Source organism: Brevibacillus sp. YAE8 (genome assembly GCF_057543335.1).
This window is the reverse complement of sequence record NZ_BAAIYG010000001.1, coordinates 57672-288357: the sequence shown is the minus strand read 5'-3', so window position 1 is coordinate 288357 and position 230686 is coordinate 57672. Positions and strand designations below refer to the sequence as shown.

Below are 230686 nucleotides of genomic sequence, written 5' to 3'. Positions count from 1 at the left end.
CGTGCTGCGCAAGCTGCTGCGGGACGTTCCGGTCAAGCCCGAACCAAGCGTGCTGGAGCTTGGGGCGGGGACCGGGTTTTTGACGCGGCTGTTGCTGACGATGTACCAAGGAAGCGGGGTATTGGTCGATAATTGCCAAACCTCCTTCGACGCCTATCAGCAAATCGCCCATAACCATGCGGAGCGGATTACGTACCTGCTGCAAGACTTGTTCACGTTGGAGCTGGCAGAGACGTTCGACCTCGTGTGCAGCTTTGGCTTGATTGAACATTTTAAAGAGAAGGCCGAAATCTTGTCCGTACATAAACAATTTTGCAAGGAAGATGGACATTTGATTTTGATCGTTCCCATGGATAGTTTTTTGACGCGTGCCTATTACGAGGTCCATCCCGAAATCAACCTGGGGTACCGGGAGCTGTTGACCAAAAAAACCGCTTTGGAGCAGCTCAGAGCCAGCGGTTTGCAGCCGATTCGCGCAGAAGTCAGCCAAGGCTATGTCTACGATTTTTTGACGATCTTATGCAAATGAGCAAGCGTAGGCAGGAGCACATTTTGAATGATGGGGATTGAATGAATATGACGATAACAAGCCCACATAGCATTCTCGATGAAGTAAGACAGTTTGCAGCAGAAGAAATCAGGCCGTTTGCGGCCGAATTTGAAAAACAAAAAGCGCTTTCCCGCGCGCTTGTCCAAAAAATGGGCGACAGGCGCTACCTGGCTGCGAGCTTCCCGGCCCAGTACGGGGGCTTGCAGTTGCACCCGCTGGAATACGGCAGTCTGGTCGAAGAGATCGGCAAAGGCGCCCTGTCTGCCGCGATGCTTTTGACCGTGACGACCGGGCTTGTAGGCGAAACGCTCATCCGCTGGGGCAGCGACTACCAAAAAGAACAGTACGTATGGCCGATCGCCCGGGGCGAGAAGATCGGCGCCTTTGCGTTGACCGAACCGGGAGTGGGCAGCGGCGCCAAAGACGTGAAAACCTCCTACGAAAAAGCAGGCGACAAATACCGGATCAGCGGGCGCAAAAAGTGGATTTCGTTTGGCGAGATCGCCGACTTTTTTATCGTCATTGCCAGCGATCCGGCGACGAACGGCGTCAGTGCTTTTCTCGTCGACCGCGAGCAAGAAGGTGTCCACGTCCGCAAAATAGAAGGGCTGCTTTCGTGCGCCGCTTCCCAGCTTGCCGATATTGAGCTGGACGATGTGGAAGTCGGCGTGGAGAAGCTGATCGGCAAGGAAGGCATGGGCTTTACGGGAATTGCCAACTTCGCGCTCGACCAGGGGCGGTTTAATGTCGCCTGGATGGGCGTCGGGCTGGCGCAGGAGGCGCTGGAAGTGATGGTCACCTACGCGCGCAAAAGAAGCCAGTCCGGGCAAAAAATTTTCAACTTCCAACTGATTAAAGGCATCATCGGCGACGCCGTGACGAACGTTCATGCCGCCCGCTCGCTCTGTCGGGAAGCCGCGCGCATGCGCGCCGAAAACCATCCGGACGCAATTGTGCAAACGACGATGGCGAAATATTTTTCCTCGGTAGCAGCCAACAAAGTTGCCGCCGATGCCGTTCAGGTGCTCGGCGCGAACGGCTGCTGCGATTTGTATCCGGTCGAGCGGCTTTTTCGCGAGGCGAAGATTTTGGAGATCATTGAAGGCTCTTCGCAAATTCAGCAGCAAATCATCGCCATGCACGGGGCGAACCGCTACTATCAGCCAAAAAGGATTACGGAAGTATGAAAAAAATAGATGCCAATCAAGTCAGCGACATCCTATCTCTCAGTCCGATGCAAGAAGGGATGCTGTTTCATTATTTGAAAGACCCGGACAGCTCCCTCTACTTTGAGCAAATCAGCTTGCATGTTTCCTCGGCTGTCCATCTCGCTGCGTTTCAACAGGCATGGCGGCACGTCGTCTCCGTCAACGAGATGCTGCGTGCCGTTTTTCGATGGGAAGGGGTCAAAGCGCCTCTTCTCCTCATCCTCAAAGAGCTGCCGGACTTTTTGCGCTATGTCGACGCATCCGCGCAAGCGCCAGCGGACCGCGACGCCTATGTGGACAAGCTGCTGGACGAAGATCGGGCCGACAAGTTCGATCTGCGCGAAGGCGCATTTCGCGTCAGCCTGTACAAATTGGGCGACGAGGACTACCAACTGATTTTGAGTCATCACCATATTTTGTTCGACGGGTGGAGCACGGGCATTCTGCTCGCTGAATTTATGGAAGCGTACCAGCAACTGCTGGAGCATCGCCAGCCGACCGTTCCGGCGAAACGAAAATTCAAGGATTTTATCAAGGCGATCAAGCAAAAAGACAAGACAGAGCAAGAAACATTTTGGACGACCTACCTGCAAGAAGTGAATCCGGTCTGGCTGCAAGAGATCATCCCGGCCAACCACGCTCGCGCAAGCAAGCACGCTGCAAAGAAAAAACAGGCCCGCCTGGACATCCCGCAATCTCTTCACGCGGAAATCAAGCGCCAGGGAAAGCATTCGATAAGTTGCTACCTGTACGGGGCATGGGCGTTGCTGCACTATTTTTATGCAGACGGCAAAGACGTCGTATTCGGAACGACCGTCTCGGGGAGAGAAGAGTCTTTCGATGGGATTGACGAGATCGTGGGCTTGTTCATCAACACGCTGCCGCTTCGCTTGGCGGTCGACCCGGATGAAACTCTCCAGGCATTTTTGGAGCGTGTGTTTGCTTCCATGAATGCCCGCAAGCATTATGGCTCCACTCCGTTGCGGGACATCAAAAAATACAGTGGACTGCCTTTTGAAAAAGAGCTGTTTGATACGGTACTCGTCATTGAAAATTATCCGCTTCAATCGCATTCGAATAATCGGAATTTCGTTATCGATTCCTTTTCATATAGAGAAGAAACCAATTATCCGCTCACGATCTTCATCACGCTGTGGGAGACGATCGAGCTTGTGGTCGACTACGACAGCCGCGTCTATAGCGAAGCGTTTGTGGAGGAGCTGTGCGCGCGCTACAAAATGATACTGTCATGTCTCGTGGAGCAGCCGCTCGCAACGATTCGCGCAGTTGACTTTTTGTTTCCCGCAGAAAAGCAGAAGCTGCTGGCGGAATGGGTGGATACGCAAGTCGCGTTGCCTGCGGGGAAAACCCTTCATCAGCTATTCGCGGAACAGGTGGAGAGAACGCCTGATCGCATCGCCCTGACCTGCGAAGGCCGCGCGCTCACGTATCGGCAGATTCATGAACAGGCGAACCAGTTGGCGAATTTGTTGCGGGAGGCGGGCGTGCAACCCAACCAGGTCGTGGGACTGTACATGGACAGGCGACCGGAGCTGGTGATTGCGCTGCTCGGCATTTTAAAATCCGGCGGCGCCTACTTGCCGCTGGAGCCGACGCTGCCGCTGGATCGCTGCTCGACGATGCTTGCCGACGCTTGTGCCGAAGTGGTCGTATCCGTCGGGAAATTTACGGGGGTGCTGGCTGAGCTGAAGGCCAAGTGCCCGCCATTTGAAACCGTTGTGTGCATGGATCAGGCAGACAGCGAAGCCGAGTACAGTCTCTCTGACATACAGCAACACGCGCGGGAACTGGCCGCCAGTCCCGCAACTCCGGGCGATCTGGCTTATGTGATCTATACGTCCGGCTCGACCGGAGTGCCCAAAGGGGTCATGATTTCGCATGAAAACGTCGTGAATTTTCTGTACGCCATGGAACGGGAAATCGGCTTTGAGCCTGAGCAGACCGTACTTGCGCTCGCAACGTATTCGTTTGATATTTTCGTGCTGGAGTCGTTGGCGCCGCTCTGCTGGGGAATGAAAATGGCCCTGGCAAGCGACGCGGTGCTCAAGGACCCGGAAGAGATCATGAAACTGATCGAAGCCGAAGGGGTAACGATTCTTCAGGCGACGCCGTCGCGGATGAAGCTGCTTGTGCAATCAGCGCGTGCCGGGAGCCTGCAACAACTGCAGAAGATTTTGATCGGCGGAGAAGCATTGCCGGAAGCGTTGTACAAAGCGTTGCGGGCGATCGTGAAGCAATCCATTTACAATGTGTACGGCCCGACCGAAACGACAGTATGGTCGACGATCCAGCGGCTGGAAGAGACGATTTGCATCGGCAAGCCGCTAGCCAATGTCGGCATCTACATTTTGTCGAATGAGAAAACGCTGCGCCCGCCCGGCTATCCGGGGGAGGTGTGCATCTTCGGAAAAGGGCTGGGAAAAGGCTACTTGAACAATCCGCTGCTCACTGCGGAAAAGTTCATAGCGAATCCGTTTCAGCCTGGGGAGCGGCTATACTGTACGGGTGATTACGCCTATTGGCTGCCGGATGGCACCTTGCAGTTTATCGGGCGAAAAGACGACCAGGTCAAAATTCGCGGACATCGCATAGAGCTTGCCGAGGTGGAAAGCGCCCTGAAAGATTTTCCCCCGGTCCAAGATGTCGTCGTCCTCGAAACAAAAGAAAAGAACGAGTCAGCGCTGGCTGCCTACGCGGTGGTCGACAGCAGCTTCAACTGGACGGCTTGCAAAGATTTTCTCAAGACCCGGCTGCCTCATTACGCGATTCCGGCTGCTTGCTACCGGATACAGGCCGTTCCGTACACCCGCAATTTGAAGGTGGATCGCAAAGCGTTGGTGCAGATGCAAAAAGAGCCGCTGCATTTTTTGGCAAGTACCGTCGAGCCGAAAAGCAAGCTGGAAGCGAAGATCGCGGACGCATGGAAAAAAGTGCTGAACATCGAGCGGGTAGGGATACACGATCGGTTTTTTGATGTCGGCGGCGATTCGATCAACGTCATTGCCTTGTGCAATGAACTGAAAGCCGAAATGAACACGGTCGTCCCGGTCCAGACGATTTTCACCTATCCGACCGTTCACGAATTGGCGAACTACTTCCACGCCAAAGCAACAGGGGAGAGCCGCACTGCCAAGCCTCCAGCCGAAAAGCCCAAAGCGGCCAAGCTTCGCGCCGTGGACATTCAAGACACGGATGTCGCGATCATCGGAATGGCGGGGCGTTTTCCGGGAGCGGCTGACAAGGAGCAGTTTTGGCGCAATCTCGTCAGCGGCAGTGAGGCGATCAAGTTTTACACCGATGACGAAATGCAGGTGCTCGGCATCGATCGCGAGCTGTGGAATAACCCGCATTACGTCAAGGCGAAAGGAAAACTCGACGACATCGATTGCTTCGACGCCGATTTCTTCGGCTATACCGTAGCGGAAGCCGAGTGGATGGACCCGCAAATTCGCTTGTTGCACGAGTGCGCGTGGCACGCCCTGGAAGATGCGGGATACGAGCCGGAAGCGTATCCGGGCTCCATCGGTCTGTACGTCGGCTCCGCCTACAATATTTACTGGGTGCCGGAGACGTTTTCCCCGTCGCTGTACGCCTCCGAGCAATATCAAATTTATCACGTCAACAGCAACTCGTTTGCGACGCTGATCGCGTACCGGATGAATTTGCGCGGGCCGGCGATCACTGTCCAGGCAGCTTGTTCCACCTCGCTCGTGGCGATTGACCGGGCTTACAAAGACTTGCTGTTTGGCGACTGTGACATCGCCATTGCCGGGGCGGCTGCCGTTACTTTGCTCGATGAAGCCGGATACGTCCACCAGGAAGGAATGGTTTTATCCAAGGACGGCCATTGCCGCGCCTTTGACAAAAAAGCGACCGGGACTGTCACCGGAAACGGCGTCGGGCTTGTCGTGCTAAAACGTCTCAAGGATGCGCTGGCAGACGGCGATCATATTTACTCCGTTTTGAAGTCGACGGCGGTCAATAACGACGGAAACCGCAAAGTGGGCTATTCGGCTCCGAGCGCGGAAGGACAGGCGGCGGTCATTCAGAAAGCGATCGAACGGTCCGGGATCGGAGCTGCGCAGATTCATTATGTCGAAGCGCACGGGACGGGAACGGCATTGGGCGATCCGGTCGAAATCGAAGGGCTGAAACTGGCCTTCGATACGGACAAGAAAAATTACTGCGGGATCGGCTCCGTCAAAACAAATATCGGGCATCTGGAAGCGGCGGCAGGGATTGCCGGGCTGATGAAAACCTCGCTCGCGCTCAAAAACCGGATGATCCCGCCGACGATCAATTGTGAAGAGGTCAATGCGCAGATTGATTTCGAAAATTCTCCGTTTTACCTCAATACGCAGCTTCTCGATTTGCAAAAAGAAGACACGTTTCCGCTGCGGGCAGGCGTCAGCTCGTTTGGGCAGGGGGGCAGCAACGCTCATGTGATTTTGGAGGAAGCGCCGCCAGCGATCGGGACGCCCGCGAACAGGCGGTATCAAATGATCGCGCTGTCCGCGCACAGCGAGGCTGCGTTGAAGGAGATGAAGGGGCGGATTCGCGAGACGTTCAAGCGCGACGACAGCATCCAGCTCGCCGATGTCGCCTATACGTTGAAGGTAGGGCGCAAACGTTTTTTGCACCGCTCTGTCTTGCTTTGCTCAGAGGTGAGAGAGGCGATTGAAATTTTGACCGAGAAAAACTCCCGCAAATCATGGGATTACGTCGCCTCCGAGCAAACGCCTGCGGTTGTGTTCATGTTTTCGGGCCAGGGCGCGGAATACGTGAATATGGCTTTGGACCTGTACCGCCACGAGCCGCTTTTCCGCGCGAAGCTGGATGAATGCTTCGCGATTTTGCAAAAAATTTCGGGTGTCCGTTATCAGGGCTATTTGTATCCTGACCAGCCTGACGATCGGGCAGCGCGGGAGATACACAGGCAGAGCGTTTCCCAGCCGCTTCATTTTGCCATCGAGTATTCGTTGGCCTGGTTGCTGATGGAGTGGGGCGTTGCTCCGGCGAACATGATCGGGTACAGCATCGGCGAGTATGTCGCAGCGTGCCTGGCCGGGGTTTTCTCGTTGGAAGACGCCCTGTTTTTGACTTATCACAGAGGCCGGCTCATGGAAAAGCTTCCGGAAGGCGTCATGCTGACGGTTCCTTTGGCGGAAGGCGCTTTGCTTTCCATCCTGCCGCACGAACTGTCGATTGCAGCCGTGAACGAGGAATCGTGCATTGTCTCCGGGAGCAAGGAGGACATTGCCCGGTTTGAAGCGACGCTGAAGGCGCAAAAGGTCATTAGCATGCGGCTCGCGATTTCCCATGCCGGGCATTCCAACATGCTCGATGCGATGCTGAGCGAATTTAGCGAATGCGTTCGCCATGTTTCGTTCCAGCAGCCCACTCTTCCGTTTGTCTCCAGCTTGACGGGCAATCCGGTTGCGCCTGCGGAAGCGGCCGATCCCGGCTACTGGGTGCGCCATTTGCGCGAGCCTGTCCGCTTTGTCGCCGGGTTGCAAAAGCTGGCGCAAAAGGAGCATACGCTGTTCATCGAGATCGGGCCGGGACGAAACTTATGTATGCTTGCGCAGCGCTTTGTGCGTCCGGAGCGCAAGCAAAAGCTGCTCGACACGATCCGGGTTGAACGCAAGCAGGTGGCGGACGACGAGCAGCTTGTAAAGACAGTGGCGCAATTGTGGCTGTATGGAGTCGACCTGGACTGGAAACGGTTTTACGGCGGTGAGCAGCGCAGAAGAGTTTCACTGCCGGGGTACCCGTTTGAGAAAAAGCGCTACTGGAACCATGCGTTTCGGTTTGACACCAGCCAGCTTGGCAAACGGGCGGGAGGCAAGCGGTTGGCAAATGCAGCGCTACAGTCCTCGGCATCGCTCTCGTCCACGTCCACGCATTCGCCTTCGCAGGAGGGATCGGCTGGACAAGCGGTTGAGTCGGTTCCAGTCGTTCATACGTTTGCGAGCGAAGAGGGGAGCGTGATCTCGCAGTTAGTCGGGGAGATCATCGGCGGGCCGAATGTAGGGGAAGACGAGGATTTGTTTGAAGCGGGATTTGACTCGCTCAAGGTCGTTTCGTTTATTTCCAAGCTTGCCGATGCGTTCCAGGTGCAACTGACGATGCAAGAGGTGTTCGCGCATCCGACGATCCGGGAGCTGGTGCCGCTCATTCGGCAAAAAGCGCCGCAGGCGGCCGTCGTCATTCCGAAAGCGCCGGAAGCGGCGTACTATCCGGTTTCGTCCCAGCAAAAACGGCTGTATGCGTTGCAGCAGTTTGACGAAACGAGCACGGCGTACAACATTCCGGGCGTGTTCCTGTTGCAAGGGGCTGTCGACCGGGAGCGGATGCAGGCTGCGTGCGAAGGCTTGCTGCGACGGCATGAGGCGTTGCGGACGTATTTTGAGTTGAATGGGCAGGAGTTGGTGCAGAAGATTGTTGCGGTTGAGGCTGTTCCGAGTGGTTCGGCTACTCCAACAGCCGCGCCCTTTACGCTGGAATGGCGGGAGATGCCCGGCGCGAGCGTAGAAGAAGCGCTGGCAGGCTTCATTCGTCCGTTTGCGCTGCACGAAGCGCCGTTGCTGCGGATTCGTTTGGTGAGCATAGGCACTGACCGCCACGTTTTGTTGATCGACATGCACCACATCATTTCCGACGGGCTGTCGATTGAACGGCTGGTCAGCGATTTCCTCGCTTATTACGACGGGCAGACGCTGGCGGAGCCGAAGCGGCAGTACAAAGACTTCGCCGTCTGGCAACAAAGCCGGGACGCCGCCGATTGGCAAACGGAAGCGGATTTCTGGCTGCAGCAGTACAAGGACGGCTACGAAACGCTCGATTTGCCGACCGACTACCGCCGTCCGCCGATCAAACATTTTGCTGGCGACCTGAGGCGGTTTGTCTGGACGGACGAGCAAGCCGCTGCGCTCCGCGAGTTTTGCCGCACGCAGCAGTTGACCCCGTACATGCTGCTGTTTGGTTGCTTTTCCATCCTCCTTGCCAAATACAGCGGACAGCAGGAAATCATCGTCGGAACTCCGGTTGGCGGCCGGATCGGCGCGGAAACCGAAGAGACGGTCGGGGCTTTTGTCAATACATTGGCGCTGCGCAGCTATCCGGCAGGGGAAAAGCGGGTACTTGACTACTTGCAGGAGCTGAAAGCGTATTGCCTGCAAGCGTTTGAGCACCAGACGTACCCGTTTGAAGAGCTGGTGCAGCAGGTGGAAAAAGAAAGGGACCTCAGCCGCAACCCGTTGTTTGACACGATGTTTGCGTGGGAACAACGGGATCGCAGCCAACTGCGCATTCGCGGGCTGGACGTGCAGCGTCAGGACATTCACAGCGGGATCGCCAAGTTCGACCTGACGCTGCAAGCGTGGGAAGAGCAAGGGCAGATCGGGTTTGCGCTGGAGTATGCGACATCGCTGTTTGCCGCCTCCACAGTGGAGCGGATGGGCCAGCATTACATGCAAATCGTCCAGGAGATTGTGCAGTCGCCGGAACAGCCGATCAAGGAGGTTCGCTTGATTTCCGCAGCGGAAGAACGCCTGCTGCGGGACGGCTTCAACCAGACGCACGTGGACGAGGACTGGAGCCAAAGCGTGGTGGCGCTCATCGAAGCGCAGGCAAGCGTGCGCGGCGACGAGTTGGCAGTCGTGTGCGAAGGACAGAGGCTGACTTATCGCGAGCTGAACGAACGGGCGAATCAGGTGGCGCGGTTCTTGCTTGAGCGTGGCTGCGAGAAAAACGAGATCGTCGGCATCATGGCAGAGCGCTCCGTGGCAATGATAATCGGGCTGTTGGCGATTGAAAAGGCAGGCGGAGCCTATTTGCCTATCGACCCTGCCACGCCAGCCGAGCGGATTCAGTATTTGTTTGAAGACAGCGGCATTCGCACCGTCCTCAGTCAAAGCCGCTTGGTCGATCAAGCGGATTTTGCAGGCGTTGCCGTCTACGATCTGGAAGACGAAGCGCAGTACGCCAGCTATGAACGCACGAACCCGGACGTACCGCTTCTGCCAGACGACCTGGCCTACGTACTCTACACATCCGGCTCCACCGGCCAGCCAAAAGGAGTCATGCTAACGCACGGCGGCATGTCGAACCGCTTGCGCTGGATGGCAGCGCATTACGGCATGGACGAAAACGAGGTCGTGCTGCAAAAGACGACCTACACGTTTGACGTCTCCGTCTGGGAGCTGTTTTTGCCGCTCATGATCGGTGGGGTGCTATGTTTCGCCAAGCCGGGCGGGGAAAAAGACCCGGAGTACCTCTATCGCCTCATCGACGAACAGCAGATAACGACGTTGCACTTTGTGCCGTCCATGCTGGCAGCGTTCCTCCACACCTTGCCGGACGACGCTTCCTTTTCTCGTCTCAAGCGCTGCATATGCAGCGGCGAAGAGCTTAGCATCGAGGTAAAGGACCGCTTTTTCCGAAAAATGCCGGGAGTAGAGCTGCACAACTTGTACGGCCCCACCGAGGCGTCGATTGACGTGACCGCCTATGAAGTCCAGGCAGCCGATCGGCTCATTCCAATCGGCAAACCAGTAGCAAATACCCGTCTGTACATTATCACAGAAGAAGGCGGCCTGGCGCCGATTGGCGTGCCGGGAGAACTGTGCATCGCGGGCATCCAGGTGGCAAAAGGCTACCTCAACCGCCCCGAGCTGACGGCCGAAACATTCAGGGAGTTGCCGCTGCTTCCCGGAGAGCGGCTGTACTTCACAGGCGACCTCGCCCGTTGGCTGGAAGACGGAAACATCGCCTATTTGGGTAGAAAAGATACCCAGATCAAGCTGCGCGGCTTCCGAATTGAGCTGGGAGAAATCGAGTCGGCGATCCAGTCCTATTCGGACCAGATTGAGACAGTGGCGGTGGTCAGCCAGGGAGCACAGGCGGAGAACAAGATGCTCTGCACCTATTTCAGCGCGACGGAGAAGGTGGATACGGGCAAGCTGAAAGCACATTTGCAGCGGCAACTGCCCGCTTACATGGTTCCCGTGCACTTTCAGCAGCTCGCTGCGCTTCCGCATACGTCCAGCGGCAAGATCGACAGAAAAGCTTTGCCACGCATAACGGCGAGCGACGGTGTGGACATGGCCGCCGCGGAAATGTTGGCGGGGGAAGATGGACAGCTTCTCGCTTCTATTTTCAAAGAGACATTGGGCATCGAAACGGTTTCCTCTAGCACTCACTTTTTTGAGCTGGGAGGCAATTCGCTCGCTGCGATTGTGTTGAAAGCAAAAATTTCCGCCGCTTTCCAGATGCAACTGACGATGCAAGAGGTGTTCGCGCATCCGACGATCCGGGAGCTGGTGCCGCTCATTCGGCAAAAAGCGCCGCAGGCGGCCGTCGTCATCCCGAAAGCAGCGGAAGCGGCGTACTATCCGGTTTCGTCTCAGCAAAAACGGCTGTATGCGCTGCAGCAGTTTGACGAAACGAGCACGGCCTACAACATTCCGGGCGTATTTTTGCTGCAAGGGACGGTCGACCGGGAGCGGATGCAGGTTGCGTGCGCAGGGTTGCTGCAACGGCATGAGGCGTTGCGGACGTATTTTGAGTTGAACGGGCAGGAGCTGGTGCAGAAGATTGTTGCGGTTGAGGCTGTTCCGAGTGGTTCGGCAGTTCCGAGTGCTTCGGCTACTCCGACAGCCCCGCCCTTTGCGCTGGAATGGTGGGAGATGCCAGGCGCGAGCGTAGAAGAAGCGCTAGCAGGCTTCATTCGCCCGTTTTCGCTGCACGAAGCGCCCTTGCTGCGGATTCGCCTGGTGAGTATAGGCACTGACCGCCACGTTTTGTTGATCGACATGCACCACATCATTTCCGACGGGCTGTCGATTGAACGGCTGGTCAGCGATTTCCTCGCTTATTACGACGGGCAGACGCTGGCGGAGCCGAAGCGGCAGTACAAAGACTTCGCCGTCTGGCAACAAAGCCGGGACGCCGCCGATTGGCAAACGGAAGCGGATTTCTGGCTGCAGCAGTACAAGGACGGCTACGAAACGCTCGATTTGCCGACCGACTACCGCCGTCCGCCGATCAAGCATTTTGCTGGCGACCTGAGGCGGTTTGTCTGGACGGACGAGCAAGCCGCTGCGCTCCGCGAGTTTTGCCGCACGCAGCAGTTGACCCCGTACATGCTGCTGTTTGGTTGCTTTTCCATCCTCCTAGCCAAATACGGCGGGCAGCAGGAAATCATCGTCGGAACTCCGGTTGGCGGCCGGATCGGCGCGGAAACCGAAGAGACGGTCGGGGCTTTTGTCAATACATTGGCGCTGCGCAGCTATCCGGCAGGGGAAAAGCGGGTACTTGACTACTTGCAGGAGCTGAAAGCGTATTGCCTGCAAGCGTTTGAGCACCAGACGTACCCGTTTGAAGAGCTGGTGCAGCAGGTGGAAAAAGAGAGGGATCTCAGCCGCAACCCGTTGTTTGACACGATGTTTGCGTGGGAACAACGAGATCGCAGCCAACTGCGCATTCGCGGGCTGGACGTGCAGCGCCAGGACATTCACAGCGGGATCGCCAAGTTTGACCTGACGCTGCAAGCGTGGGAAGAGCAAGGGCAGATCGGGTTTGCGCTGGAGTATGCGACATCGCTGTTTGCCGCCTCCACAGTGGAACGGATGGGCCAACATTACATGCAAATCGTCCAGGAGATTGTGCAGTCGCCGGAAAAGCGGATCAAGAAAATTTGCTTGATTTCCGCAGAGGAAGAACGCCTGCTGCGGGACGGCTTCAACCAGACGCACGTGGACGAGGACTGGAGCCAAAGCGTGGTGGCGCTCATCGAAGCGCAGGCAAGTGTGCGCGGCGACGAACTGGCAGTCGTGTGCGAAGGACAGAGGCTGACTTATCGCGAGCTGAACGAACGGGCGAATCAGGTAGCGCGGTTCTTGCTTGAGCGTGGCTGCGCGAAAAACGAGATTGTCGGCATCATGGCCGAGCGTTCCGTGGCAATGATAATCGGGCTGTTGGCGATTGAAAAGGCAGGCGGAGCCTATTTACCTATCGACTCTGCCACGCCAGCCGAGCGGATTCAGTATTTGCTTGAAGACAGCGGCATTCGCACCGTCCTCAGTCAAAGCCGCTTGGTCGATCAAGCGGCTTTTGCAGGCGTTGCCGTCTACGATCTGGAAGACGAAGCGCAGTACGCCAGCTATGAACGCACGAACCCGGACGTACCGCTTCTGCCAGACGACCTGGCCTACGTACTCTACACATCCGGCTCCACCGGCCAGCCAAAAGGAGTCATGCTAACGCACGGCGGCATGTCCAACCGCTTGCGCTGGATGGCAGCGCACTACGGCATGGACAAAAACGAGGTCGTGCTGCAAAAGACGACCTACACGTTTGACGTCTCCGTCTGGGAGCTGTTTTTGCCGCTCATGATCGGTGGGGTGCTGTGTTTCGCCAAGCCGGGCGGGGAAAAAGACCCGGAGTACCTCTATCGCCTCATCGACGAACAGCAGATAACGACGTTGCACTTTGTGCCGTCCATGCTGGCAGCGTTCCTCCACATCTTGCCGGACGACGCTTCCTTTTCTCGTCTCAAGTGCTGCATATGCAGCGGCGAAGAGCTTAGCATCGAGGTAAAGGACCGCTTTTTCCGAAAAATGCCGGGAGTAGAGCTGCACAACTTGTACGGCCCCACCGAGGCGTCGATTGACGTAACCGCCTATGAAGTCCAGGCAGCCGATCGGCTCATTCCAATCGGCAAGCCAGTAGCAAATACCCGCCTGTACATTATCACAGAAGAAGGCGGCCTGGCGCCGATTGGCGTGCCGGGAGAACTGTGCATCGCGGGCATCCAGGTGGCAAAAGGCTACCTCAACCGCCCCGAGCTGACGGCCGAAACATTCAGGGAGTTGCCGCTACTTCCCGGAGAGCGGCTGTACTTTACAGGCGACCTCGCCCGCTGGTTAGAAGATGGAAACATCGCTTATTTGGGCAGAAAAGACACCCAGATCAAGCTGCGCGGCTTCCGGATTGAGCTGGGAGAAATCGAGTCCGCGATCCAGTCCTATTCGGACCAGATTGAGACAGTGGCGGTGGTCAGCCAGGGAGCACAGGCGGAGAACAAGATGCTCTGCACCTATTTCAGCGCCGCAGAACCGATTGATCCAGCCCGGTTGCAGGCGTATTTGCAGCGGCATTTGCCTGTGTACATGGTTCCCGTGCATTACCGCCAACTCGCAGCCCTGCCGCTTACGAGCAGCGGAAAAACAGACAGAAAGGCGCTTGCCCGCCTGCCGCTCAGCACGGAAAGAGAAAGAGCCGTTCTGCCCAAAACCGAGCTGGAGCAGCAACTGTCGCTGATCTGGAAAGAAGTGCTGCAAATCGAGAAGCTCAGCATTCGGGACGACTTTTTCCAGCTCGGAGGCAACTCGCTCAGCGTCATCCATTTGCACAAGCTGCTGACGGAGCAGATTGACCCGGACATTTCGATCGCCAATCTGTACAGGTATCGCACCATCGAATCGTTCCTGGCCTACGCAAGCCACAAGGCACACACAGACAAGGCGCAGGCCGTTGCCGCACCAGAGCGAAAAGAACGGTTGGCCCAGGGCAATGCGAAACGATCACAGCGATTATCAAAAAGAAAAGGGATAAACAAGGATGAGTAAACAACGAAACGGACTTGAAATTGCCATTATTGGCATGGCGGGAAGATTTCCGGGAGCGGCGGACATCGCGGGCTTTTGGAGCAATCTGGTCAATGGCAAAGAAGCCATCACGTTTTTCTCCCGCGAGGAGCTGGAAAAAAGCGGCATCGACCCGGAGCTTGTGGCCCGTCCAGACTACGTTCCGGCAAAAGGCTACCTGGAGAACAGCGAATATTTTGACGCTTCCTTTTTTCACTATTCACCGCTTGAAGCCGAGGTCATGGACCCGCAAGTTCGAATTTTTCACGAATGCGTCTGGGAAGCGCTGGAGGATGCGGGCTATTGCCCCGACACGTATCCAGGGTTGATCGGCCTGTACGCAGGAGCTGCCAGCAGTCTGTACTGGCAGTCCCTCGCGTTTTTGTCCGAGAGCGCCCAACTGCTCGGTCCGTTTGCGGCCAACCAGCTTGCGAACAAAGATTTCATGTCGATGCAGATCGCCCATCGGCTCAATTTGAAAGGGCCTTCCATCACCGTCAACACAGCGTGCTCCACATCGCTCGTCGCCGTCCACCTTGCCGCGCAGGCATTGCTCAACGGCGAGTGCGACCTTGCTCTGGCCGGGGGTGTCAGCGTCTCTTTGCCGTTGAAGTCCGGCTATCAGTATCAGGAGGGCATGATTTTGTCACCGGATGGACACTGCAAGCCGTTTGACGAAAACAGTCAGGGGTCAGTGCCAGGCAATGGAGCCGGGGTTGTCGTTTTGAAGCGCTATGAAGAAGCATTCGCTGACGGGGATCACATTTATGCGCTCATCAAAGGCTCCGCGATCAACAACGACGGGGACCGGAAAAGCGCCTACACGGCTCCGAGTGTGGAAGGGCAAGCGGAAGTGATCCAGGCGGCCCAGCAACTGGCCGAAGTAGATTTTGCCGACATTCACTTCGTCGAAACACACGGCACAGGCACTGTTCTCGGCGACCCGATCGAGCTGGAAGCATTGCGCACCGCTTTTGCCAGCGCAGAAGGCGTGTGCCGGATCGGCTCGGTCAAGTCGAACATCGGCCATCTCGATGCAGCAGCAGGGGTGGCGGGGCTTATCAAGGCAACGCTCAGTCTGCAACATAAACTGTTGCCGCCAACGTTGCACTTTCAAAAGCTGAATCCGAAAATCGACTTGTCGGATTCGCCCTTTGTCGTGAGCGCCCAGCGGTTCGATTTATCCACCGTCAACGACACGTTGCGGGCCGGGGTAAGCTCCTTCGGGATTGGGGGCACGAATGCGCATGTCATCCTGGAAGAAGCCCCGCCCATGCCCAAGTCCGCAAAGGGCAGAGCCTCGCAGCTCATCCTGCTTTCGGCCAAAAGCGAAAGCGCCCTGGACCAGTCTACGCGGAAATTGGCCGACTACATCCGCCAAAATCCGGATGTGTCTTTGCCTGATCTGGCGTTTACGCTCCAGGTTGGAAGAAAAGCATTCGAGCACAGACGGTTTGTCGTCGCCAGCCACGCGGATGAACTGGCTGAGATTTTACAGTCGGTTGGAAACGAAAAAGGGAAGCGCTCGCGGAAGCTGTTTACAAGCACTGTCGAGCATGCGGACAAAAAAATCGTCTTCCTGTTTCCGGGGCTTGGCAATCAGTACGTCGAGATGGGGCTTGGCTTGTACCGCTCCGAGCCATTGTTCCGTAAAGAGCTCGATCACTGCTTTGCGATACTCGACCGTTACCTCGATGTGCCCGGCAAAGCGTGGCTTTATCCGCAAGCAGATCACGAGCAAGCGAGGCAAAAAATCAGGCAGATTGACGTCAGCCAGCTTGTGGTCTTCCTTTTCGAATACGCTCTCGGCAAATACTTGATAGAACTCGGCGTCAAGCCCGCTGCCATGATCGGCTATAGCTTCGGGGAGTTTGCGGCCGCTTGCCTGGCAGGGGTGTTTGCGCTGGAAGACGCCATTCGCGTCATCATCCGCAGAGGCCAGCTTATCAAAGAGACCGGGGAAGGGGCCATGCTGAGCGTCCCGCTGACAGAAGCAGAGCTTTTGCCATTGCTTCCGGATACGCTCTCGCTGTGCATCGTCAACGGTCCGTCGTGCGTAGTCGGGGGAACGAAAGAAGCGGTGGAGCAGTTTGAGGAACAGTTGAAGGCGCGAAAACAGATCGGCATTCGCCTGGACACGGCCCATGCGCTGCACTCCGCTTTAATGGAGCCGATCAGGCAGGCATTTGAGGAGGAGATAAGGAAATTTCCGTTGCACCCGCCGCACATCCCGTTTATTTCCAACATGACCGGGGAGTGGATTACGGCCGAGCAGGCAACAGACCCTGGCTACTGGGCGAGACAGTTGACCGACCCGATCCGTTTTGCCTGCGGCTTGCAGCGAATTTTGCAGGAAGAAGACGCGCTGACGTTTCTCGAAGTGGGGCCAGACCGAAATTTGAGCGCGCTATTGCGCTATTTTGTCCACCGCGACTCGGCACATACGATTCTCAATATCATTCGCAACCCGCAGGAAAAAGTAGACGACCTGTACTACTTGCAGACCCGTTTGGGCCAACTGTGGGGAGCGGGCCACACCATCGACTGGACGAAGCTGTACGCGTCGGAAAAGCGCAATCGGCTGTCCTTGCCGACCTATCCGTTTGAGCGCGCCTATCATTGGCTGGACGGCAATCCGTTCCACATGCTGCGCGACAAGCAGCCGCCCGCGAAAAAGAAGCTGCAAAAGAAGCCGCACATCGAGGACTGGTTTTACGTGCCGCTTTGGCAGCAAAAAGTATGCCCGCCTGTCGCCAAGCTGCCAGCGCAACAGACATATCTCGTCTTCGCCAATCGCGATTCGTTCAGCGACGAAGTGATTCGCGAGCTGTCGTCTGCCGGACAGGCTCTGATCGCCGTCTACAGCGGCGCGGAATTTGCCGGGGAAGGCGCGGGCGGTCAACGATATACGGTCAACCCCGATTCGCCCGCTGACTACGCCAGCCTTTTTGCCAGCCTGGCAGAGCAAAACGTGCGCGTCGATCATGTGCTTCATTTGTGGAATGCCGGACAAAATCCGAGCGCCCCGCTGGATGTGTTTGCCTTGCATAAAACGCAGCAGACAGGCTTTTACAGCGTGATGCACATTGCCCGGGGCTTGCAGCGCCTGGACAGGCACAAAGGCGTGCGCATGGCTGTCGTGACGAATGAAGCGGTGGCCGTGACCGGACAGGAGACACTGTTCCCGGAGCACGCTCCGCTGATTGGGCTGGGCCATGTCATTCCCCAAGAAATGCAAAACATCCGCCAGCTAACCGTCGATATTTCGGCCGCCGAGATCGAAGCTGCGGGGGCTGCCAGACAGCTTGCCCGGATGCTGCTGGAAGAGCTTGCTTACGCTTCCACTTCCACAGATCGGTTGGTCGCTTATCGCCATTTCCAGCGCTGGGTTCCGTGCTATCAGCCCGTCAAGCTGACGGAGCAAGTGACAGAGCCTTTTCGCCAAAACGGTGTATATGTGATTACCGGGGGAGCAGGCATGATCGGCTGGATGATCGGCAGCTATTTAGCCAAGCATTATCAGGCGACGATTGCGATTGTTCAACGGTCGTTCCCGCTGAAGCAGGAGTGGGAGGCGTGGCTGGCGGAGCACGGAGAAAACGACCCGCGCAGCATGCGCATCCGCGAGCTGATCGCAGCCGAGCGGCAAGGAGCGACTATCGAAGTTTACCGGGCGCAAGTCGATGACTACCTGCAAATGTCTGAGACGATAGCCAAAATCACAGCGGCGCACGGGGCGATTCACGGCGTCTTCCATTGTGCAGCAAACATGGGCGATCAGTTTTTCCATGCGCTTGACCAGTTGGACGAAGAGCTGTGCCAGGCGATTTTTCAGCCGAAAATGGACGGGGTGCTCGTCCTCGATCAAGTGTTGGAACAAACATCGCTTGACTTTTGTCTGCTGATGTCCTCGACAGCGTCCGTGCTCGGTGGGTACGGCTTTGCGGCATATGCGGCGGCGAATGTGTTCATGGATGCCTACACGGTCAAGCGAAACAGGCAGCGCAGCGTGAAGTGGAAAACGATTAACTGGGAAGCATGGCAAAGCCGCGAAAAAGCGGCGGCGTACCAGTCTTCCATCGGCGACCTGGCTATGACGCCGGAAGAAGGGATCGAGGCGCTCCGCAGAGTATTGGCAGTCGACCGCTACCACCATCTCGTGCACTCCCCCGGTGATTTGGAAGCGCGGCTGGACCAGTGGATTCGCTTCGTGGAGCAGCCCGCGGAAAAGGCCGATGCCGCGATGCCGAAAAGCGCCCGGCAAAAACGGAAAAGCAGTTCCGCGATGGTCGAGTATGAACAGCCGTCCACTTTGATCGAACAACGAATCGCCGAAATTTGGGAGACATTTTTAGGGATTCAGGAGATCAGCACAAACGACAACTTTTTTGAACTCGGCGCTACTTCGTTAACGTTGATTCGGATCAAATCGCTTTTGGAGGAAGAGTTCCAGAAGCCAATCCCGATTGTGGACCTGTTTGCCAATCCGACGATTGCCAGCTTGGCGAAAAGCATCCAGTCCGATGAAACCGGGCCGGACGATGCAGGCGAGGCAAACAGGCAGAAGGAGCGGGAAGTCGCCGGAAGGGAGCTTTTGGCCAGACAAGCCGAGCTGAGAAAGAGAGAGTAAGCCAACGATGGGCATGTAAACGGCCTGGTCCATTTCCCCATTAACCAAAAAGGTGATTAACTGTGAACGCACTCTTAGCTATCCATCCCATCCACCACGATTCGCGAAACTGCAAGGAGGACACCATCGTTTCCGTCGCCACCTGGTGGAAGCGCGATTACGCCTTGATGTTTTTGGAATCGTGGGGATTTACTTTTGACCGCACGCAATGGCAGCGAACAGGGAAGCTGTACCAGAGCATTACACCAGGAATCGGAGACATGTTGAACTTGCTCAAGCACTTGCACGGCATCGAAATCGTGGTGAAAGGGAATGCATCCTGGCAGGACACGGTCGCTTTGGTGGAGAGCGAGCTGCAAGCATCAAGGCCGGTCGCCATTGATCTGGATTCCTATTACTGCCCGTGGAGCCACGGCTATCAGAAATACCATTCGCTTCATACGTGCCTGATCGTAGGCGAAGACAAGGCCAATCAGCGTTATACGCTGGTGGACTGCTTTTACGAACGGCAAAACGTAACGATTGCGATAGCAGATTGTTTTCGCCACGAGTGCAGAGGGATCGCGCTGTTTCGCAAGCTGCCGGATAGCGAGCAAGTTTTCTGCTGGAAACAGACGATCCTGTATGCGTTGAAGCAGACGCTGTATCGAGAGCACGAGCAGCACGCCTTCGCGCAGATGAGAGAATTTGCCGATGTTTTGCAGCAGTTGCCAACCGTCGCCGGCGAGTTTGCCGAAGCGCCGCAAGTGTGGATGTCGCCGTTGCTGTCCGTTTTGCACGCGATCAGCAACGGCCGCAAACATTTTGCAACCGCCTTAGAGTACGTGAGCGACCGGTACGACGTAGACAGCCTTGCTCCGTTGATTCACGACTTGTCCTACTCGGCGGCTCAATGGAGCACGGTGCTGTCGATGCTGACGAAAGCGTACTACCAATCGGGCGACAGCGCGCTGATTCAGCGAGCGGCGAATAAAATCCGGACGGTTGCCGAACTGGAGGAAAAAGTGGCCAACCAGTTGCAAAACATTTGCGCAGAGAGGCCGCCCGATTATCGAGTGGCAGACAGGCGCGAGCAGGCGAAAGCCGGGGCCGACTACAGCCAGATGACATTCGTCGACCTGTCCGCTCATTGCAATAACAAAGGCTTCAGCCGCTTGGCCGATCCTGCGTGCCCCGCCGACTTGACGCTGATGGGCGAAGTATTTTTGCTGGAGGATATGCCAGATCAGCCGCTATGGCATGTAAACGGGGTGCCGTTTTCTTTGCCTGCGCTTGCGGAACCGCAAAACGACAATATTTCCTGCGCCGGGCAAGAGCTGCCCATCCCGGAAGGCCACTATGCGAGCCTGTTGATCCTGGGCTGCTCAGAGTGCGGGAGCTACACGGAGCGCATCGAAATGGGCTACGAAGACAACGCCGTCAGCTACATTCCGCTCCAGTTTACCGACTGGTGCATGGAACCGATTTTCGGGGAAACGACGGCATGGGTAGGAAAAGGCGCGGTACGCCGAGAGGGCCGGGTGGAACGGCTTGATTTTCCGGTCAGGCTGCTGGTGCAGCAATACTATTTGAACCAGAGCCGAAAGCTGCAGCGCATCAAGTTGCCGGATTGCCCCAACATACATATATTTGCCATGACCTTGATGGCAAAAGGATAAGCATCGCTTGCATAACCGACTCTCCTGGACAGACAAGCCTCGTCGCGTTTGCCTGCCGCCGGGGAGCCGCGAGGAACAAAAAACCGGGAGCAAAGGAGGGGAACCATGAACGAGAACGCAAAAACAGGCTTGGAAGTCGCCATCATCGGGATGTCGGGCGCTTTTCCGGGCGCGAAAAATCTCGAGCAATTTTTTCATAATGTGAAAAACGGTGTGGAGAGCATCTCCTTTTTTTCAGAAAAAGAACTGGAAGAAGCGGGCGTAGCGGCAGAGGCGTACAAAGCGAAAAACTTCGTCAACGCCAAAGGTCACCTGGAAGAGAGCGACTATTTTGACAACAACTTTTTTGGCTACACCCCGAACGAAGCCCAATATATGGACCCGCAGACCCGCTTGCTGCACGAGCATACGTGGAAAGCGCTGGAGGACGCGGGTTATCCGCCAGGTACGACCGATGACGCTGTCGGCGTCTACGTCGGAGGGCGCCCTCATTTTCGCTGGGAGGCGCTGTCCATGTTTGTAGGCACGCACAACGGAGCCGAGGAGTTTGAAATCGCCCACCTGAACGACAAAGATTTGATGAGCACGAGAGTGTCCTATAAGCTGCATCTGACAGGGCCGAGCTATACGCTGTTCACGGCGTGCTCCACGTCATTGGTCGCCGTGCACGTAGCCTGCCAGGGCGTGCTCAGCGGGGAATGCGATCTCGCAGTAGCTGGCGGCGTCTCCGTTACGAGTCCGCTAAAAAACGGGTATGTCTATCAGGATGGGATGATTTTGTCATCCGATGGCCATTGCCGCGCCTTTGATGCCGAGTCCAGCGGAACGGTGGTGGGCAACGGGATCGGACTGGTGATTTTGAAGCGTCTGGACGATGCCTTGCGCGATCGCGACCACATATACGCGGTCATTAAAGGAAGCGCGATCAATAACGATGGCAACCGCAAAGTCGGGTACACCGCTCCAAGCGTAGACGGGCAGGTGGAGGTGATTCGTGCCGCTCATCGGGTAGCGAGCGTAGACCCGGCGACGATCGGCTATGTCGAGGCGCACGGAACCGGGACAGCGTTGGGCGATCCGATCGAAGTCAAAGCGCTGACTCGCGCTTTTCAGACAGGAAGAAAAAATTACTGCGGGCTTGGCTCCGTCAAAACCAATATCGGGCACCTGGACAGTGCGGCGGGGATCGCCGGATTGATAAAGACGGTGCTCGCACTCGACAACAAATGCTTGCCGCCTACCTTGCACGTTTCCAGGCCGAATCAAAACCTCGAGCTGGAAAATACGCCCTTTTTTCTGGTAGATCAGGCGACAGCGTGGGTCCGGCCTGAAGGCCCGTTGCGAGCAGGGGTCAGCTCGTTTGGCGTGGGCGGAACGAATGCGCACGTCGTGCTGGAAGAAGCGCCCGCGAGCGGCAGCTCGCGGTCCCGGACGCAGGAGAGCAGGCTGCTCGTATTTTCCGCAAAGAGCGAAGCAGAGCTGGAGCGTGCGACGGACGACTTTGTAGCTTTTGTCAAGCAGCATCCGGGTGCCGACCTTGCCGATATCGCCTACACGCTGCAAATAGGCAGGGCGCCTTTTTCCTATCGGCGCTATGTGGCCTGCAGCGCCATGGCAGATGCTTGCGCCGCTCTTGCGCAAAACAGGCCGCAAGCTTTTGGGCTGGCGAAAAAGGCGGTCCCGCCGATTGCGTTTGTGTTCTCCGAGCTGGGCGCAGAGGAAGCGGCTTTGCTGTACCGAGCGGGCTTGCAGAGCGCGTATTGCCGGGACGAATTTGCAGCGCTGCTGCAGCAGGCAAGCGAGGCAGTGGGGACTGCTGGCGCGCAGTTGCTCGATGCTTTCTCTGCGCGCGGGCAGATCATGTCCTTTCTGTTCCAACTGGCCGCAGCCAAATGGTTGCAGCGCATCGGAGTACAGCCCGCTGCAGTCGCGGGAGCGGGCAGCGGCGAGTATGTGGCTGCTTGTCTCGCCGGTGTCTTCTCCGTAGAAGAGGCGCTGACGCTTGTGGAAAAAAGGGGAGAGCTCCTGGAAGAACTGAGCGGAAGCGAAGGCGATCTGTTCTTGCTGGAAGCTCTCCAGGCCGAGTTGTTTGACGCTTTTCGCTCCGTCCAGCTCTCGTTGCCGTCTGTTCCGGTCGTGTCCTGCGCGGCGGGGAAAACGGTTTCCCGCGAAGTGACGATCCCGGACTACTGGGTGAACCGCCTCGGACAAGGCGAGGCAGAAAGCGAGACACTTGGGGCCTGGCAAGAAGCAGCCGACGGGATGGAACAGCTACGGTTTGGCCGAGCGAAAAAAGCTGCCGGGGACGTGCGGACAGCGGCGGAAGCCGATAGCGCGTCCGGCGTGCTGTCTCTCGTAGCAGGCCCGGCCGATATCGAGCAGCGCCTTCTCGAAGCGATCGGCCACTTTTGGTCAAAAGGCTGCCCGATCAAATGGGCCGAGTTGAACAAGCATCTTAGCCAAGCGCGCGTCTCGCTTCCTACGTATCCGTTTACGCGCAAAAATTACGGGGTAGACGCCGAGCAGCTCAAACAACTGACTCATCTGCTGCAAGGTCAAGCGCGCGCTCAGGTTCATCCGCAAGCAGACGGCGCGACCGTCAAGCAGAACAGCGAAGACTGGCTGTACATTCCGTCGTGGACGCGCTCAGACGGCGGCGAGGCTGCACGGGAGCTTGCGCCTTGTCTTTTTCTCGTGTTCGCTACCCAAGACGCTGCCGTCATCCGCTGGATCGCGCAAATCGAGGCCGCGGGCCACGCCGTCGTCAGCGTCGAAGCAGGCGAGGGCTTCGCGCAGAAGGAAGCCGCCTATACGGTAAACCCGGACGATCGCGACGATCTGGTCAAGCTGTTGGAAACGCTGGCGCTTCCCGCAGACAAGCCGCTGAAGATCGTGCATTTCTGGTGCTACGGCCAGCAGGCGGACGCTACTAGCCCCAAGCGGGCGGCACAGCAATGGAATCGGCTCGGATACCACACCTTGTTGAACCTGGCGCGAGCCATCGGACAGCTTCGGCTCCAGCAAACGATTGCGGTCGATATCGTCGCGAGCGACGTGTTTGAAGTGATTGGAGACGAGGCGGTCGAACCCGCCAAAGCGACATTGCTCGGTCCGGTACGTGTCATTCCGAAAGAGTACGAAAACATGACGTGCAGGCTGATCGACGCCGACCGCCGCGAGAGTGAGCGCGTCGGCGGCCTGCTGTTGCAACAGTCCGACGGCGGGGAGGACTTCGCTGACCTTCTTGCCGTCCGCCATGCGTACATCTGGGAGCCTGCCTTCAAGCAGGTTCATCTGCCTGCCTCTGCTTCCACGGCTTCGCAGCGCCTCAAGCACGGGGGAGTTTACGTCATTACCGGGGGCCTGGGCGCGATCGGGTTGCATGTAGCCAAATTTTTGGCGGAAAAGTACCACGCGACGCTCGTCCTCATCAACCGCTCGCACTTTTTGCCGGAAGCGGAATGGGACTTGTGGCGCACGCTCCACGGCGAGGACGATCCGCTTAGCCAAAAAATTGCGCTACTGCGGGAATTGCAGGCTTCCGCGAAGCAGCTTTGCTTGCATCAGGCCAATATTGCCGATGAAGCGCAAGTGTTGCGCATTTTCAGCCAGATCGTGGAGGAGCATGCGTCAATCGACGGCGTCATCCATATCGCGGGCGTTCCCGACGGGGCGGTCATCCAGCGCAGAACGAGCGAACTGGACGAGGCTGTGTTTGCGACAAAAGTGTACGGAACGGTCGCCTTGCAAAAAGCGATCGAGCAATGGGCGCCCTCTATCGACTTTTTGCTGCTCTTTTCCTCGTTAAGCTCGGTCATCGCTCCGCCTGCGCAAGTAGCGTACAGCGCGGCGAATGCCTTTTTGGACGCATTTGCCCTGACCAATACGAGACAGGGCGTGTTCACCCAGGCGATCAACTGGGATGCGTGGGAAAACACCGGAATGGCCAGCCTCTCATCGGCATTTCGGCCGGACAGCTCCGCGCTTCCCGGCATTTCGTACCGTCCGTCGGAGCACCCGTTTTTCCGGTATGTCGTGCAAGAAAACAAAGGGCGCACGACGTTTTTGTCTCATTTTCAGGCGAGCCGAGACTGGATATTGGCCGAGCATCGGGTAGGAGACAGGGCCGTGCTGCCGGGAACTTGCTACGTGGAAATGGCCTGCGCCGCCTACGAAGCGCTCCATCCCGAGCTGGCAACCGGTTTGCGGCTTCAGGACGTGTTCTTTTTGGCGCCGCTTCTTGTTGCCGACGATGCCGCTGTGCATGTGCGAACGGTGCTGTTGCCGGATGACAAAGGCTATCGGTTTACTGTGGAAAGCCGCACGGACGCAGCAAACGGCAACTGGACTATCCATGCTCGCGGCTATGTAGGCGCGGGACAGAGCGAGACGCGGGACTATCAGCTCGCGGCCATTCGCGCTGGCTGCGCTCAAAGCGAGTACGGCCCAAGCGACTACAACAGCCTGCGCGACAGCCAGTTTACGTACGGGCCGCGCTGGAACAGCTATCGCCGGGGAAGATTTACCGCACAGCAAGGGCTGTCGCAGATTGAACTGCCAGCGGAATTTGCGGACGATACCGCCACCTATCGTTTTCATCCGGCGATCATCGACGTGGCGCTCGTTTACATGAATCGGGCGGAAACGGCTGGCGGCCCATACGTACCGTTTGCCTACAAAAGCATTGCCATTCACGGCAGCGTGCCGGAAAACGTGTACAGTCATATTCGCTTGCGGACAGCCGCTTCGCCGGACAGCAAAATCGTCGAGTTCGACCTGACGATTATGGATGAACAGGGACGGGGGATCGTGGAAATCGAAGGCTACCAGGTGGCGGCCGTCTCGGCACAACAGCCGGACAGGGACAGCGCGGGGATCGAGCAGCCGCAGTTGCAGGCGAAAACGGCTTCTTTACAGGCAGAGGATGAGGTGGCGCTCGCCACTCCAGCCCCGTCTTTGACGGTGGAGGAAGGACTGCGGCTGCTCGATACGGCGCTCGCCGCCAGTTACAGCCAGCTACTCGTCTCGACCGTCGATTTGCCTGCGCGGCTTTTGGCGTACAAGCGCCAGCGGGTGAGCGCATTGGCCGAAAGCGGCGGACAATCTGCTGATGAGCCGCAGAATGCCAGCAAGCCGAGCCTGTCGCTTGCGGAAGCGGAAAAGCTGATCGCGGACATTTGGCAGGCGATCCTGGGCCACGAGCGCATTGCCCGCGACGACGACTTTTTTGAGCTTGGCGGAGACTCGCTGAAAGTGTTGACGGTTGCCGAGCGGCTGTACCAGGCCAGCAGCATCAAAATTCCGATCGCGGTCTTCTTCCAGTCAACGACCGTCGAGAATCTGGCCCGCTACATGGCAGATATGCACGATGACGAACAAGCGTACACGGCGATTCCAAAAGCTGCGCCGCAAGCGTACTACCCGTTGTCGTCGGCGCAAAAGCGGCTCTATTTTCAGCAGCAAGTCCAGCCGGATAACGTCGCGTACAACATTCCGGAAATCACCTACATGGAAGGGGATTTCGACCTGGACAGGCTGCAAGCCGCCTTTAGGCAGGTCATTCGTCGGCACGCCATTTTGCGTACGGGCTTTGACGTCATCGAGGGGGAGATGGTGCAGCGCATTGCCGACGAGGTCGATTTTCAAGTGGAGTACAGAGAGCTGGCCGAAGCGGACGTACAGCAGACAGTTCGGCAGTTTATGCAGCCTTTTGACTTGCGGCAGCCGCCCCTGATGCGGGTAAAGGTCGTCCGATACGCCGCGCAAAAATATGTATGGCTGTTCGACATTCACCATATCGTTGCCGACAATATCTCGGTTGCGATTTTGCAAAACGAGTTGATCCATTTCTACAATGACGAGCCGGAAGCGCTTGACCCCGTCACACTGGAATATGTCGATTTTGTCGCGTGGCAAAACGAACGGATTCAGCGCGGAGACTACGACAAGCAAACCGCATACTGGCTTATGCAACTGTCGGGGAAGCTGCCGGAAGTCCTTCTCCCGACTGATTTCCCCCGCCCGTCTGTGCTGAGCTATCGCGGCGACATTTATCCGTTCCATTTGGAAAAAGAGACGACCGCCAAGCTGAAAGAAGCGATGAAGCGCAGCACGACCACCTTGTTTATGAACATGCTCGCGATCTTCCACGTCTTGCTGCACAAATATACGGGGCAAGAGGAAGTCGTCATCGGAGCGAGTCTCGCCGGAAGAAATCACGCGGATCTCGCAAAAATGGTCGGGATGTTCGCGAATGTGCTGCCGTTTTATTCGCGGCTTGCGCCAGACGTTGCGTTTGGCGATTACGTCAGCGAAGTAAAAGCAAACAGCTTGCAGTTGTTCGAGAATCAGGACGTGCAGTTTGAGATTTTGGTGGAGCAACTCGGATTGACTCATCAGCTTAGCGCCCATCCGCTGTTTACGGTCATGCTCGTGCTGCCGGATTTCAAGCCTGCCGAAGTGACGATGAAGGGGCTTACGCTGAAATCGTACCCGTTCCGCAACCCTTCCTCGAAATTCGACCTGACTTTGTGGGTGTACGACTACGACAGCAGCATCGAACTGCGCATGGAATATTCGACCGATTTGTTTACGCGTAAAACAATCCAGACGATGAGCGAACATTTTCTCGCCATTGCCAAGCAAGTGGCCGACAACCCGGACGTGCGGGTCAAAGACATCGTTTTGGATACAGGACTGGCCAAAGCAGCAGCAGTAGCGCTGCTGGATGACGGAGACGATTTTGCCTTTTGAGCAATCGAGAGCATAGGGGTGGTAGCGCATGGGAGGTCATTTCTATACGAACGTGTCGTATTTGAATGACGTGTTTAAACAAGAATACGAGTATTGGCAAAACAAGCTCGCGGGCGCAGCAGAGAAAAGCCGTTTTTTTGACGGCGGGCGCGAGCGGGCAGCGGGCGCGCTAGGCATGGAGACGGTTGAATGTTTCCTCCCGACGGATTGCGCCAGTCGGCTGGTGCAAATCAGCAACCGCTCCGACGCCAGATTGCACGTGTTGCTATTGGCCTATACGGCGGTGTTGCTGATGAAGCATACGGGACAGACGGATATCGTGCTCGGCACGAGCATCTACCGCCAGCAAGCGGAGGAAGAGTTTATCAATACCGTGCTGCCGATCCGGATTCCGCTCACGAACGAAATGCGGCTGCTTGACGTGATGACGAGCGTCAGGCAAACCGTTTCCGAGGCGATCGCGCATCAAAACTATCCGATTGAGCTGATCTTGAAAAATGCGCAGCAGCCAGCGGATTTTTTGGATGTCTCCGTCATGTTGGCGAACATTCAGGAGCTGTCGTACCTGGAGCGAGCTTCGTCCCGGCTCATTTTCGCTTTTGACAGGCAGCACGAGGCGCTGAGCCTTCGTGTCCACTACCATGCTTCGCTCTGCGAACAAGCGCAGATCGCAAGACTGGTGGAGCAGTTTGCGCTGTTGTTGGAACATTCCCTCGACAATCCGCGCGTGCCGCTCTGTGAGCTTTCGATCCTCACCGCGCAGGAGCAGGAGCTTCTCGCGCGGATCAATCAGACGGCGGCGCGGTTTCCGGAAGCGGCGACGATTTCCTCGCTTTTTGAGCAAGCGGTGCAAGCTCATCCGCAGCACGCTGCTGTCGTGTATGAACAAGAACGGCTGTCGTATGAACAGCTCAATCAAAAAGCGAATCGACTGGCGCATTGTTTACGCGAGCGGGGAGTGACCGCCGAAACGATTGTCGCCGTGCTGCTGCCGCCATCCGTGGACATGATCGTGGCGATTGTCGCCGTTTTGAAGGCGGGCGGCGCGTATTTGCCGATCGACCCGGATCTTCCTGCGCACAGAGTGGCGTATATGCAAATAGACAGCCAGGCGGCCTATCTGGTGACGCAAATTGCGCAAGCCGGGGTCGACGGCTTTGCTCACGTGATCTACGTCGACGACGAACGGCTGCACGATTATTCGACCGCCAATCTGGAGCCGATCCATCAGCCGAACCAGTTGGCTTACATTATTTACACGTCGGGAACGACAGGCAACCCTAAAGGCGTTATGATCGAACACAAAAATGTAGTCCGGCTGTTTTTTCACGAGAACAACCGCTTTGCTTTTACTTGCGACGACACGTGGGTACTGTTTCACTCGTTCGGCTTCGATTTTTCCGTTTGGGAAATATTCGGAGCTTTACTGCACGGAGGCAAGCTTGTGGTGCTGCCGAACTTGCTGAAGCGGGATTATCGGCAACTGGTGCAGCGGTTGCGAGCCGAGCAGGTGACGGTCTGGAACCAGACACCTTCCTCTTTTTACCAGTTTATCGAAGAAGAACGAAAACAGCCTGATTCAGCCCTTTGCTTGCGCTACGTCATTTTTGGCGGAGAGCCGCTCTTGCCTGCCAAGCTTGCGGCGTGGCACGACAAATATCCCGATACGAAGCTCATCAACATGTACGGCATCACAGAGACGACGGTCCATACGACGTACAAGGAAATAACCGCGGAGCAGATTCGCTCGAATGACAAGCGGATCGGCGTTCCTTTTTCCACCGTTCACTTGCACATTTTGAACAGGCAAGGGGACGTCGTGCCCATCGGTGTCGTCGGGGAAATTTGCATCGGCGGCGAAGGAGTCGCGCGTGGCTATTTGAACAAACCCGAATTGACAAAAGAGCGGTTTCAGCTCTGCCAGATTGGCGGCCGGATGCAGCGGCTTTACCGCTCCGGCGACTTGGGCAGGTACTTGCCCGACGGAGAAGTGGAGTACATCGGGCGCCGCGACAAGCAGGTGAAAATTCGCGGGTATCGCATTGAGCTGGATGAAGTGCGCGCCCACCTGCTGACGATGCCGGGCATTCAGGAGGCCGTCGTTATGGCGCGGGAAATCGAGGAAAACAGCAAAGTGCTTTGCGCCTACGTGGTGATGAAGGAAGGACAGGCCGAACGGTTCGATCCGGTGGAAATCAGGCAATACATGCAAACGCGCGTCGCCGACTACATGATTCCGTCCTTTCTCTTTTTGCTGGAAAACATACCGTTGACGATCAACGGCAAAGTGGACGACAGCCAATTGCTTCAGATGGAGTTCAAGCAGAGCGGCAAGCGCGACGCGGTGCAACCGGGCAGCGAGCTGGAAAAACAGATCGCCGAAGTGTGGCACAAGGTGCTCAAGACCGATTCGCTCGGCATTCACTCCACCATTTTTGATTTGGGCGGGACTTCGTTCGACGTGCTCAAGATCAGCAAGGAGCTGACAGAGCGGCTGGAGCGAGAGGTGACGGTGGTGACGCTGTTTACGTATCCGACGATCAGCATGCTGGCAGGCGTGCTGGAAGCAGAGGGGACAGCCCGGAAGCTGCAAACCGACGCCCGGCTCGACTCGATCGAAGAGGGGAAAAAAGCCCGAATGCAAAAATTACGTCTGTTAAAAAAGTAGGGATGATATGGGACACGAATACAATGGGTTGGAAGTTGCCGTCATCGGCCTGGCGGGCAGGTTTCCGGGGGCAGGCACAATCGCGGCGTACTGGGAGAACTTGAAAAACGGCGTGCACTCCATCCAGACTTTTTCCGAAGCCGAGCTCATCGAGGCGGGGGTAGACCCGCAGGCAGTCAAAAGCGCCGAATACGTCAAGGCAAAAGGGTATCTGGAGAGCGGGAGCCGCTTCGATGCCCGTTTTTTTGATTATACGCCACTGGAAGCCGAGCTGATGGACCCGCAAATGAAAGTGTTTCACGAGTGCATCTGGGAAGCATTGGAGGATGCGGGCTATGCCGCACAGGTAGAGCAAAAGCTGATCGGCCTGTTCGCAGGCGCGTCCCCGAACCATATGTGGGAAGCGCTGACGGGCCTGTCGGGCAAAAGCGAGGCCATCGGCCACTGGGCGGCCACGCAGCTTGTGGACAAAGACTATTTGAGTTTGCGCATCGCGCATAAATTGAACTTGAAAGGCCCTGCCCTGACGATCTACACCGCTTGCTCGACTTCGCTTGTCGCTGTGCACATGGCGGCCCAGTCGCTTTTGAACGGCGAGTGCGACCTGGCATTGGCCGGCGGGGTTACCGTCACGTCGCCGGGGAAAAGCGGGTATGTCTATCAGGAAGGAATGATTTTGTCGCCAGACGGCAAATGCAAGGCGTTTGACGCGAACGGACAAGGCATCGTCGGCGGAGATGGGGCAGGCGTCGTCGTCTTGAAGCGGCTGCAGGACGCCATTGACGATCGGGACCAGATTTACGCCGTCATCAAAGGTTCCGCTGTCAACAACGACGGGATGCAAAAAAGCGGTTTTACCGCCCCGAGCACGCTCGGACAGGCGGAAGTGATCCGCACGGCGCTCAAAGTAGCGGAGGTAGCGCCAGAGAGCGTCGCTTACATCGAGTGCCATGGGACGGGGACACCGCTTGGCGACCCGATTGAGCTGGAGGCGCTGGAGCTGGCCTATCAGCCTGCGCAGAAGCACGCGTGCGCGCTTGGCTCGGTCAAGACGAACATCGGGCATTTGGACAGCGCGGCGGGAATCGCTTCCTTCATCAAGGCGGTGCTGGCGATCCAGCATCGCCAGCTTCCGCCGTCGCTGCATTTTCAAAGTCCGAATCCGCATCTGGATGTGATCGGAAAAGGCTTTTACATCAACGACAAGCTGACGGACTGGGAAAAAACGCGCGGGCCGCTGCGCGCCGGAATCAGCGCGTTTGGGATCGGGGGCACGAACGCCCATGTGATTATCGAAGAAGCGCCAGCCGCGCGGGAAGCAAGCGCCGGGCGGGAATGGCAACTGATTGTGCTTTCGGCCAAAACAGAGCAAGCCCTGGAGCGATATAAGCAAAATGTTGAGGAATATTGGCATGCTCATCCAGATGCACGTCTTGAAGATGTTGCCTATTCGCTGCAGGTGGGACGAAAGCCTTTTGCGTATCGAGCAATCGCGCTTTGCAACCGGACGCTGGCCCAGCCGCTCCGCTTTTCCGACGCTGTGCTCGCCGAGGAAAAGCCGTCCGTCGCCTTTGTGTTCCCGGACTTCGCCGAACAAAGCTGGGAGGAGGGCGAGCTTGCCGAAATCGCCAAGCTGTGCCGGGAAGAGCCGTCCGTCCAGCAGGTGATGGCGCAAGCGCTGCGTCTGTTGAACGCGCAAACGGCTGAACAGGCGGCCGTGTCTATCGCCGAGCAGCTTTGCCAGCCAAAGCACGGACTAGCGTTGCGCTTTGCCCTCTACTACGCCATCGCCAACCGGTTCCGGGAATGGGGCGTAAAACCGCAAAGCCTGTGGGGATGCGGAACGGGCAACCTGGTTGTCGAGTGCCTGGAAGGGCGCCTTGCTTTTGCCGATGCGATTCGCGCGCTCGTGGATCAGCAGCGCCTCGACAGCTTCACCGCCGCAGCGAGCCATCGCCCTGTTTCCCATCCGGGCGCGCTTTGCCTGATTTTTGGCCCGGCAAAGGCGGGGGAGCAAGTCGCCGCGCATCGTCACCAGCTCTGCCTGGAGCGTATTCATGCCTACGCCCTCCTGGAAGTATTGGGGACGCTTTGGCTACACGGGCAGGAAGTTGACTGGACTGCCTATTATGAGCACGAAAAACGGAATCGCGTCTCCTTGCCGACCTACGCCTTCGACGCGCAGGAATTTCCTGTGGATCCGAGCCTGTTCAACTTCGGGCAGCTCGAAAGCCGCCCTCCCTTCCGGAAGAGCAGCGCGGCGCACAGAAGGGACGACATCCGCGAATGGTTTTACGTGCCCGTCTGGGAAAGCGCTGCGCTGCCGACGTATATGGAAAAAGCCGTTTCCAGCGAGGCAACCTGGCTCATTTTCAACGATCAGGCTGGCTTGGGCGAAGCGTTGGCGAGCGAGCTGAAAGCGCGCGGCAGCAAAACGATCGCAGTCGAGCAGGCCGAGTGCTTTCAACAGGTGGCGCCAGACCGCTATAAGCTGAATCCGCAGCATCCAGACGAGCTGGACCGCTTGCTCGACGATTTGCAGGCCGTGCCGGATTGCATCTGCTACCTGTGGACGGTGACGCCTCCGGTCGAGCCGGAGCTTGCGGTCGTCGAACCAAGCCAGCAACAGTTTTTTTACAACCTGCTGCAGATTGCCCGGTACATCGGAAGCAAAGCGGGCAACAAAGAGATCCGGCTGCAAATTGTGACGAACGGGCTGTATGCCGTTACCCAGGACGAGCCGATCTGTCCGCTGAAAGGACTCGTGCTCGGGGCAAGCAAAATCATTCCTTACGAGTATCCGAACAGCAAAGTTTGCACGGTCGACATCCAGCTTCCCGAGGGAGACAGGCAGGCGGATAGCCATGTGGTGTTGGCGGCGAGTCTGCTCCGGGAATATCAGTTTGATTTTGTGCACAGGCAAGTGGCGTACCGTGGCAAAAGCAGGTGGATCGAAGCGGTTCGCGAGCCTGTCTTCGTGAAACAGCCGGAAAAACTGCCGCTGCTCAAACAAAAGCTGGTCTGCCTGATTACCGGCGGATTGGGCGGCATGGGCTTCGCCTTGACCAAATATTTGGCGAAGCAGTATCAGGCGCGGCTCGTCCTGGTCGGACGCTCTGCGTTCCCGCCGCGAGCAGAGTGGCAGCAATGGCTCATGGACAAGCCCGATCATCCCCTGTCTGGCAAAATTCGCACGATCCTGTCGCTGGAACAAGCCGGGGCGATGATCGACGTTTACAGCGTGGATATTTCCGATTATTCCGCTATGCAAAAGGTGATTCGTGAAGCAGAGGCGCGGTTTGGGCCGATTACCGGCGTCCTGCATACGGCGGGAGTTCCCGACTACGCAGGGGTGATCCAACGAAGGACAAAAGACATGACCGACCCGATCCTGCGGCCGAAAGTGCAAGGAACCATCGTGCTGGATACGCTGTTTGCAGAGCGCACACTCGATTTCTTCATCCTGTTTTCTTCCATCGGCAACTACATTTACGGACGCAAATTCGGGCAAGTCGGCTACAACGCAGCAAATGAGTTTTTGGACGCTTTCGCCGCGTATCGGATGCAAAAACGGCGCGGCTACACAGCCTCGATCAACTGGAACGACTGGGCCGAGGTAGGAATGTCCGTCACCGCGATGGAAAAAAACCGGAGCATGAATCGGCAAGTCAACGAGCGGCAATTCGCCGAAGAGGCCATCTCGCCGCAGCAAGGGGTAGAAGTGCTGCGCTATATGGTGGAAAACCAGTTTCACCGGGCCATCGTCTCTGTGCTTGACCTTCCCGCGCTCATGGCAGAAAGCAATCAGCTCAGCGAAGATTTTATCCTAGAAAAAGAAGCGGCAGTCGCGGCGCAGGCCGAGCTGGCACCCGCCACGATCAACCGCGCCGCGTTGTCCGAAGCGGAGCTTGCGCAGATCATCGCGGACGTATGGCAGAGCGTATTGGGAATCGCCGCGAAAGGCACGGATGAGGACTTCTTCGCGCTGGGCGGAGACTCGCTGAAAGCGATCACGATGATTGCGCTGCTTTATAAAAAGCTGGATGTCAAGCTGCCGCTGCCGACCTTTTTCAACAAGCCGACGATTGGCGACATCGCCCGCTTTATCCGCGGGGCGGACTGGACGGACTTCTCGCAAATTCCAAAGGCGAAAGAAAAAGCCGGGTATCCGTTGACTTCCGGGCAAAAGCGGCTCTATTTTCTCAGCCAAATGGAGGAAGAGAACAAGCAGTACAATAATGTGATTGCGCTGCGTGTGAAAGGACCGCTTTCCCGCGAAAAATTGGAGCATTGCCTGAACACGCTGATTGGCAGGCACGAAAGCTTGCGCACCTCGTTCCAGCGCATCGACGGGGAGCTTTTGCAAGTCATCCACGAGCCGTTTTCGTATACGCCTGACTACCGGGAAGTCGACGAACCAGTCAACGATGCGCACATCGCAGCGTGGATCCAGCCATTTGATCTTTCCGTCGCTCCGGTATGGAACGTAGGCATTTTCAAGGAAAGCGAGCAAAGCCACCTCCTGGTCTTCAACATTCATCACATCATCACAGACGGCACATCGAACGCGATTCTGATTGACGAGTTTACGGCCTTGTACCAGCAGGATGGACAGGCGACGGGACTGCCCTCGTTGTCTGTGCAATACAAAGATTACGCAGAGTGGCAGCAGGAAAAGACAGCGCTTGCCGGCCATCAGGCTGATCGCGCATATTGGACGGGGATGTTTTCCGGCGAAATTCCGCTGCTCGATTTGCCGACGGACTTTGCCCGCCCGCCCTACAAAACGTACCGTGGAAGCATGGAGTTGTTTTCTATCCCGCGAAGCGAGTCGGACGCGATCAAGCGCATGGCCGCGAGCCAGGAAGCGACGCTGTACATGGTTTTGCTTGCGGTGTGGAACGTTTTGCTGGCAAAGCTGAGCCATCAGGAGGAAATCGTCGTCGGGATTCCGACTTCGGGGCGGAATCACAGCGATCTGCAACAGGTGATCGGCATGTTCGTCCAAACGCTTCCGCTGCGAAGCACCGTGCGCAAGGACATGACCTTCGCCGAGCTGTTGCACGCGATCAAACGGAACATGTCCCACGCTTTGGAGCACCAGGACTATCCGTTTGAGGAGCTTGTCAGCGAGCTTGCGCTGCCCCGGGACTTTGGGCGTAATCCGCTGTTTGACGTCATGTTCGCGTTTCAAAATGTCAGCCGTCAAAAGAGCGGTAAGGCTATGCCGTCTGCCGGGCTGGAAATGGAGCCGTATCCGTTTGCAACAAACACCGCCCGCTTTGATTTGACGCTGGACGGCGAGGAGCGGGAAGGCGAGCTGTTTTTTACCGTAGAGTACGCAACCGACCTGTTTACAAAAGAAACAATCGCCCGCTTCATCCGCTATTTCCGAAAACTCGTGCAAGACGTCCTCGCAGAGCCAGAGCAAAAAATCAGCCAGCTTTCCTTGCTCGATGCCGCGGAGCTTGCGCTGCTCGTCACCGGGTTCAATCAGACGGCAGGGGAATATCCGCAGCAGTTGCTGGTGCATGAGCGTTTTGCAGCGATCGCCGACAAGCACGCGGACGAGCCTGCGGTGACGTTCCAACAGCAAACCATGACGTACCGCGAACTGGATGCGCGGGCCAACCAGCTCGCCCATGCGCTCAAGTCGCATGGCGTCGGACCAGACCAGGTCGTCGCCCTCATTGCCACCCGTTCGTGTGACATGATCGCCGGACTATTGGCGATCGGAAAAGCAGGCGCTGCGTACTTGCCTGTCGATCCGGGCTTGCCAGCCAACCGGATCGCCTACATGCTGGACGACAGCCGTGTCCAGGTCATTTTGACCAATACAACCGTAGAGGCAGCAGGCGAGCGACAGGTTGTTGACATGCGCGATTCCCGCATATCGGCGCAGCCTCAAGCAAGGCTGCCTTTGCAAAACAGCAGCACCGATGTGGCGTACTGCATGTACACCTCGGGCACGACCGGATTTCCCAAAGGAATTTTGATCGAGCACCGCGCCTTGCTGAATTTCCTTTTCGGCATGACGGAAGTGCTGTCTTTTGGCGAAAAAGAAAAGTTTTTGTCGTTGACGACCATTTCTTTCGATATTTTCTGGCTGGAGAGCATCTTGCCGCTGTTGGCGGGGCAGCAGGTGGTCATTGCCGATGAGGACTGCCAGCGAGATGTGCGCATGCTGGCAAGCCTGGTCCGGCGCGAGGAAATTACCGTGCTGCAAACGACGCCGTCGCGCTTGAAGCTGTTGCTCGCGGAGCCGGAGTTGGCCGGGCAGTTGAGCCGCTTGCGCTACTTGCTGATCGGCGGCGAAGCGTTGCCGCAAGCGCTGGCAGACGAAGCCGTGCGACTGTTGCCGGCGGGACGGGTGTACAACCTGTACGGTCCGACCGAAACGACCATTTGGTCCACGCTTCAGCAAGTGACAGACAGCGAGCCTGTCGCCATCGGCAGACCGCTGAAAAATACCCAGGTCTACGTGCTCGATCAGGAGCTGGTGCCGCAGCCTGTCGGCGTCCCTGGCCTGCTGTATATCGGCGGGCACGGCTTGGCCCGAGGGTATTTGCACAAACCGGAGCTGACAAGCGAGAAGTTTATCGACAACCCGTTTCGGCCTGGCGAAAAAATGTACGCGACCGGAGACATGGCGAGGTGGACGCGCGAAGGCTTGCTCGAATATTTGGGACGAACCGATTTTCAGGTGAAAATACGCGGCTACCGGATCGAGCAAAGCGAAATCGAAAACCAGCTCGAGGCCCATCCCGCCATCGAAAAAGCGGTGGTGCATGTCCAGCAGGACACTTTGCGCGAACCTTTGCTTGTCGCTTACTATACTTCGGCAGATGCCGTACCGAACCAGGAACTGCGCGATTATTTGCGCAAACAACTGCCGGAATATATGATCCCGCCATTTTTCATGCGGCTTGCGCAAATTCCGCTCACCATCAACGGCAAAATCGACCGGAAGTCGCTGCCTGCCGTAACCGAGGTGGCAGAAGCGCACCAGGAGCTGGTCGGCCCGGGCGACGAGGTGGAAGCGAAGCTGTATGACATTTGGCGCAAAGGATTGCGGCGCGAGTCGATAAGCGTTCGCGGCAAGTTTTTTGAGTTGGGCGGAAACTCGATTCAGGTGATGCAGCTCGTGTATGAAATCAACCGCCATTTTTCATGCGCCATGCCGTTTAAAGACTTTATTGAACTGCAAACGATCGAGGCGATTGCGGAATGGATTCGCGCCGCGATCCAGGAAGAGCGCGAGGCGGACTTGCCAGCGCTGACACCGGAGCCAAGCCGGTTGCATGAACCGTTTCCGTTAACGAATGTGCAAATGGCCTATTATTTGGGCAGAAGCAGCCGCTTCGAGCTGGGCGGAGTCTCGACGCACTCGTATCAGGAGGTTGTCACTACACTCGATATCCCGCGCCTGAACGATTGCTTGAATGTGTTGATTCGCAGGCACCCCGCGCTGCGCACGATTTTTTTGCCGGATGCCCGCCAGCAGATTTTGGCCGAGATCCCCGAGTACGCAATCGAAATTCGCGATTTGCAAGGATGCGAAGCGGATGAGCAGGCTGCGATCATCGCAAACGAACGGGAGCGGATGTCCCACGCGACGTTCCGTCCGGAGCAATGGCCGCTTTTTGAAATCAAAGCGTTTCGCTTGACGGAGCAGAAAAGTTTATTGGCCATCAGCTTCGATCTGCTCATAATGGATGCGTACAGCATGGAAATTTTAGGGAAAGAGCTGCAAGCGCTTTACGCAGGCAAGACGGACGAGCAGGACGATCTAGCGATTTCCTTCCGGGATTATATGATCGGCTATGAGCGGCTGAAAAACAGCAAGCTGTATCAGCAAGACAAGGAATATTGGCTGGCGAAGCTGCCCGATTTTCCGCTGGCCCCGGAAATTCCGTTGCTGGTGCAGCCGTCCCGCGTCCAAAACCCGTACTTTCAAAGAAAGTCGAAGCGATACGCCAAACAAAGCTGGCCTGCCTTGAAAAAGGCCGCCCAGAAGCGCAATTTGACCCCTTCGGCCGTGTTGTGCGCGGCGTATGCGGAAGTGCTGGCGAACTGGAGCAATCAGCTCGCCTTTAGTCTCAACTTGACCTTGTTCAATCGGCTGCCGCTGCACCCGGATGTGGAAAAGCTCGTCGGCGACTTTACCTCTGTTGTGCTGGTCGAGGTGCGGCTAGGTCCGGCGGATACGTTTTGGCAGAAGGCGGGCAACGTACAGCAAGCGCTGATGGAAGCTTTGGCGCACCGTCATTTTGACGGGATTGATGTGATGCGAGAAATCGGCAAGCAGCGGGAACTGGGCAACAAAGCGTTGATGCCGATCGTATTTACGAGCGCCTTGTTTGAAAACGAAGATGTTGTCCAGCAGCAAGCGGCAGACGACGAGCAGCGCATATCGGAACAGGAGAACGATACAAAAGGGATCACGCAAACTTCGCAAGTTTATTTGGACAATCAGGTGGCGCTGCTCGACGGGAACATCGTCATCAACTGGGACTACATCAGCGAGTTGTTCGACCCTGTCGTGATTGACACGATGTTTGCCCAGTACCTGGCCCGGATTGATACGATTTTGAACGACGAGGCCGAGTTGGAGCTGCCAGCGGTGTCCGCCAGTGACCGAGCCGCGATTGATGCGTACAACGATACGGCCGTGGAGATTCCGAGCAAAACGCTGCACGGGCTGTTTGAGGAAACGGTGGCGCAAACGCCTTTTGCCGTCGCGATTGAGGATGGCGAGCAGCAGATCACGTACCAGGCGCTGAACGAGCGCGCCAATAAAGTCGCCAGCTTCTTGCAGGACTGCGGCGTCGGTCCGAGAGACTTGATTGGCGTCATTGCCAAACGGGAAATAACTACCTTCGTCTATTTGTTAGCGATTTTAAAAAGCGGCGCTGCCTACGTGCCGATTGATCCCGACTATCCGGCGGAGCGCGTCGACTACATCCGCGGGCACAGCCGCTGCAAGCTCGTCATAGCGCCTGACTTTTACGAGCGAAACGGGCTGGAACATGCTGCGGACAAGCGCGAGGCTGTCGCGGTGCAGCCGGAGCAGCTCGCCTACGTGATCTACACCTCGGGAAGCACGGGCAATCCAAAAGGAGTCATGATTCGGCACGAAGCCGCATGCAATACGATTCAGGATATCAATCAAAAGTTTCAGGTTACCGCCCGGGATCGCCTGCTGGGCGTATCGTCGCTCTGCTTCGATTTGTCCGTCTACGACATTTTTGGCGCGTTTGCCGCAGGGGCGACGCTCGTGCTGGTCAAGGACCAAAAGAACATGACCGAGCTTGCCGAGACGATTACAGCGAAAAACATTACGATCTGGAACTCCGTCCCGGCGATTATGGATCGCGTGGTCGCGGAAAAAAACGAGCGGGGCGGCGAGCAGAAAGATGAGCAGCTTCGCCTGGTCATGCTGAGTGGTGACTGGATTCCGCTTACGCTGCCGCATGCGATCCGCGAGCGCTTCCCTGCGGCTGAAGTCATCAGCCTGGGCGGCGCTACCGAGGCGTCGATCTGGTCGATTTACTATCCGATTGAAGAGGTAGGCGCTGATTGGAAAAGCATTTTTTACGGGAAGCCATTAGCCAACCAGCAGTTTTACGTGCTCAACTCGCAGAGAGAGCTTTGCCCGATTGCCGTACCGGGCGAGCTGTACATCGGAGGACGCGGCGTTGCGGACGGCTATTTGCATGACGATGAGAAGACCGCGCGATCCTTTGTCCACCATCCGCAGCTCGGGTACATCTACAGGACTGGGGATTACGGCGTACTGCACCGCCACGGGCAGATGGAATTTTTGGGCAGAAAGGATCAGCAGGTAAAAATTGGTGGATATAGAATTGAATTAGGAGAGATAGAAGCGCGGCTGCTGCAAATCGAGACGGTGCGAAATGCGGTTGTACTGGTGGCGGGCGATACAGACAAGCGGTTGTATGCGTATCTCGTGCCGGAAAACGAACCGCAAGAGCGGGACCGTTTTGTCAGCGAGATCAGGACAAGGCTGGCCAAAGCCTTGCCGGATTACATGATACCGTATCATTTTATCGTCGTGGGGCAACTGCCGCTGACGGCCAACGGAAAAGTAGATGTACAAGCCCTGTTGAAGCAAAAGCCGACTGGCGCGGGTAACGGAACGGCATACGTCGCCCCGCGCAATGAAGCGGAGGCGCGAATCGTCGCTCTGTTCCAGGAGGTTTTGCAGATGGACCATGTGGGCGTGTTCGACAACTTTTTTGAGCTGGGCATTCATTCGCTGCAGATCGGAATGATTCACAGCAGGCTGAAAGACGTGTTTGCCAGGGAAATCCCGATTCTTGCCATGTTTGAGCACGCCAACATCAACGCGCTTGCCGCGTATTTGACAGCGGACAACCACGACCTGCCAGACGAAGGGCAGGAGGAGACGATCAACGCCCGCAACCAGGGAAGAGAACGGATCAAGCAAAGAAACGCCAAAAGAAGGAGGAACTCCGAAAGTGACTAAAGCCGAACTGCTGCAATTTTATACGACGTTTACTCCCAACACCGATCCCGGCGAATACGGCTATCTCTTTTACGAGTTGCCCCAAGGCCTGCCAGAGCTGTGCCGATTAATCAAGTGCCAATTGATCCATCCCACGATGATAAAAAAAGTGAGGCATGCGCTGACCGACTATACGCGAAATGAAGACGAGAAATTTTACACGGTCGCAGACATGCTCGACGCGCTGGTCGAACGCAACGCAGACGGCCTCACCTACGACCGCCTGCCAAGCGAGCGGCTGCTCATTTCTTGCCGCTTCCATTCGTTACTGCTCATTTCCATGCTGCGCTCCCGGGGCATCCCGGTGCGCAGCCGCGTCGGATTCGCCAGCTATTTGTCCGAGAACGGCCAAAAATACATCGATCACTGGATTTGCGAAGTGTGGGAACAAGCCGAAAAACGGTGGATTCGGGTCGACCCCGATTGGGAGCTTGTTGACATTTGCGGCGACGAGTTCCTGCTGGCGGGCGATGCATGGCTGATGGCTCGGGACAAAGAAATCAACCCACAGCTTTTCGGGGTGAAAAAATCGTGGGGCATGCACTACATCCGCAACAACCTGTGCTACGACTTAAACGCCGTTCTCGGAAACGAGCTGGGCTACTGGGACTATCCTCCGCTTTGCCAAAAAGAGATGGACGACCTGGACTGGGAAGAACTGCAACTGCTCGATGAGATTGCTCTCTATTTGCAAGACCCCGATGAAAATTACGCACAACTGCAAGCGTTGTTTTCCGAGCATGACTTCCTGCATTTCAAAGGATAGGGCAGTTGTTCGATTAAACTCGAAGCGGTGATACGAAGATGGATAAATTGAAGAAGTACATTTACGAGCTGGTCGCAGACCGGAAGCTATCGGCCAAGGAAGCGACGGCATACATCACGAGCCTGCAAAAAGCAAGCGAAGCAAAAAGCGATGACATCGCGATTATCGGCATCGCCGGACGCTTTCCCAAGGCGAATACGGTACAGCAGTTTTGGGAAAACATTCGCTTTGGCCGAGAATGCCTCGACGACTTTCCTGTCCATCGCAAGGAAGATGGACAGGCGCTGTTTTCCGACCGGAGCTTTGCGCACAAACGCTTCAAAAAAGCGGGCTATTTGGATGAAATCAGCTTCTTTGATCCAGACATGTTTCGCATCTCGCCAAAAGAAGCCTTGTCCATGGAGCCTTATCAGCGAATCATGCTGGAGCTTGCCTATGAGACTTTGCTCAATGCCGGCTACGAGACGCGGGAGATCAGCGGCTCCAAGACAGGCGTTTTTATCGGCAAAGACCATGTGACAGGGATCGAGTACCGCCACTACGTCAGCCCGGATATTTTCAGCCTGACCGGCTCGTGGCCGGGAATTTTGGCAAGCCGCATCTCGTACGTCTACAACTTGAAAGGGCCGAGCATCGTCTTCGATACATCGTGCTCGTCCGGGTTGGTAGGCGTTCATTTTGCATGCGAATCGTTGCGCAGAAATGAATGTGAGATGGCATTTGTAGGCGGCATCAGCGGCCTTTTCTATTTTCCGCCCGTTAAAGAAGACGGATCGCTCGATCAGGTCGAATCCGCCGAAGAGAAGATTCGCGCGTTTGACAAGGAAGCGACAGGCACGGTATGGGGCGAGGGGGGCGGAGGGCTGCTCTTGAAGCCGTTGTCCAGGGCGCTTGCGGACAACGACGTGATTTACGCCGTCATCAAAGGCAGCGGGATCAACAACAACGGCCTGTCCAAAGGCATTACCGCCCCCAACGGGGAGGCGCAGGAAGCGCTTTTGAAAAGCGTCTGGAAGCAGGCGCAGATCAACCCGGAAACGATCCGCTACATCGAAGCGCACGGAACAGGCACGGTGCTGGGCGATTCCATCGAATTACAGTCGATCATCAACGCCTTTCAAGCTTTTACGTCCAAAAAGCAGTTTTGCGGGGTCGGCTCGGTCAAGACGAACATCGGGCATCTGGTCGGAGCTTCCGGGATTGTCTCGCTCATCAAGGCAGTGATGATGCTCCGGCATGGGGAAATCCCGCCTTCGCTGCACTTCCAGTCGCCCAGCCCATACATGGACCTGACCAACTCGGCCGTGTTTGTCAACGACGCGCTGACGAAATGGGAGCAGCAGGACCAGCCTGTTCGCATCGGGATTAACTCGTTTGGATTCAGTGGAACGAATTGCCACGTTTTGCTCGAGGAACCGCCCAAGGCCGTCCGGCAAGCCAGCCGCGGACAAGACAGCTACTTGCTTGTCCTGTCGGCGAGAAGCGAGCAAAAACTCCAGGAGTTGGCGAAGCAATACCAGCAGTTTTTACTGGCAAACCGGGACGTCCACCTGGGGGATTTGTGCTTTACCGCCAGCGCGTCGCGCCATCATTATGCGCACCGGGCGACGATTGTGTTCGACAGCTATGAAGATTTGTTAGTGAAGGTAAATGAGCTGAAAACGGCGAACCGCGTATCCGCGTGGACGGCAAACCCGGCGATCCGCTACCAACGGCACGAAGTCGTGCCGGACAACAAGCAGACAGTCGAGGCGTGGGAAATTAGGGAACGAGCGAAAAAATCGTTAGATAGGCAAGCAAACGAAGCGATCAAGGAATGGATCGGGAAGACATCTGACCAGAGGCTGATCTGGGAGCAGGTCGCGCCGCTGTACATACAAGGAGCAACCATTGACTGGGGGATGCTTTACTGTGGTGGCCGCAAGCTGGCGCTGCCGGGAAATATACTGGAGCGGCAAAAGTTTTGGCCCGCAGGCGCACAGCCCAAAAAAGCAGAGGCAGACTTTCTTTACCAAGTGGCCTGGAAGGAAGAAGCTCTGCCCGCCACAGACAGCGAGCAGCAAACGGCTTGCGATACGGTGCTGCTGATTGTCGATGCGGCAGATACAGCCATCTGGCGGGCGCTTTTTTTGCAAAAACACCAAGCGAGACGCCTGGTGACAGTCGAGCTGGGAGCGCGCTCTGCGCAAGTCGCGCCAGACTATTTCCAGGTTTCGCGCACGCTGGACGATATCGCCGCCTTTTGCGCGCAGCTCGATTTGGCGTCGCTCGCTCAGATTGTGTTCATGCCTCCGGCTCGCGCTGCACTGCCGGAGTCGTTGGCCGCTTTTCGCTCGGCCATGGAGCAGACCGCCGGGTCGCTGCTGCTTTTCGCCAAAGCGCTCGCTACGACAGGCAAGCTGGCAAACGAAATCGACGTCGTCCTGATGACGCAAAACGCTCAGGCGGTACAGCCGGGCGATGCGGCCTGCGATCCTTTTCACCATATGCTGGGCGGACTGGGAAAATCGCTTCGCCAAGAAAACTACGGCCTGTCCGTGCGCCATATCGACATCAGCCCGGACGGCTTCGCGCCTGAGCCGCTTTTCGCCGAGCTAGGGCGGAAAGGGACGGACTACTCCGTAGCGCTGCGCCAAAACCGCCGCTACATCGAAATTATCGAAAGAGCAAAGCAGCCGGGCGCGCAGGAGGACGGCTTCGCGGTCGAAGCAGGCGATGTGTTTCTGCTAACGGGCGGTCTGGGCCAGTTGGGAACGGAAGTATGCAAGTACTTGAGCCAAAAAAACAAAGTCAAGCTGATCGTGCTCGGCAAGACGATGCTACCGGAACGGGAGACGTGGCCGGCCGTGCTGCGGGAGTCGCCAGACATAAGCTTGGCGGATAAAATCAATGCGGTGCTCGCTGTGGAAGCGCTAGGCTCCACGCTCGACTACCACTGTGTAGACATATGCGACGAAGCGCAGTTGCAGCGAACCGTTCAGGCGATCCGCCAGACACACCAGCGGCTTGCCGGAGTGATTCATTGCGCGGGCATAGGCGTTGGCGAACTGGAAGATGCGGCGCTCGGCGAAGCGGAGTTTGCGCGCAGACATGCCGTGAAAACAGACGGGAGCTGGCTCTTGTACACGCTTACGCAGGAGATCGACACCGGGTTTTACCTGTTCTTTTCCTCGGCGGTATCCGTCACGGGTGGACGCGGGGCGCTTGGCTATGCCACTGGCAATGCCTTTTTGGACGGCTGGGCAGAAGCGATCAGGCGGCAAGGCAAAAAAGTATTCTCCATCAACTGGGCTACGTGGGAGGAGACGGCCGAGCGGCTTTCGATGCAGGAGGAACGGCACGTTTTCCGCTTTCTGCCTACCCATCAGGCGCTGCAAGCGCTCGACTCGATTCTCCGCCGCCAAATGTTCCGGACAATCGTCGGCCAGTTCAATCAGGCGAACGAGCTGTTAGAGCTTGCGCACATCTGGCCGTTCCGCTTGGCAGATGAAGTGAAGAAAGACGTGTTCCGCCAGACGGCAAAGCCGGGGCGTGCAGCCGCCGCACCTGTACCCGTGACGCTCAAGGAGCAGGACGGATTTACCGCGACGCAAAAAGAGCTGGCACAGGTATGGGCAGAGGTGCTCGGACTGTCCTCGATCAGCCTGTTCGACACGTTCCACCAGTTGGGCGGCGATTCGATCCACGCTGCCCAGTTGTACAAGCAGTGGAACGAGAAGTACCCGGGCACGCTTCACGTCGCAGACCTTTACCTGTATCCGACCATTTTTGAAATGGCGAACTACTTGGACGGCAAAAAGGTGCCAGAGCCTGCCGCGCTTACCGTCGAGTCGATCCTCGAAGGGTACAAAACGAGCAAATACTCGCAGGAGGAAACCAAGCGGCTGCTGGAACAGTGGACCGCTTTTTCAGCAGGCGAGACTGCGCCGTCCGAACAAAAGGACGAGTATGCGATCATCGGCTACGCCTGCCAATTTCCGCTGGCGGAAAACGCCGAGCAGTTTTGGACCAACCTGACCGCAGGCGTCAATGCGATCCGCCCGTTTCCCGCCTCCCGAAGAAAGGATACCGACCGCTTTTTGAGCGCAACCCAAACCTACTGCCAGGGCGGCTACCTGGAACAGATCGACCGCTTTGACTCCGCGTTCTTCCACATCGCGCCCAAGGAAGCAGAGCTGATGGACCCGGAACAGCGCCTGCTTTTGCAAAACGTGTACGAGGCCCTGGAAACGAGCGGGCTTGGCGGGAAAAGCCTGTTCGGGACGAAAACGGGCGTGTACATCGGCAAAGACACGACCGGGCGCAACGAGTACAACAACATGATTGATATTCAGCACCCGCTGAAGGTCACCTCTGGCTCGACAGGCATACTCGCGAGCCGGATCGCCTATTTCCTCAATCTGAAAGGCCCTTGCCTCGTTGTGGACACAGCGTGTTCCTCGAGTCTCGCAGCACTGTGTCTGGCCGCCCAGGCTTTGCAGGCGGGGCAAATTGACGTGGCGATTGTAGCGGGCGTGTCTTTGGCCTATTTGCCGACGCAGCACAATTCGCTGATTGATTCCGCCGACGAGACGATTCGCCCGTTCGATGCGCAGGCAAACGGCACGATGTGGGGAGAGGGAGTAGGCACGATTGTGCTGAAGCGGCTCGATCAGGCGGTGCGCGACAACCACGCCATTCACGCTGTAGTCAAAGGCTCGGCGATGAATAACAACGGAGCGTCGAACGGTATTACCGCACCGAATGCGGAAGCGCAGGAAAAAGCGCTGGTCGAGGCGTGGCAGGCAGCCAAGATTGATCCCGAAACGATTACGTATCTCGAGGCGCACGCCACCGGAACGAGATTGGGCGATCCGATCGAGCTGAAGGGCATCGCCAATGCTTTTCGCAGATTTACCGATAAAAAGCAATTTTGCGGGGTCGGTACGGTAAAAGCGAACATCGGCCACCTGGTCGGAGCGTCGGGGATGGCTTCGGTCATCAAAATGATTTTGGCCTTCAAGCACGGGCAATTGCCCCCGGTCGCCAACTTCCGGCAGCCGAATCCGTTCATCGAATTTGCCGATTCTCCGGTCTATGTCAACGACAAGCTGCAGAAATGGCGTGCAGCCGAGACGCCGCGCCGATGTGGCATCAGCTCGTTCGGATTCAGCGGGACGAATTGCCATGTGCTGCTGGAAGAACCGCCTGCGTCCACTCCGGCGAAGCGCGAGAGCAGTCCGGGCTGGCAGCTTCTCGCATTGTCGGCGAAGACGAAAAGCTCCTTGCGCGCGCTACTCAGCCGCTACGCCCGATACCTCAACGAGACGCCGGCGGTCGATGTGCCCGATTTGTGCTATACGGCCAATGCGACTCGCGGCCATTACGAGCACCGCGTAGCGATCCTGTTCCGCGATCAGGCCGAGCTGCGGGAAAAATGCAAATACGCGGACGCGACAGGGCTGGAAAATACGCAGGAGGCTGCCGAGCGCGGGATTTTCTACAAGGCGAGCCGCGTCATCGTGGACGAAAACGATCCGTCTGAAAACGGGATCATGGAGGAAGAAAAAGTCAAGCGGACGGCGCTCGCGGAAAGAACGATCCGGCAATACAAGGAAAACGGAACCGCTTTTGCGCTGGACAGCCTGCAAAACATCGCCGCCATGTACACGGACGGGGCCGATATCGAGTGGCAGCGCCTGTATGCAAAAGAGCAGCACCACATCATCGCATTGCCAGCCTATCCGTACGAATCGGTCCGTCACTGGATCGGGACCGGGCCGCAAAACTCCGAAGGCCCGGCGCAAACAACAGACACATGCTATCGCCTGCATTGGGTGCGCGACGACAAAGCGACAGCGCCGTTGCGGCAAGCTGGCGCGAAACCGGGCACGTGGCTGTTTTTGAGCGGAACGGGCTACAGGAGTCATGAGTTGCTCGTGGAGCTACAAGCGCGGGAAGCGGATGTCATCGAAGTTGCTTTCGGCGCTGCTTTTGAAAAAGGCGGCGATCATCAATACAAGATCGGCTCGGCGGACGATTTTCCGCGCTTGCTGCAAGAGCTGGCGCACCGGGACATTCGCCACATCGTCCACTGCATGGGCATGACGGAGGAGAAGCTCGCATGTGCGGACGACTTTCACGAGTGGGAAAACCGGAGCGTCTACAGCTTCTGCCAGCTTGTGTGCGAGCTGTTGAACCAGTCGTATCACCAGGAGATCAACCTGTATCTTTTGGGTGACCAGGCGTTTTCGGTGACCAGGCGAGAAGCCGCCTTGAACCCGCAGCACGCCGTTTTGTTCGGCCTGGCAAAAGTGGTCGCGCAGGAGTACCCGCAGTTGAAATGCCGCTGCATTGATCTGGACAGCGCTACTGCGCCGTCTACGCTCTGGGCTGAGTGGGAAGCGGGAGAGGAAGACTTCCAGGTGGCGTATCGGGAAAATGTCCGATATGTCGAACGGCTGGAAGCGCAGACGCTGCAAGCGGCAGAGCCGCAGGCCGTCTCCATCCGGGAAAACGGCGTCTACCTGGTTACGGGCGGGCTTGGCGATATCGGGCTGCAGGTTGCTCATTATCTCGGCAACAAGCAGCCCGTGCACCTGTGCCTGCTCGCCAGAAGCGCCTTTCCTGCGCGCGAGCAATGGGCCGAAATTGTCCGGGAGCAGCCCCATTCCGCACTGGCGGGCCAAATCGGGCAAATCCGCAGCATCGAGGACAGCGGGTCCAGCGTAGAAGTGCATACGGTGGATGTGGCCGATGAGCGCAGGTTGGCCGATGTGTTGCAGACGATCCGCCAGCAATACGGTGCGATCCATGGCGTTTTCCATTGCGCGGGTGTGGCAGGCGAAGGTCTGCTCATCAACAAAGGACGAGCCAAAATCGCGCAAGTGCTCGCTCCAAAGGTCGTCGGCACCTGGCTGTTGGACCGTTACACCGAGCAGGACCGCCTCGACTTTTTTGTCCTGTTTTCCTCGGTAACCAGCTTGCTCGGCGGGCTCGGACAGGCGGATTACACGGCGGCCAACGCCTATTTGGACGCGTTTAGCGACTACAGGCAAGCCAAAGGCCGACAGAGCGTGACGATCAACTGGCCTGTCTGGAACGACACAGGCATGGCGGCGCGATACCGCATCCAGAAAGAGGCTTCGCCGTTTTGCGGCATGCATCCGGACAAGGCGATCGGCATTTTGGATGCGGTGCTGAGACGAAAGCTCGCGCGCGTCATCGTCGGCGAACTGAACGAGGCGCATTTTCAGACCCACCGCTATCCGTTGCCTTTTGCCATCTCGCCGGAAATCAGGAGCATGTTCGCGCGTCCTGTTGCTTGGGAGCCGGAGACAGCGGACGCCACACCGCTTGCGCCGATGCTCACAGGCAGGACCGACCACACGTACAGCGCGGTGGAAACGCGCCTGGCCGCCGTTTGGCAAAAAGTATTGGGGATCCCGGAAGCGAATGTGTACCAGTCTTTTCAGGAGGCAGGCGGAAACTCCATTCTCGCGACCAGTCTCGTCAAAGAAATCGAGCAGCTCTACCCGGGGCGGATCAACATCGCCACGCTGTTCGCCTATCCTTCGATTGCGAAAATGGCGGAATATCTGGAAAACAAGCCGAGTGCCCACGAGACGTCCCGCAAGGCCGGGGAGAGCGAGACTGTCCCCTTGCAGGACAAACTGAGCGATTTTCTCAAGGGCAATGTTTCGATGGAAAACATATTGGACTACCTAGACCAGAAAGAGTGGGGAGAAGAAGATGAGTAGCCGAAAAGAGATGAATGACAGCATCCTGCAACTGCTGAAAGCGGGACATCTCAGCCAGGAAATGGCGGTTTCCATTTTGGAAAAGCTGAATCGCCATCCAGAGCGCAAGAGCCGTCAGGACATTGCTGTCATCGGCATGGCCTGCCGCTTCCCCGGAACGAGCAGCCCCCAGCAGTTTTGGGACAATCTGGTCCAGGGAGTAAACAGCATCGGCTACTTTCCGGAAGAGCGGTTGCGCGATTTGTCCGGCTTCCTGCCAGAGCTGGAAGAGATGCTGGAGAGCGCCCATCACCAGGCTGGCTACCTCGATCAGATTTGCTGCTTCGATCACTCTTTTTTCCAGATCGGACAAAACGAAGCGCTGGCGATGGAGCCGTATCAGCGCCTGTTTCTGGAGACGGCCTACCACGCGCTGGAGGACGCCGGATACGGGGGAGCGAGGCTGAAGCATTCCAACACGGGCGTGTTTGTGGGACTGGAGACGGCTTACCAGTCCCATTATCGCTCGCTCTTGCAAAACGAAGATATTTCTTCGCTGGTCGGCTCGCTCGTGGGGCTGTTGTCCAACCGGATTTCGTATTTTCTGGACTTGCGCGGGCCTGCTTTCGTGCTCAATACGGCGTGCTCATCGGGGCTTGTCGCCTTGCATCAGGCGTGCACGGCCCTGGCGAACAACGAATGTGAAGCAGCGCTGGTCGGCGGCGTGAATCTGATGGTCATTCCGCAGGTGACCGGGAAGCTGCACGATCTGGAGACGTCGGACGGCAGAGTGAAGGCGTTTGACAAACAGGCGGACGGAACGATCTGGAGCGAAGGAATCACAGCCGTGATGCTCAAGCCGTTGGCGAAGGCGCGCGAGGATCGCGACCCGATCTACGCGGTTATTAAAGGAAGCGGCGTCAATGCCGACGGCGCTTCCAACGGCTTGACCGCCCCCAATCCGGATGCCGAGACGCAATTGTTTTTGCGCACGTGGGAAAAAGCCAAAATCGATCCGCTGTCCATCTCGTACATCGAAGCGCACGGCACAGGGACGCTGTTGGGCGATTCGATCGAATTGCAGGCGATCAACGACGCCTTTCAAAAATCTGCGTCCCGGCCCCATGTGTGCGGGATCGGCTCGGTCAAGACGAATATCGGCCATACGGTTGCCGCATCGGGTCTGGCGTCGCTCATCAAAGTCGTGCTCGCCCTCCGGCACAAAAAAATTCCCGCTACGCTGCACTACCAGTCTCCGAACCCTTTTCTCGATCCGCGCAACGCTGCGGTCGAAATCGTGACCGAGCTAAGAGACTGGAAAAGAGGGGGCACCCCGCTGCGCGCAGGGGTCAATTCCTTTGGCTTCAGCGGCACCAATTGCCATGTCGTCGTGGAAGAGGCGCCGGAAAGCGACCGCCCGGAAACGGAAACAGAAGCGGAGCCGTTGCCGCCGGTGCATCTTTTGACGCTCTCCGCCAAAAGCAAGTCGTCCTTGGCGGAGTTGCTAAAAGCCTACCATTCCTATTTGCAAACTCACTCATCCGTAAATTTGGCGGACTTGTGCTATACGGCAAACACGGGTCGCGGGCAATACGAAAACCGGGTCGCGTTCGTATTCCAGTCGATAGAAGAGTTGCGGCAGCAATTGCGCGTAGCCGATTTGTCCGGAGCAGAAGGGGCGAAAGACAAAGGAATGTACCTCTTTGAGAGTGCCGAATCCAGCCGTGACGGCAGCACTCCCGCCAGCTCTTTTGCTGGCTTGGGCGAGCATGCCGAGACTGACGGTGACGGCTGGCTGACGAAAGCGTCGCTGGAAAAGCTGGCGGAGCAATACGTCGCGGGAATGTCGATCCCGTGGGAGACGGTGTACCGCCAACCGCGGCAAAAGCTGAATTTGCCCGTGTATCCCTTTGAAAAAATCAAAATCTGGCCGACGGCGGACAAAAAAGCGCAAGGCCCTTTGCCAAGCGCATCGGGAACAAGCGGGCATGCGAGCGAAGCGCCAGCCGCACTACCCGCAGCCGAGCAGGCTCTCTATCAGCGCATCCAGTGGGTCGCTGCCGAGCCTTTGTCCACACAAGCACAGAAACGAGCGAAGGTGCTGGTCATCACCGACTCTACCGATTGGGGCTACGAGCTGGCCGACGCCATCGCGACGCACAGCGAGCGCGTCGTGCATGCCCGGCTGACGACTGCCTATCGCCAAGAAAGTGCCACCGAGTATGGGCTTACTTGCTCGCAAGCCGATTTTGAGCGGCTCATTCGCGATACAAGCGAGGCTGCTTCTAGCAAAGTCGTATTCGCGGTCGCAAAGGCGCCCGGACCGGCCAGCGACGATGCCGAGCAGCTTTTGCACGCGCTGTTTTTCTTGACGAAAGCATTGGCGAAAAATCGTCCTGCCCCCAGCGAAATCGTCTTGGTCGGGAAAAACGCCCAGCGGGTTCTGCCGGACGATCACACCGTCCAGCCGGAGTTCGCGGCCTTGTTCGGATTGGGAAAAGTCATTCGCGAAGAGTACAGCGCACTTCCTTGCAAGTGCATCGACTTCGACGATGCCACACCTGTCAGCGACATCGCGGCGGAAGCGTTGGGCAGTAGCGGACATTACCAGATCGCGTATCGTTCTGGACAAAGATACTATCCTGAGCTGGCGCCATTGGATTTGTCCGCAGTCGACGACAGCGGCCTGCGCTTCAAGGAGCAAGGGGTGTACGTCATTACAGGCGGCACGGGCGGCATCGGCCTTGCGCTTGCGAAGCATATCGCCCAGCACCACCGGGTAAAACTCGTTCTCATCAGCCGCAGCGTATTGCCCGAGCGTGCCCTGTGGGACGAGTTCAGCCAGCACAAGCACGATAAGCAGGGCAGGCTGCTTCACCATCTGCAAAGCTTGGAGAGCAACGGCTCCCGGGTGTTTACATACAGCGCCGACGTAGCCAACCGGGATGAGATCGCCGCGGCTATCCGCGACATCTACCGCATCCACGGAAAAATCGACGGCATCATCCACGCAGCAGGCTTGCCGGGCAGCGGCCTGCTCGCCGACAAGGACGAAGCCGATTTTTCGGCCGCGCTCGCTGCCAAAATCAGAGGGACGCAGCATCTGCACGCGCTGACGCGGGAAAATCCGCCTGAGTTTCTCGTGCTGTTTTCTTCCATCGCGGCGGTGGTCGGCGGGATTTACTTGGGCGATTACGTCGCCGCCAATTGCTACCTGGATGCTTTTTCCGGCGTCGCAAGCGCGCCCACGCGAATCGTCGCGATCAACTGGACGACGTGGATGAATACGGGCATGGCGAAAAAGGCAGGGGCGAGCCTCGATGCTGCTTTTCGCTCCCTCTCGCCTCGCCGGGCGGTCAAAGCGTTCGAGCATGTTCTCCGTAAAAACTTGTCCAACGTCGTCATCGGGGAAATCAACACGGACAATGACTTGTTCTGGAACAGCAGCCTGCCGATCGCACTTGCCCCGGAGATTCGGGCGAAAATCAGGCTGCCAGAGGTCGAGATTCAGGTAGAGCTGACGGGCCGGGCGGATGGCGGCTATACCGAGCTTGAACGGCAGCTTGCGCAAATTTGGGGAAACGTCTTCCGGCTGCCAACGATTGATATACACGATCAGTTTTACGAACTGGGCGGAACCTCGATCATGGGCATCAAGATCGCCAACCGGATTAACGAGCAATGCCAGGTCACCCTGTCGGTGCAGGATGTGTTTACGCATTTGTCCATCCCGGACTTGGCCGAGTTTGTCTCGCAAAAACAACGGGAGCGAAGCGGGGAAGACGCTCCGCAGCAAAGAGAAACAGCGCCAGACCAGCGGATCATGCCGCTGTCGCACGCACAGCGGCGCATATGGTTTTTGCAAAAGATGACCCCCGAGCTGGTCGCCTACAACTTGCCGTTTATTCGCACGTATGACATGGCCATTGACGTCGCGCTGTTGGAGCAGGCCGTCGCCTATCTCGCAGACAGACACGTGATGCTGCGCACGAGGTTCACTCTGCAAGACGGAAGTCCTGTGCAAGAAGCGCTGCCGAAGTACCGTCCGGCGATCCAGGTGATCGACGCAACGAAGCAGCCAGACCAGGCGCTTTTTGTGGAAAACAGCATTCATCAGCAGAAAATGCAGCCGTTTGATCTGGAATCGCCTCCGTACCGCATCTATTTGTACCAGCTTGCCAAGGAGCGCTTTTGCCTTTACGTCAATTTTCACCATGTGATTACGGATGGCTGGAGCATCGACATTTTTTACCGCGAGCTGTTTGGCATTTACCAGTCGCTTTTGCAAGAGCAGCCCCCAAGGCTGACCGAGGCGAAGCCCGATTACTTTGATTGGATTGCTGCCCAAAAAGAATGGGAAACGAGCGAAGAGTTTGCCAAGCACGAAAGCTACTGGCTTTCCGAGCTTGCCAAGCCGTTGCCGACGCTGTCGCTGCCGACTGACAAAAAACGGCCGCCCGTCCAGACGTACAACGGTAGCTACCACAAGTTCGAAATCAGCGGAGCGCTTTATGAAACGCTCAAGCGCCACGTCGAGCAGCAGCAGATTACGTACAGCAACGTTTTGCTAAGCGCCTACTTCCTGCTGCTGCACAAGCTGTCGCAGGACGACGAGCTGATCGTCGGTGTACCTACGGCTGGAAGAAATCAAAAGAAATGGGAAGAAGTGGTGGGGATATTCATCAACACTTTGTGCATTCGCCTTTCTTTTCAGGACGTCGCGACGTTTGCCCAGTTGCAGCATGCTGTCCAGCAAAAAGTGTGGGCGGCGATCGACAAAGCGCAATACCCGTTTGACCTGCTGGTGGAAAAGCTTAATCCCGAGCGTGATTTGGCGCGAAATCCCGTCTACAATGTGCTGTTCCAGTTTTTTGACAAGCTGCATCTGGAAAACGACGGGATCAGCCAGTTTGAACTCAGTTGTCTCGCGAAGGAAGGCGATCAGCGGATCGAGATTTCCTTTGAGTACAACTCGGACTTGTTTGCGGACAGCACGATCCGGCAGTTTGCCCGCTTTTTCCTGCACATTCTCGCGCAAGTGACGGAGCGTCCGGAAATGCCGATCAAAGAAGTGGCTTTGCTGACTGGCCCCGAGGCGGACGAACTGCTGCACCGTTTTCAAGGGGCGCACCTGGACTGGCCCGAGCCGCTGCCGCTCCACCAGCAATTTGAAGCCCAGGCGCAAAAAACGCCTCATGCGATCGCGCTGGTCTGCGAAGAGCAGCAGATGACGTATCAGACGTTAAACGAACAGGCCAATCAGCTCGCCTGGCTGCTCATCCGCAAGGGCGTCGGCAATCGTGTGCCCGTCGGCATTTTCGTCGACAGAGGTTTGCAGCCCGTCGTCGGCATCCTCGCTATTTTGAAAGCCGGTGGTGTCTATGTGCCGCTCGATCCGGGCTATCCCGAGGAGCGAATCGCCTACATCCTCGCTCACAGCGGAGCCAGACTGCTTTTGACCGAAAATCGCCTGCTCGAAAAAGCCGGGCGGATCGGACAACAGCAGCAGGTCGACATCGTCAATCTGAGCGTGTTCCAGGAAGCAGCCGCGACGGAGGCCGCTTTCGAGACAACTGCCAATCCGCCGACGGAAAGTTGCGGCGCTGACTGGATGTATATCATGTACACCTCCGGCTCGACAGGCAAGCCAAAAGGCGTGCCGGTTACCCATGCCAACGTCCACAATTTTGTGGCGTGGAGCATCGCTGACTTCCAGTTGCGATCAGACGATGTATTTATGCTCGTCACGTCCATCAGCTTTGACATCTCGGTCTTTGAAATCTTCGCCGCGCTGCTATGCGGAGGGCAGCTTTGCATCGTGACGCAAGAGCGGCTCCGGGATATGGACGGATTGCTCGCGTACATGGAGACGCAGCAAGTTTCGGTTTGGCATTCCGTCCCGAGCTTGATGGTACAGCTCACTACGTTTTGGAAAGCCAACAAGGAGCGGTACGGTCATTCTCCCGTGCTGCCAGCGCTCAGGCATGTGCTGCTGGGCGGGGAAGCGTGGAGCTTCGCCCTGGCGAAACAGGTGCGGCAGATGCTGCCGTTTGCCGACATTCGCAACATGTACGGACCGACCGAGACGACGATCTGGGTGTCCAGCTACAAGGTGGAGCCAGACGCAGACGCCCCTTATGGAGCTGTACTCATCGGCAAGCCGATTGCCAATAATCAAATCATCATTTTGGCTCCGGACGGCAACGTTTGTCCGCCGGGCGTGATCGGTGAAATCTACGTAGCAGGCCGAAATGTGACCAGCGGCTACTTCCAGGACGAGGAACGGACGAGACAAGCGTTCATCCGGCGAGCCAGCGGCCAGCTTTGCTACAAGACAGGCGATCTCGGCCGATACTTGCCGGATGGCAACATCGAATTTGTCGGCAGAAAAGACCAGTTGGTAAAAGTGCGCGGCTACCGCATCGAGCTTGGCGAGATCGAGCATGCGCTCCGGGATGCCGCGCCGCTTCAGCAGATCGCCGTGACGACGGTAAAAGACGGGGAGACAAGCAAAATCGTTTGCTACTACACAGCAGACAGACCGCTGCCGATGGGCCAATTGAAGGAGTACGCGCGGAAAAAACTGCCGGAGTACATGGTTCCCGCCCAATTTTTCCATGTCGAGCGATTTTGGCTGACTCCGAACGGCAAGATGGACTGGAAGGCAATGGAGCAACATTGCCAGCAGTTGGACGCGGGGCCTCTGTTTTCGGAAGTCCGGGACGACGTCGAGCAAAAGCTCGCGGAAATATGGAGCAGGCTGCTTGGCGCGCCTAGCATCGGGATTCACGACAACTTTTTTGACATCGGCGGAAATTCCTTGCTGATCGTGCAGTTGCAGGAAATGATTCAGACGGAGCTGTTCCATGAGCTGTCGATTGTGGAGCTTTTCCAATATACGACGATCGAAAAGATAGCCGAACAGATCAAAAGAACGGCCGTGAACCGATCCAGCGTGGAAACGGGACAAAAAAGAGCGGAGCTGCGCAAAAAACGAAGAACGATGCGAAGCTAGGGAGCCGTTTGGGGGAAAGGAAAATCGGAATGGAAAATGCGCATGCGCCAAGCGAGAAAATCGCGATCATCGGCATGGCGGGAAAATTTCCGCAAGCCGAAAATATTCGTAAGTATTGGAACAACCTGGTGGACGGCGTAGAAGGAATCCGCTTTTTCACAAAAGAGGAGCTGTTGGAGTCGGGCGTAGACCCGGCTCTGCTCGCTCGGCCGGACTACGTCCCCGCTTGCGGTCAACTGGCAGGGATCGAATGGTTCGATGCAGCCTTTTTCCACTATACGCCGCGGGAAGCCGAGATTATTGATCCGCAGCAACGGCTGTTTCTGGAAGCTGCCTGGAATGCCCTCGAAGATGCCGGACAAAGCGTGTCGCAGCTTGAGGGTGCGGTGGGCGTGTTCGCCGGAATCGGCGCGAACAAATATGTGACGCATGTGGTCAGTCGCCCCGACTTGTTGCGCATTTTGGACCATCGCCAAATCGAGGTCGGAAACGACAAAGACTTTTTGACGACGCGGGTTTCCTACAAATTGAATTTGACTGGCCCGAGCTTTTCCGTTCAGACGGCTTGCTCCTCCTCGCTGGTGAGCGTGCATCTGGCGTGCCAGAGCCTGCTGAACGGGGAGTGCGACATGGCTCTGGCAGGAGGCGTGTCCGTCCAGTTTCTCGACAAGCACGGCTATTTGTACAAGCAGGGGGGCATCGAATCGCCGGACGGACATTGCCGCTGCTTCGATGAAAAAGCGGAAGGGACCGTCTTCGGCGACGGCGTGGGCGTCGTTGTGCTCAAAAGGCTGGACGAGGCGCTGCAAGACAAGGATCATATCTACGCGGTCATTAGCGGTTCGGCCATCAACAACGACGGCGCAGGCAAAGTCGGATACACCGCGCCTGGATTCGAGGGCCAGATTCAAGTCATTTCCGAAGCGATGGAAGTGGCCGGAGTGACTCCGCACGAGATCGGGTATGTGGAAGCGCACGGCACGGGGACGAAGCTGGGGGACCGGGTAGAGATTGCCGCCCTCAAGGAAGTGTTCAAGGAGCGCGATCCGGCCGATCCGTGCTACATCGGCTCGGTCAAGGCGAATGTGGGGCATTTGAACACCGCTTCCGGCATCGCGGGCCTGATGAAGACCGTTCTCGCCATCCACCACGAAACGATTCCGCCGCTCTTGCACCTGCAAAAGCCGAATCCGCAGCTCGAATTGGAAAACAGCCCGTTCCGCTTGAATAACACCCCGGTAAGGTGGCAGGCGGAGTCGGGAAAAAGAGTGGCAGGCGTCAGCTCTTTTGGCATCGGCGGGACCAATGCGCACGTCATTGTCGAAACGGCTCCAAAGACGCCAGCCCTAGAAGCGGCGAGCGAGTGGAATCTGCTGGCGATTTCGGGGAAAACCAGTGCGGCGAGACAGCGAAACTATGAAAATGTGCTGGCTTATCTCCGCGAGAATCCCGAGGCAAGCTTGTCGCAAGTCGCCTACACGCTGCAAACGGGCCGGGAGCATTTCGATTTTCGCGGGATCGTCCTGTGCCACACGGAAGAGGCGGTTGCCCATCCGGATGCGCTGCGGCTTGTTTGCAGCGAAACGGAGGAAAGCGCGGAAGAGAAAGCGGTCGTCTTTGTCTTTTCCCCGGCGGGAATCGCGTGTGGAAGCACGGCCCGCGACTTGTATCGGCAGTTCCCTTTCTTCCGCGAGCAGATGGACCAATGCTTCCGGTTCGTGGAGCGGGTGCTGCGGCTGGATGCCAAAACATGGCTGGAAAACGATTCGCCCCATGGCCCAATCGCCCAATTCATCCTGGAATACTCGCTGGCGCAGCTATGGCGTCACTGGGGAGTGACACCAAAAGCGCTGGCAGGAGATTGGCTCGGAGAATACGTCAGCGCGTGTCTCGCAGGCGTTTTGGCTTGGGAAGACGCTTTGAAGCTGCTCTGTTTCCGTGGGGACTGTGCTTATGCCATCGCGCTTGGCAAACCGGGCATTCCGTTTTTGTCGAACAGAAGCGGCACGTGGATCACCGAGGAGCAGGCCAGCTCCATGGACTATTGGCGGGAGCTGGTCAGCTTTTCCGGTCAAGGGGTGGATGTGGCTAGCTTGCCTGTGCTCTCCCATGTGCAAAAGCCGGTATTTCTCGAAGTCGGCCCAGGGAAAACGCAGCTTGAACGGCTGGCAGCAAGCGAACGGTTCCGTTCCGCGCCATTGCTGCCGTCCTTGCCCGCCCCCGGAGAAAACGAATCGGCCTGCAAGACGATGCTCGCTTCGTTAGGGCGACTGTGGCTGTACAAGGCGAACATCCGCTGGAAAAACGTCCATGCGCCAGCGCACCCGAGCCGCCTCCCGCTGCCGACCTACGCTTTTGAGCGGCAGTATTACTGGATTGAGCGGGCGTTCGCCGCGCCTGCGGAGACGCTTGGCAATGAAAAGCGTCTGCCTCCCTCTACGCTCCTGATAAGACAGGGCGACGAGTTCATCCAGGACGGCCAGGCCAGCTACACGTTACAAGCGCACCAGATGCGGCAAGTAGAGGAGTTGCTGGCGAGCTTTGCTGCTGATTCTCCCGGAGAAAAGCTCGCACCGCTCGTCAGCGCTTCGGCTTCCGCTCCGGCCTCCGAGCAGCAGCCGCGCAATCAGCGTCAGGAGGACATGGCTTCGTGGCTGTGCACAATTTTGGAGGAGTTGCTCGGAAAAAGCCCGATCAGTGTGGCAGACGACTTTTTTGACCTGGGCGGCGATTCCGTGACGGCCATCCAGTTCGCTTCGCGTCTGAAAGAACATCACATTGAGATTGCCTCCGATCTGCTGTTTGATTACCCGACGATGGAGGAGCTGGCGCGGCAGATTCGGCTGGGGAGCGACAGCCAGCCGTCCACGGAAACATTGGCGGGGGGTTACCCGACGACGCAGGAGCAGCAGGCGCGGCAGATCAACCTGAAAAGCACCAGCCAACCATCCGCCGAAGCCCTGCCAGACTCCGCCCCAAGCACGCTGTTCTACAACGTCGACCAGGCCGACCAGGAGATTTTACTGCGTACAGTGGATACACGGGAAGTCGAAAGCGTCTATCCGCTCACCTTCATGCAGTTACTGGTCCTGAACCACAACATTTTGCACGCGCGGCAAGGCACGGTCAGCCTGCTCGCGTTCCCGATTGCAGAGGAACTGAGGCTTGACCATTTCCGACTGGCCTGGCAGCGGGTTATCGACCGCCATTCCGTGCTGCGGACTGGATTCATCTGGAGAAAAATATCGCATCCGGTTCAATTCGTGAAAAGGCATGTCGACGTTGCCATCGACGTGCTGGACTGGACGAAGCTGTCTGCGGACGAGCAAAAGCAAGCTTTGGCCGAATGGATCGCGCAGGAACGGCAAAAGAGCTTCAAGGTGGACGAAGTTCCGCAAATGCGGTTTCAGCTCATCCAATACGACAAGGCAAGCTACCAGTTTGTCTGGACGTATCAACATTCCTTGTTTGACGGCTGGAGCATGAATCTCATTTTGCAGGAAGTGTGGGCGAACTATCAGCTCGGCGAAGCGCTCATCCGCGAGCCGCAGACGCCCGCGACGCCTTTCCTCGATTATGTCAAGTGGCAAAAAAGGCAGGACGACCAGGAAGCGCGGCAATTTTGGACAGGGGAGCTGGGGCCGTTCCGCTATCGCGAACAGCTTGTGCCGACGACACCGAGCCAGCGCAGCGGCTATGTAAGCGCCGTGAAAAGTGTTGCTCTGGCACAAGACGAGGTCTATACTGTAAGAGAATTTTCCAGAAAGAACCAAATAACGCTAAATACGGTAGTCTTGGGTGCGTGGGGCTTGGCGCAGGCGCGACTGCTCGAACAGCGCGATGTCCTGATCGGGCTGATGACATCGGGACGCGTCCCGGAAATCGGGCAAATGGACAAAATGGTCGGACTGTTTACCAACAGCTTGCCCGTCCGGCTGACCTACAACGACGCGGACCAGGTCAAAGAGTGGTTTGTCGCCTTGCAGAAAAAAATCGTGCGCATTCGCCGCTACGAGCATATTACGTTGCAGCAAATGGCGCAGTGGTCGCAAATTCCGCTCGATTTTTTGCAAACCGTCATCAATACGCGCAGCCTGGTTTATACGCACTTTCCGTTCCAGACGCAAGCTGGCGAGCAAAAGCCGTTTCAGGCAAAGAGCAGCGGGCAGCTTCACCTTCCGCTGCGCCTGTTTGTCAACCCGTCCGAGGACCGCTTCACGCTCCGGGCGGAATACGACAGCAGTCAATTTGCCCACGATGCGGTCGCGCAACTGCTGGAGGAAGTAAAACGTCTGGTAGTGGCCGTCCCGCGAGCTGACGGGATTGCCGATTTGTGGGCAGAGGCAAAAAATCAGATGAAGTAAGGCGCATGCCACGTAGGAGAATGATAAACGCTATGAGAATTGCAATCGTAAACGGACCGAACATGAACCTGCTCGGATTGCGGGAAACCGCGATTTACGGAACCGTCACCTGGAAGCAAATCGAGGACAGGCTGTACAGGCTGGCGGGCGAGCTGCAAGTGGATGTCCTCTTTTTCCAATCCAACCACGAAGGCGAAATTGTCGACTTTTTTCAGCAGCAACTGCACGACCTGGACGGCGTGGTGCTGAATCCGGCGGGATTTTCCAAGACCGGTTACTCGATACTCGACGCGCTGGCCGCAGTCGGCGTTCCCTATATCGAGGTGCACATGTCCAACATTTTTGAACGGGGCGGCTGGCATGCCGAATCAATTTTCTTCGCCAACGCTGTGGGCCACGTGATCGGCTTGAAGGCCAATGTGTACGAGCTTGGCTTGCGAGGGATCGCGCAGTACGTAAAAGAGCAGCGAACATCGATCAGTGGGAAGGAATGGAGAACGGGTGCACATTGAAGTCTACAACGCGAAGCTTCACAATCTGAAAAACATCACCACGACGATTCCGAAGCATCAGTTTATCGTCGTCACGGGAGTTAGCGGCTCGGGGAAATCCAGCTTTATTTTCGACACCTTGCACCACGAGGGGCAGCGGATTTACTTGGAGGCGCTGGGCATCGCGCACGATGTCCTGCACTACGACTCGTTTGACATGATTCAGGGACTCAGCCCGACGATTGCCGTGCAGCAGCGAACTGTCAGCAATCTGAATCCGCGCTCGGTCGTCGGCTCCGTCACCCGCATTTTGAACCTGCTGGCGATCATTTACGCCCAGGAAGGACAGCGGGCAGGCAAGGAGATAGCCTCGCACCAGCCAGACGAATTTGTGCCGGGGCTGTTCATGTTTAACTCCCCGCATGGCTCATGCCCGGCCTGCGGCGGCAGGGGAAGTGTCGTCGAGGTAAACGTCGAGAAAATTTTGCCGTCGGAGCGCGAAACGATTGAACGGTGGCATCAGTTCGCCTACCAGTTCCCGCACGCGAAAAAAGAGGAAAAGGAGTACGTGTACAAGCGCCTCGATAATTTCAGCAAACATTTTCAGGTGAGCGCGGACACGCCTTTTGCCGAGTTGCCGCCGGAAGCGAAGGAAGCGTTTTTGCATTATCGGCCGAAGCGGACGCAGAGCAAAGGCCACCTGATTTTTTACGGAGTCACTGTCGTCATTGAAGAAAAGCTGAAAAAGATCAATCTGCAGCAATTTCCCAATCTGCAGACGACGCGGCCGTGCACGAGATGCCAAGGGTTCCGGCTCGGGCCAAAAGCGCTCTCGATTACGATTGGCGACAAGCATATCGGACAGCTTTGCCAGATGAATGTCAGCGACCTGGCGGCATTTCTCCGCCACTACCAGACAGCGCGGCCGCATACCCCGTTTATTGCCCACTTGCTCGGAGAGATTTTGCGCAAGCTGGATTGCCTCGAAACGGTCGGCTTGTCCTATCTGAACCTGTATCGCGAAATCCCGACGTTGAGCGGAGGGGAGACACAGCGGCTGCACATCATGTCTCACCTGTCGGCAAAGGTCGATTCGATCATCTACATTTTTGACGAGCCGACCGCCGGGCTGCACGAAAAAGAAAAAGAAAAGATCATCGAAAGCTTCCATCGGCTAAAGCAGCAAGGCAACACGGTCATTGTCGTGGAGCACGATGAAAGCGTCATCAAGCACGCCGACTACATCATGGACTTCGGCCCTTTGGCTGGCCAACTCGGCGGCTCTATCGTCTACCAGGGGAGCTACGCCGGCTTTCTCCAGTCGCGCGAATCAATCACGGCCCAGTATTTGCGGAAGAAAAAGCACCCGCCAAAAGAATACGCAAGCGGCGTGGACGCATCCGCTCCCAAGCTGTCGATTTGCAACGCGCGCACGAACAATCTGAAAAACATCGACGTCGCTCTTCCTTTGCGTGCCATCGTCGGCATCAGCGGGCTGTCTGGCAGCGGCAAAAGCTCGCTGGTGATCGACACGCTTATCCCTAAGCTTCAAGCAGCGTTGAAAGCAAAAGCGGGCAAGCAAAAGCAGTTGCTGGAGGAAGAAGAGCACGACAGCGATTACGCCCATGCGCACGCCGATGCCAGGCTGGAAGGCGCGGAAAACGTTGACGGCTGCATCGTCGTCACGCAGAAGCTGGCGCGGCGCCATGAAAACTCTTGCGTCGCCACGTTTTTGGGGGTGTGGGACCACATCCGGCAACTTTTTGCCGCGCAGGAGGAGGCCATCGCCCGGCAGTTTACGCGCAGTTCTTTTTCGTTCAACTCGACAGGCTCGTGTCCGATTTGCAACGGAAACGGGCAAATCAAAAGATGGCTCGGGCAGTTGACGTTCAGCGATCCGTGCCCTTCCTGCCGCGGCAAGCGATTCAAGCAGGAAGTGATGCAGGTTCGCTACAAAGAGCGCACGATCTCCGACATTTTGGAGATGTCGATTTCCGAAGCGCACGCGTTTTTCTCTGACCACGCCAAAATCAGCAAGATGCTCGGCACGATCGAGGAACTCGGCATGGGCTATATTCTCATCGGGCAAAGCCTGACGACGTTGAGCGGGGGAGAAGCCCAGCGGCTGAAACTGGCGCGCGAGCTGGGAAAAAGCAGCAAGGGAAGCTTTCTGTACATTTTGGACGAACCGACTGTCGGCCTCAGTTACTACGACACGGAAAAACTGCTGGTCATTCTCGGCAAGCTGATCGCCAGCGGACACTCCGTCCTGCTCATCGAGCACGATCCGTACGTGCTGTCTTACTGCGACTATTTGATCGAGCTTGGGCCAGGCGCGGGGCACAAAGGCGGCGAGGTCATCGCCAAAGGAACGCCGGAGGAGATCAAGCAGTCGCCGTGCTCGATGATCGGTCCGTTTTTGGACTAAACGGCACGCTTGCTTGCAGCCATGCCCGCAAAATCATGATTCGAAACGGAAAAGAGGAGATGCTTGTGGAGAGCGTAACGCTGCCAGTCGTCCAGCCGCCGATTTTCGGCTATCAATTTTTTGCCTTTCCTCTATGTATCGTTTTGCAGGACAAAAGAAGCCTGCCCTGGCTGTACAGCAATTTTATCCAGGTGTGCTTCGACAAGCGCCCTGATCCGCCTGTTCCGTTTACGTTTTACATTCACGACTATACGTTGAACCCATGGCTGCACGTCGAGCATTTGCAAAGGGGCACGATGAACATCGTCCAAAGGAACATCGTCGAGTTTGTCCGCGATTGCCTCCTGGACGGCTACTATGTGTACCTGAATGTCGATGAGTACTACATTCCCGAGCGCGCCGTCTATCAAAAAAGCCATCTCTCCCACGATGTGCTGGTGCACGGCGTCGATCTGCAAAACGAAACGTTTCAATTGCTGGGCTTTACAGACAAGCAGATGCTCGCCACCACGAGCGCGTCTTTTCAAGCGTTTGCGCAGGCGTATGACAGCATCGCCCGGATCGACCACCAGGCCATTTGCAATCGCATCTATTTGTACAAAATCAAGGAAACGGGGGCGTATGCGTTTGATCTGGCATTGGTGCAGGAAACGCTGGAAGAGTATTTGACTTCCGGCAATACGTCCAGCAGATTTCGCATGGTCGCCAACCCGTGGGATCATTGCGCCTACGGATTGGACACATATCGTTGCCTGCAAGACTATTACGAACGCTTGCTTGCGGGCAAGGCAGGCTTCGACGTGCGCCACGTCCACAGCTTATGGGAGCACAAAAGCTTGATGGTCGCCCGGATCAAATACATGCAGGAGCACACCGACTATCTCGACTCGCCCGACCGGCTTCATGCGGCGTATAGCGAAATCGAGCGCAAAGCGCGGAACGCGCGCAACTTGACGCTCAAGTTTTACATGCAGCAGGAGGAGGCGACGCTGCATAAAATCATGCGCTACCTGGAAGAAATCGCGGCTGCGGAAGCGCTGGCGATCGAGCAGTTTTTGACCGTGCTGCGCAAGCACCAGCCGCAACTGTCGTAGAAGCCGCCCATTTTTTTGCCCGCAAAGCCTTTGCGATTTTCATAACAGTGAACGGAGGAGCGTTGGATGATAACCAAAAACGAAATTGAAGAAAAATTGGTGCACATCTACATGCAGCAGATGCAAGAGCTTCAAGTCGGCCCAGAACAAGTGCAGCCAAGCGGGATTGATTTTTCTTCCCAGCACATTCGCTTGCAGGACGTCGGGATTAACTCGCTCGGCTTCATTCGCCTGGTGGTTGCGATTGAAAATGAATTCGGGTTTCAGTTTGACGATGACATGCTCAATGTCGAACTTTTTGAAACGATCCAGCAACTAATCGCCTATATCGAGGGAAAAGTGAGCCAGTAAGACGAAAACCGCTCGGCTGTTTGCGAGCGCATAACCATTTTGGGGAAGGTGGAAAAGCTCCATGAAATTTTACGCAGATTTGCCCATGTGGCTGCATCACCGCGAAAAGAATCAGCTCCAGATCATCCATGAAGCCGCGCATTTGTTGGAAGCAAACGGCTTTACCGGGTCGTTGCTGTTTTATCAGCACACGACTCTCGATCCGTGGATTGTAGCGGCTGGCACCTTGCAGGCTACGAACGATCATTTGCCGATCATCGCCTTGCAGCCGAATACGGTCCCGCCGTTCACAGCAGCGAAAATGATCCATTCGCTGGTTCATTTGTACGGACGTAAAGTTGCGCTAAATATGATTCCTGGGCAGTCGATATCCGAGCTTCGGCAAGTCAATGATACCGTTCCGGGCGAAGAGCGCTTTGACCGACTGGTCGAATACATCGACATTTTACGAGCCTTGCTTCGCTCGAACGATCCGTTGACCTACAAAGGCAAATACTTCACTTACAACGACCTGCAAATTTTTGCCCAGGTCGATCAAGCGTTGCAGCCGCTCATTTTTATGCCGGGCGCCTCCACGCTGTTTCAAAAGGCTGCCCACCAGTCGGTCGACGTCGCCATCCAGTTGGCAAGCCCGGTCTCGCAGCTTGTCAAAAGCTTTGACATTCTCTACGACTCCCATGTGGAATTGTGCTGCCGACTCGGCATGATCGCGCGCCCGACTTCCGAGGAAGCGCTGGAGATTGCCAAAGAGGAAGTGCCGATGCGCTTCATGCAAATTGTGAAAAAGCAGGGGAGATTGGCCGGATATTATACGGAAGAAGAAGAGCGGCTTTATTTTCCGGTCGAGCAAGGCAAGGCGTTCCGGGGGCCGCTGCTGGTTGGCTCTTACGACGAGGTGGCAAGCTATTTCCGCGGATACAAGGAGCTGGGCATCAAGCATGTCATTTTTAGCTGCATACGCTCCGCGGAAGATTTGCACCATGTAAAACAGGTGCTGGATCGAGCTGGCGTGAGCGACACGGCCCAGCCTGTTCGTTAAAAACGGCCATTTCCTCCTTGGATTGACAAGCAGGACGGGCATAGGGTAGTATATTTGTAATGGTTTCCAAATAAATGCATTTTTGTTAGTTTGAACTACAGACGATATACGGAGATTTTAGAAAGATAACTTTATCCAGAAACAAAGTTATCTTTCTAAAATATTTATGAATTAGCCGAGAATATCGTAAGTGAACACATGGAAGCGAAATACGACTATACATTCAAAATCAGAAAGTGAGGTGACATGCAGTGTTAGTAAATAAAGCGTACAAATTCCGCATCTATCCAACCAAGGAACAAGAAGTGCTAATCGCTAAAACAATTGGTTGCAGTCGATTTGTATTTAACCACTTCTTGGCTAAGTGGAATGAAACGTACAAAGAAACGGGCAAAGGATTATCATACGGAGTATGTTCTTCTGAACTGCCGAATCTAAAAAAAAGATTGACGTGGCTCAAAGAAGTAGACAGCATCGCTATTCAGTCGTCAGTAAAGAATCTTGCTGATGCCTATTCTCGATTCGTCAAGAAGCAGAATGATGCTCCACGCTTCAAAAGTAAAAAGAACAATGTTCAATCCTATACAACGAAACACACAAACGGAAATATTGCGATTGAAGATTTGCAGGTATCTAACATGATTAAGAACCACAAACTTGCCAAAGCGATTAGTGAAGTGCCTTGGTATCAATTCAGAACGATGCTTGAGCATAAAGCAAAGTGGTATGGTCGTACTGTTGTTGCCGTAGGCAAAACATTCGCTTCCTCTCAGCTCTGTGCGTGTTGTGGATACCAAAACAAAGAAGTTAAAACCTGAACTTGCGTAAATGGACTTGCCCTTCTTGCCATAGCGAATGGGATAGGGACATAAATGCAAGTTTGAATATTCTTAACGAAGGCAAAAGACTACTATCTGTATAATCGCAGGATCCGTAGGAACTACGGGGATAGCTTGGTGGTACATCATGCACCAATTCTGTTCAGTAGAACGGACTAACCAAGAATCTCGTGGCTTTTGGTCATGAGAGGTTCAATTGTGATAAAACGGGAAACTTGCCCTGCAGAGGAAAGCGAACGAGAGGGAAAATTTTTTGCTATTTTCTCGTCAAAACAACCTGACAGGTTTTATTGAAGCTTAGGCACATTAAAATCGCTCAGGGGTCATACGACATGGAGTAGACACGGTGTAGTGTATCCGGCTTCGATACACGAAATGGCGGAGCTATGCCCGAAAACAGGCTTAAAAAATTCGCTTGGTGTGAACAAAGGGGAAGACATAGTGGAAAACAATCGCAGCTCTACGGATTGCATGAAGTTATTTTGCTTGCCGTACGCAGGCGGATCGGCGACGGCTTTTAGCAAGTGGAAACGGGGGCTGGACCCGCGAATCGAGTTGGTGCCGGTAGAGTTGGCGGGGAGAGGGAGACGTTTTCGAGAGCCGTTCTATCCTTCCTTGCCGGACGGTGTCAAAGACATTTTCCCTTTCATTGTGGAGCAGGTCGGCGACGGCGAATATTCGTTGTTCGGACACAGCATGGGAACGCTGTACATTTGCGAGCTGATGAACCAAATCCGCAAGCATGGCTGGAAGCAGCCGCGGCATCTGTTTTTGTCCGGCATGTATCCCCCGCATATTCGCGACAAGAAAAAGATTCATCACTTGCCGGATGACGAGTTCATCGCGGAAATCATCCAGCTTGGCGGCACGCCCAAAGAAGTGGCGGAAAACCGGGAGCTTATGCAAATTTTCACGCCGATTTTGCGGGGCGACTACAAAAACGTCGAACAGTATTTGCTGCAAGCGGCCCCGGAGACGTGGGACATCCATGTTACGGTTTTGACGGGTGATGACGATGACCTCGTCACAGCGGATGATATTAGCCAATGGCAAAAGTACACGAGCCAATCCTGTACGATCGTGACTCTGCACGGTGGACACTTCTTTATCCATGACGAAGAAGAAAAGGTGATTGAGATTATCAATCGCACCCTAACTGCATAAGACGCGCGCATGCGAGCAGCTAACCCTTGCCAGTGACTGGTGAAGGGTTCGTTTTGTTTTGGCTGTAAACAAATTTGAAAAGGGAAATGGGAGCTTACCATGGGGCATAAATACGACGATCAGGCATATACAGGGCTGGAAATCGCTGTGATTGGCATGGATTGCAAATTTCCGAAAGCAAACAATGCCAGCCAATTTTGGGACAATCTCAAACATGGAGTCGAAGGGATCGCGTTTTTTTCCGCTGAGGAAATGCGGCAATCGGGAATAGATCCAGCGCTCTGCAACGACCCGCATTATGTAAAGGCAAAAGGGTACTTGGAAGCAATCGACTGCTTTGACTCGGCCTTCTTTGACTATACCCCCCGGGAAGCGACCGTGCTGGACCCGCAGATCAGGCTGTTTCACGAAGTCGTCATGAACGCTTTGGAGCATGCAGGCTACAATCCTGAGACGTACAAAGGGCAGATCGGCCTGTACGCCGGGAGCACGGAAAATGTCAACTGGCTGCTGAGACAAATGCTCGCCGACGAGAACCCCACTTTTAATCTCAGCTTTCGCGAGTACTTGTGCACGTCTGTCTCCTACAAGCTGAAGCTGAAGGGGCCAAGCGTCTCCGTGCTGAGCGCATGCTCAACGTCGCTGGTTGCCGTGCATCTGGCCAGCCAGGCATTGTTGAACGGCGAGTGCAGTATCGCGGTTGCGGGCGGTGTGCACATTTCCCTCCCGGCGAAAAAAGGCTACTACTATTCCGACGACCTCATTTACTCGCCGGATGGTCATTGCCGCGCGTTTGACGCCGCTTCCGCCGGAACGCTCATCAGCGACGGCGCGGGAGTCGTCGTCTTGAAACCGTTGCAGGATGCGCTCCGGGACCGCGATCATATTTACGCGATCATCAAAGGATCGGCGATCAACAATGACGGCCATCGCAAGGCCGGATTTTCCGCCCCGAGCATTCAAGGGCAAAAAGAAGTCATCGAGGCAGCGCTGCAAATGGCCGAAGTGGACGCAGAGTCGATCACCATGGTGGAAGCGCACGGGACAGGGACGAAGATTGGCGATTCCATCGAAGTCGAAGCGCTCAAGCGGGCTTTTCAAACGAACAAAAAGGCATACTGCGCCATCGGCTCGGTCAAGTCGAGCATTGGGCACTTGAATGAAGCGGCCGGGATTGCCGGCTTAATCAAAACGGTGCTTTCGCTGGCAAACAAACAAATTCCTCCGTCGCTTCACGTGCTGAAGCCGAATCCGAAAATCGAGTTTGAAACTACTCCTTTTTACATCAACCATTCCTTGCGCGACTGGCACCGAACAGCCACTCCGCGCCGAGCAGCCGTCAGCTCGTTTGGCATCGGCGGGACGAATGCGCACGTCATTTTGGAAGAAGCGCCGATACGCGAAAAGCGAGCTGCCACCGAGCAAGCTCGCTTGTTTGTCTTTTCCGCCAAAACTACGACGGCCTTGCAGGAGCAAATCAACCGCTTCAAAAATCACCTGAAACAGCAGCCCGCAGTCGACCTGCACGATGCGGCCTATACGCTGCAAGCAGGGAGAATGGCTTTGTCCAACCGTTCCTATGTGGTTGCCCGGAACTATCAGGAGCTGCTGCCTCAATTGGATGCGAAAAAAGTACCGCTGCGGACGGTGGAAAAAGGCGAGTCGGCTGTCCTGTATTTCGTGCCGGAGATTACCGGGGATGCCGAAATCGTTCAGCTCGCGCTCGCGTTGTATGAACAGCATCAGCCGTTTCGCGAGGAAGTGGCGCAATGTCTGGGCAAAATCGGGTCGCACGGCAAGCTCGACTTGCACCGGTTGTTCGCTCCGGGTGAAAAGGCGGCAGTAGAGCTACGAGCGATCCATTTCCTGTTTGCTTATGCCTTTGCAAAAGTCACGTTCGCCTGCCAGGAGCAGCCTTTCGGGATCGTTGGCTTCCGGAGCGGAAATTTCGTAGCGGCTGCGCTGGCCGAAGCAGTAGCGTTTGCGCATTGTTTTGCCGCTTTTCTGGACCATGAACTGACGGCGATTATAGAAAATCCGGTTTTCCAGCCGCGCATCCCGCTGTTTTCGGCGGAAAATGGCGACAAGCTGTTCCGCGAGCATTTGCAAGATCGCAGCTTTTGGCATGCCCTGCTGAACGCGCCGCGCTCGTTTGCGGCCGGACTTGCCGATCTTTGTCAAACGCCGAAGACAGTCGTCGCTTTCCTAGGAAATAAGCGAGCAGCGGAGGGAGACTACGCAGAGTGGCCTGTCCGCGAGTGGGTTTTGTTGGCTTACGGCGAAGCTGCGGTTTGGCACTGGATCGGCGAGCTGTGGAGCCGGGGAGTGACCATCCATTGGGAAGCCTTGCACAAGCGCGAGGCGAAGGGGCGAATCCCGTTGCCGACGTATCCGTTTGAGCGGCAGCGCTACTTTTTGGACGATGACCCGGCAAAGCTCGGGAAAGCGTTTTTGCAACAAGTAAAGGAACAGACGCTGGCGCAAAAGGATGCCGCGGATTGGTCCTACAGACCGACGTGGAAGCGCGCAGCTTTTTCAGACTGGTCGGCAGAGTCTGCGCCCAAACAGCGGCGGTCTGCGATCATTTTCCATGATGTCGAGCTGGCCGAGGCGGTCGTGGAAGCGTGCAAGCGCCAGTTTGCGCAGCCCTTTTTTGTAGCGCGGGGCGGCGCTCCTGTCGCTTGCGCGGAAAACGGATGCGGGTTGGCGGACGACAGTCAGGCAAGCTACACGGACGTTTTGCAGACGTATTGGCAAAAAACGAAAACGGAACCGGACGCGATCCTGTACATGGCGCTATCCGAGGACGAGTTCGTCGAAGCAGATCAGGAGCAGGCAGCGCGCATGCTGGATGTGACTTACGACAGCCTCCTGCACCTCGTGCAAGCGCTGGACGAAGTGAACGGGGCGGCGGCGATTCAGCTCGCTGTCGTGGCGAATCGCCTGTTTGATGTGCTCGGCAGCGAACCGCTCAACCCGTGGAAAGCGACGCTGCTCGGGCTTGTGCGCGGCATTCCGCTGGAGTTTCCCGACAGGAGCTGCCAGTTGATTGATATATCCAGCCAGGAACAGCTCGTCGCCTCCGGTCTGGCCGACAAGCTGTTGCAAGAGATCGCAGGAGGGCAAGACGAGCTGTTCGCGCTGCGCGGAAAAGCGAAGTGGCTTCCGCTCTATGAGCCGGTATCGCTCCCAGCCCGTTCCGGTGCGGCGCTCAAAGACGGGGGCGTTTATTTGATTACCGGGGGAACGGGCGGCATCGGACTGGAGTTGGCTGACTACATCGCCAGTCACTGCCAGGCGAGCCTGATTCTGTTGGGGCGCTCGTTTTTCCCTGCCAAAGAGGAGTGGGACAACTGGCTGCGGGAGCACGGCAAGCAAGATGCGATCGCGGCCAAAATCCGGCAAATGCGGCAGCTTGAACAAAAAGGCGCGCAGGTGTACGTCTGTCAGGCGGATGTTTCCGACTTCCCTGCTCTGGCCGCGACGTTGCAGCGTGTCCAACAGGAAGCAGGGGCGATTCACGGTGTGATTCACGCCGCCGGGCTTCCGGGCAGCGGCTTGATCCAGCAGGCCAAAAAGGAGACGTCGCACCAGGTCATTCTCGCCAAAGCAGCAGGCTGCCTGAACTTGAATCGGATTTTGCGCGCAAACGACCTGGACTTTTTTGTGCTCTGCTCGTCCATCAGCACGCTCTCCCCGATGATCGGGCAGTCTGATTACAACGCAGCCAATGCTTTTTTGGATGCATATGCCGAGTATCGCAACCGGGATGGCAACGAGGCCATCATCAATCTGAAGTGGGATATCTGGAAAAACGTAGGGATGGCCGTCAAGTCGGGAATCGCGCCATCGCCGAAGCAGGCGCTGGCGCATCCGCTCTTTGACTACAGCTTTCAGGCAGGCGGCAAAGAGCTGTTCGTTGCCAGACTGAGCCAGCAGCGTCACTGGGTTTTGCAAGATCACCGCACAGAGGAGCATGGCGTATTGTCGGGAACGGCATTGATCGAAATGGTTCGGGAAGCGGCCGACCACAGCTTGCTGAAAAAGCCTTGCGCCCTGCAAGACGTGCAGTTCCACACGCCGATAACGGTGCGCGCGGACGAGGAAAAAGAAGTGGTGCTACTCTTCTCTCCGAACAGCAACGAAAGCTGTTTGTTTGCGGTGTACAGCCGGATTCATCCGGCAGAAGATACGTGGCTGCCGCATGTTACCGGGACAGTCGGGACGATTGGAACGATTGAGCGGCCGCCTGGCAGCGTCCATCTGGAAGCGCTAAAAGCGCGGTGCGCAGACAGAAATGTGCTGTTTAGCGATTCGGATCACAAAAAGCACGCAGGCTATTTGATCTTCGGAAAAAGATGGCGCAACATCCGCCAGGTGATGGCAGGAAAAGACGAAGGATTAGCCGTGATTGAGCTACCGGAGCAATATGAAAGTGATCTGGACGACTATCACTTGCACCCAGGGATGCTCGATTCGGCTACGAGCTTTTTGCTCGGCTTTCTCGGCAAAAAAGAGATGTTCATTCCGCTGTCCTACGAATCGCTCGCCGTCTACGGCAAAATGCCGCGGCGCATTTACAGCTATTGCAAATATTTGGACAGCGAATTTCCGCAAGACGGCTTGGCGAGCTTCGATATCCAGATTATGGACGAAGCGGGAACAGTGCTCGTTGACATTCGCAACTACACGATGATCGCCATATCCGCTTCGGTTGCCGAGCGGATTAGTGACGGAAACAAGCCGAGCATTACGCTCGCTCTCGACGAATGGATGAACGCTGGTGCGGCTGGCGACGATTTTGGCCAGATCGGCATCTTGCCGGAAGAGGGACGCGACATATTCGGCAAAGCATTGGCGGCTGGCGCTGCTACCTACCTCATTTCTACGACGGATATCGAAAGCCGCGTGCAAAAAAGGCGCGACCGCAAGCAGGACATCTGGGGAAGTAGCAGCGCTCAGCAATCCGTGAGCACAAAGATTCAAGGAAAACGGCCGCCATTGTCCGCAGCGTACGTCCCGCCCGCAACCGACTTGCAAAAAGCGCTGTGCGCCATTTACGAAAATCATTTGGGCATCGCTCCGATTGGCATAGCGGACGACTTTTTCGAATTGGGCGGCGATTCGCTCAAGGCGATTCACGTCAGCACGAGCATCCGCAAGCAGTGCCAGGCGAATATAACGCTGACAGACTTTTTCCAGGAGAAAACGATTGAGAAGCTTGCCGCCTTCATCGCAAACAGCCGCCAGGCCGGGCAGCATTCGATCGCGCCAGTGGCGGCCAAGCCTCATTACAGGACTTCGCTTGCGCAGCAACGGGTCTTTTTCTTGCAAGGTCTTGTGCCGGATACGGTAGGGTACAACGAGTCGACCGCAGTTTTGCTGGAAGGGCCGATAGAAGCCGAGCGAGTGGAAGACATGTTTGCCAAAATCATCGAGCGGCACGAAAGCTTGCGCACCTCGTTTCAGGTGGTGGACGGCGAGATCGTCCAGGTTGTGCACCCGCACGTTGACTTCCGGGTCATTTGCCTCATGTCCGATAAGCAGTCCGTCGAGCGCGACCTTGCGCAGTTTGTCCAGCCGTTCGATCTGGCGCAGGCGCCGCTGTTCCGCGTGGGGCTAATCCGGCTCGGGGAGCACAAAAGCGTGTTGGCGCTCGACATCCATCACATCATTTCCGATGGAACGTCGATTAATTTGTTGATAAAAGACTTTGGCGAACTGTACAGCGGCAAGTCGCTTCCGCCATTGGCTATCCAGTACAAAGATTACGCCGAGTGGCAGCACGCGTTTGCGCAGTCGGACGCTTACCGGGAACAGGAAGCGTACTGGCTGAAGCAACTGGAAGGCGTGTTGCCTGTGCTGCAACTGCCGACGGATTTTCCCCGTCCGGCTTCGCTCAGCTTCCACGGCGACCGGATCATCGTCGAGCTTGACCAGCAACTGAGCGATGGCATCAAGCGGTTTTCCCAGGAAGAGCACGTCACCTGGTTTATGACGATGCTCGCTGCGTACTACGCATGGCTGGCAAGACTCAGCGGCCAAGCGGACATCCTGGTAGGCATTCCGCAGGCAGGCCGAAACCACGAGGACGTAAAAGAGATCGTCGGCATGTTCGTCAATCCGCTAGTCCTGCGCAATCGGCCAAAGAGGGAGAAAAGCTTCCGCGTCTTGCTCCGCGAAGTCAAGGCGAGCTTGCTTGCCGCTTTGGAAAATCAGGATTTGCAAATGGAACTGATTGTGGATCAGCTCGATGTGAAGCGCGACCCGAGCCGTACCTTTTTGTACGATACGATCTTCAATTACCAGAGCATGAAAAACCAGACACAGAGCGATGCCGCGCACGACGGGGAGATGAAGCTGTCAGCGTATCCGATCGAGGTAAAAACGACGAAAGCCGATCTGAATATCCATTTATACGAGACCGCGACAGGAATTTGTCTGGAATGCTTTTACCGCACAGACTTGTTCCGGCAGGAGACGGTCGAGTACTTGTTTGCCGAGTACCGCAAACTGCTTGCGAGCATCACGCAAAATCCGGACTTGTCGATCGGCGAGCTGCCTGTCTTGCGGCAACGCGAAGTGCTGGGAAGAGAAAATGCGGTCGCGCCGGCTTGCGCGTACGAGCCGTTTTCCTTCCGCGAGCCTGCTGCAAACCTCGTAGCGCGGTTTGAAGCGCAGGTTGCCCAGTATCCCGACCAGATCGCCGCCAAGCACGGCGCCGATGCCCTGGCGTACAGTCAGCTCAATGCCCGGGCGAATCAGGTTGCCCGGAAAATCGCAGAGCGCAACTCGCAACGAAAGGGGCAGGCACCTGTTGCGCTGCTCTTTGGAAACACGCTGGAAATGACCGTCGCCTTGATCGGCGCGCTGAAGGCAGGGGTCCCGTTCGTGCCGCTGGATCGAAGCGCTCCGGCAGAACGGCTGGCTTACATGCTCGGCGATACGCAGTCCGGCATCCTCCTGACCGATTCGCCAAACCTCGCCCTGGCACAAGAGGTCGCGGACAAGGCCATGCTCGACATCGCCACGATCAACCTGTCGGAAGAAACGAGCGATGCTGCAGAAGACAATCTGGGGCTGCGCGTCGAGGGAGAGGCGATCGCCTTTATTCTCTATACGTCCGGCTCGACCGGAAAACCAAAAGGCGTGCTGCAAAGCTATCAAAACGTCTACTACTATCTCGCGCAGCTCACCAAGGAATTGCGGCTCCATTCGCACGATCGTATCGCCTTGCTGACATCGTACAGCCACGCAATCGGCATTCTCGATATTTTGGGAAGCCTGCTGAACGGAGCAACCTTGCACCTGTACGATTTCAAGCTGGACGGAAGCATGCCGCGATTCGCGCAATGGCTAAATCAGGAGCAGATTACGCTGTTCCATTCTGTCCCTTCCGTGTTCCGCTTTTTCATGAAAAATCTGGACGACGCAGTCCAGCTTCCTCATATTCGCATGGTTTTATTGGGGGGAGAGGTCGTGTCCGGGACGGATTTCGAGCTGTACAAACAAAAATGCGCGGATGACTGCCTGTTTGTCAATTTCCTCGGCTGCTCGGAGTTGATGGTCATTTCCTTTTTCATCATGAACAAAAACACGGCCGTCCCGCATGCCAAAGCGCCAGCCGGATATGTCGTGGACGGCATAGAACTGCGGATTGTCGGCGAAAGCGGCCGGGAAGTGAGCGTCTTCGAATCCGGCCAGCTCTATTACCGGAGCGACTATTTGTCTCCGGGTTACTGGAACCGGCCAGAAGAGACGGCGAAAGCGTTTGTCCTCGATCCGCAGCAAGGGGCGGGTAGGCTGTACAGAAGCGGAGACTACGGCCGGCTGTTGCCGAATGGCTGCCTCGAATACAACGGCCGAAACGATTCCCAACTGAAAATCAGAGGCTACCGCGTCGACCTGAACGAAATCGAGACGGTGATTGACGGGCTCGACTGCATGTTGAAAAGCGTGGTCAAAGCGGTCTGCGACGAGAACGGCGAGCCAGTGATCGTCGCCTACTATGTGCTGAAGCAAAGCGAATCTGAGAAAGCGATTATCGACTATGTGAAGCAGCTTTTGCCGAGCTACCTCGTTCCGTCCTTTTGGCTGGAAATGAAATCGTTTCCGATGGTCGGCCCGAACAAAATCGACCGCAATGCTTTGCCAGCCGTTGAAGCCGGCAAGTCAAAGCGCGCGCGCATCACTCTGCCGCAAAATCGCATGGAGGAGCTGCTCGCAAGCATCTGGCAAGAAATATTGGGCAAAGAGCCTGTCGGCGTAGACGACGGGTTTTTTGAGCTGGGCGGTCACTCGCTCATGCTGATGCAGGTGCAAAACCGTTTGGAGAAGGAGTTGCAGACAACGCTCGAGATGGCCGACTTGTTCAAATACCCGACGATACGCTCGTTGGCCTTGTTTTTACAGGACAAACAGGCGAGCAAAACCGATTACTTGCAGCAAAGCACAGAGCGGGGCGAGCTGAGAAAAAGCCTGCGCCAGCAACGCGGCAAACGGTAAACAAGCCATCGGGGAGACGGTTGTCCAAAGTGCCCGCGCGCGTGCGGATGACGTCTCCTGCCTTGGACAATGACGTGGTAAAAGGAGAAGCGTATGCAAAAAAGTGTCGTGTTTGACTTCGATGGAGTGATTATTGATTCGCTAGAGGTGCAGCGCAAAGCGTTCTATGACAGCTTTCAGCTCGTTTCCGACGGTCCGCTTCCTTCCTTTGCGGAGTTTCTTGGACACAGCGGAGATTCGATTCCGAATATTTTCGCCAAAATGGACTTGCCAGAGAGCATGGTGGAGCATTATCGGCGAATCGCCAGCTCCAACATCCACCTGATCGAGATTGTGGCGGGGATGGAGGACGTATTGCGGTTCATTCAAGAGGAAGGCTGGAAGTGCGGGTTGTGTACGGGAAAGGACCGCAAGCGCACGATCCATATTTTGAACGAATTTCGGCTGATCGACTATTTTGACGCAGTCGTCTGTTCCGATGACGTCACCCATCCCAAGCCGCACCCGGAAAGTCTGCTTGTGGCCATCGAGCAACTGCACTCCGGCATCCATCACGCTGTCTTCGTCGGCGACGGGAAAAATGATCTCATCTGTGCCAGAGAGGCGCAAGTCAAAAGCATCGCCGTCGCCTGGGGCCATAATTCGGTAGAGGTGCTCCAGCAAGAAGCGCCTACCTTTTTTGCGTATAGCGTCGACGAACTGAGGCAGGCCCTGCAAACGCTTTTTCAACACCCGCGCGTGTCATTATAAAAAACGGGAGTGAGTGGAGTGGTGGATGAAGAGTTGATCCATTCAAAAATCGCCATCGTCGGCATGTCCTGCCGCGTTCCCGATTGCGATACCCCTTCGGCTTTTTGGCAAAACATCGTCCGCGGCGTGGAATCGATCAGGACGTTTCGCGACGAGGAATTGCAGCAGGCGGGCGTTCCGGCTGAGCTGCTGAACGACCCGCACTACGTAAAAAGAGGGGCCGTCCTCAAGGATACGGCGTATTTCGACGCGGGCTTTTTTCGTTACACGGCCAAAGATGCGGAAATTACCGATCCGCAGCACCGCGTCTTTCTCGAATGCGCCTGGGAAGCGCTTGAGGATGCGGGCTGCGTCCAGGATCTCGAGCGACGTGTGGTGGGCGTGTACGCCAGCTCGTGCCTCAGCAGCTACGTTTTGCGCCTCTACGAAGATCAGGCGCTCGTGCAGAGGCTCGGGCACGTGCAAATCGGCATCGGCAACGAAAAAGACTTTTTGGCCTCGAAAGTGTCGTTCAAGCTCGGCTTGCGCGGCCCTTCCGTCAACGTGCAGACGGCGTGCTCTTCCTCGTTGGTCGCGGTCCATTTGGCCAGCCAAAGCTTGCTGAATGGCGAGTGCGACATCGCGCTGGCGGGGGGCGTCACGATCCGCAGCGAGCAGACCGCAGGGTATGTCTACCAAAAAGAAGGTATGGTTTCCCCGGACGGGCATTGCCGTGTCTTCGCGGCCGACTCGGCGGGGACGGTTTTCGGAAATGGCATCGGCATCGTCGTCTTGAAACGCCTGGCGGATGCCATTTCTGATCGCGACAACATTCAGGCGGTCATCTGCGGCACGGCCGTCAACAACGACGGCGAGGAAAAAATCGGCTATACCGCGCCGAGTCCCATCGGCCAGGCGCAGGTCATTCACGAGGCGCTCACCGTCGCCAACGTTTCGCCGCGAGAAATCAGCTACATCGAAACGCATGGAACCGGAACCGAGCTGGGGGACGCCATTGAAATCAAGGCGCTCAAAGAAGTTTTCCAGACTGAGGCGGCTGCTCCCCAGTTTTGCGCCATCGGGTCAGTCAAGCCGAACATCGGCCACCTCGATACGGCGGCAGGCATCATCGGCCTCATCAAGACGGCGCTGGCGCTGAAGCACCAGGTAATCCCGCCGTGCATTCGCCATGAACAGCCGAATCCTAAACTGGCCTTTGAGCAAAGTCCATTTTACGTGAACACCAGGCCGCGTGCCTGGAAAGACGTCAGCGATTCGCCCAAGGCAGGCGTCAGCTCTTTTGGTATTGGCGGGACGAACGCCCACGTTGTTCTGGAAGAAGCCCCAACTTATGCTTCCGATGCTTCCGCGAGACAGCACCATCTGTTTTTGGTTTCAGCCAAAACGGAGAAGGCACTCGCGAATACGTGCCGGAAAATGGCGCAATTTTTCCGCATCCAGCCTGCACTCTCCCTTGCGGATGTGTCGTTTACGTTGCAGACGGGGCGCGCTCATTTTCCCTATCGGAAAATGGCGGTTTGCTCTTCCTTGGGAGAGGCGGCCCGTTTGCTTGAAGCAGCAGAAACCGCCACGGCAAGCAGCAGCGGGCAGGAGGAGCTTCGCGCCGCTTTTTGGTTTTCCCCGCAAACGCAAGCGCTTGGCAGGATGGGGCGCGAGCTGTACCAGACGGAACCGCGCTTTGCCCGCATCGTGGACGGCTATATCCACAGCTTGTCAAAAGAAATGCCGGATATGCCCAGCTTGGAGCGCCTTTTGCCGGGAGCCGAGCGCGCGCAAGGTGACGACGCGCTTGACCCATTGCCTGTGGAGTTGAGCCAGTTTTTTTGCCAAAGCGCTTTGGCCGACTTGCTGGTTTCTCTCGGAATCAAGCCGCAGGTGGCGATGGCAGACGGGGCGGGTTTGTTTTCGGCTGTCTATCAGACGAAGCTGGCAACGATGCGCGACCTTGCGAAAATCATCGTCCTGAAACAACAGTGGCTGCGCGCAGCAGAGGAACAACAAGGCCGGATCGAGGCAGAACTGGCTTCGCTGTTGCGGACGATGCCGGTGGGCAGCGCAGAGTATGACATCTTGTCGAGCGGGATTCCCGTTACAAGCGAGCAGGTACGCCAACCATGCTTTTGGCTGCGCACGACGCAAACATCCGCTTTGCCCGCAGCGACTCCGCCCAGCGAGAGCGATGTTCACCTCGTCATTGGCATCGGGATGAAGCAGCCGAATCGGCCGGAATCGCCGCTTCCCGTCATCCATCTGCTGCCTGTGCATGACAGCGCGGAGTCGGCGGAGTGGCGCTTTGCCAGCAGCTTGGGCGAGATCTGGCTGCAAGGGGCCGCGATGGATTGGAAGCAACGCTACTTAGGCGAGAACCGGAACCGCCTGTCGCTTCCCACGTACGGGTTTGACCGCGACAAGTACTGGTTTGCGAAAAAAGAGCGCACCGACCAGCCCCAGCATAACCTTTTTTGCAAAAACGAGGTGGAGAAGTGGTTGTATCGCCCGGTGTGGAAGCAATACAGCGGGTCTGGCCGCACACGTACAGAGGGAGAGCAGCCTGAAACCTACCTGCTATTTTCCGATGCGAACGGAAGCGCAGAAGGCGTCAAGCACGCCCTGCAAGCAAAAGGCAAGCGCGTGTGTACGGTCCAAGCCGGGCAGCAATTTTCCAGGCTCGCCCCGGACAGATACGAGGTTCATCCGGAAGAGCCGGAGCAATATCTTACGCTGCTGCGGGAAGTGTTTCAGCCGGGACAAACTTGGAAACTCGTGCACATGTGGAGCTTTTCAGCCGCGTGTACAGACGCTTTTCCGACTGGGGAGTCGCCGGGCTTTTTTCATTTGCTGCACCTGGGAAAAGCTTTTGGCATGCTCGATCCCGCGCAGTCCGTCCAGCTTTTCGTCGTTGCGCCTGCCTCCCAGTCCATCACCGGGAACGAAGCGTTGGCGCCCGAGCATGCAACGGCGCTCGGGGCCGTGCAAGTAATCCCGCAAGAATTTGGCCATGTCCGCTCGGCTTTTCTGGAAATGGAGGCGGAGCGGTTCGAGAAGCTGGAGCAGCTCGGCATCAAGCTGCTGGTGGAAGAGCTATTGAAACAGGAGCCGGAAAAAATGCTCGCCATCCGCAACCGTCATAAATGGATACGCACGTTTGAGCGGCTGCGCTTGGACTCACCGGAAGCGGCACAGCCGGGAAAAGGCGGCGTGCATCTGGTTCTCGGCGGCTTGGGCGGGATTGGCTTGACGGCCGCGCGTGCGTTGACACAGCAGGGAGCGGCTGCGATCGTTTTGACAGGGCGCTCGCCTTTTCTGCCGGAAACGCAGTGGGCGGCATATGTGGCGACTACTCCGGCGAGCGACCCGCTGCACCAAAAAATTCGCGAGCTGATGCAGATGAAAGCCTCGGGTGCACAGCTTCGTCTGTACCAGGTCGACGTCAGCGACGAAGCACAAATGAAGGCTCTTCTGGAAGAGGTCGAGGCGACTGTCGGACGGATTGACGGAATCGTCTTTTCTGCCGGAAGAGTCGTGAGCGATTTTTTTCAGCATGCGATTCCTCATATTCGTCGCGACATGTGCGAAGCGGAGTTTGCGGTCAAGCAAAAAGGGCTGCTCATTCTCGAAAAACTCATCAGGGAAAAAGAGATCGGGTACTGCCTGGTCAATTCCTCGCTTTCCTCGATACTCGGCGGGATCGGACTGGTGGCCTATACGGCTGCGAACCAGTTCATGGACAGCTTCGTGCAAAAGATGAACCAGGTGCAGCAGCGAACCAGATGGATGTCTGTCGGCTGGGATGCCTGGAACTTTTCGCTTGCCGATCCAGCCAGCCGCACAGCAGGAAGCGAGCGGCTGGAGCAATTGATTTCGCCCGCAGAAGGCCGCCAACTGTTTGCGCAATTGTTTTCCCTTCTGCACGAGGAAGAGCATGTCATTGTGTCCACGACAGACCTGGAGCCGCGGCTGGAGCAGTGGCTAAACCGCCCTCGCTACAAGGCGGAGGAAGGCCAAAAACAGAACGGCAGAGAGATTCCGCTGGAGCAGTTGCTGCAAGAGACGATTCAGGAGGCGATCGGGCAGACGAGCATGGGCCTCGACGACAATTTCTTCGATGCCGGGATCACCTCGCTCGATATGGTGGGGATCAACGACATTCTCCAGAAGACGATCCAAAAGCCTGTTTTGATCTCTTCCTGGTTCGAATATCCGACCATCCGCAAGCTGGCCGGGTATTTGCAAGCGGAAGACAGCGAGAAAGCGACAACCGATCGCGGCTTTGATCGCTCCGAAATTGTCCACAAAGGGATGGATAAATTAAAGCTGCTGCGACAAAAAGGAAAGGAGGTACGAAATGGCTGACACGCGCAACTTCAACGGCCTGGAAATCGCCGTGATCGGCTTAGCCTGCCGCTTTCCGGGAGCGAACAATCGCCAGCAATTTTGGAACAACCTCAAAGACGGGCTGGAGTCGATCACGTTTTTCAGCGACGACGAGCTGAGAGCGGAAGGCGTACCGCAAGAGCTGATCGAGCATGAAAACTACGTCAAGGCTGGGGCGACGCTCGATCAGTTTGAATATTTCGACGAGCGCTTTTTCGGGTACAGCCCGAAAGACGCACTGGTCATGGACCCGCAAGTTCGGCTGTTTCACGAGGTCGCCTGGGAGGCGATGGAAGACGCGGGCTACGTCCCGGACAGCTACGCCGGATTAGTCGGCGTATTCGCCGGAGCGTCGAGCAATTACAACTGGAATGCGAGAGTGTACGCCTACGAAGGGGAGCACCGGGATCTCTTTTCCGAAATCCAGTTGAGCAACAAAGACTTCCTCGCCTCGCGCATTTCCTACAAGTTCAACTTGAAAGGGCCGAGCTTGACGCTCACCACCGCGTGCTCGACATCGTTAACCGCCATTCACGCCGCCTGCCGCAGCCTGCTCAGCGGCGAATGCGACATGGCGATTGCCGGCGGCTGCTCGATTTTGATTCCGCACAAGAGCGGCTATTTGTATGAAGAAGGGCACTTTTTGTCCAAAAACGGCCAGATTCGCGCGTTTGACGAAGCGGCATCCGGCATCCTGTTTGGCAACGGGGTCGGCGTGGTCGTGCTGAAGCCGCTGGAAAATGCGCTCGCGGACAAAGACCATATATGGGCGATTATCAAAGGAAGCGCCGTCAACAACGACGGCAACCGGAAAGCGGGATACATGGCTCCGAGTGTCGAGGGCCAAAAAGAGGTCATCCAAAGCGCCTTGCAGCTCTCCGATGTCGAGCCGGAGAGCATCTCGTACGTGGAAACGCACGGGACGGGCACACAGTTGGGCGATTCCATCGAGTTTACGGCGCTCAAGCAAGTTTTTCGCGAGCGGCAAAGCAAATGCGTCCTGGGCTCGGTCAAAAACAACATCGGCCATCTGGATGCGGCATCAGGCGTGGCGGGCTTCATGAAGACGGTCCTCGCCCTGAAGCACCGCCAGATTCCTCCCATGATAAATTTTGCCAGGAGCAATCCGGCTTTGGACATGGAGAACAGTCCGTTTGTCATCAACACAACGCTGCAGGAGTGGAGCCGTGGCGCGCATCCGTTGCGGGCGGGAATCAGCTCGTTTGGCGTCGGTGGGCAAAATGCACATCTGATTGTCGAGGAAGCGCCAGAGTCCCGCGAATCGGCCGATGACGAGGAACAGCCACAGCTCGTTTTACTGTCCGCGCAAAACAGCGAGTCGTTGGCAAAAATGGCCGACAACCTGGCGAAGCACATCGCGGAGCATCCCGAAATCAGGCTGCGAGACGTCGCCTATACGCTTCAAAAGGGCCGAAAATCATTTGAATACCGCAGGCAAATCGTCTGCGAGAGCAGGGCCGAGCTGATTCGCGCCTTGACGGAGAATGGCTCCCGGCAATCGTCGGCTTACCGCGCAGATGGAGCGCCTGGGCAGATTGTCTTCCTGTTTTCCGGCCAAGGCTCGCAATACGTCAACATGGGGCAGGAGCTGTATGAAAAGGAGCAGATTTTCCGGGAGAGCCTCGATCATTGCTTCGCGCTTCTTAAGCGCTATTCCCCGGTCGATTACCGCTCCATTCTGTTCCCGCGCGAAGAGCAGCAAGAGCAGGCCAGACAGGCGATCGCCAGCCTCGATCACGGGCAAGTGATTTTGTTTGTGTTCGAGTACGCGTTGGCTCGGCTGTTGATGGCGTGGGGGATTCACCCGGATGCCGTGATCGGCTACAGCCTGGGCGAATATATCGCGGCGACCATCGCCGGACTGTTCACGCTGGAACAGGCGCTTCAGCTCGTGCTCAAGCGCGGGGAGCTGTTTCGCCGACTGCCCGATGGAAAAATGCTGAGTATTCCGCTCTCGGTGGCGGAAGTGATGCCTTTCTTGTCTGACTCGCTGGAAATTGCCATCGACAATCAAACGTCCTGCGTAGTCGGCGGCCCGACGCATCTGGTGCTGGAGTTGGAGGAAAAGCTGAGGCAGGACAAACGGATGTGCACGCCGCTGCCATTCCCCAAGGTCATTCATACGTCACGGGTCGAAGCGATTTTGGACGACTATCAAGCGGTCTTTCAGCCTGTGGCGTTCCAGGAATTGCACATTCCTTTTCTCTCCAGCGTGACAGGCGACTGGGCAGAGCAGGCTGACTTGGCAGGAGCTGACTATTGGCTCCGGCAGCTAAAAGATACTGTGCAGTTTACGCGGGCGTTGCAGACATTTGCCGATCGGCGCGCCGTCTTGATCGAAATCGGGCCGGGGCACGACTTGAGTGCGCTCGCCAAACGGGCGTTTGACTCTCAAGCAGGGGCGGCTTCGGCTCCTGCGCAAAAAATATTGAACCTGATCCCGTATGCCAGCAGCCATGTTTCCGCGCGCCTGCATCTGTACAAGCGGCTCGGCAAGCTGTGGCAATACGGCGTGAGCATGGACTGGGACAAAATCAATCCGCATGGACAGCGCATCCCGCTGCCGACCTATCCTTTTGCGCGCAAAAAGTTTTGGCTGGACGCGCCTGTGTTGCAGCCGCAAGCAGCGAACGAGCCGCAGCAGTTGGTCAAAAAGCCGTTTGAGGACTGGTATTACGTGCCGTCGTGGAAGCGGCATACGCCCGTCTTTTCGGCCAAAGACCGCGCCTACCAACGGAAGCGCAGGCTGATTTTTGCCGAGCAGTCCACCGTCGGCGAGCTTCTCGCGCAAAAAGTGCGGCAGCTAAGCGAGCAGTGCATCACCGTTTACAAAAGCGGACAGCGGCAAAAAATCCGCGACGGCGAATTTGCGATCAATCCGGGCCGGGACGAGGATTACGACTGGCTGTTCCAACAATGGAAAGCAAGCTCGTTTACGCCGGATGAAGTCATTCACATGTGGAGCTTGGGCGATGAACGGGAAGGAAGCGGAGCGCAGCCCGGGCTGGAGCCGGCTCTGGACAACGGCTACTACAGCTTGCTCGCCATTGCCAAGGAATGGGGCAAGCATTTTTACGGGCGTTCGCTGGAGCTGAAAGTGTTGGCAAACGGGGTGTGCGCGGTTGCCGATTTCGGCGGGCTGAACCCGTACAAGTCGCTCCTGCTGGGGCCGATTCGCGTTATTCCGCTCGAATACCCGGCCATTCGTTGCAGCTTGTTTGATAGTGATTTCCAGCCGGAAGCAAACGATCTGGAAAAGGCGCTCGATTCGTTCGTCCAGCCGTTTTTGGCGCAAGCATGGAACGGTCTGGTGAGCTATCAAAACAAACAGTTTTGGCTGCCGACGCACGAGCCCGTCTCCTTTGCTGCCGAGGACAGCATGGAGCTGAAGCCGGGCGGAACGTATCTGATAACAGGCGGTTTGGGCGGGATCGGCCTCGCTATTGCCGACTTTTTGGCGCAACAGGCGCAAGCCACCTTGATTTTGGTCGGCAGGACGCTGTTTCCTCCGAAAGAAACATGGTTAAAGCTACTGGCAGCAAACAAGACCGACGACGAGGTAAGCCGGACGATTCGGCGGCTGTGCGCGATCGAACAGGCGGGCGGAAGCGTTCAGCTCATGCAAGCGGACATCAGCGACAAGCGCCAGGTGGAAGCGCTGCTGAAAAAAGTGGACGGCCTGGGCGGGCAACTGAATGGAGTAATTCACGCTGCCGGAGTGGCCGACGGGGAAATGATTCAACGCGCCACGAGAGAAAGCGCGAAAAAGCTGCTGGCAGCAAAGGTTGACGGCACGACGCTTCTGTATGAGGCTGTGCGCGACAGGCCGCTCGACTTTTTGATCCTGTTTTCGTCGTTGAGCGCGTACATTCCGTCTATCGGGCAAACGGGCTATTGCGCCGCCAACGCGTTTCTCGACTCGTTTGCAAACTATTGCCATGGAAATAAAAGTCATTTTCCGGTGGTGTCGATCAATTGGGAGCGCTGGAAAGGGACGGGTATGGCACGGCAAATCGAGGAGAAGCATCGCCAGTTGACGGGGGAGGAGCTGGCCCATGCGATTACGGAAGCGGAAGGGATTCGCCTCTTTTCCAGAATTGGCGCGACTTCGCTTCCGCAGGTTGCCGTCTCAGCATACGACCTGAACGAGCTGGTTGCCCGGTACCAGGACGCGGAAATCCCCTTTGTCGCCGAGGGCTTTGATGATCGGCAGCGCGGCAGCGCCGAGACGTATGCGCGGCCCGATTTGACAACCGAATACGTCGCGCCCCGCGATGAGCGGGAGCAGCAGATCACAGCCGTATGGGAAGCCCAGTTTGGCGTGCAGCCGATCGGCGTCCACGACAGCCTGTTTGAGTTGGGCGGAGACTCGATTATGGCCTTGTCCATTGTGGGAAAAATTCAAAAGCTGTGCAACGAGCGCATCCCGATGGCCTATTTTCTCCATCATCCCACTGTCGCCGGGCTGTCTGCCTACTTGCAGCAGACGAGTCCCCAACAGGCGGGAGGCGTTCACGTCGCGCCGCGAAAAGACCATTATCCGCTGACATCGGTTCAGAAGCGGGTGTACTTCCTGCAAAAGATGCACCCGCATACGACGGTCTACAACAACCCCGGCGTGTACCAATTGGATGGGGACGTGGATGTTGGCACGCTTCAGGCTATTTTTCAAAAGCTGATCGAGCGCCATGAGATTTTCCGCACGTCTTTTGGCTTTGCGGGGCAAGAGGTCGTGCAGACGGTTCAGACGACCGTTCCATTCGCCATCGAGGAGCTGGCGCTGCCGGAAGAAGGAATGGCTGCGGCGATCTCCGCTTTTATCCGGCCGTTTGAGCCGGAAAAGGCACCGCTCATCCGGGTTGGCTATGAACGAAGCAAAAAGCTGCTGCTGATCGACATGCACCATCTGATCTCGGACGAGACGTCGTACCAACTGCTCATTCGCGATTTTCTGGCCGTTTACAAAGGCGAGGAATTGCCCGCTCTGCCCGTGCAGTACAAAGATTACGCCGAATGGCACGCGGCGCTGCGAGACACGCCTGCTTTTGCCAAACAGAAAGCGTACTGGCTGGGACAATTCGCAAATGGCGAGCACGAGACAAAGCTGCAACTGCCGACGGATTTCAAGCCGCCGCTCGTCCAGAGCTTTGCGGGAGATTTTCTTACCTTCCGGATGGATGCACGCACGACCGAGCGCTTCAAGCGCATGCTGAAACAAGAGGCGGCCACGCTCAACATGGGGCTGCTGGCGCTTTACGCTGTCCTTTTGTCCAAAATGTGCCAGCAGGAAACGATTATCGTCGGAACGCCTGTCTCGGGCAGGAAGCAGACGGAACTGGAAAACGTCATCGGGCCGTTCGTCGATACCGTCGCCTTGAAGCTGCACGTCGATGCTGCCGCTTCCTTTTCGCAATTGCTGCAGCTCGTCAAGCAAACGATTTCCGCTGCCCTCGACCATCAAGATTATCCGTTCGAAGAGTTAATCAGCAGCCTGGACATTCAGCGCGATTTGAGCCGGAATCCTCTGTTCGAAACGATGTTCAGCTTCCGCGACGTGTACGACAAGACGGACCAGATCGGCGGCGTGCAGGAGATTACTTCGTTTTACAAGCATAAAACAGCCATGTTCAGCATCCGCTTTACCGCCTGGGAGGAAGGGGCGCAAATCGGGTGCGAGCTGGAATACTCGACGAAGCTGTTTGCCAAAGAAACGATGGAGCGCATGGCGCGCTATTTTGCACAGCTCATGCAGGGTGTGGTAGACGAGCCGGACGCAGCGTTGTCAGCTGTAGAGATCATGTCCGAGCACGAAAAACAGCAGGTGCTGGTCGGCTTTAACCAAACGCGGCAACAGGTGGACGCAAGCGACAACGTCGTGTCGCTGTTTGGGCGCCAGGCAAAAACACATCCGGACAAAGCAGCGGTAACGCTCGGAGAGTCGTCTTTGAGCTACCGGGAATTGGACGAGGCAGCAAACCGGCTGGCCCGGTATTTGCAAAAACGCGGGGTGACGCGCGAGCAGCCCGTGGGCATCTACACGGAGCGGTCGCTTGAGATGGTGATCGCCATGCTGGCCGTCCTGAAAGCAGAGGGGGCTTATGTTCCGCTCGATGCCAGCATTCCGTTTCAGCGTGTGCAGCAGATTCGCGAAGAAGCTGGGATCGACGTGATGATTTCCACGAGCGATTTGCTTACTCACGGCAAGCTCGGCTGCCAAAGCCTTGTGCTATTGGATCAGGAGTGGAGCGAGATCGGGCAAGAGTCGTCCTTGGCGCTGTCTTCTGCAATCGAACCGGCACAGACGGCCTACATCATCTTTACGTCCGGCTCCACAGGCAAGCCAAAAGGAGTCATGGTTCCGCATCGCGCCTTGAGCAACTTTTTGCTGTCGATGGCGAGCGAGCCGGGGATGACCGCGCGAGATAAGCTGCTGTCGGTGACGACCTTTTCTTTCGATATTTTCGGGTTGGAGCTGTTTTTGCCGCTCATCGCCGGGGCGACCGCCGTACTTGCCAGCAAAACCGAGATGGCGGATGGCAAGCAGTTGAGCCGCTTGCTCGAAACACACGGGATTACCGTGATGCAGGCGACGCCAGCCACGTGGAAAATGTTGCTCCGCTCAGGCTGGGCGGGCAGTCCGCACCTGAAGGCGCTCTGCGGCGGAGAAAGCCTGCCGACAGACTTGGCCAAGGAAATGCTCGGCAAGACAGGCTCCTTCTGGAACATGTACGGGCCGACGGAAACGACGATCTGGTCAACGATCGCCGAGATTACGGATGCCGGGCAGCAGACGATTGGCAAGCCGATCGCCAATACGCAAGTCTATATTTTGGACAACGACAAAAAGCCCGTTCCCGTCGGTGTCTATGGAGAAATGTATATAGGCGGCATCGGTGTGGCAGCCGGGTATGTGAACAATCCGGCGCTGACGGCCGAGCGGTTTGTAGCCAATCCTTTCGAAGGCGACATACACCCTGTGATGTACAGGACGGGTGACATCGCGCGCTTTTTGGCGGATGGCACGATTCAATGCGCGGGCAGAATCGACGACCAGGTGAAAATTCGCGGCTTCCGCATCGAGCTGTCCGAGATCAAGGCGGTCATTTCCTCCTATCCGGGGATTTGCGACAATGTCGTCGTGCTGGATTCGCTGGCGGAACGTGCCGGTACGTCCAACAGGGCTGACGAGAAAGGATTGACGAGCTACCTGGTGCTTGTGGCAGGGGCCTCGGTTCAGATCGAGGAGTTGAAAAACTTCCTGCTGGAACGGCTACCCGCCTATATGATCCCGCAGCAATTTTTCGTGATCGAGAAAATTCCGTTGAACCATAACCGGAAAGTCGACCGCAAGCAACTCAAGTCGCTGCAACAAACCAAACTGGTCAGCGCAAGGCCGTTCAGGCAGCCGACTACCGAAGCGGAAGAACAGCTTGTCGCCATTTGGAAAAAGCTGCTGCATCTGGAGGAAATCAGCACATCGGATTCGTACTTCGATCTGGGCGGAACATCGCTTGCGGTAGTGTTGATGCAAGAGCAGATAAAGGAACGATTCCAAATCGGACTGCATGTAGCGGATATTTTTACCCATCCGACGATAGAGCGGCTGGCTGCGTTTATCGAAGCGGCGAGCTCGTCTGCGCATGGAGAGGAAAGGCGGGGGATTTCGCTTCCGGCCCACTATTTCTTGTCCGCGAGCGCCCCGCGCGAAAGTATCCCTTTGGCGTTGGAGCTGCCGCAAGCGACGGCAAAGGGGTTGTTCCAAATCGCCCGGCTTCACGAGATGCAGATTGAGGAAGTGATGCTCGCGCTGTTGTTTTACTTGCTCAAACAAGTGGCGAACGAAGAGAGCATCGCGATCCATCTGCTGGACAAACGCGAGCAGCTCCGGCAGGTTACGGTTGACTTTTCCGGCATGACTGATTTTGACTCGCTGTTCATGACGGTCAAGGAAAGCATCCGGGAGGGACGCCATCAGCCACTCCTGTCTGCTCCCCCGTACCGGGCCGGGCGGGAGCAGGACAAAACGATGTTGCTCTTGTACCCGCTCATTCCTGCCGCTTCGCGCGGCGCAACGTCGTCTTTCAACGCAGTCTGGGGCTGGGAAGTCGGCAGCGGGGAGCGGATCAACATTTATTTGGAGTATGACAGTCTGCTGTTCAAAGCGACTGAATTGAAAAAATGGCTGCAAGGCTTTGCCCATTTGGCGAAGCAGCTAGTGTCGCGCGTCGTCCATACGTAAGTACTGCCTGCCGCCGGGCGTGCGGGTGACCGCCTTGTAGCGCATGTCTTGCCTATTGCATCCGATCCATAAACTGGGCGTGCTCACACAAAAGCGCGTCCAGTCCCAAGCTAACCAATAAAGGGAGGATACAGTCATGATTAAAATCGCCTTGCTATTTCCAGGTCAGGGAAGCCAGTACAATTTGATGGGGAAAGCGCTGCTGGAAAGCTCTCCCGAGGCCCGGGACATTTTTCAGCGGACGAACGAAATTCTCGGCTACGATTTGCTCGCGATCATCAACGGGGGCAACCTGGAGCAATTGACGCGGACAGAGCACGCACAGCCTGCGATTTTTGCCTACAGCTATGCCATTTTCCAATCAATCTGGAAGGAAAAGAAATTTTTCCCTTCGTTCATGGCCGGACATAGCCTGGGCGAGTTTACGGCGTTAACATGCGCCGACGTTTTCCGCTATGAGGACGCGCTGCGGCTGGTCATGGAAAGGGCGACGATCATGCAGCAAGCGACCGCAGACGGCTTTGGCGGGATGGCTGCCATCAACGGCTTGCATCCGCTTTTGGTCGAAGAGGAATGCGCGCGCGTCTCGAACGGCGAGGATCAAATTGTCGTGGCTAATTACAACTCATCCAATCAGGTCGTCATTTCCGGCGCCAAGTCGTTGATTAAAGTCGCCATGGAAAATTTGGCGAAAATCGGAGCGATTACGATTCCGCTGCAAGTCTCGGCGCCTTTTCACACCCCGTATCTGGAGTTCAGCAATCAAATGTTCCAGCGGGCCATCGCCCAGACGCCGATGTCCGCGCTCAAATGGCCGGTCATCTCCAACGTAGACGCAAAGCCGTACTACCATCCGGCAGAAATTCAAGAGCGGCTGAGTGTACAAATGATTAGCGCCGTCAGATGGAAAGAAACCATTGAGTACATGCTGCGCCAAGGCGTGAACACCTTCATCGAGCTTGGCCCGAAATCCGCCTTGACCAATTTGCTCAAGCGCGACTTTTCCCATGTGCGCGCCTATTCGTATGAAGAAAACTACGAGGAAATCACGGCGGCAATCGACGAGCAAATCGCGGAAAAGCGTCCGTCTGTCATCTCCCGTTCCCTGGCGATCGCCGTATGCACGCGAAACCAGAACTGGAATGAAGAGGAGTACCAAAAAGGCGTCATTGAGCCGTACAGAAAAATACAGGCGTTGGGCAACAAGCTGGAGGAAGAAGGCCGCGAAGAGTCGATCGAGGAAATCAGGCAGGCGATCGAAATGCTCCGCTCCGTGTTTGTGACGAAAAAAGTGCCGCTGGAAGAGCAGCGCGAGCGTTTCACGCAAATTTTCGACGAGACGAAGAAGCGCCATTTGTTCGATGAGTTCGTCCCGGTCATGTTTGCCGAAAAGGAAGCTGTCAATGAAAAGTAAGCCGCTGTTCGAGGATATCCAGCTCGACCTGGAGGAAGCGAGCGCAGGTACATGGCAGGACTTGGGGCGGGCGCAAGCTCCGAAAAAAGACGTAGCGATCATCGGAATCGCGGGGAAGCTGGCGGATGCGCGCCATGTCGGGGAGTTTTGGCGCAATCTCGCGCTCGGCAAAGACTCGATCCGGCGCATCCCGTTGGCGCGCAAGCAAGACTATGAAGCGCTGCTGTCAGCCTTTTTGCAAAAAGACGTTCGCCAAGAGCAGCGCGACTATGCGGAAAGCGGCTATTTGGACCAGGTTGATCGCTTCGATTGCGAATACTTCTCCCTCTCGCGCAAGGAAGCCAAGCTGATGGACCCGAACCAGCGGCTCGTGCTGCAAAGCTGTGTGGAGGCGATGGAAGACGCAGGGTATGGAAAAGCGCGGTTGCGCGGCAGCCAGACTGGCGTTTTTTTCGGATACAGCAGTGATTTCGGCGGGGAGTACAAGCATTTTCTCGCCGGAGAAAGCGCAGAGCTGGCAGACTTGGCGATGACGGGAAACATCAAGTCGATCATGGCAGCCAGACTGGCCTATTTGCTCGATCTGCACGGGCCGAGCATGCTGATCGACACTGCCTGCTCGTCCTCGCTGGTTGCCGTGCATCTCGCGTGCCAGTCGATTCGCCGCGGAGAGTGCGAGATGGCGTTTGCCGGAGGGGTAAAAATCCAGTTTCAACCGTTTGAAAAGGCCCATACCGGAATCGGCATCGTGTCGCCAACCTTCCGGGCGCGGACGTTTGACAGCGCGGCGGACGGCACGAGCCTGGGCGAAGGTGTCGGGGTCGTCCTGCTGAAAGACGCGGCAGCGGCGATTCGCGACGGCGACCACATTTACGCCGTAATCAAAGGCAGCGCCGTCAACCAGGACGGGCAATCCATCGGCATCACCGCGCCGAACGCCAAAGCCCAGGAGGAACTGATTGTCCGGGCGTGGCAGGACGCCGGCATTCATCCGGAAACCGTCTCGCTGATCGAAGCCCACGGTACGGCAACCCGCCTGGGCGATCCGGTCGAGATCGAAGGAATTAGAAGGGCGTTTGACCGCTACACCACCAAAAAGCAGTTTTGCGCAATCGGCTCGGTCAAAACCAACATCGGCCATCTCGACCATGCTGCCGGAATATCCGGCCTGCTCAAATGCGTGCTCGCCTTGCAGCACGAGATCGTGCCGCCAACGCTGCACTTCCATAGCCCGAACAAGGAAATCGACTTTGTCGACTCGCCTGTCTATGTGAACGATGCGGCCCGCCCGTGGGCGACAGGTGCGCACCCCAGACGATGCGGCATCAACTCTTTCGGGCTGAGCGGCACGAACTGCCACCTCATCCTGGAGCAATACGAACAGGCCCAGGAGACTTCCGGCCAAAAACGCGACGAAGAACAGTGGCACCTGCTTGCGCTGTCAGCGAAAACCCCCGCTGTGCTCGAACAGTTGGTCAGCGCGTACTATCAGGCCGTCAACGAGGCCGGACAGCTCGATCTGAATAGCTTGTGCTACACAGCGAATGTCGGGCGGGATCACTATGCCCACCGGCTCGCCATCGTGTTTTCCGACCGGGCCGATTTGCTGGCAAAGCTTTACGCTGTTCGCAAGTCGGGAGTCGAGAAGCTTGCTGTGGAGCAGGTGTTTTACGCAGGGACTTCCGACGATGAAGCAAGCCATGTCCATCAAACGGGGGACGCGCGCTTGGCGGAGCGGATTCGTTTGGCCCGCCAGTATGCGCACGGCGAGGCAGTTGCCTGGAAGGAGCTGTACGCCGATCAGCGTCCTCCTCTGGTCAGCTTGCCTACGTATCCGTTCCAGGACATTCGCTGCTGGATCGAGCCGAAAGACGCGGTAAAAAAGGTCGCCCCGCTCGTCGACAAACACCTCGTCGGCAGCAACGGCATCGACATCTACGAGACGAGATTTGCCGTCGAGACGCATTGGCTGCTGGCGGAGCACAAAATCGCCGGGCGCTCTGTGCTGCCTGGCACCGCCTATCTGGAAATGATGAGCGAGATCGTGAGCAAAAACGCGCCTCAAGAGAACGGGCTTGTGCTGGAAAACGTCATGTTTTTGCAGCCGCTTGAGGTCAAGGAAGCAGAGCCAAAGAGCGTCCACATTGTGCTGCAAAAACAAAAGTCGTCGCTCGATGTCATGGTGACTTCGCAAGCTGAACATGCGGACGATTGGGTCGTTCACTGCCGCGCCAAAGTGCTGCTTCAGCCGGGCCAGCCGCAGCAAAAGCAACTGTCTCTTCCGCAACTGCTCGCTGGAGCAAACAGGCATTCGGTAAGCGGCTACAAGCCTGATGCCGATGCCCCTGTGCAAACAGGCCCGCATTGGGAGTGCATGCAGGAGATTTACGTGGAGCAGGACAAAATCGTCGCCTTTTTTGAATGGCCTGCCGCCTTTGCGTCCGAGCTGCACGCGTATGTGCTGCATCCTTCGCTATTGGATTGCGCCGTCAATATTCCGATCAGCCAAATTCGCGACGGGCTGTTTTTGCCTTTTGCCTATAAAAAGCTCGTCGTTTCCGGGGCGATGCCTGGCAAATTTTACAGCGTGCTGCACAAAAAAGACAACGGAACGGCAGACAGGCAGGAAGCGATCTCCTTTGACATTTTGCTCGTTACCGAGAGCGGGGACGTCTTCGCCGAGATACAAGATTACACGCTGAAAAGGGTGCCGCTGGAAGCCGGGCCATCCGCCGCCTTTTCTCCTGAAGGGCTGTTCCACCGCATCGTCTGGGAAGCCAGACCTTTGCGCGCAGAAAACAGGCAGCAGGACACACCGCCGCCGCTTACGCTTGTTTTGGGCGGCCACGAGCCTGTCTCGCAGCAACTGATTGCGGAGTTGAAAAAGACCGGGATGCCCACGATTGTCGCCACGCCTGGCAAACAGTTTGCCAAGCTCGCTCGCGACCAGTACGAGCTTGGGGTCGATCCGCAAGCGTTTGACGCGCTATGGAAGGACATCGAAAACAGGGGCGTCCAGCGCATTTTGCATGCGTTTTCCTTGGCCGACACCGCGAAAGACACGGGAGGGGACGAAGGCTTGTTCAGTCTTTTCCATCTGGCAAAAAGCCTGATCGCGCAAAACGTCCGGCACCCGGTTGAGCTTGTCCTGCTCGGCAAGCTGGCGTTTCCGGTCACGCGTGCGGAGCCTGCGCTTCATCCGCTGCACAATGCTGTTTATCACCTTGGCAAAGTGGTCAGCAGCGAATGGTCCCATCTGCGCTGCCGTTGTCTCGATCTCGATGCCGATACGGCGATCGCAGACATTGTGCGGGAACTGGAACATCAGCCAGACGGCTACATCGCCGCCTACCGGAACGGGCGCAGATACGGGCAAAAACTGGTGGAGCTGGATCGCCCGCTGCCCAGCGGCCAAGCGCTCCGCTTGACGGAATCGGGTTGTTATGTCATTACGGGCGGGACAGGCGGTCTCGGCTTGACGATGGCAAAACACCTGGCGGAAACGGCGCCGATCCATCTGGTGCTCATCAGCAGATCGGGCTTTCCGGCTGAGGGCGAATGGTCAGCCATTTTGCAAAAAGGCGAGCAGCACGAACTCATACGCAGGATCGGGATGCTGCAGCAGATCACAGCAGCAGGCAGTACATACACCATCTACAGAGCGGATGTCGCGCGCAAGGAGCAGCTCGCGGCCGTGCTGGAGGAAGTGCGGGCAGCACACGGCAGCATCAACGGCTTGATTCACGCGGCGGGGGTTGCCGGAGAGCAATTTTTGTTCAACCGGGAGCTGGAACGGTTTCGCGAGGTCGTGCAAGCCAAGACGGCGGGGAGCGTAAATTTGGCGCAGTTGATTGCCGAGCCGCTGGAATTTTTCGTTTGCTTTTCATCGGTCTCCACATTGGAAGGGACGCCGGGACAAGGCGACTACGTGGCGGCGAACGCTTTTTTGGACAGCTTTGTCTACAGCCTGCCCGCGCAGCAAAACGGCATCACGCTCAACTGGGCGCCGTGGGCAGAGATCGGCATGGCCTACGATTACGGAACGTTCCAGAAAGAGCTGATTTTCCGCCCGCTGCCGACACAGGTCGCTGTCGCTGCTTTTGACGCCGCGCTTGCCCTGGGCGAGAAACAGCTCGTCATCGGCAACATCGACAAGGAAGTCACGAGAAAGCTATGCCGCAGCAACTTTTTTTACGAAGGAAACAGGCTGTTGATCGATTACGTGGACGGGGTGGCTGCACCTGCATCTTCATCTGCATCTGGAGCACGCCAGCCAGCGCAGACAGCTTCGGGCGTCCTGCACGGCGATCCGCAGCACGCTTCCTTGCCAGACATCAAAGCGTTGCTTCGCCAGTTGTGGAGCGCGCTGCTCGAATCCGATTCGATCCAGATGGACGACAATTTTACGTCGCTTGGCGGTAATTCGATCTTTGCTGTGTATTTGCTCCAGGAATTGGAGAAGTACTTCCCCGATCAGCTTGGCATTTCGGATATTTTTACTTATCCCACGATTAACAAGATGGCCGACTACTTGCATTCCCGGATGAAAAAAGAGCAGCCGACTTCATCCGGCAGCGTAAAGCAGGCGGATGAGGAGCAAAATCTCGATCAAATCTTGCAGCGCTTGGCCAATGGCGAGCTCGATGTGGAAGAGATTGATCGATTGCTGGGAGAAGAAGAATGAAAGAAACGAGAACGTACATTTATCAGCAAATAAAAGATCAAAAGTTAAGCATCGAGAAGTCCAAGGTCATTTTAAAAGAAATCAAGCAGGCAGGAGCGAAAAAGCACAAGGACATCGCGATTATCGGGATGTCCGGCCGCTTTCCTGGCGCGGGCAACCTCGATGAATACTGGAAAAATTTGCTTGCCGAAGTCGATTGCATCACGGAGTTTCCCGAGAGCAGGCGCGCTGGCGTCGCCGGGTTTGTCCGCAAGCTGCAGCAGCAAGCCCCGATGGACGTCGCCTATGAAAAAGGCGGCTATTTGGAGCGGATTGACGATTTTGACGCGGAGTATTTCAAAATCTCCAACAAGGAAGCCGTCATGATGGACCCGATGCAGCGCCTGCTTTTGGCTACGGTGATGGAAACGGTGGAAGATGCCGGATACGGAGGCAACCGGATCGTCTCGTCGAAAACGGGCGTTTTCATCGGCAGAGATCACACTGTCGGGAACATGTACACGCATCTGCTGGATCAAACGGACGAGCTGGCGCTGACCGGCTCGTACACAGGCATTTTGGCGAGCAGAGTCTCCTATTTTCTCGATCTGAAAGGGCCGAGCGTAGTTGTGGATTCTGCCTGCTCGTCGGGGCTGCTCGCGATCCACAACGCTTGCCAGGCGATCCGCAACAACGAGTGCGACATGGCGATCGCCGGCGGGGTGTGCCTGATTTTTTTCCCGGTGAAAAATCCTGCCTTTGGGCTGGTGGAATCCAAGCTGCACCTGGTCAAGCCTTTTGACAAGCACGCGGATGGAACGCTGTGGGGCGAAGGGATCGGGGCGTTGCTACTGAAGCCTTTGGAGAAAGCGATTCAGGATCGCGATCACATTCATGCCGTTATCAAAGGAAGCGCGGCCAATAACGACGGGAAATCGAACGGGCTCACCGCGCCGAACGCCATCGCCCAGGAAGAGGTGTTCACCAAAGCCTGGATGAATGCCGAGATTGCACCCGAGACGATCGGTTTCATTGAGGCGCACGGGACAGGAACGGTTTTGGGCGACCCGATTGAAGTCCAGTCGCTTGGTCATGCCTTTAAAAAATATACGTCACGAAAACAGTTTTGCGGGATCGGCTCCGTGAAATCCAATATCGGCCATCTCGCAGCCGCGTCCGGAATCGCCTCTGTCTTCAAGGTCATTTTGTCGCTCAAGCATAAAAAACTCGTCAGCACGCTCCATTTTGACGATCCGAATCCGTTTATCGACTTTGCGGGTTCGCCGCTCTATATGGTCGACAGGGTACAGGATTGGCCGCGGGATCGGGAGGGTCCCCCGCGACGGGCGGGCGTCAGTTCTTTTGGCTTTAGCGGTACCAATTGCCACCTCGTCCTGGAGGAAGCGCCAGAGGAACAGCCCGGGGCGGTTACGGCGTATCCCTTCCATGTTTTTACAGCTTCGGCGAAAGATCAAGAGACGCTGCGCGAACTGGTCGCGCGCTATCGCGATTTTGTCAACCATCAGGAGCGTGTGTCGCTGGAAGCGCTTTGCTTTACTTCGACGATGGGACGCGGGCATTATTCGTGCCGTCTTGCCCTTGTGGTGCACAGCATGCACGAGTTGAAAGAAAAGCTGAACCGGGTCATTGCGGAGGGGCTGCCATGCGGGCAGGAGCAAGACGGAATGTTTTGCCACGCCTTCAAAGTCGTTCCCGAGAGCAAGCGGGATAAAGCGGCCGGGGAGATTACCGAGTCCGGCTTGCAGCACTTGCTGGAAAAAGCGCAAGAACTGCTCAAGCGCGTCTCCGTCGACGATTATTACGGAATCGCTGAGGTTTGCAAGCTGTACGTCCAGGGGGCCGAAGTAGACTGGCGGCACTTGTACAGAACAGGGGAATACCGTCGTCTGCCGTTGCCTGTTTATCCGTTTCAAAAGACTTCGTTTTGGCCGCAATGGGATGGCGGACAGGCGGCGTTGCAGCAGGAAGTCATTCCGGGACGAAAAGCGTTTGAGTCGTACCGGCAGAGCGTCTATGAGCTTCCTTTGCGCGTGGAGAGGCAGTGGATGTTGCAGGAGCATCTGATGATGGGGTTTCCGCTCGTCCCGGCCGCCGCGCTGATGGAATGGGCGCGAAAAGCCGGAAGCCAGCACTATGGAAACGCCGCATTTGCCTTGCGCGATTTTCGCTTTATCAGTCCGCTGGCCGTCCCCGAGGGGGAAGAGCGGAGTGTCCATACGATCGTGGACAGCGAGGAGGACCGACTCCAACTGCGCATTGCCAGCCGCAATCCCGCTCGCGACGGTGCCAAGGGGCAGGAGTGGCAACTGCATGTCGAAGGAAAAATCGTTCCGGTCGCGACTGCTGAGGCGGCGTGGCTGGACATTCAGCGCATCAAAGCGGACGGTCGCTGGGAGCAGGTGGAAGCGAATTTTGCCACGATTCGCGGGCGGACGAGATTCGGTCCGCGCTGGCACAACATTCGGGCTTTGGCGAAAAGCGAAGATCGCGTGCTGGTCCACGTGCAGTTGCCAGAAGCCTACCGGAATGATTTTGCCTGGTACGACTTTCATCCGGCCTTGCTCGACACAGGGGTGAATGCCGTGACGATGTTTGTTCTATCAGACCTGTACCTGCCTTTTTCCTTCAAGCGGATGAGCTTTTACAGCAACATGCCTGCTTCTTTTTACAGCTATTTGCGGCAAAGAGAAGCGCGCGGCGACAGCCGGGAGACGGTTTCCTACGATATCAGCCTGATCGACGAGCAAGGGAACGTGTTTGCCGAAGTCGAGAACTACATGTTGAAGCGCGTCTCTCTGGCGATGGTCGCGCACGATTTGTTTTACCAGATTCGCTGGATAAAAGCTCCGTTGGAACAGCGTGGAGAGGTCGGCGCAGGCAGTGTGCTGTTGTTTGGCGGAAGCGACAGCGGAAGTGGAAGCGAGAGTGGAAGCGGAACGCTGCGGGAGCTGATTCAACAATGGGAAGCGCGCGGCGTCGAGCTGATTCAGGTCGCTTACGGTGACGGCTACCGCAAAGAACGGGAAACGAAGTACGTGGTAGGACACGCGGAAGCGGATTATGAACAGCTTTTCGCCGACTTGCAAGGGCGAGGCATCAGCCGGATTGTCCATGCGTATGCGCTGGATGAACAGCGTGCCGCTCCCAGCCCCTCCCGCTTGCAAGCAACGCAAGCCCGCACCGTCCGCAGCCTGTTTTCGCTGGTGAAATCGCTGGTGCAAGCCAAGTACAGACAGGAGATCGAGCTGGTCATACTGGGCCGGAATGGCTGGGAAGTGACAGGCAGCGAACCAGAGCTGGAGCCGTGCTACACGGCGTTGTTCCAGTTAGGAAAAGGAATCAACGCAGAGTATCCCCATCTGAAATGCCGAAGTATTGATCTCGACGAAGCGACGGACGGCGGCAGCCTTTTCGCGGAAATCTACGGTGCAACCGCCGCCTACCAGGTCGCCTACCGCGGTCAGGAGCGGTACGTTCAGGAATTTGCCCGCTGTCCGGCAGAAGAGTCTGTACAGCCGCTGGAGTTGCAAGAGGACGGGCTGTATCTCATTACCGGAGGCACGGGCGGAATCGGGCTGGAAATCGCCAAACATCTGGCCACCCGCAAAAAAATTCGCCTTGGCTTGCTTAGCCGCAGCATCCTTCCACCGCGTGAAGACTGGGCGGCAATCAAACAGCGCGAACAAGAAGCAGACAGCAAAACGCGCCGCATCATCGACAGTGTGGAAGAAATCGAACGGTCGGGCAGCAGCGTCACCGTCTGCGCGTGCGATATCACCGACGAGCAACAGTTGGCGGCTACGTTGCAGCAGCTTCGCCAGGCGTGCGGCCCGATCAAAGGGGTCATTCACGCGGCAGGCGTGGCGGGCAGCGGATTCTTATTCACCAAAACATGGGCAGAGTTCGCGCAGGTAACCAAGCCAAAAATCGAAGGCAGCTACTTGCTGTACAGCTTGCTGGAGGAACACCCCGACTTTTTCGCGCTGTTTTCCTCGGTGGCAACGGTCGAGGGCAGTCCGGGGCAGGGCGATTACGTGGCGGCGAACGGCTACCTCGACGGCTTTGCTTCTTACTTGCGCCAGCAAGGGATTCGCGCTACGACGATCAACTGGGCTGCCTGGGAAGAAACCGGGATGGCAGCCGACTACGGCGTGACAACCAGCAACGCTCTGTTCAAGCCGTTGAAAACGAATAAAGCAACCGCTGCCTTGGAGCAGGCGCTGGCGATGGATCGCAAGCAAGTGGTGATCGCTGCTCTCAACACAGAATGGTTGCAAAGCAAAGGCGAAGACCTTTTTATGAAGGTAGAGAGCGGACTGGCAGACAAAAACAAGAGCTACTCGAAAGCCCCGTCTGCTGCTGCCAGTGCGCAGCGTGCGTTTGCGCTTACGGGCCGGAAAGCAGAAACGTATGACGACATCGAGCAAACGATTGCCCGCATTTGGGCGGATACGCTGCACTTGTCGACCGTCAACGTCTACGACAGCTTTCTCGCTCTCGGAGGCGATTCGCTGATCGCGACCCAACTGCTGAAAAAGCTGGAAAGCGAGTTTCCGGGCGCACTCGACTTGCCCGATCTGTTCACGTATTCGTCTGTGGCGGAACTGGCTGACTACATCAGACAGGGCCGAAGCCACGCGCCGAACAGGCAAGAGGAAGCGGAAAAACAGGACTCCTTCGATTCGTTTGACCAACAGCTACAATCCATTTTGGACAACCTTTCTTCCGGGGAGCAGTCGGTAGAAGAGATGGTGGACCTTTTGTCGCAGCGGAGGAATCGAACAGATGAATAACATCGACCAAATCAATGCGCTCATCCTGGAAAGCGTAAAAGAGAATCGCCTGGACAAAGAGCTTGCCCGCAAGCTGCTGCATCAAGTGAATGCAGCAGAGCCGAAGCCGGAAAAAAACGCCGTTGCGGATATCGCGATCATCGGGATGGCTTGCCGGCTTCCTTTTGCAGACAATCTCGAGCAATACTGGGCGAATTTGCAAAACGGCAGAAACGGCATCACCGACTTCCCGCTCAAGCGGCGCATGGATACCGATCCATTGCTGCGAAAGCTTTGGGGAGAGCCGCAGTATGCCAAAGGCAGCTATCTGGACGAGGTAGACCGCTTCGACGCCGACTATTTCCGCATCTCGCCCAAGGAAGCCGCGTTCATGGACCCGCACCAGCGTTTGCTCCTGGAAGTCACGGCAGAAGCGATGGAACACGCGGGATACATGGGCGAAAAAATCGAGGGTACCGACACAGGCGTCTTCATCGGCAGAGACCACCATTCTTCCGGCCTTTACCAGCAATTTATTGACGCTTCCAACGAACTCGCCATGACTGGCAATCTGCCCAGCTTCCTCTCGGGCCGAATTGCCTTTTTCTTTAACCTGACCGGGCCGAATATGGTGATCGACACCGCGTGCTCATCCGGCTTGGTGGCGGTGCATCACGCATGCGAGTCGCTCAGGAAACGAGAATGCCGCTTGGCGATCGCCGGAGGCATCAGCCTGAACCTGCTGCCGATGGCCAATTCGTCGTTCAAAATCGTGGAAAACAACGACGGCATCGTCAGGCCGTTCGACAGCCAGGCCAACGGTACGACCTGGGGAGAAGGGCTGTCGGTCGTGCTGCTGAAGCCGTTGCAGGATGCGCTTCGGGACAAAGACCGGATTTACGCCGTCATCAAAGCGAGTGGCGTGAACAGCGACGGAGCTTCCAACTACATCACCGCGCCCAACCCGCAAGCCCAGGAGCAGCTTTTGACAGACGTGTGGACAAAGGCAGGGATTCACCCGGAAACGATTTCTTACATCGAAACGCACGGGACCGGAACCGTCATTGGCGATCCCATCGAAGTAAAGGCGATGAAGCAAGCTTTTCAGCCCTACACGCGCAAAAAACAGTTTTGCGGGATCGGCTCCGTCAAATCGAACATCGGCCATCTCGTAGGAGCTTCGGGGATGGCATCGCTGCTGAAAGTCGTCTTGTCGCTGAAGCATAAACAACTGGTTCCCACGATCAATTTTGCCGAGCCGAATCCGTACATTCCTTTTTCCGATTCGCCGTTTTACGTGGTCGATCGGCCATTGGCCTGGGAGACAGGCGGCGGGTCGCGCCGGGCGGGCATCAGCTCGTTTGGCTTTAGCGGCATGAACTGCCATGTGCTGCTCGAGGAATGGAGCGAGCAGGAGACGGCGAAGAGCGAGCATGAGGCGCCGCACCTGTTTACGGTATCTGCCAAAAGCCGCGCGAATTTGGTGGATTTGCTGCAGCGATACTGCCAGTTTTTGCAGGCGAATCAGCAGGCGAGCTTCCGCGATCTCGTCTATACGGCACAAGTTGGACGGGGGCATTTTTCCCATCGCTTGGCGATTATCGCCCGGAGCACGAGTGAGCTGTTGCAAAAAATCGCTGCGATTCTGCCGCTTGATTGGGACCAGTTGCCTGCGACGCTTGGCTATTACGGGCAGTCTGCCAGCGGCTGGAAAGCGAAAAATCATCTGCTGCATCCAGACCAAGCGGACAAAGACAGTCGGGCGCTTCATGAAAAAGCCAACCAACTGCTTTTAGCCTGGGCCGAAACAGGTTCGGTAGCCAGTGCCGACTCTCTCCGTGAATTGGCGACATGGTATGTACAGGGAGCGCGTTTGCAATGGAAAAAGCTATACGAAGGACAGGCCGTGCAAACGGTCGAGCTGCCCGTCTACCCGTTCAGCAGAGTGAGGCATTGGCCGACGCCGACGGAGGAAAGAGCAGCAGACAAGGCGGCAAACGGGCAGCAGTTGCCGGGAGAGTGCGTCCTGTCTACTTCCGGCATGCGCGTGTACGCAGCCAAGGTAGCCGTGCGCGAGCTGTGGATGCTGCAAGAACACCGCATCTTCGGCAACGGTGTCTTGCCGGGAGCCGCCTATTTGGAGATAGCCAGATCAGCGAGCGAAGCCTTTTTCGCGCAAACAGGCGTCGTCATCCAAAACGTCACGTTGTCCCACATGCTGTCTTGTGCCCCGGACGAAACGAGAATCGTCCATACGATCATTCAGGAAGAACGCGGACACGTCCGCTTTACGATTGCCAGCCGAAACGAAAGCGACTCGGAAGAAAGCTGGATCACCCATGCAAACGGGGAGGTTCGCCCGCTTGCGCCGCGCACAAGCAAGACGCTGCCGCTAGCGCCGCTCATCCGCGAGATGGCGGAACAGGACGCGGGCAAGTTTGCGCCGCTCTACTCAGGCTTGATTGAATACGGCCCGAGATGGAAAGGCATCAACCGATTTTATGAAAACGACCGGGCTGCCCTGCTGCATATCCAACTGGCCGATGAGCGGGAACAGGGCACGTATTCGCTCCATCCGGCGTCGCTCGATACGGCATTGAGCTTCTGGCATTTGCTGAAACAGTCGGCAGAGCAGCACGAAGCTTATTACTTCCCGTTTTATTACCAGACGCTCCATCTGTACAACGACATGCCTGCCTCCTTTTACAGCTATGTGCGGAAAAGGGAAGCGCGCGGCGACAGCCGGGAGACGGTTTCCTACGATATCAGCCTGATCGACGAGCAAGGGAACGTGTTTGCCGAAGTCGAGAACTACACGTTGAAGCGCGTCTCTCTGGCGATGGTCGCGCACGATTTGTTTTACCAGATTCGCTGGGTAAAAGCTCCGTTGGAACAGCGTGGAGAGGTCGACGCAGGCAGCGTGCTGTTGTTTGGCGGCAGCGACAGCGGAAGTGGAAGCGGAACGGTGCGGGAGCTGATTCAGCAATGGGAAGCGCGCGGCGTCGAGCTGATTCAGGTCGCTTACGGTGACGGCTATCGAAAAGAGCGGGAAACGAAGTACGTAGTCGGACACGCGGAAGCGGATTATGAACAGCTTTTCGCCGACCTGCAAGGGCGAGGTATCAGCCGGATTGTCCATGCGTATGCGCTGGATGAACAGCATGCCGCCCCCAGCCTCGGCCGCTTGCAAGCAACGCAAGCCCGCACCGTCCGTAGCCTGTTTTCGCTGGTGAAATCGCTGGTACAAGCCAAGTACAGGCAGGAGATCGAGCTGGTCATACTGGGCCGGAATGGCTGGGAAGTGACAGGCAGCGAACCAGAGCTGGAGCCGTGCTACACGGCGTTGTTCCAGTTAGGAAAAGGAATCAACGCGGAGTATCCCCATCTGAAATGCCGAAGTATTGATCTCGACGAAGCGACGGACGGCGGCAGCCTTTTCGCGGAAATCTACGGTGCAACCGACGCGTATCAGGTCGCCTACCGCGGTCAGGAGCGGTATGTCGAAGAATTTGCCCGCTGCCCGGTAGAAGAGTCTGAGTCTGTACAGCCGCTGGAGCTGCAAGAGGACGGGCTGTATCTGATTACCGGAGGCACGGGCGGAATCGGGCTGGAAATCGCCAAACATCTGGCCTCCCGCAAAAAAGTTCGCCTTGGCCTGCTAAGCCGCAGCACACTTCCGCCGCGTGAAGACTGGGCGGCAATCAAACGGCGCGAAACAGAAGCAGACAGCAAAACGCGCCGCATCATCGACAGTGTGGAAGAAATCGAACGGTCGGGCAGCAGCGTCACCGTCTGCGCGTGCGATATCACCGACGAGCAGCAGTTGGCGGCCACGTTGCAGCAGCTTCGCGAGGCGTGCGGCCCGATCAAAGGGGTCATTCACGCGGCAGGCGTGGCGGGCAGCGGATTCCTATTCACCAAAACATGGGCAGAGTTCGCGCAGGTGACCAAACCAAAAATCGAAGGCAGCTACTTGCTGTACAGCTTGCTGGAAGAACGCCCCGACTTTTTCGTGCTGTTTTCCTCGATCGCAACGGTCGAGGGCAGTCCGGGGCAGGGCGATTATGTGGCGGCGAACGGCTACCTCGACGGCTTTGCCTCTTACTTGCGTCAGCAAGGGATTCGCGCTACGACGATCAACTGGACCGCGTGGGCAGAAACAGGGATGGCGGCCGACTATGGCGTGACAAACGGCAACGCTCTGTTCAAGCCACTGAAAACGGCGCAGGCCGTCCAGGCATTTGCCAGTCTGCCAGACGTTCCGCGCGTAGTCGTGGCAGATGTACGCTTCGAGCAGCTCCACGCCTCGCCGGACAAGCGCTTCCCGTTGCAGCTAGTCGCTGGTCTGCGCGGAAACGTCGCGGAGCGAGCCGCAGCGGCCGCACCTGGTGAAGCTTTCCCTCTCGACGTGCCGATTGGCGGCAAACCGCACGACGAGCTGACCGCTACCGAAAAACAACTGGCGCAGGTGTGGGCAAAAACGTTTGGCCTCTCCGAGATCGACCTGCAAAAAAGCTTCTACGAAGTCGGCGGCGACTCGATTATCGCGACGCAAATGGCGAATGTGCTGAACACGCACCTGAACAAGCCGATCACGATTGCGGAAATCTTTGAATTTCCGACCATCCCCGAGCTGGCGACTTATTTGGACGCAAACGTGCTGCCTGCGCAACCCGCAAGGCAGGAAGCGACAGCCGAGCCACATGACGGGCACGATCTGTCCAAGGCGCAATACCGGATCTGGTTTTTGCAAAACTACGATCCGCAGACGACAGCCTATCATTTGCCTGTCGTCAAGCAATTGCAGCTCGCCATTGATCTGGACGTGCTGCAGCAAAGCCTGGACATGCTGACCCGGCGCCACGCCTCGTTGCGCACCGTCGTCCAAACTGTCGCTGGCGTACCGAAGCAGTTCATTTTGCCGGATTGGCAAAACGTCATCCAGTTTCGCGACTACAGCCATGAACCGTCCGGCGCAGAAATGTCGGCCCGACGACTGGAGGAGCAAAATGCGACTCCGTTTGATTTTGCGCAGCCGCTGTTCCGCATGGAGCTGCATCGTCTGGCTGCTAATGAGCATCGCCTTTACGTCAACATGCATCACATCATTTCGGACGGCTGGAGCGTCGGGCTGTTTTTCCGGGAGCTGATGGCGCTGTATGAGCGCATCCGCTCGAAGCAGCCCGTCCAGTTGCCAGCCGTGACGTTGCCCTACAGCGATTGGGTCGAGCAGGAGAAAAAGTGGCTCGCGTCGGAAGAGTTCCGGCACATGGAACGGTACTGGACAAGCGAGCTCATCAAACCGCTGCCAGTGCTGAATTTGCCGACCGATTTTGAGCGGCCGCCCTCTCTCGTCTACGACGGCAGCTACATCAAATTCACGGTGTCCAAAGAAAAAACCGAACAGTTGCGCCTGCTGGCGAGAAATCGCTCCACGACTCTTTACATGACGGTTTTGGCCGTCTATTTTCTTTTCCTGCACAAAATCAGCCAGGAGGAGGACATCATCGTCGGATTTCCGGTGTCCGGCAGGGAGCGGCAAGAGTGGGAAAATGTCATCGGCCTGTTCATGAACATGGTTTGCATCCGCCTCGATTTTCGCGGACTTTCCCGCTTTGACGAAGTGTTGGAGGCGGTCAAGCAAAAATGCGTCCGAGCCTATGCCAACGGGCGCTATCCGTTCAACACGCTCGTGGAAAAGCTGAACCCGGAGAGGGACCAGAGCCGGACGCCGCTCTTCTCCACGATTTTTCAGCTATACGACAACGTCCCGCAAGATAACGACCGGATCAGTCTCTACGACCTGAGCTGCATTTGCAAAATGGAGCAGGAGCAAATGGAAGTGCGAATGGAGTACAAAACGACGCTGTTTGCCGAGGCGACCATCCGGAAATACGCCGACTATTTTTCGTTTTTGCTCGACCAGGTGATCGACCATCCGGCGCAAATGCTTGGGCGCTATGAGCTGCTGGATGCCGAGCAAAAGGCAGAGGTGCTCGGGCAAAATCCGACGCCTGTTGCGCTGGACGCTCCCGACGAGGTACACCGCCTGTTTGCAGCGCAAGCCAAGAAACAGCCCGCACAGACCGCCGTCGTTTTCGAGGGAATGCGCTTGACCTACCAGCAACTGGATGAGCGCTCCAACAAGTTGGCCGCCTTCCTGCTGAAAACGAGCGCCGAGGAATCGCAGGAGCCGATCGGCGTCTATTTGCCGCGCGGTATCGAAATGATCGTCGCGCTTTTGGGCATTCTCAAGGCTGGACGCCCGTATGTGCCGTTGGACGTCGATTTTCCGAGCGAGCGCATCGCCTACATGATTCAGCACAGCCGGATCAAAACCGTTTTGTCGGAGCAAAGCGTCATTCCGATGCTGGAAACGATCGCTGGAACTCATCTGGAAGCGGTGGTCGATTTATCAGGCGATGTGCTCCTGGCAGAAGCGGTAGGGCATCTTCGCTATTACGGGGACGCGCATATTCGCAACCAGCCCGCCGCACCTGTGACAGCGCCGCCATCCGAGCTGATGTACATCATGTACACTTCCGGCTCGACTGGCACGCCAAAAGGCGTCATGGTGACCCAGCAAAACGCGCTGCACTACCTTTTGTGGAGTCAGCAGCAATTTCAACTGCGACCTGGGCGCAGCATGATGCTGGTCACTTCGATCAGCTTTGACATTTCTGTGTTTGAAATTTTTGGCTGCCTGACGAGTGGAGCTACCTTGCATATCATGCCGTCGGAGCGGCTGCGCGACCCTGCTTTGCTGTTTGCCTATCTGGAGGAACATCCGGTCGACGTGTGGCATTCCGTCCCGACTTTAATAAGCCAATTCATCCTTGGCCTTGCTCAGCAGGACGAACAGCGGTTGGCGTGCTTGCGCCAGTTCGAAACCGTCCTCGTTGGCGGCGAAGCGTGGGGCCCTGCCTTAGCCAGCGAGATTGCCCGCTATTTCCCTGACGCCAAGCTGTACAACTTGTACGGACCGACAGAAGCGACGATCTGGGCTACGTGTTGCGAAGTGAACAGGGAGCTTGCAGGCAAAGCGGTCGTTCCGCTCGGCCGTCCGCTCGGACATAACCAGGTCTACATTTTGGACAAAGACGGAAACTTGTGCGGCCCCGGCGTGCCCGGCGAAATTTGCATTAGCGGCCCTGGCGTCACCCCCGGCTACTTCCGTGACAAAACGAAGACCGAGCAAGTGTATCGCCTGCACCCGTTTACCGATCGGATCGTCTACCATACCGGAGACTTGGGCAAATACGGGACCGATGGACAGCTTGAATATATTTCGCGCAACGACGGCATGGTCAAAGTCAGAGGCTACCGGATCGAAACAGGGGAAATCGAACACAAACTCGCAAGCGTCCCGGGCGTCACGTCAGTTGGCGTCGTCGCGGTCAAGGAAGGCGAATCGAACAAATTGACCTGCTACTATACGTCGACCTGCGACATTGCCGCTTCGGAATTGCAGGAATCGCTGCGCAAAGCGTTGCCTGCTTACATGATCCCGGCCCGGTTTGTGCGCCTGGAGGCGATGCCTGTCACCTCCAACCAAAAACTGGATCGCAAAGCGCTGCAAGCGATGTCGCTCCCGGCTGAATCCACAGAGCAAGGCGAGCTGCAAGCCCCCGGAAGCGAAGTGGAAACGTTCCTGGTTCAGTTGTGGCGCGAGCTGCTCGGTGTGGAACAGGTCGGGACGAGGCAAAACTTTTTCGATCTCGGCGGAAACTCGCACCTGATCGTCCGCATGCAAGCCCGAATCGAAGAGAAATACCCGCAAAAAATCAAAGTGATGGATTTGTTCGAATGCAAAACGATCAGTGCCATGGCCCAGCATATCGAGAGAAGCCAGCCAAACCGAGGACGGTCGGGCGCGAAAGCGGAAGGGCAGCCAAACGACAATGAAATCGGCGACATTTTGCAGCTATTGGACGAATTTAGCGAGGGAGAGGCGTCGGTGGAAGACATCCTGAAAAAATTAGGAGAGTAACGCTTATGGCAAAAAAAGAAGAGATGTACGCCTATATATTGAAGCAGGTCGGCTCCGGGCAGTTGGACAAAAACGTTGCCGCCCGCCTCATTCATTTTTTGCGGCACGATCAGCAAAAGGAGGCGGAAAACGACATTGCCATCGTGGGGATCGCCGCCCGGCTAGGCCAGGCTGACACGGATGCCCGGCTGGAGCAGCTTCTGCATCTCGGCATCGACTCCATCCAGGATATCCCGGCAAACAGACAGGAAAACGCTGCCCTTTTCCTGCCAATGCTTCCCATCGAACGAGCCAAAGCGCAGTTTGACCGAGCCGGATATTTGCCCGAGATCGACCGGTTCGATCCGGGCTTTTTCCACATATCCCCGCGCGAAGCAAGCTTGATGGACCCGAATCAACGCCTGTTTTTGCAATTGGCCTGGGAAGCAATCGAAGAGGCTGGCTATGGAGGGGCGAAGCTTGCTGGCAGCAGGGCAGGGGTGTTTATCGGCTACAGCACCGATTTTGGCGAAGTGTACAAAAAAGGCATCCAGCTTCTTGCGCCGGAAGCGATGGGCATTGCGATTCCCGGCAACATCCAGTCCATTATCGCCAGCCGCATTTCTTACCTGCTCGACTTGAAGGGGCCAGCCGTCGCGATGGATACGGCGTGCTCCTCTTCGCTCGTCGCGATTCATTTTGCCTGCCGCCAGCTCATCGAAGGCGCTTGCGACCTCGCTTTGGCCGGAGGAATCAAGCTGCATCTTTTCCCGCTGAAAAGCCATGCACACGTCAAAATCGGCATTGAGTCCTCGGACGAAAGAACGAAGACGTTCGATGCCAGTTCCGACGGGACCGGAAAAGGCGAGGGGATGGGGGCCGTTTTGCTGAAGCCGTTGAAAAAAGCGCTGGAGGATCGCGACCATATTCATGCGGTGATTAAAGGCAGTGCGATCAACCAGGACGGCAACTCGATCGGCATTACCGCTCCGAACGCGAAAGCGCAGGAGGAAGTCATTTGCCAGGCGTGGGAGCAAGCCGGGATTGATCCCGAGACGATCAGCTATATCGAAGCGCACGGAACCGGAACAAAGCTGGGCGATCCGATTGAAATAGAGGGCATTACGCGAGCTTTTTCGCGCTATACGAGCAAAAAGCAATTTTGCGCCATCGGTTCGTTCAAAACCAACATCGGCCATCTCGATCATGCCGCAGGGATTGCGGGCTTGGTAAAAGTGATCCACGCCATGAAAAGCAAAAAACTGTTTCCTTCGCTGCATTTTCAAAAGCCGAATCCAGCGATTGATTTCAGCTCGTCCGCCGTTTACGTGAACGACCAGTTGCGCGACTGGAGCGCTTCTGTAGGGCTGCGGACGGCGGGGATCAGCTCGTTCGGGTTGAGCGGCACGAATTGTCACATGGTCGTGCAGGAGGCTCCGCCCGCTTTTTGTGAGCGAAAACAAGCAGCTCCCCTTTATTTGCTTCCGCTGTCCGCAAAAGACGAGCAGGTGCTGTCGAGGCTAGTTGCCAAATACGCCGCCTATGTAGCTAGCCATCGGCAAGTTGATCTGGACGATTTGTGCTACACCGCAAGCACCGGGCGCGGCCACTACAGCCATCGGCTGGCGATTGTTTTTACCGATTACGACGATCTGCTCGGCAAGTTGGATGCGCTCCAAAAACGCGGGCTTGCCTCAGATGAGCGTGTGTATTACCAGGTTCACGGAAGCGAGGCGGGCGGCGACACGATAGCAGCCCGGGCTGGCGGCTGGCTGAAAGTGACGGAGGAAGAAAAGCACGCGCGGACGCTACAGGCAAAGCGGGAGCTGCAAAGCATGACCAGCGCCTTGCCGGACAGAGAGCTTCCCTCCTATCTCCGCTTGGGTGAGCTGTACGTCGCAGGCGCCGAAATCGACTGGGAACGGCTGTACGAGGGGCTGGCGTGCAACCGCATCAGCTTGCCTGTCTATCCTTTTCAAAAAGTGCGCTGCTGGCTCAACCAGGAGGACTTCGCGGCCTACAAACAGCAGCCGCTTCCCCGTGCACAAAAGCCGCCGCATCCGCTGCTTACGAGCTTGCCGGAAAGCGCATCCGACCACATAACGTATCGCGTCGGCCTGTCTGCCGCAGACGATTGGGTCGTAAACGAGCATCGCGTAGGCAGTGAATACGTATTGCCCGGCACGGCCTACATCGAACTGCTGCTCGAGGTGGGCAGGCAGCAAGGCGGGCTGACCGTCATCAAGGACCTCGCCTTTTTGCAGCCCTTTTCGTTGCGGGAAGGGGAGAGCCATGCGCTGCACATCACGCTGAAAAAAGCGGGCGACGAAAAACACTTCCGCATCGCGAGCATGGATCAGACAGACGGCTCGTGGCGCAAGCACGCAGAAGGCAAGCTGTGCCGTCCGACAGCGCAGCAAAAACGCGTAGACGTGTCGGCTCTCATGAAGCAACTCCCTGTGGCTGCCCGCGCAGCCGATTTGCAGGCAAGCGGCGCCTATATCACGACCGGAGCGCGCTGGAACAACCTGCAGGAATTGCGCAGCGAAGGCGCGGAATGTCTCGTTGCGATCGAGTTGGCCGAGCCGTATCGCGCAGAAGCTGCTGACTACCACTACCATCCGGCCATGCTGGACAACGCGGCGAACATCGCGATCAGAAGCATTGGCGAGCATCTGTATTTGCCCTTTTACTACCAGTCGATTCGCGTTCACGCGCCGATTCCTGCGGCGATTTACAGCTACGTGAGGCGGCGGGAGCAAACGGAAGGGAGCGAGACGGCGACCTTTGACATCGACATCGTCAATGCTGCTGGCGAGGTGCTGGTGGAAATCGAAGGCTACACGATCAAGCAGGTGCGCACGCAGTGGACGGCAGCAAGCTACTACGAAAAAGACTGGGTCGTGCAGGAAGCGCCGTCCCCCGCTCAGGCAAAGGCAAAGGCTGACGAAGCCGTGGTCGTGTTCACCGGGGCAGGCGAGCTGGCCGAGCGGCTTCGCGAGCAGCTTGCCGCTGTCTACGGAGAAGTGATCGAGGTCGCCTTCGGAACAGAGACGGGGCAGGTCAAGAATCGCGTCGATTACCAGCGCTTGTGGCCGCACTGGCAGGCGAAAAAGGTCCGCAAAATCGTGCATCTGATGAGCGTGACAGACAAAACGATTCAATCGGCAAAAGAGCTGGAGGAAGCCGAACAAAGAGGCTTTTACAGCCTGTATTACTTGCTCGACAGCCTGTTTGCCCATCCGCATAGCGACGAGTTGGACATCATCCTCGTCGGGGACTGCGCCAACCGGGTGACAGGCGACGAAGCCGCTCTGCGGCCAGAGCATGGCTGCTTGCTCGGCCTCGGCAAAGTAGCGCGGGAAGAGTTCCCGCATGTGCGCATCCGGTTCCTGGATGTCGACGCCTATACCGACCCGTCTGTAATCGTCGCGGAATTTTCGGTCGCAGATGCGCCGTATCAGGTCGCCTACCGCCATAACAAGCGGTACGTGGAGCGACTGCAACAAACGACGCTGGCCGCGACAGGTGACACCGCTGCCATCAAAGCGGACGGCGTCTACGTCATTACAGGCGGAACCGGGGGACTCGGCCTGGAAGTCGGCAAGCAGATCAGCCGCCTGCACCCGGCAAAGCTCCACCTCATCAGCCGTCAAGGCTTGCCCGGGCGGGAAAAGTGGCCGGAGATCGAGGCGGCCGGAGCCGATCAGCGACGAATCGAGCAGATTGCGGCGATCCGCGAGATGGAAAAACAGGGCGCGAGCGTACACGTTCACGCCGCAGACATCAGCGAAGAAAGCGAGCTTTCGCAAGTGCTGGAGCACATCCGCGCGAAGTCTGGCGCGATCCGCGGCGTCATTCATTGCGCAGGCGTGGCAGGAGAAGGACTGCTCGTGCGCAAGCCGGAAAGCCGCATCCGCGAAGTGCTGAACGCCAAAGTGAAAGGCACGTGGCTGCTCGACCAGCTTACCGAAGCTGACAGCCTCGACTTTTTTGTGCTGTTTTCCAGCATGAACACGGTGACGGGCGGGGCGGGCCAGAGCGATTACGTAGCGGCAAACAGCTACCTGGACCTGTACGCCGCGCACATGCGCCAGATGGGCAAAAAGGCGCTGACGATCAACTGGCCGCTGTGGCGTGACGTCGGGATGGGACAAGCGTACGAAGTGGACAATCGCCACAGCCCATTCGAGAGCCTCGCGCCCGGACAAGGGGCGGCGATCTTCGCAGAGCTTTTGCACGCGGATCAATCTCAGGTCATCGTCGGCCAGCTCAAGCGGCGGCTCGGGAAGGAAGCGATCAGCCACAGCCTGATGCGCGATTACGTCTTGAGCGATTCGCTAACCAACTTTTTCCAAAGCCAACTGCAAGCGCCGCGCGAGGCAAAAGCGGCTGCCGAAACCGCGAAGGCGCACTTGCGCATTTTGGATCAAGACGAAGCCAGCATGTCAGCGACCGAAAGAGCAGTGGCGAAAATTTGGGCGCAGGTGCTCGGCGTCCAGGAAATCAGCGTCTCCGCCAAATTCAACAGCATGGGCGGCAATTCCGTCCTGGCTGTCTATTTATTCCGGCTGCTGGAAGAAGCATACGGCCCGATCATCAACATTTCCGACGTGTTCACCTATTCCACGATCGCGGAGATGGCTGCCTACATAGACAGCAAGCAGCAGCCTGCAAAAGAGGCCGTCAGCGCAGCGTCGACGCTGGATTTGCTTGAGCGGCTGGCCAGCCGGGAAATTTCCGTGCACGAAGCGCTTGGCGTCTACAAAACCAAAGGAGGAGGTGCGTGATGTCGGCAGTAGAACAGCTCATTTTTGAACTGGTCGCGTCGCAAAAAATGCATCCGACCGATGCTGCCGCGCTGCTTGCCCAGTGTCAAAAGCTGACAGAGCCGATCGCGGACAAAGAAATCGCGATTATCGGCATGGCCGGAAAATTTCCCAAAGGAGAAAACCTCGCCCGCTTTTGGGAGCAACTGCAGCATCAGCAAAGCTGCATCGACGAGTTTCCCGATTGGCGCATTCGGGATTGCCTCGATGAGCGGTTATGGGGCCAGGCTGATAAACAGCAATGGTTTTTTAAAGGCGGGTATTTGGAGCGGATCGATCAGTTCGACCCCGGCTTTTTCCACATCTCGCCCGTCGAAGCGAAATTCATGGACCCGATGCAGCGGTTGATGCTGGAAACGTCCTGCCAAGCCATCGAAGACGCCGGATATTGCTACAAAGAGCTGAACGGAACGAACACCGGCGTCTACATCGGCACGGACCATACGTGGGGCCAATGGTACCGGGACAATGCGGCGGAAAAAGACGCGCTGCTCTTGTCCGGCACGTGGTCAGCCATCTTGTCGAGCCGGATTTCGTACTGGCTGAATACAAAAGGCCCGAGCCTGGTCATCGACACTTCGTGCTCATCGGGGCTGGTTGCGGTCCATGAAGCGTGCCGGGCGATTTCCTCCGGCGTCTGCGACATGGCGATCGCCGGAGGGATTCACGTCAATTACAGCCCGATCAAAAATCCGCTGCTCGGGCTGGTCGAGTCGGAAGACTATCTCATTCGCACCTTCGATAAACGGGCGAACGGAACGGTTTGGGGAGAAGGCGTCGGCGTCGTCCTGCTCAAACCGCTGCAGCAGGCGCTGCGCGATCGCGACCATATTTACGGCGTAATCAAAGGAAGCGCGGTCAACAACGACGGAACATCAGACGGGATCACTGCGCCGAATGCACGCGCGCAGGAGGAAGTCATTTGCCAAGCGTGGCAAGAAGCAGGCGTCGCCGCCGAAGCGATTTCGTACATCGAAGCGCATGGCACGGGGACCAAACTGGGAGATTCGATCGAAATTGACGGGCTGGTCAAAGCTTTTTCCCGCCATACGAACAAAAAACAGTTTTGCGCGATCGGAACGGTCAAGACAAATATCGGGCATACGGTCGGAGCATCGGGGCTGGCGTCTTTGCTCAAAGTGATGCTTTCGCTGCGCCATGGCCAGCTTCCGGCGAGCCTTAACTTTTTGGAGGCGAATCCGTTCGTTGATTTCTTTGCTTCCCCGGTGTACGTCAATGATCGGCTCCGGGAGTGGACAACGGCGGGTGGCCCGCGAATCGCCGGGATCAGCTCGTTTGGTTTTAGCGGCACCAATTGCCACATGGTGGTAGCAGAGGCCCCCGCCAGACAGCAAAAGCCGGAGAGTGCCGAACCATCGCTCTATTTGCTGCCGCTGTCTGCCAAAGACGAGCAGGTGCTGTCCAAGCTGGTCGCGGAATACGCCCTTTATTTATCGCAAAACCGTCAGCTCGATCTGGAAGATTTGTGCTATACGGCGAGCACGGGACGCGGCCATTACAGCCATCGGCTCGCGATTGTGTTTACCGATTACGACGATCTGCTCGGCAAGCTGGAACACCTGAAGCGACACGGCCTTGCTTCCGGCGAGCGTGTATGGTACCAGGCGCACGAAATCGTCGCCAGCAGAGCAGCGACAGAGCAGCAGTACAGCCAGAAGAAAAAATGGACAGAGCGTGAGAAGCAGGAGCTGTCCCGGCAAGGAGAGGACTTGCTGGCGGCAAAGGCTGGGCGAGGACAAGAGACTGCTTTTTACCTTGCATTGGGCGAGCTGTACGCCTTGGGAGCGACTGTCGACTGGAAACGGCTGTACGACCCGACGAGGTGCAACCGCCTGAGCCTGCCCGTCTATCCGTTCCAGCTAACGCGTTGCTGGGTGGAGAGCAGCGGTCGAGGCAATCGGCAAGCCGTGCCGCAAACGCCGGGGCACCCTCTGCTGCGCGGGGCGATTTGCGACAGTCTTGAGCAGACGGTGTACACGACCACTTTTTCTGCGGCGGCCGATTGGGTCGTAAACGAGCACCAGGTGGGCAACGAGTGCGTTTTGCCTGGAACGGCCTACATCGAAATGCTGCTCGAGGTAGGCAGGCAGCAAGGCGGGCTGACTGTCATCAAGGACCTCGCCTTTTTGCAGCCTTTTTCGCTGCTGGAAGGCGAGAGCCATGAGCTGCAAATCACGGTGAAAAAAGCGGGCGACGAGAAGCACTTCCACATCGCGAGCAAAGATCAGATAGATGGCTCGTGGCGCAAGCACGCAGAAGGAACGCTGTGCCGCCCGACGCAAGAGCAAAAACGGCTAGACTTGTCCGCTCTCCAAAGGACGCTCCCCGAGGGACGCGACACGGCGGACTTGCAGGCGGCCGGAGGCTACATCACGACAGGAGCGCACTGGAACAACATCAAGGAGCTGCGGGTTGGCGAGCGCGAATGCCTGGTCGCGATCGAACTGGCCGAGGCTCACCGCGCCGAAGCCGCTGACTACCACTACCATCCGGCCATGCTGGACAACGCGGCGAACATCGCGATCAGAAGCATTGACGAGCATCTGTATTTGCCTTTTTACTATCGGGAAATTCGCGTCCACGCGCCGATTCCTGCAGCGATTTACAGCTATGTGAGGCAGCGGGAACAAGCGGAAGGGAACCAAACCGCCACTTTTGACATCGACATCGTCAATGCTGCTGGCGAGGTGCTGGTGGAAATCGAAGGATATACGATCAAGCAGGTGCGCACGCAGTGGACGGCGGCGAGCTACTACGAAAAAGACTGGATCGTGCGGGAGAGAGAGGCGGCAGCCTCCCCGCAGGAAAAAGCCGACGAAGCGGTGGTCGTATTCACCGGAAAAGGCGAGCTGGCCGAACGGCTTCGCAAGCAGCTTGCCGCTGTCTACGGAGAAGTGATCGAGGTCGCCTTCGGAACAGAGGCGGGACAGGTCAAGGAGCGCGCCGATTACCAGCGCTTGTGGCCGCAGTGGCAGGCGAAAAAGGTCCGCAAAATCGTGCATCTGATGAGCGTGACAGACACAGGCGTCCACGAGGCAAAAGGACTCGCTGAAGCCGAACAAAGAGGCTTTTACAGTCTGTATTACTTGCTCGACAGCCTGTTTGCCCATCCGCATAGCGACGAGCTGGACATCATCCTCGTCGGGGACTGCGCCAACCGGGTGACAGGCGACGAAGCCGCTCTGCGGCCAGAGCATGGCTGCTTGCTCGGCCTCGGCAAAGTAGCGCGGGAAGAGTTCCCGCATGTGCGCATCCGGTTCCTCGATGTCGACGCCTATACCGACCCGTCTGTAATCGTCGCGGAATTTTCGGTCGCAGATGCGCCGTATCAGGTCGCCTACCGCCATAACAAACGGTACGTGGAGCGACTGCAACAAACGACGCTGGCGGCAACAGGCGACACCGCTGCGATCAAAGCGGACGGAGTCTACGTCATCACGGGCGGAACCGGGGGACTCGGTCTGGAAGTCGGCAAGCAGATCAGCCGCCTGCATCCGGCAAAACTCCACCTCATCAGCCGCCAAGGCTTGCCCGGACGCGAAAAGTGGCCGGAGATCGAGGCGGCCGGAGCCGATCAGCGGCGAATCGAGCAGATCGCGGCGATTCGCGAGATGGAAAAGCAAGGCGCGAGCGTGCACGTTCACGCCGCAGACATCAGCGAAGAACGCGAGCTTTCGCAAGTGCTGGAGCACATCCGCGCGCAGTCTGGCGCGATTCGCGGCGTCATTCATTGCGCAGGCGTGGCGGGAGAAGGGCTGCTCGTGCGCAAGCCGGAAAGCCGCATCCGCGAAGTGCTGAACGCCAAGGTGAGAGGCACGTGGCTGCTCGATCAGCTTACCGAAGCCGACGACCTCGATTTCTTTGTGCTGTTTTCCAGCATGCACACCGTCACAGGCGGCATCGGGCAGAGCGATTACGTGGCTGCTAACAGCTACCTGGACCTGTACGCCGCGCACATGCGCCAGATGGGCAAAAAGGCGCTGACGATCAACTGGCCGCTGTGGCGTGACGTCGGGATGGGGCAAGCGCACGAAGCCGACAATCGCCACAGCCCATTCGAGAGCCTCGCGCCCAGACAAGGAGCGGCGATCTTCACAGAACTTTTGCACGCCAGCCAATCTCAGGTCATCGTCGGCCAGCTCAAGCGCCGCCTCCCGAAAGAAGCGATTGGACACAGTCTGGTGCGCGATTACGCGCTGGGAGAGGGCATCGAGCGGGCTGTCTCGCAGGAGATTGGCGGCGGGAGCCATCCGGCAGAGGTGTCAGGCAAGGAAACGGCCGCGATTATCAAGGAAGCAGAGCATCAGGAGATCACGGCGTGGGACGAGGAAATCGCGCACATCCTGGCAAGAGTGCTGGGGCTGGATGAGATCAGCATTTTTGCCAACTTCGAAGACTTGGGCGGCAATTCGCTGCTCGCGGTCAGACTGCAAAAGGAGCTGGACGCAGCTTATCCCGGCGTGTTTATGATCTCCGATATTTTCTCCTATCCGACGGTTCACGATATGGCGGCTTATTTGGAGCGAAAACGCGCCACCCCGGCAAAGCGGAGCATGACGATCGAACAAATCATGAGCGATTTGGAGCAAGGAAACATTACGGCGGACGAAGCCGATCTGCTCATCAGAGAGATCAGCGAGCCAGTCTAGCATGAGCGTGGAGGTGAGGAGTGTTGGATGCGTTTTCACTCCCCGCAGAGCCTTTTAACGGCACGTGGGTGAATTGTGTCAGCAACAATTTGATCTCGATCCTGATGAATCGCGACAAAAGCTTCGCGTATGCTCCGTGCATGGCGCAAGCCCAGTTTCACCTGCACGTTGTCGAAGCCGATGACGGGCAAGAGGCGGCAGCAGCGCATGAGGAAGGCGTGCTGCTGCTGGACGTTGCCCGGGGGCTGGATTTTTCTTCTGTGCTTGATTTCCAGACCCGCTCTTTGCAAGCAAACGACAGCGTGCATGTGGCCGTCAAGGAGCTTTTGCGCAGCGGATACTACGTCTTTGTCGATCTGGACCGCTTTCATTATCCTTCTGGCGTGGACGCGGAGAAGCAGCACCAAATTCACCCTGCTTTTCTGTACGGCTACGATGAACATTCGAGGTCCTATTTGTTGATAGAGGATTGCCTCCAGCCGAGCAAAATGGAGCCATACGCGCTGCCTTACGATTGTTTTGAGCGGGCGTTGGCAGCCGCGCAGACTTCTTCGCTGCTCGTCACGCGGATCAAGACACAAGAAGAAGCGGCGTTCTTTTCCAGGTGCACAAAAGAGCTGATTTGCGCGAATCTCCAGACGCTTCTGCGCGAAGAGCGCAAGCCGTACAAGACCGATCATGCGGGAAATACGCTGCTTTCCACGACGTACGGACTGTCTGCGATCAAGCAATTCGCCGAGAGCCTGGAGCCGAGATTGCTCGGCATTTCCCCTTCGCAGTTTCAACGCAAAGCCGTGGCGATCAAAAATCCGTATTTTTTTCGCAAGTCTACCGTCCATTTGCCGATGATCTTGCAGAAGCAAAGCTGGGTGAGCGAGCGGGAATGCGAGCAGTTGCAGAGCGAGTATAGAACGCTGTGCCAGCAGTGGGAGCTATTCGGGAACGCGCTTATTAAATTTTATTACAAGAGCTATTACAGGAAGGGCAGAGGCTCTACCCCGGCGCACCAGCGCGAAGTCGAGTCGCTGCAAGAACTGCTTGTCGGCCTGTACGAAAAAGAAAAGCAGGCGGCGTCTTTCACGCTTGAGCTTTTGACATGCCCGGTCGCAGGAACATAACCTTTTCTTTCGACCGAAATGAGTCGCAACCAACAGACGAAGAGGATGAATGCTTTGGCTAAACAACGTCAAATGTCCATAGGGATTGTCGGAGCCGGGTGGATCGCCGAACACGCGCATCTCCCGTGCTTTTTGTCGCTGGATAACGTGTCCGTGCGCGCGATATACGATACAGACGAGGCACGGGCGGCGCGCCTGGCCAAACAGGCGGGAGCGACGGCGTGCTCCCGTCTGAGCGAGATCGGACAGGTCCCGCTGGATGCTGTCATTTTATGTACGCCCAATCACACCCACTACGAAATAGCAAGGCACTTTTTGGAAAAAGGAATCCACGTGCTGTGCGAAAAGCCGATGACGACCACAGCAAAGGAAGCCGCGTCTTTGCGCCGCCTGGCGGAAGAAACCGGGACCGTTTTGATGATGGGCTTTGTCAACCGGTACCGGGACGATATCCGGGAGCTTCGCTTCCGAATCGCAGCCGGGCAGATTGGCGAAGTGCAAATGTGCGAAGTCACCTGGCGCCGCAAAAGAGGGATTCCCCGACCGGGAAGCTGGTTTACGCAAAAGCAGCTTTCGGGAGGCGGCGTCCTCATTGACTTGGGCAGCCATATGCTCGACCAGTTGCTTTTCCTGACAGGAGCGTCGGAGCCGGTCGCTTGCCTGGGCAGCTTCCATTCCCGTCCGTTTTTCGCCCGGGAGGGATACAGCAATTGGCTGGGCGGCTTTGAATCGGAACAGGTAGAAGTGGAGGACACGGCAGTAGGGATGATTCAGTTTGCAGGCGGCATGCTCGGCAAGGTGCATGTAAGCTGGCAGGACGACGTAGCCGGAGATTTTGTGCAGATTCATCTGAAAGGCGAGCGGGGCAGCTTGACGCTGAATACGCTGTTCGGCTTTAGCGATCAAGGGTTGTACAAGCAGCCCCATTTGCTTTTGACTTACGCGGGTCAAGAGGCCCAGTATTTTCCTTTCCCGCCGAAGCCAGATCCGCTCGTTGCGTTCAAGCGCCAGGCGGACCAGTTCGTCGCGTGTATCCGCGAGAAAAGCCATCCCGTTCCGTCGGCGCAAGATGGCGAACAAGTAGTTCGACTGATCGAGCTGCTTTATCAATCAGCGCGCAAAGGACTGATGGTCACATGAGCGAGGGACTCGTCGCTGTCGATCTTGGCGGTTCTACCGCTAGAATGGCGCTCTTTGCTCTCGATGGCGCCACGATGCTGGAAACGGCCCGGCTCGAATTGGGGCAGGAAACGGGACCGCTGCAAGCGATTTCGCAAGTCGCCAGCGTCATCGCAGGCTGGGAACAAGGGGCGCAGACGAAAATCCGCGGCGTTGTGACCGGGCTTGCTGCCGTGCACGATGCCGCAGGAACGATTGTCACCTGGCCCAATCGTCCAGCATGGAATGGCTTCGCCTTCCGCGATACTTTTGCCGCGATGGTCGGCAAGCCTGTCGTGCTGTTTGACGATGCCAATCTCGCAGCGCTGGGAGAGTATGCGTTCGGGCTTGATTACCCGGTGCCGCATCTCTTGTACACAGTAGTCGGCACAGGCATTGGCAGCGCCTTCGTCTGGCAGGGCCATGTGTACGCAGGAGCGAGGGGAGCGAGCGGAGAGCTCGGCCATATGATGGTTGACCCGCGGGGAGAAAAATGTCTGTGCGGCGGCTTCGGCTGCTTGCAAATGTACGCGTCTGGCCGGGCGATGGAACGAATCGCGCAAGCTAACGGGCTGCCGGTTGTGAAAGCGAGTGACGTGTTTCGTTTGGCCTCTGCCGGAAACGCAACAGCACAGGCGATTGTGGACGATGCCATGCGGATGCTGGCGATCGGAATTGCCAATGCGGTCCGTCTGTTCGACCCCGACATGGTGGTCGTGGGCGGCGGGATGGCAAGCCGATTTCCGGAACGCTATCGCTTGCTGGAAACGCTCGTTCAGGAGTTTCTCGGGACTTTGCCGCAGCGAAATGTCAGTGTCACGCTTTCCAATCTGGGAGACGATGCGGCGCTTTGGGGCGGGATCGCTTACGGTTTGCAATGGTTTGCCAAAAACAAAGAAACGGAAGGTGTTCGCAAATGAGTAACCTGACAGAAAGATTCCCAAGCTGGCCGATGGCAGATGAGAACCAGGAAAAAGAACTGCTGGAGGCGCTGCGCAGCAATCAATGGTGGCGCATGTCCGGCACGAAAGTCAAAGCGTTTGAACGAGTGTTTGCAAAGATGCACCACGCCAAGCATGCGCTGGCGGTGACGAACGGAACGCACGCAATCGAGCTGGCTTTGCTGAGCCTGGGCGTGAAGCCGGGCGACGAAGTGATCGTTCCGGCTTTTACCTTTATTTCGACAGCGCTGCCCGTCATTAGCCTGGGGGCGATCCCTGTCCCTGTCGACGTCGATCCCGGCACGTTTTGCCTCGATCCGCTCAAAGTGCGGGAAGCGGTGACGGCGCGCACGGTCGGCATGATCCCCGTACATATGGCGGGACACCTGTGCGATATGGATCGGCTCCAGCAAATTGCCGACGAGTTCCACCTGTTTATCATCGAAGACGCGTGCCACGCGCACGGCGGAGAATGGAAAGGAAAACGCGCAGGCAGCATGGGAGACGCCGGGGTGTTCAGCTTCCAGCAGTTTAAATTGATGACGGCAGGAGAAGGCGGCGCGCTCGTCACCAATTCCCAGGACTTGTACGACCAGGCTTTTTTGTATCACAACGTAGGGCGGCCTGTCGGCGACAAAAAATATCAGCACCTGGTCGAAGGCTCCAATTACCGGATTTCGGAATTTCAGGCCGCTGTCCTGCTGCCGCAAACGTCCCGCCTCGCTGAGCTGAACGAGCGCCGCGAGCGCAATGCGCAAATTCTCGATGCCGAAATGCAGACGATTGCAGGGATCGTTCCGCAAACCCGCGAAGCGGCGTGCACGCTCCATACGCACTACATGTACATGTTTTACTACAACCCGGTTCAGTTTGGCGGAATCACGCGCGAGCGGTTCGTGGAAATGCTGAACGAACAAGGCATTCCCGCCTATATTGCCTACACGCAGATTCACGATACGCCGATCTTCAAGCAGTTCGTCGCCAGCCTGGGAGAAGGCTACGCTTTCCCGAACGAGCTACATTGCCCCGTCTCCCGAAAAATTGCCGAAGAGGTCATCTGGATTCACCATCGGGCGCTGCTCGGCGACGCCGAATCGGCAAAAGGGATCGCCCGCACCGTCAGGGAGCTGCAAGCAAGCGCAGAAGCGAAGCTGGTATAGCCAGCGTTGACACATTTTCTCCATAGCTGATGTGGAGAAGGACGGGTACCTGGGCGCATTCGCCGGGACCCGTTCCTTTTTATATAAGGGCAACTAAGGCTGCGCCACAGGCTTGGCGCAGCCAAGTTTTCTAATCCAGAAGGGGGAAAAGCAGACGATGAATGGAACCACCCAGACGAAGCCTGACGATGTCGAAGAAAGACTGAAAGCGATTTGGACAGATGTGCTGCAGCGAAGCGACGTGGGCATTCATGACAATTTTTTCGCGATTGGCGGCCACTCGCTAAAAGCGCTGGAGCTGGAAGTCAGAATCGGCGTGGAGTTCGATCTCGAAATCTCGCTGGAAAACATTTTCCAGAACCTCACGATCAGCGAGCTGGCAGAGTATATCCGCCGTTCGCAGGACGACGCGCGCTCTTTTATCAAGCCTGCGCCGGACAGACCTTACTACCCTGTTTCCTGGACGCAAAAAAAGATGTTCTTTGCCTATTTCGACGGGCTAGACAATGCTGTGATCGACCTTCGCAGAGTGCCGCAGGAGATCGAGCCTTACGAACTAGAGAGAGCTTTTTCGTACATAATCAAAAGGCACAAACTGCTGCGTACCACCGTTGGCATCAAAGACGATGCGGTCGTCCAGTTCGTTCACGACGAGGCGGTTGCGGATTCTTTTCGCCTGCATGACTGGGAGGCCCCCGAGGAACAAGCGTTGCAGGAGGAGTTCATTCGCCAATGCGTGGTCGAAATCAGTCAGCCGTACACGCTCGACCAGCTCCCGCTCTTTCGCGTTGGCCTCGTCCGCTTGCCGCAAGAAGGCAGCCTGTTGATCCTGCATTTTCACCATATTATTTTCGACGCCACTTCCCTGCAACTGGTGTATCACGAGCTGGCGTGCATCAGCCAGGGGCGTCTATTGCCCCAGCTCCACTTGCAATACGTCGATTATTGCGTATGGCAAAACGAACTCGAAAAGTCGGAAGCGCATCGGGAAAAGAAAGCTTTTTGGCTGGATCTGTTTGGCGACGAGCTGCCCGTTCTGAATCTGCCGCTTGATCGCCCCCGTAGCCATGGCCTGATTTCCACTTACGGACACAAAAACTTCTTTTTGAGTGAACAGACGGCAAAGGCCATTCAGACCGCCGCCAAACAGTATCAAGTCACGCCCGGCATTTTCCTGACGGCCATCTACGGCCTGCTGCTTGCCAACTATTGCGGGCAAACCGACATCACCATCGGGATGTTATCTTCCCGCCGCTACAGCGGACTCGAAAACAGTATCGGCGTGTTCATCCGCACCGTCCCGATCCGCTTTCAGGCTGCCGCAGAGCAGGCGTTTCCCGACTATTTGCAACAGGTCAAGCACAGCCTCATCCGTTCGCTGGAGCATCAGGAGTACGACATCGACGAGCTGGAGGAGACGATCTGCCGCCAGCATGGCGTGTCGAGGACAGAACATCCACTGTACCGCGTCTCGCTGAACATTCACACCGAGATGGAGTCGGTTACGGAATCAATCATCGGAGGGGAACAGGATACGCTGCAGAGCGGCAATGCGCAAGATATTGCCTGCGGCGTCTATTTTCTCGACTCGGGAGCGATCTGCCTGAACATGGAGTACAACATGGAGCTGTTCGAGCCAGCCACGATTCAGCGAATGGGCGAACACTTCAGCGTTCTGCTGGAAGCGGTTCTCGTGCAGCCAGAGCGCAAGCTGGGAGCGTACAGCTTGCTGACAGAGGCAGAGCGGCAGCAGATTTTGCACTTTTTTAACAAGGAAACGGCTGATTTGCCCGCGGAACAAACGTTGCAGGCGATCTTCGAACAACGCGCCGAACAGTATGCGGACAAGCTCGCGGTCAGTTGCGCCGAGCACGCGCTTACATACCGGGAGTTGAACCAAAGGGCCAACCAACTGGCGCGAGCGCTCGTGGAAAGAGGCGTCGGCCCCGGCGTAACGGCAGGCGTCATGTTGGAGCGGTCTGTCGACATGATGGTCGCGCTTTTAGCGGTCTGGAAGGCGGGCGGCGCGTATGTGCCGATCAGTCTGGACTATCCGCCAGAGCGGGTGACGTTTTTGCTGGCGGACAGCCAGGCCAAAGTTGTCCTCGTTGACCGGGACGCGCGAGACAGCAGCCCGCAGGCGAAGTCGCTGTACTTGAACGTAAAGGAGCCAGCCATCTATTCCCGGGATGACGCCAATCTGGCGCCGAGAAGCGGCCCCGCCGATCTGGCCTATATCATGTACACCTCCGGCTCGACCGGCCAGCCAAAAGGCGTCATGATCGAGCATCGTTCCGTCCTCAACCGGATCGCCTGGATGCACAAGCAGTTTCCGATCACAGCCGACGATTGCACGTTGCAAAAAACGCCGTTTACGTTCGATGTTTCCGTCTGGGAGCTGTTCGGATGGTATTTTCACGGCGCGCGCGTCTGCTTCCTTGCTCCCGGTATGGAGCGAGATCCCGAAGCCATTCTCGCCACGATCGCTCGCGAGCGCATCACGCTTTTGCATTTTGTGCCCTCCATGTTGAGCAGCTTTCTTTCCTATGTAGAGCCGCGCATGGAGCAGGAAGCAGCGCGGCTGGTAAGTCTGCGCTTTTTGTTTGCGAGCGGCGAAGCGCTGCTACCGAGCACCGTTAACAGCTTCAACCGGATGGTCCACGCGCGAAACGGCGCACGCCTCATCAATTTGTACGGCCCGACTGAAACCACTGTCGAAGTTTCGTGGTTCGATTGCTCGGAAAACTACGGGAAGCAGCCTGCGCGGACGACGATTCCGATCGGCAAGCCGATCGACAATATTCGCCTGTACGTAGTGGATCAGACAGACTCGCTCCAGCCGATTGGCGTCGCAGGCGAGCTGTTGATTTCCGGGATCGGGGTAGGAAGAGGGTATGTGAACCAGCCCGCGATCACGGCGCAAAAATTTGTCGACGATCCTTGGAGCCCCGGCAGCAAAATGTACCGGAGCGGCGATCTCGTCCGCTGGATGCCGGACGGCAACATCGAGTATCTCGGTCGCATGGACGAACAGGTCAAAATCAGGGGCGTGCGCATTGAATTGGGCGAAATAGAAAACGCGCTGCTCGAACTTCCAGAGGTTGAGGCCGCTGCAGCCGCGATCAAAACGAGCGAGGCAGACCAGAAGCTGCTCTGCCTGTACTACGTGCCCAGAGACAAGGTCGAGCCGGATGAGCTGAAACGCTATCTTGGCAAAAGACTGCCGCGCTTCCTCGTCCCGGATGCGATTATGGCGGTCAAGGAGATTCCGTTGACGGCCAGCGGAAAAGCAAACCGAAAACTGCTGCCCACTCCTGCTGTCGCAGTCGACATCAGCGCGGATGAACTGCCTGTCAGCGAGCTGGAAAAGAAGCTCGCGGCGATTTGCCAAAAAGTGCTGCATATCGAGCAGCTTGGCGTCCGTACCAACCTGTTTTCCGTCGGGGCCAACTCGCTGAAAATCATTTTGATTGCCGCGCAAATTCGCCGGGAGATGAACATGGACATTCCCGTCAGCGACGTTTACACCAAGCCGACGATCGCGGAAATCGCTGCTTACCTGCAAGCAGAGGCGCTGCCGGCATCGGCTGGCGACGATCACGACCTCGTTCTCATCAACAAAGGGTCTGCCGAGTCCCCACCCTTGTTTTTGATTCACGATATTAGCGGCAGCATCGACGCCTATTTTGAGCTGGTCCACCACCTTGGCGACCGCTTCACTTGCTACGGTATTCCGGCAGAAAGGAGCGACGGCGAGCGAAGCCGGGAGATCACCATCGAAGCGCTGGCAACGAGCTATCTGGAAAAAATCAAAAAGGTCCAGGGCGAAGGTCCGTACAATCTGGCGGGCTGGAGTCTCGGGGGACTGCTCGCTTTTGAGATCACGAGACAGTTGGAAGCCGACGGGGATGAGGTAGAGATGCTCGTCCTGATCGATTCTTCTCCGCCGCTTTTGCACCAGCACCTTCAGCACCCTGACCCGGCGGTTGTCGCCTCCTTCCGCCAGCAGATGGCGCAGATGGTCACGGCGGCAGAGTGGATCGCCCGGTTGGAGCAGGAAACGACGTTGTACGGCTTGTACAAACAGGTGGCGCAGTACATGGAGCACCACCACCTGACGTATGAAGCGCTGGAAGCCGTGCTGCCGAAAGAGGTGATGCAGGCGATTCCGGCCTATGCCTACGGCGAGCGCACCGATTTTTACCGCTACGTGCATTTGTTTCTTGATTTGCAACATGCGTATGTTCATTACCAGCCGCCGCGAAAAGTTTTTGCCCAGGCGCACCTGGTCAGAGCGCAGAAATCTGCCATCGCGGAAGACAAGTGGAACGGCTTTTTCTACCGTCCTGTCAGCCGGCATGAAGTGGCGGGAGATCACTACTCGATCTTCAAAGAGCCTGCTGTGCGGGAAATGGCCTCCCTCTTTGCAGTGATTGCCCCCGAGCGCGGGTGATGGGAGCCTCTTATTTGAGAGAAAAGGAGCGCAAATGATGATCGAGAAGCTTGCTGGTGCTGCCAACAGGAACGGCCATCTACCGGTCGGCGTCGAGCAGTCGGCGTCTGATTGGCAAGTGGATGAATACTGGAAGACTATACTGCAAAACCGTACTCATGCATTAAATTTGCCGCTGGATTTTGTGCGGCCAGCGGTGAAAGGCGGGCAGCGAGACGCCGTCACGTATAAAACTACTTTGGCGTTACAACGGGAGCTTGCGCTTGCTGCCGAAAACGAAGCGGTATCCGTGGAAGTCGTTTTGCTCGCTGCGCTCATGCTGCTGCTCGCGAAATATACGGGCCAGGAGTATGTGGTCGTAGGCTGGACGTCTAATTCTGTGCAACATGCTTGCGGTGGCAGCGAGACAGCTTGCACGACGGTAGTCGCTGGTTGCGTGGAGCAGAGCCGTACATGGCGCGAGTTTTTGGCGGCAATCGAGCAGACGTGCTTGCAGGCGCGCGCCCCGAAGCGGTTTTCGTACGAGCAACTGGTGGACACAATGGATGTGGACCAAGACGCGAGCAGAAATCCGCTCTTTGACGTACGCCTCAAACAGCGCCATACCGAAACAGCGCGGCAAAAGGATGATTTCGCGCTCGGCTTCGACGTGGAGCGTGACGGCATTTCTTTGCGAATCGAGTATGATGCAAACCTCTTTTTCGCAAGCACGATGGAGCGGTTGCTGCGCCACTACGTCAACCTGCTGACAGAGCTGGTGCGGGATGGCGACCAGCGACTGGCGGACGTGGACATGCTGTCTGCCGACGAGCGCGAGCGGCTCGTCTACGGCTGGAACGAGACGGCTACGGCCTATCCGTCTGCGCAAAGCATCGCACACATGCTGGAACAGCAGGTCGAGCAGCGCCCGGAAGACATCGCCGTCGTGTTCGGCGAGCAAAGCCTTACGTACAAGCAACTGCACGCACAATCCAACCAGATCGCCCACGCCTTGCACCAGAGAGGCATCGGCGAAGGGGATGTTGTCGTCGTTATGGCGGAACGCTCTCTGGAGCTGATTACGGGCTTGCTTGGCGTGCTGAAAGCAGGCGCGGCTTACACCCCCGTCGACCCGGGCTATCCGGCAGAACGGCTGCGCTACTTGCTGCGCCATTCCCAAGCGAAGCTGTTGCTCGTCCAGCGCGCGGTACAGGACCGAATTGCCGACACAGACGCCGAGGTCGTCGCCGTGGAAGATTTGCTCGCGGCGGGGTGGCCAAGCGACAGCTTGCCGCTGCCGTACGACCCGGAACGGCTGATGTACGTACTCTATACGTCCGGCTCCACGGGAAATCCAAAAGGAGCAATGATTCGCGCGCACGCGTTCGTCAATTTGCTGCATTGGTACACGCGAGAATTTTCGCTCGGGGAAAACGACCGGATGCTGCTCATCGCTTCTGCCAGCTTTGATCTCGCGCAAAAAAACTTGTACGCGCCGCTCATCACCGGGGGACGGCTGGTGCTGTTCGAGCCTGGCCTTTACGACTACGAGCAAATGGCAGCCACCATCGAGCGCGAAGGGATTACGGCGATCAACTGCACGCCCAGCGCGTTTTACCCGTTGGTAGATGCGAGTGCGGACGACGATTATGCAAAGCTGAAAAGCTTGCGCTGGGTGTTTTTGGGCGGCGAGCCGATCCATATGACCCAGCTCGCGCCGTGGCTGCGCAGCGCCAAATGCCAGGCGGAAATCGTCAACACGTACGGGCCGACGGAATGCACCGATATTGTCTCCTACTACCGCATTCATGGAAAAGACTGGCAGGGGGAAACCAATCTGCCCATCGGCAAGCCGATTGACAACGTCCGGCTGTACGTCGTGGACAAAGACATGCGCCTCGTCCCGGAAGGGCTGGAAGGCGAGCTGTGCATCGGCGGCGTCGGGGTGGGGCTTGGCTATTACAACGCCCCGGAGTTGACAGAAGAACGGTTTGTGCAGAGCAGCGAGCTACCCGAACAAGTCGTGTACAAGACAGGAGACGTCGTGAAAAGACTGCCGGACGGACAGATCGTGTTCATCGGCCGGGTCGACCACCAGGTCAAAGTGCGCGGCTTCCGCATTGAGATCGAGGAAATCGAGAAAAAGCTGCTCGACCACCCGCAAGTCAAAGAGGCGGTCGTGACCGCAGTTCAGGACGCCGGGGGAGATACGAGCTTGCGCGCCTATGTCGTGCCCGCGTCGTCGCTGACTACCGAGCAAGTTTACGATTATTTGCATGCAGAGCTGCCCGGCTACATGGTTCCGCAGTTTGTCATTTTGCTGGAAGCGTTGCCGCTGACGCCAAACGGCAAGGTCGACCGCAAAGCGCTGCCTGTGCCGACCGAAGAACAGTCACTAGCTGAAGAGACTCATGCGGAGGACCATGCCGGGCCCGAAACGCTGCAAGACGAAACCGAGCAGCAACTGGTGAAGCTGTGGCAAGAAGTGCTCGGCATCCGCAAGGTAGGTCGGCAGGACAGCTTTTTTCGCTTGGGAGGGCATTCGTTAAAAGCAGTCGCCCTGCTCTCGCGCATCAAAAAAACGTTTGGGGTGTCGCTTCCAATCCATACGTTGTTCCGCCAACCGACAATCCAGCAGCTTGCGGAAGTCATCCGCCACTCTCCGAAAACGAGCGTTGCCTCGATTCCGGCAGCAGGGGGGCAGGAGTATTACCGGCTTTCCTCGGAGCAAGAGCGGCTCTACGTTTTGGAGCAGTTCGAACACGTCGGCACGGCTTACAACGTCCCGTGGGCCACTGTTGTGTACGGGCCATTCGATGTTGCGCGCTGCCAGCAAGCGTTTGACGCACTGAGCCTCCGGCACGAATCGCTGCGCACCTGCTTCGAGCTGGTCGGGGACACGGTGTTGCAAAAGGTGCTGCAAAAAGTAGACGGCTTTTTTACCTATACGGAAGCAAACGGAGCAGAGCGCGAGCAGCCGGAACAACTGATTCGCCCGTTCATCCGCCCGTTTGATCTTAGTGTCGGCCCGCTGTTCCGGGTAAACGTAGTCCGGCTGGGTGCGGATGAGCACTTGCTGTTTTTGGACATGCACCACATTGTTGCCGACGGTATTTCGCTCCAGATCGTCCTCCAAGAGTTTGCCGCCTTGTACGAAGGCAAGACGCTGGAACCATTGCCAATGCAGTATAAAGACTATGCGAACTGGCAAGGCAACCGCCGGGAGACGTTGCAGTCCCAAGAAGAATATTGGCTCGACGTGCTGCAAGGAGAGCTTCCCGCGCTGAACTTGCCGCTCGATTACCCGCGACCGCCACTGCAAAGCTTCGAGGGAGACAAGGTGACGGCTCGCCTGGATAGCTCCCTAGCCCAAAAGCTGAGGCAGATGGCGGAGGACACAGACTCCACGCTGTACATGGTGCTGCTGGCGGCCTATGATGTCCTGCTGCACAAATATACGGGGCAAACCGATATCGTCGTAGGCTCTCCGATCGCGGGCAGGCCGCAGCCCGAATTTGAACGGCTTGTCGGCATGTTCGTCAACACGCTGGCCTTGCGCAGCTTCCCGCAGCCAGACAAGCCGTTTCGCGACTTTTTGGCCGAAGTGAGGGAAAGCTGCCTAAAAGCGTACGAACACCAGGAATGGCCGTTTGAAAAACTGGTCGAGAAGCTGCAACCTGTGCGCGATTTGAGCCGCAATCCGCTGTTTGACACGATGTTTGTCCTGCAAAACATGGAAAACGCTCTTCCAAGGCTGCCAGGAGTCGAGCTGGTTGCTTTGCCGATCAACAATCGGGCGGCCCAGTTTGACCTCATGCTGGAAGCCGTCGAACAAGAAGACGGCTTCCAGTTGAATCTGGAGTTTTGCACGAAGCTGTTTGCCACCCGCACGATGGAGCGGCTGCTGCGCCACTACGTCAACCTGCTGACAGAGCTGGTGCGGGATGGCGACCAGCGACTGGCGGACGTGGACATGCTGTCTGCCGACGAGCGCGAGCGGCTCGTCTACGGCTGGAACGGGACGGCTACCGCCTATCCGTCTGCGCAAAGCATCGCACACATGCTGGAACAGCAGGTCGAGCAGCGCCCGGAAGACATCGCCGTCGTGTTCGGCGAGCAAAGCCTTACGTACAAGCAACTGCACGCACAATCCAACCAGATCGCCCACGCTCTGCACCAGAGAGGCATCGGCGAAGGGGATGTTGTCGTCGTCATGGCGGAACGCTCTCTGGAGCTGATTACGGGCTTGCTTGGCGTGCTGAAAGCAGGCGCGGCTTACACCCCCGTCGACCCGGGCTATCCGGCAGAACGGCTGCGCTACTTGCTGCGCCATTCCCAAGCGAAGCTCTTGCTCGTCCAGCGCGCGGTGCAGGACCGGATTGCCGATACAGATGCCGAGGTCGTCGCCGTGGAAGATTTGCTTGCGGCCAAGTGGCCGAGCGACAGCTTGCCGCTGCCGTACGACCCGGAGCGGCTGATGTACGTACTCTATACGTCCGGCTCCACGGGAAATCCAAAAGGAGCAATGATTCGCGCGCACGCGTTCGTCAATTTGCTGCATTGGTACACGCGAGAATTTTCGCTCGGGGAAAACGACCGGATGCTGCTCATCGCTTCTGCCAGCTTTGATCTCGCGCAAAAAAACTTGTACGCGCCGCTCATCACCGGGGGACGGCTGGTGCTGTTCGAGCCTGGCCTTTACGACTACGAGCAAATGGCAGCCACCATCGAGCGCGAAGGGATTACGGCGATCAACTGCACGCCTAGCGCGTTTTACCCGTTGGTAGACGCGAGTGCGGACGACGACTATGCAAAGCTGAAAAGTTTGCGCTGGGTGTTTTTGGGCGGCGAGCCGATCCATATGACCCAGCTCGCGCCGTGGCTGCGCAGCGCCAAATGCCAGGCGGAAATCGTCAACACGTACGGGCCGACGGAATGCACCGATATTGCCTCCTACTACCGCATTCATGGAAAAGACTGGCAGGGGGAAACCAATCTGCCCATAGGCAAGCCGATTGACAATGTCCGGCTGTACGTTGTGGACAAAGATATGCGCCTCGTCCCGGAAGGGCTGGAAGGCGAGCTGTGCATCGGCGGCGTCGGGGTAGGGCTTGGCTATTACAACGCCCCGGACTTGACACAGGAACGGTTTGTGCAAAGCAGCGAGCTACCTGAACAGGTCGTGTACAAGACAGGAGACGTCGTGAAAAGACTGCCGGACGGGCAGATTGTGTTCATCGGCCGGGTCGACCACCAGGTCAAAGTGCGCGGCTTCCGCATTGAGATCGAGGAAATCGAGAAAAAGCTGCTCGACCACCCGCAAGTCAAAGAGGCGGTCGTGACCGCCGTCCAGGACGCCGGGGGAGATACGAGCTTGCGCGCCTATGTCGTGCCCGCGTCGTCGTTGACTACAGAGCTAGTTTACGATTACTTGCATGCAGAGCTGCCCGGCTACATGGTTCCGCAGTTTGTAATTCTGCTGGAAGCGTTGCCGCTGACGCCAAACGGCAAGGTCGACCGCAAAGCGCTGCCTGTGCCGACTGCGGAACTGGCGCATGCGGCAGAACAAACGGGGGAACAAGCTGAGGAACAAGCTGCCCCTGAAAAACGCGAAATCGAGCAGCAACTGGCGAAGCTGTGGCAAGAAGTGCTCGGCATCCGCAAAATCGGTCTTGAGGACAGCTTTTTTCGCTTGGGAGGGCACTCGTTAAAAGCGGTTGCGTTGCTCTCGCGGATCAAAAAGGCATTTGGGGTGTCCATCCCGATTCCGACCTTGTTCCGAAAGCCTACTGTCCGACAACTTGCAGAAGTCATCCGGCAATCGCCACAAACTGCCCAATCCCAGTCTCAATCCGACCCTGTAGCGACTCCGCGAGCAGGCAAGCAGAGGGATCAGACGTATTATCGGCTTTCCTCCGAGCAAGAGCGGCTCTACGTTTTGGCGCAGTTCGAGCACGTCGGCACGGCTTACAATGTCCCATGGGCCGCTGTTGTGTACGGGCCGTTCGACGTTTCGCGTTGTCAGCAAGCGTTTGCCGCACTTAGCCTCCGGCACGAATCGCTGCGCACTTGCTTCGAGCTGGTCGGCGACAAAGTGTTGCAAAAGGTGCTGCAAAAAGCGGACGGCTTTTTTACCTATACGGAAGCAAACGGCGCAGAGCGCGAGCAGCCGGAACAACTGATTCGCCCGTTCATCCGCCCGTTTGATCTTGGTGTCGGCCCGCTGTTTCGGGTAAACGTAGTCCGGCTGGGCGCGGATGAGCACTTGTTGTTTTTGGACATGCACCACATTGTTGCCGACGGTATTTCGCTCCAGCTCGTCCTCCAAGAATTTGCCGCCTTGTACGAAGGCAAGACGCTGGAACCATTGCCGATGCAGTACAAAGACTATGCGAACTGGCAAGGCAAGCGCCGGGAGACGTTGCAAGCCCAGGAAGCGTATTGGCTCGACGTGCTGCAAGGAGAGCTTCCCGTGCTGAACTTGCCGCTCGATTACCCGCGACCGCCGTTGCAAAGCTTCGAGGGAGACAAGGTGACGGCTCGCCTGGATAGCTCCCTAGCCCAAAAGCTGAGGCAGATGGCGGAGGACACAGACTCCACGCTGTACATGGTGCTGCTGGCGGCCTATGATGTCCTGCTGCACAAATATACGGGGCAAACCGATATCGTCGTCGGCTCTCCGGTCGGCGGAAGACAGCAGCCCGAATTTGAACGGCTTGTCGGCATGTTCGTCAACACGCTGGCCTTGCGCAGCTTCCCGCAGCCAGATAAGCCGTTCCGCGACTTTTTGGCCGAAGTGAGAGAAAGCTGCCTGAAAGCGTACGAACACCAGGAATGGCCGTTTGAAAAACTGGTCGAGAAGCTGCAACCTGTGCGCGATTTGAGCCGCAATGCGCTGTTTGACACGATGTTCGTCCTGCAAAACATGGAAAACGCCCTTCCCCGCCTGACAGGAGTCAAGCTGGTTGCTTTGCCGATCAACAATCGGGCGTCCCAGTTTGACCTCATGCTGGAAGCGATCGAACAAGAAGACGGCCTCGAGTTGAATCTGGAGTTTTGCACGAAGCTGTTTGCCACCCGCACGATGGAGCGGCTGCTGCGCCACTACTGCCATCTGTTGGAGGAACTGGTCCAAGATACCGACCAGCGACTGGCAGACCTGGACATGCTCGCCGCAGACAGGGACGAGCCTCTCATTTACGACCGCGGCCACAACCTGACGACGGATTCAGCCGATCCAGTGCGGAGCGCGGCACACCTGCCGCAGCGAAAACAGCAGGCCGAGCATCCGGAGAAAAGCGCCGCCGTGCCCGGCGAGCGTCAGGCGAGCATAAATCCGCTGCCTGCTTTGGAAGCAGCGGAAAAGCGTCCGGATTACCCGGCATCGTCGGCGCAAAAACGGTTGTTCATGCTGGATAAACTGCTGGGAAGAAGCACTGCCTACAACGTCCCTGTCATCCGCAACATCAATGGCAGAGTGGACAGCAAGCGGCTGGAAAAAGCGCTACAGGGGCTTGTCGAGCGGCATGAATCACTGCGGACGGCGTTCCAACTGGAAGTGGAGAGCGGTGCGCTCCGGCAAAAGGTACATTCCGCTGTTCCATTTGCGTTTCCGGTTTACGCGCTGACAGAGGCAGAAGCCGCAGAGATGATTCGCGATTTTGTCAGGCCGTTTCGTCTTGACAAAGCGCCGCTGTTCCGCGCGGCGCTGATCGAACTGACGGACAAAAAAGAGAGCATCCTCATCCTCGACATGCACCATACGATAACAGACGGCCTGTCTGTCGGGATCATGCTCAAAGAATTGGCAGCGCTGTACGAGAACAGGCAACTGGAGCCTCTTAGCCTTCACTATAAAGACTACGCCGTCTGGGAAAGCCAGCTCATGCACACGCAGGAGTGGAAAAAGCAGGAAGCATACTGGCTGGAACGATTCAAGGAGCCTGTCCACCCGGTGCGATTGCCGTTCAGCCGCCCCCCGGCCTTGACAGCAGAGGCGACATCGCGGACGCTTCATTTTTCCTTGGAAGAAAATACGGCGACAGCGCTGCAAAATCTCGCTCACTCGACAGAGACAACTTTGTTTATGGTCATGCTGGCTGCCTTTACCGTCCTGCTGTCCAGGCTGTCTGGGCAGGACGACATTGTCGTCGGTACGCCCATTTCGGGAAGACACCGCGAAGGGCTGGAAAATATCGTCGGGATGTTTGTCAACACGTTGGCTATTCGCAACCAGCCACGAAGCAGCCAGTCTTTCCTGACGTATTTGCACCAGGTAAAAGAGCGCCTGCTGGACGCATACGAAAATCAGGACTACGCCTTCGACCAGCTTGTGGACAAACTGAACGTCCCGCGCGAGATCAACGGAAATCCGCTGTTCAATGTCATGTTCCAGTTTGCGCAGCACGACGAAGCGGAAACGATCGACGGGCTGAAGCTGCAAGCTGTCGAGTACGACGGTGCACCAGGCAAGTTCGATCTGCATTTCGTCGTCGTGCAGGAAAATCAGCGCGCCCTGCATCTGGAAATGACGTACCGGGAAGCTTATCTCCCGGATGAGACAGCGCGGGAGTTTCTTGCGCATTTTCACGGCCTGGTTCAGCAAATCGTCCGGGATGTGCAGCAGGACGGAAAGGAAGAGATTGCGACGCCCCATCCTTGACAACCACAGCATATAGACAAAATCCCGCCTTTTGCCTGGGCGGGATTTTTTTCGTTCATTTATGGTGGTTTTCTTGCTGATTACTAACGCGTCAATACCGGGCACCAACAGCGATTCGCCAGCTACCACCGCGCCTAGATGCCACCGCACAGGGGACAAAAAGGTAGCCCCAAGGTGCCGACTTCCTTTATCGCTGCCACCAACCCACCAGCCTAACCACCACGACCATACAAACAAGTCGCTTTTCCCACCTGTTTTTGGCATAATATACCATAGCCAACAACAGCAACAACTCACCCCGAAAAGCAGACGGCCAAAAACTTACGATCGAGCCAAAATGCTCAACCTGGCTGGAAAAAAGCAAACTCGCACAGGAAAGGAACGGAAGAATGAATAGTAACGCGCTGTTTCACGAGTTTCCGGTCTTGAAATCAGACCATTTGATCCTGCGGGAGATTGAAGATTGTCACCTCGAAGAACTGTATGAAATTTACAGCAACGACAACGTCTTTGAGTATTGCGGCATCATTCCCAAGCACAAAAAAGATACCGTCCTGACCATGATCGGGCATTTCAAAAGAGATTACTTGAAAAAGTCGAGAGTAAAATGGGGGATGTTTCCCGCTCAGCAAAGCGAGAGATTGGTCGGCATTATCGAAGCGTTCGAGTTTAACCAGCGTGTAAACATGGCGACAATCGGCTACTTTCTGGCCGAAGCGCACTGGGGAAAAGGCTTTGCCTCCGAGGCGGTCCAAATGGTCGTGCGCTTCTTGATGGAGGAAGTCAACGTGAACAGAATCCAGGCAGAGGTCATGCCGAAAAACGAACCGTCCAAACAAGTATTGCGCAAAAACGGCTTCACCCTGGAAGGAACGCTCAGACAGGCAGCCCTCTGGTCAGGCAAAGGGATTGTCGACCTGGAAATCTACGGCTTGCTGCAGGAAGACTATCAAAAGCGGCAAACGAGATAGCGGCATCGCGCAGTCAGGCCACACAAGAACGTTCCAAACAAAAAGGTTTCATCCCCGAAAGCCAAGCGGGGATGAAACCTTTTTTGTTGCCTAGCGCCGATCACTGGCTGAAGCTGAGAAAATACGGAAGCAGCGTGTCCAGCGACACGATTTCCACCTGTTCACAAAACTGGCCGTTTTGCGCACAAGCGGTCAGCGTGTATTCGTCATCCAGAACGTACGTCTTGAAGTGCCATTCCTCCTGGTCATAGACACGCCAACCCTCGACCGTTCCCTCTCTGACAGTAGAGAAGCTGTGCAGCGGAAGCGAAAGCCCTTTGCCAATCGCTTTTATATAGCTTTCCTTGGCGGTCCAGACCGTAAAAAAGCGTGCCTGCCTGCGCTCGTTGTCCCGTTCTGCCTCAATAAACTCGCATTCCTCCTGGGCAAAAAACTGCCGGGCAATTTGCAAGTCAATCGCATGCTTTTTTTCAATATCAATTCCTACGGCACGGTCATCGGTTATGCAGACGACCCAGTCGCCCGAATGGGACAGGTTGTAGTGCAAGCTGTCCAACGGCTCTTGCAAGGAAGGCTTGCCATAGGCATTCGTGCCAAACCTAATGTTTTTCACAGGAACCGCGAACGTCTCCGCCGCAATTTTTCGAATCAACAGGTCGGCGAGCAACCCTCTGACACAATCTTCGCGGCGGTAGAAAGCAGAGAGCCGCAACTGCTTTTCTTCGCCCACAAAAGACAACAGGTGGGGAATGGATTCGTCCGGAAAATCGGTGATGTTAACCGCGTATATTTGCACCATGTTGAACCTCCTATTTCGTCTGTCGACAAGCTTTGCGCAACAGAGCGCTGCCTGCTTACACGCTCGGCTCGATCAGCTCAATTCCAAGGTCGATCACCCGCTCATCGCCCATGAGCGAGACGAGCACTTTGACCCGCCGTTTGTGCTTGTCCACCTTTTTCACGATCCCTTCCAGCCCTTTGAGCGGGCCGGACTCTACATATACTTTGGAGTCTTGCGTATAGACCTGGGAAAAATCAATTTGCTCATCGTGATTCAAAAGCTTGAGAATAATCGTCATTTCTTCGTCGGGAATCTTTTTGAAGCAGAGCGCTTCTTCCTTGCTTTCCGTTACGTTCGCGCGGCTTTTGCGCAGAGCAGCCGGTCTGTCGTAGGTGAGGTCGATTTTATTCAAATAGTTCAGCATCCGAATGATTTTGGAATGGCTTTTAATGAAGTAATATTTCGAACAATTCATGTTCGTTTTGACAAAAATGTAGCCGGGAAACAAATCTTTCTCCACGCGCAAAATCTCGCCGTTTTTCTTCTCGGGAACGATTCGTTGCGGTACCATCGAATACAGCGTTTCTTTCTCAAAAGATTTATTCAGCCAATTTTTTACAGAGTGCTCATAACCCGTTTTCACATAGAAAGCATACCAGTTCATCAACTTGCAAGACTCCTTTTCATAACGTTTCTAAGATCATTGGCAGGTGCAACCGCTCAGCAATCCACAACCTCCATAGATTCGTCTCTCTTGGCAGTTCCTGATCCGGGTATAAAAGCTCATCTCCTGTCACCACGATGGGAAACCTTATGTTTCGCATGCCGGAAACGGATGTTTCGGTCGGCCAGATGGAAGCCGCATCAGCCATGCGCAACTATGCGAGATATAAACGATTGATTACATAATATTGTTTTATTTTCTAAATAATGGTAACTGTTGACAGAAAGACCGTCAAGCCCAACCAAAACAAAAACGTTGGGAGTGGTGACAGTATTCGGATTTCTTTTGTGCAGGCTGGTTGGGGAGCTTTATCTGGCGAACGGCGAACGATAGAGAGCAAAGACGGACGGCTTGGTGGATCGCAAAGCATAGGACCGGCTGCTGCCGGCTTTCCTTGAACCGGGTCCGGGCGGCAGTCAGAATAGATAAAAACTTTTTTTGCGAAAAATCCAACGCAAGTAAAAAGGAGGAGTAGGGTATTGGTTCGTGACTTCTATCACAAGCTTTCTGGGAGTCTGCGGGCTTGGCAAGACCGTGGCGAATGCAGCCCACAGGAGAGCAGACTCTGCTGATTTTTAGAAGAAAACCCCTGTTTTACCAGTATAAAGCATTATATAAGCTGTGAACATATAAAATATTTAACGTTATGAAAATATTTATCAAAAAAATATCAGCAGAAAAGCTTGCTTATGTTCATAGACAGGCGAAAAAGGAAAAAAGTTGCAGCGCAGCAACGATCAAAAAAGCCTCTCCAAAGCGGGCGGCTGTTCTCCAAATCGCGGAGGCTGCGACGACAAAGCACCGTGACGAACGCACCAGCGGCAAGGGAATCTTCTTCGCGCTCCATGCTTTTGCCGAAGGGGAGAGAAACGGGCATGACCACGAAACATGCTTGCCCATTCGGCTTACACACGCAAGTTGACACAGGCTTGCCAAACAGGACCTCTGTTTACGTAAAGAGGTTGTAAAAAATCTGGTACATTTTTAACAAATTATCCCTATTTTTTAACCCATTCCCAAATTTTCTCTGTTATAATGATTTTCAGCGTCAGCAACCTAGTGCTTTCAGCCTGCCAGCCGCTTTCGTTCGGCGCTTCCAAAAGAGTGAGGGAGAAGGGATGCCAACGGGTTAGACGAATAGGGAGCTTCAGGTGATGGTTTTCAAGTAAAGGAGTTTTCCTTCACGCCGCGGGCAAAAGCCAGCAAACCAGCCCGTATCCATCAGCCTTGAGTACCAGCGCCCGTTTTCCGCTGTCGCATCGTGAAAATGTGACTTTTGTATGAAAAGTGCATCCCATAAACAGGAAATTCTCCTGATTGTTAAAATTACCCAAATGAAGGAGAATGAAAAACTGGAATGGGACTGATCCCATCGACTCAAAAGCTGTAAAATAATGACAAACAAGTAACAAAATCCTATTTCTTCGTTACATTCGGCCCTCATAAGAACGATCATCCTGTTATTTCCTGCTATATCCGTCTTTTTTAGCTTCGGCGCCAACCCCACAGCACGTTGAGCTCGCCCTGTCACTCGTTGGCCAGCATTTTGTCGCACTTCATGATAAACACACGCAATTTTCATTATCGGAGGGGACACATGTTAGCAAATCAGGCCCATCTCGTCGAGATCGAGCGGGAGACGAAGCACCAGCCGCAAGTGCCATATGCCCAGGATAAGTCGATCCATCAATTGTTCGAAGAGCAAGCAGAGGCTTTTCCAGACCGGGTTGCCATCGTTTTTGAAAACCGGCAGCTCACCTACCGGGAGCTGAACGGAAAAGCCAATCAACTGGCGAGAGCGTTGCTCGAAAAAGGCGTGCAAACAGACAGCATCGTCGGGGTGATGATGGAGAAAGCGCCGGAAAATATCATCGCGATTTTGGCCGTTCTCAAAGCGGGCGGAGCGTACGTGCCCATCGACATCGAATATCCCCGCGATCGCATTCAGTATATTTTGCAGGACAGCCAAACGAAAATCGTGCTCACGCAAAAAAGCGCAAGCAAGCTCGTGCATGACGTCGGGTACAGCGGGCATATCGTTGTGCTGGAAGAAGAAAAGCTGGACGCTCGCGAAGCTTCCAATCTGCGCCAGCCAAGCAAGCCTACGGATCTCGCCTACGTCATTTACACCTCAGGGACAACGGGCAAACCGAAAGGCACCATGCTGGAGCATAAAGGCATCGCCAATTTGCAATCGTTTTTCCAAAATTCGTTTGGCGTCACCGCGCAAGACCGAATCGGGTTGTTTGCCAGCATGTCGTTCGACGCATCCGTTTGGGAAATGTTCATGGCTTTGCTGTCCGGCGCAAGCCTCTACATCCTTTCCAAACAGACGATTCATGATTTCGTTACGTTTGAAAACTATTTGAGTGAAAATGAATTGACGATTATCACGCTGCCACCGACTTATTTGACTCATCTCACCCCAGAACGAATCACTTCTCTGCGCATCATGATTACGGCAGGTTCATCTGCCTCCGCCCCCTTGGTAAACAAATGGAAAGACAAACTCAGGTACATAAATGCATACGGCCCAACGGAAACGAGCATTTGCGCGACGACATGGGAAGCGCCTGCCCACGAGTTCCCCGTGCAGTCCGTTCCGATTGGTAAGCCGATTCAAAACACGCACATCTATATCGTAGGCGAAGACTTGCAGCCCCTGCCGATTGGCAGCGAAGGCGAACTGTGCATAGGCGGAGTCGGCCTGGCGAGAGGGTATTGGAACCGCCCTGATTTGACCGCAGAAAAATTCGTAGACAATCCGTTCGTACCGGGAGAAAAGATGTACCGGACCGGGGACCTGGCGAAATGGCTGGCGGATGGAAACATCGAGTTTCTCGGCAGGATCGACCACCAGGTAAAAATCAGAGGTCATCGTATTGAGCTAGGCGAAATCGAGTCTGTCTTGCTCTCGTACGAACCAATTACAGAGGCCGTAGTCATCGCCAGAGAGGATCAACAGGCCGGGCAGTATTTGTGCGCCTATTTTATTTCGCGACAAGAAGTAACTCCTGCACAACTCAGAGAATACGCCGCGCAAAAGCTGCCAGCGTACATGCTGCCTTCCTATTTCGTCAAGCTGGACAAAATGCCGCTGACGCCAAATGACAAGATCGACCGCAAAGCGTTGCCCGAGCCTGATTTTGCAACAAACGCAAACCTTGCCGCCTACCATCCTCCGCGCAACGAGACGGAATCAATCCTCGCATCCATCTGGCAAGATGTGCTGGGGGTAGAAAAGATAGGGATACGCGATAATTTTTACTCGCTCGGCGGCGATTCGATCCAGGCGATCCAGGTCGTCGCACGCCTGCATTCCTATCAGCGGAAGCTAGAGGCGAAAGACTTGCTGAATTACCCGACGATCGAACAGGTTGCCCTGTTTGTAAAAAATACGACCCGAAAAAGCGATCAGGGCATCATCGTCGGAGACGTACCGCTTACGCCCATTCAAAAATGGTTTTTTGAGAAAAATTTCACGAATATGAGCCATTGGAACCAGTCGTCTATGCTTTATCGCCCGGAAGGATTCGACCGTGACGCGATCCAGAGGGCCATGGACAAAATCATCGAGCACCACGACGCGCTTCGCATGGTGTATCGGCACGAAAACGGGCAGGTCGTTCAGCGCAACCGCGGGTTGGACGGCAAACGATACGATTTCTCCCTGTACGATCTGCGCGCGCACGCGGATGTCGAGCAGGCGATTGCGGAAGAAACGCAGCGTTTGCACAGCAACATGGATTTGCAGGAAGGACCGCTGGTGAAGGTCGCGCTGTTCCAGACGCTACATGGCGATCATTTGTTTTTGGCGATCCATCACCTGGTCGTGGACGGCATTTCCTGGCGCATTTTGTTTGAAGATTTGGCAACCGCCTATGCGCAAGCACTTGCCGGGCAAGCGATCACTTTGCCGGAAAAGACGGATTCTTTTCAAAGCTGGTCAGAGTGGTTGCACGAATACGCGAACGAGGCGGATTTGCTGAGCGAGATTCCGTATTGGGAGAGCGTCGAATCGCAGGCGAGCCATGTCTGGCTGCCCAAAGACTTTGAAGCGGCAGGCTGCAAGCAAAAAAGCGTGCGAAACATGCGAATCCGGCTGCGGGCGGAAGAGACGGAGCAACTGCTGAAGCACGCCAATCAGGCCTACCAGACGGAAATTAACGACTTGTTGCTGGCGGCGCTCGGCCTGGCTTTTGCCGAGTGGAGCAAGCTTGAGCAACTCGCGATTCATCTCGAGGGGCACGGGCGCGAGGACATCATCGAGCAGGCAAACGTGGCGCGAACCGTCGGCTGGTTTACATCCCAATATCCGGTTTTGCTCGACTTGCGGCAAACCGCTCACTTGTCCGACTTCATCAAGCTCACCAAAGAAAATTTGCGAAAAATTCCCCATAAAGGAATTGGCTACGACATTTTAAAGCATGTGACGCTCCCGGAAAATCGCGGTTCCTTGTCTTTTTCCGTGCAGCCGGAAGTGACGTTCAACTACTTGGGCCAGTTTGATGCGGACATGAAGACAGAGCTGTTTACCCGCTCGCCTTTCAGCGGAGGCAACACGCTTGGCGCAGATGGCAAAAACAATCTCAGTCCTGAATCGGAGGTGTACACCGCTTTGAATATAACCGGATTGATTGAAGGCGGAGAGCTTGTCCTCACTTTCTCCTACAGCGCGGAGCAGTTTCGGGAAGAGTCCATCCATCAATTGAGCCAAGGTTATCAAAAGCAGCTTCAGCGCATCGTCACGCACTGCATCGAGAAAAAAGAAGTAGAGCGGACGCCGAGCGATTTTAGCGTCAAAGGTCTTCAGATGGAGGAAATGGACGATATTTTCGAATTACTGGCCAATACACTGACCTAACCAAGTGATGACAGCGATTTTGCGGGGCGGCCGCGCATCTTTATTTTCCTTTTTTATACATGTATGACAAATAAATGAATTTATCGAGGTGCCGTAATGAGTGTATTTAGCAAAGAACACGTCCAGGATATGTACGTTTTGACTCCGATGCAAGAGGGCATGTTGTTCCACGCCTTGCTCGACCAGGAGCAAAACTCGCATCTCGTACAGATGTCCATCTCGTTGCAGGGCGATCTTGACGTCGGGCTGTTTACCGACAGCCTGCGTGCGCTGGTAGAGAGGTACGATGTATTCCGCACGTTATTTCTTTACGAAAAGCTCAAGCAGCCGTTGCAGGTTGTGCTGAAGGAACGCCCCATTCCGATCGAATTCCACGATTTGTCTGCCTGCGACGAGTCCGAGAAGCAGGCCCGCTACACCGCGTACAAAAGAGCCGATCAGGAGAAGACGTTTCATCTGGCAAAAGACCCGTTGCTGAGGGTCGCCATTTTCCAAATGACCCGGCAAGACTACCAGGTCATCTGGAGCTTTCATCACATCTTGATGGACGGCTGGTGCTTCAGCCTTATTTTCGATGACTTGCTCGCCATCTATTTATCGTTGCAAAACAAGACCACACCTACCCTGGAGCCGGTACAGCCGTACAGTCGCTTCATCGGCTGGCTGGAAAAACAGGATAAACAAGCCGCGCTCGCCTATTGGAGCGACTATTTGCAGCAATATGAGCAGAAGACCGCTTTGCCGAAAAAAGAAAAGCTCGCTGACACGGCTTTTCAGCCAAGCCAATACCGCTTTCGTCTGAACCGCGCCTTGAGCAAACAGCTCGCGACAATCGCCAGTCAACATCAGGTGACGGTTTCGACGGTGATTCAAACGATCTGGGGGATTCTCCTGCAAAAGTACAACGCGACCCATGACGTGCTGTTCGGCTCCGTCGTCTCCGGACGCCCGACAGAGATCGTCGGCATCGACAAAATGGTTGGCTTGTTCATCAACACGATCCCGTTTCGCGTGCAGGCGCAGGCGGGCCAGACTTTTTCCGAGTTGCTGCACGAGGTGCACAAAAAGACGTTGCAATCCCGGCCGTACGAGCACGTACCTTTGTACGACATTCAAAACCGGTCGGACTTGAAGCAGGAGCTGATCGACCACCTGCTGGTCATTGAAAACTATCCGCTGGTAGAGGCGTTGCAGCAAAAGGCCCAGGCGCAGCAAATCGGCTTCACCATTACCGACGTCGAAATGTTCGAGCCTACCAATTACGACCTGACCGTCATGGTGATGCCTAAGGAAGAGATCGCCTTCCGCTTTGACTACAATGCGGCGCTGTTTGCGGAAGAGGTCGTGCAAAAAATGGCCGGGCACCTTCAGCAGATCGCGTCTTGCGTGGCAACCAATCCGGATGTCGAGCTTCGCCAGATTCCAATGCTGACAGAAGCAGAAACGGCCCAGTTGCTGGCTAAACGCACGGAAACGGCGGCTGACTATCCGGCGACCACCATTCACGAGCTGTTCGCGCGGCAGGTGGAAAAAACGCCTGAGCAAGTCGCGGTTGTTTGCGGCGATCAGCACCTGACGTATCGGGAGCTGGATGAAAAGTCCAACCAGCTCGCCCGCTTTTTGCGCAAAAAAGGCATCGGCGCTGACAGCCTTGTCGGCACGATGCTGGATCGCTCGCTGGAAATGATCGTCGGCATCATCGGCGTTTTGAAAGCAGGCGGGGCTTTTGTGCCGATTGACCCGAAGCTGCCTGCGGAACGAATTGCCTACATGCTCACGCATAGCGGCGTGCAATTGGTCGTGACCCAAGATCATTTGCTGGAAAAAGTGACGACTCCGACGGAAAAACTGGACATCCGCGCCTCCGCGATCTGGGAAGAGAGCCGCGACCATGTCGAGTCGATCAACCAGCCGCATGACTTGTTTTACATCATCTATACGTCCGGCACGACGGGCAAACCGAAAGGCGTCATGCTCGAGCATCGGAACATGGCGAACCTGCTGCACTTTACGTTTGCCAAAACCAACATCGCTTTTCAGGAAAAAGTGTTGCAGTACACGACATGCAGCTTTGATGTTTGCTACCAGGAAATTTTCTCCACGCTGTTAGCGGGAGGGCAGCTTTACCTCATTTCAAACGAGCTGAGACGGCATGTGGAAAAACTGTTTGCGTTCATCCAAGAAAAGCAGATCAGCATTTTGTCTTTGCCCGTGTCCTTTTTGAAGTTTATTTTCAACGAACAAGACTACGCGCAAAGCTTCCCGCGTTGTGTCAAACATATCATCACCGCCGGGGAACAGCTCGTCGTCACGCACGAGTTGCAAAAGTACCTGCGCGATCATCGCGTATTTTTGCACAATCACTACGGACCGTCGGAAACGCATGTCGTGACGACATACACGATGGACCCGCGCAAGGAAATACCCGAGCTGCCTCCGATCGGCAAGCCGATCAGCAATACGGGCATTTACATTTTGGATGAAGGGCTGCAGTTGAAGCCGGAAGGGATCGTCGGGGAGCTGTACATTTCCGGCGCAAACGTCGGGAGAGGCTATTTGCACCAGCCGGAGCTGACGGCGGAGAAGTTTCTCGAAAACCCGTACCAGCCAGGCGAACGAATGTATCGAACGGGTGACCTCGCCCGTTGGCTGCCTGATGGACAGCTCGAATTTTTGGGCCGAATCGACCACCAGGTCAAAATCAGAGGGCATCGCATCGAGCTGGGAGAGATCGAATCGCGCCTGCTCAACCATCCGGCCATCAAGGAAGCCGTAGTCATCGACAGAGCAGATGAGACAGGCGGCAAGTTTTTGTGCGCCTATGTCGTCCTGCAAACAGAAATCAGCGACGAAGACATGCGCACCTATTTGGCGCGTGCGCTACCGGACTACATGATCCCGTCCTTTTTCGTGAAGCTCGGGCGGATTCCGGTCACGCCGAACGGAAAAACAGACAGGAGAGCGTTGCCAAAGCCAGAGGGGAGTGCCTTGACGGGCGCGGAATACATCGCCCCGACAACCGAGCTGGAGCAAAAGCTGGTCGCGATCTGGGAGCAAATTCTCGGCGTGTCGCCAATCGGGATTCAGGATCACTTTTTTGCGTTGGGCGGCCATTCGTTAAAAGCGATTCAGCTTATTTCCCGCATCCAGAAGGAATGCAAGGCAGACGTTCCGCTGCGCGTACTGTTTGCGCAACCGACGATTCAAGCGATCGCAGCGTATGTGGAAGGCGGGGAGGAAAGCGCGTATCACGCCATTGCGCAGGCCGAGCCGCAAGCGTACTATCCCGTCTCGTCTGCGCAAAAACGGATGCTCATTTTAAACCAGCTCGACCCGGGCAGCACGGTTTACAACCTGCCTGTCGTGCTGATTCTCGACGGAACACTCGACAGGGAGCGGCTGGAGCGCGCCATTTCCGGACTGGTGTCGCGCCATGAATCGCTGCGCACCTCGTTTCACACGATCAACGGCGAGCCGGTTCAGCGCATTCACGCCGAATGCCCGTTGCCGATTGTTTGCATGAAAGCTACGGAGGAGCAAGTAAACGAAGCCGTTCTCCGGTTCATGCGTCCGTTCGATTTGGAAACGGCTCCGCTCTGCCGGGTGGGGCTGGTGAAGCTCGGCGAGAGCCGTCATGTGTTGATAATCGATCTGCACCACATCATCGCAGACGGGGTGTCCACGCAGCTTCTCCTGCATGACTTTGCCCGTCTGTATCAACACGAAGCTTTGCCCGAGCTGCGCATTCAGTATAAAGACTTCGCCGTTTGGGAAAAAGCGCGGACGCAAACGAGTGATTACCAAAAACAGGAAAATTATTGGCTCCAGCGCTTTGCAGGCGAAATCCCGGTCTTGAACCTGCCGTTGGACTACCCGCGGCCGGCTGTTCAAAGCTTTGCGGGCGAACGTTATTTGTTCCGAGCCGAAAAACAACTGCTGGATCGTTTGCAGCGCGTAGCCAAAGAGACTGGCACGACCTTGTACATGGTGCTTTTGGCCGCTTATCACGTGCTTTTGGCCAAATACTCCGGGCAGGAAGACATGGTGATCGGCACCGTGACGGCCGGCAGAGCGCACCCGGATACAGAGAGCGTCACGGGGATGTTCGTCAATACGCTGGCGATGAGAAATCAGTCCGCGCCCACAAAAACGTTCCGGCAATTTTTGCTGGAAGTAAAAGACAATACGCTCGCGGCTTTTGAGCACGGGGACTATCCGTTCGAAGAGCTCGTCGAAAAGCTGGCGCTCACGCGAAACAGAAGCCGGAACCCGTTGTTCGACACCTTGTTCCTTTTGCAAAACATGGATGCCGGCTTGATCGAGCTGGAAGGGATGACCGTGACTCCTTACGTGCCAGAGGGGAACATGGCCAAGTTCGATTTGTCGCTGGAAGCGAGCGAAAACGCAGCGGGCCTTTCCTTCTGCTTCGAATTTTGCACCAAGCTGTTCAAGCGCGAGACGATCGAGCGCATGTCGCTGCATTACTTGCAAATTTTGCAGGCCGCAAGCGAAAACACGGAGCAAAAGCTGGCGCAAGTCGAAATGCTGACCGCGCACGAGAAGCAGGAGCTGCTGGTTCATTTCAACGACACGGCTACGCTGTCTCCAGCCGAAAGCACGCTTTCGCAGTTGTTTGAAGAACAGGCGCACAAAACGCCGGAGCAGACCGCCATCGTTTTCGGCGACAAGCGGCTGACGTACCGCGAACTGAACGAGCGAGCCAACCAGCTCGCGCACACTTTGCGGAAAAAAGGCGTGCAGCCTGAGCAAAGCGTAGGAATCATGGCGCAACGATCTTTGGAAATGGCAATCGGAATCATCGCCATTCTCAAAGCGGGCGGAGCGTATGTGCCGATCGACCCGGACTATCCGCACGAGCGGATTGCTTACATGCTGGAAGATTGCGAAGCCCGGTTGATCCTGACGCAAAAGGGGCTGGACGAAAAGCTTGCGGCAGACGTGGAACGCCTGTATCTGGATGAGGAAAAGAGCTATGCGCCCTCTGCGGAAAACTTGGAACCGATGCATACGGCGGGCGACCTCGCTTACATCATCTACACATCCGGTACGACAGGCAAGCCAAAGGGCGTCATGGTCGAGCATCGGGGAATCGTCAACAGCGTGACGTGGAACCGAGACGAGTTTGCCCTATCTGTCCGGGACAGAGGGACGCTGTCGCTTTCCTTCGCCTTTGATGCCTTTGCCCTAACCTTTTTTACATTGATAATATCCGGCTCCACCGTCGTCCTGATGCCCGATCACGAGGCGAAAGATCCGATTGCGCTGCGAAACCTGATTGCCGCCTGGGAATGCAGCTACGTGGTGTTTGTGCCCAGCATGTTCCAGGCGATATTGGAGTGCAGCACTCCGGCGGACATCCGCTCGATCCAGGCGGTCATGCTCGGGGGCGAAAAGCTGTCGCCGAAGCTGGTTCACCTGTGCAAAGAGATGCATCCGCAAATGCTTGTCGTCAATGCATACGGACCGACGGAAAGCAGCGTCATCGCCACCTACTTGCGCAATACGCTGCCGGATAAGCCAATCACCATCGGGCGTCCGGTTGCCAACACGAGCATCTACATCGTGGACCAACAGCATCAACTGCTGCCTGTCGGGGTGGTCGGAGAAATTTGCATCGGCGGCCGCGGCTTGGCGCGGGGCTATTGGAAAAAGCCGGAGCTTACAGCGGAGAAGTTTGTTGCGAATCCGGCTGTTCCGGGAGAGCGCATGTACAAGACTGGCGATCTCGGACGATGGCTTGCGGACGGAACGATTGATTTCACTGGACGCGTCGATGAGCAGATCAAAGTGAGAGGATACCGGATTGAGGTCGGAGAGATCGAATCGGTCCTGCTCGCTTATGAACTGACGAATGAAGCCATCGTCGTCGCCTGCCAGGACGATCGCGGCGATTCCTATCTGGCGGCGTATGTCACGGGAAAAGCGGCGATAGAGGAAGCCGAGTTGCGCGCGCATCTCTCCAGGGCGCTTCCGGCCTACATGGTGCCAGCCTATCTCATCCAGTTGGATGCTTTTCCGCTCACGCCAAACGGCAAAGTAGACCGCAAAGCATTGCCCAAGCCGGAAGGAAAGCCAGCGACAAGCGCCGCGTATGTCGCACCTGCTACGGAAGTGGAGGCGAAGCTGGCCGCGATCTGGGAGAACGTGCTCGGCATTTCCGGCGTCGGGGTTTTGGACCACTTTTTTGAGCTGGGCGGCCATTCTTTGAAAGCGATGAGCGTGGTGGCGCAGGTGCATCGGGAGTTTCAAACGGATCTGTTGCTGAAGCAGTTTTTTGCAGCGCCGACTATCCGCGACTTGTCCCGTTTGATCGAAACCGGCGAACACGCAGGCGCAGCCGCGATTCAGCCAGCGGAGCCGCAAGCTTTCTATCCGGCGTCCTCTGCCCAGCGGCGAATGTACCTGCTGCACCAGCTCGAAGGCGCCGGAATCAGCTACAATACGCCGGGCATCATCATGCTGGAAGGCAAGCTGGATCGTGCGCAACTGGCGAAGGCGCTGCAAGCGTTGGTCGATCGCCACGACATTTGGCGAACGTCATTCGAGATGGCCGGAGACGAGCTGGTGCAGAAAATTCACGACCGCGTGACCGTGGACTTGACGTACCAGACCGCAGAGGAACAGCAGATTGACGAGCTTTTCCACGCATTCGTCCGTCCTTTCGATCTGGCTGTGCCGCCGCTTTTGCGCATGAGTCTGGTGAAGCTCGCGGATGAGCGCCATCTTCTTTTGTACGACATGCATCATATCGCGGCGGATGCGGCATCGGTCACGATCATGTTCGATGAACTGGCCGAATTGTACCAGGGAAAACATTTGCCGGAGTTGCGCATTCAGTACAAAGATTTTGCGGTCTGGCAAAAAGCGCTCGATCAGTCGGATGCCTTTAGGCAGCATGAGGCGTACTGGCTGCACGCGTTCGCCGGAACCATCACCCCTGTCGATGTACCGACAGATTTTCCGCGCCCGGCCGTGAAAAGCTTTGCCGGAGGGCAAATCACCCTGTCCATGGACCAGCCGTTGCTGGATGCATTGCGCGAACTGGCTGCGAAAACGAACACGACGCTGTTCATGGTTTTGCTCGCCGCCTACAACGTGCTGCTCGCAAAATACGCCGGGCAGGACGACATTATCGTAGGCACGCCGATTTCCGGCAGATCGCGCGCCGAGCTTGCGCCAGTCGTCGGCATGTTCGTCAATACGCTGGCGATCCGCAACAGGCCGACAGCAGACAAGACCTTCGGGCAGTTTTTGCAGGAAGTCAAACAAAATGCTCTCGATGCTTACGACCACCAGGATTACCCGTTGGAAAGCCTTGTGGAAAAGCTCGGCATTCCGCGCGACCCGGGGCGCAATCCGCTGTTTGACACCATGTTCATTTTGCAAAGCGAGGAACTGCACGAAAAAACGCTGGATCGCCTGGTCTATCGCCCTTATGAATCCGGCAGCGCGCTCGCCATCGCGAAATTCGACTTGTCTTTCCATCTGACAGAGCGAAAAGCCGATCTGCTGTTGCGACTGGAATACAGCACCAAGCTGTTCAAACGAGAGACGGTAGAGCGCATGTCCCGGCACTTCCTGCAAATTTTGCGAGCGGTCACGGCCCGTCCAAAGAGCAAGCTGCAAGAGATCGAGATGCTGACCGAAGCAGAAAAGCAAATGTTGCTACAAGCGTTCAATGATACGGAGCGGGAGTACCGGGCAGATCAGACCATCCACCAGCTCTTTGAAGAATGGGCGGCCAAAATGCCCGAGCAAACGGCGCTCGTGTTCGAAGAGAAGCGAATGTCGTACCGGGAGTTGAACGAACGGGCGAACCAGCTCGCAGCCGTTTTGCGCGCAAAAGGAGTGGGGCCGTCGCACATCGTCGCCTTGCTGGTAGAGCGCTCCGCCGAGATGGTCATCGCCACGCTTGCCGCGTTAAAAGCGGGCGGCGCCTTTTTACCCGTCGATCCTGATTATCCAAAAGAGCGCATCCGTTACATGCTAAAGGACAGTCAGGCAAAACTCGTGGTGACGCATGCGCACTTGCTCCACAAGGTGAACAGCGAGGCCGAGATTGTCAATTTGGACGATCCCAACCATTTTGCGTCACAGAAAGACAATCTGCCTTGCACAACCAAGCCGTCTGACCTGGCTTATATCATCTACACGTCCGGTACGACGGGCAAGCCAAAAGGCGTCATGCTGGAGCACAAAGGGGTAGCGAATCTGCAAGCGGTATTTGCCAACCAGCTTGGCGTTACACCGCAAGACCGGGCGGGGCATTTTGCCAGCATCTCGTTCGACGCCTCGGTGTGGGAAATGTTTATCCCTTTGCTGACGGGAGCGACCTTGTACGTCTTGTCCCGCGACATCATTAACGATTTTCGGCAGTTTGCCGCATACGTTCGCCACAACGCGATCACCATTCTCACCTTGCCGCCGACGTATGCCGTGTACCTGGAACCGGAGCAGTTGCCGTCGCTACGTATCCTGATTACAGCCGGATCGGCTTCCTCTGCCGCGCTGGTGGAGAAGTGGAAAGAAAAGGTGACCTACATCAACGCATACGGCCCGACCGAAAGCACCATTTGCGCAACGCTCTGGATCGCCGACCCGGATGAACCCGTCGAGACGATCACCATTGGCAAGCCGATTCCAAACACGAAGCTGTACATCGTGGATGACCAGTTGCGTCTGAAAGCGCCCGGCCAGATCGGGGAATTGTGCATCGGCGGCTTGTCGCTGGCCAGAGGCTATTGGAATCGTCCCGAGCTGACTGCCGAGAAGTTCGTCGACAATCCGTTTGCCCCGGGAGAGAAAATGTACCGCACAGGCGACCTGGCACGATGGCTCCCGGACGGAAACGTCGAGTACGTGGGCCGAATGGATCACCAGGTGAAGATTCGCGGGCATCGGGTAGAGCTGGGCGAAGTGGAAAGCGTGCTGCTGCGGTATGAAACGGTCAAAGAGGCAGCCGCCATCCCCCATGAGGACGACCGCGGCCAAGCTTATTTGTGCGCCTACTACGTGGCGGAAGGAGAAGCCACGCCCGCGCAGCTTCGGGACTATATGGAAAAAGAGCTGCCTCCTTACATGGTTCCCGCCTTCTTCATCCAACTGGAGAAGATGCCGCTGACCCCCAATGACAAAATTGACCGGAAAGCACTGCCGAAGCCAAGCCAGGAAGCGAATCGCGCCGAGGAATACGCGGCACCGCAAAGCGAGCTGGAGCAATTGCTGGCTTCCATCTGGGCAGATGTCTTGGGCATCAGGCAGGTCGGAACGAAAGACAACTTTTTTGAACTGGGCGGCGATTCCATCAAAGCGATCCAGGTGTCCACTCGCCTCAATGCGTCAGGCTGGACGCTTGCGATGAAAGAGCTGTTCCAATACCCGACGATCGAAGAAGTCGCAGCCCACGTCGCCCCGAACAGAAGAGAGAGCGAGCAGGGCGTCGTAGAAGGCGAGATTGGCTTGACGCCGATCCAGAAATGGTTCTTCGAGCGCAATTTCACGGATCGCCACCATTGGAATCAGGCTGTCATGCTGTTCCGCGCGGACGGCTTTGACGCAGGACTGGTTTGCCAGGCGTTCCATAAAATCGTCGAGCATCACGACGCGCTGCGCATGATTTACAAGCAGGAAGCCGGAACGATCAGGCAAATCAACCGCGGACTGACTGATGAGCGCTTCCGCTTCCATTTCTATGATCTGCAGGAGCAGGCCAATTGCGCGGCCCGCATCCTGGAACTGTCCGATCAGATCCAAAGCAGTATAGATCTGGAACAAGGACCGCTCGTCCATCTCGCGCTTTTCTCGACAAACGCAGGAGATCATTTGCTGATTGCGATTCACCATCTCGTCGTCGATGGCGTCTCCTGGCGCATTTTGTTTGAAGATTTTTCATCGGCCTACGCGCAGGCTCTCCATCAGCAGGAGATCGTCTTGCCGAAAAAGACGGATTCGTTCAAAGACTGGGCGGCCCAATTGCAAGCGTACGCGGACAGTGACGAGCTGTTGCGGGAAGCGGCGTATTGGCACAACCTGGAGAGCACGGCCACGGCTGCCGCGCTGCCAACTGACTTCGCCGCCGCAGATCGCAAGCAAAAACATACGCGCACGCTCTCGTTTGAGCTGACAGCGACCCAGACGGAAAACATGCTGCGCCACGTTCATCACGCCTATCACACGGAGATGAATGACCTGCTCTTGACAGCATTGGGCTTGGCTATCAAAGACTGGGCGAAGACGAACTGCGTGCTCATCAATCTGGAAGGCCATGGCCGCGAAGACATCCAGAACGAGATGAACGTCACGCGAACAGTCGGTTGGTTCACTTCGCAATACCCGGTCGTGCTCGACATGGAAAAGGCCGATGACTTGTCGTACCAGATCAAGCACATCAAAGAAAGCTTGCGCCGGGTTCCGAAAAAAGGAATTGGCTACGAAATTTTGCGCACGATGACGACACGCGAGGTACAGCCGCCACTGTCGTTTGCGCTGCGGCCGGAAATCAGCTTTAACTATCTCGGCCAATTCGAGTCGGACGGGAAGGCTGGCGGATACACATTCTCGCCGCTCGGAACAGGTCAGCTATTCAGCCCGGAATCGGAAAGAGTGTTCCTATTGGACATTTCCGGCTTGATTGAAGATGGAAAGCTGCGGATCACCGTGGGCTACAGCAGCCTCCAGTACAAGGAAGAGACGATTGCCAGCCTGGCAGACGGCTATCGGAATCACTTGCTCGGCATCATGGAGCATTGCATGGCAAAAGAGGAAGGCGAGTACACCCCGAGCGACCTGGGGGACGACGATCTTTCCATGGAGGAGTTGGAGAACATCCTGGAACTGATTTGACCAGGCGACGCTGGAAATGAAATGCCTCCCGTCAAAGCGGGGCAAGCTGCGCTTTGACGGGAGGCCCCCCTCCTTCGAACCGATAAATTACAGAGTTGAGGTGCAAAATGAAAAAGCAGGAAAACATCGCAAAAATATACCCGTTAACCCCGTTGCAAGAGGGGATGTTGTTTCACGCGGTCAAAGACACGGGCAGCAGCGCCTACTGCCTGCAAATGTCGGCGACGATCGAAGGTGATTTTCACCTGCCTCTTTTTGAACAGAGCTTGAACAAGCTCGTGGAAAACTACGAAGTATTGCGCACGGTGTTTGTGTACCAAAACTTGCAGCGGCCCCGCCAGGTTGTGTTGAAAGAGAGAAAGGTTGCCGTTGCTTTCGAAAACATCGCGCATTTGCCAACGTTTGAGCAGAACGAGTACATAACGGCGTACAAAAATCAGCACCATACGTTTGACCTGACAAAAGACAGCCTGATGAAAGCCGCCATTTTTCAAACAGGCGAGAACAAGTACCAGTTTGTCTGGGCGTTCCACCACATTATCGTGGACGGTTGGACATTGGGCGTCCTGCTTCAGAAGCTGCTGGCGTACTACGCAGCCCTGCGCAACGGCGAGCCGATTCCGCGGGAAGCGACGAAGCCGTACAGCGAATATATCAAATGGCTGGATAAGCAAAACAAGGAAGCGGCGCTCACCTATTGGCAAAACTATTTGGCAGGCTACGACCATCAGGCCGATTTTCCGAAAAAGAAGCACAGCGCGGAAGCTGGCCGCTACGACCACGTCGAGTCGATGTTTGCGATCGCTCCCGAGCAGACGCAGCAACTGATGCAGATCGCCAATCAAAACCAGGCGACGATGAGCAGCGTATTCCAGGCACTCTGGGGCATTTTGGCGAGCAAGTACAAAAATGCGGACGATGTCGTTTTCGGCTCGGTCGTCTCCGGCCGTCCGCCGCAAATTCCGGGAATTGAGAGCATGGTGGGCCTGTTCATCAACACGATTCCTACCCGCGTCCAGACGAACAGGCAACAATCGTTCAGCGAGCTGCTCCAAACGGTGCAAAAGCAAGCGTTGGCTTCGGCAGCCTACGATTTCGCGCCGCTGTACGAAATTCAGAGCACGACCGTACTGAAACAAGCGTTGATCGATCATTTGGTCACGTTTGAAAACTACCCGGACCATTCGATGAAACATTTGGAAGATTCGTTAGGGTTCCAGCTCACCGTGGAAAGCGGGGAAGAGCAGACCTCCTACGATTTGAACGTAGTGGTAGCCCTCGCTCCGTCAAACGAGCTGTACGTGAAGCTAAGCTACAATGCCGCCGTCTACGAGCCGTCTTTTGTCAACCGAATCGAGGGGCATTTGAGAACGGTCATCGAGCAGGTGATTCGCAATCCGCACGTGCGGCTGCACGAGATCGGCATCATCACCGAGGAAGAAAAGCAGCAACTGCTCGTCGCCTACAACGACACGGCTGCTGACTACCCGCGGGACAAGACGATTTTTGCATTGATCGCAGAGCAGGCGACCCGGACCCCGACGAAAATCGCGGCTGTATGCGGCGATGACAGCCTGACCTATCAGGAGCTGATGGAGCGCTCGGCCCAGCTTGCCAAAGCTTTGCGCGACAGAGGCATTGGCAGGGGCAGCATCGTTTCGATTATGGCGGAGCATTCGCTGGAGCTGATCGTAGCAATCATGGCGGTCCTGCAATCAGGCGGCGCTTACTTGCCGATTGATCCCGAATATCCGCTCGATCGCATCCAGTATTTGCTCGACGACAGCCAGACGACGATTCTTTTCACCCAGTCGCATCTGCAGCCAAACATCCGGTTTGCAGGCAGCATTCTTTATCTGGACGATCCTTCCTTGTATGCGGGCGACAGCACACCATTCGCAGCCGAGAGCAAGCCCGACGATTTGGCTTACATGATCTACACCTCCGGCTCTACAGGCAACCCAAAAGGGGCGATGATTACCCATCAAGGCTTGGTCAACTACATTTGGTGGGCCAACAAAGTGTACGTTCAGGGGGAAGCCGTGGACTTTCCGCTGTACTCATCCATTTCGTTTGACTTGACTGTCACGTCGATCTTCACGCCGCTTCTATCAGGCAACACGATCTATGTGTACAGAGGGGCAGACAAGGTACAGCTCATTTTGGACATCATCCGCGACAACAAAGTGGGGATCATCAAGCTGACGCCGACGCACCTGAAGCTGATTGAAGACGTAGACGGCAAGGCGAGCAGCATCAGACGGTTCATCGTCGGCGGCGAGAACTTGCCGACAAAGCTGGCGAAGCAAATTTACGACCACTTCGGCCAGGACGTGCAAATTTTCAATGAATACGGACCGACCGAGACGGTTGTCGGCTGCATGATTTATTTGTACGACCCGCACAAAACGACCCAGGAATCGGTCCCGATCGGGGTTCCGGCAGACAACGTCCAGCTTTATTTGCTCGATGCTTCCATGCAACCGGTGCCCGTCGGCTCGCTGGGCGAAATGTACATATCCGGAGACGGCGTAGCCAAAGGGTATTTCAACAGACCGGAGCTGACCGAGGAAAAATTTATCGACAACCCGTTCCGCCCGGGAACGAAAATGTACCGCACAGGCGACCTGGCAAAATGGCTGCCCGACGGAAACATGGAATACGCAGGAAGAATCGACCACCAGGTAAAAATTCGCGGACACCGGATCGAGATGGGCGAAATCGAAACGCGTCTGACGCAGCACGAGTCGGTCAAGGAAGCGGTCGTGATCGCGGACAAGGACGAGAGCGGCCAAAATGTGCTGTACGCCTACTTCGTTTCCGAGCAAGAGCTGACCGTAGCGGAGCTGAGAACGTTTTTGGGCAGTACGCTTCCTTCTTACATGATTCCTTCCTTCTTTATTTGCTTGGCGGAAATTCCGTTGACAGCGAATGGAAAAGTCGAGCGAAAGAAATTGCCGAAGCCAGACGGCGCAGTCGTTACAGGAACCGCGTATGTCGCTCCGCAAAATGACATCGAGGCAAAGCTGGCGGAAATTTGGCAGCAGGTGCTGGGCATGAGCCAGGTAGGGATTCACGACGATTTCTTTGACCTGGGCGGGCACTCGTTGAAGGCGATGACGGTCATCTCCCAGGTCGCGAAGGCGCTGGAAGTCGATTTGCCTGTCAAAGCTCTGTTCGAACACCCGACCATAGCGGAGCTGGCCCGCTTCCTGTCGCAGTCGGAGAAAAGCAAGCACACCGCGATTCAGCCTGTGGAAGCGCAGGAGTTTTATCCGGTTTCTTCCGCGCAAAAAAGAATGTACATCCTCCAGCAGTTCGAAGGAAGCGGCATCAGCTATAACATTTCGGGCGCCATCCTGTTGGAAGGAAAGCTGGATTACGCCCGGTTTGCCAGCGCGATCCAACAACTGGCAGAGCGCCACGAAGCTTTGCGCACATCGTTTCACCGCATCGACGGCGAGCCTGTGCAAAAAGTGCATGCAAAGGTAGAAGTGCCACTGTTCATGCTGGAGTCGACCGAGGACAAGGCGGAGAACATCATGCGCGAGTTTGTCCGGCCGTTCGATCTCGGGGTCGCTCCGCTCGTGCGAACAGGCTTGGTCAAGCTGGGGACAGACCGCCACTTGTTCCTGCTCGACATGCATCATATCATTTCCGACGGCGTATCTTCGCAAATATGGCTGCGCGAGTTTGCCGAGCTGTACCAGGGAGCAGAGTTGCCGCCCCTTGCGCTCCAATACAAAGATTTCGCCGCCTGGCAAAACGAGTGGTTCCAGACAGACGCGTACAAGCAGCAGGAGCAGCATTGGCTGAACGCGTTTGCCGATGAAATCCCGCTCCTGAACTTGCCGACGGATTATCCGCGCCCGAGCCTGCAAAGCTTTGAAGGCGACCTCGTCCTGTTTGCCGCCGGAAAAGAGCGGCTGGAGCGGCTGCAACAAGTAGCGGCAGAGACAGGGACCACTCTGTACATGGTCTTGCTCGCCGCGTACAATGTGCTGCTGTCCAAGTACACAGGCCAGGAAGACATCATTGTCGGCACCCCTGTCGCTGGCCGTTCCCATGCGGACGTGGAACAGATCATGGGAATTTTCGTGAATACGTTGGCGATGCGCAACCAGCCGGCCAGCAGCAAAACGTTTGCGCAACTTTTGCAAGAAGTGAAGCGAAATGCGCTCGCGGCCTATGACCATCAAGATTATCCGTTTGAAGAGCTGGTGGAAAAGCTGGCGATCCAGCGGGATATTAGCCGCAATCCGCTGTTTGACACGATGTTTTCTTTGGAAAGCGCGAGCCAGAAGACGCTTGCCATCGACCGACTGACCGTGTCGCCGTATGAGCTGTTCAACAAAATTTCCAAGTTCGATCTCGTGTTGAATGCCAGTGAATCGCCAGCAGACATTCAGTTCCAGCTCACATTCGCCACCAGGCTGTTCAAGAAAGAAACGGTGCAAAGAATGGCCGAGCATTACCTGGAAATTTTGCGTGCGATCAGCGAGCGGCCGACAGTCAAACTGGCGGACATCGACATGATGACGGAAGCAGAAAAACGCGCCCTCCTGCTGAACGTGAACGATACGTTTGTGGAGCGCACTACCGCTATGGCCTTGCATCAATTCGTGGAGGAGCAGGCGGCACGCACGCCGGATGAAGTGGCTGTCGCGTATGAAGGGCACGCCTTAACCTACCGCGAGCTGAACGCCCGGGCGAATCAACTGGCTCGCTTGCTGCGCAGTCAGGGAACCCGTCCGGGTACATTGATCGGTATTATGGTAGACCGCTCGCCGGGGATGGTCGTCGGGATGCTGGCCGTGCTCAAAGCTGGCGGCGCGTACACGCCAATCGACCCGAGCTATCCGGCAGAACGAATCCGCTACATGCTCCGCGACAGCGAGGCGCCGATCTTGCTGACGCAGCGCCATTTGCAGGAGACGGTAGCGTATGCAGGGGCGATCATCGACGTAGACGAAGAAGCGATTTACACAGGAGACGACACGAATCTGGACAACGTCGCTGGCCAAGACGACCTGGCCTATGTGATCTACACGTCAGGATCGACGGGAAAGCCGAAGGGAGTCATGATCTCGCACCAGGCGATCTGCAATCACATGCTGTGGATGAGAGAGACGTTCCCGTTGACGACGGAGGATGCCGTCCTGCAAAAAACGCCGTTCAGCTTCGACGCTTCTGTATGGGAATTTTACTTGCCGCTGATGACGGGAGCGCGGCTCGTCCTGGCGAAGCCGGACGGGCATCGCGACATCGCGTACATGACTCGCCTGATTTGCGAACAAAACATTACGACTTTGCAGATGGTCCCGTCCTTGCTCGATCTGGTCATGACCGACCCGGGTTGGAGCGCATGCACGAGCTTGCAACGGGTGTTCTGCGGCGGCGAAGCGTTGACACCTGCTCTCGTCTCGCGTTTTTACGAGACGCAACAAGCCCGGTTAATTAACTTGTACGGCCCTACAGAAGCCACGATTGACGCGACCTACTGGCTTTGCCCGCGCCAGCAGGAATACAGCGTCATTCCGATCGGCAAACCGATTGACAACGTCCGCCTGTACGTCGTCAATGCGAGCAACCAGCTTCAGCCTGTAGGCGTTGCCGGGGAGCTGTGCATTGCCGGAGACGGTTTGGCCCGCGGCTATTGGCAGCGCGAGGAGCTGACGCAAGCAAGCTTTGTCGACAACCCGTTCGAGCCGGGCGGCAGGATGTATCGCACTGGCGACATGGTCCGCTATTTGCCAGACGGCGAGATCGAGTATGTGGGCCGCATCGATCATCAAGTAAAAATCAGAGGCCACCGCATCGAGCTGGGGGAAATCGAAGCCAAGCTTTTGCAGCATGAAGCGGTCAAAGCAGCCGTTGTCATCGCCCGCCAGGATGGCAACGGGCAAAACAGCCTGTCCGCCTATGTCGTGGCAAAGCAGGACATCCAAACAGCGGAGCTGAGAACGTACCTGTCTGCCGCATTGCCAGCCTACATGGTTCCGTCCGCGTTTGTTTTCTTGGAGCAGTTGCCGCTGTCGGCGAATGGCAAAGTGGATCGCCAAGCATTGCCGCAGCCGGAGGACGCAGCGGCAGCGGATTCGATGTATGTAGCGCCGCGCAACGAACTCGAAGCGAAGCTCGCACAGATGTGGGAAAGTGTGCTTGGCGTGGAGCGGATCGGGGTTCACGATCATTTCTTTGAGCTGGGCGGCCATTCCTTGAAGGCGATGAACGTCATTTCTTTGATTCAGCGCACCTTCCAGGCGGAAGTACCGTTGAAAGCGTTGTTTGAATCGCCGACGATCGCCAGCTTTGCCCCCATCGTCGCTGCCGCCAGCAAAGGCGCGTACACCGCGATCCAGCCTGTCGAAAAACAGGAGTATTACCCCGTGTCCGCCGCACAGAAGAGAATGTACATTCTCCAGCAAATGGAAGGGGCAGGCATCAGCTACAACATGCCTGGTTTCCTGTACCTCGACGGCAAGCTGGATACAGAGCGGCTGCAGCAAGCGCTCAACCGTCTGGTGCAGCGCCACGAATCTTTGCGCACTTCGTTCCACTCCGTGCAAGGCGAGACTGTTCAGCGCGTGCACGAGGATGTCGAGCTTGCGATCTCGTTTGGCGAAGCGACGGAGGCAGAGATCCGGCAAATAGCCGAGCGGTTTATCCAGCCGTTCGATCTGGGAACAGCCCCGCTTTGGCGTGCCGGACTCATCAAGCTGGCGCCGGAACGCCACCTGTTCATGCTCGATTTGCACCACATCGTCGCAGATGGCGTCTCCATCGGGCTGCTCATCCAGGAATTTGCCCGGCTTTATCGCGGCGAAGAGCTGCCTGAACTGCGCATTCAGTACAAAGATTTTGCCAAGTGGCAGAATGACTGGTTCCAGACCGATGAGTTTGCCGCGCAGGAAGCTTATTGGATCGACCGTTTTGCGGAGGACATCCCTGTTCTGAACCTGCCGACGGACTACCCGCGGCCCTCGGTCAAAAGCTTTGCGGGAGATCGCTTCGTCTTTGGCTCCGGCACCGCTTTGCAAAAAGAACTGCACCAGCTTGCGCACAAGACAGGGACGACGCTCTACATGGTGTTGCTTGCGGCGTACAATGTGCTGTTGTCCAAGTACTCCGGGCAAGAGGACATCGTCGTCGGCGCTCCTACTGCCGGCAGGTCGCATGCAGAGACAAAATCCATCGTCGGGATGTTTGTCAACACACTCGCCTTGCGCAACGAGCCAGCCGGGGACAAAGCCTTCCACAGCTTTTTGGCCGAAGTGAAAACGAACACGCTAAAAGCGTTTGAGCATCAGGACTATCCGCTCGACGAGCTTGTCGACAAGTTGAACATTCAGCGGGATTTGAGCCGCAATCCGTTGTTCGACACCGTCTTTATTTTGCAAAACATGGAGCAAAAGCCGTTTGCAATGGAGCGACTGACCGTGACGCCATATGCGACAGAGGTGAAGCAGGCCAAGTTTGACCTGTCGCTCGAGGCGTACGAGGAAAACGCGGAGATCGTCTTTAGCCTAGACTACTGCACCAAGCTGTTTTCGCGCGAGACGATGAAAAACGTAGCGGCGCATTTCCTGCAAATCTTGCGGGTCGTCGCCGCGAACCCCGAGGTGCTGCTGTCCGAGATCGCCATGCTGACCGCAGAGGAAAAGCAACGCTTGCTGGTCGACTTCAACGACACGCACAAGGATTTTCCGCAAGACAAAACGCTTTCGGCGCTGTTCGAAGAGCAAGCAGAAAAAACGCCGCAGGCGACAGCCGTTGAGATCGGCGAGCAGCAGTTGTCCTATCGGGAGTTAAACGAGCGGGCCAACCAGCTTGCCGCCACGTTACGCGAGCGGGGCGTAAAGCCTGACCAAACCGTAGGGATTATGGTCAACCGCTCTGTGGAGATGGCTGTCGGCATCCTCGCTATTTTGAAAGCAGGCGGAGCCTATGTGCCGATCGACCCGGAATATCCGGAGGAACGCATCGCCTACATGCTCGCGGATTGCGAAGCCCGGCTGGTGCTTGCGCAAAAGCATCTGGGACCGAAGCTCGGCTCCGGGGTGAGCGCGGAATGCCTGTACGTGGACGACGAGAGCGCCTATTCGGCGCAGCGCGCGAATTTGCAGCCGATCCATACCGCTTCCGACCTGGCTTACATCATCTATACATCAGGTACGACCGGGAAGCCAAAAGGGGTCATGGTCGAGCATCGCGGCATTGTCAACAGCGTGTTATGGAAAAAAGCGGAATACAAGCTGACCGTTGGCGACAGAAGCTTGCTGTCTCTGTCGTTTGCCTTCGATGCCTTCGTGCTGTCGTTCTTTGCGCCTGTTCTGTCCGGAGCAACCGTCGTACTGGCGCAAGAGGAAGAAGCCAAAGACCCTGTCGCGCTGAAAAAGCGCATCGCCGCTTCGCGCTGCACCCTGATGACAGGTGTGCCGAGCTTGTTCCAGGCTATTTTGGAATGCAGTACGTCGGCGGATCTCCGTCCGCTGCAAACCGTCACGCTCGGGGGAGAAAAAATCACGGCTCCGCTCGTTGAAAAGAGCAAGCAGTTGAATCCCGATCTCGTTATCGTCAACGAGTACGGTCCGACGGAAAGCAGTGTCGTCGCTACCTCGCTGCGCATAGTCGATACGGATGCCGCGATCACGATCGGGCGGCCGATCGCCAACACCAGCCTGTACATCGTCGACAAATTCCACCAGCTACAGCCCATCGGTGTGATCGGGGAAATTTGCATCGGCGGCCTCGGCTTGGCGCGGGGCTATTGGAACAAGCCGACGCTCACGGACGAGAAGTTCGTTCCGCATCCGTTTGCGGCAGGCGAGCGCATGTACAAGACGGGTGATCTCGGCAAATGGCTCCCGGACGGCACGATTGAATTTGTCGGTCGCATCGACGAACAGGTCAAAGTAAGAGGCTACCGGATTGAAATCGGCGAGATCGAGTCGGTTCTGCTCGCGGTAGAAAAGCTGACAGCCGCTGTTGTGGTCGTCCACGAAGATCAGCTCGGTCAGCCGTCTCTGGCTGCGTATTTTACTGCCACAGAAAAGCTCGAGGTCGCCAAGCTGTGGTCGCTTCTGGCGCAAAGACTGCCATCGTACATGATTCCCGCCTATTTTGTGCAGCTCGATCAGCTTCCGCTTACGCCAAACGGCAAAATCGACAAGAAAGCGTTGCCGAAGCCGGAGGGCAAGCCCGTAACCGGAGCGGAATACGCAGCGCCAACGAATGCTGTGGAACGAAAGCTGGCCGAGATTTGGGAGCGCGTGCTGGGGATGAGCGGCATCGGCATTCTCGACAACTTTTTCCAGCTCGGCGGCCATTCCTTGAAAGCGATGGCTGTCGCTGCACAGGTGCATCGCGAGTATCAGGTTGAGCTTCCGCTGAAAGTGCTCTTTGCGCAGCCTACGATCAAGGAGTTGGCCCAGTATGTCGCGACGAGCGGAAAAGAGGCGTATGTGCCGATCCAGCCTGCCCCGTTGCAGGAGTATTATCCCGTTTCGTCCGCGCAAAAGAGGATGTACGTCCTGCGCCAGTTTGCGGACACGGGCACGGTCTATAACATGCCGAGCGCATTGTACATCGAAGGCGATCTGGACGTCGAGCGGTTTGCGGCTGCCATCGACAGGCTGGTCGAGCGGCACGAGTCGCTTCGCACCTCTTTTCACACCGTAAATGGCGAGCCTGTCCAGCGCGTACACGAACATGTCGAGCTGCATGTGCAGTACGGCGAATTGACGGAAGAGCAAGTGGCGCCAACTGTCGCATCGTTTGTGCAACCGTTTGACCTGGCGAAAGCGCCGCTATGGCGGGTCGGACTTTTCAAGCTGGAGGCAAAACGGCATCTGTTCCTGATGGATATGCATCACATCATCTCGGACGGCGTCTCGGCCGGGATCATCGTGGAGGAGTTCTCGAAGCTGTATCGAGGCGAAGCGTTGCCGGCGCTCTCTGTGCATTACAAAGACTTCGCCCTCTGGCAGTCGGAGCTGTTCCAAACCGACGTGTACAGGAAGCACGAGGACTACTGGCTCCACGCGTTTTCCGGCGACATCCCGGTGCTCGATTTGCCAGCCGACTTTTCCCGTCCATTGGCCCAAAGCTTTGAGGGGGATTGCGTTTCGTTCCAGGCAGACAAACCACTGATGGACGCATTATCCAAGCTCGCCCAGGAGAACCAGTCCACGTTGTTCATGGTGTTGCTGGCCGCTTACAACGTGCTGCTGGCCAAGTACAGCGGACAAGAAGACATCGTCGTCGGAACGCCGATTGCGGGCAGATCGCACGCCGACGTCGAGAACGTTTTGGGGATGTTTGTCAATACGCTCGTGTTGCGAAACTACCCGGCCAAAGCGAAACAATTCCAGGCATTTCTGGAAGAGGTCAAACAAAATACGCTGCAAGCGTATGCGCATCAAGACTATCCGTTCGAAGCGCTGGTCGAAAAGCTGGACATCCAGCGCGATCCGAGCCGCAATCCGCTGTTTGACACCATGTTTATTTTGCAAAACCTGGACCAAAAAGCGTACGAGCTGGATGGGCTGAAACTGGAAGCATACCCTGCCGAAGCAGGCAACGCGAAATTCGATCTCACGCTGGAAGCGCACGAGGACGAGGCAGGCATTCATTTTGCGCTCGTCTACTCGACAAAACTGTTCCGCCGGGAATCCATCGAAAGAATGGCGGGGCATTTCCTGCAAGTGCTGCGCGAAGTCGTTGCCGATCAAACCGTTGCCTTGCAGGAGATCAGCCTGCTTGACGAGGAAGAGCGGCGGCTTGTCACGGTTGATTTTAACAACACGTTTGCCGACTATCCGCGCGATTGCACGATTCAGGAGCTGTTCGAGCAGCAGGCGGCAAAAACGCCCGAGCATGCTGCCGTCGTGATGGACGGAAAAAGGCTGACGTATCGGGAGCTGAACGAAAAAGCAAACCAGATCGCCCATGTCCTTCGTCGACACGGCGTCGAAAAAGACGGCATCGTCGGTCTGCTCGCCGATCGTTCGCCGGAGATGATTGCAGGCATCTTGGGGATTCTCAAAGCGGGCGGCGCCTATTTGGGCCTGGACCCGGAACATCCGTCAGAACGCCTTTCCTACATGCTCGAAGATGGCGGCGTGAAGGTAGTCCTTGTGCAGAGACACTTGTTGCCGCTCGTAAGCGAAGGTTTAATTCCGATCGTGTTGGAAGCGGCGAGTCTGGATCAGGAGGACTCCGGCAATCCGGCGATTGTCAACGGAGCGCGGGACATGGCTTACGTGATGTACACGTCAGGCTCGACAGGCAAGCCAAAAGGCGTCATGGTCGAACACCGCAACGTCACCCGACTGGTCATGCATACGAATTACGTGCAAGTCCGCGAAACCGACCGGATGGTGCAAACGGGCGCGATTGGCTTCGACGCCATGACGTTTGAGATTTTCGGCGCTTTGCTGCACGGGGCGAGCCTCTATGTGGTGCGCAAGGACGTCCTTTTGGATGCCGAGAAGCTGGGCAGCTTCCTGCGGGCGAACCAGATTACGACCATGTGGCTGACATCGCCGCTCTTTAACCAGCTCTCGCAAGAAAACCCGGCGATGTTTGACAGCTTGCGCGCCTTGATCGTCGGCGGCGAAGCGCTGTCGCCTGCACACATCAACCGGGTAAAAAGCGCCCTGCCCGACCTGGAAATCTGGAACGGGTATGGCCCGACCGAAAACACGACCTTCTCGACGTGCTATTTGATCGAGAAGCATTTTGCCGAGCAGATTCCGATTGGCAAGCCGATTGCAAACTCCACCGCGTACATCGTCGACGGCAACAATCAGCCGCAGCCGATTGGCGTGCCGGGCGAATTGTGCGTCGGCGGCGACGGGGTCGCACGAGGCTATTTGAACAAGCCGGACTTAACCGCGGAGAAGTTTGTCCCTAATCCGTTTGCGCCTGGCGAAACGATGTACCGCACGGGAGATTTGGCGAGGTGGCTGGCAAACGGGACGATTGAGTATTTGGGCCGGATCGACCAGCAAGTCAAAATTCGCGGATACCGGATTGAGCTTGGGGAGATCGAGACGGTACTGTCCCAGCAGGACAACGTAAAAGAAGCAGTCGTGGCCGTGATCGAGGAAGCGAACGGGCAAAAAGCGCTCTGCGCCTACTTCGTTCCGGAACAGGCAGTCGACGCCACCGAGCTGAGAGACGCGCTGTCCAAACAATTGCCTGGCTACATGGTTCCTGCCTACTATGTGCAAATGGAAAAGCTTCCGTTGACCGCAAATGGAAAGGTCGATCGCCGGGCACTGCCGCAGCCATCTGGCGAACGGACGGCAGGAAGCGCCTTTGTCGCTCCGCAAACGGAAACCGAAGCGAAGCTGGCGCAGATTTGGCAGACGGTTTTGGGGCTTCCAGCCATCGGTATTCACGACAACTTTTTTGAAATCGGCGGTCATTCCTTGAAGGCGATGAACGTCATCACGCAAGTCCATAAAACATTCCAGGTAGAGCTGCCGCTACAAGCGCTGTTTGCCTCTCCGACGATCCATGAGTTGGCGGCCTATATTGCCGAGAGTGCCTTCGAGCAGTTCGAAACGATCCCGCCGACAGAGCCAGCCGCGTATTATCCGGTGTCGTTTGCGCAAAAACGAATGTACATCCTGCATCAGTTCGAAGGAAGCGGGATCAGCTACAACGTGCCGAACGTGCTGGTGCTGGAAGGCAAGCTGGATTACGACCGCTTTGCCGCTGCCATCCAGAGCCTGGTCAAGCGGCATGAAGCTTTGCGCACTTCGTTCCATTCGGTAAACGGGGAGCCGCTGCAACGAGTCCATGCCGAGGTCGAGCTGCCAATCCGCATGATCGAGGCGACAGACGAGCAGGCAGAAGCGCTCGTGCAAGAGTTGATCCAGCCATTTGATCTTGCGACTGCCCCGTTGTTCAGGGTGAACCTGATAAAGCTTGGCGCAGAGCGGCACTTGTTCTTCATGGATATGCACCACATTATTTCCGATGGCGTATCGCTTGCGGTCATCGTCGAGGAAATCGCCAGTTTATACGAAGGAAAGCAGCTTTCTGACCTGCGCATCCAGTACAAAGATTTTGCCGTGTGGCAAACGAAGCTGGCCCAGTCTGAACGCTTCCAAAAGCAGGAGGAATTTTGGACCCGGACGTTTGCCGACGAGATTCCGTTATTAAATCTGCCTGCTGACTACCCAAGACCTTCCGTGCAGAGCTTTGACGGCGACACGGTAGCGCTTGGCACGGGACAACACCTGCTGGAACAACTGCGTCAGCTCGCTAGCGATACCGGTACGACTTTGTTCATGGTGCTCCTGGCTTCGTACCATGTGCTGCTCTCCAAGTACGCAGGCCAGGAAGAGATCGTCATCGGCACACCGATTGCAGGCCGCTCGCACGCAGATGTAGAGCGCATCGTCGGGATGTTTGTCAACACGCTCGCCTTAAAAAATACGGCGGCAGGCAGCCTGAGCTTCCGCGCGTTTTTGGCGGACGTGAAGCAAAATGCGCTCCATGCCTTCGAGCATCAAGACTATCCGTTCGAGCACCTGGTCGAGAAGCTGCAAGTGCGGCGCGATCTGAGCCGAAACCCGCTGTTTGACACGATGTTCAGCCTCGGGCTTGCCGACGCAGCCGCAGGGCAAGTAGCGGGACTGAAGCTGTCGCCGTACCCGGTGAACGGCCATATCGCCAAATTCGACCTTTCGCTGGATGCGATGGAAAAACGAGATGAGCTGCTGGTCCAATTCAGCTATTGCACGAAGTTGTTTGCCAAAGAAACGATCAATCGGCTGGCGACCCACTTCGTCCAGCTTTTGCAGACGATCACCGCCGATCCCGACATCAAGCTGGCCGAGATCAGCGTGCTGTCCCAGGCGGAGACGGAGCGCATGCTGGAGGGCTTTCTCGAAACGAAGAGAGCTTATCCAACGGACAAAACGTTCCAGATGCTGTTCGAGGAGCAAGCGGAAAAAACACCGTACCAGATTGCGGTCGTGTGCGAAAACGAACAACTGACCTATCGCGAGTTGAATGCAAAAGCAAACCGGCTCGCCCGCGTCCTGCGGCGAAAAGGCGTCAAGCCGGAGAGCACCGTCGGCATCCTCGTAGACCGCTCGCCCTACATGGTCATCGGCATGCTGGCCGTTTTGAAAGCAGGCGGGGCATTCGTCCCGATTGATCCGGACTATCCGCTGGAGCGCCAAGCGTTCATGCTCGAAGACAGCGAGGCGAAGCTGCTGCTCACTTTGCAAAAAATGAACAGCCAAGTTGCCTTCCCTTATGAAACCATTTATCTGGATACAGAGAGAGTGGACCAGGAGGAAGCAGACAATCTGGAGCACGTTGCGCGTCCAGAGCACGCAGCATACATCATTTACACTTCCGGTACGACAGGCAAGCCAAAAGGGGTCGTCATCGAGCATCGCAGCTATGCCAATGTCGCATTTGCCTGGAAGGACGAGTATCACCTGGACAGCTTCCCGGTACGGTTGCTGCAAATGGCGAGCTTCGCCTTTGACGTCTCGACGGGCGATTTTGCCCGGGCACTGCTGACAGGCGGGCAGCTCGTCATCTGCCCGAACGAGGTCAAGATGGACCCTGCTTCGCTGTACGAGATTATCAGGCGCCACGAAATCACCATTTTCGAAGCGACACCCGCCCTGATTATGCCGTTGATGCACTACATTTACGAAAACAAGCTGGACATCAGCCAGATGAAGCTGTTGATTCTCGGAGCGGACAGTTGTCCGGCAGAAGACTTCAAAACGTTGCTTGCGCGCTTCGGCCACACGATGCGCATTATCAACAGCTACGGCGTGACAGAGGCGTGCATCGACACCAGCTACTACGAAGAAACAGACGTCACCGCCATCCGCTCGGGAACGGTGCCGATCGGAAAACCGCTTCCGAACATGACGATGTACGTAGTCGATGCGCATTTGAATTTGCAGCCTGTCGGGGTCGTGGGCGAATTGTGCATCGGCGGAGCGGGCGTGGCGCGCGGCTACTTGAACAGGCCGGAGTTGACGCAAGAAAAGTTCGTGCCGAACCCGTTTGCCCCAGGTGAACGACTGTACCGCACAGGTGATCTCGCGAAGTGGCGCGCAGACGGCCATGTCGAGTTCCTCGGACGCAATGACCACCAGGTAAAAATCAGGGGCGTCCGCATCGAGCTGGGCGAAATCGAGACACAACTGCGCAAGCTGGACGGAATTGCGGAAGCAGTCGTGGTCGCAAGAGAAGACCACAGGCAGGAAAAGGAATTATGCGCATACGTCGTGACGGACCATGCGCTTGACGCCGCAGAGTTACGGGCGAATTTGCTGAAGGAGCTGCCGCAAGCGATGATTCCATCGTATTTCGTAACCTTGGACGCGCTGCCGCTGACTGCCAATGGCAAAGTAGACAGACGCTCCTTGCCAGCGCCGGATGTCACCATGCTGCGAACGACCGAATACGTCGCGCCGCGCTCTGTATGGGAAGACCGACTGGCCCGCGTATGGGAGCAGGTGCTAAACGTTCCGCAAGTGGGCGTGCAAGACGACTTTTTCGCGCTCGGCGGCCACTCCCTGCGTGCCATGCGGGTGATAGCGAGCATGCACAACGAATACCAGGTCGATATTCCGCTCCGCATCTTGTTCGAGAAACCGACGATTCAGGAATTGGCGGCGTTCATCGAAGAGACTGCCAAAGGGAACGTTTTCTCGATCGAGCCAGCGCAACAGCAAGCGTACTACCCGGTTTCTTCGGCGCAAAAGCGCATGTACATTCTCGATCAATTTGAAGGAGTCGGCATCAGCTACAACATGCCGTCGACCATGCTGATCGAAGGCAAGCTGGACCGAACACGGGTGGAAGCGGCGTTCCAGCGCCTGATTGCGCGCCATGACAGCTTGCGCACTTCGTTTGCCGTCGTCAACGGAGAGCCTGTGCAACACATTCACGCGGACGTTCCTTTTGCGCTTGCCTATTCGGAAGTTACAGAAGACGAAGCGCGCAAACTCGTTTCTTCCCTCGTGCAGCCGTTCGATCTCGGGGTCGCACCGCTCATGCGCGTCTCGCTTTTGAAAATCGGCGAGGATCGTCACGTGCTACTCACCGATATGCATCACAGTATTTCTGATGGCGTGTCCTCCGGCATTTTGCTGGCCGAGTGGGTGCGGTTGTATCAGGGTGACGTTTTGCCGGAGCTGCGCATCCAGTACAAAGACTTCTCCGTGTGGCAGCAGGCGTTTTTCCAATCGGCTGCCTTCGAGAAGCAGGAAGCGTACTGGCTCCAGACGTTTGCCGATGAGATTCCCGTGCTGAACATGCCGACGGATTTCGCCCGCCCCGGCACCCAGAGCTTTGCCGGGGATCAGTACACGCTTCAAACGGGCAAACCGCTCGCGGAAGGCTTGAACCAACTGGCGCAAGCGACGGGAACGACCTTGTACATGGTTTTGCTCGCCGCGTACAACGTGCTGCTCGCCAAGTATGCCGGGCAGGAGGACATCGTCGTCGGCACGCCGATTACAGGCAGATCCCATGCCGATCTGGAACCGATCGTCGGCATGTTCGTGAACACGTTGGCGATGCGAAACAAGCCGCAGCGCGAAAAAACGTTCAGCGAATTTTTGCAGGAAGTCAAACAAAATGCGCTGGATGCGTACGGCCACCAGGATTACCCGTTTGAAGAGCTGGTGGAAAAGCTCGCGATTGCGCGCGACTTGAGCCGAAATCCGCTGTTTGACACCGTGTTTACGTTCCAAAACAGCACAGAAGAGGTCGTGGCGCTGCCTGCATGCACGCTTACGCCGTTCATGACCGAAGAAACAGGCAAGCACGCGAAGTTCGACCTGACGCTGATCGCCACGGAGGAGAAAGAAGAAATTACGATTGGCGTAGAGTACAGCACAAGCTTGTTCACGCGCGAAACGATCGAACGGCTAAGTCGCCACTTCCTGGCGATTGCCGCGAGCATCGTGCACAATCCGCACATCCGCCTGGGCGATATCGACATGCTCTCGCTTGAAGAAAAACAGCAGATTTTGGCCGGGTTCAACGACACAGCCGTCAACTATGACCTGGACAAAACGCTGCACCAGCTATTCGAAGAGCAGGTCGAGAAGACACCGGATCAGGCCGCGCTTCTCTTTAACGGGCAAACGCTGACCTACCGCGAGCTGAACGAGCGAGCAAACAGACTGGCAAGGGTACTGCGCGCAAAAGGAATCGGGCCGGACCGGCTTGTGGCGATCATGGCGGAGCGTTCACCGGAAATGGTGATCGGCATTCTCGGCATTTTGAAGGCAGGCGGCGCCTACGTGCCGATCGACCCTGGCTATCCGCAGGAACGCATCCAGTACTTGCTAGCAGACAGCCAAGCAGCCTTGCTGCTCAGCCAAGCCCATCTGCTGCCGCTGTTGGCCCGCGTGTCCAACGAGCTGCCGGAGTGCCTTGAGCTGAACGCTGAACAGGATGCCGGGCTTGGCGGAACCAATCTGCCGCCCGTCAACCAGCCGACTGATCTTGCCTATGTCATTTACACGTCCGGTACGACTGGCAAGCCGAAGGGCGTGATGATCCCGCATCGGGGAATCGTCAATTGCTTGCAGTGGAGAAGGGATGAATACGGCTTCGGGCCGCGCGACAGAGCCTTGCAAGTATTCTCTTTTGCCTTCGACGGCTTTGTCGCCAGCTTGTTCGCTCCGCTTCTCGGTGGAGCAACGTGCGTGCTGCCGCGAGAGGAAGAAGCCAAAGACCCGGTCGCATTGAAAAAGCTGATCGGCGCAACGGAAGTCACCCACTACTACGGCGTGCCGAGTCTGTTCCAGGCGATTCTCGATTGCTCGGCGGCAACCGACTTCCCGCGCCTGCGCTGCGTCACGCTGGGCGGCGAGAAGCTGCCTGTACAGCTTGTGCAAAAAACAAAAGAAAAGCACCCGGCAATCGAAATCAACAATGAATACGGGCCGACCGAAAACAGCGTCGTGACCACCATCTCCCGTTCGATTGAAGCGGGGCAAGCGATCACGATTGGCCGACCGCTTGCGAACGTACACGTCTACATCGTGGACGACGGGCATCACCTGCAGCCGGTTGGCGTGGTCGGCGAGCTATGCATCGGCGGAGCCGGGCTTGCCCGCGGCTATTGGAACAAGCCGGAGCTGACCGCAGAGAAGTTTGTCGAAAATCCGTTTTGCCCGGGCGAGCGCATGTACAAAACAGGCGACCTGGTGAAATGGCGGCCAGACGGCACGATTGAATACATCGGCCGTGCAGACGAACAGGTCAAGGTGCGAGGGTATCGCATCGAAATCGGGGAGATCGAGAGTGCCGTCCTCGCTTACCAAGGCATCGATCAAGCAGTCGTCGTCGCCCGTGACGATGACGCCGCTTATGGCCCATACCTTTGCGCCTATGTCGTCGCCGCAGCAGAAGTGTCCGTATCCGGCTTGCGAAGCCATCTGGCCAAAGAGCTGCCTGCTTACATGGTGCCGAGCTATTTCGTCCAACTGGAGCAACTGCCGCACTCCGCAAACGGAAAAGTAGATCGCAAAGCATTGCCGAAACCGCAACAGTCGGATGCGACTACACGCGAGTACGTGGCGCCGAAAAATGCGACCGAACAGCAACTGGCATCCATTTGGCAAGAAGTATTGGGCGTAGAGCCAATCGGCATCACGGACGATTTCTTTGAACTGGGCGGCCATTCCTTAAAAGCTACGCTGTTGATTGCCAAAGTGTATGCGTACATGCAGATCGAGCTGCCGCTGAACCTCATCTTCCAACATCCGACGGTAGAAAAGGTAGCCGATTTCATCACGCACAAACGCTTTGAAACGCGGTACGGCAAAGCCATTTTGTTGAATGAGCAAACGGGCAGAAACGTCTTCTGCTTCACGCCAATCGGGGCCCAGAGCGTGTATTACCAGAAGCTTGCCGCAGAAACTCACGGTGTCTCCCTGTACAGCTTTGATTTCATCCAGGAAGACGACCGGATGGAGCAGTATATCGAGGCGATCACCGCGATTGATCCAGACGGGCCGTACACGCTCATGGGCTATTCCTCCGGAGGCAATCTGGCCTTTGAGCTTGCAAAAGAACTGGAGAAACGCGGCCATGTCGTAACCGATCTCATCCTGTTCGACTCGTACTGGAAAGACAAGGCGATCGAGCGGACTGTCGCGGAAACGGAAAACGACATTGCCCAGTTGTTCGCTGAGATCGGCGAAAACACCGAGATGTTCAACATGACCGAAGAAGATTTCCAACTGTACGCGGCCAACGAGTTTGTGAAGCAAAGCTTCGTCCGCAAAACGGTCAGCTATGTCATGTTCCATAACGAACTGGTGAACACCGGAATGACGAATGCCGCGATCCACCTCATCCAATCGGAGCTGGAGGCGGACGAGGACGCTCCGGTGGCAGCCGAATGGAACGAAGCTGCCTGGGCAAAAGCGACGAAACGGCTGATGACGTACAACGGGTACGGCATCCACGCGCATATGTTGGCAGGCCGCTACGTGTCGCAAAATGCCGCGATCTTCCAAAACATCCTGCAGGAACTGTTCATCCTGAAATAAGACGGCAACCGAGTGAGGATTCCCCTTGGGAGAAAGCTTTTCCGGGGGGAATCCATCCCTAACATCTTTGGAGAGGAGCCGCACATGATTTTTCCCAAGCAAGATCCCTACGCAAGGAGCACCTCCGCGTTTGGCTGGGCATTGTCGTTTGTCAAGCCTTACCGGATCTGGGTTGTGATCTGCATCGTTGCTTCGGTGCTCGTGGCGGTGGCAGACATTTGGATGGGCATCCTGATTCAAAGCATGGTCGAACATACAAACGACTTTGACAAGCTGGTCAGCATCGCCCTCATCATTTTTTGTCTCACCATCGTCGGTTTTCTCGCAAAATATTTCATTACGTACGCAGCAGCCCGATTCAGCGCAAGAGCCATGCGGGATTTGAAAAACAAAATCGCTTCTCATCTCGAAAAAGTCCCCATGTCCACGATGGATCAATACCATTCAGGCGATCTCGTCTCTCGCCTGACAAGCGATGCGCAACTCTTGCAAAGTTTTTTGCAGCAACATTTTTTCCAACTGTTTTACTTGCCGGTCGTGTTTGCCGGGGCACTGGCCCTGCTGCTGTCGATCCATTGGAAGCTGATTCTTTTCAGCGTCGCGATCCTGCCTGTTGCAATCGCGGTCACAGGGCGGATGAGCAGACCACTGCAAAAGTACGCCGAGCGGATGCAGGAGCATTTGGGGCAAACCAACGCCATTGCCCAGGACACGTTGTCCGGGATTCACATGGTGAAAGCTTTTCAACTGGAAGACGTGATGTATTGCAAATACGCAGCGGGGATGAAACAAGTGCTGCACAACGGGATACAGGCGGAAAAAAAGCGAGCTTTTATGACCGCACCCGGCATTTTGCTGTTTTCGGCCCCGATCCTGTTTTTTGTCGCCTACGGCGGTTACTTGATCCAGACAGGGGAATTGAGCCTCGGCAGCCTGGTCATTTTCAGCTATTTGCTTCACTTTATTATCGAGCCGCTGTCTCTTGCCCCCGTGCTGTTTGCCCAAGTCCAGGAAACGTCCGGAGCAGCCAAGCGTCTGCAAGAAATTTTTTTGCAGCCTGTGGAGCCAGACGATCAGCCAGCCATTCGCATCAATCCACAAGCGGTTCCGGTCGAGTTCGAGAGCGTCACGTTTGCCTATGACACGACGAACATCGTGGAGGACGTCAGCTTTGCGCTCCCCCGCAACAAAACGGTTGCGCTGGTCGGCTCCAGCGGCAGCGGAAAGAGCACCATTCTGAAATTGCTGTGCGGGTTTTACCAACTCGAAGCGGGCAACGGGTGCGTGAAAATGTTCGGGCATTCCTTGCACGACTGGAATACGGCACAGATGCGCAGCTATTTGTCCCTCGTCTCGCAGGACACGACGCTTTTTCCGGTGTCGATTGCGGAAAACATCTCGTACGGCCGGATTCATGCGACGCGAGACGAGATCATTGCTGCGGCCAAAGCAGCCAATGCGCATGATTTCATCATGGAGCTTCCCCACGGCTATGAAACAAAAGTGGGGGAACGCGGCTCTCGCCTGTCTGGCGGACAAAAACAGCGTATCGCTATTGCCCGGGCGATTTTAAAGGATGCGCCAATTTTGTTGCTGGATGAGCCGACGTCCGCTCTCGATACCGAGTCGGAGGCGCTCGTCCAGGAAGCGCTGGAAAATGTGATGCGCGATCGGACGGTGCTGGTCATTGCCCATCGCCTCTCCACGATCAAAGACGCGGATGAAGTGCTCGTCCTCGAACATGGCCGAATCGTCGAAAGAGGCACGCACTACGAATTGCTTGCCCAAGGCGGCGTGTACACCCGCTTGTATCAAAAACAGTTTGCCACAGAGGAGCAACGAGCGCTGGCAGCGGAGGGGATATAGGAATGTTCATCCAAAAGTTGGGGCAGGAGCTTCTTCAACTGCTGTCGTTGATGAAAGCCAAAAAGCGCGCGTATTTTTTGGGGCTTTTGGGCGATGGAATCGGGCAAGCCTCGGTTTTGGTCGCGTTGCCATTTGTGTTTAAGGACTTGACCGATTTTGCGCATACAAAAGACCCGGCCCTGCTCACCAGAGCGATTGTCACCATCGCCGCGATGTTTTTGTTGTTCAGTCTCCTGTCGCCCTTTTTTAGCTACATCTATCGGCGCTGCGTTCGCGAGCTGATTGCCGACATCCGGCTGCTTGTCTTTCAGCGTTTGAGCCGATTGCCGTTTGCCTATTATGAACAGCACCATTCGGGCGATACGATGTCGCGGCTGGGCAACGATGTCCAACTGATGGAACGGGCGTACGGAGAGCAATTGAAAACGCTGTGCATCATTTTGTTGTCACTGATCGGGTCTATCATCGGGATGTTTGCCCTGGATGGAAAAATCGCTACGGTGCTTTTGCTCGTAAGCACGTTGACCTTGTACGTGAATGCGCAGTTTGCCAAGTCCGTGCGGCGCATCGGCGACCAGTTGCAGCAGCAGTTGGGGATCGGAACCGAACGGCTGAGCGATTTTTTGGCAGGCTTGCCCGTCGTCAAAATGTTTCATTTACATAACGTCGTGACTGCCCGCTATACGAAAGCCAATGAAGAAGTGGCTTCGTCGGCCATCAAGCAAGGGCATAAGCACGCGCTGCTGGAAGGGACCAACTTTTTCATCCAGTTTGTCAGCTTCGGCGGAATGCTTGTGGTTGGCATCATGCTGGTCGCCAAACAAATGATCGGACTCGGCGTACTGGTCGCCATGATTCAGCAGCAAATGCTTGTGACACTGGCCTTTTTGCAGCTCGGTCAGGTCATCACGACGTTGCAAGGCTCGCTCGCGGGCGCTTCGCGGATCGTCGGGTTTCTCCAGGAGCCGCTCGAACCGGACCAGTACCCGCTCCGTTTCGCCCACGCCGATGATAGCGACAGCATGCTGAAAATGGAGCAGGTCGTCTTCGGATACACCGCCGACACAAAAGTGCTCGATGGAGTATCGCTGCACATCGGACGCGGCCAAATGGCTGCGCTCGTCGGGACGAGCGGCGGCGGCAAAAGTACGGTCATGAAGCTTTTGCTAGGCTATTACCCGCCTGCAGCCGGCTCGCTTTTTCTGATGGGAAAACCGCTCGGACAATACTCGATTGCCGAACTGAGAAGCCTGGTTGCCTACGTGCCGCAGGACGCCTTTTTGTTCGAAGGGACGATTGCAGAAAACATCCGCTACGGTTGCCAGGACGCCACGGAAGAAGATGTCGTGAGAGCGTGCAAAGCGGCCTACGCTCACGATTTCATCCTGGAGCTGCCGGACGGATATCAGACGAGAACGGGCGAGCGGGGCGCGAAGCTGTCGGGGGGACAGCGTCAGCGCATCGCGATTGCCAGAGCGATCCTGAAACATGCGCCGATTTTGTTGCTCGATGAAGCAACCTCTGCGCTGGATGCGGAATCGGAGTATTGGGTGCAGCAAGCATTGGCGGCTCTCATGCAGGAAAAAACGGTTCTGGTCATCGCGCATCGCCTGTCGACCGTCGAGCATGCGGACATCATTTACGTGCTGCACGAAGGAAAAGTCGTGGAACAGGGGCGGCATGCGGAGTTGCTCGCTCAAAACGGTTTGTACGCCAGCATGTATGAAGTCCAGCAGCGAAAAGACCTACCTGCGCGCGAATGGTCACAGAGCAGCGCCGGCCTCGCATAGCCGTGTTTGGCATCGGGCTACGCTTTTAGGAATCAGGAAAGATGGGGGAAAGAGTTGAAGCTGTTTTGCTTTCCGTACGCAGGCGGACTTCCTGGCATCTATTACAGTTGGAAGTCGAGACTTCCGCCCACGTTTTTGGAAATCGACCCGTTTGAGGTGCGCCCGCACCCTCCCCAGCAAAAGCAGGATACGTTCTTGCCAACCTGCTTTTACGAGCTGCTGGAGGACGTGTGCGAACGGATCACGCCCGCGCTTCACGAGACACGGTTTGCCTTTTTCGGCCACAGTATGGGCGGTCTCGTCGCTTTTGAGCTGACGCGAAAGCTGATGCAAAAGGGAGCGCCGTTGCCCGAGCACTTGTTTTTGTCCGCCTCGCGTGTACCGCATGCGTATCACAAGCTCGTAAAGACGTACAACCTGCCGCACGCCGAGTTCGTCGAAGCGTTGCGCAAGCTCGGCGGCACACCAGAAGACGTCTTGGAAAATCCGGAGCTGCTGGAGCTGTTTTTGCCGATCTTGCGGGCCGATTTTCAAGCGGTGCAGACGTATGAAATGAATCCCGCCCTTCCACGCCAAGTGCCTGTGAACATGACGGTGCTGTACGGTACGGAGGATTCGATTGAACCCGAAGATATTTGGACCTGGCGCGACTACTGCGAGCGGGCATGTCGCTTTTACCCGGTGTCTGGCGGTCATTTCTTCCTGCTCCAGCAAACCGGCCCGATCCTCGAAATCATTCAACATGCGCTGAACGAAGAAACCATGGTGCCAATCCATCCCTCTTTCTAGCAAAGCGGGGTGGCACAATATAAATCCTATCTGAAAAGGTTGGTGTTACGATGAAAACGCAAAAAGCTTTGTCCCGCATGCTGGCAGCCGCTACGTTAACGACGGTACTGGTCTGCCCCACTGTCGCAAGCGCAGCGGCTCCTGCTCCGATGCTGCATGACGACAACCCGAACGGCCATTTTGGGGACTGGTACACGGGTGCAATTCCTCCCAACGTCTCCAATGACAAACCCGTGATTCTCTTTGTGCAAGGCTTGCACTCTACCTACAAAACATGGTACACGGAAGACGGATTTTACGATGCGGCCTATAACGCCGGGTATCGTACCGCTTTTGTCCAGTTGAAGGACGCAGATGGCACTGGCGGAAACATGTGGACAAACGGTGCGAAGCTCGCCGAAGTAATCAAAAAAGTGGCAAATTATTACGGCGTTTCGAAAATCAATGTCATTGCGCATTCCAAAGGCGGCATTGACACACAGACCGCGCTCGTCCACTACGGGGCACATCCGTACGTAAACGTGGTCCATCAGTTGTCTACCCCGAACAAAGGGTCAGAACTGGCGGACCTGGCATACAGCAACTGGGCAGGGTGGCTCGCGGATATTCTCGGCAAAAAAGACGATGCCGTGTACTCCTTGCAAACGTCATACATGGCGAATTTCCGTTCCCAGACCGACAACCGTAGCGAAAACGGTTACACGACCACTTACATGTCTGCCGGAACAGGCGACGATGGCTTGTTTAGCGCCACGTGGTTTGCCCATGCCGTTCTTCCCGGCGAAGACGATGGCGCTGTTTCCGTAGATTCGGCTCTCGGCTTGCCTTACGGGATCAAGAGCTTTACGAAAAACATTTCCCACGGGCAAATCGCGAAAGCTTCGCACACGTGGAACCTGGTCGAGCCGAAACTGAAAAAAGCATCCGCTGCGCTTCGCGAACAGCCGAACAAAGTAAGCAAAACCAAAACGAAAGCTTCTGCCGCAGAAGAAAGCTCCTTCATTTTGCGCGGCGGCGAAGTGGAGGACAAGGTATCTGAAACGTTTTTCCTGGAGAGCGGCATTGACAAGCTGAACCTCGACACGATGACTGCCTCGAAAGATACGAAGGTGACATTGATTAGCCCGTCTGGCCAGGAGTATGAGGCAGATTTGAGCAAAAAGAGCAACGCAGAGGACGAACCTCCGATTTTCAGCGATGCCGTTCATCATTTCATTGAAGTCGACGAGCCAGAAGCGGGGGAATGGACGCTTGAGGTAGAGGGCGAAGACGATGCGTTCTTCATGGTCGCTTCGATTGAAGGCGGCGAGCGGGCAAAGGTAAAAGCAAGCAAAAAAGTATTCCAGCAGGGCGACAAAGCGAAAATTTCCGTCGAGCTGGGCAACAACGAAATTGATCCGTCCTTGCTGCAAAAAGCAAATGTGACGCGCTCGCTCAACGGCAAAAAGGCGAGTGTGCTCGACCAGGTGAAGTTTGCCATCAAGGGCGAAGAGCTGACTGGCAATTTTACGGTCCCAACCAAGCCGGGCGTGTACAATCTGTCTTTTGACGTAACGGGCATCAATGAAGACGGCGAGCCATTTACCCGTTCGATCAACTACAATTTTGCGGTAACCGATGACGATGGTGAGTTAGAGAAATAAGCTGCGGCAAACGATGGACGACCCTTTTTACAGGGTCGTTTTTTTCTGTGTCGGCCTTCTCTTCCCGGGGAGAAAAAGCATGTCCGGCTCGACTATGGATGCACGAGGAATGGTACAATGGGAAGATGAGTCAGAAACTACCAGTAGCGGGAGGGTGTTACGCATGAGCGAACCGAATCAGGAGTATATCGTCATCTCGGGTGCGCGGGAAAACAATCTCAAAAACGTATCGTTGCGCATTCCCAAACGGAAGATTACGATTTTCACCGGGGTATCCGGGTCCGGCAAATCTTCCATCGTGTTCGATACGATTGCCGCAGAATCGACGCGCTTGCTGAATGAGAACTTCAGCATGTTCGTGCGCAATTTCCTGCCGCGCTATCCGCAGCCGGATGCAGACGCAATCGAAAACTTGAGCATGGCTGTCATCGTCGACCAGAAGCGGCTGGGCGGCGGTTCGCATTCCACGATGGGCACGATTACCGATATTTCTCCCATTCTCCGCCTGCTTTTTTCGCGGGTGGGGCAGCCGTATGTCGGACAAGCGCACATGTTTTCGTTTAACGATCCGCAAGGGATGTGCCCGGAGTGCAACGGGATCGGCCGCAAATTGGGCGTCGATATGAGCAAGGCGATCGACATGTCCAAGTCGCTGAACGAAGGGGCGATCATGCTGCCGGACTATAAAGTAGATAGCTGGGATTGGACGTTGGTCGTGCAGTCAGGCTCGTTTGACCCGGACAAAAAGCTGCGCGATTACTCGGCGGAGGAACTTGAGCAACTGCTGCACGGCAAAGCGAGGAAAGTGAAGCTGGACTTCGCCGGAAAGGCGACGAACATTACCGTAGAAGGCGTCATCGAGAAGTTCACCAACAAGTACATCAAGCAGGACGTGAAAACGAAGTCCGAACGCACCCAAAAAGCGGTCGCCCCGTACATAATCGAAGGGCCATGCCCTAGCTGCCGCGGCGCAAGGCTCAGCCAGGCCGCGCTTAGTTGCAAAATCAACGGGCGCAACATCGCGGACATGTCTGCCATGGAGGTCGGCCAGCTCATCCGCGTCATCCGGGAAATTGACGACGCCACCGCCGCCCCGATCGTCAAGTCGCTGACAGAGCGGCTGCAGCATCTGGTCGATATCGGGCTGGACTACTTGACGCTGGACCGGGAGACCGATACGCTGTCCGGCGGCGAGTCGCAGCGCGTCAAGATGGTCAAGCATTTGAGCGGCAGTCTGGTGGATGTCACTTACATTTTCGATGAGCCGAGCGTTGGCTTGCACCCGCGCGATGTCCATCGGTTAAACGGCTTGCTGCAAAAGCTGCGCGACAAAGGCAATACCGTCATCGTCGTCGAGCATGACCCGGATGTCATCAAGGTAGCCGACCATATCGTCGACGTCGGGCCTCACGCGGGCAGCCGCGGCGGCAACATCATGTACGAAGGCAGCTTCCAGGGTCTGCTGGAGTCAGGCACCCTGACAGGCACGCACATGAAGCGGCCGCTGCAGTTGAAGCAAGATTGCAGGCAGCCGTCCGGCAAGCTTTCCATTAAAGAAGCTACTTTGCACAATTTGCAAAACGTGAGTGTGGATATTCCCACCGGCGTGCTGACAGTCGTGACGGGTGTCGCCGGCTCAGGCAAAAGCACGCTCATTAACGAAGTATTCCTCCGCCAGCATCCGGACGCCATCGTCATCGACCAGTCGGCAGTAGGCGTGTCGACGCGCTCGAATCCCGCCACCTACACAGGGATTATGGACGATGTGCGCAAGGCGTTTGCTTCCGCGAACAAGGTCAATCAAAGCTTGTTCAGCTTCAACTCCAAAGGCGCTTGCGAGAACTGCCAGGGGCTCGGGGTCGTGTACACAGACCTGGCCTTCCTTGAGAGCGTGAAGCTGCCGTGCGAAGTATGCGGCGGCAAGCGGTTCAAGGAAGAGGTGCTCGACTACAAGCTGAACGGCAAGTCTATCGCAGATGTACTGGAAATGACAGTGGAGCAGGCGTTGGACTTTTTCGAGCTAAAAGAAGTCGTCCGCAAGCTGCAGGCGCTAAGCGATGTGGGGCTGAACTACATTACGCTCGGCCAGCCGCTCAGCACGCTCTCGGGCGGGGAATGCCAGCGCATCAAGCTGGCCAGCGAGCTGCATAAAAAGGGCAGCATTTACGTCATGGACGAGCCGACGACAGGACTGCACATGTCAGATATCGGCCACCTTTTGGAGATCATGAACCGCCTCGTGGATGCGGGCAATACCGTGATCGTCATCGAGCACAACCTCGAAGTCATCAGCCAGGCGGACTGGATCATCGACATGGGGCCGGACGGCGGGAGCAAAGGCGGCCAGGTCGTGTTTGAGGGCACACCGTCGCAGATCGTCCATGCGGAGCAGTCGATTACGGGGAAGTATTTGCGGTAAGGCGGAGATGAGGGAGCTTTCATCCATCGTAAAAAAACTAGCTCAGATAGCCACAGGTTTCTAATGTTTTGTCAAACAGTCATGGAAAGGAGAGCGCACATCATGCCAGACAAGCAAAAGACAATCCCGGACAACACGGCGGTGCGAGTCGCATTGTGGCGGGCATTGCACGTCCGGCTCGACTCCGCACCACATGTGCTTGCAGACGAAGTTGGCCTGCAACTGGCGAACCCGGACGCCGATTGGCGCCAGCGCCCCGATATGGACCCGCAGTTCTCGCGCAGCTTCCGGGCGTCTATCGTAGCTCGTGCCCGCTTCGTGGAGGATCTCGTCAGCGAACAAGCCGATCAGGGCGTCACGCAATACGTTATTCTCGGTGCAGGTCTGGACACTTTTGCCCAGCGTCGCCCGGAGATCGCCGCGAACATCCGCGTCTTTGAAGTCGACCAGCCCGAAACACAGGCGTGGAAGCGGCAACGCCTGCTGGACCTCGGTTTTGGCATCCCGGAGTGGCTGCGGTTCGTCCCGGTCGACTTCGAGGCAGACCAGTCCTGGCTGGAGCAGCTAAAGGCTGCCAGCTTCGACGCGAGCCGTCCGGCAGTGGTCGCCTCGACTGGCGTTACCCAGTACCTCACAAAAGACGCTATTGCCGCCACTTTGCGCCAGGTAGCGACGCTCGCACCTGGCTCCACGCTGGCGATGACGTTCCTTTTGCCGATGGAGGCCACAGCTCCCGAGGCCCGTTCCGGATTTGCCACATCCGCAAAGGGCACGCGTGCAAGCGGAACCCCGTTCATCAGCTTTTTCACGCCGCCGGAAATGCTAGCTTTGGCCCGCGCGGCCGGGTTCCGGGAAGTGCGGCATGTGTCTGCAAGCGAACTGGACGAGCGGTATTTTAGTGGTCGAGCAGATGGACTGCGGTTGCCTGGGGAGAGGAGTTTCTTCTGGCGAGCACTTAGGTCAGGCAGTAGGGAAAAGTGCAAATTGGCTGCATCGTGCAGGTAGAATCTGAACTACGTGATTGGAGCAATCAGCATTTGTAAAACAAGCAGCCCTCTAGCGGTGAGGAACTCGCTGGAGGGCCGTGGTTTTAAAGGCTGCTTTCGTTTTTTCTATGCATGATTTTCCGCATACCTTGGTACAAATTTGTTAAAGCTGCTACTGCTAGTACAACCCATACTGTTAAATCGGCCAAGCCATAGTAGATTTGATACCCTAATAGGCCGAGTAGAAGTATAGATGTAAAAAGAAATGTGTTCAACAGTTAAGACTCCTCTCTCTATCTGCCGTAGATGCTGATTGTACCAACCCATGCAATGTCTATATTTACGCCTCTGCCTTTATTTTGATACCCAATTTCTCTTGCGAGTTCGTAATTTCCATACGACATGATAGCGGCAGCGATCGCAACTTCTTGGCCACCTGGAACAAACGCTGAGATAGCTGCTGCTAAAGCCCACTTGTTCCCATAAGATGTCAAGATGTTAACCAATTCTTTTGTTTCAGAATCATTATACTGCAAGGAAACTCCCCACCAAAAAACTTCGCCTCTCCAATTTGCAACTCCTTGATTCTTGCTATTCGTTTTAACAAGAACCAAATCACCATTTACGATAGCAATTTTTTTCGCACGAAGGCCTTTGTTGATATTATTTACTCCGCGTTCAAAAGTATCATAGACTTTTTCGCTAACAAAAGTCTTGGCCTCTTTATCGATGTGGAGAAACCCGTCGTTCCCCAGATAGACATATTTGTCCATTGCTAATTGCTAAGGCTTCGGAACTAGCTACAGTAGAGAGTGCTTGTGCATCGATTTCTACCTTTTTAAATTGCTTGTCTTGGGTGCTATTAGCATAAGTAGGCGATAGATTATTCTGACTGGAGGCAAATGCAGGTGTGAATCCAACTGTAGCCATTGCAATAGTGAGTGCTCCGATAACAAACTTTTTTTTACATCTGCGAAACATCTCCATTCGTTAAAATGTTATATTATTGGGTTTATATGGAATTCAATCCCCTTAATCTATTATCTATACTTTCCTTTTTTTGTAAAGTGGGATTTTTGAAAACAATTATAGAAAATACCATTTTCCTTTGCCAAGTTATTATCCGGTTTGGGCACCAGCTTTTGCAAGACGCAACGAATCTGTCCGGCGGGCAAAAGCAAAGGCTGTCCATGGCACGTGCTTTTATCCGGGAACCGAAATTCTTGATTCTGGATGATTCGACCTCGGCGATCGATGCTTTGTCCGAAGCGGCAGTCCAACAGGCGCTGCGAGAGGCATACCCCGACTCGACCGTGTTTTTCATCTCCTCCAAAATATCCTCCATTATGGATGCGGATCAGATTCTGGTCATGGAGGATGGAAGGCTGGAAGCGATCGGGACACACGATACATTGCTTGCGACGAGCAAAGTATACCGTGCTATTTACAAATCGCAAAGCGGAAAGGAGGTTACATACGCATGAGTAAACCTTCGTCAACGCCTAATCCCAACATGATGAATCGGGCGAGGGGACCGATGGGCTTTAGCGGTCCGGTGGTAAAAGCAAAGGATCGGAAGGGAACCATCAAACGGATATGGCGGTACATGGAGAAGCAAAAAGCACAATTGGTGGCATCGATTCTTTTTGTCATCATCTCTACGCTGCTAGGGCTCCTTGGTCCCTATCTGATCGGGATTATCATCGACGATTACATCATCCCCAAGGACATCGCAGGAACAATCCGACTTCTGGCTTTACTTGTGCTCGTCTATATGGCGACGGTGGTATTTACATGGCTGCAATCGTTTATGATGGTGCGCGTATCGTTGCAAACGATTCGAAATTTGCGCCAGGATTTATTTGATAAATTTCAGTCTCTATCCCTGCGCTTCTTTGACAGCCGTGCGCATGGCGATCTGATGAGCAGGGTAACGAATGACATTGATAGCTTGAATAATGCCCTTAGCCAGAGCGTTGTTCAAATATTTTCATCCGTTTTGATGGTTGTAGGTGTGGCGATTGCGATGTTTTCGCTCAACTGGCTTCTCGCCATTGTGACCCTGCTCGTAATCCCCATCATGATGATTGCCTCGAAAAAGCTGATCGCGTACAGCAGCAAGCACTTTAAGAAGAGACAAAAGGATCTGGGAGCACTGAACGGATTTATTGAGGAGTCGATCTCGGGTAATGAAGCGATTACGCTTTTCGGCAAAGAGGGAAAATTTGACCGGGAATTTTCAGGTGTCAATGAACGATTGCGCCATTCGGCGATGGGGGCCGATACGGTCTCAGGATTCCTTGGTCCTGTGAACAATTTCATCAATAATCTCGGGCTTGGTCTGGTGATTCTGGTTGGCGCGGTACTGACGGTGAAGGGGATGGCTACCGTTGGGATCATTGCTGCCTTTGTGACCTATTCGCGGCAATTCTTTCGGCCGATCAACCAGCTCTCCAATCTGTTGAATATGTTTCAATCGGCCATTGCTGGAGCGGAGCGCGTATTTGAAGTCATGGACGAGACACCGGTTATGGTTGATAAAAAGGATGCCGTCGTTGTGGAGTCTTTTCGGGGCGAGGTGGAATTTTCACATGTTCACTTTGGCTATGAGAAGGGAAAACCGATCCTAAAGGACATCCATTTCGCGGTGAAACAAGGACAGAAGGTAGCTCTTGTGGGTCCGACTGGTTCCGGCAAGACGACCATTATTAATCTTTTAATGAGGTTCTATGATGTAACAGCTGGCGAGATAAAAGTGGATGGCCGTGATATTCGCGCTTATCAGCTTAGCGGACTGCGGAAAAAAATCGGCGTAGTACTTCAGGATACTTTTCTGTTTTCCGGAACGATCATGGAGAACATTCGCTACGGACGTTTAGAAGCAACGGATAAGGAAGTCATCGCAGCAGCAAAAATGGCTTCGGCACATCAGTACATCAAGCATCTGCCTGACGGCTACCAGACGCAGATCACACCGGGTGGAGCCAACTTGAGTCAGGGACAGCGGCAATTACTCGCTATTGCGAGAGCTATCCTGGCGAATTCCGACATTTTGATTTTGGATGAGGCCACTTCGAGCATCGATACCAGCACAGAAATTGAGATTCAAAAGGGAATCAACCGCTTAACGGAGGGAAGAACAAGCTTTGTCATCGCTCACCGTTTGAAAACGATAGAAAATGCGGATCTGATCCTGGTCATTCACCGAGGGGAGATCATTGAGTCGGGGACTCATGAGGAGCTTTTGCGGAAAAAAGGGGTTTATTTCGAGATGTATCACAGTCAGTTCGCTTATCTGAAAAATGTGCCAGCTCAGTAAGCAGTTGAATCGTAGCAAAGAAAGCCGCTTTGTTCCATGATGGATGGCAAAGCGGCTTTTACTGTTCATATACTAGAGGATAAGATAATTTTACTTAACTTATTACTATTAGTGGTTCAGTACATGAAATAGCATTTTCATGAACTGAATTTTATTTAGTTAGAATGAACAAAGAGGGTGTTTACCTCTCATATCTCTATTTCAGGCATTGTAGGTTCACTTTATATTATATGTTTCCTCAAGATCACAACATCAATTTATCGCTGGGTATTTCGATAATAACTTGGACAAAAATCAACAATTAATGTGATTTATGTTATCATTCAATACCATTCATGACCAGACGTGGCACAAAAATTTTATCAGCAGACACCGGCCAACTAACTCTAACTAAGGAAGTTGCATTAATTAATTAATTTCACTTCGCAAAACATGAGTAATATTTACGTCACAGACAATAACATATAACCATACCCATATGCCTTTCTTGCTCTTTTTATAAGTTTACATAATATATATTATCGGACTCAAAATAAAATGGAGAAAGCAGCAGTGAGATGCGCTAACCTATTGCCTGTTTGCGTTACAAGAGCTACACAACTTGGATTGGCTACTAGCCGACGAACTTAGAGTTCCTGCATAGATGAGTCTTAAACCACCAGACACCACACGGATTATTTGCAACGTCCAAACGTCCAGTTCATCTAATACGATTAATACGATGCGTTTCCACGAATCGACCTTATCAGCACAGATGCAAATCAACAGCGACACATAACAAGCGATCGCCAACTGCGCATTTGCGCATTGCGGATTAAGCAACGTAATCAGCAGCAAACAGCAAACTTCGCAAACTTAACATTAACTTCAATGAACAAACCTCAATATCCGTTATCATCCGTTAGCAACCTGCATACATCAGTTAACATACGCTCAGACGAAATTTTCATTTGACAAAAATGACAAAAAGCATGTTCTGACAATAAGCCACATCAGCAACCTTCCACCAAACTCGACCATTCCCTTCAGATACTCGCACTCGGGTCCCACATTCGGCGCGCGGTATTTTCGCTGCCTGAAAACGGTCAGTAGACCACATGCAATGCGAAAAAGCTCCAGTAAAAATTCACTATAAAGTAACTTTTTTAAGTATTATATAAAATTGTATTTACATTTATTGGAAATTAATTTATAGTATAATCGAGATCACTATGCCTAAAAATTCAAATCCACCCACCTGGAGGTCCCGACATGACGAAAAGCAAAACAAACTCGACGGCAACCGCCACCCGTTCCCAAAAACGCTCCTACGAAGACACCTTGAACAACCTGGCCCACTACCTGAAAAAAGAAGCCAAGAAAAAGTAAACATAAAAGAGTGCCCAAAAATAGCGGCACTCTGTTTTGACGTATATGAACTATGAACATTCCTTCCCCTTCGCCCTATCCTTCGCTTCCCTTCTCCAGATCAGAAGATATAAAGATAAGACTCCAAGAGGACTCCCACCTTACTCCCCTTCTTGCCCTTCCATCCAATCCACCAAATAAAAATCCGTCAACAGCCGAACGATTTGCCCGTCTGCGTCATAGCCGATATAGCTCGCGTAGCTGCCATCGCCCCAGCCGCTGGAAAACATCGCGATGTTGCACCCATCCCCCATATCTTTGACGAGCCAGCTTCTCGTATGCTTGTACGTCTGATCCATTTCCGCCATCAACGCCTCGGAAAATGCCTCATCCTGCTCCAAACGGCTCTCCAGGCGCTTGCACGCCTTTTCGTCCATAAAAGCGCCCGTTCCGGCGTCCACGCCGTAGCCGAAAAACTCATTGGCGGCGAGCTGCGTCACATCGGAATTTTCCCAGACAGCCATTTTCCAGCTAGCGACCGGCCTGTCGGCAAAAACGATCCGGGCCAGCGCGACGCGCTCATCCGGCTCCATTTCCCCTTGTGTCGCACCTGCCGCGTCCAAAGGCGTTACCTGGGCGATCGCAAGCTGCACCGGAAACGAGCCTGTCGGAAATGTTTCGGTAAACGGCTCGGTTTCAAACATGACGAGCGGATCGTTAGCGACGATTTTTCCCGTTGGCAACTGCAACTGGCCAATCTCCTGGGGCACCAGGCGGTATTCGTAGTTATGCTGCTCCGTGCGGAAGCCTTCTGTAAACGCTGTTTCGAAAAAATCCGGGTAATGCTGTCTCAAGCTTCATTCCTCCTAGCAAAGCGATATAGTGAGCGACAGAATGAAGCAACCCACTGTCACGTGTTGCCAGCGGGTTGTCAGTCTTCGCGATGGTTATTTGGTTAAGGCTGCGTCCAGCGCCACTTCGATCATTTCGTTGAAAGTCGTTTGACGCTCCTCGGCCGTCGTTTCTTCCCCGGTCAAGATATGGTCGCTTACTGTCAAAATGGACAAGGCGTTGCGCTTGTACTTGGCAGCGAGCGTGTAGAGCGCGGAAGACTCCATTTCTACGGCGAGCACCTGGTAGCCGGCCAGCTTTTTGTACAGGTCAAAATTCTCGCGGTAGAAGCTGTCGCTTGTGAAAATATTGCCGACCTTCACTGACAGGTTGCGCTCGGAAGCGACCTGGTAAGCTTTGTGCAGCAGGTCGAAGCTTGCTGTCGGGGCAAAGTCAATCTGGTTGAACAGCAGGCGATTGACTTGCGAATCAGAAGAAGCGCTCATCGCAATGATGACGTCGCGCACCTTGATGTCCTCCTGGATCGCTCCGCACGTGCCGACGCGAATCAGGTTTTGCACGCCGTAAGATTCCATCAGCTCGTTGACGTAGATCGAAATCGAAGGCACACCCATGCCCGTCCCTTGTACGGATACGCGCTTCCCTTTGTATGTACCTGTAAATCCGAGCATGCCGCGCACTTCGTTGTAGCATTCGGCACCTTCCAGGAAGGTCTCGGCAATGTATTTGGCCCGCAGCGGATCGCCTGGCAGCAAAATGGTGTCCGCAATTTGGCCTTGCTTGGCTCCGATATGTATGCTCATAATCGCTTGCTCCTTCGCTTTCAAAAAATTTCCTACCAGCTTATCGTACTACAAAAACCGAACGCTGCAAAATGAAAAATATAGAGCGATACTTGTCGCAGCATCGCTTGTTTGAGGTTTTTCACTTGTCCTTTGCTTGTGCTTGCCAAAGGGAGAGCGCTTCCAGATGATCTCCTAAGTCTGTCAGGGCGCTTGTGCTGTCTCTCGCCTGCTCTGTTTTTGCCGCTTTGGCAGAGACGCGCTCCTTCGCGGTGCGCACGGGGGTTACTCGCAGCTCTTTTTGCAGCGCGATCGCCTGGGCGACAGCCGGAACGAACAAATGATGCGCGCCAATCGACGCCGCGGCCTCCCGGGTCATGGCAAACGGAAGATCGCCCATCGACGAGCTGCCGAGCTCGCTTCGCTCGAGCAGGTTGTTCAGAAAACACTTCGCCAGCTCTACCGGATCTTGCCCAATTTTTTCGCTCGCAGGAAAAGCATGCGCTTGCCGCAACGCGATATCTGTACCGCGATAGCAGGAGCGGACAAAAAGCTGAAGCTGTTGCGCGGCGACGATCTGTTCCGCCCCCAGAAACAGCCACACATCTCCTGCCGCTTCGCGCGCGCCGATCGCCCGCCAGACGTCTTCCCCCAGCGCATACGGGTAGGCAAAAACGCGGAGGACGGGCGACGCCGAGTAAGCGAGCACATGCTCCAGCGACCGATCATGGCTGCCGTGCACTACGACGACAATCTCTAGCGGACAGAGCTTTTCTGCCTGCTTGAGCACCTTGACGATCGTGTCTTCGTCCTGCTCCACCCCGATGATAATGCTTAGTCTGTCCTGATTTTCCAATTTGTCCACATCGCTAATGCGACCGTTTTTTGCGACTTTGCGCCCTTTTGCGGGTTCTTTTGGGCCTTTCTTTCCGTTTGGCACCCCATTCATCCCCCTCCTTTTTGCGGGATTCCTGATAGAATACGGAACGCAAATGCAGCAGTCCAGGCGCTTGCACCAGGATGCGGTGCCGCTCTCCATCAGGCAAGGCGCCACGCACGTCTTTATCCTGCAGGAGCAGTTGAATCGCTTCGCCATGCTCCTGGAATATCAAAGCTTTCTTTTTGGCCAAAGGCTGATTCGCCGCTGACCTTTTCCGCGCTGCCTGGCCAGTCGAGCCAGATGTCACGAGCGTAATCGCCAGAGCCTTTTGCACAGCGCGGACGAGCGCAGCCGCCGGAACGTGCAAATGGTGCTGCCCGATCGCTTCCAGCGCTTTGCGGTTCAAGGCAAACGGAGCTTTTTCCAAGGAAGCGCTCCCGAGCTGCTTTTGCCCGAGCAGATGGTTCAATAGCGCATAGGCACAGCGCTCTGACGACAGCTTGCCTTTCGTCGTCAACACGCGGCCCCCTGCGGAGAGAACGAGGTCGTAGCCTTTCAGCAAGGCTGCGGTGTATTTTTTCAAGGAACCGAGAGGAAGCGTGATGCCTTCCTCCAAAAACAGCAGCACGTTTCCTTGAGCGTGCTGCGCCCCGATTGCCCGGCACTCGCTGGCCGTGGCCTGCTCGCTCGCCGGAACTACTTTGGCGCCCCACACGTATTCGCTGTCTGCCGCGTGCGGGGGCAAGCCTGCGCAGACGATTATCACTTCTGTAGCCAAAGCCACCTGTTTGGCGATGTGAACCAGTCGTTCCACATTCCTGGCTCCGCCATGGGTGGGGATAATGACGGACACGAGGCTTTGCGCATAGTTTTGAGAGTCCACTTCCCCTTCCCCCTCGCCAGAAAAGTAAAGCTATATCGGTAGTGTACGTACTGCTTGATCGTTTGGACACGGCTGCTATACCCGCGTCGCTCATACAAATCCGCATGCCAAAAAACAGGACGGCACTTTGCTCCCGTCCTGTTTTTTGATTTTGTCGGGTCGATCAATTGACACGGCGCTCCAGGTTGCGCTGCCGGACTCGGCGCATTCGCCGCGAGCGGGAAAACGTATAGCCGATCAAAAACAGATTCATTCCCAGCCAGGCGATCAAAAGCCCGTAACGCGCGTAGGAATGGCTGCTGTCGTCGTCCGCCGCGCCAAAGCCAAAAGCGGCGCTTGCTGCCTGCACGCGCTGCGCAGGCGGCTCGTGGCGCTCCAGCGGATACGTCATCGCCAGTTCTCCGGCGGACACCGAAAGCTGTCCGTCTGCGGTCAGCTCCACGAGCGGCTCGCTCCCGACCGGAACCGTGGCGTACAAGTCTTCCTTGGCCGTATAGCTCACCTGGTTTGTGTCGCCTGGAGCCGCAATGGCGGAATAGCGCTCGCCTTTTGCGGCGATCTGTTTCGTTTCGTATCCGTTCAGCCCGAAATCGAGCAGCTTGGTCACGTCTTTGTAGGCGTAATTGCTGGAAGCCGCTTTCATCGTGACCGCGATCATTTCCGTATCGCCGCGCTTGGCAGAGCCAACCAGCGTATGCATCGCCTGATCGGTAAAGCCGTTTTTAATCCCGGTCGCGCCGGGGTAATCGCGCAACAGCTTGTTGTGGTTGATAAGCTCCGACTTCCACTCTCTTCCGTCCCAGGGGAGGCGGTTCGTTCCGACGATCTCGCGGAAAATCGGGTTTTTCATCGCGTACTGCGCGATTTTCGCCATGTCGGCCGCCGTCGTATAGTGCTCCGGGTCGTGCAGGCCGTGCGCATTGGCAAAATGCGTTTCGGTCACGCCGACCTTTTCGGCCAAAAACGCGTTCAATTCCTCGGCGAACTGCTCGGTGGACCCGCTCATATGCTCCGCAATCGCTGTCGCCGCATCGTTGCCGGAGTGCATGAGCAGGCCGTATTCCAGCTTGCGCAGCGAAACCTGCTCGCCTTCGCCCAAATAAACCCGGGTTCCCTCTTCATATCGGGCTTTTTTGGAAACCGTGACAACGTCGTCCGGATTTCCTTTTTCAATGGCGTAAATGCCAGTGGCAATTTTCGTAATGCTTGCAGGGTACAGCTTCACATGAGGGTTCTTTTCAAACAGGACTTGTCCCGTTGTCGCATCAATGAGGATGGCCGATTCGCCAAACAGCTCATTTGGTGTAATCGATGACGATCCCTCGGCAAAAGCCACAGGCACGTCAAGGTTGAAAATAACCGTGACCACAACGAGAAGGTACGTTAGTAGAAGACGCATGTTAGTCTATATCCTTTCCTTGCTTGTCGGGTGTTAACGTATGGCTTTTGGCTCCAGGAAGCTTCGCGAGTCTGCTATTTCAAGCGCTTTCCCAGCAAATCGTGAATCATTTTAAACTTGGGATTGTCTGCAAACGCCTCTTCAAAGCCGCTGACGTGCTCGCGGTACAGGGCTGCGGCGGACTCCACATCTTGTTTCACGTACAGCGAAAAAATTTCCTCCAGCTTTTCTTCCAAAGTCGAATCCACCTCGGCCGGCGTGAGGATTTCATGGCGCAGGTTGTTCATCAGCACGTCTAGCTGATGAGTAATGACCGAAGCCTCGTGCAGTTGCTGCATCACGTCGGTTGGAATGTTTCCGGCGTATTTGTAGCGCAGCTCGTGCTCGTTTGTCGCCCAGAAGTTCATGCCGAGTGTACGAATTTGGATTTCACAAAAAAGGGTACGCTTTTCGCTCCCGTGATATACAGTGTAGGAAACGATCATATGGATGCTGCGATAGCCCGAATCTTTTGGCGTGGAGATATAGTCCTTGATGTCATGAATGACGATATCCTCCCGTTCCTGCAGCAACTGCTGAACTTCGCGGACGTCATCGACGTAGCGGCAGACTATGCGCAAGCCAGCGATGTCCTGGACTTCCTTCGCCACTTCGTCCTGCCAGTTGGCTTGCTGAAAATCGATTCCTTTCTCATTGGCTTTCTTGATGAGACTGTCCACTTTTTTGACCCGTCCCACCACGAACTCAATCGGAGAATAGCGGCCGCTTTTCAGAAAGCCGTACTTGATTCCTTTCAGTTTGAGCTTCAATTCCTCTACTGCCTGTTCATACGGTGCCAAGAAATGGACCATATTGTTCAAGACTTTGCTTGGCACATGGGTAACTCTCATGAAAACACCTCCAATTACTTCCAGAGGAAAGGTGATGCATCAAAAAACGGCTGCGGATTTACGTACGTATTGCCAATCAACATGCCGTAATGAAGGTGAGGGCCTGTGGAAAAACCTGTGGTGCCCATAAGCCCGATCACCTGTCCCTGTTTCACTTCCTGCCCGGTCGCAACCGCAAGCTTGGACAGATGCGCATAGATCGAAAAGACGTTCATGCCGTGGTCGATAATGATCGTGTTTCCGGTCAAATAGAGCGAGTCGGCCAAAACGACCTTGCCGTGGTTGCTCGCCCAGATCGGCGTTCCGGTTTTGTTCGCAATGTCAATCGCTGCGTGGCGGTTGGCGGGCACTCCGTTTACGACGCGCTGATAGCCAAAAGGTGTCGTCAATGTCCCTTTTGCCGGCATCGTAAACGGTTCGCTAAAGTACGGCGTCGCCCGGGAGCTTGCGCGAGCGGCGTTGATTTTCTTCTGATCCGCGTTGATCCGGGCCGTGTCCTGCCGCATCGCATTCATTTGCTTGCTGACGGTCAGCTTGTCCACGGCAAATTGCTTCGGCTGAACCGTCAAGGTTGCCGTGAGTTTTTTATCCGCTGATTGCACGTTGTAATCTCCCGGCTTCACGTCAAATGGAATCGGGATAAATCGGGCATACTCGTTAGAAGAGGGCTGCAAACGGTACGATCGCGAGAAGAGTGTAACCGTTTGAGGCTGTTTGCTGCGCACGAAAATGACATCACCGGGATACGTCCTGGCTGGCGTCACGCTAATCGATGGTTGCTGTTTCTCTACACTCGCGTAAGCGCCTTCCAGTACTTGGCTGCAAGCGGCCGTTCCGGACGTGAGCGTCAGGGCAACGACCGTCATCAAACTGACCATCGATTGAAACATAGGCATGCTCCCTCCCATTTTCTAGTATAACAAAACAGGCTTTGAAAGGAAAAAGAAAAAGAAGGCTATCCGACTAGCCTTCTCCAATCCATTGCAGCGCGCCCTACAGTTTTTTCGTGTAATCAGCCATCATGTCCATGATCGACTGCACGCCTGTCAGCATTTCGCTGGCTCGTTTTGTTTTTTGCGAGATGTTGTCAAAATCGAGGCGCCCTCTTTTGCGGTCATTCCAACGCTTGAACAATTCTTCGGCCATGCCGGGATTGCTGCGGACGGCCCGGACGCGCATGGAGTCTTCCACGACCCACGCTTCGAATTCAGGATTTTCCCGAAGAAGCTTTTTCACTTCTTTTTTCTTCATCGTCGAAACGTCACTCCTTTCGCGTGTACAACCAAAATAGAGAGCTGTTCGTTACACCATATGACTAGTCCGCGAATGTGCTTGTGTGTTTGCACCCTGTCAAAAAGAAAGGGCTGCAAGCCAAAACAAGAAAGGCCCCGTGCAAGGGACCTTTCTTCATCCAACTATTTACTTGTCAAAAGCTTGTGCTTAGCGGCCAGCCATTTGTTGCTCAGCGAAGCTTACCAGACGCTTGGTGATTTCGCCACCAACAGATCCGTTTTGGCGGGAAGTAGTGTCTGGGCCGAGATTTACACCAAATTCAGATGCAATCTCATACTTCAGTTGATCCAGAGCTTGGTTCGCTTGAGGAACTACCAGGTTGTTGCTGCTTCCGTTGTTGTTAGCCATGATTGATTCCTCCTGACGCGTTTTTTTCTCCCGGGACGGATTTGAACCGCCTGCTTCTTCGCCTCCCACCGACTGAGACCGGAAGATGATTTTGAGGTCCAAGAGGCGGTGGTTCAACCTCTTGTGCTACTATCATCCCACGAGATCCTAAGTCCATACGCCTTTTGCAAATGTAAAATCTGTCAAAGCTGTCCCCCTGCTTTATGCTATAATGAGGCGTATAGTTTGGAGCTGAGAGGAGTCACCATTTGTGAATGAAACAGGGAAAGTACTGCTCATCGATGGCATGAGCTTTTTATTTCGCGCCTTTTACGGGTCTGCCTGGGGCGGCGCTTATCGGCAAACGTCCACAGGCGTCTACACCAATGCGGTCTACGGCTTTACGAAAATGATGCTGGACTACGCCGAGCTGGTTCGCCCGACCCACCTGATGGTCGGCTGGGACGTCGCGTCGCGCGAGTCGCTCGTGCGCAGCCAGTGGTTTGACGGCTACAAATCCAATCGCACGGCGCCGCCGGACGAGCTGATTCCGCAGTTCGAGCTGGTCAAGGAAATCACCGCTGCCTTTTCCGTGCCGAACCTGGGCTGTCCGGGTTACGAAGGCGACGATGTTTTGGGGACGCTGTCCACGCGCCTCGCCGCAGATGGCCATGAGATCGTCATCGCGACGGGCGACTACGACAGCTTGCAGTTGGTCGATGAAAACGTCAGCGTCAAAATCTTGAAAAACGGCGGCAAGCACGAGCATTACGATCCGGCGAGCCTGCGCGCCCTGCGCGGCATCGCTCCGGAACAGGTCGTAGATGTCAAAGCGCTCATGGGTGACACGTCAGACTGTATTCCAGGCTGCCCGGGCATCGGGGAAAAGACGGCGACCAAGCTGATTACCGAGCACGGCAATCTGGACAACCTGTACGACAACTTGACGAGCTGCACGCCGAAAATGCGCAGCAAGCTGGAAGAGCATCGCGAGCAGGTGTACTTAAGCCAGAAGCTGGCGACGATCATTCGCGATGTGCCTGTCGAGTTTTCCATGGAGGAAGCCGCTTGGCAATACGATTCTGAAATGGTGCTCAGCAAGTTTGAAGAACTCGAATTTGGCCGCAGCTTGGCGACAAGAGTTGGCTAGCAAAACAAAGACGAGCATCCCGTCCCACTTTTCGCGATCAAAAGTGAAACGGGATGCTTTTTTCGAGCTTGTCGGGAACCCCCCGATCTATTCCGGAAGAACATTTTATCTCGTATATGTTCACCATGAGTTCATACGTCTTGTTTACAAATTCAAGCCGGTTCGGCGCTTTTTTGAAAAACTCCAGGGCGAGCTTGGCGTTTTCCAGCGCTTCCTCATACTGCCCGTCCACGTACAGCGTCTCGGCAAGAGCGTATTGCGCTTCCGCCAACAGCTCCTCCACCGGGCCATCATTCATCACCTTGTAACAGAGCCGTTTGGACTCTTCCAACTGGCCGTTGAGTCGGTACGCCTTTGCCAGCTCAATCGTTGTATTGTTCGTGGAATGGTGTCGGCCGGCTTCTTGGTGCAGCTCGTAAGCGGATTGCAAATGTTCAATCGCTTCTTCGTAGCGGCCTGTTCTTCTGTACAGCATCCCCAGATTGTGGTCGAGAGCGGCTTCCAGCCGTTCGTCGGGAATGATTTTCAAAATATCCAGCACCTTCAAAAAGCTGCGCTCCGCTTCCTCGAAATGGGACAGCTTGTGATAACAAATCCCCATGACAATATGTATGTCTGCTCCGTTGTAGAGCAATCTTTGCGAAACATTCAACTCTTCTGCACGCTTCAGCCATTCAATCGCGGACACGTGCTCGTCGAGGACGCCGTGCATCACGCCTTTGGAATAGTAGGCAAGCACCTTTTGCACCCCGCCGATTTCATGCCTGTCGATCAGTTGGTTGGCCGTCATCAAGTAAGGAACGGCTTTGTGCGCTTCCCCGACCTGCGAGTAAAACAGCCCGATGGAGGATAACCCCCTCACATAGTCGGTAGGATTTGCTTTTTCTTCGTACGTTTTTTTCGCCAGGGCAATGCTGAGCAGATATTGTTTTTCCGCAACCGCAAAATTCTGACTTCTATGATGAAAGCGAGCATTCGCCCACCAGTATATGCTTCTGTCTTCTGCAGCGACTTGTTCTACATCCAGATTGTCAAATGGCTTTTTCGCTTCCTCCCACTTGTTCTCTTCTATTTTGTTGACGATATGCTGTAAGATTAGATGTGTCTCTCTCTCCGTTACCTTTCTCATCAACAGGTCCTCCTGACATATAAGGTTAGCTCCCTATACTCTATCCAACTTTTTACATAATTTACAAGTTGTTCTTTTAGAGGTATAATAGAAATAGTTTCCAAATCTAGTAAATATGGAGGTGTAAGCATGCGCAACCTGACCAAAGGCTTCCTTGTATGCAACGTACTGTTCGGACTTGTCGCCATTTTCTCGCTGCTTTCCCCAGATTTTGCCGCCTCGCTGCCAAGCATCATCCAATATGGCCCTGAATGGGGAACATAGGAGAACCAAAAAAGGGGCTATCCCAGCCGTGAAAACGGATGCGGGATAGCCCCCATTCTTTTTCGGGTGGGAACGAAGCCGTGTAAACTGTCAACGAACGGCAAGCTTTGCCCGCTTGGCGGCTTGCGGCTGGTGCGGGGTGTCAAATACGTCGAGCAACAGCCCCGTATTTTCCGCCCCTTCCGTTTCCCAGCTCGTCGCGAAGCGCACGCGGTGGGAGATGCCTAGCAGGTCGTACGTTTGCAAGAGATGCTGCCGGGCCGAGCCGACGATCAGACTGTGCAGGCGGACTTGTTTCTTTTGCCCGAGCGCGACCAGCTTTTCTTGCACGTATGGCGAAATTCCGCCCACGCCGTCGGTCACCATCACCAGATCGGCAGCTTGCCACGTTTTTTCCGTCTCGACCAGCTCCATCGCTCGCTTCATCGGCGCGTCAAAATGCGTCCCGCCGCCAAACGCCATTTGCGCCAGGCCGTAAAACGCCCCCCAGTCCGGCTTCTTGTGATACAGAGGCTGCTCTCTTAGCTCTCCTTTTGCCCCGAACAAGATCAGCACGAAATCGCGCTTTTCGAGCATGGACAGCGCCGCAAACGTCATGATGAAAATTTGCGCCAGCCGCAGCTTTGCCCCGCGCATGGAGTGCGAAGTGTCGAGCATGCAAATGACCGGGCCTTTTGGCGGTTCCTCTACCCAGCCGGACGTATCGTACGTCATCAGCTTTTGCTCCAGCCATTTCAGCATGAAGTAATGTTCGTAGTCCGGATCGGCGAGCAGCACGGCCTCGCCCGGCAGCATGTGGGCAATATCGCCGGACTGCCGCAAATCGTAGTATTCCTCCGGCAAATGGCGGGAGCGAATCTCCTTGCGCCGCACGCGAAAGCGATGCACCTGGCGGCCGACTTCGTCCAAAAACGCCACCAGATCGGGATGGCGCTTCAATTTTTCCACCCACTTCACATACTGCTCAAAGCTTTGCCTGCGCAGCTTGCCCAGGTCGTGTCCCCAACTGCGGTTGGCAAAGCGCTGGCTCGCCGCAAACACCTCATCTACAAACAGCGTGTCTACATCCTCGGCGGACAACGTCCCCTTCAACGACTGCTCCAGCCACTGCCCCAGTTCTTTTTCCCAAGCGTCTATCGCTTCTTTTTCCTGTTTTTGCAGTCGGTCGAGCTGCTTTTCCCGCTGGGCCAGCTCTTCTTCGAGCTTTTTGACCTTTTGCATGAGCTTCGTCCGCTTCGTAAACTGCACGCTCATCTCTTCGCGAAGCTGCTCGATTTTCGCTTGCAGCCCGGCGATTTCCGCGCGCACGAGCGGCTTCGTGTCGAGGGCTTCCTGCTTGTCCTCCACTACGCGCTTGCCTTGCTGCAGCGTATAGCCGATCAGCTCCAGCTTTGCTTTTTGCTTTTCCGTGAGCAAATCGGCGAGCTGCGCTTCTTTCGTTCCTTCTTGTCCTTGCTGTTCCCGCAAGCCTGCGAGAAGCGGGGAAAGGCTGCGATCTTTTTGCCGCTGCTTCACTTCCTCCGCGAACGTCTCCGTGAGCCACAACAGCGCCTTGATCGCCGTCTTGAAAGCCGCGCTCTCATTGCCGACCGTCCGGGGGTGAATCATCCGCGTAAAATATTGCTTCATGAGCGTGCGAATCATCCAGTGATGGAACGGAGTCGCTTCCTGGGTCATGTCGATCTCGGGTTTTTCCACATAAAAAACGAGAAAAAAGTCGGCGAGCAGCTCGTGATTGAACCACTCGGCCCGGGACTGCGCCTCCTGCACCCATTCCTGGGCCGTGCGCGAAGAAGCGAGATACGTTTCAAACAAATAGCGCTCGACCCCGCTGGCACGAACTATCATCGTCACTCCCCCCTATAACGTAAAGTCGTAGTCTGCCCCCGCGATCTCTTTGTCAAAAATGGTCCGGTACGTTTTTTGCAATTGCTGCAAAATCCGCTCGCCCTCGATCCGCAAGTACGCGTATTTGACCGTGTACTTCTCGACGTTGTGGATCAACCGATTTTTCTCAAGCACGTACGCGCCCAGGTCATGCTCGCGCTTTTCCCACTGCATCAGGCGGTTGCGCAAATCGCGCGCCGTCTCTTCCAGCTCCGTGCGGCAAGCTTCCAGCAGTTGCCCGTTTCGCTCCAGCGCTTCTTTTCCCAGCTTGGCCCCGACTTCTTTTTTGAATTGGAAAGCGTGCAACTCCGATTCCTTTTCCTTCCATTTATCAGCGAGTTGCTGCAAGCGCTGGAGCGGCAGTTCGTTTTCCAGCTCTGCCTTGAGCATCTCCGTAAACTGGCGCTCGAACAACTCGCGCATGACGTTCAAGTCTTCCGGCACATCCCAGAGCATGTGCGGGGTAAAAACCGTGTCCCAGATCGTGACCTGCTCGCGGCCATGCAGGGCGGCAGACGTCCGCCATACGCCTGCGATTTTGCTCCAGCGGCGGTCGGACAGCACGTATTCCTTTTCCTCCATGTCCTGCTTGATCCGGTAGAGAAAGTAAATCAATGCCTCCGGGATCGTCACTTGCTTCGCCGCCGCCTGAATGTCCTTGATATCGTACAGGGAAAAGACGACCGGGAGCGGATTCGTCGGCAGCGAGAACATCCGCTCGTAGCTGGCCGCCTGTTGCAAGTAGTGGACTTCATAGCGGAACAGGAAGCGGTCGTATAAAGCGGTCAACTGCTCGTCGTCATCCGGCAGTTCGTTGGACGCCGCAATCAAAAACTGCAGCGGGACCTCTTCTTTTTCTCTGCCGTTAAAGTAAAGGCGTTCGTTCAAAATGGACAGCAGCGCATTCAAGATCGCGCTGTTCGCCTTGAAAATTTCGTCGAGGAAGGCAAATTGCGCCTGTGGCAAATAGCCCGCTGTTTTTCGCACGTAGTTGTCGAGCTTCAACTGTTGAAGCGACACGGGGCCGAAAAGCTCATCCGGCGTCGTAAACCGGGTCAGCAAATATTCAAACCAATGCTCGGCGCCAAACAGTTGCGCCACCGAGCGGGCGAGCTGCGATTTTGCCGTCCCCGGCGGGCCGATCAACAGCGCATTTTCTCCGCTCATCATCCCGAGCATCAAAAGCCGGATCAGTTCGCTCCGTTCCAAAAAGCGGCGCTCCAACAGCTCGATCGCCTGGTCCATTTTTCGTTGGATTGGTGTAGTCGTATTCATCGTCGTTTGGCGCCTGTCTCCCGTATAAACGAAGGGCGCCGTTCCCCCTCTCTTGCCTCGTACCCAAGTCATCAAGACCCCGATTTTTTGTCATGCCTCCTGCTCATTTAATAGTGGCATATTGTGGACAAAAATGCCAGTTTCGCCAGCCGCATGCACGTTCACCCATAGATTTGCTCGCGCATATGGTGTGGCAAAAGGAAAAAGCGGGAGGAGGTACAGTATGGGGATTGAACTTGCATGGTTGCACGGCGTGTATGTGTTGTTCGTAATTGGCATCATTCTCATGATGGTTATGCGCAGGGACACCAGTCTGATTAGCATTGTCGGGATTGCCCTGCTCGGACTGGTCGCGACCGGATCGGTGACGACGGCGATTGGCGGAATTTTTGGCAGCTTTATTTACGCGATCACCGAGCTGTTGCCGACGATTTTGGTCATCTGTATTATCGTGGCGATGAGTCATGTGCTTACAGATACTGGCGTCAACGAGACGATGATCCGGCCGATGACGCACCTGATTCACAACGCCACGTTGGCCTATTGGGTGATCGGGATTGTGATGATGGTCATTTCCTGGTTTTTCTGGCCGTCGCCTGCGGTTGCACTGATCGGCGCGGTCATGCTGCCTGTCGCTTTGCGGGCGGGCTTGCCTGCCATGGGCGTCGCGATTGCGATGAACCTGTTCGGACACGGAATTGCGCTCTCCGGCGACTTTGTCATTCAGGGAGCGCCGACCTTGACAGCCAAAGCAGCGGGCCTGCCTGTAGAGGACGTCATTTCCGCCAGCGTTCCGCTCGTCGTCGTCATGGGGCTGGTCACGACCGTAATCGCCTTCTGGTACTTGAAAAAAGACATGAAGCTGGGCAATCTCCCGGGGTCCGGCAGCGACACGCCTGCGGGCGATTCCGTCTTTGCCGCAACGCGCGTTCCTCTGCCTGCGAGGACTCGCCGCTTATTGGCTGCCCTCGTTCCCGTCCTGTTTGCGCTTGATGTCGTGGCGATGTTTGCTTTTGACTTGCGCGGAGGCGATGCGACGGCGCTCGTCGGCGGAACGGCTCTGTTGATTCTGATTGTCGCGACGATGCTCGCCCACAAGCAAAAAGGGCTGGAGCAAGTGACGAGCCATCTCATCTCCGGCTTTCAGTTCGGCTTCAAAGTGTTCGGACCAGTCATTCCGATCGCCGCCTTTTTTTACATGGGCGACAGCGGCTTTGTCAAAGTGTTCGGCGAGGTGCTGCCGGCTGGCTCGCAAGGGATCGTCAACGACTTGGGCGTGGCGCTGGCCCACACGATCCCGATCAGCAAAGAAGTAGCCGCCTTGACTGTCGCTGCTGTCGGCGTCATTACCGGGCTGGACGGCTCGGGCTTCTCCGGCATCACGCTGGCCGGTTCGCTCGCGCAGCTTTTCGCTACTGCTCTGGGCGCCGGAGCCGCTACTTTGACCGCCCTCGGGCAAATTGCCGCCATCTGGGTCGGCGGCGGAACGATTATTCCTTGGGCGCTGATTCCGGCAGCGGCGATCTGCGGCGTCGATCCGTTCGAGTTGGCGCGGCGCAACCTGTATCCCGTCGCCATCGGGCTATTGGTGACGACCATCGTTGCCATGTTCCTGTTGTAAATAACGACGAAAAAGGCGAAAAAGGCGGCTGGCCGTGGCACGCCGCCTTTTTCGTCTGTTGTTTTTGCCGACGGTTCATGCAGTTGTACTAGCATCACTCGGAAATGTTCACGACGCTCCTCTCCAACGTCTTCGGGATTAGCCAGCCGCTCAGGGAGTTGTTCACGATTGCTGCCCCCTGCCTCTATCTCTTTGGCGTTCGTGTTTGCCTCGGCGGTTATTCGCAGCTTTTGAGGTTTCTCTCTCCCCTGTTCGGCTGCCGCGGTTTGGCATCGCTTGGCCGGGTTGCCCTTCTGCTCAAGAGTCTTGGCGGACAGCGCTGAAAGTGACGGCTTGATAAACATCCGAAACCTTGGCCCGCATGATCTCTGTCTTGTCGACTCGACAACTGCAAAAACGGAAAAGATCGGCGTAAAAATTTCCTGCCAAAAAGCTTGACTGCTCGTAGAGAACCGAATACAATCCTCCTATTTGAAGAAATTTGGCAATAGTCTGTAGATTCCGGTATGATGAGAGAAAGAAAGGAGGAGGCACACTATTTTTTCGGAATACCAACTTCTGATTGTAGATTTAGAACTAATTGCAAATGGATGGTGGTTGGTTTGAGCAAACATTCGCACATGCGCCCGTTCGCCAATTTAATCACATTGAACGAACTGGTTCATTTGGTGATGGCCCATGCATTTACGTTGCAGAAAAAATGGATGGCCAAAGATATTTATGACATGACCAGTTCGATGAATGTGTTCCCTATGAGCAGCAACCAGACCTACGTCTACCGGATTATGAAAAATCTCGCCCAGAAAGACATTCTCTTCATGGAATCAACCTGGTCTACTACAGAGCGGCCGACCCTGCACTATACGGTTATGGAGAAAGGTCTCATCCATTTTTACACCGGCGAGCGAGCAGTCATCAAGGCCGTACCCGCCAAAGTCAAGCAGCTTCGCCATTTTTTGCACGATCTGGACCAAAAGCTTCCCGCCTCGCCATGCCCTCCCTCCCCTTTGCCTGAAAATGAGCAGGAGAAAAAAATCATTGGTGTCGCGGATTATTACGACTGGCTGCTACTGCGTGGCGCGCTGGATGGAAAGTCCCCACACTCTTGTAAAGACCTTGGCGACAATTTCGGGAAACCGGTAAACCTGTCCTACCTTTATCAATTGCATGAGGATTTAGAGCAGACGGGACATATCAGCGATGACTGGATTACGTGCAAAGGCAGGGAAAAGTTGGCTGCACTGGAATGCGAACTGAAGACGGAGGTTCAGGAGGCGTTGAAGAGGGTGGAGAAGCTTGAAAAAACAGAATCAAGTGTGAAATCATGGGTCAAGGCTTGGCGTCAGCAACAAGCGGTAGAATAAACCAGTACTGTCTTCGCCTTGAAAAAACCTTGCTGTCACGCTTCGTCGCCCTGGACTTGGTAAAGCCGATGACGCCCGCCTTGGCCGCCGCGTAGTAGCTCAGCTTGACGCCGCCCTTTTGGCCAATTTGCGAAGCGATATTGATGATCCGCCCGCTCTTTTGCTCGATCATGTGCGGCACCACATGCCTCGTCAGCAGGAACACGGACCGCAGATCGACATCGATCATCCGGTCCCATGTTTCCACCGTCATTTCGTGAATCAGGCTTTGGGTAAGAATGCCCGCGTTGTTCAGCAAAATATCAATACGTCCGAACTTTGCGAGCGTCTCGTCGACCAGGCGCTGCACAAAGCGCACGTCGGTAACGTCGCCTTCCGCTGCCATCACCTGCCCGCTGCAGCCCGCCAGTTGGGCAACCACCTCGTCCGATTTCCGCCTGAGTCTGGTTGTAGCAGTTGATCGCCACGTGGGCGCCTTCGCGGGCGAATGCCAACGCGATCGCTTTGCCGATTCCCTGGTCGGCCCCGGTAATAAGGGCCACTTTGTCCTTCAACCACTTTTTTCTTCTGTTTTGGCCCAAGCCTCATACACTTGTACTAGCATCCCATTTGGAAAGGAACAGACCGTATGAAGCTGTGGGGAAAAAGTATCCAGGTCGCGGCAACCTACATAGGAACAGTGGTCGGGGCCGGGTTCGCGAGCGGCCAGGAAATTCTCGCGTTTTTCACCTCATATGGCCATGCAGGCACGGTCGGCATCCTGCTGGCCACGTCGCTGTTCGTCTGGCTGGGCTACAAGATGATGCTGCTGGCCCATCAACTGCGCACGCCCTCTTACGAATCGTTCAATCAAAAGCTATTCGGGCCGATGCTTGGCCGCACCATGAATGTGCTTGTCTTTTTAACCTTGTTCGGTGTCACGACCGTCATGCTCGCCGGAGCGGGATCCGTGCTGGAGGAGCAATTCGACATCCCGTATTTGCTCGGAACGGCCGCCACGATTTTGCTCGCGCTGCTCATCCTGCGAAGAGGACTGGAGCAGCTCTTGCTGGTCAATGCGCTCGTCGTCCCGTCCATGCTGCTGTTTGCCCTGCTCATTTTGCTTGACGGCAGCGCCGAATCGCCTTTGCCGCTTGCCAAGCCTTCCGACTACGCCTTTTTGTGGAAAACGATTTTGTACGTCTCCTTCAATCTGGCGATGGCCCAGTCTGTCCTGATCCCGATCGGCTACGCCATCCGCGAAAAAGTCGTCCTGTTCCGCGCGGCGGTCATCGGAGGCGTCGTCCTCGGCTTTATGCTGCTCGTCGTGCATACGACGATGCTGGCGAATTGGGACGACGTGCGCTTCATGGACATCCCGATCCTGTTCATTACGGATCGCTGGAATGAATGGCTGCAACTGTTTTTCGTGTTCGTCCTCTACTCCGAGATTTTCACCACGCTCATCTCCAACGTGTTCGGGATCGGCCAGCAACTGCGCGAGCTGCTCCAGCAGCCGGAATCCCGGCTCTACCTGTATCTTTTTGCGGCTGCCTTCATCCTTTGCCTGATTGGCTACAGCCAGTTGCTGATGTTTTTGTATCCGCTGTTCGGGTATTTGGGGCTGTCTACGCTGTGCCGGATATCTGTGCCGGCGGTTTTGCTGCCGCGAGGGAGGAGGTGACCTGGACTTGGCCGCGGGATCCGCCCCACAGAAACAAAGCTGCGGCACGGCGCTAGAAGTCCTCTACGCCTCTTGCAGACTCGACTTTTTCCCGACGATGCTGCCATTGTCCAGCACGAGCCAGAAGTTGTCTTCCTCGTAGCCCTTGACGATTCCCTGCACCGTACACAAGCACGCCCCCCCCTACGACCGGACATACGCATGCCAAATCTCTTCTTCCTCGTCCGTCATGTCGCCTGTCATGGAAGAAAAATCAATTTTTCGCGCAAAACGGTCTTTCAACCGGGCAAATTGCTGGTAGGAGGCCGTTATTTTTGCGAGCGAAGCTGATTTTCCAAGCGCTTCCAAGTTCCCCAGCTCGGGGCAATCGTTCAGTTCCAGCGTATGCAGACTGCCCAGTTCGGCCAACGCTGAAATATCGCCAATCGCCGTCTTGTTCATCTTCACGCTTCGCAGCTTGCGGTTGTTTGGCAAAAACGCCAGATCGGGCAAGCGGACGTCCTCCAGGCGCAACATCTGCAAATTCACAAGCTGTGCCAGCGCAGCCAAGTCGCTCTCGCACGCGTCGCCAAGACCGACAATCGCAAGCTCTGACAACGAATGCAGCTCGCCCAGCTCGCGAAGCTGCTCTGCATCGGGACGGCTGAGCGCCAGGCTTTTCAGGCTCTTTGCCTGCTTGAGCGGGGCGAGGCTGCGAACGGGAGTGTGCGTCATATCCAGCTCCGCCAGTCTCGTCAGGCTGGCGAGAGGCGCCAAATCCGTGACGGCGGTTGCAGACACGTTCACCATTTGCAAATAAGCCAGACCTTGCAAGGGGCGCAGATCGCTGAGCGGATTTTTCGGCACATACAGCCGTTTCAACTGCTGGCAGCCGCGGAGCGCTTCGATGGAGCGAATCTCGTTTGCGGTCAGCACCAGCTCGCGCACCTCGCGGCAATGCTGAAGCGGCGTCACATCGGTAATGCCTTCGCCAATAAACCGCAACTGCTTGGCATGCAAAAATACGTCAGCAGAGCCGCAGCCCCGCTCGATCCGCTCCTGCCAGCCCGCATCCAGACTACGGAGCCACGCTTGCGGATCGTGGACACCCGTATCGACGCGCATCGGCTGATAAACAGGCAGCTTTAGCTTGCGGATCGCGTCGAGAAAATGGATGGTGCCGCTTCGGCCATAGCTCCAGAAAAGCTGGTCGTCTTCCTATTGGACGCTGTAGTTTTTCTCCTTCGCCGTGTCGCGGATGAAGCGCAGCATGTCGGTGAGGCTGAGCGCGACTACGTATTTGACCTCTTCGTCGCGGCCAAAATTGATGACTTGTCCCGCCCTCCCCTGTTTGTCCGGATCGAGGTCGAGTCCAAGGTGGTTGCCGCCCCAGTCTTTGCTGATCGGCAGCCAGCGGCGGTTGATGTACTGCTCCTTGATCCAGTCGACCGGAACGGAGTAATGATCGCCCAGCAACGCGTACTCCGCCTCCAAATCGGCCCAGATTCTCCATTCGCTGCACAACTCTTCCAGCGAGAGAAACGGCAGGCCAAAAAACAGTCCCGGCCCGCCTTCTTTTTCGCCGTTATGGATCGCGTAAAGCTCTTTCAGCTCTGAGGGCAGCCCCATTCCGAGCTCCTCCTCCGCGCGGCGAAGCTCCAGCGGGGAAGCAGGCGGATGAAACGCCTCTGCCATCCCGGGAATATCTGCCCGCAGCAGTTCGATGATTTCCTGCATGAGTCGTTCCAGCATACAATCCGCTCCCGTCCCAATTGAATCAGCGTCCCCGGAAAAATACCGCCCGGGACGCTGGAATATTTTCTCTTTTCAACCAATCTATCTTAGCACAGGGAGCGGGAAAAAGAAAAAACCTCTGCTTGGGACAATCCCCAGCAAAGGTCTTCCGGCATCTTCCTGGCCGACTGGTGAATTACGTACCGCAATACGTCCGATACGGGCCGCACGAGTCTGGCGGCAGCGTGGCGTACTCGGCCTGCTCCGGCGAATGCGCGTAAGGATCGACAAGCGCGGCAACCAACCGTTCCAGCACGCTGTAGTCGCCCTCCTGCACGGCTGCCTCCAGGGCCGCTTCGACGCGATGGTTGCGCGGGATCAGAGCCGGGTTGCTCGCTTTCATCCGTTGCCGGACAGCATCGTCGGAGGGAGCATGGCGCTTTTGTCTTGCTTGCCACTTTTCCTGCCAGGCGGCGAACTCCGGCGCGGCAAACAACGCTTCGTCCCTTTGCTGATCGAACGTCAGGGCGAGGAACGTGTTCGTATAGTCCGCCCGATGCTTTTGCAGCAAGTTGAGCAGTTCTTCCATCAGCGCCACGTCGTCCGCTTCCTCGCCGAACAGCCCGAGCTTGGCCCGCATGCCAGCGAGCCAATTCCGGTAGTACAGCTCGCCAAAGCGGGAGAGCGCATCCTGTGCCACCTGAACCGCCTTGGCCTGGTTTTCATCCACGAGCGGCAGCAGGGCTTCGGCAAAGCGCGCCAGGTTCCAGACGGCGATTTGCGGCTGGTTGCCGTAGGCGTAACGTCCCTGGTAGTCAATGGAGGAAAAGACGGTAGCCGGATCGTACGCGTCCATGAAGGCGCACGGGCCGTAGTCAATCGTTTCGCCGCAAATGGACATGTTGTCGGTGTTCATGACGCCGTGGACGAACCCGACGAGCTGCCATTTGGCGATCAGCTCTGCCTGTCGGCGAATCACTTCCTCCAGCAACGCCAGATAGCGGTTGTCCTGCTCAGCAGCTTGCGGAAAATGTCTCTGTAACGTATAGTCGGCGAGCGCCCGCAGTTCCTCGTCGCTCCCCCATTGGGCCGCGTATTGGAAGGTGCCCACGCGCAAATGGCTGGAGGCGACACGCATAAGTACCGCGCCGGGCAGATCGTCTTCGCGGATGACGGTTTCTCCGGTCGTCACCACCGCCAGGCTGCGGGTCGTCGGGATGCCCAGCCCGTGCATGGCTTCGCTGATGATGTATTCGCGCAGCATCGGCCCGAGTGCCGCCCGTCCATCGCCCCGCCGGGAGTACGGCGTGCGGCCCGAGCCTTTCCATTGCAGGTCAAACCGCTCGCCTTGCGGGGTAATGTGTTCGCCCATCAAGAGCGCACGCCCGTCCCCGAGCATGGTAAACTGTCCGAACTGGTGCCCGGCGTAGGCTTGGGCAATCGGCTTGGCGCCCGGAGGTATCCGGTTGCCTGCAAACACCTCCGCTCCCGCTTCTCCATCTAATGCATCGGCTTGCAAGCCAAGGGCAGCAGCCAGCGGACGGTTGAAAATGACGAGCTTGGGTGAGCGTACAGGGGTAGGGTTCAGTCTCGTGAAAAAAGTTTCCGGCAGAGTCGCATAGCTGTTGTCAAAATGCCAGCCTGCCTCTGGAATGGCTTGGGTCATCGTTTCCCATTGCTCCTTTTTTGGTCGGATTTGTCGCCTTCTGTTCATTTTACCAAAAGAGCACCCAAAAGCATGCACGGGATTTTGTCTGGACGGTCTGTTACTGACGCTGCGCTGCATTTTGAAAAAAGGATGCTGTGCCCCTGCCTGGTGCGGTATCGCGAAGCTTTTGCCGAGCGAGCGGGTTGCGGGCAAGTCTGTTTCCGCCTACATCGACGGTCTGCGCATGGACGAAGCCAAGCGCAAGCTGCTGGCTGGAGAGCGCGTGCAAGCGATTGCCGAAGCGGTCGGCTTTCACGACGTCTCCTATTTTTTGCGCAAATTAAAAAAAGTCGTTCCGGCCGGGATCAGCGCCTATTTGGGCAAGCACGTCTACTTGAAAAAAGTCGCGTCCTCATTGACCAAGATTCACAACTTCCCGTTTTCGCTCTCGGAAATCGTGCAGCTAAAACCAGAGCTGATTGTCACCGAGACGGAAGAATCGTTTGCGCGGCTGGGCAAAATCGCGCCTACCGAGCTGGTTCCGTACGGCAAACGCCACGCCTTTGACCTGCTTAACAATTGCTTATCGCAAAGCCCGCCAGCTCGGCTAGCAGTCCTGCCGTTTCTCCCTTTGCTTTGGCAGCCGCAGCCTGGAGCTTCTCCACGCCGCCCCAGACGATAAAGATGACGTGCTCCGCTTCATACGGCTCGCGAGCGCGCAGCAAATCGAGCAACACGCGGAGATTGGCCGTCTCCTCCAGCTCGGTCTTAATTTTCAGCTTCAGCGCGTCCGTTGCGTGCAGCAGGCACGCGACAAGCGTTGGCAGCGTCTCTGGATTCACGCCGTGCGTTTTTCGCGAAAGCGGCGGTGAACTGATTTTTCGCTGACTGGTGTTCTTCGTCAATCTTGCCCATGTAGTCCTCGACGAGCGAAAAATAGCGGCGGTCTGCCAGCCCGAGCCCGAAGACAGCGTAGCTGCCGGGCATGACGTTTTTCTCGTCGTCCGCATCGGCATACCACGCGAACTGTTCCATTGCCTCGCGCGCATAGTCCGCGAACAGCTCGGTCACATAAGCGGAAATGTTCGCAAGCAAACGCGCTCGTTTCTCCTGATCGACAGAATGGAAGATCGGCAGCTTCAGTTCGCCCGTGTCGGTCTGGAACTTGCCCCAAAACGAAAAGCGGTAGTCCAGCAGAGCGGGAGACGACAGACTGTCCAGCTTTTGTTTCACATAGGCGGCAAGCTGTGGCACGAGTTGTTCGCGGACGCAGGCTTCGGACAGCTCGGCGCTGCGCTGCCCGCTTCTCTGATTGGCTCCCGGCGTGTCAAAATCGAGGTCCCAGTCGTCCAGCGCCGTGATCGCCACGGTCGCTCTGTCGTTTACGTATTCGAGCATGGCAAAATCATGAATGCCGGCAGCGTGGTGCGGCCGACAATCGCATCGGCATCCTTTTCGCTAATGCTTGTAAGCCAGTTGTCAATCGCTCGTTTCATGGCCGCGCAAGTCGTTTCGAGATCAGAACCCATCACAGTCGTTTCAGCCTCCCATACGGATCGGGGAACGAAACAATGCGCACGAACAAGAACATACATTCGCTTCCCCTGTTTGTTTTTCATTATAGTAGATTCCAACCATTTTTCCAGGGAATGACAAAAAAACAGATCCAAATACCTACGTTAGCAAAAATGATTGCGTTTTTCCTTAACGTTCGCCTTTACAAGTAAGGACTGCCGTTTCAAAAAGTATAACCCCCGTGATTTTTCTCACTCGAAGGCGGGGAGCGGGATAATAAGCGAATGTTATTAACACAACAAACAAATTTCGTTCGCTATTTCTTTGTGCGACAAGCAGCATTTGCGCTCCCTGCCATTATCTCTTAGGAAAGGCCACATTGCCTCTCACTCCCCTCTTTGCACCTTGCTGCGCAAGCGTCCACGATTTGCTTGGCTTGCCGCAAGCTGGCGATGTCTGTTTTCGAGAGAGCTACATCGCGGGGCAACGAACCTTTTTCCAGCAAAACTTCATCCATATACACGGCCAAAAGCTCCAGTATTTTCCCTTCCATATACATACGGCGGATTTCCGCGCGGTACGGGCAGCGCATGATTTCGTGGAGGATACGCTTGACGAGCGGCGTCATTTTCCGGTTGTCGTACAGCTTGTCGCGCGCTGCCATTCGGCTCCACTGCGCTTCCAGGCGGGGAATCGGCCACGCCTGCACGAGCTTGGGGCACGTCCAGCTTGACAGTCAAACAACGAAAGTGGCGCTCCGCTGCGAAACGACACGTGCTGCTCGTCTCTGCCCTCCCGAATGCGATCACCTCACCGGGTGCGATGCCATGGTCCAGATGGGTGTCGTTCGAGCTCCAAAGCAAATTTTCATCCAGTCGTCCCGCTCCGTGCTCTTCATGCCAAACTCTTCTCGGAAAACAATGTCGCAGATCATCACGTCCACCATGGCATTCAGGCTCGTCCGCTGCCAGTAGCCTGTGCCGACCTGCTCCGGGAGAACGACGGTTTGCTGGAACGATTCGTTCCGATAGAGAGCATTCAGGTTGCGAGCGCACAATGCTTGTCTACTACATTCTCGACCGCATACCAGTGTGCTGCTTGGTTCATACGCTTGTTTTCACCTCTGCGCTGGTTGTCTTGTCTGTTCAGAAAAAAAAAGCTGCTCGTCTTGCTGCAAAACGGCCCTGCTCTTGCTTGGAACGCTTGAGAGCGCGTGGGGGCGCATAGGAACGCTTGGCAACGCCAATAACCCCGCCGCTTGGACGGGATTATCGTCTGTTTTAGTTCACCCGCCAGCCCTCCGCTTCCTGCTGCAAGCTCCACAAATTGGCATACAGTCCGGCTTTGGCGACAAGCTCGCTGTGGGTTCCTTCTTCTGCGAGGCGGCCTTGGTCCAGCACGATGATTTTATCCGCGTTTTGGCTCGTCTTCAGGCGATGCGCGACAGGATGACCGTTTTGCTTTTGACCAGCTCGTTGATCGCCTGCTGCGACGTGCTCGGCCAGCCGCACCCGGAGCTGGCAAAAAATCTGGAACGCCGCGACGTGCGAGCACATCAGCCCGACGTACAGCGCGAGCAATGCCCCGACCAGAGCGAGAAAAGCGACAACGCCCCAATACACGACCAGCTCCCGGTCGATGCCGGCAGGACTTTGCGCGTTTCTGAGCAGCTCCTCGACAATTTTGTACACCGCCACAAAAGGGGCGATTTGCAGCAGGCTGGAGAGGACGGAAAAGATGCTGGCAGCGATCAACAGCCCTTTTTTCTCTCCGGCGATTTTCAACAGACCAGACATCTCCGACTTCGTACTCACAAAAGCAGCACTCCTTTCTCTTAAAGGACAGATTGGTAGGAACGATAATCATTATGACCAACATCTGAAAAACAGGACCCGCTCCCCAACTCGTTCGTGAGAAAACGGGTCCTTGCGACTTGCTTCGATTGCCTACTCCGAATGCTTTGTCGCCAGCACAGTTGTTGCAGGGGCGCTTTTGGCTTTGGTTACAAGCATCGTAATCGCCATCACCAGCACGACTACAGAGACGACGCCAAAAGGCAGATGCTTTTCCAACTGGTACAAGCTTGTGCTCAAAATCGGGGCAATGACAGCGGAAACTCCTTGCACGGCTCCCACCAGTCCGGCTACTCCCCCCTGCTGCTCACGCGAGACAGCAAGGGACGCGCCAGCCATGAAGCCGGGCATCATCAGCCCGGTGCCTACGCCAAACAGGAAGAAGGCTATGTAAAAACCGACGGCATGGATCACAAACAAAAACAGCGACGTTCCGGCAATCACCAGCAAGGAGCCGACCAAAATCAGCGAGCGCGGCTGCCATTTCGGATTTTTCATCTGCACTCCTTGGGTGAAGATCATCGCGATCCCGCTCAGCATCATCCCGAACGACAGCATCCGGGCCGTTTCCGTTGTCGTCAGTGACAACTGATCCTGGAAGTAAAACCCGCCGACGACCTGCAACGTGACGATGCTCATCATCGTAGCCAGTCCAGCGAACAAATACAGCCGCAAGCCTTTTTGGAACGGGTTCAGCTTGGGGGCTTTTTCCGTGACGATTGGCTTGTGCGGCGGAATCAACAGCAGCACGACGGCAAACGCGATGAGCGGCAGCAGCGCGCCGATGTACAGCGGCCAGATCAAGCCGATGAGCGCAAACACCCCGGCGATCGCAGGCCCCATCACCAGCCCCATGCCATTCGCGGCCCCGATCAGCGCCATCCCCGACGCCCGGCCTTTTTCATCGGTCACATCCGCCATGTACGCTTGCGCCGACGATGGAACGGCAGGAATAAACATCCCGACCATCCCGCGCGCCACGATGAGCAGCGTCACCAGCAGGCCGCCGCCGATGAGGTTCGCCAGCCCCGCATACATCGTGAGCGTAAACAACACGTAGCTGACGAACATCCCCAAAAAGCCAATCAAAATAACCGGCTTTCTCCCTTTTGTATCGCTCCATCTCCCCCACACTGGCGCCATGACAGCCATCGCGACAGAGCCCAGAGAAATGATTAACCCTGAATGCGTCTCACTCAGTCCTAATTCGCGAATCAATGGCGGCATGACGGGAGCGATAATCATCAAGCCGACCATTGCGACGAAAACGCTGAAAAAAATACTGACACGTACTCGTCCCATATTCTCTCTACTCCTTTCGTAACGTGCTGTCATCATCTTATGGAAAAATCGCCGGGCGCCACCACCTAAAGACGGAGCGAAACTACTGCAAAACGGATTTTTCTGTCGCAAATGCCATTCCACGGACTGGGGCGAGAACGGCGATTCATCTGGACCGCCGGACGGTACGCAACTTCCCGGCGCGTGCTATCGCGCTGTTTCGCTGCTGAAACGGCGGTCGTTCGCCCTGACTGTCCTGCCCGGAAATCAGGCAGTACGCTTTTTACTGCCCCCCAGCCATTACTGGCGCTGCAAAATCTGGTTGCCCAGCTTGTCCAAAAGCTGCATCCGCCCGATCGCGGTGAAGGAATAGTTGTAGTTATCGACCTGGCTGATCTTGTAGACATGGCCGTTTTGCACCGCTTTGAGCCCTTTCCAGACGTTGCTGTCGCTCATTTTGTGCTCGCTGCTTTCCATCAGCAGCAAGTGATCCGGGTTCAAGGAAGACAGCGCTTCCAGGCTGAGTTCCATTCCGCCCCAATGCTCGGGCTTGGGGATACCTGTCGCCCGCTTTAGCCCGAAATCGTCGTAGAGCAGTTCGGCCAGGCTTTGCGGATACGTCTCGAGGATCGCGAACGTTTCTTCCTTGACGACGGGCGCGAGCTTCTGCTTCCATTCCTCCGCCTTTTTTGCGTACTCGCCCAGCCACTGGTCTTTTTTCTCCTGCTCTCCGAACAGGTCTGCCAAAAAGTTCAAACGATTGCGCCACTCATAATAAGGATGCGGAACCTGGACAGTCGGAGCGATTTTGGACAGTTGCTCGTACGAATCTTCGTTAAACAGCGCCCCCAATAAAATCAAGTCCGGCTCCACGGCCATAACGGCTTCCAGACTGATCGGCTCTCCGTACCAGCCGAGATTGACGACATCTTTGTCCAATCGATCCGCGATGGTCGGAGAAAACTGTTTGCGGTTGCCGTAATCGACGTTGCCGGATGCGATTGGCTCTATCCCCAGCAAAAGCAGTTCCTCCGTCGAGCCGGAAAGGTCGGCGATTCGCTTCGGCTTCACCGGAATGCTTATGACATCCCCGTTCGGGTTCACGATCTCTTTGCGCGCGGATGCGCTCTCTCCCCCGCTTGCTTGCGGACTACCGCAGCCTGCCAAGAGCAAAGCCAGGCAACCCACTGCGGCCAAGGCCCTCGCCAGTTTCTTCATCTCTCTTTTGCCCTCCTTATGATGTACTTTTGGTTCGCGGTTCGCTGGTTCGCTGCGCGAGGCGAAAACCCCGATCACGAACTACTTTCTCACACTCGCCTGCGGCCCGGACAGTCAAATCGGGAGGAACACGATACAAAAACGGATTTTGTTGCGCACAGGGATGCCCTCAGCAAAAAAAACACCAGCTCGATTGGCTGGTGTCTTTGGGACTTGGCTTGCGATTGTTGATGCCTCTGGACTTTGCTTGCGCCCGCCCTGCTGGCACAGTCGTTTCATCCAGAGGCGATGTCGAACCTAAATCTGCTGCGGCACTTTCATAAATTCTTTTTCGTTCAAATAAACCGTCTCGGCGTACAAGCGCAACGAGCTTGCCCAATGCTGCCTGTATGCCTCCCACTCCTGCTCGTCAAAGCGCGGGTCAAGCAACAGCGAGAGCGGAATTTTCAGGTTCAGCAGCCTTCCGCTTATCAAAAACCGGGTGACGCCCGCTGGCATGACGTGTCCTTGGGTTACGATTGTTTCGATTTCTTCCATCGTATAGGGGCGATAGCGCAGGCAAACCATGTCTGCTTCGGGCAGCACGTTCATCCCGTGTGGAATCCGGCGGACGGGATAGCTGCTGCTGTACGATTGGACAATTTGTTGCCACAGCCGCAGTCTATGCGTGCTGCCTGCGCCGTCCTCGCTTGCCGATACATAGTTTTTGCTGCCGTCTGCATAGACGATTGTAGCGATGTGCGCTTGCTCCCCCAGCTGCTCTTCCTTCCATAAAAAGGCGTCATGCTGGAGCAGCCCATTCAGCCATGGCCCGAACGGAACCAGATGTGCCCATGCCTCCAACTGGTAATCGGCATCTGTTACGACTTGCACAGGAATCCGGCGGCAGCCGATTTTTTGCAAGGCGGCCGTGCGGTGTGCTCCGTCCAAAATCAGGTATCTGCCGTCCTGCATGCGCCTGGCTATCGGCGGGTGAAGCAGCATCCCTTGCTGCGAGATCGACTGGCACGTGTCGTCCAATCGGTTTGGCTCATGGTCTTCGTGCAGGCAGACCTGATCGCTGTCAACGACCTGGATGGAAGACAAAACATGGTTCACTCTTTTATTCCTCCTCAAGCTAGAATGCCGGCTTGCTCCACATAAATGTGGTTAGGGTGCGGATGGCTGAGAAAATCGTGGTGGGAAATCGCCCACCCGTACGCTCCTGCATACTGGAAGCAGATGATGTCGCCTACCCGCAGCGACGGTACAAACACGTCGCTCGCCAGCACGTCTTTTGGCGTGCAAAGCTGGCCGACTACGGTAAGCGGGCCATTTTCATGCCGCGTGCGCTCGTACGGGTACTCCCATTTTTCCGTCGGAATGACCGTAAACGGATGGCTGTGCTGCCACGAGGACGGGAGGCGGAACTGATGGGTCCCGCCGCGGATGATGGCGTATGTTTTCCCGTGATTTTGCTTGATATCCAGCACTTCTGCCGCATAGTAGCCGGAAGCGGCGGTCAAGTAACGGCCGCATTCGAACAAGACGTGCCGGACCGGAAGCGCAGCGCTGTCCAATAGCGCGGACAAGCCCTGCACAAAGGCCGGCCAGTCAAACTGCTGCTGCAAATCCGCGTAGTTGACCCCGATCCCGCCCCCGGCGTTCAGGTACGAAATGTCCAGGTCAAACAGCGCCTGCCACTTGGCTACGATCTGCAAATAGTACGCGACAAGCTCGACGTGCTTGCCCGCATCCAGATTGTTGGACAGCGAGTGGAAATGGAAGCCTTGCAGCTTCACGCCCTCCAGCGCAAGCGCGAGGCGGATCGCCTCCGGTACGAGCGACTCGTCGATTCCGAACTGCGTCGGCCGCCCCGCCATGGCAAGCGTCGCGGAAGGAAACGGCCCGCGCAAGTTCACCCGCAGCAAAATCGGGACCGTCACCCCGTGTTTTCGCGCCAAAACGTCCACGCGCCGCAATTCGTTGAGACTCTCGACGTGAATCAGGCTGACGCGCTGCCGAATGGCTCCCTCGATCTCTTCATTTGTCTTGCCCGGGCCGCCAAACAAAATCGGAACGTCCGCAGATACCGCCCGCACTTTGTCAACCTCGCCGAGCGAAGCGACTTCGAAGCCGCGCACGTAAGGCAGGAGCGCGCGCAAAATTTGCGGCTCGGAGTTGGCCTTGATCGCGTAAAAAAGCTGGCATACGGCTGGCAGCGATTCTGCCCTCGACGCGACATGGCTTCTCAGGTGATCCAGATCGTAGAGATAGGCGCAAAAAGGCTTGGCGCTGCTCTGTTGTGTCCGCTTGATATACTCGATGACTCGACTCATAGCCTCTCTCCCTTTTCCTTGCGTTGCTGCTCTTTGTCGCGCATCGTGCCGAGCTGATGGCGCAGCGCCCGAAACGCGATGCCCCGCTCATCGCCCAGCACGTAGGCGCGAACGCCTTTTTCGAACCATTCGTCCATGTCCTCTGCTGCGCGCGGAATGGCGCAGTACGGCACGCCACGGCTGACAGCGGCTGCCTGCACGGATTGCAGCGCGGTTTTGACCAGCTCGCCGCGCGTGTCCCACGGCCTGCCGTACGATTGGGACAGATCCGCCGCTCCTTCCAGCACCATGTCAATGCCTGGCACATCCAAAATGTCCGTGATCCGCTCGACGCCTGCCCTGCTCTCGATCATCGGGACGACCATGATTTCCGCATTGGCCCGCTCCAAATAAAGAACGAGGTCGTTTTTGCCAAACGCGCCAGGCCGTCCGCTGTTCAGGCTCCGCGTACCGAGCGGATAGTAGCGGCTGCTGCGGACGATTTGCTCGGCCTGCTCTCTGCTCTCGACATGCGGCACGACGATTCCTTGCGCGCCGCTGTCCAATGCCCGCAAAATCGTGCCGGGCAACGCATCCGCCACGCGCACCAACGGGGTAATTTGCGCAGCTTCCGCGGCCCGGATCATGTTTTCCAACGTCTCCGGATTGACGAGGACGTGCTCGGTGTCAATGATGACGAAATCGTATTCGGCGCAGCCGATCATCTCGACGACGACCGGCGCTGGTATCGAGCAAAACAGCCCGTACACGGTTTTGCCTTCGCGCAGCTTGCGTTTCAGTGTATTTTCCTTCAGCAATGCCTCTCTTCTCCTTTTCGTTTTTAACGGTGCGACTTGCTGTCGGCCAAAGGATTCGGCACTTTGTGCACGCGCAGCTCCGTGTCCGGGAACAGCCTGCGTTTGGCCAGTTGCTCGACCTCAATCGCAGGAGCAAACAAGTCGAAAAGCGAGAAGCGCTCCGCCAGATGCGGATGACGCTGTTGATACGCTTCCAGCACGTGGCGCACCAGCCCCCAGAAGCGCTTTTCGGAAAAGCCGAAAGCATCTGCCATCAGCAGCGCGAGTTCGCCCATATTAATGAAGAAAAAGGCATCGTGCATAAAGTCGCGAACCAGGGCGAGATCGTCGGTTTCAATAAACGAGTTGCGGTTCACGCGGGCGTGATAGGCTGGTGTGCCGAGCAAAGCCGGGCAGCTTTCCGGTGCCTGAAGATGCTTTTTCGAAAAGCGGATGCCGTCGTGAAAGTCTTTCAGCGCTACGCGTACAGGCATGCCTTCCCGGTGGAGCAGCACCATGTTTTGCGCGTGCGATTCCAGCGCGATTCCGTGCGCGTAGAGCATGTGCGCGATCGGCAGGACGCTTGCCTCAAACAGCCGCATAAGCCATGCCTCTGCCCCGTAGCGCTCGATCCACGGTGCGATCAGCGGGCGGCCGTTGCCATCGAGGGAGCAAAGTCCGTTGAAGGGCAGCGCCTGCTCGCCGGGTTCCAGGTACGGATGCAAGCTCTCCCGCCAGATGCAACCGAGCACGCCGTACGTTTTCGCCTGCACGAGCGCCGCATGCGGCGGGGCGTCGTACGCAATTCCCATCCGTTCACGCAAGAGCACGACGCGGGCTTCGTCCCGCAAAAACGCATCCGACTGGACGATTCCGTGCAGCCAGTCGGAGATGACCGGAGCATTCGCGACCGTGTGCGGAGCGAGAATCCGCCCTGTCGACGTGTTGATGAGGCTCATCGCCAGTTTCACGTAAGCTTTGCGCGGGGCGCTGACATTTGCCAGCGTGCGGATGGACTGCTGCGCCCGATAAGCGTCTTGTGCCGGACCAAGCAAAATCACGCGGTTGTTGCGCAAATCTTCCAGAAGAGCCGTAGTCGCGATGTTTTTCCACTGCCATGGATGGACCGGGACAAACCAATAGTTTTGCGGATCAAGCCCCCTGTCGCAAATCACTTGGGAAAACGCGGCAACCTGCTGCTCGCCCAGCTCTTCTTGGAGCAGGCGCTCATACTCCAGTTGCGCCGAGATGGCGAAACGGGTGTGCTTTTTCGCTACCGCGAGCCAGAGCAAGGTCAGCTCCTCTTTGAACTCGGGACCGTATTGGTAATTGTCGGCGTAGTCAAAGCCGATTCGCGATTTATAGCTCGGATGGTACGGATGTCCGTCCATAATCTCGGCTTCCAGCGCGTCGTAATCGCGCAAGGAAAAGGAGCTGCCCTGCAACTGGCGCTCGTACTGGGCCAGCGTGTCCTTGAGCTGCGTATGCTCCAGCTCGTGGATGAACGCGGTCAAGCGGCCTTCATCTGCTCCGGTCGCGTGGCGCACCTCCAGCAAAAATTGGGCGAGCGACTGGGCCTCTGCGCTCTTTTCTTCGGCTACCCGCAAGATCGGGCCGTCGGACAGACGGATGCGCCCGAAGGTGAAGCGGCGCTGCCCGCGGCAAATGTAGGTGACAGCCTTGCCCTCTTCTGTCTGCCCGGCGATGCGGAACACTGTTTCGCTGCCGTCCTCATTGGTGACGGCCGGAATTACGCCTTCGTAGAGCAACGCTTCGAGCAACTGGCGAAAAATTCTTCGCCGCACCCGAACGTATTGCTCGGACTGGATCGCGGCTTCCACGGTGGCAGCCTGCTTGGCAAAATCGTTTGGGGCTTGTGTCTGCTTCATACTTTCCTCCTCGATTGCGCCAGCGGATTAGGAACGGGGACGTAGAGCGGTCTTTCCCCGCGCCGCTGGAAGCTGCTGATTAAGTTCGCTTTGGCGGGCAGCGTCTCCGACTCCAGCAAGTTTTCGAGCAACGCCTGTGCCTCGGGGAAAAAGTCGGCGGAGCGGATCACGTCTCCCACGATGTGCCACAGCTTTTCCTCCGGAACCGAGCTGCCATGCGCCAACGTGCAGACGAGATGCCCGACATGGTTGACGATGACGTAATATTGGAAGCGGCTCCACGCTTCTTCCTCTGCATACAGAACCGGGCTGTTTTCGCTCAGGCAGCGGCCGAACATGTCTTGCTCGCGGGCGCGCTCCCGACTGATGCTGACGCCTTCCAGATCGCGCACGTAAAAATGGACGGGCCAGCCGTCGCGCAAAGCGACCATCGAGTTTTGCACGTGCGCCTCCATGCTGACCCCGTGCCGCACAAACAGGCGCAATAGCGGCACGAGTGATATGTCGAGATACTGCCTCAGCCACTTGTCCAGCCACGCGGACAACGCAAGATGCGGCTGCTTTTTCGCCGACTCCCGCACCGCGTCCATGATCGGCGGCCACACGGAATGAGGCGGTTCCTCCAACGCGGACGCGACGACGATTGGCACGTCCTGATCCAGCGGAAGCACGACGGGATTTTCCCGAAAAATCGCCGCGAAGCTCTCGATCAGCTTTTCTTGTTCTTCCGGCGTTGCCGCTTGCGGCGCAATCGTGCGGTACCCTGCTTCCTGCAAAATCGTAAAGGCTTTGTCCTGCACCACGGGAGCCAGTTTTGCCATGACGCGGCTGGCGTCCATCGTTCGCTCCAACTGATCGAGCGGATTGACCCGAATGAAATTCGTGATCCTGACGTTTAACGGCAGCTTGAAAAAATAAGCGTGATTCGGGTCCCAGACTGTTCGAACGGACGAAGTCGGATACACCTTGGCTCCAAGCGGCCCGAGATCGACAAGCAAGCCGCTTTCCAGGAGACTCTGCACGCTCGGCCAGCTTTTTACGTGCTCGGCCTGCCACGGATGGCACGGCAGCAGACGGTATGACTGCTGCGCTGCCGTCAGCTTGCTTTTGGCCGCTTCGCTCACCGCCGCCGGAATCCAGTCGTGGGCATGCGGCTGGTCCGTCAAGCTCACTTCCCGGACAATCTCGGGCGCGCACGCGAAGTAATGCAGGACAAAGGAAGCGCCCAGCTCCGGCGCGTACCGCGTCATGTCGTCCGCCGTAAAGCCTTGCGAGCTTTTCGGCGTCGGGTGAAACGGATGGCCGTACACCATCGCCTGTTCAGCGGCAAAAAACCGTTCGATTCCCTCCCGCAGCATCAGGGCGCGCCCTTCTCGCAAGCTGTACTCCACGTATGTGTTCGTCTTTTGCACGGAATTTTCGACCTGCACGAGCAACGTCTGGACCAGCTCCGTTTTCGGCAGCGAAGGCGGCGCCGACTCTGCCAGCTCGTGCAGCAGCGCGGAAGCCAGTGTGCTTGCCGTCAAAACGGGCGTGAGCTCCTTTTCCTGTCCTCCTGCCTGCCGCAGCCAGAACGAATGACCGTACCGATGATGGCCGAAAGCCGAAAAATAGGTGAGCGAACCGACGATTTCCACCGCGGTCGCGGGCAGCTTCACTCGCATCGGCAAACCTTCTGCCTGCAGGTGCGAGACGATGTCCGGCGGCAAGTCGGCGAGCGCACCGTCCTCTGCGCGCACGGTCGGGTCGACCACCCCTGTCTCTCGCAAAAACGCGTTGAAAAGACGCTCGATTGCTGCTGTCTCAGCCTGATTACGTCTGTTTGTCACGGTGTCTAGTGTCACTCATTCTTCACCTCTTTGGGATGATAAGGTAGTGCAGCGTGGGCCAGCCGCTGGCGGGGAGCCGTGAGCGCAAGCCAGCCCGCTGCGCTCAAAAACGCCAGCCCCATCGCCGCGAACGCCCATTCCAGCGGAAGCAGGGCACCGAATCCGGCTCCCAGCAACGAACCGATGATTTGGCCGATGGTCAGCGTAGAGTTCGCCAGTCCGATGTAGACGCCGCGGCGATTCTCCGCAGATTCTAGCGTGACCACGAGAAAGATCGACTGCACGAGCGCAGCGAAGCAAAAGCCTTGCAGCGCCCGAAGCGGCAACAGCCAGATGACGTCAGCCGGCCACGTTTGCAAAACGATGCTGACGCCGCAGCCAAGCAGGGCCACGCACACATTTTTTTCGATGCGCTTCCTGTCGTTGCGCCGCCCCCACCACGGAGCGGCGAGAAAAGTCGCACTCCAGGTCACGGCCTGTAGCACCCCCACCCAGGAAGCCGCGTACGCGCTCCCGACGATTCCTTCCACGTGGGGCGCAAAGATCGCGACCAGGCCGTACACGCCAAACTGGGCGAGCATTCCGGCTACGAGCATGTTGCGGATTCGGGGGTGACGCAGCATCTCCTGGGACGCATGGGCAATCGGCAGCTTTTCGCGACTCTCGAGGTTCCTGCCGCTCGCTGGCTCTTGCAAGACCACTGCCGCCGCTACACTGCACAGCGCAGTGAACAGTGCGCTCCACAAAATCATCGTCGCAAGCCCGAACCATTCGGAGAGCAGCCCGCCGATGAGCGGACCTGTCAGCGAGCCTGCGGCCGTCGCGCTTTGCAGATTGCCCAGGGCGCGGCCTTTCGTCCCTTCGCTCGCCTGTGCCCCGGCAAAAGCGGCGGCGGCATCGACGACACCGCCAAAAGCGCCTTGCAGCAGCCGCGCCAATACAAACACGAGCGGCGAGCTTGCCAGCCCCATCCAAAGTAAACTGATGGATATACCAGCCAATGCACGCACAACCATCCACTTTTTCCCTACCTGATCGCCGTATCTTCCCCAGAGCGGAGAAAACAGGCACATCGTCACCGCCGGAGCGGCCAGCGCCACACCCGTCCAGATCCGGTTTGCTTCGGGAAGGGTTGCGCCCAGCTCCGCCATGTAAAAAGGGAGCAACGGAACGATGATGGTCAAGCTGCACGTAGAGAAAAACTGCCCCGCCCACAAAATCCGAAAGCTGCGGGCAAACGAAGTCGCGCTACTCATCTGCCGCTTCGAGCTGCCTCAACGGATTGCTGGTGCTGCCTACCCCGGCAGGCATGCTCCCTCCGCCGGAATCGGTGCGCTGCAACAGCGGCGTCAAGAGCAGGCGAATCGGCCATGTATCCGCCTCCAGCAGTTGCGTCTTCCAGACGTCTCGCGCTTGCTCCGGCAGCCCCTCTTCACCCAGCGATTCGCGCACGACTGACATGATTACGCGCCAGAAGGCAGCTTCCTCGATGGCGTAAGCGGTCATCAAGGCATCCGCAATGGCATATAGGTTGACCTGCACCCCGAGCGTCTGAAAATAGGAGAGTAGCTTCTCCGGCGTCTCGTTGATGAGGCTGTTCGGCGTGCCGGGCTTGATGCGATAGGCCGGCTCTTGCAAGCCTGCCGCCGCAAGCCACGGCAAATGCAGCCGGATCGTGTCGTGGTCGCGCAGCAAAAGCCCGGTTGTCTGGTGGTCGCGCACGATCAAAAGCACATTTTGCCCGTGAATTTCCGGCATGATCCCGTAGCAAAACAAGCGCAGCGACGTGTCGATCAGCATGTGGCAAATTTCCCGGAACAATTGCAAAACTTCCGCCACACCTGCGTCTTCCCCGTAGCGTGCCTGCAGCCATGCGGCAAACACCGGGTTTTTCCCCTGCGGATCGACGACGGCCAGGCCGGACATCGGGATCAATTGTACAGCATCGTCACGGAGCAGATCGGCGGGGTATTCGCGAATCAGGCACGCCAGATGTCCAGGCTTATCCGCAAACGGATCGGCCGCCGCATCATGGTACCCCCACCAGTTCGTTTCGTCGCACAGGCGCAGCCGTTGTCTCAGCCGCTCGTCTTTTTCCGCGACGCTCACAAGCAATTGCTGCCCCTTCGCTCCGTTGTGCAAATAGCGCGGCGGCAACAATCGCAGTGCGCCCAAGGAATATATGCCGATCGGCACCTTGACGTGATAGCGTTGGCGGCCTGCGGGAACCAGCGCCCGCACGGATGAAGTCGGACGGAACGCGCCCAATCCCCGGACGACAGGCACGCATATGCGCTGCGCCAGCTCTTCGCGGTAAAAGGCGGGCAAGACGTGGTCCGTCTGCCATGGATGAACAGGCATCAGCAAGTAGCGCTGCTCGTCAATTCCCGCTTCGCGTGCCGCCTGACGCAAGCGCGCTTTTTCTGCTTCGGCCAGAATAAAGTCGGCGACATCCTGCGCGGTACTCGCCTGGACGTAGTCGCGGCGGACAGCGAGCCAATCCAGCCCGAACGCTCGCCCATACTCGGCGCTGTACGTGCGGTAGTCCTCGTCGCTCCAGCCTCTTTTCGCCCGTGACGTCGGGTGGAAGGGGCGGTCCCGCATGGCGGAGAAGCGCTCGGCTTGCAGAAGGGCTGCGTCGTCGCTTTTTTGTTCGCTCTGTTCCAGACTGGTGCTGGCCTGCATGGACAAAGCCGTATGGCGAATCGAATCTCGCAATTCCTGTTGAAAGTCTTGCAAATTGGGCATGCTTGCCTGCCGCTCAACCGCAGAGAGCGCATCGGCGAACCGTTGCATGAACGAGATCGGGGTCAGCTCCTGCACGCTGTTTGCCCGCTGATCGACCAGCACGGCGGGCAGCCTGCTTAGTTTGTACGGCTGGATAAACGGCGCGGCTTTGACGCGAACGACCAGGCTGCGCTCATCGCCGAGCGGAAGGCGCAAGTACTGCTCGCCCTCGCCAAGCTCGCTGCACTCGTGCGCGGCAGGCCCCGGCCACGTGCGCTCGATGCGTGCCCGATCGAGCAATCCGGCCAAATTTTCCTGCAACAGCGCATTGATGAGGTCGCAAAAAACAAGTTGCTCGGCCCTGTGCAAAAGCGGGTGCTCTTTTTCCAGCAAATCAGCTTCCATCACTAGCTTCTCTCCTCTCGCTCCGTTACAGAGGCAGCCGGGTTCCTACGTTTTCTGCCACCGCTTTTTGGTAGATTTCATAGGCACTCGAAATATCTTCGACCGCCATCCCCATCGGATTCAAGAGAATGATCTCTTCTGCGGATTCGCGACCCGCTTTTTTCCCCAGCAAAATTTCTCCCAGCTCCGCGTGCAGTTGCTCGCGGGAAAACGTTCCTTCCAGCACGAGCTGGTTAATCACTTTTTTCTCCCGGTTCGACTGATCCCAGTCGTCTACCACGACTTTGTCTGCCTTGAGAAATACTTCTTTATGTACATCCATAATCGAGATGTTGCTGACAAACGCTCCTTTTTGCAGCCACTCAAACGGAATGTACGGCTGGTCGACCACCGTGCACGTAATGACGACTTCCCCCGCACGCACCGCCTGCTCGGCGCTCGTAGCGATGACGACCTCCACAGCCGGCGCTTTCTCGCGCAATTGGTCGGCCAATCGGCGAGCCGCATCGCTATTTAAGTCAAACAAATAGATCGACGTAATCTGCGGGAACTGCTCGAGCATGGAGCGAAGCTGTGTGCTGGCGATGACGCCGCAACCCATGCACGCTACCGTCTGAAAATCTTTTTTGGCGAGATAGCGCGCCCCGATCACGGTAACGGCAGCCGTACGCATCGCGCTAATCAGGCTCGTTTCCATGACGGCAATCGGATAATTGCTGACCGGGTCGTTCAGGATGATTAATCCGCTGGCCCGCTCCAGTCCCCGCTTGCTCGGGTTGTCGTGCTTGCTGCCAATCCATTTCAGCCCGGAGACAGGCGCTTCGCCGCCGACATAAGCCGGCATCGCGATGATCCGGTCGGCAATATGGCCGTTTGCTTCATTGACACGCAAGTACGGCTTCAGCGGCTGGACAAAATCGCCTTTTGCATGCAGCTCCAGCGCCCGCGACACGGCCGTGACGTACAGATCGGAGGAATCGCCTCCCAGATGGGCAATATCAGACTTGGACAAATACAAGATAGATGGTTGAGTGGACATCGTATGTTTTCGCTCCTTTTTGTGCCTTTATACCGTTTATACCGTTACGGCTGGCTTGTTCAGTTTTTCGACCCAGGCTTCGTCGTACACACTGTCGAGATAGCGCTCGCCTCTGTCCGGCAAGATCGTCACGACGCGCGAACCGGCAGGCAAGGTGGCAATGATTTTTTGAATCGCCGTGATGACAGAGCCGGACGAGCCTCCGGCAAAAATGCCTTCGGCGGCGAGCAGCTCCCGGCACCCGCGCACGGATTCGCTGTCATTGACAAAAATGACGTCGTCGATTTCCTCCCGCCTGAACAGCTCGGGAACGCGGCTCGAACCGATGCCGGGCAGCTCGCGCGGCGCAGGTGGCGCTCCGAAAATGACCGAACCGACAGCATCTACCGCGATCACTTTCAGATTCGGGTTCGCTTCCCGCAGTCTTCTCGCGGTGCCGAGAATGCTTCCCGTCGTGCTTACAGCCATGACGAGGTAGTCGACTTTGCCGCCTGTCTGCTCCACGATTTCGCTCGCAGTACCGTGGTAGTACGCCTTCCAGTTGTTTTCATTCGCGTATTGGTTGATCCAATAGGCATTCGGTATCGTTGCCACCAGTTCTTTTACGCGCTTGATCCGCGTTTTCAAATAGCCGCCCTGATCGTCAGGCTCCTGCACCATTTCAATGTTGGCGCCAAGCTGCTTGATGATCGTCAGGTTCGTCTTCGTGATTTTGGAATCGACGACGCACGTAAACGCAAGTCCGTACACCCGCGCGATCATGGAAATGGCAATCCCGAGATTTCCCGAGGTGCTCTCGATCAAATGCGTGTCTTTATGGATGGTGCCGTCTCGCAATCCTTGCTCGATGATGTAACGCGCTGGTCGATCTTTCATGCTCCCGCCGGGATTCATCAGCTCCAGCTTGGCGAAAACTTCAACCTCGTGCTGCGCGAACAGACGGCTCAGCTTGACCAAAGGTGTATGACCTACGCACGAAACAATAGAATCAGAAGCGGTCCTTCTTTCACCAGTTACTTCCAGGTTAGATCGAATCACCACAGGCACCTTCTCCCTTTCCTCTTGCGACAATGATAATCATTATCGTTATATAAATGTTGCAAATACATGATATTTGATAATGATTCTTAATGTCAATTGGGAAAATGGTATTTTTTTCTTCCAAGATTCGACGTCTTTCTCCCTGTTTGGACAACTGCCTGGAACACGCCAAAGAAGCCCTTTTTCTGCGCGTATCAAGGGCTGCCCTCCCCGTTTTCTATTCCCGCCGACCTACTTTCATTGTCGAAAAAGATGTCTTTCGCAACAAATCCGCTCGAAAAAATGTATGACGCTTGTCGCTGATTTATTTGATTCATAAAATAAATTCACTCCTACTGGACTACTTCTGGCTTCTGCTCCTATCGTTTTGTGCCACGGCAAGCCAGTCTGTCCGCCCCTTCCCCTCAGCCGCCGAGGAAAACAGGCACGCAAAAACCGCCGCTTGCCAAAAAACCACGGATATGGGCGATGTCTCTTCTGCTGGGTCAGCTTGATGCCCACTCCTTGTTGTATGTAGCGAATCGCGCCTGCATTCCATCGTTTTTTCACGGGCAAAAAGAAGAGGCCCTCTCTCAACGGCCTCTTCTTTTTGCTGTTTTCCTTGTCGAAATTACTTGCACGTATAGGGTGGTTTTGGCGGAGGTGTCACTACTGGCAGCGGCACTTGCTGATCTTGCAAAACTTTCAGGCCGAGATTCAGGACGATTTTCTCGCGCACATGGGAAAAAGCATGCTCGGCGGCTTTCACTTTTTTCAAGTCTTGCCCGATGTCCAGCTCGGTAAATTCGGAGTACACCAGCTCGCAGTACGGCTTTTCGTTGTACACCTGGCGATTTCCGAACAATCCCAGGTTCAACTTCGCACCTGTTCCTCCTTTGTTGCCGAGTTCGCCCGAGGAAGAAAAGTCAGGGGTAAGCTGCAAGGATGGCCCGCCCGCAGGGAATGTAATTCCCACGCAAAAATCGAACGGTATCATGGCAGAAATGTGCCGAATGTCTCCGCAAACTGCGCTTCCGGACACGCGATCGGCAGTGGCGTACTCGATGTTTTTGCGGATGAAGCCGCTCCCAAACAGTTTTGCCACGTACGGATTGAATGTCGGCACAAGCTCGCACTGTTCGAGGATGACGCTTTTCCACGCGCGAATGATTTCCAGCGCCGGCTTTTCCAGTTGAATATCTGCTTCCACACAAACGACGACGGAGATTTCGGCCAATGTCACGGGCACCTTGATCGTCTTCGGAAAAAGGGCCGCTTCCGTGCTGGAGCCGAACACGCGCACGTTTTCCACGCCGCAGGATTGCGGGCTCGGCTTGCCGTGCTCGTGCTCCTTGTCAGGCTTGTGCTTGTGCTCATGCTCGCATTTGCAGTCATGCTCGTCTTTGTGTTTGTGCTTATGCTCGTGTTTGTGCTTGTATTTGTCTTTTTCCTTGTCTTTGTGGTCGTGCTTGTCCTTGTGCTTGTCATCATCGCAATAGTATTCAATTTTGAACTTGCCTTCTTTTGACTCGCTGTGTTTTCCCACTTTGTTTATCGCCTCCTTTGTCCATACATGGCCTTACCATTCATTGTATGGCCTGGACTGCGCAAAGGACTTGGCTGTTGTCGAGCGTGATTTACCCATTTTTTCCTTTTGTACTTTCCGTTTCCATCCGTTTTTATTTACCTAAGCAACAATCCGGCATGCCTGTATGTACAGCCCGGACATGCCAAGTGTGCATCTGCCTGTCAACGTGTCCATACGTGGACGGGCATCCCGTTCTTTCGGCCCTCTGTCTCCTGCCTGCTATTGATCGCCAAAAGATGCGCTCACACTTGGCCCAGTCCGCGCAGCGGAACCAACTGCTTGCGAAACCACCAGATTCGCCCGCTTACGATCGCCACCCCTTTGTAATCGCGTACGCTCGCACCGTGCTTCATAAACGGCTCGGACATGAGGCTCACTTTCCAATCCCCGGTCTCGATCCATTTCTCCGGCAAGGACAACGGGCTGCTGTCGAGCAGCAGGCTCGCTTCTGCTTTTTCCTGGGCAACGGGAGGGCGCAGCACGGTTGAAGTAAAGGGAAGGCGCAGCGTCTCATGCGCGACTTTGCCCGCCTCTCCCGTCGTGCCAAAGGCGGTCAGCTCAAATTCGCCACGGACCCAGACCACGCGCCCCTTGTCCTCATAGCGCGCTTCCTGCACATCCATCACGATCTGCGGGTGCAGCTCCCACCACTCCTGCTTCCAGCACGCCTGGATCGGGTGTACCCAGTTCACTTCCCACACCTCTTCGAGCACAGACACTTGCACATAAGCGCGGTCTGCCTGTTCGGCGTAGGAAACATCGGCAAACACCACCTGGTTGTTCCCGGTGTTCGCCTGTTGCCTCGGCATGGGCTGTTGTTGCGAAAGCCTAGCGACTGCGGTATCGGGAGCAGGTTCAAGTTCAGGCGCGCCCCTGACCTCGCCCCTGGCTTCGGCAGGCTCCTGTCCAGTTACGTCGTGCAGCTCATCGGCATCCGCTTGCTCCCATGCCTCTGCGGGAGGACGAGCGGCAGCCGTCCGCTGGCGTTGCGGCTTGGTCCATGGCGATTTGACCCATGGGGACTTGCTCCAGGGCGACTTTTTGCCGACAGGCTTCCCTGCCCTTCGCTCTTGTCTGGCCTGGACGCGGACGAGAGGGGCTTTGCTTTTTGCCAGCTTGCTTCCTCTCGGCCGCAGCGGCGGATGCTTGTCAGCCAGCTCCTGCTTCGCCAGTTGCTGCTTCACGCGCAAAAACGTTTGCTGGGGGCTTTTGGGGGCGCGCTTTAGTTCTCCGTGGTTTAAAAAAGGCGGCTTTTTCGCGGACGCTCGTTTCGGTTGGGGGACAGCCATTTGCAACCTCCTTTCTTTCGTTGGGTCAACGTTTTCTCTTCGCTATATTCATACGCCCGACCGCCCCCTTTTGGCATAGTCGTCTGTCCTCGTAGGCGGCGCTTGCTGCGAAAGCTTGGCTTCCTTCCCTACTGGCGGAGCCTGCGCGGCGCGGATGTCGGCCTGCTGTTTTTCGATCCGCGCATCCATGCACCCATGCGCACCAAAAAACTCATGCCTTTTTCGGCATGAGCTTCTGGTCTGTCTGTTTTTCGGTCAGGACATACTGGCAGCATTTGCCTCCCTCGGCCATGCAGTCGGTTCTCACCACGTCAGCGTCCGGAAGCAGCGCGGCGAACATGCGCAGCTCGCACTGGCACGCCTGCCGATAGCAGTCGGCTACGCGGGCGATCGGGCAATTCGTCTCGCGAAACAAATAGACGCCCTCTGCCCGTTTTTCCAGCTTGACCATGTAGCCGTCGTCATTTTGAAGCTGCGCCAGCGTTTGCAGCCGTTCCTCAAACGACTGATTCGCCATCTTTTCCCGATATTTTTGCGCCGTCCGCTCCATCCGCCGCTCGAACAGCGCATGCACGAGCGAATCGCCAAACAGGTCGCCCATATCGCCAAGCAGCTCCACAGCCAAGCCTTCGTACTCCGTCGGAAACAAGCGCTCGGCCCGTGGCGTCAGTTGGTACACGAACACGGGCCTGCCAACCTGCCGGCGCATGATCTGGGCGTCGAGATAGCGCTCCCGGTGCAGCACATCCAAATGCTTGCGCACCGCGACTTTCGTAATCCGCAAATGCTCCGCCAGCTCCTGGACGCTGACCGTCCCGTGCTTTTTCATGTACAACAATAGCTTTTGCCGGGTGGTCGGTTCGCGAAAAGCCGCTGCTCCCATCCCCACGGTTTACCTCATGGCCTCGTTGTAGCGCCGGTTGACCTCTTCCCAATCGATGACGTTCCACCAGGAGGACACGAAATCCGGCCGCTTGTTTTGGTACTGCAAATAGTAGGCGTGCTCCCAGACGTCCACGACCAAAATCGGCGTTTTCTTTTCCATGAACGGCGTATCCTGATTCGGCGTGCTCGTCACTTCCAGCTTGTCCCCGTCGACGACCAGCCAGCCCCAGCCGGAGCCGAAGCGGCTGATGGCGGCTTTCGTCAGCTCTTCCTTCATTTGCGCAAAGCTGCCAAAGTGCTTGTCGATACCCTTGGCGATGTCCCCGCGCGGCTTTCCGCCGCCCGTTGGACTCATGATCGACCAGTACAGGCTGTGACTGTAGTGGCCGCCGCCGTGATTGCGGACCGCTGTGCGAATTTCTTCCGGCAAATCGTTCAAGTGACAGATAA

At 56.1% G+C, this 230686-nt stretch carries 93 protein-coding genes and 3 pseudogenes (2 of these 96 only partly in view); 54 read left to right on the top strand and 42 right to left on the bottom strand.

The features are described 5' to 3' along the window. The 36 genes and pseudogenes from AC27IT_RS00725 to AC27IT_RS00550 form a co-directional block, all read left to right on the top strand. Positions 1-529, top strand: partial view of an SAM-dependent methyltransferase gene (locus AC27IT_RS00725; RefSeq protein WP_025847884.1) — the 3' portion only. 164 nt of this gene lie to the left of the window's left edge; only the last 529 of its 693 coding nucleotides appear in the window; its start codon lies off the left edge, out of view; its stop codon occupies positions 527-529. A 47-nt stretch (positions 530-576) separates the two neighbouring features. Then, complete coding sequence (locus AC27IT_RS00720) at positions 577-1737, top strand: acyl-CoA dehydrogenase family protein (protein ID WP_374993161.1); 1161 nt, start codon at positions 577-579, stop codon at positions 1735-1737. After that, on the top strand, positions 1734-14411 hold the full coding sequence (locus AC27IT_RS00715) for an amino acid adenylation domain-containing protein (RefSeq protein WP_487091480.1): 12678 nt from the start codon (positions 1734-1736) through the stop codon (positions 14409-14411). Before AC27IT_RS00720 ends, AC27IT_RS00715 begins: the two co-directional genes overlap by 4 nt. Then, on the top strand, positions 14404-19059 hold the full coding sequence (locus AC27IT_RS00710) for a beta-ketoacyl synthase N-terminal-like domain-containing protein (RefSeq protein WP_487091478.1): 4656 nt from the start codon (positions 14404-14406) through the stop codon (positions 19057-19059). Before AC27IT_RS00715 ends, AC27IT_RS00710 begins: the two co-directional genes overlap by 8 nt. A gap of 62 nt (positions 19060-19121) precedes the next feature. Continuing rightward, on the top strand, positions 19122-20717 hold the full coding sequence (locus AC27IT_RS00705) for a BtrH N-terminal domain-containing protein (protein ID WP_283857807.1): 1596 nt from the start codon (positions 19122-19124) through the stop codon (positions 20715-20717). 105 nt (positions 20718-20822) lie between these two features. Further along, on the top strand, positions 20823-27470 hold the full coding sequence (locus AC27IT_RS00700; protein ID WP_487091475.1) for an SDR family NAD(P)-dependent oxidoreductase: 6648 nt from the start codon (positions 20823-20825) through the stop codon (positions 27468-27470). Positions 27471-27498: 28 nt separating this feature from the next. Next, the gene (locus AC27IT_RS00695) at positions 27499-30138 is read left to right on the top strand and encodes a non-ribosomal peptide synthetase (RefSeq protein WP_487091473.1); all 2640 of its coding nucleotides are present in this window, start codon (positions 27499-27501) and stop codon (positions 30136-30138) included. A gap of 7 nt (positions 30139-30145) precedes the next feature. Further along, positions 30146-40648 carry an amino acid adenylation domain-containing protein gene (locus AC27IT_RS00690; protein WP_487091471.1) on the top strand — a complete coding sequence of 3501 codons (10503 nt, stop codon included), beginning with the start codon at positions 30146-30148 and terminating at the stop codon, positions 40646-40648. Next, positions 40641-41453, top strand: coding sequence for a transglutaminase family protein (locus AC27IT_RS00685; RefSeq protein ID WP_007786671.1), 813 nt, complete (start codon positions 40641-40643; stop codon positions 41451-41453). Before AC27IT_RS00690 ends, AC27IT_RS00685 begins: the two co-directional genes overlap by 8 nt. 38 nt (positions 41454-41491) lie before the next feature. After that, positions 41492-49192: an SDR family oxidoreductase gene (locus AC27IT_RS00680; protein WP_487091469.1), complete on the top strand. Its 7701-nt coding sequence runs from the start codon at positions 41492-41494 to the stop codon at positions 49190-49192. Next, positions 49185-56186, top strand: coding sequence for an amino acid adenylation domain-containing protein (locus AC27IT_RS00675; protein WP_487091467.1), 7002 nt, complete (start codon positions 49185-49187; stop codon positions 56184-56186). The genes AC27IT_RS00680 and AC27IT_RS00675 overlap by 8 nt, the downstream gene beginning before the upstream one ends. A gap of 29 nt (positions 56187-56215) precedes the next feature. Continuing rightward, on the top strand, positions 56216-60550 hold the full coding sequence (locus tag AC27IT_RS00670) for a beta-ketoacyl synthase N-terminal-like domain-containing protein (RefSeq protein ID WP_487091465.1): 4335 nt from the start codon (positions 56216-56218) through the stop codon (positions 60548-60550). A gap of 32 nt (positions 60551-60582) precedes the next feature. After that, on the top strand, positions 60583-61062 hold the full coding sequence (locus AC27IT_RS00665; protein ID WP_025848612.1) for a type II 3-dehydroquinate dehydratase: 480 nt from the start codon (positions 60583-60585) through the stop codon (positions 61060-61062). After that, the gene (locus tag AC27IT_RS00660) at positions 61052-63469 is read left to right on the top strand and encodes an excinuclease ABC subunit UvrA (protein WP_487091463.1); all 2418 of its coding nucleotides are present in this window, start codon (positions 61052-61054) and stop codon (positions 63467-63469) included. Before AC27IT_RS00665 ends, AC27IT_RS00660 begins: the two co-directional genes overlap by 11 nt. After that, positions 63439-64563, top strand: a complete 1125-nt coding sequence (locus AC27IT_RS00655) for a cysteine peptidase family C39 domain-containing protein (protein WP_235694776.1) — start codon at positions 63439-63441, stop codon at positions 64561-64563. Before AC27IT_RS00660 ends, AC27IT_RS00655 begins: the two co-directional genes overlap by 31 nt. 66 nt (positions 64564-64629) lie before the next feature. After that, positions 64630-64914: an acyl carrier protein gene (locus AC27IT_RS00650; protein ID WP_025848607.1), complete on the top strand. Its 285-nt coding sequence runs from the start codon at positions 64630-64632 to the stop codon at positions 64912-64914. Positions 64915-64975: 61 nt separating this feature from the next. Beyond that, positions 64976-65953 carry an LLM class flavin-dependent oxidoreductase gene (locus tag AC27IT_RS00645; RefSeq protein ID WP_487091460.1) on the top strand — a complete coding sequence of 326 codons (978 nt, stop codon included), beginning with the start codon at positions 64976-64978 and terminating at the stop codon, positions 65951-65953. A gap of 251 nt (positions 65954-66204) precedes the next feature. Then, positions 66205-66875: pseudogene (locus AC27IT_RS00640) on the top strand (RNA-guided endonuclease TnpB family protein). Positions 66876-67233: 358 nt separating this feature from the next. Continuing rightward, positions 67234-67956 carry a thioesterase II family protein gene (locus AC27IT_RS00635; RefSeq protein WP_152344092.1) on the top strand — a complete coding sequence of 241 codons (723 nt, stop codon included), beginning with the start codon at positions 67234-67236 and terminating at the stop codon, positions 67954-67956. 99 nt (positions 67957-68055) lie between these two features. After that, positions 68056-76461, top strand: a complete 8406-nt coding sequence (locus AC27IT_RS00630; RefSeq protein ID WP_487091458.1) for an SDR family NAD(P)-dependent oxidoreductase — start codon at positions 68056-68058, stop codon at positions 76459-76461. Between the two features lie 93 nt (positions 76462-76554). Next, positions 76555-77211, top strand: coding sequence for an HAD family hydrolase (locus AC27IT_RS00625; protein WP_025848600.1), 657 nt, complete (start codon positions 76555-76557; stop codon positions 77209-77211). Between the two features lie 18 nt (positions 77212-77229). Beyond that, on the top strand, positions 77230-81564 hold the full coding sequence (locus tag AC27IT_RS00620) for a type I polyketide synthase (protein ID WP_051353880.1): 4335 nt from the start codon (positions 77230-77232) through the stop codon (positions 81562-81564). After that, on the top strand, positions 81557-89845 hold the full coding sequence (locus AC27IT_RS00615; RefSeq protein WP_487091455.1) for an amino acid adenylation domain-containing protein: 8289 nt from the start codon (positions 81557-81559) through the stop codon (positions 89843-89845). The genes AC27IT_RS00620 and AC27IT_RS00615 overlap by 8 nt, the downstream gene beginning before the upstream one ends. A 136-nt stretch (positions 89846-89981) precedes the next feature. Then, positions 89982-91259 (top strand): ACP S-malonyltransferase, encoded by a 1278-nt coding sequence (gene fabD, locus AC27IT_RS00610; protein WP_487091453.1) that lies wholly within the window; start codon positions 89982-89984, stop codon positions 91257-91259. Further along, positions 91249-95943, top strand: a complete 4695-nt coding sequence (locus AC27IT_RS00605; RefSeq protein ID WP_487091451.1) for a type I polyketide synthase — start codon at positions 91249-91251, stop codon at positions 95941-95943. Before fabD ends, AC27IT_RS00605 begins: the two co-directional genes overlap by 11 nt. Further along, positions 95940-100736 (top strand): SDR family NAD(P)-dependent oxidoreductase, encoded by a 4797-nt coding sequence (locus AC27IT_RS00600; protein ID WP_487091449.1) that lies wholly within the window; start codon positions 95940-95942, stop codon positions 100734-100736. Before AC27IT_RS00605 ends, AC27IT_RS00600 begins: the two co-directional genes overlap by 4 nt. Continuing rightward, positions 100729-108705, top strand: coding sequence for an amino acid adenylation domain-containing protein (locus AC27IT_RS00595; protein WP_487091447.1), 7977 nt, complete (start codon positions 100729-100731; stop codon positions 108703-108705). The genes AC27IT_RS00600 and AC27IT_RS00595 overlap by 8 nt, the downstream gene beginning before the upstream one ends. Positions 108706-108710: 5 nt before the next feature. Beyond that, positions 108711-113474: a type I polyketide synthase gene (locus AC27IT_RS00590; RefSeq protein WP_283857791.1), complete on the top strand. Its 4764-nt coding sequence runs from the start codon at positions 108711-108713 to the stop codon at positions 113472-113474. Next, positions 113474-118183 carry a type I polyketide synthase gene (locus tag AC27IT_RS00585; protein ID WP_283857790.1) on the top strand — a complete coding sequence of 1570 codons (4710 nt, stop codon included), beginning with the start codon at positions 113474-113476 and terminating at the stop codon, positions 118181-118183. Before AC27IT_RS00590 ends, AC27IT_RS00585 begins: the two co-directional genes overlap by 1 nt. Positions 118184-118203: 20 nt before the next feature. After that, positions 118204-119301, top strand: coding sequence for a hypothetical protein (locus AC27IT_RS00580; protein ID WP_327944705.1), 1098 nt, complete (start codon positions 118204-118206; stop codon positions 119299-119301). A 54-nt stretch (positions 119302-119355) separates the two neighbouring features. Then, on the top strand, positions 119356-120441 hold the full coding sequence (locus AC27IT_RS00575) for a Gfo/Idh/MocA family protein (protein ID WP_283857789.1): 1086 nt from the start codon (positions 119356-119358) through the stop codon (positions 120439-120441). Then, on the top strand, positions 120438-121379 hold the full coding sequence (locus tag AC27IT_RS00570) for an ROK family protein (protein WP_327944703.1): 942 nt from the start codon (positions 120438-120440) through the stop codon (positions 121377-121379). The genes AC27IT_RS00575 and AC27IT_RS00570 overlap by 4 nt, the downstream gene beginning before the upstream one ends. Beyond that, on the top strand, positions 121376-122560 hold the full coding sequence (locus AC27IT_RS00565) for a DegT/DnrJ/EryC1/StrS family aminotransferase (RefSeq protein WP_327944702.1): 1185 nt from the start codon (positions 121376-121378) through the stop codon (positions 122558-122560). The genes AC27IT_RS00570 and AC27IT_RS00565 overlap by 4 nt, the downstream gene beginning before the upstream one ends. A 157-nt stretch (positions 122561-122717) precedes the next feature. Continuing rightward, positions 122718-127013, top strand: a complete 4296-nt coding sequence (locus AC27IT_RS00560; RefSeq protein WP_487091443.1) for a non-ribosomal peptide synthetase — start codon at positions 122718-122720, stop codon at positions 127011-127013. Positions 127014-127050: 37 nt separating this feature from the next. Then, a complete protein-coding gene (locus AC27IT_RS00555) occupies positions 127051-135654 on the top strand; it encodes an amino acid adenylation domain-containing protein (RefSeq protein WP_487091441.1) in 8604 nt (2867 codons plus the stop codon). A gap of 389 nt (positions 135655-136043) precedes the next feature. After that, entirely contained in the window at positions 136044-136625 is a 582-nt protein-coding gene (locus AC27IT_RS00550) for a GNAT family N-acetyltransferase (RefSeq protein WP_025844093.1), read from the top strand. A 100-nt stretch (positions 136626-136725) separates the two neighbouring features. Here the strand turns inward: AC27IT_RS00550 and AC27IT_RS00545 are convergent, their stop codons facing one another. Beyond that, positions 136726-137424, bottom strand: coding sequence for a 4'-phosphopantetheinyl transferase family protein (locus tag AC27IT_RS00545; RefSeq protein ID WP_035986205.1), 699 nt, complete (start codon positions 137422-137424; stop codon positions 136726-136728). A gap of 55 nt (positions 137425-137479) precedes the next feature. Beyond that, on the bottom strand, positions 137480-138070 hold the full coding sequence (gene loaP, locus AC27IT_RS00540; RefSeq protein WP_025844095.1) for an antiterminator LoaP: 591 nt from the start codon (positions 138068-138070) through the stop codon (positions 137480-137482). A gap of 706 nt (positions 138071-138776) precedes the next feature. Here loaP and AC27IT_RS00535 point away from each other — a divergent pair. The 10 genes from AC27IT_RS00535 to AC27IT_RS00490 all read left to right on the top strand — a co-directional run bounded on the left by AC27IT_RS00535 (position 138777) and on the right by AC27IT_RS00490 (position 182937). Continuing rightward, positions 138777-139052: a hypothetical protein gene (locus AC27IT_RS00535; protein WP_026557192.1), complete on the top strand. Its 276-nt coding sequence runs from the start codon at positions 138777-138779 to the stop codon at positions 139050-139052. Positions 139053-139727: 675 nt separating this feature from the next. After that, positions 139728-142994: a tyrocidine non-ribosomal peptide synthetase TycA gene (gene tycA / locus AC27IT_RS00530; RefSeq protein WP_327921022.1), complete on the top strand. Its 3267-nt coding sequence runs from the start codon at positions 139728-139730 to the stop codon at positions 142992-142994. A gap of 96 nt (positions 142995-143090) precedes the next feature. Beyond that, positions 143091-153857: a tyrocidine non-ribosomal peptide synthetase TycB gene (tycB, locus tag AC27IT_RS00525; protein WP_487091437.1), complete on the top strand. Its 10767-nt coding sequence runs from the start codon at positions 143091-143093 to the stop codon at positions 153855-153857. Positions 153858-153964: 107 nt separating this feature from the next. After that, positions 153965-173425 (top strand): tyrocidine non-ribosomal peptide synthetase TycC, encoded by a 19461-nt coding sequence (gene tycC, locus AC27IT_RS00520; protein ID WP_487091435.1) that lies wholly within the window; start codon positions 153965-153967, stop codon positions 173423-173425. 84 nt (positions 173426-173509) lie between these two features. After that, a complete protein-coding gene (locus tag AC27IT_RS00515) occupies positions 173510-175291 on the top strand; it encodes an ABC transporter ATP-binding protein (protein ID WP_487091433.1) in 1782 nt (593 codons plus the stop codon). A 2-nt stretch (positions 175292-175293) separates the two neighbouring features. After that, positions 175294-177081 carry an ABC transporter ATP-binding protein gene (locus tag AC27IT_RS00510; protein WP_007786642.1) on the top strand — a complete coding sequence of 596 codons (1788 nt, stop codon included), beginning with the start codon at positions 175294-175296 and terminating at the stop codon, positions 177079-177081. Between the two features lie 54 nt (positions 177082-177135). Next, positions 177136-177870, top strand: coding sequence for a thioesterase II family protein (locus AC27IT_RS00505; RefSeq protein ID WP_007786640.1), 735 nt, complete (start codon positions 177136-177138; stop codon positions 177868-177870). A 50-nt stretch (positions 177871-177920) separates the two neighbouring features. Next, complete coding sequence (locus AC27IT_RS00500) at positions 177921-179513, top strand: alpha/beta hydrolase (protein WP_007786638.1); 1593 nt, start codon at positions 177921-177923, stop codon at positions 179511-179513. A 163-nt stretch (positions 179514-179676) separates the two neighbouring features. Continuing rightward, the gene (locus tag AC27IT_RS00495) at positions 179677-181932 is read left to right on the top strand and encodes an excinuclease ABC subunit UvrA (protein WP_283857780.1); all 2256 of its coding nucleotides are present in this window, start codon (positions 179677-179679) and stop codon (positions 181930-181932) included. 102 nt (positions 181933-182034) lie between these two features. Beyond that, positions 182035-182937: a class I SAM-dependent methyltransferase gene (locus AC27IT_RS00490; RefSeq protein ID WP_487091430.1), complete on the top strand. Its 903-nt coding sequence runs from the start codon at positions 182035-182037 to the stop codon at positions 182935-182937. Positions 182938-183211: 274 nt separating this feature from the next. Here the strand turns inward: AC27IT_RS00490 and AC27IT_RS00485 are convergent, their stop codons facing one another. Continuing rightward, positions 183212-183691 carry a hypothetical protein gene (locus AC27IT_RS00485; RefSeq protein ID WP_487091428.1) on the bottom strand — a complete coding sequence of 160 codons (480 nt, stop codon included), beginning with the start codon at positions 183689-183691 and terminating at the stop codon, positions 183212-183214. 222 nt (positions 183692-183913) lie between these two features. On the opposite strand from AC27IT_RS00485, the gene AC27IT_RS00480 reads away from it, so the two are divergent. Then, positions 183914-184402, top strand: coding sequence for an ATP-binding cassette domain-containing protein (locus AC27IT_RS00480; RefSeq protein WP_081774651.1), 489 nt, complete (start codon positions 183914-183916; stop codon positions 184400-184402). Positions 184403-184434: 32 nt separating this feature from the next. Beyond that, a complete protein-coding gene (locus AC27IT_RS00475) occupies positions 184435-186237 on the top strand; it encodes an ABC transporter ATP-binding protein (RefSeq protein WP_429778106.1) in 1803 nt (600 codons plus the stop codon). 1508 nt (positions 186238-187745) lie between these two features. On the opposite strand, the gene AC27IT_RS00470 is transcribed toward AC27IT_RS00475, so the two are convergent. The 9 genes from AC27IT_RS00470 to AC27IT_RS00430 all read right to left on the bottom strand — a co-directional run bounded on the left by AC27IT_RS00470 (position 187746) and on the right by AC27IT_RS00430 (position 194911). Beyond that, positions 187746-188438, bottom strand: coding sequence for a DUF4241 domain-containing protein (locus tag AC27IT_RS00470; protein WP_283857778.1), 693 nt, complete (start codon positions 188436-188438; stop codon positions 187746-187748). Positions 188439-188531: 93 nt separating this feature from the next. Next, positions 188532-189239, bottom strand: a complete 708-nt coding sequence (gene deoD / locus AC27IT_RS00465; protein ID WP_005836275.1) for a purine-nucleoside phosphorylase — start codon at positions 189237-189239, stop codon at positions 188532-188534. A 121-nt stretch (positions 189240-189360) separates the two neighbouring features. Continuing rightward, complete coding sequence (locus AC27IT_RS00460) at positions 189361-190083, bottom strand: glycosyltransferase family 2 protein (RefSeq protein WP_007786627.1); 723 nt, start codon at positions 190081-190083, stop codon at positions 189361-189363. Positions 190084-190087: 4 nt separating this feature from the next. Beyond that, complete coding sequence (locus AC27IT_RS00455; RefSeq protein ID WP_283857777.1) at positions 190088-190981, bottom strand: hypothetical protein; 894 nt, start codon at positions 190979-190981, stop codon at positions 190088-190090. Positions 190982-191144: 163 nt separating this feature from the next. Next, positions 191145-192380, bottom strand: a complete 1236-nt coding sequence (locus AC27IT_RS00450) for a D-alanyl-D-alanine carboxypeptidase family protein (protein WP_197186593.1) — start codon at positions 192378-192380, stop codon at positions 191145-191147. Positions 192381-192454: 74 nt separating this feature from the next. Next, a complete protein-coding gene (locus tag AC27IT_RS00445; protein ID WP_005836270.1) occupies positions 192455-193270 on the bottom strand; it encodes a GTP pyrophosphokinase in 816 nt (271 codons plus the stop codon). 14 nt (positions 193271-193284) lie between these two features. Then, positions 193285-194160: a M23 family metallopeptidase gene (locus AC27IT_RS00440; protein ID WP_005836267.1), complete on the bottom strand. Its 876-nt coding sequence runs from the start codon at positions 194158-194160 to the stop codon at positions 193285-193287. Positions 194161-194263: 103 nt separating this feature from the next. Continuing rightward, a complete protein-coding gene (locus tag AC27IT_RS00435) occupies positions 194264-194521 on the bottom strand; it encodes a hypothetical protein (RefSeq protein WP_007786621.1) in 258 nt (85 codons plus the stop codon). A 189-nt stretch (positions 194522-194710) separates the two neighbouring features. Then, the gene (locus AC27IT_RS00430; protein WP_005836264.1) at positions 194711-194911 is read right to left on the bottom strand and encodes an alpha/beta-type small acid-soluble spore protein; all 201 of its coding nucleotides are present in this window, start codon (positions 194909-194911) and stop codon (positions 194711-194713) included. Positions 194912-195161: 250 nt separating this feature from the next. Between AC27IT_RS00430 and AC27IT_RS00425 the strand changes: the two genes are divergently transcribed. After that, positions 195162-196040: a 5'-3' exonuclease gene (locus AC27IT_RS00425; RefSeq protein WP_007786619.1), complete on the top strand. Its 879-nt coding sequence runs from the start codon at positions 195162-195164 to the stop codon at positions 196038-196040. A gap of 37 nt (positions 196041-196077) precedes the next feature. On the opposite strand, the gene AC27IT_RS00420 is transcribed toward AC27IT_RS00425, so the two are convergent. Next, positions 196078-197169 carry a tetratricopeptide repeat protein gene (locus tag AC27IT_RS00420; protein ID WP_487091422.1) on the bottom strand — a complete coding sequence of 364 codons (1092 nt, stop codon included), beginning with the start codon at positions 197167-197169 and terminating at the stop codon, positions 196078-196080. A gap of 129 nt (positions 197170-197298) precedes the next feature. Between AC27IT_RS00420 and AC27IT_RS00415 the strand changes: the two genes are divergently transcribed. After that, complete coding sequence (locus tag AC27IT_RS00415; protein WP_007780858.1) at positions 197299-197433, top strand: hypothetical protein; 135 nt, start codon at positions 197299-197301, stop codon at positions 197431-197433. 90 nt (positions 197434-197523) lie between these two features. On the opposite strand, the gene AC27IT_RS00410 is transcribed toward AC27IT_RS00415, so the two are convergent. Further along, positions 197524-199281 carry a VWA domain-containing protein gene (locus AC27IT_RS00410; protein ID WP_327944689.1) on the bottom strand — a complete coding sequence of 586 codons (1758 nt, stop codon included), beginning with the start codon at positions 199279-199281 and terminating at the stop codon, positions 197524-197526. 12 nt (positions 199282-199293) lie between these two features. Beyond that, positions 199294-200595, bottom strand: a complete 1302-nt coding sequence (locus tag AC27IT_RS00405; protein ID WP_197186589.1) for an AAA family ATPase — start codon at positions 200593-200595, stop codon at positions 199294-199296. A gap of 223 nt (positions 200596-200818) precedes the next feature. On the opposite strand from AC27IT_RS00405, the gene AC27IT_RS00400 reads away from it, so the two are divergent. Together AC27IT_RS00400 and AC27IT_RS00395 are read left to right on the top strand one after the other, a co-directional pair. Beyond that, the gene (locus AC27IT_RS00400; RefSeq protein WP_327944688.1) at positions 200819-202216 is read left to right on the top strand and encodes a hypothetical protein; all 1398 of its coding nucleotides are present in this window, start codon (positions 200819-200821) and stop codon (positions 202214-202216) included. Between the two features lie 602 nt (positions 202217-202818). After that, positions 202819-203580, top strand: a complete 762-nt coding sequence (locus tag AC27IT_RS00395) for a hypothetical protein (RefSeq protein WP_310670257.1) — start codon at positions 202819-202821, stop codon at positions 203578-203580. On the opposite strand, the pseudogene AC27IT_RS00390 reads toward AC27IT_RS00395, so the two are convergent. Together AC27IT_RS00390 and AC27IT_RS00385 are read right to left on the bottom strand one after the other, a co-directional pair. After that, positions 203546-204022: pseudogene (locus AC27IT_RS00390) on the bottom strand (SDR family NAD(P)-dependent oxidoreductase); the annotation flags it as partial. The gene AC27IT_RS00395 and the pseudogene AC27IT_RS00390 overlap by 35 nt on opposite strands. 31 nt (positions 204023-204053) lie before the next feature. Beyond that, positions 204054-204122: pseudogene (locus AC27IT_RS00385) on the bottom strand (hypothetical protein); the annotation flags it as partial. A gap of 86 nt (positions 204123-204208) precedes the next feature. Between AC27IT_RS00385 and AC27IT_RS00380 the strand changes: the two are divergent. Then, positions 204209-205243: a YkvI family membrane protein gene (locus tag AC27IT_RS00380; RefSeq protein ID WP_327944687.1), complete on the top strand. Its 1035-nt coding sequence runs from the start codon at positions 204209-204211 to the stop codon at positions 205241-205243. 183 nt (positions 205244-205426) lie between these two features. Here the strand turns inward: AC27IT_RS00380 and AC27IT_RS00375 are convergent, their stop codons facing one another. From AC27IT_RS00375 to AC27IT_RS00365, 3 genes are all read right to left on the bottom strand, one after another. Next, positions 205427-206347 carry a leucine-rich repeat domain-containing protein gene (locus tag AC27IT_RS00375; RefSeq protein ID WP_327944686.1) on the bottom strand — a complete coding sequence of 307 codons (921 nt, stop codon included), beginning with the start codon at positions 206345-206347 and terminating at the stop codon, positions 205427-205429. 93 nt (positions 206348-206440) lie between these two features. Beyond that, a complete protein-coding gene (locus AC27IT_RS00370) occupies positions 206441-206974 on the bottom strand; it encodes an SMI1/KNR4 family protein (RefSeq protein ID WP_327944685.1) in 534 nt (177 codons plus the stop codon). Positions 206975-207152: 178 nt separating this feature from the next. Continuing rightward, entirely contained in the window at positions 207153-208622 is a 1470-nt protein-coding gene (locus AC27IT_RS00365; protein ID WP_283857773.1) for a protein adenylyltransferase SelO, read from the bottom strand. A gap of 121 nt (positions 208623-208743) precedes the next feature. Between AC27IT_RS00365 and AC27IT_RS00360 the strand changes: the two genes are divergently transcribed. Continuing rightward, entirely contained in the window at positions 208744-209286 is a 543-nt protein-coding gene (locus tag AC27IT_RS00360; protein WP_165328997.1) for a helix-turn-helix domain-containing protein, read from the top strand. Here the strand turns inward: AC27IT_RS00360 and AC27IT_RS00355 are convergent. The 22 genes from AC27IT_RS00355 to AC27IT_RS00250 all read right to left on the bottom strand — a co-directional run. After that, complete coding sequence (locus tag AC27IT_RS00355) at positions 209177-209446, bottom strand: DUF6138 family protein (RefSeq protein WP_307723487.1); 270 nt, start codon at positions 209444-209446, stop codon at positions 209177-209179. The genes AC27IT_RS00360 and AC27IT_RS00355 overlap by 110 nt on opposite strands. After that, complete coding sequence (locus tag AC27IT_RS00350; RefSeq protein ID WP_327944684.1) at positions 209373-210002, bottom strand: DUF6138 family protein; 630 nt, start codon at positions 210000-210002, stop codon at positions 209373-209375. Before AC27IT_RS00350 ends, AC27IT_RS00355 begins: the two co-directional genes overlap by 74 nt. Further along, positions 209987-210136, bottom strand: coding sequence for a hypothetical protein (locus AC27IT_RS00345; RefSeq protein WP_327944683.1), 150 nt, complete (start codon positions 210134-210136; stop codon positions 209987-209989). The genes AC27IT_RS00350 and AC27IT_RS00345 overlap by 16 nt, the downstream gene beginning before the upstream one ends. A gap of 347 nt (positions 210137-210483) precedes the next feature. Further along, positions 210484-210828, bottom strand: coding sequence for a hypothetical protein (locus tag AC27IT_RS00340; RefSeq protein WP_235694714.1), 345 nt, complete (start codon positions 210826-210828; stop codon positions 210484-210486). A 96-nt stretch (positions 210829-210924) separates the two neighbouring features. Beyond that, positions 210925-211176, bottom strand: coding sequence for a hypothetical protein (locus AC27IT_RS00335; protein ID WP_197186585.1), 252 nt, complete (start codon positions 211174-211176; stop codon positions 210925-210927). Between the two features lie 223 nt (positions 211177-211399). Next, positions 211400-211933: a transporter gene (locus AC27IT_RS00330; RefSeq protein ID WP_327944682.1), complete on the bottom strand. Its 534-nt coding sequence runs from the start codon at positions 211931-211933 to the stop codon at positions 211400-211402. 132 nt (positions 211934-212065) lie between these two features. Next, positions 212066-213274: an MFS transporter gene (locus AC27IT_RS00325; protein ID WP_026557178.1), complete on the bottom strand. Its 1209-nt coding sequence runs from the start codon at positions 213272-213274 to the stop codon at positions 212066-212068. Positions 213275-213553: 279 nt separating this feature from the next. Next, positions 213554-214471, bottom strand: a complete 918-nt coding sequence (locus tag AC27IT_RS00320) for an ABC transporter substrate-binding protein (protein WP_327944681.1) — start codon at positions 214469-214471, stop codon at positions 213554-213556. Between the two features lie 297 nt (positions 214472-214768). Further along, a complete protein-coding gene (locus tag AC27IT_RS00315) occupies positions 214769-215569 on the bottom strand; it encodes a ParB N-terminal domain-containing protein (protein WP_327944680.1) in 801 nt (266 codons plus the stop codon). Positions 215570-215583: 14 nt separating this feature from the next. Beyond that, a complete protein-coding gene (locus tag AC27IT_RS00310) occupies positions 215584-216789 on the bottom strand; it encodes a type III PLP-dependent enzyme (protein WP_487091414.1) in 1206 nt (401 codons plus the stop codon). After that, the gene (locus AC27IT_RS00305; RefSeq protein ID WP_487091412.1) at positions 216786-217586 is read right to left on the bottom strand and encodes an HpcH/HpaI aldolase family protein; all 801 of its coding nucleotides are present in this window, start codon (positions 217584-217586) and stop codon (positions 216786-216788) included. The genes AC27IT_RS00310 and AC27IT_RS00305 overlap by 4 nt, the downstream gene beginning before the upstream one ends. A gap of 23 nt (positions 217587-217609) precedes the next feature. Further along, positions 217610-219454, bottom strand: coding sequence for an IucA/IucC family protein (locus tag AC27IT_RS00300; RefSeq protein WP_327944678.1), 1845 nt, complete (start codon positions 219452-219454; stop codon positions 217610-217612). Further along, a complete protein-coding gene (locus tag AC27IT_RS00295; RefSeq protein ID WP_327944677.1) occupies positions 219451-221298 on the bottom strand; it encodes an IucA/IucC family protein in 1848 nt (615 codons plus the stop codon). Before AC27IT_RS00295 ends, AC27IT_RS00300 begins: the two co-directional genes overlap by 4 nt. Further along, complete coding sequence (locus tag AC27IT_RS00290) at positions 221295-222539, bottom strand: MFS transporter (RefSeq protein WP_429791053.1); 1245 nt, start codon at positions 222537-222539, stop codon at positions 221295-221297. Before AC27IT_RS00290 ends, AC27IT_RS00295 begins: the two co-directional genes overlap by 4 nt. Further along, positions 222532-224415 (bottom strand): IucA/IucC family protein, encoded by a 1884-nt coding sequence (locus AC27IT_RS00285; protein ID WP_327945305.1) that lies wholly within the window; start codon positions 224413-224415, stop codon positions 222532-222534. The genes AC27IT_RS00290 and AC27IT_RS00285 overlap by 8 nt, the downstream gene beginning before the upstream one ends. 25 nt (positions 224416-224440) lie before the next feature. Next, positions 224441-225454 (bottom strand): 2,3-diaminopropionate biosynthesis protein SbnB, encoded by a 1014-nt coding sequence (gene sbnB / locus AC27IT_RS00280; protein WP_309478993.1) that lies wholly within the window; start codon positions 225452-225454, stop codon positions 224441-224443. A gap of 36 nt (positions 225455-225490) precedes the next feature. Next, a complete protein-coding gene (sbnA, locus tag AC27IT_RS00275) occupies positions 225491-226492 on the bottom strand; it encodes a 2,3-diaminopropionate biosynthesis protein SbnA (protein WP_283857760.1) in 1002 nt (333 codons plus the stop codon). 613 nt (positions 226493-227105) lie between these two features. Then, entirely contained in the window at positions 227106-228020 is a 915-nt protein-coding gene (locus tag AC27IT_RS00270) for a CsxC family protein (RefSeq protein WP_487091407.1), read from the bottom strand. A 284-nt stretch (positions 228021-228304) separates the two neighbouring features. Then, positions 228305-229351, bottom strand: a complete 1047-nt coding sequence (locus AC27IT_RS00265) for a hypothetical protein (RefSeq protein ID WP_429778056.1) — start codon at positions 229349-229351, stop codon at positions 228305-228307. 48 nt (positions 229352-229399) lie between these two features. Continuing rightward, positions 229400-229540 (bottom strand): hypothetical protein, encoded by a 141-nt coding sequence (locus AC27IT_RS00260; RefSeq protein WP_174435224.1) that lies wholly within the window; start codon positions 229538-229540, stop codon positions 229400-229402. Between the two features lie 22 nt (positions 229541-229562). After that, the gene (locus AC27IT_RS00255) at positions 229563-230234 is read right to left on the bottom strand and encodes a helix-turn-helix transcriptional regulator (protein WP_025846704.1); all 672 of its coding nucleotides are present in this window, start codon (positions 230232-230234) and stop codon (positions 229563-229565) included. A 9-nt stretch (positions 230235-230243) separates the two neighbouring features. Next, on the bottom strand, positions 230244-230686 hold the 3' portion of the coding sequence (locus AC27IT_RS00250; RefSeq protein ID WP_025846702.1) for a superoxide dismutase. Its footprint extends 172 nt past the window's final position; only the last 443 of its 615 coding nucleotides appear in the window; the start codon falls outside the window, past its right edge; the stop codon is at positions 230244-230246.

Excerpts from the sequence above, each read along its gene's own strand:
- AC27IT_RS00700 (WP_487091475.1), top strand. The coding sequence starts at position 20,823 with ATGAACGAGAACGCAAAAACAGGCTTGGAAGTCGCCATCATCGGGATG.
- AC27IT_RS00290 (WP_429791053.1), bottom strand. The coding sequence starts at position 222,539 with ATGAGTAGCGCGACTTCGTTTGCCCGCAGCTTTCGGATTTTGTGGGCG.
- AC27IT_RS00585 (WP_283857790.1), top strand. The coding sequence starts at position 113,474 with ATGTCGGCAGTAGAACAGCTCATTTTTGAACTGGTCGCGTCGCAAAAA.
- tycA (WP_327921022.1), top strand. The coding sequence starts at position 139,728 with ATGTTAGCAAATCAGGCCCATCTCGTCGAGATCGAGCGGGAGACGAAG.
- AC27IT_RS00365 (WP_283857773.1), bottom strand. The coding sequence starts at position 208,622 with ATGACCCAAGCCATTCCAGAGGCAGGCTGGCATTTTGACAACAGCTAT.
- AC27IT_RS00310 (WP_487091414.1), bottom strand. The coding sequence starts at position 216,789 with ATGAGTCGAGTCATCGAGTATATCAAGCGGACACAACAGAGCAGCGCC.
- AC27IT_RS00515 (WP_487091433.1), top strand. The coding sequence starts at position 173,510 with ATGATTTTTCCCAAGCAAGATCCCTACGCAAGGAGCACCTCCGCGTTT.
- AC27IT_RS00265 (WP_429778056.1), bottom strand. The coding sequence starts at position 229,351 with ATGGCTGTCCCCCAACCGAAACGAGCGTCCGCGAAAAAGCCGCCTTTT.
- AC27IT_RS00595 (WP_487091447.1), top strand. The coding sequence starts at position 100,729 with ATGAATAACATCGACCAAATCAATGCGCTCATCCTGGAAAGCGTAAAA.
- AC27IT_RS00630 (WP_487091458.1), top strand. The coding sequence starts at position 68,056 with ATGGGGCATAAATACGACGATCAGGCATATACAGGGCTGGAAATCGCT.
- AC27IT_RS00605 (WP_487091451.1), top strand. The coding sequence starts at position 91,249 with ATGAAAAGTAAGCCGCTGTTCGAGGATATCCAGCTCGACCTGGAGGAA.
- tycC (WP_487091435.1), top strand. The coding sequence starts at position 153,965 with ATGAAAAAGCAGGAAAACATCGCAAAAATATACCCGTTAACCCCGTTG.
- AC27IT_RS00715 (WP_487091480.1), top strand. The coding sequence starts at position 1,734 with ATGAAAAAAATAGATGCCAATCAAGTCAGCGACATCCTATCTCTCAGT.
- AC27IT_RS00440 (WP_005836267.1), bottom strand. The coding sequence starts at position 194,160 with ATGTTTCAATCGATGGTCAGTTTGATGACGGTCGTTGCCCTGACGCTC.
- AC27IT_RS00350 (WP_327944684.1), bottom strand. The coding sequence starts at position 210,002 with ATGCTCGAATACGTAAACGACAGAGCGACCGTGGCGATCACGGCGCTG.
- AC27IT_RS00450 (WP_197186593.1), bottom strand. The coding sequence starts at position 192,380 with ATGCGTCTTCTACTAACGTACCTTCTCGTTGTGGTCACGGTTATTTTC.
- tycB (WP_487091437.1), top strand. The coding sequence starts at position 143,091 with ATGAGTGTATTTAGCAAAGAACACGTCCAGGATATGTACGTTTTGACT.
- AC27IT_RS00665 (WP_025848612.1), top strand. The coding sequence starts at position 60,583 with ATGAGAATTGCAATCGTAAACGGACCGAACATGAACCTGCTCGGATTG.
- AC27IT_RS00430 (WP_005836264.1), bottom strand. The coding sequence starts at position 194,911 with ATGGCTAACAACAACGGAAGCAGCAACAACCTGGTAGTTCCTCAAGCG.
- AC27IT_RS00510 (WP_007786642.1), top strand. The coding sequence starts at position 175,294 with ATGTTCATCCAAAAGTTGGGGCAGGAGCTTCTTCAACTGCTGTCGTTG.
- loaP (WP_025844095.1), bottom strand. The coding sequence starts at position 138,070 with ATGAACTGGTATGCTTTCTATGTGAAAACGGGTTATGAGCACTCTGTA.
- AC27IT_RS00320 (WP_327944681.1), bottom strand. The coding sequence starts at position 214,471 with ATGAAGAAACTGGCGAGGGCCTTGGCCGCAGTGGGTTGCCTGGCTTTG.
- AC27IT_RS00645 (WP_487091460.1), top strand. The coding sequence starts at position 64,976 with ATGAAATTTTACGCAGATTTGCCCATGTGGCTGCATCACCGCGAAAAG.
- AC27IT_RS00370 (WP_327944685.1), bottom strand. The coding sequence starts at position 206,974 with ATGCTGGAACGACTCATGCAGGAAATCATCGAACTGCTGCGGGCAGAT.
- AC27IT_RS00485 (WP_487091428.1), bottom strand. The coding sequence starts at position 183,691 with ATGGACAAATATGTCTATCTGGGGAACGACGGGTTTCTCCACATCGAT.
- AC27IT_RS00490 (WP_487091430.1), top strand. The coding sequence starts at position 182,035 with ATGCCAGACAAGCAAAAGACAATCCCGGACAACACGGCGGTGCGAGTC.
- AC27IT_RS00500 (WP_007786638.1), top strand. The coding sequence starts at position 177,921 with ATGAAAACGCAAAAAGCTTTGTCCCGCATGCTGGCAGCCGCTACGTTA.
- AC27IT_RS00405 (WP_197186589.1), bottom strand. The coding sequence starts at position 200,595 with ATGAATACGACTACACCAATCCAACGAAAAATGGACCAGGCGATCGAG.
- AC27IT_RS00435 (WP_007786621.1), bottom strand. The coding sequence starts at position 194,521 with ATGAAGAAAAAAGAAGTGAAAAAGCTTCTTCGGGAAAATCCTGAATTC.
- AC27IT_RS00260 (WP_174435224.1), bottom strand. The coding sequence starts at position 229,540 with ATGGATGCGCGGATCGAAAAACAGCAGGCCGACATCCGCGCCGCGCAG.
- AC27IT_RS00380 (WP_327944687.1), top strand. The coding sequence starts at position 204,209 with ATGAAGCTGTGGGGAAAAAGTATCCAGGTCGCGGCAACCTACATAGGA.
- AC27IT_RS00300 (WP_327944678.1), bottom strand. The coding sequence starts at position 219,454 with ATGAAGCAGACACAAGCCCCAAACGATTTTGCCAAGCAGGCTGCCACC.
- AC27IT_RS00255 (WP_025846704.1), bottom strand. The coding sequence starts at position 230,234 with ATGGGAGCAGCGGCTTTTCGCGAACCGACCACCCGGCAAAAGCTATTG.
- fabD (WP_487091453.1), top strand. The coding sequence starts at position 89,982 with ATGATTAAAATCGCCTTGCTATTTCCAGGTCAGGGAAGCCAGTACAAT.
- AC27IT_RS00590 (WP_283857791.1), top strand. The coding sequence starts at position 108,711 with ATGGCAAAAAAAGAAGAGATGTACGCCTATATATTGAAGCAGGTCGGC.
- AC27IT_RS00555 (WP_487091441.1), top strand. The coding sequence starts at position 127,051 with ATGATCGAGAAGCTTGCTGGTGCTGCCAACAGGAACGGCCATCTACCG.
- AC27IT_RS00625 (WP_025848600.1), top strand. The coding sequence starts at position 76,555 with ATGCAAAAAAGTGTCGTGTTTGACTTCGATGGAGTGATTATTGATTCG.
- AC27IT_RS00690 (WP_487091471.1), top strand. The coding sequence starts at position 30,146 with ATGGGACACGAATACAATGGGTTGGAAGTTGCCGTCATCGGCCTGGCG.
- AC27IT_RS00410 (WP_327944689.1), bottom strand. The coding sequence starts at position 199,281 with ATGATAGTTCGTGCCAGCGGGGTCGAGCGCTATTTGTTTGAAACGTAT.
- AC27IT_RS00615 (WP_487091455.1), top strand. The coding sequence starts at position 81,557 with ATGGCTGACACGCGCAACTTCAACGGCCTGGAAATCGCCGTGATCGGC.
- AC27IT_RS00285 (WP_327945305.1), bottom strand. The coding sequence starts at position 224,415 with ATGGAAGCTGATTTGCTGGAAAAAGAGCACCCGCTTTTGCACAGGGCC.
- deoD (WP_005836275.1), bottom strand. The coding sequence starts at position 189,239 with ATGAGCATACATATCGGAGCCAAGCAAGGCCAAATTGCGGACACCATT.
- AC27IT_RS00545 (WP_035986205.1), bottom strand. The coding sequence starts at position 137,424 with ATGGTGCAAATATACGCGGTTAACATCACCGATTTTCCGGACGAATCC.
- AC27IT_RS00565 (WP_327944702.1), top strand. The coding sequence starts at position 121,376 with ATGAGTAACCTGACAGAAAGATTCCCAAGCTGGCCGATGGCAGATGAG.
- AC27IT_RS00415 (WP_007780858.1), top strand. The coding sequence starts at position 197,299 with ATGCGCAACCTGACCAAAGGCTTCCTTGTATGCAACGTACTGTTCGGA.
- AC27IT_RS00675 (WP_487091467.1), top strand. The coding sequence starts at position 49,185 with ATGAGTAGCCGAAAAGAGATGAATGACAGCATCCTGCAACTGCTGAAA.
- AC27IT_RS00550 (WP_025844093.1), top strand. The coding sequence starts at position 136,044 with ATGAATAGTAACGCGCTGTTTCACGAGTTTCCGGTCTTGAAATCAGAC.
- AC27IT_RS00420 (WP_487091422.1), bottom strand. The coding sequence starts at position 197,169 with ATGAGAAAGGTAACGGAGAGAGAGACACATCTAATCTTACAGCATATC.
- AC27IT_RS00325 (WP_026557178.1), bottom strand. The coding sequence starts at position 213,274 with ATGGGACGAGTACGTGTCAGTATTTTTTTCAGCGTTTTCGTCGCAATG.
- AC27IT_RS00710 (WP_487091478.1), top strand. The coding sequence starts at position 14,404 with ATGAGTAAACAACGAAACGGACTTGAAATTGCCATTATTGGCATGGCG.
- sbnB (WP_309478993.1), bottom strand. The coding sequence starts at position 225,454 with ATGTCCACTCAACCATCTATCTTGTATTTGTCCAAGTCTGATATTGCC.
- AC27IT_RS00670 (WP_487091465.1), top strand. The coding sequence starts at position 56,216 with ATGGAAAATGCGCATGCGCCAAGCGAGAAAATCGCGATCATCGGCATG.
- AC27IT_RS00375 (WP_327944686.1), bottom strand. The coding sequence starts at position 206,347 with ATGCGCGTCGATACGGGTGTCCACGATCCGCAAGCGTGGCTCCGTAGT.
- AC27IT_RS00560 (WP_487091443.1), top strand. The coding sequence starts at position 122,718 with ATGAATGGAACCACCCAGACGAAGCCTGACGATGTCGAAGAAAGACTG.
- AC27IT_RS00475 (WP_429778106.1), top strand. The coding sequence starts at position 184,435 with ATGAATCGGGCGAGGGGACCGATGGGCTTTAGCGGTCCGGTGGTAAAA.
- AC27IT_RS00720 (WP_374993161.1), top strand. The coding sequence starts at position 577 with ATGACGATAACAAGCCCACATAGCATTCTCGATGAAGTAAGACAGTTT.
- AC27IT_RS00480 (WP_081774651.1), top strand. The coding sequence starts at position 183,914 with ATGTTATATTATTGGGTTTATATGGAATTCAATCCCCTTAATCTATTA.
- AC27IT_RS00535 (WP_026557192.1), top strand. The coding sequence starts at position 138,777 with ATGAAAATATTTATCAAAAAAATATCAGCAGAAAAGCTTGCTTATGTT.
- AC27IT_RS00570 (WP_327944703.1), top strand. The coding sequence starts at position 120,438 with ATGAGCGAGGGACTCGTCGCTGTCGATCTTGGCGGTTCTACCGCTAGA.
- AC27IT_RS00495 (WP_283857780.1), top strand. The coding sequence starts at position 179,677 with ATGAGCGAACCGAATCAGGAGTATATCGTCATCTCGGGTGCGCGGGAA.
- AC27IT_RS00445 (WP_005836270.1), bottom strand. The coding sequence starts at position 193,270 with ATGAGAGTTACCCATGTGCCAAGCAAAGTCTTGAACAATATGGTCCAT.
- AC27IT_RS00400 (WP_327944688.1), top strand. The coding sequence starts at position 200,819 with ATGGGGATTGAACTTGCATGGTTGCACGGCGTGTATGTGTTGTTCGTA.
- AC27IT_RS00600 (WP_487091449.1), top strand. The coding sequence starts at position 95,940 with ATGAAAGAAACGAGAACGTACATTTATCAGCAAATAAAAGATCAAAAG.
- AC27IT_RS00695 (WP_487091473.1), top strand. The coding sequence starts at position 27,499 with ATGGGAGGTCATTTCTATACGAACGTGTCGTATTTGAATGACGTGTTT.
- AC27IT_RS00650 (WP_025848607.1), top strand. The coding sequence starts at position 64,630 with ATGATAACCAAAAACGAAATTGAAGAAAAATTGGTGCACATCTACATG.
- AC27IT_RS00680 (WP_487091469.1), top strand. The coding sequence starts at position 41,492 with ATGGATAAATTGAAGAAGTACATTTACGAGCTGGTCGCAGACCGGAAG.